The sequence below is a fragment of the Xanthomonas sp. NCPPB 3218 genome, assembly GCF_056725185.1.
The window spans coordinates 2,569,821-2,800,506 of record NZ_CM161516.1 but is presented as its reverse complement, the minus strand read 5'-3'; the positions used below and the strand labels follow the sequence as shown (position 1 = coordinate 2,800,506).

Here is a 230,686-nt window from a genome sequence, read left to right as displayed (position 1 = left end):
ACGAATGGGTGATCGCACTGCGCGCAGTGGAGACCATCGACTTCATGACCGCGCACTGGGCGCACCTGCCGTACGATTTCCTCGGCACGGTGAGCAACCGCATCATCAACGAACTGCGCGGCGTCTCGCGCGTGGTCTACGACATCTCCGGCAAGCCGCCGGCGACGATCGAGTGGGAGTGACATCAGGTTTTCGGTGACTGTCGCCAGTCGTCGAAAAGATGAGGCAAGTATCGATGATGGTGAAATAGTCCGGGTGCGCATGCGCCCGGACCCCGCCGTTGGCGGGGGAGGGTGAGGCGTGCTGCACTCAGGTACGTTCGACCTTCGCGGATGATGGGATGCTGGCCTGCGCTCGTGCCGTTGCTGGATGCCAGGATCACCCTCTAGAAGCGCGGGCTGCATTACGCCTTTGCGTCAAACAAGACCGCAGCGGGATACCCTGCGCTCGACGAAGCGTTTCGACCAGAGCCGCAGTCATGCCTGCACGATCCGCACGGCTTCGACGCGCAATGATCGCCATGCACCGCACGCGCCTAGCCCAATGCCTAAACTGCAGCGACGCCACCGTCGACGAAAAGCTCATGGCCGGCGACAAAGCTGCTCTCGCTGGATGCCAGGAAGAGGACTGCCCGTGCTACCTCGTTCGGTTCGGCCAACCGCCCGAGCGGGACACTCTTGCTCAGCGCCTCTTCAACTTCGGGCTGCGAGTCGAGGTAGCTGCGTATCAGGCGCGTCTGCGTGCCACCAGGCGAGACGACGTTCACGCGGATGCCTCGCTCCTTGAGGTCAGTGGTCCAGCTTCGGGCAAACGAGCGCACCGCGGCCTTGCTGGCGTTGTAAAGAGACTGGCCTGGCAGACCCTTGCTGCCGGCGATGGAGCCGTTGAGGACGATAGCGCTGCCCGCAGTCATCAGCGGTAGCGCTTTTTGCACGGTGAACACCATGCCTTTCACATTGACGTCGAAGGTCGTGTCGAAATGCGTCGCGTCGATCGCGTCGAGGGGGACGACCTCGTAGATGCCCGCATTCGCGAACACGACATCGACCTTGTGGTGATCGCGTTGGATGCGTTCGTAAAGCCGCGCGACGTCGTCGGAATTGGTGACATCGCCTTGCACACCGACTGCTCCGTGGCCGATCTCCTTGACGGCCTCGGTAAGTGCGTCCTGCCGACGCCCGGTGATGTACACGTGCGCGCCTTCCATGGCGAACAGCTTCGCCGTTGCCAGGCCGATGCCGTCGCTGCCCCCCGTGATCACCACCACTTTGTCCTCGAAACGGTTCGTCATTTGCCAGCGCCTTTTTCAAATATGGAGGATTGCTCCACTTATGATATGGAGGTAACCTCCACTTGACAAGAGAGGGAGGAAAACGTGTGAGTGATGAACCTGCCCTTCGGGCTGACGCGCAGAAAAATCGGGAACTCATCCTTTCTGCAGCTGAAGCGCTCTTTCTGGAAAAAGGAGCTGGTGTCCCGCTCGAGGAAGTTGCCAGGCGCGCAGGTGTCGGCATCGGTACGCTGTATCGTCGCTTTCCCACGCGCGAGGCACTGTTAGCCGCGACCAGCAACGAGCGTTTCCTGTCGCTGGCGCAAGCCAGCCGTGCGCGCGACCGAGACCTTGCTCCAGGCGAGGCGGTACGCGCGTACCTGGAAGAACTTGCCAGGAACACGAGCATTTATCAGAGCCTTGCTGCTTCGATCGGGGCTGTTATCCAATGTGGGACGCCCGGCTGTCATGCGATCACCGCGGAAGGGCGACGGCTGCTTCAGCGCGGGCAGGACGCGGGTGCGATCCGTGGCGACGTCACGTATGAGGACTTCATTTGCGTGGTGACTGCCATCTCCCTTGCAGTCGAAAATGACCAATCATCGAAATCGCGTATCGGGCATTTCGTCGACTTGTTCTTGAATGGCATAAGCGTGAAAAGTCTGGATTAGCCAGCGATAATTCAGCTATCTCCGCACGAGTGGGCGCGAAAAAAAGCCGCGCAATGCGCGGTTTGATCCTGGATCCACTGCAGTTGCCTGTCAGCGCAGCTTGGCCAGCGCCACGCGCGCATCGGCCATGAACTTCTGTGTTTCCTGCGGCGTGGAGAGGTTGGCGCCCAGCTGATTGAGCACTTGTTCGATGTCGCTCGATGCGTCCCAGGCTTCGTCGCAGAGCATACCCGCGATCGGGCCGAGATAATTCAGCGCGACTTTTTCCAGTGCATCGCGGACGCGCTCGTCGGGTGGGGAGCCAGCGCCTGCAGGTGCTGCGTTCGGTGCGGCGAGCGGCGTTGCTGCGGCCTGTGCCTGGGCCGCTGCAACCGCCGCACCACCCAGATCCTGTTCGAAACCGCCCATCAACCATTGCCGCGAGTCGTCGCTCAGCAGCGAGGGCTTGCCCATGCCGGCGCCGGGGTCGGCCTGGAAGCGGGCCTTGGCCGCATTGACCATGGTGAGGCGTTGCACCGCCTCGTCATTGCGCAGCATGCGGAACACCACTTCTTCGATCTGCCCGGCGTTGAGGCGGATGATGCAGGAGTGGTTCTCCTCGGTGACGATGAACAGAAAGCCGGACGCCTTCTTCAGTGCCAGCGCCTTGAGCTCGCGCAGGACCTCGATCAGCGGACGGAATTCAGTGGACATGGCGTCTTCCTTGCATCATCTGGTACGGAGTGGGTGCGCGCAGCTCAGCGTTTGCTGAGCCGCTCCATGGCCAGCCGGACACTGTTGGACAGGCGGGAGATGGCGCGCGCCAGGGTACCAATTTCATCCTTGAGGTTGACCTCGTCGATGGTGTGGTTCCACTTGCCCAGGCTCAGCTCTTCGGCCACGGTGGTCAGGTGCTGGATCGGGCGCAACACGCGGCTCCAGATCAACGCCCACTGCAGGCCGAGCAACAGCGCGCACACCAGCAGGCCGATGCCGGCGATCCACAGCGACTGGCGCACGATCACGCCATTGACGTCGCTCTTGGGATAAGCCGACACCAGGGTGAAGCCCCAATCGGGCACTTCCTGCTTGGTGACGACCCAGTCGTTGGGCGTTTCCTTGACGATCCGCTCGATGGTGGCGGTGTCGGTGGTGGCACCGGTGGTGGACTGGAAGCGCAGCTTGTTCTTGCTGTCGAACACGGCGATGAAGCCGGAGTCGAGCACGCGACGGCTGCTGACCACGTTTTCCAGCGCCTGGGTGTCGGCCTTGTAGCCGACGTACCAGGCACCGATCACGCGCTTGTCGTTGCCGGCGAAGATCGGCTCGTAGCCGGTGACGTACGGATTGCCGAGGATGTCGACCACGCCGTAGAAGCTTTCGCCGTTGCGCAGCTTGGCGGCGGCCTGGCCGTTGGGATCGAGCACGGTGCCGATGGCGCGGCTGCCGTCGTCCTTCTTGACGTTGGTGGAGATGCGCACGAAGTCATCGCCGGTACGCGAGAACAGCGTGGCGGTGCCTTCGTGGATGGCGGTGACCTCGTCGAGCATGTCGAAGACGTTGGCCTGCGCCTTCTGGCCCAGCAGCAGGTCGTTGGCGCTGCGCTCGCCCACGCGCACTTCGTTGCCGACGCTGGCGGCGCCGTGTGCGTTGGCTTCCTTGCGCAGCTGGCGCATGGAGGAATTGACGCGATCGAGCATCATCGCGCGGGTGACCGAGAACAGGGTCTGCAAGGACACCGACTGGCGCTCGATCGCGTCGCCGGTCTCGAACTTGACCCGGTTCGCTTCGGTAATGGCCAGAATGACCGTCAGTGCCACCACCACGACCAGCACCAAGGCCAGCACCGGCAACAGCAGGCGCACCCGCAAAGAGTGACGAAGCATCGCAATTCCCCTGAACGCGTTTAGTGATTGGATCGAACGCCGTCGCAGCCCCCCGGCAGCGGTCGGACCTAGCCGTTATCGGCTGTTGCGCATGATGCTGAAGCGGCCCCCACGCCGCTGGCGGTGCATACGATAGCTCAAGCCGATCGATTTGACAGTGCGCGTCGATCGCATCGTGCGCCTTGCGTTCAAGAATGGTGGACCGGGTTACAGAGTTCGGGCTGGCGGGCGCGGTGGGCGGCAAGATCGGCTAGCCCTCCAGGGGCGATCCATCGCGGCGCCGTCGGTGAGCCGGCCGATGCGCGCGGTGGCGTCTTTGTGTCACGCCTGCCGTTGCCGCGCTACCGCGATGACCGGATACAGCGGTGTTTGAAGAGCGACCTACGCTTGCGATCTGCCTGGTCGCAGGCGGCTCAGGTTTCCAGCGACAGGATTCCCCGGCGCAGGGCAACGGTGACCGCATGGGTGCGATCGCGCACGCCGAGCTTGGCCAGGATGTTCTTCATATGCGCCTTGACCGTCTCTTCGGAAATGCTCAAGGCATTGCCGATCTGCTTGTTGGAGCATCCGGTGGCCACCAGGCTCAGTACCTCCGTCTCGCGGGCGGATAGCGCGTCGTCGAGCACGTGGGCGGCGATGTTTTCGGCCACCGACGCCGGAACATGCCGCCGCTGGCCGCGGCGCACGTCGCGAATGGTGTCGACCAGCTCGCGGCGCAGCGCGCTCTTGAGCAGATAGCCGCAGGCGCCGGCCTGCAGTGCGCGCACCGCACGCACATCGCCCGTATAGGTGGTCAACACGATGACCTTGGCGGCGGGGTCGACACGGCGGATGCGCTGGATGGCTTCGACGCCATCCACGCGCGGCATCTGCAGATCCATCAGCACCACGTCCGGGCGCAGGCTGGCGTAGCAGGCCACGGCCTGTTCGCCGTCTTCGGCTTCGCCGACCACACGCATGTCGTGTTCGGCGGCGAGCATGGCACTGAGACCGTCGCGCAGCAGCGGATGATCGTCTACCACCAGCACGTCGGTCGGTTTGACCATCTCAGCCATTGGAGCTCTCCGTGGATCGTGCAGGTCGAAATCGCCACCACCAGCGCGGTGGCGTCGCATAGGCGGTACGGGCCGGAAGCGTGATCTGGATTGCGGTGCCGCTGCCTGGACGCGACCACAACTGCATCTTGGCGCCGATGCGTTTGGCGCGTTCCTGCATGCCGGTCAGCCCCCAGTGGCCGGTGCGTGCATGCCCATGCAGCACGTCCGGATCCAGGCCGCAGCCATCGTCGCGGATGCGCAGCACGAAGTCACGTGAACCGTAACGCAGTTCCAGCGCGATGCGCGCGGCGCCTGCATGGCGATCGGCATTGGCCAATGCTTCGCGGCCAAGCTGGAACACTTCGTCGGCCACCATCGGACGCAGCGCCACCGGGCGTCCTTCGACCGACACCTGCAGTTCGGCAGACGGCGGTGGCATGGTGGCCTCGCGTGCGCGCTGCAGTGCGGCGGCCAGATCCTGGCGCAGCGAATAACTGTCGCGCAGGCCGTTGACGCGGTCGCGGCCTTCGACCAGCGCATTCTCGGCCAGGTCGACCGCCTGTTCGAGCTCCAGCCGCCGCGGGTCGTCCTGCGGCAACGAGCGGCTGGCGGCATGCAGCCGCAGGATCAGGCCCTGCGTGCCCTGCAACAAGGTGTCGTGCAACTCGCGCGCGATGCGTTCGCGTTCGCGGTAGCGCTCTTCCAGGCGTGCACGCAGGCGTCCGGCAATACGCCGGGTGCGCATGCGCCACAGCATCGCAAGCGTCAGCAGCAGGGCGAGCGCAACGCACACCTTGGATTGCCAGGTTTGCACGAAGGCCGCTTCGATGACGAAATCCAGCGTGTCGCCGCGCGCGTTCCACACGCCATCGTTGTTGGCGGCGGCAATGCGGAAGCGGTAACGGCCGGGCGCGAGGTTGGTATAGAACGCCTCGTTACGGTTGCCGGCGTCCTGCCATTGCGCGTCCACGCCCTCCAGCCGGTAGCGGAAGCGCACGCGTTCGGGCCGGGTCAGGCTCACAGCGTCGTAGCCGATGCGCAGGCGGTGCGTCCACTTGGGCAGGCGCAGCCCGGCGGTGCGCGGGTAGGGACGGTCGTCGGCGACCACGTCGGTGATGAAGACCTCCGGCGCGGTGGGGTTGCGGTAGGTCTGTTCCGGGTCCAGCCAGGCCAGGCCCTGGTTGGTGGTGAACCACAACAGGCCGTCGTCGGCGGCGATGGCCGTGGGGACCGGTGTGGCCTGCTGGGCGACACCGGGCAACCCGTCCATGATGTCGTACAGGCGCAGCGCCGGGCTGACCACGCCCGATTGCACGCTCTGTAGCAACGCACGTTGAGCGATCTGCACCACGCCGCGGTTGCCGTTCAACCACAGCGTGCCGTGCCGGTCCTGCACGATGCCGGTGATGCCCTGCAGGAGCGGATTGGTCTGATCGGCCACTTGCCGGAACCGGCCGTCGGCGCCCAGCGCTGCCAGCCCGGTTTCGCCGGCGACCAGCGTGAGCGACGGGCCTTGCCAGATGGCGGTGATCGGCCCCACCGACAGGCCATCTTCTGCGCTGTAGCGCGTCACCTGCCGGCCCTGCAGCAGGCGCGCATCGCCCTTGGTGGTGCCCACCCACAGGCCGCCATCGCGCGTATTGGCGAGCACCGTGCACGGGCTATCCTGCAGATCGGGCAGCGGCTGCCAGACGTTGCCGTCGAAAGCGTAGGGGCCGCCGGCATCCGGGCAGATCCGGGGATGGTTGCGGTTGTCCACGACGAAGGCGCGGATGGCGCCGGTCGCCAGGCCGAGCGGCAGCGCCACCGGTTGCACGCGGCCGACCTGCAGACGTAGCAAGGCGTGCTCGCCAAGCACCCAGCCATTGGCGGTCGCCGGCACATCCAGGATGTGGTGGGACGCACCACGCTGCAAACCTTCCACGCGATCGCGGCTCAAGGCCAGCAGCCGGCCATCGCGCAGGCTGGCCAGGAGCGGGCGTGCGGCGGTGCCCGGGGCGGGACTGAAGGTCGCCACGGCCATCGCCTGGCCCGGCAGCAAGGACGCCAACGGCAGCAACGCGCGATGTCGGAACCGGTTGAGGCCCAGATTGGTGCCGGCCCACAGATTGCCTTCGCGGTCCTCGAGCAAGGGGCCGGCAGTGGCCGAGGTCAGGCCTTGTACGGTTCCGAAGCGTTCCAGCACCGGCGTGGGCGATGTGGGCAGGGCGATCCGGAACAGGCCATGCGCCGCGTAGTCGCTGCCCCATAGCGCGCCATCGCGCATGAACCGGATGCGCCGCGCGAACAGCCCGGGAAATTGCAGCCGGGCACGGGCCGTGGCGGGCAGCACGTGGCCCTGCGCATCGGTCAACGCAAACACGCCGCGGTACGGGTCTGCGACCCAGATCGCTCCGCCCGGACTTTCGGCCATGGTGACGTAGAGACCCACCTGCTGGCCGCTGGGTTCGAAGCGTTTGGCGCCGGGCCGCAACGACAGAATCTGGGTACCGTCGCTGACCCAGAGCGTGCCGCGCACATCGCGCAGCAGCCAATGCGCGCGCTCGGCGGTGTAGCCCCAGTCGGCGCCTGCACGCTGCCAGCGTTGCCCGTCGAACCAGCACAAACCGCCATCGATGGCGGCCCACCAGCGCCCACTGCCGTCGTGCTCAATGCGGAACACCATGCCGGCGGGCACGTCCTTGCCCGGGCTGAAGTGCGTCAGGTGACCGTCGGCAACGCGATCGATGCCGGCGTTGAAGTAGCCGATCCAGGCGGTATCGTCCGGCGCCAGCGCAAGCGTGGTCATGTTGTGCGATGCATAGGCCTCGCCATCCGGCGCCGCCTGCCGCGCGAAACGGTCGCCATCGAACTGAAACAGGCCAAATCCGGTCGCCAGCCACAATGGCCCGGCCTCGGCTTGCTGGATATCCCAGATATCGGCCGGTGCGCCGCGCTCGGTGCTCCAGGCGGTGTGGTGGAATTGCAGCAGCCCCGCACGCGTTGCGGCGATGCCTTGGGCGTACACGGGATTGCACGGCCACCCGCAACTGCACATCACAACGATCACCGCCGCGCACAGGCGCCAGAGCAGGTGGAATCGGATGGGGGGCTCGCGCGGCATTGCAGCATTGTCGGGCGAGATCGGGGCCAAGCACCACCACCTCTTTCGGGGGAGGCAGGTCGGGCAGGAAATCGGCTACGCATGGACCGGCATGTTGCGTGGGATGCGTGCGTGTCGCTGCGATGCAGTGTGCGCCGAGCTGGATGCCACCGGTTGGCTGCAGCAGTGATGACGCCGCCTCGTAGCGTGCCAGTCGTGCGCTGGCGTCCGCTTGGTTTGCGTGTGGTGCGGGTGTCGGCTTGGACACTGCAAAGCGCGACAGAAACAACGGCGCGGTATCGCCGCTGCATCGGCGTGCATGCGCGGTGCATGCCATGGCGATGCACCCATGCGATCCCATGCGTGCTTGTGGCAGCACGCGTGTCGCTCACCCGAAAGAGTGAGCGATCGGCCTCACCATCAGGGGTGGGGCGATCGGCAGGTTCGCCCCACCATGGCGGCATTCCCCGCCGGAGACGCCACATGGCACGTCTGACTGCCGCCGGTCGCCTCGATCTGCATGCAGGCAACACCAACGCACTGTACGCCCCGCGCGCACGTGCCGTGGCCAGAGCGCTGCAGTACATCGACACGCATCTGTATGAGCCCATCGGCGTCACGCAACTGGCCGGCGCCGCCTGCATGAGCCGCTTCCATTTTGCGCGCGTGTTTCGCGATGCGCTGGGCGCCAGCCCGATGGAGTATCTGCGTCGTCGTCGCCTCGAACGCGCCCAGGCCATGCTGCGCGAAGGCGGCCACACCATCAGCCAGATCGCCACCGATCTGTGCTTCTTCGATCAAAGCCATTTCGTCCGCAGCTTCCGCAACGCCACCGGCTGCACGCCGGCGCGCTTTGCCGCGCAAGTGGCGAACGATCCCTGCGCCGCGCGTGCCCAGCCGCGTGCGCATCGGCACAGCGACGGTTCTTTTTCATCCTCCCTGGAGCATCACGCATGACCACCGCCACCGCCGTCCCCGGTAAGTCCCTGTTGTCGCCCGGTGATCACGCGCTGATCCTGATCGACCATCAATCGCAGATGGCGTTCGCCACGCATACCATCGACATCTCGGCGCTGCGCAACAACGTGTCGCTGATTGCCAAGGGCGCCAAAGGCTTCAAGGTGCCGGTGATCTTGACCACCGTTGCAGAGAAGTCGTTCTCCGGCCCACTGTTTCCCGAGCTGCCGGAGATCTTTGCCGGCGAACTGGTGTTCGATCGCACCAGCATGAATGCCTGGGAAGACCAGGGTGTGATCGATCGCGTCAACGCCATCGGCAAGCAGCGTCTGGTGATTGCCGGGCTGTGGACCAGCGTCTGCATCGTCGGCCCGACGCTGTCGGCGGTCGAGCAGGGGTTCGAGGTCTACGTCATCACCGATGCCTGCGGCGATGTCAGCGACGAAGCGCACGAGCGCGCGGTGACGCGGATGGTGCAGGCCGGCGCCGCCCCCATCACCAGCGTGCAGTACCTGCTGGAACTGCAGCGCGACTGGGCACGCAGCGACACCTACGACCTCACCACCGGCATCGCGCGTGCGCATGCGGGCGGCTACGGCATCGGCATTCAGTACGCCAAAACCATGTTCGGCGCGCAGGAAGGCGGGCATTGAACGCATCGGCACCACGTGGCAACGCCGGCCTTGCAGCGGCATTGCTGATGCTGCGCATTGCCGGCGGCGGTTTCCTGTTGCCGCATGGCCTGGGCAAGTTGCTGGGATGGTTTGGTGGGCCGGGGCTGGCTGGATTTGCCGCTGAATTACAGCAATTCGGCTTTCCGTCTGCGCAACCGTTGCCGTTGCTGCTGGCCTTGGTGCAGACGCTCTCGGGGCTGGCGGTGTTACTGGGTCTGTGGACGCGCGTCAGTGCTGCACTGGCGGCGGTGTTCATCGCCACCACCGTCGTGGTGGCCGTGCCCAAGGGCTGGTTCTGGATGCACGGCGGGATGGAATACCCGCTGATGTGGCTGCTGGTGTTGCTGGGGCTGGTTGCCGCTGGCGGTGGCGCATGGTCGCTGGATGGGCTGCGCAGGCGTGGTGCGGCATGAGCGGCGTACCGAATGATCACCATGCCGGGCGGCGCTTGTGGATGCAGGCCGCCGCCGCCGGTCTTGCGTTGGGCGCCTTGCCCGGCGCCTGGTCTGCTTCAAGGAAGTCTCCGATGGTCGATCTTGTCGTTCGCAACGCACGCATCACTACCCTCGATCCACGTCAGCCCAGCGCCACCGCCATTGCAGTGACCGATGGACGCATCGTTGCGGTGGGCGACGATGCGCAGATCATGGCGCTGGCAGCTGGCGCCCGCAGCATCGATGCGCAAGGCCGACGCCTGTTGCCCGGCCTCAATGACAGCCACACCCATCTGATTCGCGGCGGGCTCAACTACAACCTGGAGCTGCGCTGGGATGGCGTGCGCTCGCTTGCCGATGCGATGGCGATGTTGAAGGCGCAGGTCGACCGCACCCCAGCGCCGCAATGGGTGCGTGTGGTCGGCGGATTCACCGCGCATCAGTTCGTCGAAAAACGCTTGCCGACCCTGGACGAGATCAATGCCATCGCACCGGATACACCGGTATTTTTGCTTCATCTGTACGACCGCGCCCTGCTGAACCGCGCGGCCTTGCGCGCCTGTGGCTACGACAAGGCCACTGCCGATCCGCCCGGCGGGCGCATCGAGCGCGACAAGCTGGGTAATCCCACAGGCTTGCTGCTGGCCAAGCCCAATGCCCTGATTCTCTACACCAGCCTGGCCAAGGGCCCGCGACTGCCGTTGGAGTATCAGGCCAATTCCACACGCCATTTCATGCGCGAACTCAACCGGCTGGGGATCACCTCGGTGATCGATGCCGGCGGCGGTTTCCAGAATTATCCGGAGGACTACCAAGTCATCGAACAGTTGCACGCGGCCGACCAGTTGAGCGTGCGCATCGCCTACAACCTGTTCACCCAGAACAAGGGCAAGGAAGTCGACGACTTCCGCGGCTGGACCGAGATGCTGCCGGTGCGCAAGGGCGACGATCTGCTGCGGCACAACGGCGCCGGCGAAATGCTGGTGTTTTCGGCGGCGGATTTCGAACAGTTCAGCGAGCCGCGCCCGGAGCTGCCGCCGGAACTGGAGCCCGAGCTGGAGCAGGTGGTGCGGTTGCTGGTCGAAAAGCGTTGGCCATTCCGTATCCATGCCACCTACGACGAAAGCATCGGACGCATTCTCGATGTGTACGAAAAGGTCAATGCCGACATTCCGTTCGATGGCCTGCATTGGTTCGTCGATCACGCCGAAACCATCACGCCACGCAATATCGACCGCATTCGCGCCTTGAGCGGCGGCATCGCCGTGCAGCACCGCATGGCGTATCAGGGCGAAGCGTTTGTCGAGCGCTACGGCGTACAGGCTGCGCGGCACACGCCACCGGTGCGTCGCATGTTAGCCGCCGGCGTGCCGGTGGGCGCCGGCACCGATGCGACGCGCGTGGCCAGTTACAACCCGTGGGTGGCGCTGTCGTGGCTGGTCACCGGACGCACGGTGGGCGGTCTGGCGTTGTACGGCGAAGAGAACCTGCTCGACCGTGAGCAGGCGTTGCGGCTGTGGACGCAGGGCAGCGCGTGGTTCTCCGGCGATGAGGGCCACAAGGGCACGCTGGCGGCGGGGCAACTGGCCGATTTCATCGTGTTGTCCGACGATTACTTCCGCGTCGACGATGCCGCCATTGCCGACATCACCAGCGTGCTGACCGTGCTGGGTGGGCGCGTCGTCCATGGCGACGGCGACTTCGCCGCACTGGCGCCCACCTTGCCGCCGGCGATGCCGGACTGGTCGCCGGTCAACCGGTTCGGCGGCTATCACGTGGGCGGTACGGTCAGCGGGCTTGCCAGTGCCACGCACACGCATGGCCATGGCTGTCGCGCGCACGGGCCGCATGGTCATGCAGCGCAGCATGCTGCGCCCAGCGATGATCTGCGCGGCTTCTGGGGCGCATTGGGTTGCGCGTGTTTCGCGTTCTGAGATCGGCACCACAGCGATGCGCCTGCCGGCGCATCCAGGCCCGTCACCTTGTTTGTCTCAACCCGTCCACTGGAGCCTTGCCGCGATGACTTCTTCTGCCGCACCCGCCGATAGCGGTGCCTGGGCGCCGCTGCGCGAGCCGATCTTTCGTGCCTTATGGCTGGCCATCTTAGGCAGCAACATCGGCACCTGGATCAACGATGTCGCCGCGTCCTGGGTGATGGCCGAACAGACGGGCTCGCCGTTGATGGTCGCGGCGGTGCAGTCGGCCACCACCTTGCCGGTGGTGTTGTTCGCACTGGTGGCCGGCACGCTGGCCGACATCGTCGACCGCCGCCGCTACTTGATGCTCACCCAGGGCTGGATGTTGCTGGTGGCCGCAGCCTTGGCCTTGCTATCGCATCTGCAGTTGCTAACCCCGTGGGTACTGGTGGCATTGACCTTTGCAATGGGCATGGGCGCGGCAATGGCGATGCCTGCGCAGGCGGCAATCGTGTCGGAGCTGGTGCCGCGGCCGATGCTGGCCTCGGCGGTAGCGCTCAATTCGATCGGCATGAACATCGCCCGCTCGATCGGCCCAGCGGTTGGCGGTTTGATCGTGGCGCAATTCGGGCCGCCGTGGGCATTTTTGCTCAATGGCGTGACCTTCGGGCTGATGCTGCTGGTGTTGTGGCGTTGGCGTCGCGATGCGCATGTCTCTGCATTGCCGCCGGAGAGCTTCGGCGCGGGCCTGCGTGCCGGTCTGCGCTACGCCGCACGCGCCGGGCGCTTGCAGGCGGTGCTGATCAAGGCCGCCGGGTTCTTCCTGTTCGCCAGCGCGTTGACCGCATTGCTGCCGTTGGTGGTCCGTCGCGACATGCAGTTGGGTGCCGGCAGTTATGGCGTGTTGCTGGGCTGCATCGGCATCGGTGCGATCAGTGGCGCGCTGCTGTTGCCACGCCTGCGTGCGCGCTACGACCGCGACCTACTGGTGTTCGTGGCCACCATCGTGTGCGCAGCCTCATTGCTGGGGCTGGCATTGTCGCGTCAGATCGGAGTGCTGTGCGTGGTGATGGTGGTCAACGGCCTGGCCTGGATCACCGTGCTGTCGTCCTTGCAGATCGCCGCGCAAACGGCGGTGCCTGCCTGGGTGCGCGCACGCGCATTGTCGCTGTACATCGTGGTGTTTTCTGCGGGTATGGCGGCCGGCTCGCTGGTCTGGGGCGCGTTGGCGCAACGCACCTCGATCGCGACAGCCCTGCAGATTGCCGCCGTTGGCGCGGTGATCGCGGCGCTGCTGGTCAAGCGCGCGCGCATTGCCGGCACCGAACAGCTGGACCTCGCCCCTGGCGGACATTGGCCTGTGCCGGCGCAATCGGATGCGGTCGAACACGATCGCGGCCCGGTGCTGGTGACGGTCGAATACCGCATCGCTGCCGATGCGCGCGTAACTTTCCTGCAGCTGATGACGCAACTGGGCAACGCGCGGCGTCGTGATGGTGCGGTGGTCTGGGGTATCGCCGAAGACGCGGCAACACCCGGCGTGCAACTGGAATACTTCATCGTCGCCTCGTGGCTGGAACATCTGCGTCAGCACGAGCGCGTCACCGGCGACGACCGCCAGCTGCAGGAGCAGATCCGCGCCCTGCATCAAGGCGAGCGCGCGCCGGTGGTCCGCCACTTCGTCGGTGGCGGCGGTGTGGCGGTGCCGCCGCACGCGCATGCCGATATCTGAGAACTTCATCAGCACGACGCTCCCGATCGGCCCGGCGCTGAAATCGATGTCGCTTTCTGCTGCCAGGTTGGCCGCGCCTGCCGTGCGTGAGGCCGGTTGCCGGCGCTGGTAACCGGCCTGCGCAGACCCAGGGCTGGAGCGCCTTTTGGCCAAGCGGACCGGGCGCAACCCGCCTGCTGGCTGCGCCCGATCGGCTTACGGCCAGCCAGGGCAGCGCACGTGTCCTTCAGCGGTCGGCGTATCGCTCGCGCTGCCGATCGACATTGGCTGCGACTGCCTGACCTGCCATTGCTGGCACCGCCATGGCTGAGCATCGCGTTGCTGGTGGTCGTGCTGCGTGGCGGTTTCTTGCGGGCACTGGTTGCTGTGCTCACCTGTGGCTGGCCGGTCCATGCCTGAAGCTGGTCCGTTGCGCGGTGTTGCGACCACGCTGCGAAGGTGCACCGTCGCCATCCCGCTTGCTGTTTCGGCATCTTTGCGCGCACGTCGTGGGTCCGCAATCTCGCCTGCAGGGGGCGCATTGGGGCGCCACTGGCAACAGGCCTATCGACGCTGAGGCAGCCAGCCTGATCACAACGGATCTGCGCGCAGCAAAGCAACGCGCACCAAAACAAAAGGCCGGCTCTCACGAGCCGGCCTTTGTCTTACGCAGTGAAGCAAGAATCAGCGCTTGGCGAAGGCCAGCAGATCCTTGTTGAACTGATCGGCATGGGTAATGGTCAACCCGTGCGGCGCGCCGGGGTAGATCTTCAGTTCGGCGTTGCTGATGATCTTGGCCGACAACTTGCCCGATGCATCGATCGGCACGATCTGGTCGTCGTCGCCATGCACCACCAGCGCCGGCACGTCGATCTTCTTCAGGTCGGCGGTGTAATCGACCTCGGAGAATTCCTTGATACAATCGTACTGACCCTTGTGACCGCCCAGCATGCCCTGCAGCCAGAACGCATCGCGCATGCCCTGGGTGACCTTGTGGCCGTCGCGGTTGGCACCGAAGAACGGCGTGGTCAGGTCCTGATAGAACTGCGAACGGTCCTTGGCAACGCCATCGCGGATGCCGTCGAACACGCTCATCGGCAGGCCGCCCGGATTGGTCGGGCTCTTGACCATCTGCGGCGGCACTGCGCCGACCAGTACCACCTTGGCCACACGCTTGCTGCCATGGCGGCCAACGTAATGCGCCACTTCGCCACCGCCGGTGGAATGGCCGACCAGGATCGCGTCCTTCAGGTCCAGCGCGTCGATCACTGCAGCCAGATCGTCCGCATAGGTGTCCATGTCGTTACCGTCCCAGGTCTGCGACGAGCGGCCATGGCTGCGGCGATCGTGTGCGATCACGCGGTAGCCGTGCTGGCCCATGAACAGCATTTGCGGGTCCCAGGCATCGCCGCTGAGCGGCCAACCATGTGCGAAGACGACCGGCTGGCCCTTGCCCCAATCCTTGTAGAAGATATTGGCGCCGTCGGGGCGTTTGACGAAATTGGACATCGGGTTGACTCCGTGAGTGGACGAGTGGGGTGGGGTGGTGGCGGGGGCGCGTGCGGGAGGTGCGGCAGTGGCGAACGCGGGCAGCGACAACGCTGCTACGGCGACCGTGCCGGTGATGAGAAAGCTGCGGCGTCCGGCGTCGGCCGGATGCGCCTCTAACGGATCCATAAACACTCCTGGGGCGAGGGGCATGCAGCCCGGCGATGGCACGATGCGATACGCATCGTGCTTGCATGGGCCCGCGCCACGCGGTGCGACGCAGGCCACGGGCGTGCCGGTGCATGCGAGCAGTAGACCGCCTGCGTCGCATCGCAGATTGCATCTGCGTGCGCTCTACAGCGGTTATCCCCAGCGTTGCGGATCAGCTCGTTCGCTGCAGTCGATGCGCCGTAATGGATCATCCGGGCATCCAGCTCGCACGAACGCAATGCAGCGCCGATCAACGCTCCTCCGTGCATCCTGCCTGGCTCTGCAGCGCACGCAGCTGCCGCATCGCATCGACCACGCCGGTTGTGCTCGCCACTCAATGCAGCGCGGTGTCCCACAGCAGCTTCAAGTTCAAGCCGACGATCACCGTCGCAATGACCCAGGCAATGCGCACCAGCCACGGCGGTGCCACCAATGCGCCCATCAACTCACGATCCGATACGAAGCGCACCAGCGGGATCACCGCAAACGGCAGCTGCATCGACAGCACCACCTGGCTGAGCACCAGGAGCCGCGCGGTACCGGCCTCGCCATACAACCAGGTCACGATCACCACCGGCACGATGGCGATGCCACGTGTCAGCAGGCGGCGCAGCCACGGCGGCAAGCGCAGTTGCAGGAAGCCTTCCATCACGATCTGCCCGGCCAGCGTGGCGGTGACGGTGGAATTGACGCCGGAGGCCAGCAACGCCACTGCGAACAGCGTCGAGGCCAAGCCCACGCCCAGCATCGGCGCGAGCAGGGCGTGGGCCTGTTCGATTTCCTGCACATCGGTGCGGCCCTGCGCGTGGAACACCGCCGCCGCCAGGATCAGGATCGAGGCATTGATGAACAGCGCGAACATTAATGCCACGGTGCTGTCGGTCACCGCCCAGCGCAGCGCCGACTTGCGGCCCGCATCGGTGCGCGGATACGCACGTGTCTGCACGATCGACGAATGCAGGTACAGGTTATGCGGCATCACCGTCGCACCGATGATGCCGATCGCCAGATACAGCGCGCGCGGGTCGGTGACCACCTGCGCACGCGGAATGAAGCCGCCCAGCACGGCGGCGATCGGTGGTGCCGCCAGCGCGATCTGGACGCCGAAGCAGACGAAGATGATCAACAGCAGCGCGATCACGAACGCTTCCAGCGCACGGAAACCGCGGTTCATCAGCAACAGCACCAGCACCACGTCCACCGCAGTGATGATGGCGCCCACGGTCAGCGGAATGCCGAACAACAGCTTCAACGCGATGGCGGTGCCGATTACCTCGGCCAGATCGCAGGCGATGATCGCCAGTTCGCAGATGCCCCACAGCGCCAGGTTCACTCCGCGCGGGTAACGCGCCCGGCAGGCCTGCGCCAGGTCCAGCCCGGTCGCGATGCCCAGCCGCGCCGACAGGCTCTGCAGCACGATCGCCATCAGGTTGGACAGCAGGATCACCGACAGCAGCAGATAGCCGAACTGCGAGCCGCCGGCCAGGTCGGTGGCCCAGTTGCCCGGGTCCATGTACCCGACCGACACCATGTAGCCCGGGCCCAGGAACGCCAGCAGCCGGAACCACCAGTGGCCGCCCTTGGGTACGGCGATGCTGGCGTGGTGATCGCCCAGCCCGCCATTGGCCGCGGCAGGCAGGGGGAGGGGCGAGGCTGGCTGAGGACGGAGATCGACGGACATGCGGAGCAGGCAGGCTGGGAGTAACACCGATGATATAGCAAGGGCTATGCTATTGAGCATTGGCAATTTAAATCGTAATGATCGGCTACGTGCTTCAAACTACGCATCCCGGCACTGGCGCCGGACGTGATGACGGGGATGAGGGTGGGCAAGAGCGAAAAGCTGGAAGCAGCCGCGCCGGCGCTGATCGACGCGCAGGTGCATATGGAAAGCTTCCGTCAGGTGCGCGAAGCGCGCCGCGCCGAGCTGGTCGAGGACTATGTGGAGCTGATCTCCGATCTGCTGGTCGACGGTGGCGAGGCGCGTCAGGTCGATATCGCCGCGCGCCTGGGCGTGGCGCAGCCGACCGTGGCCAAGATGCTCAAGCGGCTGGTGCGCGACGGCTGGGTGGTGCAGCGCCCGTACCGCGGGGTGTTCCTGACCCCGGCCGGCGAGGCGCTGGCCGCGTCCAGCCGGCAGCGCCATCAGATCGTCGAGCGCTTTCTGCTCGCCCTGGGCATCGACGAGGCCACCGCGCGCCGTGACGCCGAAGGCATCGAGCACCATGTCAGCGAAGCCACCGTGGCCGCGTTCGCCGCCTTCCTGGATCGCCAGGGCGGCAGCGCCGCGTGAGCATGCCGGTGGAAACGTCGGTAGACGCGGCGCAGACGCTGATCGACCAACAGTGGATGCAACGCGCCCTGCAACTGGCCGAGCGTGCCGAACGCGACTTTGACGAGATCCCGGTCGGCGCGCTGCTGATCGATGCCGAGGGCACCGTGCTGGGCGAGGGCTGGAACTTCAATATCGCCAGCCACGATCCCAGCGCGCATGCCGAGATCATGGCCATGCGCGAAGGCGGCCGCCGCCTGGCCAACCACCGGCTGATCGGCTGCACGCTGTATGTCACGCTGGAGCCATGCGCGATGTGCGCGATGGCGATGATCCACGCACGCATCGCGCGGGTGGTATTCGCCGCCAGCGACCCCAAGACCGGCGCCTGCGGCAGCGTGTTCGATCTGCCCGCCGACCCGCGCCATAACCACCGCGTGCAGGTCAGCGGTGGCGTGCTGGCCGCCGAGGCCGGCCTGCGCCTGACCAATTACTTCAGGGCCAAGCGCGGCAAGCCGCCCCTCGCGCCCTGAGCGGCGCGGCCGCGGTATGATGCGCGCCCTTCAGCATCCGGCCGGCGACGGCCCTCCACAGGACGGCGATATGGCAGACACCCTTGCAGGCAACGACCGACTGATCTGGATCGATCTGGAAATGACCGGCCTGGATACCGATCGCGATTCCATCATCGAGATCGCCACCATCGTGACCGATGCGCAGTTGAACGTGCTTGCCGAAGGACCGGAGCTGGCCATCGCCCACCCGCTGGCGACGCTGGAAGCCATGGACGAGTGGAACCGCAATCAGCACCGCCGTTCGGGGCTGTGGCAGCGCGTGCTCGACAGCCAGGTCACCCATGCCCAGGCCGAGGCGCAGACGGTGGCCTTCCTGAGTGAATGGATCCGCGCCGGCGCCTCGCCGATGTGCGGCAATTCGATCTGCCAGGACCGCCGCTTCCTGCATCGCCAGATGTCGCGCCTGGAGCGCTACTTCCACTACCGCAACCTGGACGTGTCCACCATCAAGGAGCTGGCACGGCGTTGGGCGCCGACGGTGGCCAATGGCTTTGCCAAGAGCTCGGCCCACACCGCGTTGAGCGATGTGCGCGATTCGATCGACGAGCTGCGCCACTACCGCCAGTTCATGGGTGCGCTGGGCGGCGATTCCCAGGCCGACGTGCCGGCCTGAGCGCTGGCCACTGCGGCGTTGCACGCTGTTGGCGTGTTGATTGACGGCACCTAGTTGCGGACCACGCGCAGGCGTACGTCCGGCAACGTTTGCTGCCGACCCAGGCAGGCCAGAAGCCACACAGTGGCAGCGCATCCAAAAAAAAAGGCCGCATCGTTCGATGCGGCCTTTCTGCTTTTCCATCACGCCACTGAATGCATCAGCGCGCCAGCGGCGGACCCTTGCTCAGGTCGCCGTCGTCGGCGATGCCTTTCAGCAGCAGGTCGGAGATCGGCTTGCCGTCGGCATCGTGGTGATACACGTGCAGGTCGCGCTGCGGATACGGGATGTTGAGCCCGTTTTCCAGCAACTGGTTGCGGATCTGTTCCAGCGTGGTGCTCTTGGCCGCGCCGAAATTGCCGTTGGTCGCATACGCGAACAGCATAAGATCCACCGTACTTTCGCCCAGGTTGGTGACCTGCACGAACGGTGCCGGCGACTCCAGGAGGTTCGGATTGTCCTTGGCGATCTGCAGCAACAGCTGCTGGGCTTTCTTCAGATCGTCGCCGTAGCCCACGCCCACGGTCACTTCCAGGCGCCGGTTGGGTAGGGTGCTGTAGTTGACGATGGGCGAGGTGGTGATGGTGCTGTTGGGCAGGGTGATCATGCGCTCATCGAACGAGCGGATCCGGGTCTGGAAGATCCGGATCTCGTCGACGATGCCTTCCTGGCCGGCAATCACCACATGGTCGCCATCGCGCATCGGCCGCAGCACGATCAGCATCACGCCTGCAGCGATATTGGACAGCGAGTCCTTCAACGCCAGACCGACCGCCAAGCCGGCCGCACCCAGCACCGCGATCAGCGAGGTCGGCGGTACGCCAATCTTGCTCAGTGCACTGACGAAGACCAGCACCAGCAGCAACGCATACAACACGTTGCGCAGGAAGTTGGTCAGCGTGATCTCGATGCGTGCGCGGGTCAGCGCACGGTGCAGCCACTGGCTGAGCTGCTTGGCCAGCCACATGCCGACCACCACGATCAGCAGGGCCAGCCCCCAGTTGAGCGCGTATTGCGCCCACGGGATATTGGCCCAGTTGAACGCCGGCTCCGCCGTCTTGGCCGCCACCGGCCTTGCGGCGACTGCTCCCGCAGCCGCCGCCAACACCGCACCCAACATACCCATCAGCCCTCGCTCTTCAACTTGGCCAGACGCAGCCAGGTGTCGACCACGGTGTCAGGATTCAGCGATACCGACTCGATCCCTTCCTGCATCAGCCACTCGGCCAGTTCCGGGTGATCGGACGGCCCCTGGCCACAGATGCCCACGTACTTGCCCTTGGCGCGCGCCGATTTGATCGCCATCGACAGCAGCTTCTTGACCGCTGGGTTCCGCTCGTCGAACAGATGCGCCACGATCGACGAATCGCGGTCCAGGCCCAGGGTCAGCTGGGTCAGATCGTTGGAGCCGATCGAGAAGCCGTCGAAGATGTCCAGGAACTCGTCGGCCAGCAGCGCATTGGACGGCAGCTCGCACATCATGATGATCTTCAGGCCGTTCTCGCCCTGCTTGAGCCCGTTCTGCTCCAGCACCTCAATCACCTTGCGGCCCTCTTCCAGCGTGCGCACGAACGGGATCATCACCCAGAGGTTGTCCAGGCCCATCTCGTTGCGCACCTTCAGCACCGCCTTGCACTCCAGCGAGAAGGCCTTGGTGAAGGACGGATCGACGTAGCGGCTGGCGCCACGGAAGCCGATCATCGGGTTCTCTTCATGCGGTTCGTAACGCGAGCCGCCGATCAGGTTGGCGTACTCGTTGGACTTGAAGTCCGACAGGCGCACGATCACCGTGTTCGGTGCCACTGAGGCGGTCAGCGTTGCGATGCCCTCGGCCAGGCGATTGACGTAGAAGCTCACCGGGTCGCCGTAGCCGGCGGTCTTGGCGTCGATCTTCTTGCGGACGTCAGCGTCCTGCTTGTCGTATTCCAGCAGCGCGTTGGGATGGATGCCGATGTGCGCGGCAATGATCATTTCCAGACGCGCCAGGCCGATGCCGGCATTGGGCAGCTGGCCGAAGTCGAACGCACGCTCCGGGTTGGCCACGTTCATCATGATCTTGAGCGGGGCAGGCGGCATGTTGCCCAGGTCGGTGGTGGTGCGCTCGAACGGCAGCAGGCCGTCGTAGATGAAGCCGGTATCGCCTTCGGCGCAGCTCACCGTCACTTCCTGACCGTCGCTGATCACATCGGTGGCGTTGCCCGAGCCGACCACGGCCGGCACGCCGAGTTCGCGCGCGATGATCGCCGCATGGCAGGTGCGGCCGCCGCGGTTGGTGACGATGGCCGATGCACGCTTCATCACCGGCTCCCAATCGGGATCGGTCATGTCGGCGATCAAGACGTCGCCGGCCTGCACGCGATTCATGTCGTCCAGCGAGCGCACCACGCGTGCCACGCCGCTGCCGATCTTGGCGCCCACCGCACGGCCTTCTACCAGGATCTTGGCGTCCTTGGCTTCCAGCGAGAAACGCTCGATCTGGGTAGCGTGGCTTCGCGACTTCACGGTTTCCGGACGCGCCTGCACGATGAACAGCTTGCCGCTGACACCGTCCTTGGCCCACTCGATGTCCATCGGGCGGCCGTAATGCTTTTCGATCACCAGCGCCTGCTTGGAAAGCTCCTGCACGTCTTCATCGCTGATCGAGAAGGTGCTGCGCAGTTCCACCGGCGTGTCTTCGGTGCGCACGCGTTCGCCGGGCACATCCGAGTAGACCATGCGGATCGCCTTGCTGCCGAGCGAGCGGCGCAGGATCGCCGGCTTGCCTGCGGTCAGCGTGGGCTTGTAGACGTAGAACTCGTCCGGGTTGACCGCGCCTTGCACGACCATCTCGCCCAGACCGAAGCTGGAGGTGACGAACACCACGTCGCGGAAGCCCGATTCGGTGTCCAGCGTGAACAGCACGCCGGCCGCACCGACGCCCGAGCGCACCATCAACTGCACGCCGGCCGACAGGAACACGTCTTCGTGCTTGAAGCCATGATGCACGCGGTAGGCGATTGCGCGATCGTTGTAGAGGCTGGCGAACACTTCCTTGACCTTGTGCACGACATCGTCGGCACCGGTCACGTTGAGGAAGGTCTCTTGCTGGCCGGCGAACGAGGCATCGGGCAGATCTTCGGCAGTGGCCGACGAACGCACCGCCACGGCCACTTCGCCACCGCCGTTTTCCGCACACAGCTGTGCGTACGCGGTTCGGATATCGCGGTCCAGTTCCGGCTGCAGCGGAGCATCGATCACCCAGCCGCGGATTTCCTTGCCGGCAACGGTGAGGGCAGCCACGTCTTCGACATCCAGCGTCGCCAACTTGTCGAAGATGCGCTTGGACAGATCGTTATGCGCGATGAAGTCCTTGAAAGCCTCGGCAGTGGTCGCATATCCACCGGGAACCGAAACGCCAAGCCCGGCCAGGTTGCCGATCATCTCGCCGAGCGAGGAATTCTTACCACCTACGCGGGCCAGATCGGCCAGGCGTAGCTCATGCAACCACAGGATATTCTCGTTCAAGCGCGATGCTCCGTATGGCCATCGCCCGAGCGGGCTGGATGGCCGCGTCCGTAGGAAGAAGCCGCTATGATGCAGTGCACAGCGGAATCTGCACAAGCATGAACCCGTAAGTTTTGGACACCAGTTCAAAGAGGTGGTCTTGATGTCAACAATTCGACCGGTGTTCTACGTCTCCGATGGAACCGGTATCACCGCTGAAACGATTGGGCATAGCCTGCTCACGCAGTTCAGTGGATTCAACTTCGTCACCGACCGCATGTCGTTCATTGATGATGCAGAAAAAGCGCGCGATGCGGCGCTGCGGGTGCGCGCGGCAGGTGAGCGGTACCAGGTGCGCCCGGTGGTGGTCAATTCCTGCGTCGATCCCCAGCTGAGCATGATCCTGGCCGAAAGCGGCGCCTTGATGCTGGACGTGTTCGCGCCCTTCATCGAGCCGCTGGAACGCGAACTCAATGCGCCGCGGCATTCGCGCGTGGGCCGTGCGCACGGCATGGTGGACTTCGAGACCTATCACCGCCGCATCAACGCGATGAACTTCGCGCTGAGCCACGATGACGGTATCGCACTCAATTACGACGAGGCCGACGTGATCCTGGTGGCGGTGTCGCGCGCGGGCAAGACGCCGACCTGCATCTACCTGGCATTGCATTACGGCATCCGTGCCGCCAACTACCCGTTGACCGAGGAAGATCTGGAAAACGAGCGCCTGCCTCCGCGCCTGCGCAATTACCGCAGCAAGTTGTTCGGCCTGACCATCGACCCGGAGCGGTTGCAGCAGATCCGGCAGGAGCGGCGCGCCAATTCACGCTACAGCGCGGCAGAGACCTGCCGGCGTGAGGTGGCCACCGCCGAGCGCATGTTCCAGATGGAGCGCATCCCGACCTTGAGCACCACCAATACCTCGATCGAGGAAATTTCCAGCAAGGTGTTGTCCACGCTGGGGCTGCAGCGCGAGATGTTTTGAGGCAGGAATTGGTTGGCGGGATTGGGGATTGGGCCGCGCGTAGCGTATTCACGATCCGGAGCTGCCGTGACGTGTCACGGTCGGTCGGCGAGCGTCAAGCAAATCAAGCGGGCGGGGCAGGGCTCCGCCAAGGTAGGCCTGCCGGTGGCCGGTCGTCAATGCTGCCCGTGCGGCAGCGCAGCGTGTAGGATCGGTTCATGGCGCAAGCACTGAGTAAACTCGAACGCATCCCCAAGTTGAGCCGGTTCGGCTGGCTGATGGGCTTGTACGCAGAAAACTTCCAGCATCTGACCCGGCTGTTCGCGCCGGCCGACCTCGCTCCCGGCTCCTATGTCTCGTCGATCGGCGATGGGCTGGACCTGCGTCTGGACGTGATCGAGTGCCACCGCTACACGGTCGAGCTGCGGCTGACCTACGACCTGTGCGATCCCGTCACCGGCGAGCCTGACCCGTCGGCTTACGTGCGCCTGTACCGCGATGCGCGCCAGGCCGAGACCACCCATTGCTACGTCGGCCGTCGCTGGCAGGACGTGATGGGCATGTTCCCGCCGCCGGCCGAGCTGATCAGCCACCGCATGCGGATGAATACGTTCCTGGGCAAGTGGCTGGACTATCTGGCCGAGCGCGGCCATGGCGTGGCTACCTTGCGTCTGGATACCGACTACATTGCGCCACCGCGCCCGGGCTCGCAGGCTGCGGTCGGCTGAGGCTGCGCCACGCCGCTTGCACAGCATCGGTCATACTGATGCGCTCGATTCCAGCTCGCCCGCCATGCCCTATACCCCCATCGTCGCCACGCTCGGCTACCTGTTGTCGCCCGACGGCACACAGGTGTTGATGATCCATCGCAATGCCCGCCCCGGCGATCAGCACCTGGGCAAATACAACGGGCTCGGTGGCAAGGTGGAGCCGGACGAGGACGTACTGGCCGGCATGCGCCGCGAGATCCGCGAAGAGGCCGGCGTGGAGTGCGGCGACATGCAGCTGCGCGGCACCATCAGCTGGCCGGGCTTCGGCAAGCAGGGCGAGGACTGGCTGGGCTTCGTGTTCCTGATCCGCAGCTTCGAAGGCGAGCCGCAGGCTTCCAACCCGGAAGGCACGCTGGAATGGGTGGCGATCGACCGCATGGACCAGGTGCCCATGTGGGAAGGCGACCGCAATTTCCTGCCACTGGTCTTCGATGGCGACCCGCGTCCGTTTCATGGCGTGATGCCGTATCGCGACGGGCGCATGCAGTCGTGGACGTATTCGCGCATCTGAGCGGGGATTGAGGGAGTGCGCAGCCGCCCAGGCGAGCGCGGCTGTTACTGCTGTCTGGCGCGGTCACCGCAGTGCCGGACTTAAGCGTCTGCCCTCCTTAATGGACTTCGATCTGCTGGCGCCAATGCGCGTGCGATCGACCTGGCGAGCGCAACCGCAAGCCGGCGCTGCACGCTGTGGCGACCTGCCGCCTGCATTCGCCTCCACGCACTTCTCCACACCGGTTGTGGATGAATCCTGCGCAAGTCTGTGGACAACTGCGCGCGCGCCTTGCGGCGCAAGGCGGCCACGGAAGCTGGTGAAAATTTCGCCAGCCGTGATTACTGCGCAGTCCAGCCGCCGTCGATGGCGATCGCCTGCCCGGTGATGTTGCGTGCGGCATGCGACATCAGGAACGCGACCGTGCCGGCGAGTTCGTCGTAGTCGATGAAGGCGCCCTTGGGCATCGGCTTGAGCATCACATCGCGAATCACTGCGTCTTCGGCAATGCCGCGCGTGCGCGCCTGGTCGGCGATCTGGCGCTCCACCAGCGGGGTGCGCACATAGCTCGGGCACAGCGTGTTGACGGTGATGTCGCAGTCGGCGGTTTCCAGGGCGATGACCTTGGCCAGGCCGACCAGGCCGTGCTTGGCGGCGACATACGCGCTCTTGTACGGGCTGGCGACCAGCGAGTGGATGCTGCCGATGTTGACGATGCGCCCGTAGCCGGCCGCGCGCATGCCGGGCAGGAGCGCGCGGCTGAGCCGTGCGGCGCCGGTCAGCATCACATCCACCAGCAAGGCCCAGCGCTGCATCGGAAAGTCTTCCAGCGCGGCAACCTGCTGCAGGCCGGCATTGTTGACCAGCACCTGCGGCGCGCGCGTCACGCGCGCCAAAGCCTGCGCGATGCCGTGGTCATCGGTTACGTCCAGCGCCAGTGCTTCGGCCGAGCCGCCGGCGTCGCGCAGGCGCTGCGCGGTGCGCTCGGCTGCCGCCAGGTCCATATCGCTGACGATCAGATGGTGGCCGCCGGCGGCCAGCTCGGTGGCGATGCCGGCGCCGATGCCGCTGCCTGCGCCGGTGATCAGGATGCTGCGCTTCATGCGGTCCTCGGTGTCGATCGTGCCCGGCCGGAGTGGCCATGCTGATCGCCAGCCTAGCCGATAGCGTGAAACGGTCGCCTGCATGGCGTGCGCGCGTTACCCTTTGCGCCTCGATCACCTCAGGCTGCGCATGAAACGCCATTTCTCGATGCTGCGCGATTTCCAACTCGCGGACTGGTTCACCCTGGCCAACGCCTTCTGCGGCACCGGCGCGGTGTTCGCGTCGATGCGCTTCCTGCAGGAAGGCCATCGCGGCGACCTGCTGCTGGGCATGGCGCTGGTCCCGCTGGCGTTCGTGTTCGATGCGCTGGACGGGCATGTGGCGCGCTGGCGCAAGGCGTCCTCGACCCTGGGCCGCGAGCTGGACTCACTGGCCGACGTGATCTCGTTCGGGGTGGCGCCGGCGGCGCTGGGCTATGCCTGCGGCATGCGCGGCGGCTGGGATTGGTTGGTGCTGAGCTATTTCGTCTGCTGCGGCGTGAGCCGGCTGGCGCGCTACAACGTGACTGCCGAAGAGATCGCCGGCGAGGCCGACAAGGTGCCGTACTTCGAAGGCACCCCGATCCCCACCAGCCTGCTGCTGGTGATCCTGCTGGCGGTGGCTGCCAGCAGCGGCCATATCGGCCAGACCTTGTGGTGGGGCCAGTGGCAGCTCGGGCCGTGGCAATTCCACCCGCTGGTGCTGCTGTTTGCGGTGTCCGGCTCGTTGATGATCAGCAAGACGCTGCGCATCCCCAAACCCTGACCGGTACGGCCGGGCACACGCGGTAGGATGGCTGGTGGACAGTCACGGGAAGGGATCATGGCAACCAGCGGTTCGGACAACGGCAACTTCGAAGACAAGGCGCGCCAGTACTGGAGCGCCTGGGGAGATGCCATGCGCCACGGCCAGTCCGGCGCCGCTGCGCAGCCCGGCGCCGTTCCCGGGGCGGGGCCGGGCAGTGACGCACCGCAGGATTGGCGCAAGGCGATGGACTGGTGGTCGCAACTGCTGCCCACCCAGGCCGCACCGCAGGCGCAGGAGGCCATCGACCGCTTCCGCCATCAGGCCGGCGACTGGTTCGGCACCATGCAGCAGGTGGCCGCGCAGTTCGCCGGGCGCGACACCTCGGCCAATGAGGTCTCCGAAGCCTGGCGACGCGCCGTGCAGGGGCAGGGCGAGCAGCTGATGCAGTGGACGCTGGGCTCGCTGCGTGGCGGCAGCCCCGGCGGCTTCGACCCGTGGCTGCAGGACGCTGCGCAGGCGCTGGCGAAGTGGCGGGAAGAAAACGCGCCCTGGCTGGACATGCCGGCATTCGGCGTGAGCCGCAATCACCAGGCACGCCTGCAGACGCTGGCCCGTGCGCAGCAGGAGTACCAGGCGCAATCGCAGGCCTATGGCGAACAACTCAAGTCGGCCATCGAGCAGGCGTTCGGCCGGTTCGCCTCCAAGCTGGGCGAGCACGAAAGCAGCGGCAGTCAGCTGACCAGTGCGCGTGCCTTGTTCGATCTGTGGATCGAGGCCGCCGAAGAGTCGTATGCCGACGTCGCCTTGTCCGACCAGTTTCGCGAGGTGTACGGCGGCTTTGCCAATGCGCATATGCGCCTGCGCGCCGCGTTGCAGGAAGAAGTGGAACAGTTGAGCGAGCGTTTCGGGATGCCGACGCGTTCGGAGATGGACGCCGCGCATCGCCGCATTGCCGAGCTGGAACGTGCGGTGCGGCGCATGCTGCGCACTGCGGCCAGCCCGGCCGTCAAGCCGGCTGCAGCGGTGGCTGACCCGGTTGCGCCGGCCACGGCCAGGCGCACGCCGGCAGCCAGGGCGGACACTGCGCCCAAGCCGGCAGCGGCGACCAGCCCGGCCAAGAAACCACCAGCGAAAACCGCCCCAGCCAAGAACACGAAGGCGGCCAAAAGCGCCGCCAGGCCATCGGCTGGCACAGCTGCCGGTAAGTCGACCGCACGCAAGCCACGTGGAGCGCAGGCATGAAAGGCCCGTTGGGATTCAGCGCCGAAGACCTGATGCAGGAAACCCTGTCGATGCAGCGCAAGCTGCGCGAGGGGCTCAAGCTGTTGCCCGGCGTGGAAGACGTGGATTACGGCGTGACCGAGCGCGAGGAAATCTGGCGCGACGGCAAGGTGGTGCTGTACCGCTTTGTCGGCGAGCAGGCGCCGGTGGCCAGGACGCCGCTGCTGATCGTCTACGCGCTGGTCAACCGCCCCTACATGGTCGATCTGCAGGCCGACCGCTCGCTGGTCAAGGGCCTGCTGGGCCACGGCCAGGACGTCTACGTGCTGGATTGGGGCTACCCGGACCGCTCCGAGCGTTACCTCACCCTGGAGGACTATCTGCTGCGCTTTATCGACGGCGCGGTGGACCACCTGCGCGCGCAGTCGGGGCTGGAGGCGGTCGATGTGCTCGGCATCTGCCAGGGCGGCACGTTTGCGCTGTGCTACGCGGCGCTGCAGCGGCCGAAGGTGCGCAACCTGATCACCATGGTCACGCCGGTGGATTTCCACACCCCCGACAACATGCTCTCCAACTGGGCGCGCATGGTCGATGTGGATCTGTTCGTGGACACCATGGGCAACGTGCCGGCGGATCTGATGAACGCCAGTTACCTGATGCTCAAGCCGTTCCGGCTGAATCTGCAGAAATACGTCGGCTTGCTCGACATCCTCGACGACAAGCAGGCGCTGGAAGATTTCCTGCGCATGGAAAAGTGGATCTTCGATTCGCCCGATCTGGCCGGCGAGGCGTTCCGCGAGTTCGTCACCCAGTTCTATCAGCGCAATGGGCTGGTGACCGGGCAGGTGCGCATCGGCGGGGAGGCGGTCGACCTGCAGGCGGTGGACATGCCGGTGCTCAACATCTACGCCGAACACGATCATCTGGTGCCGCCCGACGCCTCGCGTGCATTGCGCGGCCTGGTCGGCAGCGACGATTACACCGAGCTGAGTTTCCGCGGCGGGCATATCGGCATCTACGTCTCCGGACGTGCGCAGCGCGAGGTGCCGGTGGCGATCCACCGCTGGTTGCAGGAGCGTGGCGGCAACGCGTGATGCGGCTTCGGGTTGCGCTGTGCCTGCAGCGAGCAGCCGCAGCCGTCACAAGGCGCAGCCGCTGCGCTTTTTAGACTGGGCAACACGTTCGAAGGAGCCTTCCATGGCCACGACCACCACATTGTCCCGTTCCCTCAACGACCGCATGATCGCCGGCGTGGTCGGCGGCATCGCCCGCCGCTTCGGCTGGAGCTCCACGCTGTTGCGGGTGCTGTTCGTGATCGTGTCGATCGCCTCGGCGGCGTTCCCCGGCATCCTGGTCTATCTGATCCTGTGGCTGCTGATCCCCAACCAGGCCGACTGACGCCCGCCCGGCGCCGGTGGTCGTCCGTGCAGGTGCTGGGCGCGTTGTGGACGCTGCCCAATACCTTGCTTGGCCTTGCCATCGGTGCCGCCGGCAGCTGTTTCGGCGCGCGTCCGCGCTGGTCCGGGCAGGAACTGGCCGTGGTGTTCCATGCCTGGCCATGGGGACCGGGCGGGGCGATGACGCTGGGCAATGTGATCCTGCTCAAGGGCGCCTCACTGGATCTGCAGTGCAGCACGTATGCGCATGCGGCAGGGCGTTGTCAGCACCCGCCGGTGCGCCTGGGCGACCACGAACGTGCGCATGTCTACCAGTACATGCTGCTCGGCCCGCTGTTTTTGCCGGTGTATTTGCTGTGCGGCGGCATCCACGTGCGCAATCCGCTGGAACGGGCCGCCGACACGTATGCGCTGCACGGCCACGGCTGGTGGCCGTGGGGATCTCAGCGCAACCGCGAGAAACCGAACAGGTCCGATAACGGGTGAGGCCTGCCTTCCAGTTGCGCGCGCAATAAGCCTGCACCGATCGCGCTGTAGGTGATACCGTTGCCGCCGTACGCCATCGCGAACGACACCCGCGGCCCATGTTGCGGATGCGGGCCGAAGAATGGCAGTCCATCGGCGGTTTCGGCGAAGGTGCCGCCCCAGGCGAACACCGGGCGCAGGCTGATGTCCGGCATCGTCTGGTGGATCTTCTTCAGCAGCGTCTTCAGCTTGCGCATGACACGTGCGTCGCGACGTGCGGGCAGATCGATGTTGTCGTCTTCGCCGCCGGCCACCACGCGTCCATCCGGCGTGCTGCGCAGGTAGAGATAGGGACGCGCGGTTTCCCACATCATGGTGTGCTTGAGCGCGCCCATCTCGCCATCGTGCAGCGGATCGGTCACGAATGCGTAGCTGCTGCGGTTGCGTGCCACGCGCTGCGACAGCCACTGCTGGTTTGCGTAGCCTGCGGCCATGATGACGTGCCGGGCGCGCAGCGTGACCCCGTCGCGGGTGCGCAACGCGACATGCCGGTCGTGGGGTGTGAGGGTGGCGATCGCGGTGCGGTCGTAGATGCGCGCGCCGTAATGCTCGCCTTCTGCAAACAGGCGGTAGCACAGCCGATACGGATCGACGCTGGCAGCCAGGCGGCTGAGGATCGCACCCTCGGAGCGTACGCCGTAGTTGTGCCACAACGGCGCGCGCTCGATCCATTCGACCGGAAGAGTGTGGGTTTTTCGCACCTGCAGTTCGCTGCGTAGGTCGTCGAGATCCCGCGACCGGCTGGCGTAGTACAGGCTGTCCTGACGGCTGAAGTCGCAGCCGCCCAGCGTATTGCAGAGGCCTTGCAGGTCGACGATGGCTTGCGCGCACGCAGCGTATGCCGACGCTGCCGCCGGCATGCCGTAATGCCTGGCCAACTCGATCATCGGTGTGTCGATTTCGTACTGCAGCAAGGCGGTACTGGCCGAGGTACTGCCCCAGCCGATCTCGCGCTGCTCGACCACCACCACCTCGTGCCCGTGCTTGAGCAGTTCGTGCGCGATCAGCGCGGCAGTGACCCCGCCGCCGATGATGGCCACCTCGCAATCGGTGTCCCGCTCCAGACGCGGATAGGCGCGCATCAGCCCATTGCGGATCGACCAGAACGGGTAGCCACTCTTGAGGTCCATGCGGTGTCGTACGTGCGGGCGGAGCGCAATTGGACCGGCAGGCCGGGTGAAGCGGTTGTGCAGACAGGCGAGGGGACCCCGCCGTCACCAAACCGCAAACAGCCGGCGTTAACGTGCGTGGAAAGCTCCTCACGGCACGGTCGTTATGCTCGCGCCACTAACGTAGTCACAGTTGTTAATGAGGGTGTGGGCATGTCGATCGTTCTGTACGTCGGTGGCAGCAAAGATGGCGACAAGGGAGTTGTGCCTTACGGGTTCAGCAAGTCGCGCGCGATGACCGACGCTGGCCCGGAGATCTATGTCGAGCGCATGGTGCCGTTGAAGGACGTCGGCAAGATCCGCGTGATGGCACTGGAATCGCTGCACGAAAGCATCTTGGTCGAGCGCGCGGCCACGCATTACGCAGGCCGCGCCAGCTAAGCGCAGCCGACCGGACGAGTGCGCCCATCGTCAGTGGGTGCCAAGTGCCCACTGCTGCAGGTATCGCAACGGTACTTCAGCGCTTCCGCACCATCGGTAACCACCTGACGATCGCCCGCTAGCGCTTGTCAGCCATCGACGGGCGCGCCGGCATAGGGTTATGGCGATCCTGTCAACGGGTTCCCGCGGCGGGCCAGCACTGCGAAAATGCTTTTTTCAGTGAAGCGGCTCCGGCCGCGCCGCCATGCACGACAGCCAGCTTGCCCAGCAGATCGCTCGCACCATCGCCGACGAGATCGGTGCCCAACCCGCCCAGGCGCGCGCCGCCATTGCCCTTCTCGACGAAGGCGCCAGCGTTCCGTTCATCGCGCGCTACCGCAAGGAAGTCACCGGCGGGCTGGACGATACCCAGCTGCGCAATCTGGAAACGCGCCTGACCTATCTGCGCGAGCTGGAAGAGCGCCGCGCGGCGATCCTGTCCAGCATCGGCGAGCAGGGCAAACTCAGCGACGAATTGCGCGCCGAGATCGTGGCGGCCGACAGCAAGTCGCGGCTGGAAGACCTGTATCTGCCCTACAAGCCCAAGCGCCGCACGCGTGCGCAAATTGCGCGCGAAGCCGGTCTGGAGCCGCTGGCCGATGGCCTGCTGGCCGACCCGAACCAGGCGCCGGAAGTCGCTGCTGCGGCGTACATTGACGCGGAAAAGGGCGTGGCCGATATCAAGGCAGCACTGGAAGGCGCACGCGCCATCCTGATGGAGCGCTGGGGCGAAGATGCCGCCCTGGTGGGTGAGCTGCGCAGCTGGTTGAACGACAACGGCGTGATTCGCGCGCGCGTTGCCGAGGGCAAGGAAGAGGCCGGTGCCAAATATCGCGATTACTTCGATCATGCCGAATCGCTGTCCAAGATTCCCTCGCACCGCTTGTTGGCGCTGTTTCGTGCGCGCCGCGAGGAGTTCCTGTACCTGGATCTGGAGCCAGGTAACGATGCCGAGGCCGGCCATCAGTACGCCGAGGGCCGTGTGGCGCGCAATGCCGGCATCTCCAACCAGAACCGTCCGGCCGATCGCTGGTTGCTGGATGCCTGCCGGCTGACCTGGCGCGCCAAGCTGCACATGCATCTGCTGCTGGACCTGTTCAACCAGGCGCGGGAGAAGGCCGAGGCCGAGGCGATCGCCGTGTTCGGCGACAACCTCAAGGACCTGATGCTGGCTGCGCCGGCCGGCCCGCGCGTGGTGCTGGGGCTGGACCCGGGTATCCGCACCGGTTGCAAGATCGCCGTGGTCGATGCCACCGGCAAGCTGGTGGCCACCGAGACGATCTACCCGCACGAGCCCAAGCGGCAATGGGAGCAGTCGCTGCAGACGATCAAGAAGCTGTGCATGCAGCACAACGTGGAGCTGATTGCGATCGGCAACGGCACCGCCAGCCGCGAGACCGACAAGCTCGCCGGTGAGGCGATCGCGCTGTGCGGGGCGAGCAAGCTGCAGAAGATCGTGGTCAGCGAAGCCGGTGCGTCGGTGTATTCGGCGTCCGAGTTTGCTGCCAAGGAGTTTCCCAATCTGGACGTGTCGCTGCGCGGTGCGGTGTCGATTGCGCGGCGCCTGCAGGATCCGCTGGCCGAGCTGGTCAAGATCGAGCCCAAGGCGATCGGCGTGGGCCAGTACCAGCACGACGTGGATCAATATCGTCTGGCCAAGGCGCTGGAGGCGCGCGTGGAAGACTGCGTCAATGCGGTCGGCGTATACGTCAATACCGCGTCGGCGGCGCTGCTGTCGCGCGTATCCGGGCTGTCGAGCACGGTGGCGGAAAACATCGTGCGCCATCGCGACGACAACGGTCCGTTCAAGCGCCGCAAGGACCTGCTCAAGGTGCCGCGTCTGGGCGACAAGACCTTCGAACAATGCGCCGGTTTCCTGCGCATCGCCGATGGCGACGAGCCGCTGGACGTGTCGGCGGTGCATCCGGAAGCCTATCCGGTGGTCGAGCGCATCGTCGGCAGCACCGGCAAGCCGATCAAGGCCCTGCTGGGCGACGGCAGCTTCCTGCGTGGACTCAAGCCGGAGCTGTTCACCGACGAGCAGTTCGGTGTACCGACCGTGCGCGACATCCTCAAGGAGCTGGAAAAACCCGGCCGCGATCCGCGCCCCGAGTTCAAGGCGGCACAGTTCGCCGAAGGCATCGAGGACATCAAGCACCTCAAGCCCGGCATGGTGCTCGAAGGCGTGGTCAGCAACGTCGCCGCATTCGGTGCGTTCGTCGACATCGGCGTGCATCAGGATGGCCTGGTGCACATCTCCGCGTTGTCGGACACCTTCGTCAAGGATCCGCGCGATGTGGTCAAGGCCGGCGACATCGTCAAGGTCAAGGTGCTGGAAGTGGACGTGGCGCGCAAACGCATCGCGCTGACCTGCCGTCTGTCCGATACGCCACCGCCGGCCGATGCTGCAGCCCAATCGCGCGATCAGCGCGGCAACGGCGGCGCGGGGCAGGGCCGGCGCGAGGGTGGCGGTGGGCGTGGCCCGGCGCAGGGCAACAGCAAGCCGCGCACCACTGCGCCGCCGGCCGACAACGCGCTGGCCGCGGCATTCGCGCGCGCCAAGCGCGGCTGAGCCAGCGTGCCCGGCGGCTGTCCTGGCGTGGCTGGGCCGTGTAGATAGACCCGCTCGCAAAGCGGCGGGTCCGGCTGCGATTGGATCGCGCTTGGGCAGGCTGATCTGCAACTTGGCTGCGGGTCCATGCACTCCGACCACCGCGGTGCGCCTATGCAGATACGATCAGCCGTAAGGCGGCTGGTCTGAGGCCTTGCTGCAGGGCCCTTGCCCGCCCACCATCGCAGGACACGCTGCAAGTACGTCCCTGTAGGCTCTTACTCGGCATCCATACCGCGTAAGGTCCCGCGACGGTGGGCGGGCAAGGACCTGTTGGGATGGTCGGTGTGTGTGCTGCAAGCAGCACGTGGTTGACCACGCTGTTTTATTGCGTTTCCAGGCGATCTCACGCCTCGCTGCGTAGCGCGCGCGTCGGCAAGATCAGGCGTTCGATCAGGTCGACCAGGCCGGGTGGTTCCACCGGCTTGCCCATATGCGCATCGAATCCGGCGACCACAGCGCGGTCGCGGTCTTCTTCGCGCACATAGGCGGTGAGGGCGATCGCGGGGATGTGCCGCGGCAGGTCGGCGCGGCCGGAGCGCACCGTGCGGATCAAGTCGTAGCCGTCGCGCACCGGCATGGCGATATCGCTGACCAGCACATCGAAGGGCGTCTCTGCCAGGCATTGTTCGGCTGCTTCCACCGAGCCGGCCGCCTGCACCTGCGCGCCGGCAAGCATCAGGAACTGCACCACCGCCTCGCGTGAATCCTGGTCGTCGTCGACCAGCAGCAGGCGCACGCCATCCAGGCGCCCGAGGCAATCACTCGGCAGCGGACCGACCTGCAGCGACCCGGCCGACGCGGGACGCAGATCGCTGACCCCGTGCTGGAACGGCAGCACGATGGTGAAGGTCGACCCCTTGCCTTCGCCCGCACTGGAGGCACCCAGGCTGCCGCCGTGCAGATCGACCAACTGGCGCGAGATCGACAAGCCCAGCCCCAGCCCGCCCACGCGCCGCGTGGTGCCGGCATCGGCCTGGCGAAAGCGGTCGAACACATGCGGCAGGAACTCGGCCGCAATCCCGATGCCGGTGTCCTGCACGCACAGTCGCAGCCGTTCGTCCTCGATGTCCAGCGCCACCCGCACCGTTCCGCCGGGTGAGGTGAATTTGAGCGCATTGCTGAGCAGGTTGGACAGCACCTGCTGCAGCCGCCCGGCATCGCCGAAGAACCACAGCTCGCCCTCGCCGGGTGCATCCAGTTCCAGCGCGATGTCGCGCGCCAGTGCAGACGGCTGCATCAACTCCACCGTACTGCGCATCAGTCCTGCGATATCGAAGTGCTCTGCCTGCAGGCGGATCTTGCCGGACAGGATCGCACTCATGTCGAGCAGGTCGTCGATGATCTGCGTCTGCGCACGCGCACTGCGTTCGATGATGACCAGCCCCTTGCCCAGATTGGCCGGCTCGAACACCTCCGACTGCATCAACCGCGACCAGCCCAGGATGGCATTGAGCGGCGTGCGCAATTCGTGGCTGAGCGTGGCCAGGAACTCGTCCTTGACCCGGTTGGCATGCTCGGCCTGACCGCGTGCGACAGTCTCGGCCTGCAGCGATTGCTTGAGCTTGGCATCCACGCGCGTACGCTCGATGACGATGCCGGCCAGATGCGATGCAGAGCGCGCCATCGCCTGTTCGCGCAGCGAGGGCAGGTGGACGCGGTCGTAGTAGATGTTGAGCGTGCCCAGCACTTGGCCGTTGCTGTCCAGGATGGGCGTCACGCAGCAGGCGACGATGCCCAGCGCCGCCGAAATCGCGTGGTGGTCGCTGAAGCTGGGGTCGGCCTGGATGTCCTCGCAGATCACCTGCTGACCGAGATAGGCCGAGCGCGCGCACGGCGGCCCGTTCGGCCCGATCGGCGAGGCTTCGAAATGCCCGCGGTACTCGACCGGAAAATGCGGCGCCGAGCCGAAGCTCAGCATCTTGCGTACGTCATCCAGCACCATCACCGCGCAATACAGCGCAATCTCGCCACGCGCTTCCACGCTCGCTGCGATGGCGTCCAGCACTACTGGCAGCGGCGCGCCGGTGGTGATCAGGCTCAGGATGGCGCGATCGGAGGCGGTTTCATCCTCGATCAGCTTGCGTTCGGAGATATCGGTCAGCGAGCCGATATGGCCGAGGAAGCGTCCGTCGCTGGCGAAATGCGGCGACGCGGTATCGATGCACCAACGGTATTGCCCGTCGTGACGACGTACGCGGTACTCGGCCAGGAACTCGCCTCGCTGCTCCAAGGCCTGGCCGAATGCGTGGCGCACGCGTTCGGCGTCGTCCGGATGCATCACATCCCACCAGCCCTGGTCCATTGCCTGGTCTTCGGCCTGCCCGGTGAAGTGGTACCAGCGCGGATTCCAGTATACGCAGTCGCCCTGCGCATCGGCCATCCAGATCATTGCCGGCACCGTCTCGCACAAGGCGCGGAAGCGCACTTCGCTTTCGCGCAGCTGTTGCTCGAACGCACGGCGGTCATGGATGTCAGTGTAGGTGCCGATCCACTCGCTGATGCTGCCGTCGTCGCCGCGCACGGGCAGGGCACGCGCCAGATGCCAGCGCCGCTGGCCATCGTGGCGTTGCAGCTCGCACTCCATTTCGTAGGCGCGTTCGCCCTCGATGGCCAACGCCCAGGCCTGCGCAGACAGCTGCAGGCCATCGGCGGTGTGTGCCTGATGCCACGCGGCGGTCTGGTGGTCGGCAGGATCCAGTCCGGTGTATTCGTACCAGCGCCGGTTGAAGTAATGCGGCTCACCCTCCGGGTCGGCAATGAAGATGATCTGTGGCAGCGTATCGGCCAGTCGGCGTAGCCGCGCCTCGTTGGCGGCCAGTTGCTGCTGCGCCTTGGCGCGTTGCATGGATTCCCAGCAGCGCGCCGCAACCAGGCGGACCAGCTCGATCTCGGTGGACAGCCAGCGCCGCGGTGCGCGCTGATGCACGCCGATGGCCGCGACCAGGCGGCCGTGTTTGTGCAGCGGAATCGCCAGCGACGCGCGCAGGCCGGAGCGGCGGTACTGCTGCGCCACGTAGTCCGGTGCGCCGGGCGCCATCGCATCGGTGGTGAACCAGGGGCGATTCTCCAGCAGGGCGTCGCGCAGGCCCTGCGCCACTTCCAGCGGAAAATCGCCCTGCAGGCTAGGCATGTCCTGCACATGGTCGCTGATCACGTGCATGGTTCTGCCGTCGGCCGCCGCCAGGCCGAACGCGCAGCGATTGACCTGCAGATGCTCGCCCAGCAAGCGCACGCTGGTATCGATGATCTGACGCGGATCGGAAACGTTTTGCAGCGCGTCTTCGAGCATCAGCAGGAAACTGTCGCGACTTGCCATGCTGCGTTGCTGGGTGACATCGAATCCGTGCACCAGGATCGCGTCAATACGGCCGTCGCGCTCGCGCATCGGCTGATACAGGAAATCCACGAAGGTCTGATCGAGCGCATTGCCGGGCGTGCGCTGCAGATAGGCGGACATCGACTCGCCGATGAAGGGGCGGCCGCTGCGCCGCACCTCATCGAGCAGCTCGAGATAGCCCTGGTCTGCGACTTCCGGCATCGCCTCGAGCAACGGACGGCCGAGCAACGGTCGCTGGCCGACCAGCTCGTGGAAGCGTTGGTTCGCGCTCTCGACGATGTAGCCGGGTCCCCGCAGCACCGCCATGAAGGCCGGCGACTGGTCGAGCGAAGGCGACACCGCTGCGGGCGCGGACTCGCGACGGGGCGGCCCTGCAGCAGGGGCGGACGTGCCGGCGACATACAGCATGCCCAGAGGTTTGCCGGCCTGCAGCACCGGGCTGCAGGACCACGTCGACAGCGTCAATGCTGCACGCGCATCGGCATCGCTGTGGTTGGCTTCAGCGCCGTCTGCAAGTTCCGCCAAGGGGTGGCCGAATGCTGCCGGGTGGCGTTCACCCAACAGCGCGGCGCAGGCATCGTTGTAGATGCAGCGCGACTGCTCGCCCCAGACCAGCAACATTGGCGCCTGTGCATGCAGGCACAGCGAAAGCGTCGTGCGCAGCGCTGGGCTGTCGCGTAGCAGCGGGTCGGCGGCGCATGCGGACGATGCCAGCAACAGCCCGGCTGTCTCGCACGTCTCCGGCAACAGACCGGCAAACGGCGACACGGCGATATCCATTGGTGACCTGCCCATCATGCCTGGATGCACGATTCTAGTGGCAAGCGGTCCGTGATCGAGGGGGTGTGGCAGCCGGCGCGACCGCGCGATGAGCCTACGTTAAGCGCAGCAGGCGGGTGGTCTGCAGGTGTGGCTGGCGATGAATGAGGGCATCGGCCGGGCCCGCATGCTGGCGACCCAGGGGCTGGTCGGAGCTTTCAGCTGGCGGCGCCGCTCAGTTGCCGTGCCCTGGCCAAAGCGCTGATCAGTTCGTCTGACAAATAGGGCTTGGTCAGGATCACGCCGCGCTCGAAGCCGCTGGGGATGGTGCCACTGGCAACACCGGTCGCCAGCACGAACGGAATCCCGAGCTCCGACAGCAACCGGGCGACCGGCTCGCTGGTCTCGCCATTGCCGAGGCGGTAGTCGAGCACTGCGATCTCCGGCGCATCGGCCTGGATCAGGGTCAGCGCTTGCGCAACTTCCCCGACCGGACCCAGCACCACCGCGCCAGCCTGGACGAGCTGCAGATCGAGCAGCATGGCATTCATCTGGTCGTTCTCGACCACCAGCACCCGAACTCCACGCAACACCGACATTGCTTACTCCTTCACCTAAGTCGGCCAGTATATCGACACTGCTCCACCGCAGCGCTGACGCCATTGCTTGCAGCTGAATTCGTCAGGCGCGTTCTGACACTGTTCGTTTCATGCGCAAGTCGCTATACTGCGCGGCCACGCCGAAGTGGCGGAATCGGTAGACGCAGCGGATTCAAAATCCGCCGCCCTTAAAAGCGTGTGGGTTCGAGTCCCACCTTCGGCACCAGGATGTAGCGGTACAGGCAAAGCCCTTCTGGCGACGGTCAGAGGGGCTTTTCTTTTGTGCGCTCGAGAATTGCCGGAACCGGTTAATGTCTGCCGACTGTTGACCCGTCGCGCTCAGCAGCATTGCGGTCAGAAGCAGAGCGATTTGTGGTCGACGTGGTGCAGCAGCTGGTGCAGCGACGTCACGTTCTTCGTTGTATGGCGGCGTGTTCCATTGCCGCGCATCGATGATGCGTGGTCGCTGAAAATTCCGGCGAGATGAGCATGGGTTGCTGGTAGACGCCTGTAGGCACGCAGCCATCACGCGCGATGCGTACCTTGGAAAGCTCTTTTCAAGCAGGTGGCTTCCCATGGATTTCGATTCTTCGCAGCAACTGCGCATCTTGCGCGACATCCATGACACCACGCCGGTCGCCGACGAAGAGGCCAACTGGGCAGTGCGTGCCGGCTATGCGACCCAGGCCGAAGACGGCGATATCGATCTCACCCACGAAGGCCGCAAGGCGCTGGATGTCGGCCAGACCTGATCCGTCGTTGTGCGGATTCGTTCGACGCGCAACCAAGCTGTGAGCGTTCCACAATCGATGCGCGCGTATGTGTGGATGGACTGACAGGATGCGCGCGTATCGTGCCGCCACCGACTGCATGCGGTGGAGTAGGGTGCCCCTGAATTCCAGGCAAGAAAAAGCCCCGGCAGTGCCGAGGCTTTCGGATGATTGGCGTCCCCACGGGGATTCGAACCCCGGTGTCCACCGTGAAAGGGTGGTGTCCTAGGCCTCTAGACGATGGGGACGCGTATCAAAACCTGGTTGTAGATTCCAGACGGCCTATGTCGGGAATTTGGTGGAGCCAGGCGGGATCGAACCGCCGACCTCCTGCATGCCATGCAGGCGCTCTCCCAGCTGAGCTATGGCCCCACGATGCTGCGAGCCGGCAATCATAGCGACATCGATGGCGCTTGGGAAGTGGTGTGTGCAAAAAAGTTTGCGCGACGGATTCGCCAGTAGCGGGAGCAGCGTGGCGCGTGCCTTCGCGAGCAGTTGATGGGTGCGCGCGTCGTAGGTCGACCGGATGCGATGTCGTCTGTATGGACGATTGTCTGATCGCGCAGAGCATGACGGCGTCGTGGCAGTGGCTTCTTTCGTCAGTCGGGATGGTGCAGCGGTCTGCGCACAACGATCGACCGACATTGCAAGCGTGTGCGTTCGCCGCCATCGACACGTGTGCGGCTGTGCCGGCAACTGCAGGTTGGGGTCGGGCCGCATTGCAATGATGCGAAGCCGTTGCGTCATCGTCTCAGAAGATCGAGATGCCACCACGAGCGTCGCGTGCAGATAACCGCGCATCCAATCGATGCTGAAAAACACGCAAAAAAAAGCCCCGGCAGTGCCGGGGCTTTCAGATGATTGGCGTCCCCACGGGGATTCGAACCCCGGTGTCCACCGTGAAAGGGTGGTGTCCTAGGCCTCTAGACGATGGGGACGCGTATCAAAACCTGAGTTGTCACCCTGACGGCCTAAGCCAGGAGTGGTGGAGCCAGGCGGGATCGAACCGCCGACCTCCTGCATGCCATGCAGGCGCTCTCCCAGCTGAGCTATGGCCCCACGAAACTGAGAACGAAATGATAGCGGCCTGTTAATGTTCGCGCAAGTGCTTTTTCATTTCGCATGAGACGCAGCGTGCGCGGGGCACGCTGCGCATCGGCAACTCAGTTGACGCCGTGCAGGTCGCGCAGCTGCGTCTGTCGAGCACCGAAGTAGGCGGCAAGGTCGGCGATGTCCTGGTCACTCAACGCGGTGGCCTGCGCCGTCATCAACGGGTGCTGGCGATCGCCGCTGCGGTAGGCCTGCAAGGCGTGCGCAAGATAATCGCCGTATTGGCCGCCGAGCTTGGGATAGCTGGGGTCGATGGGGGCGTTGCCGTCGGCGCCGTGGCAATCGATGCAGCTCTGGCCGGTGGCCTTGCCTTTCGCGTGCGCCAGCTTGTCGCCGGCGTCGGCGCGCCCGGTCGGCAGGCCGGCAGACGAGCCGGAGCCATGTTCGCCACTGGCGTGGCCGGCATCGCCAGCGGAATGGTCGGTGGACTCGACCTGGGATTGGGAGCAGGCCGCCAACATCAGGGCAGCGACCAGGGCGATGGCTAGACGCGGAGCGTGCAGGGCGTTCGGCATGTGGGCGCTTATTTGAGGGTGGACAGGTAGGCGGAGATATCGGCGATGTCCTGCTCGGAAAAGCTCTGCGCCTGCGCTTGCATGGTGGGATGCTTGCGTTTGCCCTGGCGGTACTCGGTCAGCGCCTGGGTCAGATACTGGCTGGACTGGCCGCCGATCTTGGGCACGCGATAACTGGGATAGGCGTTCTTGTAGCCGGTGACGCCATGGCAGCCCTGGCAGGTGTAGGCCAGCAAGCGGCCGTTGGACGGATTGCCGGTGGGCGCTGCGGGTGTGGCCACTGCCGCTGCGGGCGCAGGCGTGGCGTGTGCGGCTGGCGTGACTGACGGTGTCGCTGATACGCCCCCAAACGGCAGGAAGACGACCAGAGCGAGACAAGCGGCGAGCGGCTGCGGGCGCATGGTTTCGTATCCGGAAGACTGATTGAACGTCCGCACGTGGGGGCGTGGCGGAACCGGTCCGAGTATGCCTGCGATTTGGCGCCGCGCAAACGGGGTGAATACGCGAACTTGAACAGACCATGACCTTTGGCGCATTGGCGACATGATCGTTCTGGTGGTCTACTTGCCTACAACACCTGTTCACGCATCCACTAGGACACGACGATGTCGCCACTCTCCTTCCTGCCGGGCCGCAGCGGAACCTGCGCCGCTGCATTGTTGATCACCACGAGCCTGTTGCTGGGCGGCTGCAAGGCGGGAGATGGCGAGGCCAAGGCCGCCGAGGAGAAGAAAACCGTCGATGCGGTGCCGGTGGAAATTGCCAAGGCCGCACGCCGTGCGGTGGCGGCCAGCTATACCGGCACCGCCGCCCTGGAGCCGCGTGCCGAAGCGCAGGTGGTGGCCAAGACTTCCGGCGTTGCATTGGCGGTGATGGTGGAAGAGGGCCAGAAGGTGTCCGCGGGTCAGGCCCTGGTTCGCCTGGATCCGGACCGTGCGCATCTGGCGGTGGCGCAAAGCGAAGCGCAGCTGCGCAAACTGGAGAACAGTTACCGCCGTGCCACCCAGTTGGTGGGGCAGCAGCTGGTCAGTGCCGCCGATGTCGACCAGCTCAAGTTCGATGTCGAAAACAGCCGCGCGCAGCATCGCCTGGCATCGCTGGAGCTGTCCTACACCACGGTGCAGGCGCCGATTTCCGGGGTGATCGCCTCGCGCTCGATCAAGACCGGCAACTTCGTGCAGATCAATACGCCGATCTTCCGCATCGTCGACGATTCGCAGCTGGAGGCCACGCTCAACGTGCCCGAGCGCGAGCTGGCCACGCTCAAGTCCGGCCAGCCGGTGACCTTGCTGGCCGATGCCTTGCCCGGTCAGCAGTTCATCGGCAAGGTCGACCGCATTGCGCCGGTGGTGGATTCGGGCAGCGGCACCTTCCGGGTGATCTGTGCGTTCGGCCAGGGCGCCGAAGCCCTGCAACCGGGCATGTTCGGGCGCATCCGCATCGACTACGACCAGCGCAAGGACGCGTTGGTGATCCCGCGCCTGGCGCTGCTGGACGATGGCGAGCCGGCGGTGTTCGTGGTGCGTAAGGGCAAGGCCAGCCGGGTGCCGGTGAAACTCGGTTATGCCGAAGGCCCGTGGCTGGAAGTGCGGCAAGGGCTGAAGGAAGGCGACCAGGTGGTGACCGCCGGCAAGGTGGCACTGCGTGATGGCACTGCGGTGCAGGTCATCGGCCAGCCCGACCGCAAGCCGGTTGCCGCTGCGGCACCGGCAACCGGCAGCGACGGGAAACGCTCATGAGCGATCACGGCAACCCGCACGCACCCGTGCACGACCCGCACGCCCCCTTGCCTGGCGGCGGCGGTCTGGTGGCCTTCGCCACGCGGCGGCGGGTGACCATCGCGATGATCACCGTGACCATGCTGCTGTTCGGGCTGATCGCGTTGCGCAGTCTCAAGGTCAACCTGTTGCCGGACCTGAGCTACCCCACGCTGACCGTGCGCACCGAATACACCGGCGCGGCGCCGGCGGAAATCGAAACGCTGGTGACCGAGCCGGTGGAAGAAGCCGTCGGCGTGGTCAAGAACCTGCGCAAGCTCAAGTCGATCTCGCGCACCGGGCAGAGCGACGTGGTGCTGGAGTTCGCCTGGGGCACCAACATGGACCAGGCCAGCCTGGAGGTGCGCGACAAGATGGAAGCCCTGTCGCTGCCGCTGGAAACCAAGCCGCCGGTGCTGCTGCGCTTCAATCCATCCACCGAGCCGATCATGCGGCTGGCGCTATCGCCCAAACAGGCGCCGGCCTCCGACAACGATGCGATCCGCCAGCTCACCGGGCTGCGTCGCTACGCCGATGAAGATCTGAAAAAGAAACTTGAACCGGTGGCCGGCGTGGCCGCGGTCAAGGTCGGCGGCGGGCTGGAAGACGAGATCCAGGTCGATATCGATCAGCAGAAACTGGCGCAGCTCAACCTGCCGATCGACAACGTGATCACCCGGCTCAAGGAGGAGAACGTCAATATCTCCGGCGGCCGGCTGGAGGAAGGCTCGCAGCGGTACCTGGTGCGCACGGTCAACCAGTTCGTGGATCTGGACGAGATCCGCAACATGCTGGTGACCACGCAAAGCAGCAGCGGCAGCGCCGCGGAAGCGGCGATGCAGCAGATGTATGCGATCGCCGCATCCACCGGGTCGCAGGCGGCGCTGGCCGCGGCGGCCGAAGTGCAGAGCACCTCGTCGGCGTCCAGCAGCAGCATCGCCGGCGGCATGCCGGTGCGATTGAAGGATGTGGCCGAGGTCCGCCAGGGCTACAAGGAACGCGAGGCGATCATCCGCCTGGGCGGCAAGGAAGCGGTGGAGCTGGCGATCTACAAGGAAGGCGATGCCAATACCGTGTCCACCGCCGCAGCGCTGCGCAAGCGGCTGGAGCAGTTGCAGGCGACCGTGCCCGGCGATGTGGAAATCACCACCATCGAGGACCAGTCGCACTTCATCGAGCACGCGATCAGCGACGTCAAGAAGGATGCGGTGATCGGCGGCGTGCTGGCGATCCTGATCATCTTCCTGTTCCTGCGCGATGGCTGGAGCACCTTCGTGATCAGCCTGTCGTTGCCGGTGTCGATCATCACCACGTTCTTCTTCATGGGCCAGTTGGGCCTGAGCCTCAACGTGATGTCGCTGGGCGGGCTGGCACTGGCCACCGGGCTGGTGGTGGACGACTCGATCGTGGTGCTGGAAAGCATCGCCAAGGCGCGCGAACGTGGCCTGAGCGTGCTGGATGCGGCAATCGCCGGCACCCGTGAAGTCAGCATGGCGGTGATGGCGTCCACGTTGACCACGATCGCGGTGTTCCTGCCGCTGGTGTTCGTCGAAGGCATCGCCGGGCAGCTGTTCCGCGACCAGGCGCTGACCGTGGCGATCGCGATCGCGATCTCGCTGGTGGTGTCGATGACGCTGATCCCGATGCTGAGTTCGCTCAAGGGCGCGCCGCCGATGGCGTTCCCGGACGAGCCCAGCCATCCGCAGTGGCAGCCGCAGCAGCGCTGGCTCAAGCCGGTGGCTGCCGGCCGGCGCGGGGCCGGCGCGAGCGTGCGCTACGCGTTCTTCGCGGTGGCGTGGGCGGTGGTCAGGCTGTGGCGCGGCATCGCACGGGTGGTATCGCCGGTGATGCGCAAGGCCAGCGACCTGGCGATGGCGCCGTATGGCCGCGCCGAGCGTGGTTATCTGGCGATGCTGCCGGCGGCATTGCGGCGGCCCGGCCTGGTGCTGGGACTGGCGGCCGCCGCGTTTATCGGCACCGTGTTGCTGGTGCCGATGCTGGGTGCGGATTTGATTCCGCAGCTGGCACAGGACCGCTTCGAAATGACGGTGAAACTGCCTTCCGGCACGCCGCTGGCGCAGACCGACGCCCTGGTTCGCGAGTTGCAGCTGGCGCACGACAAGGATCCGGGCATCGCCTCGTTGTATGGGGTGAGCGGCAGCGGTACGCGGCTGGACGCCAACCCCACCGAGAGCGGCGAGAACATCGGCAAGCTCACCGTGGTGATGGCCGGCGGCGGCAGCCCGGAAGTGGAAGCGGCGGCCACCGAGCGGCTGCGCAGCAGCATGGTCGGGCATCCCGGAGCGCAGGTGGATTTTGCGCGGCCGGCATTGTTCAGCTTCTCCACGCCGCTGGAAGTGGAGCTGCGCGGGCAGGATCTGGGCGAGCTGGAACGTGCCGGGCAGAAGCTGGCGGCGATGCTGCGGGCCAATGGCCATTACGCCGACGTCAAGTCGACGGTGGAAGAGGGCTTCCCGGAAATCCAGATCCGTTTCGATCAGGAACGCGCCGCTGCGTTGGGCCTGACCACCCGCCAGATCGCCGATGTGATCGTCAAGAAGGTGCGCGGCGATGTGGCCACGCGCTACAGCTTTCGCGATCGCAAGATCGATGTGCTGGTGCGTGCGCAACACAGCGACCGCGCCAGTGTGGATGCGATCCGGCAGTTGATCGTCAACCCGGGCAGCAGCCGGCCGGTGCGTCTGGCGGCGGTGGCCGAGGTGGTGGCGACGACCGGGCCGAGCGAGATCCATCGCGCCGATCAGACCCGCGTGGCGATCGTCTCGGCCAGCCTGCATGACATGGATCTGGGCGGCGCGGTGCGCGAGGTCGAATCGATGGTGCGCAACGATCCGCTGGCCGCCGGCGTGGGCATGCATATCGGCGGGCAGGGCGAGGAACTGGCGCAATCGGTGAAGTCGCTGTTGTTCGCCTTCGGTCTGGCGATCTTTCTGGTCTATCTGGTGATGGCCTCGCAGTTCGAATCGCTGCTGCATCCGTTCGTCATCCTGTTCACCATTCCGCTGGCGATGGTCGGCGCGGTGCTGGCCTTGCTGATGACCGGCAAGCCGGTGTCGGTGGTGGTGTTCATCGGCTTGATCCTGCTGGTGGGGCTGGTGACCAAGAACGCGATCATCCTGATCGACAAGGTCAACCAGCTGCGCGAGGAGGGCGTGCCCAAGCGCGAGGCCTTGATCGAGGGCGCGCGCTCGCGCTTGCGGCCGATCGTGATGACCACGCTGTGCACCTTGTTCGGCTTCCTGCCGTTGGCGGTGGCGATGGGCGAGGGCGCCGAGGTGCGCGCGCCGATGGCGATCACCGTGATCGGTGGGTTGCTGGTGTCCACGCTGCTGACCCTGCTGGTGATCCCGGTGGTGTACGACCTGCTGGACCGTCGCGCCGATGCGTACTACCTGGAGCGTGGCCGGCGCACGGCCGGCCAACGTGCGCAGGCGACCGGTAACTCCGACGGGCTGGAGGCGCTATGAGCGTTGCCGCCTTCAGCATCCGTCGGCCGGTCACCACCATCATGTGCTTCGTCTCGCTGGTGGTGGTGGGGCTGATTGCCGCGTTCCGGCTGCCGCTGGAGGCGCTGCCGGACATTTCCGCACCGTTCCTGTTCGTGCAACTGCCGTACACCGGGTCCACCCCGGACGAGGTGGAACGCAACCTGGTGCGGCCGGCCGAAGAGGCGCTGGCGACGATGACCGGCATCAAGCGCATGCGCTCGACCGCCACCGCAGACGGCGCCAACATCTTCATCGAGTTCTCCGACTGGGACCGCGACATCGCCATCGCCGCATCGGATGCGCGCGAGCGGCTGGATGCCATCCGCGACGATTTTCCGGAAGATCTGCAGCGCTTCCACATCTACAAATGGTCCAGCAGCGACGAGCCGGTGCTGAAGGTGCGCCTGGCCAGCCAGACCGATCTGACCGGCGCGTACGACATGCTCGACCGCGAGTTCAAGCGGCGCATCGAACGGATTCCCGGCGTGGCCAAGGTGGAGATCTCCGGCGCACCGCCGAACGAAGTGGAGATTGCCATCGCGCCGGACCGGCTCACCGCGCACGACCTCAGCCTCAATGATTTGAGCGAGCGCCTGGGCAAGCTCAATTTTTCGGTGTCGGCAGGGCAGATCGACGACAACGGCCAGCGCATTCGGGTACAGCCAATCGGCGAATTGCGCGACCTGCAGGAACTGCGCGACCTGGTGCTCAATGCCAAGGGGCTGCGGCTGGCCGATATCGCGCAGGTGCGGTTGAAGCCGACGCGGATGAATTACGGCCGTCGCCTGGACGGGCGCCCGGCGATCGGGCTGGACATCTACAAGGAGCGCAGCGCCAACCTGGTGGATGTGTCCAAGGCGGCGTTGAAGGAAGTCGAGGACATCCGCGCCGAACCTGCGATGCGCGATGTGCAGATCAAGGTGATCGACAACCAGGGCAAGGCGGTGACCTCGTCGCTGGCGGAACTGGCCGAAGCCGGCGCGGTGGGCCTGTTGTTGTCGATCACGGTGCTGTTCTTCTTCCTGCGCCACTGGCCATCGACGCTGATGGTGACGCTGGCGATTCCGATCTGCTTTGCGATCACGCTGGGCTTCATGTACTTCGTCGGCGTCACGCTCAACATCCTGACCATGATGGGCCTGCTGCTGGCGGTCGGCATGCTGGTCGACAACGCGGTGGTGGTGGTGGAAAGCATCTACCAGGAACGCGAGCGTATGCCCGGTCAACCGCAGCTGGCGGCCCTGCTCGGCACGCGCAGCGTGGCGATCGCGCTCAGCGCCGGCACCTTGTGCCATTGCATCGTGTTCGTGCCGAACCTGTTCGGCGAGACCAACAACATCAGCATCTTCATGGCGCAGATCGCGATCACCATTTCGGTCTCGCTGCTGGCCTCGTGGCTGGTGGCGATCAGCCTGATTCCGATGTTGTCGGCGCGCATGAAGACACCACCGATGGTGAGCTCCGAGCGCGGCGTGATTGCGCGGCTGCAGCGGCGTTATGCCAAGGTGCTGGCATGGACGCTGGCCCATCGCGGCTGGAGCGTGGCCGGCATCGTGTTGGTCAGTGCGATCAGCCTGGTGCCGATGAAGTTGACCAAGGTCGACATGTTCGGCGGCGATGGCGGCAACGAGGCTTTCATCCAGTATCAGTGGAAAGGCTCGTACACGCATGAGCAGATGGGTGAGGAAGTGGGTCGGGTCGAGCGTTACCTGCAAGCCAATCGCGACAAGTACCACATCACCCAGATCTATTCGTGGTTCAGCGAAGCGGAAGGCGGCAGCACCACCGTGACTTTCGACGCGGGCAAGGTCAAGGAGCTGCCGGCGTTGCTGGAACAGATCCGCAAGGCCTTGCCGCGCTCGGCACGTGCGGACTACAGCATTGGCAACCAGGGCGATGGCGGCAGCGGCAATCAAGGCGTGCAGGTGCAGTTGGTCGGCGATTCGACCCAGGCCTTGCAGGCCCTGGCCGACGATGTGATGCCGCTGCTGGCGCAGCGCAAGGAATTGCGCGATGTGCATGTGGACACCGGCGACCGCACCAGCGAGTTGGCGATCCGGGTCGACCGCGAGCGTGCGGCAGCCTTCGGGTTCAGTGCCGAGCAGGTGGCAAGTTTCGTCGGTCTGGCGTTGCGTGGCACGCCGTTGCGCGAGTTTCGCCGCGGCGACAACGAGGTGCCGGTGTGGGTGCGCTTTGCCGGCGCCGAACAGAGCAAGCCGGAAGACCTGGCCAGCTTCACGGTGCGTACCAAGGATGGCCGCAGCGTGCCGTTGCTCAGTCTGGTCGATGTGCAGATTCGCCCGGCCGCCACCCAGATCGGCCGCACCAATCGCCAGACCACGCTGACCATCAAGGCCAATCTGGCCAGCAAGGTCACCGTGCCGGAAGCACGCGCGGCAATGGAAAAGCCGCTCAAGGCGATGAGTTTCCCCGCCGGTTACAGCTATACCTTCGACGGCGGCGATTACCAGAACGACGGCGAAGCGATGGGCCAGATGGTGTTCAACCTGGTGATCGCGCTGGTGATGATCTATGTAGTGATGGCAGCGGTATTTGAATCGCTGCTGTTTCCTGCGGCGATCATGAGCGGCGTGGTGTTTTCGATCTTCGGGGTGTTCTGGCTGTTCTGGATCACCGGCACCTCGTTCGGGATCATGTCCTTCATCGGCATCCTGGTGTTGATGGGCGTGGTGGTGAACAACGGCATCGTGATGATCGAGCACATCAACAACCTGCGCCGCCGCGGCATGGGCCGCACGCAGGCCTTGATCGAAGGCTCACGCGAGCGCTTGCGGCCGATCATGATGACGATGGGCACCGCCATCCTGGCGATGGTGCCGATCTCGCTGACCAGCACCACGATGTTCAGCGATGGCCCGCCGTACTTCCCGATGGCCCGCGCGATCGCCGGCGGACTGGCGTTCTCGACGGTGGTGAGCCTGCTGTTCCTGCCGACGATCTACGCAATTCTCGATGACATGAGCAACGGCGCAGCCGCGCTGGTACGACGTGCGCGCGGCGTGCCGAAGACGCCGCCGACAAGCGTTGCGCTGGAATCGTGAGCCGCCAACCCTGCTGAAGTTTTCCCGGCGTAAGGCATTCACCAGCGCGCTGAGGCCCTGAGTGACAAGGCGCAAAGCCTCTCTCCCGCCGGGGCGAGGCGGCACGGCTTGCGCGCCATGGGCGCGCTTGCCTTGGTGCGCCCGCGCCGCAAGCGTGGGCCGGGGCGCGGAGTGAGGGGTTGGGGGGAGGGTACGGTTTCTCCGCGTGCAACCCGCTCGTCAGTTACTGGCTTCGGTGAGGGCGACAGCGCGTCCGCGGACTGGCTCCTCGGCTCGGTCAGACATCCTGTCTGACTCGCCGCCGCGGCACATCCCTGTGCCGCTCTCCGCCAATCCCCGGCCACGCTGCCGCTTGGGCGAATTGTTGCCATGACCTAGTCAAAGCAAGCGAATTATCCGTCTTTTTTTCAATGACCTGCGCGATTCTCGATGACAGCAGCAGAGCCGGGATCTGTTGACGTGTCATGGTGTGGTGCACCGAAGACGCCACCGCCACGTAGCGCTCGAGTCTTGAATGTTATTAGCCGCCTGAAGCCACTCTCCCGTCGGGGCGAGGAGGCACGGCTTGCGCGCCAGGGGCGCGCGTGCCTTGGAGCGCCCGCGCCGCAAGCGTGGGCCGGGGCGCGGAGCGAGGGGGTGGGGTGAGGGCACGGCTTCTCTTCCGGGGAACTGCCAAGCACGTGGCTGTGTTTCGCTGGCTTCGGTGAGGGCGACAGCGCGTCCGCGGACTGGCTCCTCGGCTCGGTCAGACATCCTGTCTGACTCGCCGCCGCGGCACATCCCTGTGCCGCTCTCCGCCAATCCCCGGCCACGCTACCGCTTCGGCGAGTCGTTTCCGTGACGTTGAGCGACGAAAAACGACAGCCAATTCATTGGTCGATTTTGGTGCAAATCATCCGCCAAGGTCGCCGCACGTCTTCTGGACCTTCGACTTCGTAGCTCTCTGACACACCGCCCAGATGCCAAGTACTCAGAAGTGCGCGGTTTCCAGTGCTCTCAATCCGCTGCCTTCAAGAGGGATGCGAAGAGGCCTCTGCCTCATTGGGCGGGGCAACGACCAAAGCTAGGTCGAACATGCCCTGCGGCAATGGCTGCTCCCCGTTCCGCCAACACAGGAACATCCGAGAGTGGTCCGCGGGCGCAGGGGCAGGACCTTACACGACATGGCGCGTGTAAGAGCCCCCATGGATGGGTTCACGGCGTGTCCTGCCCGGCGCCCGCGGGCCGCTCGCACGCATGAAACAAGGCGCCTGCCAGCAGCCTTTCCTCAACCAAAGTGAAAGCGCCAGCAAACCGGGCTTTCCTCATTCAAAACCAAAGCCCCAGCTGATCAGCTTTCCTCAGCTGTCCAGCTTTCCCGGCAACCTGGGTTCCAAGCCGCTGGATACACTGGCCAGAGAATCAGCCCGCACGCACCTGCCGCACGATCGCCGCCGCCTTGGCCGAGCTCTCCTTGACCTTGTCCCACTGGCCCTGCGCCAGCCAGTCCTTGGGCACCATCCACGAGCCGCCGATGCACAGCACGTTCGGCTGCGACAGGAACTCGGCCGCGTTGGCCTCGCTGATGCCACCGGTGGGGCAGAGCTTGAGTTCGGACAGCGGGCCGGCCAGGCCCTTGAGCATCTGCAAGCCGCCCACGGCAGTGGCCGGGAACAGCTTGCACACGCGGAAGCCCAGGCCCATCAGGGTCAGCAGCTCGGTCGGCGTGGCCGCGCCGGGCACGGCGGGGATCGGCGCATCGGCGAGCAGGCGCGCCAGCGGCGCCGGCGTGCCGGGGGTGACCAGGAAGTCGGCACCGGCATCCACCGACTGACGCAGTTGCAGCTCGCTCAGCACGGTGCCGGCGCCGATCACGATGTTGGGCAGCTCGCGCTTGAGCATGGTCAGCGCTTCGATCGCAATCGGGGTGCGCAGGGTCAGTTCGATCGCGGGCAGGCCGCCTTCGAGCAGCGCATCGGCCACGCGGCGCGCCTGGTCCAGCGTGTCCACGGTGACCACCGGCAGGATGCCGGCATCGCGCAGCAGCTGTTCGGCGGTGTTCTGGGTCTGGGCAATCGTCATTGCAACTCCGTTAGACGGCGACCGCGAGGCGGTCGCGCAGAGGGAAGGGGAATCAGGCGTCCTTGGACTCGTGCGGTGCGGCGGCGGCCGCTGCATCGGCACCCAGTTCATACTCGGCGTCGTAGCTCCACAGCGCACCGTCCGGACGGGTCGGGCCGCAGGAAATCGAGATGGCGCCCTGGTCGGCCGGGCCAACCACCTGGCGGTTGATGGCGAACAGGTTGCGCCCCAGGTCGTTGCCCGCCACCGAGGTGTTGGGTGCGACCTCGCGCGATGCCCACTCTTCGGCCGAGACCAGCACTTCCAGCGTGCCGGCTTCGCCGTCCAGGCGCACGATGTCGCCTTCGCGCACACGCCCGATCGGACCGCCGCGTGCGGCTTCGGGCGTCATGTGGATCGCCGCCGGGAACTTGCCCGACGCACCGGACAGACGGCCGTCGGTGACCAAGGCCACGCGCCGACCCTGGTTCTGCAGCAAACCCAGCAACGGCGCCATCGAATGCAGTTCCGGCATGCCGTTGGCACGCGGGCCCTGGTAACGCAGCACCACCACGAAATCGTGCGGCAGCACGCCGGCGGCATGCAGCTTGTTGAGCACCTGCGGCGTGTCGATTACCACTGCCGGCGCTTCGATCGTACGGTGCTGCGGCTTGACTGCCGATAACTTGATCAGCGAGCGGCCCAGGTTGCCGCGCAGCAGGCGCAGGCCGCCCTGCGATTCGAATGCGGCGCTGACCGGCCGCGCCACGCTGTCGTCGGCGGTGGTCGCAGTGCCGGGCACGTAGACGACCTTTCCGTCCTGCAGGCGCGGCTCGTTGGCGTAGGCGCGCATGCCGCCTTCGACCACGGTGGGCAGGTCGTCGTGCATCAGCCCGGCGTCCATCAGCTCGCGGAACACGAAGGCAGTGCCGCCCGCGGCCTGGAAGCGGTTCACGTCGGCTTCGCCGTTGGGGTAGATGCGGGTCAGCAGCGGCACGGTCTGCGAGATCAGATCCATGTCGTCCCAGGTGAGCACGATGCCGGCCGCACGCGCTACCGCAATCCAGTGGATGGTGTGATTGGTCGAACCACCGGTGGCCATCAGCGCGACCACGGCATTGACGATGGCACGCTCGTCGATCAGGCGACCGAACGGACGGAAGTCCTGGCCCAGCGCAGAAATTGCCAGCGCACGCGCGGTGCCCTCACGGGTCAGCGCATCGCGCAACTGCAGCTCCGGGTTGACGAACGAGGCACCGGGCAGCTGCACGCCCATCGCCTCGAGCAACACCTGGTTGGAGTTGGCGGTGCCGTAGAAGGTGCAGGTGCCGGGCGAGTGATACGAGGACGACTCGGCTTCCAGCAGTTCGGCGCGGGTGGCTTCGCCGGCGGCGTAGCGCTCGCGCACTTCGGCCTTCTGCTTGTTCGGAATGCCGGGCGTCATCGGGCCGGCCGGCATGAACAGCGCCGGCAGATGCCCGAAGGCCAGCGCGCCGATCAGCAGGCCCGGCACGATCTTGTCGCACACGCCCAGGTACACCACGCTGTCGAACATGTCGTGACTGAGGCCGATCGCCGCGGCCTGGGCGATGTTGTCGCGCGAGAACAGCGACAGCTCCATGCCGGCGCGGCCCTGGGTCACGCCGTCGCACATCGCCGGCACGCCGCCGGCCACCTGTGCGGTGGCACCGAGCGTACGCGCGGTGTCGCGGATCAGCTGCGGGTAATGCTCGAACGGCTGATGTGCCGACAGCATGTCGTTGTAGGCGGTGATGATGCCCAGGTTGGGCGTGGCCGCACCGCGCAGGCGCGACTTGTCGGTCGGCTCGGACGCGGCGAAACCATGCGCCAGGTTGCCGCAGCTCAAACGGCTACGGAACGGACCCTCGCGCAGGGCGGCATCGAGACCGGCCAGATACGCCGCGCGCGACGGCGCGCTGCGCTTGCGGATACGGTCGGTGACAGCTTGGATGTTCGGATGCAGGCTCATTGGCTACCGGCTATGAGAAACGGGGAAGGTAATCACGCTGTTCTTTTCGTAGATACCCGCACATGGATGTGCGGGCTGTTGCGAAGGACTCGCACGTTTGAATCCCCGCACATGGATGTGCGGGCTCTTGCGAGGGACTCGCACTCACGCACACCAGTGAACCCGCAATTTCGGGCCCGGCGGCTGCAGCGCCACGCGGATCGGATACTCGCTGACATCGTCACCGGCCAATGCAGCCTGCAGCACGTCCAGCTTCTGCTTGCCGCGCAACAGCAGCAGGCGGGTCGGGATGGCGGCCAGTCCGGCCGGTGTCAGCGTGATCCGCAGCGGCCACTGATTCGAGCCGGGGCAGCCGGTGGCATCCAGCGACGCGTAGGGCTGCGGGCTGGACAGTGCCTTGCTCAGGTCGGTCGAGCCCGGAAACAGCGAGGCGGTGTGTCCGTCGCCGCCCATGCCCAGCAACGCCAGGCACGCAGGCTCGGCGTGCCTGGCCTGCAGGTTCGCGGTGTGCACGCACTCGGGCAACTGCTTGCCCGGGCGCACCAGCGGGATGAAGGTCGCCGCCGGTGCATGGGTCAAAAAGCTGTGATTGACCAGCCAGGCGTTGCTGTCCTGATCCTGCGGCGAGAGCCAGCGCTCATCGACCAGGCCCACTTCCACCCGCGACCACTCCAGCGGACGGTGGGCGAGGGATTCGTACACGGGCGCCGGGGTGGTGCCGCCTGACAGCAGCATGCGTGCCTGGCCGCGGCGCGAAATCTCCTGTTCCAGCAGGTCGGCCATCTCGCTGGCCACCGCCTCGGTCCATTCGGCGGGGTCTTCGTAGCGCACCAGTGTGATGCGCGGATTGTCCTGCAGGTTCATCGCTGCTCCCCTGGATGCTGACGCTGCGCATCCACCGCATAGGCGGCGGCGCCGAGCAGGCCGGCATGCGGATGCATGACCGCCAGCGACGGCACCCGCGACATGATCGCGGAGAAGCGTCCCTTGTGTTCGAAGCGCTGGCGGAAGCCGGAATGCTGCAGCGAATCCAGCACCTTGGGCACCAGCCCGCCGGTGAGGAACACGCCGTCCCAGGCGCCCTGCATCAACACCATGTCGCCGGCGATCGCGCCGAAGATGGCGCAGAACAGATCGATGGTGCGCGACGAGCGCGGGTCGCCCGCCGCCGCACGTGCGGTGATGTCCTTGGGCTGCAGCGGGCCCGGGTCGACCCCGGCGATCTCGCTGAGCGCGCGATGGATGTTGACCAGGCCCGGGCCGCAGATCAGGCGCTCGTTGGAGACCCGGCCGAACTGCTCGGAAAGGATCTCCAGGATGCGGATCTCCTCCGGCGTGCCGGGCGGGAAGCTGACGTGGCCACCTTCGGTTTCCAGCGGAAAGCAACGCCCGTTGCGGATGATCAGCCCACCCACGCCCAGCCCGGTGCCCGGGCCGATCACGCCGTAGTTGCGCGGCTGATCGATCGGCGCCGGCCGCCAGCTGGCGCCGCCGACCTGCACCACGTCCTGCGGGCGCAGCAGGCTGATCGCCATGGCCTGCGCGGCGAAGTCGTTGATCAGGTGTAGGGTGCTGAAGCCCAGCATCGCCGCGGTGCGCGAGCGCGAGATCACCCACGGATGGTTGGTGATGCGCGCCTCGTCGCCGTCCACGCGGCCGGCCACGGCGAACACGCCCTGGGTGGCCTGCACGCCGATCTGGTCGAGGTAATAGCGCGCGGCTTCGCCGAGCGAACCGAAATCGACCACCGCAAATTCGCGCGAGGTGTCATCCAGCAGCGGCACCGAGGCGTCGACGTCGGCCAGCGCGAAGCGCGCATTGGTTCCGCCGATATCGGCAACCAGCACCGGCTTGGAAGGAGCGGTCATGCGGTGTGTCCCTGTGCGTCGGTGGCCGGGGGCAGGAAGGGCGCCGCGGCATCGGGGCCCCAGCTGCCGGCCGGGTAGGGCTGCAGCGGCAGCTGCGCGTCTTTCCACGCATCGCTGACGCTGTCGATCCACGACCAGGCCGCCTTGACCTCGTCGTCGCGCACGAACAGTGCCGGGTTGCCGTTGAAGGCATCCACGAACAGGCGCTCGTAGGCGATGCGGCGGTGCAGGCCGGTCGGTACCGACAGTTCCAGCTCCAGCGGCTGCAGTTCGATCGCGCCCCATTCCGGGCCGGCCAGGCTGCTCATCAGGCCGAGCTCGATGTTTTCCTGCGGCTGCAGCTGGAAGGTCAGGCGGTTGGGCACCGCGTTCTGCCGGTCCGGGCGCTCGAACAGCCAATGCGTCACCGGCTTGAGCGTGACCACGATACGGGTGGAGCGCTCGGCCAGGCGCTTGCCGGTGCACAGGTGGAACGGCACCCCGGCCCAGCGCCAGTTATCGATATGCGCGGTCACCGCGACGAAGGTTTCCACGTCGCTGCCTTCCGGCGGGTGATAGGCCTGCGCCGGCTGGCCGTTGATGCTGCCGGCGGTGTAGCGGCCACGCACGCTGTCGTGGGCGGCATGCTCGGCGGTCATCGGGCGCAGCGCGCGCAGCACCTTGACCTTCTCGTCGCGGATGCGATCGGCTTCCAGCGAGGCTGGCGGCTCCATCGCCACCAGGCACAACAACTGCAGGATGTGACTCTGCACCATGTCGCGCAGCGCGCCGGAGCGCGCGTAGTAGGCATCGCGCCCATCCACGCCTTCGCTCTCGGCCACCAGGATCTGCACCGACTCGATATAGGTGCGGTTCCACACCGCTTCCAGCAAGGTATTGCCGAAGCGCAGCGCGATCAGGTTCTGCACCGCCGCCTTGCCCAGGTAATGGTCCAGGCGGAACACGCGGTCTTCGTCGATCAGCGCGCCGATCGACTGCAGGATCTCGCGGGCGCTGTCCGAGTCGTGGCCGATCGGCTTTTCCAGCATCAGCCGGTGCGGCGCGGCCAGCGCACCGCCCAGGGCCAGGCCCTGGCAGGTGCTGATGTACAGGCCCGGCGGAATCGCCAGGTAGCTCACGCACTGGCGGCTGGCCAGCTCGCGTACGGCATTGGCCACCGACTCGGCATCGCGCAGATCCACCGAGCGATAGTCGACCCGCTGCATCAGCGTTTCGATCTGCTCGGGCGTGGCGATCGGCAGCGCGGCAGCCAGGCGCGGGCGCAGGACCTCGCGGAATGCCTCGGTGTCGTGCGGCGACAATGCCAGCGCGCGGATACGGAAGTCCTCCGGCAGCAGGCCATCGACGAACAATCGCAGCAGGGACGGGAAGAGATAGCGCTGGGCGAGATCGCCGGTGGCGCCGAACAGGATCAGGGTGTTGTGCATGGACCGAATTTCAGATTCTGGAGACATCGTGATCAGCAGCTGGTCGGAAAGGCGCCGGACAGCCGGCGGTCGGTATGTCTGTTCCTGAGCGACACTGGTGTGCGCGCAGCGGGGGATGGACGCGTACGCCCAATCCCCGATTGTTGCAGCAAGTGGCCGTCAGCGGTTAGCGCCGCGGCGGTTGACCTGCACATGCGTGGCCGAATGGCGGGCCTTGCACGGTAGGCTGCACCGCTTGAGGCAGCGGCTTGGGTCGGTGGCGGCATGGTCCCTCCCGAGATCGATGTTGCCATGTGAAAACGATTACATGTCAGAATAAACCAATGCATTCGTTTGCAGGAAATTTCCTTGCAGGCGCATGCGGCGTCACCGCCGTCGGGAGGGCCGAGGGCAGGGCGCACAACTTACGTTGAGGCCGAAGATGGCGAAAGTGCAGTTGGAAGGTGTCCGCAAGGTCTACGAGAACGGCCAGGTCGCGGTGCAGGGTGCGAGCTTCGAGGTCGCCGATGGCGAATTGATGGTGCTGGTCGGTCCGTCCGGCTGCGGCAAGTCGACCCTGTTGCGCATGATCGCCGGGCTGGAGGACATCAGCGCCGGCACGCTCAAGATCGGCGAGCGCGTGGTCAACGACGTGGCCCCCAAGGACCGCGACATCGCCATGGTGTTCCAGAGCTATGCGCTCTACCCGCACATGACCGTGGCCGAGAACCTGGCCTTCGGGCTCAAGCTGCGCGGCCACCCCAAACAGGTCATCGCCGAGCGGGTCAACAACGCCGCCGAGTTGCTGGGGCTGACCCCGATGCTCGACAAGCTGCCCAAGGCGATGTCCGGCGGCCAGCGTCAGCGCGTGGCGCTGGGGCGGGCGATGGTGCGCGAGTCGTCGGTGTTCCTGCTCGACGAGCCGCTGTCCAATCTGGATGCCAAGCTGCGCCACAGCGTGCGTACCGAGATCGCGCAGCTGCACCGCAAGCTCGGCACCACGATGATCTACGTCACCCACGATCAGGTCGAGGCGATGACGCTGGGCCAGCGCATCGTGGTGCTCAAGGATGGGGTGATCCAGCAGATCGACAGCCCGATGGCGCTGTACGACCGCCCGGCCAATCTGTTCGTGGCCGGATTCCTCGGCAGCCCGGCGATGAACGTGCTGCAGGGGCGCCTGGATGAGCAGGACGGCCTGCACCTGGTCATGGCCGATGGCTGGCGCGTGCCGCTGGGTGCGGCGCGGGTCGAGCGCAGCTGGTTCGGTCGCGAGGTCATCGTCGGCGTGCGTCCGGAGCATCTGCAGCCGTCCAACGATGCCGCGCTGGGCTTCGACGCGCGTATCGATGTGATCGAGCCGGTCGGCAACGAGATCTTCCTCAACCTCGACCGTGGCGGCCAACCGCTGGTGATCCGGGTCGCACCGCAGGCCCTGCCGGCGGTGGGGGAGCAGCTGCGGCTGGCGTTGCGCAGCGAGGCGCTGCACTTCTTCGACCCGGCCAGCGGCGAACGGCTGGCGCTGGCCTAACGCGCCAGTCCCTGCACGAACGCAAGCGGGCGGGCGGCATGCGCGCCCGCCTGCAGCACGGCGTCGGCCTCCAGGGTCAGCTCCAGCGGCAGCACCGCCAGCGCAAGATCGCCCGCCACGCTGACCAGCGTGCCGACGGTGGCATCGCCCAGCAGCACGGCCTGGCCCGCCTCGGCCAGCGCATCGCTGCCAACGGCATCGACCTGCAGCAGCTGCAGTGCACGCTTGGCCTTGCCCAGAAAATGCGTCCGCGCCACGATTTCCTGGCCCGGATAGCAGCCCTTTTTGACGCTGAAGGCCTGTAGGCGATCCAGCGCCAGCTGCTGCGGCGTCCACTGCTCGCGTTGCGCATCGGGCAGGCGCGCCAGCCCCAGTTGCAGGTCCGTACGGCGCCACTCGGCGTCCATGCGCGGTACTTCGATAGGCGTGGCCAATGCCTCATCGTTCGCCAGCAACATCAGCGTGCGCGGCAGGGCAGGGCTGCCCAGGTCCAATTCGATACGCTGCGTTCCGATATCGGCCTGCGCGCCCTGGGCGCGGGCAGGCGCGGCAAGGCCGCCAAACGCCGAAAGCGCCGCCACGCCGATCTTGAGCTTGCGTCGGAACACAAAACGGCCGAGTTGCGTTGCGATCTCGGCCGCATTGCCATCGGGCAACAGCATCAGCAGGTGGGTGTCGTCCTCACGCAGGAGTGCGAAGATGGCGATCACGCGCCCCTTTGCCGTCAACCACGCATTCCACTGCCACTGCCCGATCGCCAGCGCCTGTACGTCGTTGGCAAATTGCGCATGCGCGAACGCCACTGCATCCGTCCCGATCAAGCGGACGTATTGCATGTCGTGCAGGGAGCCAAAACCCTGTGGAATAAGATTCAGGTTGTCAGCCATGGAAGGGGAGGACTAAAATCGCAATGTTGTGAGACCACTATGATAGGCCATCCAACCCCCACCCCAGCGCAGGATTCCGAGACGCAGCCTTCTCCTCAGGAGCATCTTCCCGAGAAGCAGCCACTGCCCAAGGAGATTGGTGGACGCGACGGCCCCGAGCCAACGCGCTACGGCGACTGGGAAAAAAATGGACGCTGCATCGATTTTTGAGCAGCTTTTAGCCACAGCGGTCTAGTGCCGCCCAGCCGAGAAAACGAGCCCAGCGAATGGCGATCCGCGAACGTCCTCTTTCCCCGCATCTCCAGGTGTACCGCTGGCAGATACAGATGGTGACCTCGATTCTCAATCGAGCCACCGGCATCGTACTGTCCATCGGCGCTCTGGCGATTGCCGCCGCCTTGCTGACATTGATGCTCGGCCCCGACCACTGGAATTGTTTCCGCGAGCACGCAGGCGCCTGGTACGGCCAGGTCTTCCTGTTCGGCTGGACCTGGTGCTTCGCGTTCCACCTGTTCGGTGGACTGCGCCACATTATGCAGGACTTCGGACAGGGCTATGCAGTGCGCTCGTTCGTCAGTCTTGGCTGGTTGTCGCTGATCCTGAGCTTCGTGCTCACCGCTGCGATCTGGGCCTATGTACTGCTGGCCGGAGGTGCCGTATGAACCGCTACCGTACCCCGCTGAAGAACGTGCGTGGCCTGGGTGCCGCCAAGACCGGCACCGAGCACTTCGTGGTGCAGCGCCTGACCGCCACCGCCCTGGTGCCGCTGTCGATCTGGTTCCTGATCTTCGTGCTGAGCCTGATCGGTGCCGATCACGCTGCGGCCAGCGCCGCCGTGGCCAAGCCCTGGAACGCGATCCTGTTGGTCGGCTTCCTGATCGCCTCGTTCTGGCATGCGCAGCTGGGCATGCAGGTGGTGCTGGAAGATTACGTGCACAACTCGCTGCTCGCGCTTGCTGCGCAGACCATCGTGCGCTTCGTCGCCGTGCTGGGCGCCATCGTCAGCGTGTTTGCCGTGGCGCGTATTGCGCTGGGCATCAGCTGAGTCGTCCGCGACCAAACAGGAATCCATAATTCGATGTCCGCTTACAAGATTACAGAACACAAGTACGACATGGTCGTGGTGGGCGCCGGCGGCGCCGGCCTGCGGGCCACGTTCGGCCTGGCCCAGAAGGGCCTGCAGACGGTCTGCCTGACCAAGGTCTTCCCGACCCGTTCGCATACCGTTGCGGCGCAGGGCGGCATCTCGGCCGCGCTCGGCAACATGGGCGAAGACGATTGGCGCTACCACTTCTACGACACCATCAAGGGCTCCGATTGGCTGGGCGACCAGGACGCGATCGAGTACATGTGCCGTGAGGCGATTCCGGCGATCATCGAGCTGGAGCACTACGGCGTACCGTTCTCGCGTACCGAAGAGGGCAAGATCTACCAGCGCCCGTTCGGCGGCATGACCACCAAGTACGGCGAAGGCCCGTCCGCACAGCGCACCTGCGCGGCGGCCGACCGTACCGGTCACGCGATGCTGCACACGCTGTACCAGCAGTCGCTGGCGCACAACGCACGCTTCATGATCGAGTACTTCGCACTCGACCTGATCTTCGACGAGGAGGGCGTCTGCCGCGGCGTGCTGGCGCTGGATATGGCCGATGGCAGCTTGCATCTGTTCCGCGCCCACGGCGTGGTGCTGGCCACCGGCGGCTATGGCCGTGCCTACTTCAGCGCCACCTCCGCCCACACCTGTACCGGTGACGGCGGCGGCCTGGTGATGCGTGCCGGCCTGCCGGTGCAGGACATGGAGTTCGTGCAGTTCCATCCCACCGGTATCTACGGTGCGGGCTGCCTGATCACCGAGGGCGTGCGTGGCGAAGGCGGCATCCTGCGCAACAGCAACGGCGAGCGCTTCATGGAGCGCTACGCACCGCATTACAAGGATCTGGCATCGCGCGACGTGGTATCGCGCTCGATGACCGTGGAGATCCGCGAAGGCCGTGGCGTGGGCGAGCATAAGGATCACATCCTGCTCGACCTGACCCACCTCGGCCCGGAAGTGATCAACGAGAAGCTGCCCGGTATCGCCGAGAGCGCGCATATCTTTGCCGGTGTGGACGTGACCAAGCAGCCGATTCCGGTGTTGCCGACCGTGCACTACAACATGGGCGGCATTCCGACCAACTTCTATGGCGAAGTCGTGCGCAAGCAGGGCGACAACCCGGATGCGGTCGTGCCGGGCCTGTACGCGATCGGCGAAGCTGCCTGCGTGTCGGTGCACGGTGCCAACCGCCTGGGTTCCAACTCGCTGCTGGATCTGGTGGTATTCGGCCGTGCGGTGGCAAACCGCTGCGCCGAGACGGTCAAGCCCAACCAGCCGCACAAGACATTGCCGTCCGATGCCTGCGAAAAGGCGCTGGGCCTGCTGGACAAGCTGCGCTACGCCAACGGCTCCACGCCGACCTCGGTGATCCGCGACAACATGCAGCGCACCATGCAGTCGGACGCGGCGGTGTTCCGTACCAGCAAGACGCTGAAAGAGGGCGTCGACAAGATGGCCGAGATCTTTGCCAGCTTCGAAGACGTCAAGGTCTCGGACCGCTCGCTGGTATGGAATTCGGATCTGATCGAAACCTACGAGTTGAACAACCTGCTGCTCAATGCAGTGGCGACGATCAACTCGGCCGAACAGCGGCATGAGAGCCGCGGCGCGCATTCGCACGAAGACTTTCCGGACCGCGACGACGTCAACTGGCAGAAGCACACGCTGGTCACCGTCGACGACAAGGGCAAGTGCGAGTTCGAATATCGTCCGGTGCACATGTACACGCTGAGCAAGGACGTGGACGTGGTCCCGCCGAAGCCGCGCGTTTACTGATCGATGCGCATGGATCGATCCGCTTTCGCATTGCCTCTGCTGGCCGGCCTGTTCGGGTACCGCAGCCGTGCACCGCGACAGCCGGATCGCCTCATGACGCAGGGGCAACGCCGGCAAGCCGCCGGCGGTTGCGCCACCGCCGCGGCGGTGGCATCCGTCATCTTTACCTTCATGCGCACGGTGCGGTTGTCGTTCGCACCGCGCATCGCCTGAGCCAACGAGAGCAGCTATGGCAGAGTTCACCCTCCCCAAGAATTCAAAGATCGGCAAGGGCAAGCATTACCCTGCACAGGGCGCCAAGAACACGCGCACCTTCAAGGTCTACCGCTGGGATCCGGATGGCGAAGCCAACCCGCGTACCGACAGCTATGAGATCGATCTCGACAAGTGCGGCCCGATGGTGTTGGACGCGCTGATCAAGATCAAGAACGAGATCGACCCGACGCTGGCGTTCCGTCGCTCCTGCCGCGAGGGCATCTGCGGCTCGTGCGCGATGAACATCGACGGCACCAATACGCTTGCCTGCACCAAGGCGATTGCCGCCTGCGGCAAGGCCGAGGTGCCGATCTATCCGCTGCCGCACATGAGCGTGATCAAGGACCTAGTGCCGGATCTGACGCATTTCTACGCGCAGTACGCGTCGATCAAGCCGTGGATCCGCACCCAGACCCCGCCGCCGCCGGATCGCGAGCGCCTGCAGTCGCCGGAAGACCGCCGCAAGCTCGATGGCCTGTACGAGTGCATCCTGTGCGCCTGCTGCTCGACCAGTTGCCCGAGCTACTGGTGGAATGGCGAGCGCTATCTGGGCCCGGCGATCCTGCTGCAGGCGTATCGCTGGATCATCGATTCGCGCGACGAGGACACCGGTGCGCGTCTGGACGACCTGGAAGATCCGTTCAAGCTGTATCGCTGCCACACCATCATGAACTGCGCGCGGACCTGCCCCAAGGGCCTGAACCCGGCGCTGGCGATTGCCGAGATCAAGAAGCTGATGATGGCGCGTCGCGCCTGATCGCAGCGCAATGCGGGCCCGCCTCGGCGGGGAGATGGTTCACAGCGGCACCGGCCCTTGGTCTGGTGCCGCTGTCGTTTTCGGCGCCGGCAAGGCGAGCTGGAGAGTGAGATGGATGAAGAAACCCTGTTGAAGAAACTGCGCTGGCGTTGCCGGCGCGGCATGCGCGAGCTCGATCAATTGTTCGGGCGCTATCTGGATCAACGCTGGGCGCAGGCTTCCGAATCCGAGCGCGCGGTTTTCCTACAGCTGCTGGATTGCGAAGACGATAAGTTGTGGCGCTGGTTCATGGGATACGAGGCCTGCCCGGATGCCGTCAACGCCGCACTCATCGCCGATATTCGCGCCATGCCGGCTTGAATGGCGGCCCTCGCGCGGACTTGCTTGCGCGCTGGGCGTGCTGAGCGCGCTCGCGTTGGGGGCGCTCTGGCGGAGCGGGGCACCGCCATGGCTGGCGATGCTGTTGTCCGTCTATACGGTGTTGACCGGTGGACGATCGCTGCGCCTGCTGTTGCGCTCGTCAGCACGGGAAGTGATCGTGCCCTGGAGCGAAACGCCTGCCAGCGTTGACGGTGTGCAGGTGCAGGGCCTGCAGGTGGCGTGGCGCGGGCCGATCGCGGTGGTGGCGTGGACCGGCCTGGATGCACGTCGCCAACGCCTGCTTTTCTGGCCGGATACCTTGCCCGCAGCGCAGCGACGTGAACTGCGTCTGGCCGCTCAGGCACACGCCATTTCGTCCCGGCGGCCGCAAGTGGCACCATAGCGTCCCTTTCCTGGTTGAACCGCATGTTCAAACCTATCCCGGTTGCCATCGGCTTGCGCTACCTGCGTGCCAAGCGGCGCAATGGCTTCATCTCGTTTATCTCGATGGCATCGATCCTGGGCATTGCCCTGGGCGTGACCGTGCTGATCACCACGCTGGCGGTGATGAGCGGTTTCCAGAAGGAAATCCGCGACCGCCTGCTGCAGATGGCCGCGCATGCCACGGTCAGTGCGGACGGCGCGCCGATGCACGACTGGCAGCATGCGGTCGAGGTCGCCATGGCCGATCCGCGCATCGCCGGTGCCGCGCCCTACATCGAAACCGAATCGCTGCTGCAGGGCCCGCGCAAGCAGCCGGCGATCGTGCGCGGCATCGTTCCTGCCGAAGAGGGCAAGGTATCGGTGCTGGCCAAGAAGATGCAGCAGGGGTCGGTCGACAGCCTGACCCCGGGCTCCTACAACATCGTCATCGGCAAGGAGTTGGCGATCTGGCTGGGCGTGGACATGGGCGACAGCATCGTGGTGCTGCTCAGCGATACCCAGGCCACGCCGCTGGGCGCGATGCCGCGGCTCAAGCGCTTCACCGTCAGCGGAATCTTCGAGGCGGGCTACAACGAGATCGACCGCGGCCTGGCCGTGGTCAACATGCAGGACCTGGCACGCGTGCTGCGCATGGACGGCGTCACCGGCGTGCGGCTGCGCCTGCACGACATGGATCAGGCCTGGCCGGTGGCACGCGATCTAGCGGTGAAGTTGCATGGCCCGTACCGGGTCAGCGACTGGACCCAGGAGAACGCCAATCTCTACCACTCGTTGAAGATGGAAAAGACCGTGATGGGCATCCTGCTGTCGCTGATCGTGGCGATGGGCGCGTTCAACCTGGTGTCCTCGCAGGTGATGCTGGTCACCGACAAGCAGGCCGATATCGCCATCCTGCGCACCTTGGGCCTGTCGCCTGCTGGGGTAATGCAGGTGTTCATGGTGCAGGGTTCGTTGATCGGCTTCATGGGCACGATCATGGGCGTGATCGGCGGCATCGTGCTGACGCTCAACCTGGAGCGCATCCTGGGTGTGATCGAGACCATCTTCAGCGTCAAGCTGCTGCCCGAGGACGTGTATTACATCACCGGCTTGCCGACCGACATGCAGACCCAGGACGTGGTGGTGATCACCGTCGTCGCGCTGGTGATGAGTTTCCTGGCGACCTTGTATCCGGCATGGCGCGCCTCGCGCACGCAGCCGGCGGAGGCGCTGCGTTATGAATGAGATCAGGGAATCGGCCGTGCAAACGCCAAACCATGCAGAGGCGGTGATCCGCGCCGAGGGTCTGGGCAAGACCTACGCCGAAGGCAAGATGCGCACGCCGGTGTTCGACGGTCTGGATCTGACCGTGGCGACCGGCGAAACCGTGGCCATTGTCGGCGCCTCAGGGGCGGGCAAGAGCACGCTGCTGCATCTGCTCGGCGGCTTGGATATTCCGACCTCGGGCGAGGTGTACGTGGCCGGACGGCGCATGTCGGCGTTGTCCGATGGCGAGCGCGGCAAGCTGCGCAATCAGGCCCTGGGTTTCGTCTACCAGTTCCATCATCTGCTGCCGGAATTCACCGCGCTGGAAAACGTGATGATGCCGGTACTGTTGTCCGGGAAAGAAGTGTCAGTGGCGCGGGCGCAGGCCTTGCAGTTGCTGGAATCGGTCGGGCTCGGACATCGTATCGAGCACAAGCCCAGCGAGTTGTCCGGCGGCGAGCGTCAGCGTGCGGCGGTGGCGCGTGCGCTGGTAAACAAGCCAGGCTGCGTGCTGGGCGATGAGCCCACCGGCAACCTGGACGACAAGACCGCCGAGACCGTGTTCGAGCTGATGCTGGAGCTCAATCGTGCGCAGCGCACCAGTCTGGTCCTGGTGACGCACGATCGCAGCCTGGCGCGGCGCCTGGACCGCGTGCTCGAGCTGCATCAGGGCAAGCTGCGCGAACTGGCACCTTCTGCGGTGTGAGAAGCACTGCCTGGCCGTCGGAATTCCTGGCGGCTGGGCGGTGTTGAACCTGCGGTCTCAGATTGAAGATCCTGGGGCTGGTGACGGGTGCATTCGCGTGATGCATCGACCGGCGTTCGCCACACATGCGCGTTCAGCACGCAATGCCCGCGCGTAGCATCGCGTCCATGCTCGCGGTGACAGGACGCGCGTTGACAGGAAGAACGGTCGCCGCCACGTGTGTGGCGACGACCCAACGCATCAGGGAATGATGCGCAGCGCGCGCAGGCGCGTGAACAGTTCCAGGAACGATGCACGGCTGTCGTAGAAATCCGTAAAGCCCAGTTCGCGGCTCTTGGTCATGTCGTTGACGCACTCGATCTCGCGGCCCAGGTCGGCATCGGTGTGCCACCAGGATGCCAATCGATTGACGTCGGCCTCCACCAGGCCATGCTGGCTGGCGATCTCGCTCCATATTGCCGGCGCGGTCTCGCTCAGGCGTGCCTCCAGCGGCTGCGGGGTCTCGGGGCAGGGCGCAGCGTCGAGCCCGAAGAAGTCGGCAATCTGGCTCCACATCCAGCGCCAGCGGAACACGTCGCCGTTGACGGTGTTGAAGGCCTGATTGCGTGCGGCCGGGCTCAGGCCGGCCCAGGCCAGTTGCTTGCCGAGCAGGCCGGCATCGGTCAGGTCGGTGAGGCTGTTCCACTGCGCCTGCGAGCCGGGAAACACGAACGGCTGGCCGGTGTGCTTGCACAGCGATGCATACACCGCCAGCGTCACGCCCATGTTCATCGCGTTGCTGCCATTGGCCATGCCGATCATGGTGTGCGAGCGATGCACGCTCCAGCCGAAGCCATGCTGCTCGGCATGTGCGAACAACAGGTCTTCCAGCGTGTAGTAGAAGTTCTCGCCGGGCTGGCGCGGCTCGCTTTCGCGAAACGGCGTTTCCGCCTTGCCGCTGCCGTAGTTCTCGAACGCGCCGAGGTAATGCTTGGTGCCGGTGACCAGCGCCATGTGCTGCAGCGGCGCATCGCTCAGCGCTTCGCACAGATGGCGCATCATCGCGCCGTTGGCTTCGACGTTCTCGCGCTCGGTGTCGCGCCGTGTCCAGGTGCAGAAGAACACGTGGGTGATCGGCAGGCCACGCAGCGCGGTGCTGGTGCTGTCGGCATCCAGCAGATCGGCCGCAAGCGGGATCACGCCGTCCTGAGGCAGCGGGCGCCGTGCCAGCCCATAGACGGTCCAGCCATCGGCCACCAGGACATTGGCGAGGTTGTAACCGGAAATGCCGGTCACGCCGACAATCAGTGCAGTGCCTTTACGCATGGGGGAAGCTCCTCAGAAACAGTGGCGAACATAGCGCGGCAGTCATGAAATCGAGGCGAATGCAGGCTGATAGGGTTGCTGTGCGGCCAGCACACGCTGTCCTGCCCGGCGCATTGCACCTGCGTGGCAGCGCCTTCCACCGACTGGATGTACCACGGCAGGGGCAGCCTGATTCCTACCCCGCAATGCGCCGCTCGCTGCTGTGCCCGACGCAGACGCTGGTCTAACTTGAGTCGGTGGATGGACCACGGCCGGGATGGCGACCGACAGCATGGATGCGTCAGCACAGGCACCGCCTACACCGCGGCGGATACCGACGATGACTGTGGCAGCGGCCTTGTTGCTGGGCATCGTGGTGTGCGCGTGGTCGCCTGCGCTGCTGTCGCGTGCGGTCTATGCGGCATGCCTTGCTGCAGCGGTGCTGGGCATCGGCCTCGGCACATGGCTGCGTCCGCGGCGGATCGTGTTGGTAGGGACACTGGCCAGCGCGCTGTTCGGTTTCGGCCTGATGGGCTGGCAGGTCGCCGGCGTCCTGCAGGCACAACTGCACCCGCAGGATGAAGCGCGGGAACTGACGGTGCGCGGGCAGATTGTCGAATTGCCGGTCGCCGAGCCACGACGCACGCGCTTTCAGCTGCGCGTGGATGACGATCCCGCACAGCCTGCCGCACTGCGCGGCAAGCTGCTGCAGCTGGCCTGGTATGACGACTTCGGTGCCGAGCGCATCGGGCCGCGTGCCGCGCTGCGCGCGGGCGCCGCCTGGCAGCTGCGGCTCAAGCTGCGTGCGCCGCGCGGCTTGCGCAACCCTGGTGGCTTCGATGCCGAGCGGCAGGCACTGGCGCAGCGCATGGCCGCCAGCGGCTATGTGCGGGTGCCGATTGCGGCGCGGCAGACCGCTGCACCGCGCGGCGTGGATGCCTGGCGCGAAGCGATGTCGCAGCGCATTGCCGACCGCGTGCCCGGATCATCGGCGCCTTACCTACGCGCGCTCGCCCTGGGCGACACGCGCGGGCTGGACGACGCAGCCTGGGCCACGCTGCGTGCGACCGGGCTCAGCCATCTGATTGCGATCTCGGGATTTCATGTAGGGCTGGTCGCTGCATTCGTCGCCCTGCTGATCGCCGGACTCTGGCGAGCCTGGCCGGTGCTTGGAACGCGGATTCCGCGGTCCCACGCGGCGGCGGTCGCCGCCTTGCTCGGTGCCGCAGGGTATGCAGTGCTGGCGGGCCTGGCGCTGCCGACGGTGCGCACCGTGCTGATGATTGCCGTGGTCGCGTTGGCGCGGGTACTACGGCGGCGTGCCAGCACCGTGCAGATCCTCGCGCTGGCCTTGTTGGCAGTACTGCTGTGGGACCCGCTGAGCGTGCTGGTGACGGGCTTCTGGCTCAGCTTTGCCGGGGTGGCCTGGCTGGTGTGGTGCCTGCCAGCGGACGATCGCGCGATCGTGCGCGGCTTCCTGTCCGCCCAGACCGTCGCCACTGTCGGCCTGCTGCCGTTGACCGTCAGCCTGTTCGGACAGGCATCGCTGGTGGGGCCACTGGCCAATCTGGTCGCCATTCCCTGGTGGACTTTTGTAGTAGTGCCGCTCGCCTTGCTGGGCACCGGGCTGGAAGCAGTACATCCGGGAGCGGGCGTGTGGGCATGGCGATTGGCCGGTTGGTGCTTCGAGCTCACCTGGCCAGGCCTGGTCTGGCTTGGACAGACCTCGGTGGCGTTGTGGTGGGTGCCCGAGTCCGATGCGCTCGCATTGGTCGCGGCCTTGTTCGGCGCGTTCTGGTTGCTGCTGCCGCGCGGCACGCCCGGCAAATCCATGGCGCTGTTGTTGTGGTTGCCGCTGCTGTGGCCGGACCGCGAGCTGCCCGCGGCCGGCGAAGCCGACGTGCAGGTGCTGGACGTGGGGCAGGGTCTGGCCGTGCTGGTACGCACGCAACGGCATGCATTGCTGTTCGACACCGGCCCGGCGGTACGCGATGGCTTCGATGCGGGCGAGCGGGTAGTGCTGCCGGCCTTGCGCGCGCTCGGGGTGCGCCGCCTGGATGCCATCGTGCTCAGTCACGCCGACGCCGACCATGCTGGCGGCTATGCAGCGGTGCGTGCTGGATTGCCCGTGGCGATGACGGCGGCACCGCCACAGGCGCCACTGGACGTCAGCACCCGCTGCCGTGCCGGCCAGCAATGGGCATGGGACGGGGTGCGCTTTGGCTTCCTGCACCCCAGCGCCGGCTTTCCGTATCTGCGCAATCAGTCCAGTTGCGTGCTGCGCATCGAAACACGGTATGGCAGCGCCTTGTTGCCGGGCGATATCGGCGAGCTCGTCGAGCGCCGCCTGCTGCGGGAACATGCCGCGGAGTTACGTGCCGATCTGGTGGTGGTCCCGCACCACGGCAGCGCCGACGGCTCGCATGCCGATTTCATCGCCGCCACCGGCGCGCGGCTGGCGCTGGTGTCCTCCGGGCACGGCAATCGCTTCGGTCACCCGCGTGCCGAGGTGGTGCAGCGCTGGCAGGGCAATGGCGCCGAGTTGCTCGACACGGCCCGGGCCGGGGCAATCCGGGTCTGGCTGGGCGCCGACGGCCTGCAGGTACGCGAGCGCCGGCGCTGGCAGCCACGGCTCTGGGATGCTGCGGAACGGCGGCGGTCGGCTGCTATCCTATCGACCAGCGAATAGGCGGCCGCGTTGCCGGAGGAATCGAATCGTGTTGGAGCTGGTCAAGGCAGGCGGTTGGCCGATGGTGCCGTTGCTGTTGCTGGGCGTGATCGCGCTGGCGATCGTGCTGGAGCGTCTGTGGAGCCTGCGCCGCAACGAGGTGACCCCGCCAGGTCTGGGCGAGGAGGTCCGCAACTGGGCCGCGCGCGGCAAACTGGATCCCAGCCACATCGAGTCGCTGCGGCGCAATTCGCCGCTGGGCGCTTTGCTGGCCGCAGCGCTGGACGTGCGCGGTCGTCCGCGTGAGTTGATTCGCGAGCGCATCGAGGACACCGGCCGGCATGTGGTGCACCGCATGGAGCGCTATCTGAATGCCTTGGGCACGATCGCTTCGGCCGGGCCGCTGCTGGGACTGCTGGGCACGGTGGTCGGCATGATCCAGATGTTCCTGGGCATCCTCGATCACGGCGTGGGCGATGTGAACCAGCTGGCCGGCGGCATCGGCAAGGCGCTGGTGTGCACGGCCACCGGCATGATCATCGCGGTACCGGCATTGATGGCGCATCGCTTCTTCAAGGGCCGCATCGCTGGTTACATCATCGAGATGGAGCAGGAAGCCACCTTGTTGCTGGACACGATGGACGGCCGCGTGGTGCCAGGCGCCGCGGCGCCGGTCGCGGCAGCTGGCAAACCTGTCATGGCAAAGGGCTGACGAATGCGCATCGGCAGTGACCGAAGCCAGGACGAGCCGCATATCGATCTGGTGCCATTGATTGACGTCATCCTTGTCCTCATCATCTTTTTCGTGGTGACCACGACCTTCGACGCACGCTCCACGCTGCAATTGCAGCTGCCGACCGCCAGCGACCAGCACAGCAGCACACCGCCACGTTCGCTGAGCGTGCTGGTCAATGCCGATGGGCGTTATTTCATCAATGATCAGGAAGTGCTGCGTTCGGACGTGGACTCGCTCAAGCAGACCATCGCCCAGCTCGCCGGCGACGACCGCGAGCAGACGGTGTTGCTGCGCGCCGATGCACGCACGCCGTATCAAGCGGTGGTGACCGCGCAGGATGCATTGGGGCAACTCGGCTTCCGCCGCATCGCGATCGCCACAGCGCCTCAAGCCGGGGCGACATCCACGACCGGCCAGACACGCACTAACGGAAACCGCCAGTGACCACCTCCAACGACCGCCCGGCGCCAGTTTCGTCCTGGCGCACGTACCGTCGCCTGCTGGCCTTCGCCAAGCCGTATCGCCTGTTGCTGGTCGCCGCGCTGATTGCCGCGCTGATCGAGGCGGCCGGCACGACCGGCTTCCTGGCGTTGATGAAGCCGATCACCGACGAGACCTTCATCTACAAGAATGCCGAAGTCAGTCGCTGGCTGCCGGTGCAGATCATCCTGTTGTTCGTGGTGCGCGGCGTCGCCGGCTACATCACCGATATGGCGATGGGCAAATCCGCACGCAGCATCGCGCGCGACCTGCGCGTCAAGGTGATGTCCAAATATCTGCGCCTGCCGGGATCGCGCTTCGACTCCGAACCGGTGCCGTCGATGCTGATCCGGCTGGGCTCGGACTCGGACCAGGTGGCGCAGGCGGCGGTGGATGCGGTCAAGGTGATGATCCAGCAGTCACTGCAGGTGATCGGTGCGCTGGCGCTGATGCTGTGGCATAGCTGGCAGGTCACGCTGACCATCCTGGTGCTGGCGCCGGTGCTGGCCTGGGTGATGGACAAGGTGGCGCGGCGCTATCGGCGCATCAGCCACAGCATCCAGGAAAGCGGCGCGCATCTGCTGCAGGCGGCCGACCAGACCTTGTCCAGCCATCAGGAGGTCAAGATCTACGGTGCCCAGCAGACCGAAATGGAGCGCTATGGCGCGCTGGCCGACCGCAATCTGCGTCTGGCAATGAAGGTCGAATCCACGCGGGGCATTTCCACCGCCACGGTGCAGATGATCGGTGCGATCGGCCTGTCGGCGCTGTTGTTCGTGGCCGGGGCCCAGGCACTGGCCGGGCGGCTGACCGCCGGCGACTTCGTGGTGCTGATGACCTCGATGCTGACGATCATCCCGGGCCTCAAGCAGCTCACCAATGTGCAGAACATGGTGCAGCGCGGCCTGGCCTCGGCCGAGCGCCTGTTCTCGGTGCTCGACAGTCCCGACGAGCCGGACCAGGGCGCGGTGCCGCTGACGCGCGCCAAGGGCCTGATCGAATTCCGCAATGTCACTGCACGCTATCCGGGCCAGGTGAACCCGGCCCTGGCCGAGGTCAGTTTCGTGGCGCAACCGGGCACGGTGACAGCGATCGTCGGGCGTTCCGGCAGCGGCAAGTCCAGCCTGATCAAGTTGATCCCGCGCTTCTACGAAGCAGAGTCCGGGCAGATCCTGCTCGACGGGCACCCGGTGCAGGCGTATGCGCTGGCCGATCTGCGGCGGCAGATCGCGCTGGTCGGCCAGCAGGTCATGCTGTTCGACGGCAGCATTGCCGACAACGTCGCCTATGGCGAAATGCGCAGTGCCGATGCCGGCCAGCTGGAACGCGCCATCCTGGGCGCCAACGCGATGGAGTTCGTCGCGCAATTGCCCGAAGGCCTGCAGTCGCATGTGGGCACCAAGGGCGGGCGCCTGTCCGGCGGCCAGCGCCAGCGTCTGGCGATCGCGCGCGCAATGCTCAAGGACGCGCCGATCCTGATCCTGGACGAAGCCACCGCGGCGCTGGACAACGAATCCGAACGCCTGGTGCAGGACGCCTTGCACAAGCTGATGCCGGACCGCACCACGCTGGTGATCGCGCACCGCCTGTCTACCATCGAGCATGCCGACCAGGTGCTGGTGATGGACCAGGGCCGTATCGTCGAGCGCGGCACCCATCACCAATTGCTGGAGCAGGGCGGCTTGTACTCGCACCTGCACGGCATGCAGTTCCGCGAACGTCAGGCATGAGCAAGCGCGGCACCCGCACGCCGGGTTACTGGTACGACAATGCGCCGATCCCGCTGTCGGCGCGCCTGCTGGCGCCGGTCTACGGCGCTGCCATCGCGCTGCGACGTGCCCTGTATCGCCGCGGCTGGCGCAAGCGCCACGGCGTGCCGGTGCCGGTGATCGTGGTGGGCAACGTCACTGCCGGCGGCACCGGCAAGACGCCGTTGACGATTGCCCTGGTCGCCAAGTTGCAGGAGGCCGGCTGGACGCCCGGCGTGGCCAGCCGCGGGTATGGCCGTGACGACCCGGGCACGGCGCGCTGGGTCGAGGCGGACACGCCGGTCGCGCTCGGCGGCGACGAGCCGGTCCTGATCGCCTGGAAGACCGGTGCCCGCGTACGCGTGGACAGCGATCGCCTGGCTGCGGCGCGCGCCCTGGTCGAAGCGGGCTGCGACATCGTCGTCTGCGACGACGGGCTGCAGCACTACCGGCTGGCCCGCGATGTCGAGATCGAAGTGGTCGATGGTCAGCGCCGCTACGGCAACGGGCGCCTGTTGCCGGCCGGGCCGCTGCGCGAGCCGGCTGCACGTGCACGCGACTGCGATTTCCGCGTGGTCAATCTGGGCCAGGCCAGCGCAGCAGCGACCACACCCGCGCCCGATGACGCCGGATTCGGCGAATGGCAGATGCGCCTGAGCATCGACAGCGTGCAGCCGATGGATGGCAAGCGCGCTCAGCCATTGAGCCGGCTGGCCGGCCAGCGCGTGCATGCCGTGGCCGGGATCGCGCACCCGGAACGCTTCTTCGCGATGCTGCGTGCGCGCGGCATCGGCGTGGTGCCGCATGCCTTCCCTGATCATCACGTGTATCGCGCGGCGGATTTCAGTTTCGGCAGCCGTTTGCCGGTGCTGATGACCGAAAAGGATGCGGTGAAATGCAGGCCATTTGCCGACGAATGGCTGTACAGCGTGCCGCTCAAGGCGGAGCTGCCGGCGGCGTTCTGGGTGAGCCTGCTGGATCGCCTGGACAAGTTGGCCAGCCGGCAGGGCGTGTGAACGCTGCGCCGGCAGGGCGATCTGCGGCTTGGTTGCAGGGTCCTTGCCGACCCACCGTCGTGGGACACGCCGCAAGAACATCAAGGTCCCGCGACGGTGGGCGGGCAATGACCAATCAAGATGGTCGGTGTGCCTGCGCGGGCAGTACGGGCAGCGGCGCGTAGTGCCGATGTCGGGCATCGCCGCCCAACTGACCACCGTGAGTTCGCTCACACCACGACATCATGCGATTCGGTTATCTCGTTTCTTCCACTCTTCCTGTTTTCCAGAGCGCGCACGCATGACTAACTCAACGCCTGCAGATTTCGTCGTCGCCATTCCCGCGCGCTACGCTTCCACGCGCTTGCCGGGCAAGCCGCTGCAGTTGATCGGCGATCGCCCGATGATCCAGCATGTGGCCGAGCGGGCGCTGCTGGCCGGCGCGCGCGAGGTCTGGGTGGCCACCGACGATGCACGCATTGCCGAGGTGGTCGAAGGCCTGTCCGGCGTGCATGTGGCGATGACCGGCGACGCGCACGCATCGGGTACCGACCGGCTTGCCGAATGCGCGCGGATCGCCGGATGGGAAGCCGAGACCTGCGTGGTGAACCTGCAGGGCGACGAGCCGTTCGCGCCAGCCGCCGGCATCCGTGCGGTGGCCGAGCTGCTGCTGCACTCCGGCGCCGAAATGGCCACGCTGGCCGCGCAGGTCGACGGCGCGCACGAACTGTTCGATCCGAACGTGGTCAAGCTGGTGCGTAACGCAGGTGGCGACGCCTTGTACTTCAGTCGCGCGCCGATTCCCTGGCATCGCGACAGCTTCGCCAGTCAGCGCGACAGCTTGCCCGGTGACGGGCAATGGCTGCGCCATATCGGGATCTACGCCTACCGCGCAGGATTTCTGCAGCGCTTCGCGGCAATGCCGCCCGGCATGCTGGAGCGCATCGAGTCGCTTGAACAATTGCGCGTGATGGAGGCCGGCTACCGCATCGCGGTGGCGTTGACGCCCGAACAGTTTCCGCCCGGCATCGATACCCCTGACGATCTGGCGCGCGCGCAAACCCGCGTGGCAGCGGCATGAGGGTGCTGATCGTGTGTCTGGGCAATATCTGCCGCTCGCCGATGGGCGAGGGTGCCCTGCGTGCGCGGCTGGACGAGGCGCGGCTGTCGCGGCGGATCGAGGTCGATTCGGCCGGCACCGGCGACTGGCATGCCGGCGATCCGCCGGACCCACGCGCGATTCGCTGCGCACGCGGCCATGGCGTGGACATCTCCGGGTTGCGCGCGCGCCAGGTGCGCGGCGCCGACTTCGAACACTTCGACTGGTTGCTGTGCGCCGATGGCAGCAATCTGCGCGATCTGCAACGCCTCGCCCCGGCGCCGCTGCGCGACAAGGTCGCGCTCTGGCTGCCCTGGGCCGGTGTGGAAGAGCGTGACGATATCCCCGACCCCTACACCGGTGACATGGACGATTTCGAGCGTGCCTGGCAACTGGTCGATACCGCTGCGCGCCAGACCGTGGCCAGACTCACCCGCAGCTAATCGGGCTTGGGCATAATTACGGTATGACTGCCCAGCTTACCCAGGAATTGCCGGAATTTCCTACCTGGCTCAATGCCAGGCCATCCACCCTGCAGGAGCATCGCGGGCGGGCGCTGGTGCTGGCATTCGTCAATGCCAGCTCGGTGTGGTGCGCCGAGCGCCTGGCCGAGCTGGCGCAGTTCCAGGCGCGCAGCCCCGGCCGGCTGCAGGTGATCGTGGTGCAGGTGCCGCGCTTCGACAGCGAGCGCGAGCCGCAACGCGCGCTCAAGCAACTGCGCGGCCATGGTGTCAGTGCGCCCATCTTGCTCGACAGGGACTGGGAGACCTGGCGCCGTTTCGGGATCGACTCCTGGCCGACGCTGGTGCTGCTCGATGCCTACGGCCGCGAGCGTCAGCGCCTGGTCGGCGTGACCGGCGATCTCGACAAGGCGCTGGTCGCCCTGTGCGAAGGCCAGCAGCCGCCATCGGACGCCGACCTGCATGGGGTGGCCGAGCGCGATCCCGAGCCGCGCCTGGAGCTGCGGTTTCCAACCGGCCTGGCCGCCACCGAGGACCGCCTGTACATCGCCGACACCGGCCATCACCGCGTGCTCGAATGCACGCATGGCGGCCGCGTGCTGCGCCAGTTCGGCCACGCTAATGCGGACTTCATCGATGGTGGCGTCGGTGAGGCGGCGTTCCGGCGTCCGCAAGGCCTGGCGCTGGAGCGCGACCAGCTGTATGTCGCCGACACCGGCAATCACGCCCTGCGTCGCATCAACCTGCGCAGCGGGCAGGTCGACACCTTGTGCGGCACCGGGCGCTCCGGCGAGCCGGTCGAGGGGCCGCTGGCGTTTGCCGGCGCCTCGGCGCTGAATTACCCGCAAGGCCTGGCCGTGGCCGACAATCAGGTGTTGATCGCCATGGCGGGCGACAACCGCATCTGGAGCTATGACCTGGGCCGCGCCGCATTGAGCGCACGCGCCGGTACCGGCGCGCTCGAGATTCGCGATGGCAGCGGGCATCTGGCCGCATTCGCGCAGCCGGCCGGCCTGGCCGCGGTGCAGCAGGTGGCCTACATCTGCGATGGGCTGGGCTCGTCGATCCGCACCATGCAATTGCGTGGCGATCTGGTGCAGACCCTGGTCGGCGGGCAGGGCACCTGGCAGTTCGGCGACGAGGACGGCCCGCGCGGCACCGCGCGGCTGCAGTTTCCGCAAGCCATCGCGCTGGCGGCCGATTCGCCGATGCTGTGGATCGCCGACACCGGCAACGGCCGCCTGCGCTGCCTGCGTCTGGGTGGCGGCGAGCTGACCACGGTCGCGCTGCCACGCCGCCTGCATGGCCCGGCCGGGCTGGCGGCCGCCGCCGGCGCGGTGTGGATTGCCGAGACCGATGCCCATGCCGTGTTGCGCTACGACCTGGCGAGCGGCGAACTGCGCGATGTTTCGATAGAAGAATGAACGCAAGGCCCCAATCCGATTTCGATGGAAAGGCGTTTGCTGCGCAATTGAGCACCGCGCCCGGCGTCTACCGCATGTACGCGGGCGACGACACCTTACTGTATGTCGGCAAGGCCGGTGCATTGCGCAAGCGCGTGGGTAGCTATTTCAACGGCACGCCGAAAAATGCGCGGCTGACCTCGATGCTGTCGCAGGTAGCGCGGATGGACGTCACCGTGACCCGCAGCGAAGCCGAAGCGCTGCTGCTGGAAAACCAGCTGATCAAGTCGCTGTCGCCGCGCTACAACGTGTCGCTGCGCGACGACAAGAGTTATCCCTACGTGCTGCTGACCCGCGAGCAGTGGCCGCGCATCGCCCTGCATCGTGGCCCGCGTGCCGTGCAGGGGCGTTACTTCGGCCCGTATACCGGCGTTACCGGCGTGCGCGAAACGCTGAGCCTGATGCACAAGCTGTTCAAGCTGCGCAGTTGCGAAGACAGCGTGTTCCGCAACCGCTCGCGGCCGTGCCTGCAATACCAGATCGGTCGCTGCAGCGCGCCCTGCGTGGAGCTGGTCGCCGCGCCCGATTACGCCGAATCGGTACGCCGTGCCACCATGTTTCTGGAGGGCAAGAGCGACCAGCTCGGCGAAGAGATCATGCAGTCGATGCAGCAGGCCAGCGAGGCGCTGGAGTTTGAGCGCGCCGCACGCCTGCGCGATTTGCTTTCCTCGCTGCGCAGCATGCAGAACCGCCAGTACGTGGACGGCCGCGCGGCGGATCTGGACGTGCTGGCCTGCGCCACGCAAGCCAGCCAGGCTTGTGTGCTGCTGCTGAGTTTTCGCGACGGCCGCAACCTGGGCACGCGCTCGTTCTTTCCCAAGACCAACGGCGAAGACAGCGCGGACGAAATCCTGGCTGCATTCGTGTCGCAGTACTACGCCGAACATTCGCCACCACGCGAGATCCTGCTCGATCGAGAAATTCCCGATGCCGAGCTGATCGAGGCCGCACTCAGCGCCGCCGCCGAATACAAGGTGACGTTGAAGTGGAACGTGCGCGGCGAGCGTGCCGGCTATCTGCTGCTGGCGACACGCAATGCACAGCTGACCCTGGTCACCGAACTTACCAGCCAGAGCGCGCAGCATGCACGCAGCGAGGCATTGCGCGAGATGCTGGGGCTGGCCGAGCAGGTCAGGCGGGTGGAGTGCTTCGACATCAGTCACACCATGGGCGAGGCGACGGTGGCCTCGTGCGTGGTGTTCGATGCCAGCGGTCCGGTGCGCGGACAATACCGGCGCTTCAATATTTCAGGGATCACGCCGGGCGATGACTACGCCGCGATGCGTCAGGCCATCGAACGGCGTTTTCGACGCGCGGTGGAAGAAAACGGCGTGCTGCCGGATGTGCTGCTGATCGACGGTGGCGCCGGTCAGCTCGCACAGGCGAAGGGCGCGCTGGCCGATCTGGGCATCGAGAATGTGCTGCTGGTCGGCGTGGCCAAGGGCGAGGAGCGCAGGGCAGGGCACGAGGCGCTGATCATGGCCGACGGCCGCGAACTGCGGCCGGGTGCGGCATCGCCGGCACTGCAGTTCATCCAGCAGGTGCGCGACGAGGCGCACCGCTTTGCGATCACCGGTCACCGCGGCCGCCGCCAGAAGGCGCGCATGACTAGCAAACTCGAGGATATCCCCGGCATCGGTCCGCGCCGACGCGCGAGCCTGCTCAAGCATTTCGGTGGCCTGGTCGGGCTCAAGGCCGCCGGCGAGGCCGAGATTGCGCGGGTGGAGGGCGTCAATGCCGCACTTGCCGCGCGAATCTACGCTAACCTGCACGGGCTGGCGCTTCCCGATGCGGCAGGCGAGTCGAGTCCGTAATGAAGTTGACCATCCCCACGTGGCTGACACTGCTGAGGATCGTGATGATCCCGGTGCTGGTCGTGGTGTTCTACCTGCCGTACACCTGGACCAATTTCGCGTCCGCCGGCGTGTTCGCGCTGGCCGCCATCACCGACTGGCTGGATGGCTGGGTCGCGCGGCGTTATCACCAGTATTCGGCCTTCGGCGCATTCCTGGACCCGGTGGCCGACAAGTTGATGGTCGCAGTGGCATTGTTCCTGATCGTGCAGGGCCACCCCACACCATGGATGGCGTTCTGGGCGGCGGTCATCGTCGGCCGCGAAATCGCAGTCTCCGCCCTGCGGGAATGGATGGCCGAAATCGGCCAGCGCGCCAAGGTACGGGTGGCGGTGATCGGCAAGGTCAAGACCACCGCACAGATGGTCGCGCTGCTGTGTCTGCTGTATTCGGTGACGCCGGGGCAGATGCCCACGCACGGAATCTGGTTCGGCAACCTGATTTTCCGCGCCGGATACTGGACGCTGGCGATCGCCGCATTGCTGACGCTGTGGTCCGGATTCCAGTACCTGCAGGCCGCCTGGCCGAGCCTGCGCGCCGACGAAAAAGCCGCGATCACCAGCAAACCGAAAAAAGTCGAAAGCAATAGTTGACAGCGATGCTGTTCGCTGTAGAATTTCGCCTCCCAAGCGGGAATAGCTCAGTTGGTAGAGCGCAACCTTGCCAAGGTTGAGGTCGCGAGTTCGAGTCTCGTTTCCCGCTCCAGATGTAGACAAGGCCCCTTGCCGGAGGTCTCGTTGTTTCAAGGCAGGATGCCTTGGGTTTGATGTTTCGGCCTGGTGGTAGAGTGGTTATGCAGCGGACTGCAAATCCGCGTACGCCGGTTCAATTCCGGCCCAGGCCTCCACATTGCATGCGTTGTTTCATGCGTCGGCAACGACGACAGGACTGGCGCAACGAAGTAACAAGCTGTACAATTTTGCTCCACGCGGGAATAGCTCAGTTGGTAGAGCGCAACCTTGCCAAGGTTGAGGTCGCGAGTTCGAGTCTCGTTTCCCGCTCCAAATTCAAACCCCGTATATCGAACGATATACGGGGTTTTTTTTATTGGCCGATGCTGGCCGGGCTAGCACTTGAGGAGGGCAACTCTTGGCCTTCTTCTCGCTGACGTAGCGCGGCGTGCTTGATGTCAGATGTGCATTGCGCCTGGTGCTCCGCTGGCGCCAGGACTTCTGTCGTAAACAAGATCGCATCGTTGTGCGTGGCGCTGCGTGGATGCTGCGGTTGGTGCTCTCCAGGCGCACGGAAGGGCACTGCGGCCTGCATGCTATGCAATGGCGCGCCGCTCCATCTCGTCTGGCATCGCTGATCACGTCTACCGCAGCCTTGATCACCAATCTGCTCGCGCTGTTTCACCTCAGCCTGCGAGGCACTGACGGTTGCGGTGATGTCCGAGACAGGGGAGCGGGCTGAGGGCGCGTCATGCACTTGTAAGCGCAACGCAGAGGCTGGACTGCTCAATGCGACAGCGCTGCAGGCAAGGTTTGTCGACGCGTCGATGGCGTTGCGCACTTTGCAGTGCCACTAGAGCGTGCCCGGGGCGGGAATCGAACCCGCATAGCCTTGCAGCTGAGGGATTTTAAGTCCCTTGCGTCTACCAGTTTCGCCACCCGGGCATTGCGATAGCGTGCCTGATTGCGCGCCGATTGTGAATCGCCGCGTCGCCAGTTCGCCGCACTCATGGTCCGATGGTTGCCTGCGCTATGCTCCCACCGCGCAGGCGCGCAGCAACCGGCTGCGCACGATCGAAGGAACCGCATGTCCAGCACCACGCTACTCGCTCCGCAGCAGGCCCGCATCGCGGTGATTGGATTGGGCTATGTCGGCCTGCCGTTGGCCGTCGCGTTCGGCGAGCAACGCGATACGTTGGGCTTCGACATCGATGCGCAGCGGGTCGCGCAGCTGCGCGACGGCCACGATGCCACACTGGAGCTGGACGACACCGAGCTGGCTGCCGCCACCCGGTTGCGCTACACCGCGAATGCTGCGGACCTGGCTACGTGCAGCATCTTCATCGTCACCGTGCCGACGCCGATCGACAGCTTCGAGCAGCCCGACCTGGAACCGCTGCGCAGTGCCACCAGCTTGATCGCCGCTGCGCTCAAACCCGGCGACCTGGTGATCTACGAATCCACCGTCTACCCGGGCACTACCGAAGAAGTCTGCGTGCCCTTGCTCGAAGCCGCATCGGGGCTGCGTTTCAATGACGACTTCTTCTGTGGCTACAGCCCCGAGCGTGTCAATCCAGGTGACCGCCAGCGGCGTCTGCGCGATATCCGCAAGATCACCTCCGGCTCTACCGCAGAAGCCGCCGATGCGGTCGACGCGCTGTACGCCAGCATCATCACTGCCGGCACCTGGCGGGCGCCGTCGATGCGCGTGGCCGAGGCCGCCAAGGTGGTCGAAAACATCCAGCGCGACGTCAATATCGCATTGGTCAACGAGCTGGCCTTGATCTTCGACAAGCTGGGCATCGATACGTTGGAGGTGCTGGAAGCCGCCGGAACCAAGTGGAATTTCCTGCCGTTCCGTCCCGGCCTGGTGGGTGGTCACTGCATCGGGGTGGATCCGTATTACCTGATGCACAAATCCGAAAGCGTGGGCTATCACCCGGACCTGATCCACACCGCGCGCCAGGTCAACAACCGCGTCGGCCGGCACGTGGCCGAGCGCGTCTGCGGCATGCTGGCCACGCGTGGCGTGGTGCTTGCGCAGGCGAGGGTGCTGGTGCTGGGCGCCACCTTCAAGGAGAACTGCCCGGACCTGCGTAACAGCCGCGCGCTGGAGCTGGTGCAGCTGCTGCAAGCCGCCGGCGTGCAGGTCGACACCTGCGACCCGTGGGCCGACCCCGCAGAAGCGCTGCAACATGCCGGCGTGCAGTTGTGCGAGCTTGCGGACGAGGGTGCGTACGACGCCGTCGTGCTGGCAGTCGCGCATGCGCAATACCGCGACTACGACACCCAGCGTATTGCCGCACTGGGCAAACCGGGTGCGGTGATTTACGACGTCAAATCAGTGTGGCCGCGCGAGGCGGTCAGCGATCGTCTGTAGCGCGGTCGGTCTGCTGCAGCCATTGCACCGCGCCATGCGCGGCACGTAATCCGCTGGCGAAGCAGGCAGTCAGCAGATAGCCGCCGGTCGGTGCTTCCCAGTCGAGCATCTCGCCGGCGCAGAACACGCCAGGCTGCGCGCGCGCCATCAGCTGCGTATCCAGCGCCTCCAGCTGCACGCCACCGGCCGAGCTGATCGCCTCGGCAAGCGGACGCGCTCGCAACAGGCGTAACGGCAGGCGTTTGAGCGTACGCGCCACCAGCGCCAGATCGTCGCCCGCCTGTTTGCCCAGGTGTTCGTAGAGCAAGGCGGCCTTGACGCCGTCGATGCCGACCTGCCGGCGCAGATGCTCGCTGAAACTGCGTCCCTTGCGCGGTTTTTCCAGTTCGGCGCTGACGCGTTCCAGCGAGCGTCCCGGGAGCAGGTCCAGGCCCAGCTCGGCGACGCCATCGGCATCGATCTGCGCGCGCAGATCCGCAGCCAGCGCATAGATCAGGCTGCCCTCGATGCCGGTGGAGGTCGCAACGCACTCGCCTTGCAACTGCTGCGGTGTGCCATCGCGATCCTGCCAGTGCGCGACCACGGGCTTGAGCGGCGCACCGGCATGCCGCTGCACAAAATGCGCGCTCCAGGCGATGTCGAAGCCGCAGTTGGCCGGCACCAGCGGCGCCACCGCAATACCGCGATCCTGCAGCACGCCTTGCCAGCGACCATCGGAGCCGAGCTGCGGCCAGCTGCCGCCACCAAGCGCCAGCACCACCGCATCTGCGGTGCGTTCGACATCACCGGTGGGCGAGTGGAAACGCAAGCCACCGTCATCGCTCCAGCCAAGCCAACGATGCTGCACATGAAACGTGACGCCTTGTTCCTTGAGTCGGCGCACCCAGCCACGCAGTAGCGGCGCGGCCTTGCGATCCATCGGGAACACGCGCCCCGAGCTGCCGACATAGGTCTCCACGCCCAGGTCGCGCGCCCAGGCGCGCAGCGCATCCGCATCGAACTGCTGCAGCCACGATGCGACGGCCTCGCTGCGCTCGCGATAGCGCTGCGCAAACAACGGCGTCGGATCGGAGTGGGTGAGGTTCAAGCCGCCCTTGCCGGCGATCAGGAACTTGCGCCCGACCGAACCCTTGGCTTCGTACAGGTCGACCGCAAGGCCTGCCGCACATGCCACCTCTGCCGCCATCAGGCCGGCCGGTCCACCACCGATGATGGCCAGCCGCCGCTTGCTCGCATCCGTCATTGCTCAGCCCTTCAGCGCGGCTGCACGCCGAGCAATTCCACATCGAACACCAGCGATGCGCCGGGCGGGATCACGCCGCCAGCGCCGTTGTCGCCATAGCCGTACGCGGGCGGAATCATCAAGCTGCGCTTGCCGCCCACACGCATGCCGGCCACGCCCTCGTCCCAGCCGCGGATCACCTGATGGCCGCCCAGCACGAACTGGAACGGCTCGGCGCGGTCGAGCGAGCTGTCGAACTTCTTGCCATGCTTGTCGGCGGCTTTTTCGTCGTACAGCCAGCCGGTGTAGTGCACGGTGACCAGCGCGCCCGGTGTGGCTTCGGCACCGGTGCCGACGTTGCGGTCGATCCGCTCGAACGTGGCGATGGTGCCGCCGGACGGCGGCAGGGCAGGCGCACAGCCCGCGAGCAGCAGGGCAGCACAAAGCGTCAACAGAAGGCGCATGGGATGGTCCAGCAAAGGGAGTGCATCATTATCGCACCTGGCTCCCGGTATCATCGCGCCCATGGCCAAGCTGCTGCTCAATCTGCGCAATGTTCCCGATGACGAAGCCGACGAGGTACGGGCGCTGATGCGCGAGCATCTGGTGCAGATCTACGAAACCCGACCCAGCAACTGGGGCATCTCCGCCGGCGGCATCTGGCTCAGCGACGATGCCGATCACCCGCGCGCCAAGGCGCTGATGGATGCGTATCAGGCCCAGCGCGGTGCCGTGGCGCGTGCGCAGCGCCAGGATGCGCTCGCTGCCGGCACGGCCGAAACCTTCGGCGCGCTGCTGCGCAAGCGGCCGTTGTTCGTGATCGCCACGTTGATCGGCATGCTGGTTGTCGCCTCGCTGGTCCTGCTGCCGTTCCTGCTGTTGCGAGGCTGATCGCACCTGCGGCCGCATCGGCTTAAAATGGCCGCATGATCACCAATACCGCTGCCTACCAATTCGTCACCATCCAGGACCCGCAGTTGCTCGCCGACAGCGTCCTGGCACACGCCGGGCAGCAGGCCTTGAAGGGATCGGTGCTGGTGGCCGAAGAAGGGATCAACCTGTTTCTGGCCGGCGAAGCCGAGCAGATCGACGCGTTCTATGGGTGGCTGCAGGCCGATGCGCGTTTTGCGCAGATGCGCATCAAGTACAGCCTGAGTGCGCTGCAGCCGTTCGCGCGGCTCAAGGTGAAGGTCAAGCCGGAGATCATCAGCTTTCGCCGCGACGATGCCTCGCCGCTGCAGGGCCGTGCGCCTGCGGTGACGCCCGCCACGTTGCGCGAGTGGATGCGGGCAGGGCGCGACGATCGCGGCCGCCCGCTGGTGCTGCTGGATACGCGCAATGCCCAGGAAGTGGCGTACGGCACGTTCCAGGGCGCGCTGACGTTGCCGATCGACAAGTTCACCGACCTGCCGGCGGCGCTGGAAGCGCATCGCGCTGCGTTGGCCGACGCCACCGTGGTCAGCTTCTGCACTGGCGGCATTCGTTGCGAGAAGGCGGCGTTGTGGATGCAGGCCGACGGCATGGACAACGTGCTGCAGCTCGAAGGCGGCATCCTCGGCTATTTCGAAGAAGTCGGTGGCGAAGGCTATGACGGCCGCTGCTTCGTGTTCGACGAACGCGTTGCACTCGATGCGCAATTGCGCCCATTGGTGGATGCCGAGCGCAGCACCGAAGCAGGAAAAATCTGACCGAGCGCGAGTGAAATGCCCGATGTTCGCGTATTGGGCCCGCTCGCATCATCCGATCACGCCGCGATAGTGCATGCAATGCCTACCATGACGCGTGGCGGCAGAGTACTTCGCGTTCTGACTCGAACGTAATACGTTGCATCGAGCTTGCCCTGAATTATTCACGGAGATAGGCTGCACCAGCCAGCCGCACAGCGAGGACAACAAGGATGACCATCAGAGTTTTTCTGATCGACGATCATGCACTCGTGCGTACCGGCATGAAGATGATCCTGTCCAAGGAAGTGGACATCGATGTGGTGGGAGAGGCGGAGAGCGGGGAGGCGGCCTTGCCGCAAATCCGTCAGCTCAAGCCCGAGATCGTGCTGTGCGACCTGCACCTGCCCGGTGTCAGCGGCCTGGAAATCACCGAGCGCATCGTCAAGGGCGATTACGGCACCCGCGTCATCATCGTCTCGGTGCTGGAAGACGGCCCACTGCCCAAGCGTCTGCTCGAAGCCGGCGCATCGGGGTATGTCGGCAAGGGCGGCGATGCGCAGGAGTTGCTGCGTGCGGTGCGCGAAGTCGCCCTGGGCCGGCGCTATCTCGGCAATACCATTGCGCAGAATCTGGCCCTGTCCAACCTGGAAGGGGGCGGCTCGCCCTTCGACGCGCTATCGCCGCGCGAACTGGAGGTCGCCCTGTTGCTGACCCAGGGTCTGCGCCAGGAAGACATCGCCAAGCGCTTGAACCTCAGCGCCAAGACCATCAACACGCACAAGGCGCGCCTGTTCGAGAAGGTCGGCATCCAGGACAACATCGCCCTGGCGCGTCTGGCCAATCAGTACGGCCTGACCGATCCGGCGCGGACCTTGTAAACCGCGCCTTCGGATTTTCGCGCTCTCAGACACAGCCGTCAGATGCTGCTGCACAACGCGGCGATGAAAACAGGCATACGCTGTTTTGCGCGGGAGCGGCACTCCGGCGTGCAAGCGAACGCGCGTGCTCACGTCGGCATTCACTGCCCGAGAGGCGCTTTGCTTGCGACGGCTGCCGATGACGACGTGTCGCTACGGCGCAGTGCGCCGCGCCATTGGAGCAGGGCGATTGAATCGGTCTGGACGCCGCTGCATTCGATGGCGAGCGGTTGCCGATGCGCAGCAGCGGACATTTCGGTCTGCTGGCGTGGATGCAGTTACGGCGCAGGGCCACGATGGCGCTGGCTTCTGCCTGAATCCTGATTTTGGCGGCAATCGCCCCGTCGTTCGTTGATGCGGCGGGAACAACGCCTGGGACAAGTACGACTACGAGCGCGGCAACCGTTTCGTTGCGATCCCTGCAAGGCCTGGTCACCCACTATCGGCATGACACTGCCGCACGCAAAAACAAGGCGGCCCAAAGGCCGCCTTGTTTGACACTACCCGCCTGGATTCACGCAGGCGGGTTCAACCGGCTGGGAAACGATCAGTGATCGCCACGCGGCTTGTTGGTGTCGTCCTGCTGCTCCTGCGCGTCATCGCCATTGCGCGCTGCATCTGCCGGCTTTGCTGCCTCGGACACGACGACCGTCGGCTTCGGCTTGTCGGCAGTGTGCTCGTTGGCGTCTGCAGACAGCACGGGCGTGACCGCTGCAGGCCGCTCAGGCGTCTTGTACGGCACCGGCGTTTCGGCCTGCGTCGATGTCGCGGTCTCTGCTGCTGTTGCGTCGGCCGGAGCCAATGCGTCAAGCAGCGTGGTCTGCACCGGAGCGTACGGCTTGCGTGCCGGCGCAGCATCGGCAGCCGGCGAGGTCTGCGGCACCGTGGCGGTGGACGTCGCAGCAACATCGGCAGCCGGGCTTGCCGCCGTTGACGGCTCGGCATGCGGCGGCCTGGATGTCACGACGTCTGCCTGCGCGCTGGATGGCGCAGCAGCGACCGGCTTGGGCACAGTGACGGCTGCCGGTGCTGCGTCGGTTTTCGCCGGCTCCGCTTGCGTTGCTGCCGCAGCTGCAGCCGGTGCTGCCTGTTCCTGCCGAGCAACCGCAGGCGCTGCAGCGTCGGCGGATGCCGACGATGCCGACGGCACCGACGTTGACTGCACAGCCGGTTCGGGCGAACGCACGACCGAAGGAGCCGCACGCTCGACCGGCTGAGCTGCAGGAGCCGCAGCTGGCGTCGCGACCGGAGCCGAGGTGTCAACCTGCGTCGAGGCAGCCGACGGAGCCGAAGCGACAACCGGAGCCTGAGCCGGCGAGGTCGCCGATTCCTGCGCAACAACCGAAGCCTGAGGCGCTTGCGGGGTCATCGATGCAGCGGCAGAAGCCTGCGCAGCCGGTGCCGATGCAGCCGACGCCGTGTTGCTGGCCGAGGCGGTTGCAGCCGGTGCCGCGGAGGCCGCCGATGCATTGCCACCTGCCTGCTCGGCTGCGGTGACTGACGGCGTTGCAGCCTGCTGCTCGAACGACGGCGTGGCATTGGAAACCGGCGCCGTGGTCGACGTCGTGTCGGCCGCCAGCGGTGCTTCCGCACGTTCCTTCGGAACCGGACGCGGCTTCACTGCGGCCGGAGCGCTGGATTCCGGCTTGGCGCGTACCGATACCGCAGGCGTGGTCGCGTCATCGTCGAAGTCGAACTCCGGTTGACCGGCGCGCGGGGCAGCCGAGGTGTGGACCTGCGAACCGGCTTCGTCGCTCTCGTTGTCGCCATCGAGATCGCCTTCGGCATCGCCGTCCAGATCGTCCGTCTCCAGACCATCGACGCCGGTACCGCCTTCACCGTTTGCGCCAGCGCCACGACGACGACGACGGCCACCGCGACGACCGCGACGACGACGGCTGCCGCTCTCGCCATTTGCCGCATCATCGCCTGCTGCCTCCGGCGACTGACCCTCCGCATTTGCGTCGGTACCGCGATCGGTGTGCGACTCGGTCACGATGACCTCGACCGGGTGCGCCGGGGTGGCCGCAGCTGCCGCTGCCGGCGTTTTGGGTGCTGCGGTGTCGGCAATCGCCGCGACCACGGTGGCAGTCGTTGCGGTTGCAGCGGTGGAGGTTAGCGTCTGCGCCGAGGCAGTGCCTTCGTCCTGACGCGCAGGGCGCTGCTGCCGTTCGGACGGCGCGCCGTCCTGCTGCTGCGCAGCTGCACGCGGCGGGCGCGGTGCCTGGTTCTGCGGTTTCTGCTTCTGCTGCTGGGCCTGCTGCTTGGGCTGTTGCGGTGCCTCGTTGCGCGGCGGCTTGGGCACCTGCACCTGCTGCGCCTGACCGCCGTTTTGCGCAGCCTGGCCATTGGCCGGCTGACGGCGCTCGTCACGACGCTCCTTGTTGGCGCCATTGCCGTTGCCGCCATTGCCGCGGTGCTGATTGCCACCGTTGCCACCGTTGCGGGCATCGCGGCCGTCGCGACGCTGGCCGCCACGATCGCCACGCTCGTTGCGGCTGCTGCGGCCGGCATCGTTCTGACGCGGACGCTGGGTCGACTCGGGCGCAGGCGCGACCGGCTCGACGCCGCCGAAGATGCGCTTCAGCCAGCCGACCACACCGGTGACCGGCGCGGGAAGCGGCAGTGGTGCGACCGGAGCCGGTGCAGGTGTAGCGGCAGCCGGGGCAGGGGCCTCTTCACGTAGCGGAGCCGGCTGGCTCGGCTTGATCGAGGTCACTGCCGGCGCAGCCGGGATATTCAACTGTGCCTTGGTCAGCGCATGCACCGGCAGCTTGCGCGGGGTGCCGCGCTGGTAGCTCGGCTTGCCGCTGTCTTCGCCCAGCTCGTTCTCACGCAACCGCGTGACTTCGTAGTGCGGGGTGTGCAGCTGTTCGTCGGCGACGATGATGATCGGCGACTCGTGGCGCTGCTCGATCTCGCGCAGCGCGCTGCGCTTTTCGTTGAGCAGGTAGTTGGCGATTTCCACCGGGGCCTGGACCAGCACCTGTCCGGTGTTTTCCTTCATGGCGTGCTCTTCGGCCACGCGGATGATCGACAGCGACAGCGACTCGACGCTGCGCATGCGGCCATGGCCGTCGCAGCGCGGGCACACGATCTGGCTGGATTCGCCCAGGCTCGGGCGCAGGCGCTGGCGGCTCATTTCCATCAGGCCGAAGCGCGAGATGCGGCCCAGCTGCACGCGTGCGCGGTCGTACTTGAGCGCGTTCTGCAGCTTGTTTTCCACTTCGCGCTGGTGCTTGGTCGAGGACATGTCGATGAAGTCGATCACCACCAGACCGCCCAGGTCGCGCAGGCGCAACTGGCGGGCCACTTCCTCGGCCGCTTCCAGATTGGTCTGGAAGGCGGTTTCTTCGATGTCGCTGCCCTTGGTGGCGCGCGAGGAGTTCACGTCGACGGCGGTCAGTGCTTCGGTCTGATCGACCACGATCGAGCCACCCGACGGCAGGCGCACGTTGCGCTCGTAGGCGCCTTCGATCTGCGATTCGATCTGGAAGCGGTTGAACAGCGGAATGTCGTCGGTGTAGTGCTTGAGCTTGCGCAGGCTCTGCGGCATCACCTGCTGCATGAACTCCTGGGCATCGGCATACAGCTCCGGCGTATCGACTAGGATTTCGCCGATGTCGGCGCGCAGGTAGTCGCGCAGGGCGCGGATGATCAGGCGCGATTCCTGGTAGATCAGGAACGCGGCCGGCTTGCTCAGCGCCGCCTCGGCGATCGCCTTCCAGGTCTGCAGCAGGTAGTCCAGATCCCACTGCAGTTCTTCGGCGTCACGGCCGACACCCGCGGTGCGGATGATCACGCCCATGTCGTCGGGGATGTCGAGCTTGTCCAGCGCTTCCTTCAGCGCGGCACGGTCTTCGCCCTCGATCCGGCGCGAGACGCCGCCAGCGCTGGGCGAATTGGGCATCAGCACCATGTAGCGGCCGGCCAGCGAGATGAACGTGGTCAGGGCGGCGCCCTTGTTGCCACGCTCTTCCTTGTCGACCTGCACCACGATTTCCTGGCCCTCACGCAGCAACTCGCGGATGGTCGACTTGTTGTGGTCGACACCAGCCTGGAAATAGTCGCGGGAGATTTCCTTCAGCGGCAGGAAGCCATGGCGCTCGGCGCCATAGTCCACGAACGCCGCCTCCAGCGAGGGCTCGAGCCGGGTGATACGGCCCTTGTAGATGTTGGACTTCTTTTGTTCCTTGGACGGCTGTTCGATGTCGATGTCGTACAGGGTCTGGCCGTCCACAATCGCCACGCGCAGCTCTTCGGCCTGCGTTGCGTTGATCAGCATTCGCTTCATTGTTGCGTTCCTCTCGCGCTCTACCGCGCGGAACGCCGTGACGTTTCGCCTCTGGAACAGCTTGTCGGCCCTTCGCGCAACGCGCGGACAGGCCTGACCAGGGTTTCCAGCGCTGCAACACCACGGCAGGCCGCGGGAGCGCTTGTCTTAAGTTTTATAGGTGTTTCAGGGCCGGCAGCCGCGTCCGGACGAACCGGGGCAGCGCACGGGACATGTTCAGCGCGACGGTCAAAAACCGCCGGCGATGGCCGGGCAGGCCGGTGAGCCGCTAACATGGCCGCCCCGGGGGCGGTGGTCGCGCACTGTGCCGGAATCATCGGAAGGCAGGCTTCTGGCCAATCAACTTCCAACGAAATCAAACCCTTATCTCGCTCGCCGAGTGTAACAGAATAAAGAGCCGGATGACCGACCCCCAGACCCCCAAGCCGCCCACCGACCGTGTGGGCGTGCGCATTCTCAAAGTTCCGGAAGACCGTGCTGGGCAGCGGTTGGACAATTTCCTGCTCGGCCAGCTCAAGGGCGCGCCACGCAGCCTGATCTACAAGCTGGTGCGCAGCGGACAGGTGCGCGTGAACGGCGGGCGGGCCAAGGCCGAGCGCAAGCTCGAGGGTGGCGAGGAAGTGCGGATCCCGCCGGTGCGCGTGACCGAGGAGGGCAACAAGGCGGCGCCACCGGCATCGTTCCTGGCGCGGCTGGAAGCGGCGATCGTGTTCGAGGACGCGCGGCTGCTGGCGCTCAACAAGCCGTCCGGGGTCGCCAGCCATGGCGGCAGCGGGATCAGCTTCGGCGCCATCGAAACCCTGCGCGCCCTGCGGCCCAACCAGACCCTGGAACTGGTGCACCGGCTCGACCGCGATACCTCCGGCCTGCTGATCGTGGCGAAGAAGCGTTCGGCGCTGACCGAGCTGCAGGCCTTGATGCGCGAGGACGACCGTGTCGAAGGGCGCGGCATCACCAAGCGCTATCTGACCTTGCTGGTCGGCCGCATGCCGGACGGGGTGATGACGGTCGATGCGCCGCTGCACATCGGGCTGCGCCAGGGCGGCGAGCGGCATGTGCAGGTCAATGCGATCGGCAAGCCCTCGCTGAGCCACTTCAAGCTGCTGGAGCGACGCGGCGGGCACTCCTATTGCGAAGTCCGTATCGAAACCGGCCGCACCCACCAGATCCGCGTGCACGCCCAGCACCTGGGGCACCCGGTGGCCGGCGACGACAAGTACGGCGAAGCGGAGGTCAACAAGCGCCTGCGCGACCAGCTCGGCCTGAAGCGCCTGTTCCTGCACGCTGCTTCGCTGGAATTTGCGCTGGATGCCGGCAAGACGCCCTATGTGTTGAGCGCGCCGCTGGCGCCGGAACTGGCCGAGGCATTGGACCGGCTGGGGCGCTGAGGCGCCGCGGCGACGCATCCGTCCCGGTCGTGGCCGCCAGCGCGTCGCCGATGTGTCCTGGCGGTCGAGCCGATGGTCGTGCCGGCACTGCGGCTGCGGTTCGGCCGGGTGTTAAGGCGTGGCGAAGCGGAACAACACCAGGCTGATCGCCAGTGTGCCCATGCCGGCCACCAGGCCGTAGACCGTCTCGTGGCCCTGCGCGTAGCGCTTGGCCGCCGGCAACAATTCGTCCAGCGCCAGGAACACCATCACCCCGGAAATCAGGCCGAAGACCGTGCCGAACACCGCTTCTGACAGCACGCTGGACAAGGCCAGATAGCCGATGCCGGCGCCGATCGGCTCGGCCAGTCCGCTGAGCAGGCTGGCGCCGAAGGCGTAGAACTTGTTGCGGGTGGCGAAGTACACCGGTACCGCAATGGCGATGCCCTCGGGAATGTTGTGGATGGCGATGGCGAACGCGAGCGGCATGCCGACCGCGGGGCTTTCCAGTGTGGCGAAGAAGGTCGCCAGGCCTTCGGGGAAATTGTGCGCGGTGATGGCGATGGCGGTCATCAAGCCGACCCGGCGGATATAGGCACGGTTGTCGTCGCGGAACAGCGGATCGTCGCTGGACAGGCTCTGGTGCGGGTTGGGCACCAGGCGGTCGATCACCATGATCAGCAGCATGCCGGCCAGAAACGCCAGCGTGCCGAAGGTGAAGCCGAGCTTGTCGTTGTAGGCGTTGGAGAACGAGGCGATCGACTTGTTGAGAATCTCCGACAGCGACACATACACCATCGCACCGCCGGCGAATGCCAGCCCGAATGCCAGCAGGCGCGGGTTGGGCTTCTTGGAGAACACGACCATCAGGCTGCCGAGTCCGGTCGCCAGGCCAGCGGCCAGCGTGACCGCAAATGCGGTCCAGACATTGTGGGATGACACTTCGAGCATGTGACGCACGACCTCGTGGAATAGAACGTACTCGGCGGGGAGCGTGGCGACTGCTGCTGCGCACTTTGCGCATGACCACACTGCGGCTGCAGGATGGCCATGCCTGGATGACGGACGCGTGGTGTCTGGCGCGATAACCCCGACGCGTGCACGCTGGCATCAGGCGCGCACCGTGGGTAGCTGGAGCTGATGCAGGCCGTTCGCCGTGCTCAGTCTTGCGCGCTGCGCGCCGGCGCGTTGCCGCGGCCGTACGCGCAAGGCATCGAAGGCGGCTTAGCCGCCTCGACGCGCACGCTCTTCGATGGCGAAGCATTCGTCCGGGCGCGGCACCGGCGGCTTGAACGCGACCGGCACCTGGATCGTCTGCGGCACTGCCTGGCCATTGCGCGTGGCGGCCCGGAATTTCCATTCGCGCACGCGTTTTTGCGCGGCTTCGTCCAGCACCGGCTGACCGCTGCTTTGCGATACCGAGACGTCGGTCGGGGTGCCCTCGACACCGACCACAACCCGAAGCACCGAGGTGCCACCGATGCCGGCACAGGCCAGCTGCGGGGAGTATTCCGGCGGCGGGGTCTTCAAGGCGGCCAGTTCGGTCGGTGCCACCGCCGGGGCGGCGGGCTGCTGCGACGACTTGCCACACCCGCTGATGCCGACGGCAAGGAACAGGCCGGCGAGGGCAGCGCGAGACAGGGTCATGGGGTGGCTCCTTGATCGTAAAGCTGGGCGGTCTTGGCCGCACAGATGAAGTCGTTTTCGCTCAATCCGCCAACGTCGTGGGTGGAATAGCGCACCACCACGCGGTCGTAATGCACGCCCAGGTCGGGGTGGTGGTCTTCGCGGTGGGCGATCCAGGCCAGCGCATTGACGAAGGCCAGCGTGCGGTAATAGTCGGCAAAGCGGAAGGTGCGGGTAATTGCCGTGCCCACTTCGGCCAGCTCCCAGCCCGGCACCTGCGGCAGCAGTTCAGCCAGACGCGCTTCGCCAAGCTTGTGGTCGCTGCCCTTGCGCGGCAGGCAATGGGCCTGTTCCAGGGGAATCAGATCGGTCATGACAGTCTCGCAGGGGTGGCGGACAGCGCGTTCACTCAGGATCACGGTGTTCCATGAGCGCAGGCGCATTGAGCGGTAGAATAACCCGCATGATCCAGATATCCGACAAAGCCCAAACCTATTTCCGCAAGCTCATCGAACGCGAGGGCGTGCCCGGCATGGGCGTGCGCCTGAGCGCGGTGGATGCGGGCACCCCGCGCGCCGACGCCCGGCTGGAGTTCGCCGAACCGGCGGACCTGAGCGGCGACGAATGGGCGATCGACTGCGACGGCTTCACCTTATATATCGTCGCCGCCAGCGTGCCCTGGGTGGATGGCGCCGAGATCGACTACGTCACCCAGTCCACCGGCAACCAGCAGCTCACCATCAAGGCACCCAAGATCAAGGGCGAAGCGCCGGCCGAGTCCGCATCGATGGTGGAGCGCGTGCGCTGGGTGGTGGAGAACGAGATCAACCCACAGCTGGCATCGCATGGCGGCCGCGTGGCGGTGCAGGAGGTCTCGGCAGAGGGTGTCGTGCTGCTGCGCTTCGGCGGCGGTTGCCACGGCTGCGGCATGGCCGATGTGACCTTGAAGCAGGGCATCGAGAAGACCCTGATGGGGCGCGTGCCCGGCGTGATTGCGGTGCGCGACGCGACCGACCACGCCACCGGCGACGCACCGTATATCCCGCGCGACAGCGCGGCCTGATTCCGCGCCACCGGTGACCACGGCCGCCGATCTGCTGCAGGCACTGCGCGCGCGCATGCCGGGCAAGCTCATCCTGGATCGGCGCACCGGTTTGCCTTACGGCTGGGCAACTTGGATGAGCAGCCGCCTCGGGCCGGCGGCTGCGTTCGACGATGACCAGGTGTTGGGCGTGCTGCTGGCACGGCCAGCACCGCCTGCAGGCGCTGGCGTGGCGTTGTTGTCGCCGTTTCAGGCATTTCGCAGCCTGTGGTGGCAGCACTGGGAGCCGCGACCAAAAGACCAGCGACCACAGCACTGGCTGGCGCTGCTCGGCAGCCTGTTGATCCATCTTGGCTTCATCGCACTGCTCATTTGGGTCGTCACGGTGCGCTGGGCGCCGGATGACACCCAGACCGGCGACGAATCACGGGTGCGCATGACCTTCATCGGCGACGGTGCGGCAGAGCAGGGCGGTGGGCAAGGGCAGCCCGCTGACGCTGCGCAGGCCGCCTCGGGCGATGCGGCTTCGGCGCCGCAGTCCAGTGCATCCGCTGCGACCGACAAGCCAAGCGCAGCGCCGTCGGTGCCTGCGCCTGTTGAGTCCGTCGACCCTCCTTCAAGCACAGCCCAGGCCCAGGACACCGCGCCGGAACCGGTGGCTGCCGCTGCCAGCGAACCGGTGGCGCCGGAGGTACCACGCGTGACCGTACCGGTGCCGCCGGTGACGATCGAATCGCCGCTACAGGTCACCGAAACACCGGTGGCCACGAACGACTTTGTCGTGCCGCCACCGCCGACGATCACGGTGGCGCCGCGTCCGGTCGAGCCGGCCGCACCGCAGATCGAGGTGCGTCAGCGCGATGTCCAGACCGTGACCGAGCAACCGCAGCTACGCGAATTGCAGCGTCCCGCTTCGACCGTCGCGATGCGCACTGCCAACGCACCGACGGTGCGCGAGCGGGAAATCGTCGTGCCGGACCGGCCCCAGGTCGTTGCGCCGTCGGTGCGCAGCCGCGAGATCACACCGACGGTGCGCATGCCTGAAGTGGCCATTCGAACGGCCGAGTTGCCAAGCGTGCCGGACCCGACGCCCCAACCGGCACCGGCCAGGCCAGCCCAGCAGACGCCGACGACTCCAGCGCCGACATCGTCGACGTCGGTAGCTGCAGCAACCCAGCCATCGGCGGCCTCCACGCAGCCCAATCAAGCACTGGCGAATTCGGCGCGATCGGCGCAACCCAGCAGCACTACGGCGGCAGCCTCATCCGCAGCCAAGCCGGCGACCAGCAATGCCGGCCCGGCGCCAGCAGATCGCGGCGGCGGCTGGGATGTTGCGGCCAATGCAGACGACTGGAGCAAGTCCGACCGTCGTCGCGCCGGCGAAACCACAGGCGCAAATGGAGCACGCAACGGCATGTTCAACGCAGACGGCAGCGTTCACGTCGCCGCCGGAGCTGGCGATGCCGGCAACGGTGCCGGTGATCGCGGACCGCCGGGCAGCGAAACCGATACCTGGACCCGCGACCAGATCGCCCAGGGCGGCACCTGGCTCAAACGTCCGCCGTACGGCTACACGCCGACCTCGCTGGACAAGTACTGGATGCCGAACCAGTCGCTGCTGCAGGAATGGGTGCGGCGCGGCCTCAAGAAGATCGAGATCCCGATCCCGGGAACGACCACCAAGATCAGCTGCGTGGTGTCGTTGCTGCAGTTCGGCGGCGGCTGCGGCCTGAGCGACCCGAATCTCAACGATCAGCCGGCAACAGCCAGACCGCCACCGGATGTGCCGTTCAAGCGGGAGCTGCAGGAAGACAATGGGGCTGTGAGGTAGCCGGCCACTGAGTTGGATCTGACATAATATACATTATGCGAAATGGAGGATGGGGTCACGTGGCATCCCAGCCGGCAGCTCACACCCTGATGGGCACCGCACTCTTTGATGGTCCACCGACGCACTCTGAGTATCCATTTAACGCAGTCAAGGGGGTCTATAGTTCCGGGGACGCAGTAATGAATGTCTGGTTTTCCCAGTCGCGCACTCTGAGGGGCGCACAATTGTAGGTGATCCGGCGGTGGCGTCCTTGCTTGCCGAGGCAGATCGCTTAACGTAAATGGCGGGCCTGATCGACCTTGCCCAGCGCATGCTTTCCGGTGGCGCCAACCCGGTTCCGAAATGCACCGCGCTCCTGCTGGTGCCGTCGCCCCCTGCGCTTCCGGTCACACGTTCAACGTCGCCAGTTGCTGATCCAGGCGTTCGTTGCGGGCGAAGGCCCATGCAGCTGGCGATGCAGGCGATTGCCTACGAGGATACGTACGGTCGCTCAAATCCGATGAGGACCTTTGGGGTAACTGCGGAACCAGTCCTGCTCGAACTGCGAGGTCAAATAAGGCCGCACAAACGCCGATTGGGTGAGGTCCCGCAACCGCTCCTCATGCTGGGCGATGGCTTCCACATCACTGAGTGTCGGGTAGTGACGCAACAGCCGATAGGCTTCTTCGCGCACGGACTTGGGTACGGCTTGGCTGCCGGCGAGTTCCTTGAGAAACGCCCCGGCTTGCAGCAGATTGCGAGTGCGCTCGTCAGGTAGGGTCATGCGACTGCTCACCAAGGCTAAGGAATTCTTAGCCTAGCGCTTAGCCCCACCCGCTTGCCAGCGGCGAGGGCGCAGCCTACCGCTTGGCCAACCTGCGCGTGGCACTAGCAGCCTCTTTCTTGATGGCGGGCCGCGCCTTGGCGGGACGTGGTTGTGCGAGTGCCTGCGCCCGTGCCTGGGCTGCGGCGCTCTCACGCTCGGCGCTATGCTGGGCCTGTTCTGCCGCACGTCGGGCTTGATCGGCCTCGCGCAGTGCCGCGACGTGTTCGCGGGCCTGCGTAGCCAGCTGGGCCTTGTGCGCCTTGGCTTCCTGGCGCAGGCGATCGATCTCGGTGTAAGCCCGATCCTCGACCTGGCGCAGGTGCGTCTGCAGGGTTTCGCGTTCGCCTGCGGCCGCGCTTCGGTCCTGCTCCAGACGGGATTGGGCGCTGTGCAATTGCGCTTCCAGGGCGTCCCGGCGCCCGCTCAGTTCCCCTAGTTGCCGCTGCAGCGCGCCCACCTGTACGGCGAGCTCGCCGGCTCGCTGCTCGCAGATGGCCAACGCCGCCTCGGCGATCTGGGCAGCAACTAACGCCTGCTGGCGTTGTGCCTCAATGGCGGCCATGCGCTCGCACTCGGCGGTCACGCGGGTTTCGATCTCGGCTTGGGCACTGGCCAGAAAGGCGCGCTCTGGCGCCAGCGCAGCGTCTGCTTGTCCACGCCCGGCCGTTAACGCCAATTCCCACACTTTGGCTAAGGCCACACCCACATCTTCCGGGACGTCCGGCAGCGACAGCCGGTGCTCAAGCCGCTGGGAGAGCCGAGTCCACCACGCGTCCAGCAATGGTCCGATCGTATTCGGCGAACCGCGGCCCAGGTGCAGGCGTACGCGTTCGACGGTCGGCCGTTCGCCGACGCCGAGCAACGCGTCGGCCGCCTCAAATACCTCGCTTTCTTGGATTCCTTTGGCCATCTGATGCTCTCCCGACGCGAACGCCCTACCCCATTGCCAATCCACGTCCGATAACAGATAGTTATCGGCAGTAGATGGCCTGCAACGTATTATTTGATACGTTCGACATATGAAAACTAACATACTCGCGCCAAGTGTTCCTTCCCTCGCCATCCTCGCTCCGGATCGTCTCGCGGCACAGGCCGCCGACGCCGTGCGCGAACTGCTGGCCGAGGCAGCCGCAGCCAATACCACCCGCAGCTATGCCACCGCCCTGCGCTACTGGGCGGCCTGGTTCCAGGGTCGCTTTGGGCAGCCGATCACGCTGCCGGTGCCCGAGCCGGCGGTGGTCCAGTTTGTGGTCGACCACCTGGCCCGGCGCGGAAAGACCGGCCTGACGTGGGAGCTGCCGCCGGCACTGGATGCACACCTGGTCGCCGCCGGCCTCAAGCAGAATCTCGGCCCATTTAAGCTCAGCACTGTTGTGCATCGCGTGGCTGTGCTCTCGGCGGCCCACCAAGCGCATAAGGCCGCTAACCCGTGTGAAGCGCCTGCAGTGCGCCAGCTGCTCAAGCGCGGGCGCCGCGCCTCGGTCAAACGTGGCGAGCGGCCACACAAGAAGACCGCCATCACCCGTAGCGAACTTGAAGCGCTGCTGGTCACCTGCGACGATTCATTAGAGGGGCTTCGGGATAAGGCCCTGCTGCTATTCGGCTTTGCCAGTGGAGGGCGGCGACGCAGCGAGATCGCCGCAGCCAACTGGCAGGACTTGCGCCGCGTTGGTCAGACCGCTTTCGTCTACCGGTTAGAACACAGTAAGACCCAGCAGGCCGGCCCCAATGCTAGCGCCACCCCAGACAAGCCGGTGCTTGGCCGCGCCGGTGCTGCGCTGGATGCCTGGTTGAATGCGGCGGCCATAATCGACGGCCCCCTCTTCCGTCGTCTCTGGAAGGATCGCGTCGGCCCGGCGCTGTCGCCTAAGGCGGTCGCCGCGATCGTGCAGCGCCGCGCGCGCCTGGCCGGGCTGGAGGGAGACTTTGGTGGGCACAGCCTTCGCTCGGGCTTCATTACCGAAGGCGGTCGCCAAGGGGTGGCCCTACCCGCCTTGATGGCGCTGACCGAACATCGCTCGGTGGCCCAGGCGATCGGATATTTCCAATCCGGCAGCGCCACTACCAATCCCGCCGCATGCCTGCTTGAGGAAGCGCAGTGACCGGTCTTGCCGTGCTTGCTACACTTCCCGCGTTGTCTAGGCGCCTGGAACTGCGCGTCAATATCCTGCAGAAAAAGCGATGGTGAACGCAGGCCTATCTAGCGCAATGGAGGGAGTGGCTCTTCGGCGAGATAGGTCACCAGTGCATTGTCGGCCAGGACGCTGGCGTACCAGAGGTGTTCCCATCGGTTGACCGACTTAGAGCGGTAGACACGTGCAAACTGGCGCAAACTCACTTGTACATCGCCACCCTCTTCTCGGATGTCTTGAGCTAAGCGTAGGAGATGACTGTACTCGTCTCGCATGAAATGCTGGATACGCGTTTCGAGCTTTATTTTTTCTATATGGCGCCGGGTCAGCTGACTTGCTTCAGGGGCAAGCACCGGATTGACCTTCAAAATCATCGTGGGAGCATCAAACGGCGGTTGAAACTCGATCAACAAAAGTTGCTCGCGGGTAAAATCATCGAAATAGGGGTGGATGAAGTAGCGCAGCCCTGCTCCATCTACCGTCAGTACCCCCTTGAACCCCTGGCAGGTATCGCACATGGGGAACAGGTTAGCGGGTGTGATGGAGAACTCGGCGAAAAGCTCTTTGGGCAGGTAGTGATCCAGTGTATTGGGTTGACCGGGCTCCCCGCACGCTGGACAGAACTGCGGCTTGCCATCGCGTAGCTTCTTGAGCTGCTCACCATGAACTGAACCAGTCTGTGCGCCGGTATACAGGTTGTGGAACTTTTTCTTATCCATGTCTCCTATCTGCGATGCGGGCATCTGCGCCGGATCTCCGTGGACTCGGACATACTCCCTAACCCAGTCCTGCCAGTTCTCCCGAATGCAAGTGAAATAGGCGGCATTGATACCCGCTTGGCGCTCAAGAACAACGCCGGTGATGTAGGCATCGTCATCGATGGCAGGAAGCTCTAGTCGAGTTACCACGCACCCTTCCCCATCGCATTGATCTGAATGATCATCTCCTCATTAAGGTTATTGCCGAGGGCAGCGAGTAGTTGATCGCTACCGCCGTGAATCTTGATCTCGGCTCTGATCCAATCCTCGAAAGGTTTAGTGACGGAACGGTCGCCGAAGACGTACGAGGAGATGCGCTGGATGTCTCCGCCGAAGGTCTCAAAAGGCGGCTTCTTGATGATTACCCCCTCAGCGGTATGTTCCAGCACGTGCACGCAGTCACTAGGGATTTCGCGGACGGCCACCAGAGAGTGGGTTGCAATGAGTGCTTTCGAGCTGTAAGCCTTAAGTATCGACTTCAGCATGCCCAAGAAGGCGATCTCAAGGTTTGGGTGCAAGAAGAGTTCTGGCTCATCAATGATGATGAAGCTGTTGCGCCGGATCGCTCCAAGAATGTTGATTACGATGTAGGAGAACAGGCGTTGTCCAGAACTCAGTTCGACAACATTGGTACCCTTAACGAAGAAGACGCCTTCCTTCTCAAGAAGGTGCGCACGCATCTGCGCTGGTTCCAGTGATCGATGAAAGTTCTGATCAATAGGCACCAATTGAAAAGGTATGCCCTCCGAGGTCGAGCGATACAAGAACCCGTCACGCGGTTTAAAGGCGCCTTCCAAGACGCTGTCTGGCGCACCTGCGACCAGAGCCACGGCCATGTAGTCGAAGTCGATCGCATCTTCCAGAACGCTGTAAGCGGTCTGGATCTTCCTGCTCCAATCTCGGATCGCATCAAACTTATGGTCATCGGACAGGCATCTCAGAAGCGAATCGGCTGCATCCGCACTGGGGAAGGCGCGTGAGAGCTGGATCTTCGCGCGACTACTGCGGGTGCGAGCCCCTTCCTGAGTACGTCGCCCGCGCAGGCCGAAGTAGCGATAGTCATCTTCGTCCTTGCGCTGCGGTGAGTCTGTATGGTCAACCGGAAACAGCTCGAAGGGACTGTAGGACACGACCACCAACTTGCTGAACTTAGGGCTCTCCTTGAAGTGGCCTTTGTTGATCACTTCGTCGGTGCGATCAATATTCAGCCAATCCCCTACGATTTGATGTAGCAGCTGCGATTTCCCTGTGCCATTGGCGCCGATGAGGAGATTGATGTCGTATGGCAGTGGCACTGGTGCTTTGTGTCGCAAATGTAGGGTCAATGAATCCCCTCGAGCACTGGTGAAAATGAACTCCTGATCGTTCAACACGACATCTTGATCAGTAAGGATGCGCCATGCTTCTGCAAACGCGCGAATGGCGCCACTCTCCCGTTGCAATGACTTTCTGAAGCCTTTGGTGTTAGTCAGCGCGATGGCATGGGCATCCTCGCGTTCCTTCACCAAAAAGCTGGCATCACGTAATTGTTCCGCCGCCTGGCGCGCGACATGCAGCGACAAGCGCCCAACGATCTGCTCATAGAACGTCAAAGCTGCAGGAACAGAGATGTAGTCCGTACTGGGAATCGGAAAGTAGCCATCCCAGCCCTTCCTCTTGAGTGCGGCGAGGTAGGGGTGGGTACTTTCCTGGCCTTCTACCAGGATCTGGATCGTGCCCAGATCCACCGGCTGCCCCTTCAAGAGGCAGCGAGTTGGGAAGGTGGTCTTGAAGTCGAAATCGTCCCAACGATCGAAGTCGAGCACGATGATGTTTTGGTGCTTGGCCAATGCGGTGCGTCCCAGCGCTCCATCGTTGCCGGCATAGACGACCTTAAGCTCTTCGATGGATTGTTCGCCTAGCCCAGCTTCCATGCAGTGGTTCTCCCTTGATCATCCTCATAATAAAGTGCAACCGCCGCGTATACTACTGGGCCAATGCGGTGTCAGGTTGGTTGCTGGTCAGCGCGGGTGGCAGCCTGCTCTGTCTTCGGCATCCCGAGAGAATCCGGATGAAAGTCCTCTCCTACATTTGTGGAAGGTGTGGGTAACGTGTACTCGTCCTTTAAGACTCGAACCACGGGCGGACGGCAGCAAGTCCTGCCCGACCATCGATCCTATACAACTTTCAATCCGCTATCAGCTTATAGCGGACACAACCCAGCAGGGCCGCGATGCCGATACCGATGCAACCAAGCACGACCGAGCAATCGTGAGCCCCAAGCCTGAGTACGTTGACGAGTGGCTTGCCCCCGCAGCCGCCGGCCTCGTGCCTCTATGCTATGTGCGACGACTGGCGCCCCCTACTGCGAGCACTCTGAAGCCACACAAATGCATGACGGGCATCGCAATGATGGCTAACCAGATGCAATAAGATTCCGCTCGGCACCAGTCACATGTATTGAGTCGCAGTGACTTTAGACTGCGTCGGCCGAATGCCATAAACTCTACTGGCTTGATGAAGACGTTGTTCGTCAACGTGCCGCGAGTAGTTTTAGCATCACTCACTCCCGGTTCTGATGACAGAAGATGAACGTTTCGCAGGATGCACAGCGGCTGCTTGAACGCTTGACAGCGCCAATCGAAGTGGGCGTTGCGCTGCTTGAACTTTTCGAGTTTTGCGCGGAGCACCGCAACGCGTGCTGGGGTTGGATCCCGTTGGGCGACGAACAAATCGAGGGCTACCCGCTCGACAAGGTCATCAGCCGTGCACGCCCAATCCTCCGCGATGCGTTTCTGGAGGAGCGTTCAGTTGAAGAGGTCGCCGCACTAGTAGGCGTCCAGTCATCGCTGCGGGCAATCGCGGGTTCCGGCCAAGTAACCGCAGAAAACTCCGCAGAAGTCGTGCGAGGGCTTCGTGCCATCGATGACGCGCTCAGGGGCTTCCACTCGGCCCGGGTGGTGGGAGTCTCAGACTCGATACAAGCTGCTTTTCTCAGGGGACAACTTCGAACGGGAAAACCACTTGCAGTCATTGACCAATTCGCCCTGTATCCCCGTCCGGCTCGCGCCAGAGTTCCGGAGCGCGGCCAAGGTGACCCTGGGATGTTGTTACAGCATGTCGCGGTCATCCGGCGCGTTGCGGACTTCGACGTTCGCTTGGCGGTGCACCTGCAAGATGAACTCGCGGACCAGACACAGTTCAAAAGTGTCGGGGTTGTACCGGTGGTTCATCACCACAGGGAACTTGCGTGGCAACCCATTGGCGCAAGCCGATACCGAGTTGATGAGGATCCGGCCACCTCGGATGCGATCAAGAGCCGTGTTGACCGGGCCCTCGACGAGATCGCGTCGCAGGATGCGCAGGTCGTATTGATGCCCGAGCTCGTCTCTGGCCCAAGGCTTCGCTCTGCAGTCGCAGCACGTCTAGCGGAACGATCCTCACGCGGCGAGGCGACGCCCCTTATCACCCTGTGCGGAACGAGCCTCGAGAATGTTGGAGGTACGACACGAAATCAGGCCGCGGTCCTCGACGGTGAGGGTGATGTCGTCTGGACACAGAACAAGCTTCACGCCTACCGGTTTTCAGCGGAGGAGCAGAGCGCGGCTGGGTTTCCTCTCGGCCCTTCCCCTTCCGACCGACAGGAAGTGATCGATATTGCGCCAAGTGCGCTGGTTGTCGTGGACCTGAGCGCGAACCTGCGCGTAGTCGTGCTCATTTGTGAAGACCTCATCCAGGCGCCGCCCCATACAGTCGCCATCCAGCAGATGGGCGTGACGACGGTTCTCGCGCCCATCATGGACAAGGCGCCAAATCTGCGTCCAAACACCGTGTTACCTGACTTGGGCTGGCTTGAGCACGGCGCGCTGGCCTATATCCGGCATCCGGGTGCCAGCACGTTCATCGCGAACTCCGGGACTTTGGTTGTGCAAAACCGAGACCACCACTGGTCTTACGCCCACGCTTTCACAGTCCCCCGCACTACTAGCGCCTGGAGAGCCGTTCCCGCGGATGTGGCAACAGCTCCTCCAATTGGATGGATCCTCGACTTAGATTGACCTCAGCTAATAACAATTGTATACAATTGCTCATGAAACCACTGCCAGAAACCCTCACTGCCCTTCTTGAACCGGCCATCTACGCGGTTCGTCAAGGGACGCCTACTGAAGTAAGGATGGTACTCAGCGAGCTGGATGCCGCTAGACGCAGGCTCGCCCCCACGGTCGAAAGGTTTGATTACCACTCTTATGCTGCAGGCGCCTTCGCGTCACTTCGTGAGGTGGTGAACACGTCGCTTCATCGCGCCGGCCTGAATTCGGTGGTCGACGGGGTGCGGTCGGCCCAACGCGGTTTGGATGTCCTACGTGCCGCGGGCCGGGCAGTCGTGCTTGGGCAGAAGCAGTCGCAGAAGGCGCTAGCGAATCAGATCGGAATGAACGAAGGAAACTTCAGCCGGCTTGCGAAGCGTCTGATGCAAATTGGCGCGCTTGAGGTTCATCGCGAAGGCGCTTTCTCGTACTTGCGTCCCAGCGCAATCGGCGAAGCCGCATTGGACGAGATGCACGCCGGTTGGCGCGCCGCCCTAACTGTCGAAGAAGCTGACCGCCCCAAACTACAGTTGAGTCAGCCATTTGGTGCGTCTTCCACTCGACCACGGCCGCCATCGTTTGGGGGCATTGTTGAGTTCGAAGGCAACGCCAAGCGAACGGTGCCGGAGACTAATCGCCGCCGGCCTAACCTAGTCGAGCAAACAGACACGGCTGCCACTGCCTAATGAGCATTCCGACTGCAGCGACGCTGGCGACACCGGGCCACGAGGCAGATGCCTCAATTCGCGGCTATAACTATCAGGCCTACTTCGCAGCACTCGAGTGGTGCTCACTTGGCGAAGATGAAGAGTTGCACCTGGAAATTGCCGAGGATGTGGCGATTACCGGTCCCTCAGGCGCGCGCGTAATTCAGGTCAAAGACGTCGCGCGCCGGCTCACCCTTCGCTCAGCCCACGATTTTCTTGATCGTGTTGTGGAGCGCGTAGATGGTGCGGGTGCGCAGGCTCAGTTCCATTATCTGACGACAGCAGCGTTTGGCAGAGATCCTGATTGGCAGGGAGCCGGCACGCAATCATTTCTTGACGCCTGGAACCGCCACGGAGAAGCGGCCGAAATACACCACGATTTGGTGAACTATCTGCGCAATGCGGCGCGCCCCACCTCGCCGCTGAGTAATTGGCTTCAGAAGCGAACGAATGATGAGGTCGCAGACCTTCTTTTTCCGGTGATCCGTTGGACCGCCAAGGCGCCGAGCCTCACCGCTCAAGAGCAGCGACTTGCACAGCGAGTTGCCTCGTTCTGCTCGTCTGAATTTGGCCTTGAACAGTTCAAAGGTCGACAACTGGGGCGAATCGTTGCCGGGCGCATTAAGGAGCTATCCGCTGCTAGTGATTCGGATCGTCGCACGATGCGCCTTCAGGACCTGCGAGACCTGCTGCTGCCGCATGCGAAGGTCTCGCTTGAGCCGCGTGAGTACGCGGACATGGCACAGGCAGCCCGATTGGCCAAGCAAGTCCCAGTTGAGCTTTTGACGCAACAGCTCGTCAGCCGCCTCGATGAACTCAAGGCCAGTCGATTTTTCTCTGAGCTTGATTCGAACAGCGCCGCTCAGGCGCTCGCAGTTGACGCAGCGGAGGATGGGGCCTATGCCCTGGCAGCGCCTGCGGTGCGTAGTGAAGTCCTTGCCTGGTGCGCACGCCTTTTGGTCCACAAGGACCTTGAGGCTGCGCGCGCACTATTGAATGCATCCTTAGCGGTTGCTCCTGTCCCTCAACAGCGACTTGTAACGGCACTGATCGAAGCCGAATCCGATGTCTCCGCTTCGCTTCGCACACTTCTTGGGCTCGACACCAGTGAAAGCCAAACGGCTCGATACCTTGTCCTGCGCCGGAGAGAGTACCAGGACGCCGTAACCTGGCTGACCGAAGAAACGTTGACGCCATCAGACTTCGACGAGGACGGTCAGTTTATGGTTCTCCACGATGCCCTGAATCGTTCCGATTGGGAGCTTGCCTGGAATTGGCTCGAGAGTCTTGAGCGGCCCGCCGAGTCCAAACACCCGGGTCTGCTTTGGGCTGCTGGGGTGGCGAATTACTGTCTCGCGCAACCCGATTACTTGCGCGAATGGACCTTCAATTTGCGCCCTTCGGTCATCGACGCCGACCTAAGTTCGACTTCCGAAGCCGTGGCTGCAAAGTTGCGCGCTATTGACCTGTTTGACGCTCTAGAAGCCCAATGCCGCGCACGTGGATGGACCGCCCGAGCGGACCTCGCGCTAGAACATGCGCTTTGGCTGAAGCTGCAGCATCCTGACACCCGGTTTTTCGCGCAGCAGCGTGCGACAGAACTTTTTGAAGGCGACCTGCTTTCGAAGTCTTCGGGAGAGCACGCATTCCGGTGGCTTCCGTTAGCACTTGCCGCAGAGCAGGAAGTCGACACACACGTCCTCCTTAATCGCATCAAATCGTACGCCAAGCGCTACGGCAAATTGAACGACGACGCCGCGTGGGCTCTATTCTCCTTGATGCAGCATCTTCCGCCAGAAATCGTTTTGGAAGACTGGAATTTCTTCTACGAATCGCTCTGCGACCACGTCAATCCCATTCAGCTGTCTTCGATCAAGGTTCAAATTCTGGCCAGGACTGGGGACCGAACCGCGGCGGCAGAAGTTCTGGCAGAGGGCGGCCTGCCGACGGAGGTTTCTAAACAGCTCGAGGCGCTGTATCTCTCTGAAGAACTCTCCAAAGATCAGATCGAAGCGACATCGCCATCAGCTCGACGCGAGATTGCCCGTCGACAGAAGGCGTCAGGTGATTCGCAACGCGCAATCGCAACCCTCGAAGACCTGTACCGCGAAACGCACTCGCTTATCGATGCATGCAGTTTGGCAAGTCTGCATCTCAATGAGGGATCGCTGTCCCGCGCGAACGAGATTCTGCAGGGCCTGGACTCGACTTTCGACACCGAGCCTCGAGTCGCACTACTCAAGCTGCGCGTTGCGCTTCAACTTGGCCATTGGCAGGAAGCGCTCGATCACCTGGACCTTTCCGAGCTCGACGAAAGTGACCGTGTGCATCGGCGCATTGAGATCGCAATCCAATCTCTGGAATGGGATCGGATCCCAGGTCTACTGCAAAACGCTTTGACCATCGCGACGGACGATCCGCACGATCTGCTACGAGTCGCAACTACCGCGAACGTCTTTGGGCTCACCTCGATCGCTCAGACCGCCGCTGAGAGTGCCTCAGCGCTCGCCGACGAAGATACGTCCGTTCTAATGGCCGCTTACATGCTGGCGGTGAAAGGAAACTGGGCCGAAAATCCAAACGTTGGCGAATGGTTTCTGAAGGCCATCGCTACGAACGACGCGAAGCCCGAGGGTGAAAGGGTCCTTCAGCGCAAGTCGCTGCAAGAACTCGTCGAAATGGCGCCCCATTGGAATGACCGCATTCGCTCGGTCAACGAGATGGTGAAATCTGCTGAGCTATTTCTGGCGATGGCGGCAGATTCGAGCAACGAGTCGCTGACGTCGGTCATCTTCCAAGCAATGCGGCGAAATGCGGCCGCTTCGGACCCGTCAGCCCGGCATGTTGTCCCGCTATTTGCAGGTAATAGCCAAGCCAAAGGAATTCCTAAAGGGGCAAAAGCCGCGCTTGATTGCACGTCATTGATTGTGCTCGCCTATTTGGACCTGCTCGATTCTCTCCCACACATTTTTGAAGAACTCTACCTGCCGCACGACTTTGGCCTTTGGTTGCTAAACGAGCGCGATCAGAGCGCCTACCACCAGCCCTCCCGCGTCACTCAAGCAAACGATCTCATTCGTTGGGTAGTGAAGCGGAACATCGACGTTATCCCTGCGAAGGAGAAACGCGGCAGGCTATACAAGGAAGTCGGCCGTGAGTTGGCCGACCTTTTCGACGCTTGCACAAGCGACGGCTCCGGTGGGATGAGCTTCGTCGTACACCCCTATCCCATCTATCGCGCCAGTTCTTCCATGACACGTCTTGCTGACTTGCCCACAGAGGTGACGAGTCGTCTGGTGAGTGTTCGTGGATTGGTAAGTGCACTGGACGCGATGGGCATGCTAAGCGCCGAAGAGATGTCGCGCGCTCAGACCTTTCTGGACAGCCAGGATAATGGATGGTCCAATGAACCGTTGATCACGTCCGGAGCAACTCTCTACCTTGATGGTCTCACGCTCTCCTACCTGCGCTCTATCGGCCTGATCGAGCGCTGTATCGCGGCGCGATTCAATCTGAAAATACATGACGAAACGTCTCGTGAGGCAGTCGCTCTCGCCTCGTGCCAAGACGGTAGCTCTTCCCCGAGAGAACTTTTGAACCAGCTACAGACGTTCGGGCTCAGTGGGCTAAAAAGTGGGTTTATCAGAAGCCTGCCAAAATCTCGCCCCGAACCCGATGACAAAGAAGAGAGATTTGCGACACGGCTGCTTAAACAACTCTTTGTCGACATCCCGCAAGATGCGATGTTGATTATCGACGATCGCGCGGGCAATCGTTATTCGTCGATGACTGATGCCTCAGGAATCGGTCATCCTGTCGTCGATACTCTCGATGTTATCGACCGCTTGCGCGATGTCGGGATTCTGTCGGAGCGAGACACGTGGGCCAAACGAGCAATTCTGCGCAACTGCGGTTGCGCCCTTGTACCGGTTCGGCTGGACGAAGTGCGCCATGCGGTCGAAGACCTCTCGATCGTCGACGGCGAGATCCGAGAGGGATATTTTGCACGCACACTGCGCGAGAGTATTCAACTTCTGAAAATCTCACGTTACGTCGCGCTCCCACTTGAAGAGTTCTGGCTGACAAGCACCGCTTCAACATTCCGCGAAACGATTACCTCGCTCTGGGATAAAGATATCCGGTTGGGTGACGACGAACGTGCGGATTGGCTTTTCCGCTTGGGCCGATTTTCGGACTTCAGTGCCTCGTTCCTCGGGGATTTTGATGCTCGGCGTGGTTTGATGCAGGAAGCGCTCGAAGTAGCCCGTTACCTTATTGATCCCTCGCAGACCCGGAACCAAGCCTACTGGACGTGGGTTGATGAGCGCCTGTGCAAGCCGCTGAGGGCTGATCGGCCCGCGGCGTTTAACCTCCTTCTTGAGGTGCTAAAGGCTCAGCTATTACGGCTCAAGGACGAGTACACACTGGAACTCGGCGCTTTGCTCGAGGCTGAGGAGAGTGATGCGCGCCGGGATTTGGCGGCTATTGCGGTGGCTTCTTTTTCTTCTATGCCGAGGACAGTCAAGGCGCCTTTGCTCGAAGACGAAGCCTTCTGTCGCGAATTGGGCATCTCGGTCACCCGCCAGACTACCGCCCATACACCGAGCCGCCCTACGTTTGACACGGGCAAGCTCTACGAAGCTGCTCGCATCGCCTGGCGCGGCGGTTCGTCCACCGTACAAGTAAGCGACGATATGGAGCGGCTTTGGACGCTTGCCCGCTGCGACGAGAGCGTCGTCGCACGGCAGCAGGAACTCTCGGAGCAGTTCGAGGTCGCCTTTGCGCCCCTGCTTAGCGATCGAGAGGAGGATCGCAAGCGACACTTGTTGCGGCTCGTATCAGATGTGGGAGGCAGCGAATCCCTTGAATATCGTTGGCTGAGCCGCCTTGCCGACCGTCAGCTTGAAATCAGTGAGGTCGGGACGCTTCGCCTTGAGCTGCGCGCGTCGCCCCTTGTTGTACGATCATCGATCAACGATGCCCTGCGGGCTAACCCGGTCCTTCAGCAGGATCTCGTCCCGGAGGTCGAGAGCTACTTCCTCACCTTAGCCGGCCTAAGCCCCGAACGTGCCAATCTGCCCGTTGCCGGGGAGGGTCTTGCGTCTTGGGGGACCAGCGTCGCTATAGAAGATCAACTCAGGCTTTCGCTTTTCCGATGCATCCATTCGCGGTTTGCGCCAACGACGCTTGTCGAGAAGGCAGCTATGGACGAACTCGGGCGGTGGATCGAGGCCTGGATGCCAACACTGGACGCGTGGTCGATTGTCGGACTGATCGAAGCGCTTTGCCACAGCTCCCGTCCGGTGCAGGAGATCATAGAGGTTCTACGCCCCTTACTAGTCTTGGCTAACGAGGCGTTGGCGCCCAGCAGCACTCGAATGGTCCTTTCGGCTGCATTGGCGGCATTTGTCGATCAGCGGGTGGCGCTGTCAGGGCTGCTAGGCGGAGTTCCACCGAGCGTCAGACGTCTCGCATCGTTTTCTCACGCGGCGATGATCGAGGCTGAGGTGCTGGATGCGCAGATTGATATCGCCTCCTTTGCCGACTGGCTTCAGCAGTTCCAGATGCCCTTTCACGCCGTAAGTCTCGCCGATGTGCATTGGGAGCCGAGATGGAGCGCTGTGCTTCTATCCCCGGCTCAGCTGGGTTTCGAATTGACCGGGCGCGTGGCGGCCGCGGTCAGATTGCGCCCAGAGATTGCGGGGGCTGAAGAGCTTCGGGGGCTGCTCCACGATCCCGACGGAGTAGTGAGCCGCCACCATCTAGTGTATGGCGGTCTGCCAGGTCCCTTGGAGGGGGGGGGTGATCTGGAACAAGCGTTACCCAAGGATTTCCAGGATCAGTTGCGAGAGGCTCTCGACGCACCTGGCGCGAATTTAGCCGAAGGGATTCGGTTAGTGGGACACGTCGGGTTGCTTGGGCGAATCGATTCCGACATCACGCGCCGCGTGTGCGACGGCTTGACCACACTGATAGATTCCGATGCAGCGCTGCTCGGGACCAACGACGGTGGGCAAGCATATGTGATGCTCTGTCACCTGGCAGCGTCGCTGCGAGACACAGAGTTGGCTAGGCTTTTAAATCGTGCAGTGAATGACGAGGTCACGTTATCGACAGGCTTGAGAATCTACCTCAGATTCCTCTGCTGCGCGGCAAATACGGATCGCACCGCTTGGGCAAAGGCTCTCGACCAGCTTGTCTTGGAACTATATCGAGATGCGGGATCGCCGGCAGCGCGCCATGCGTATTTCATCCTAAAATCCATCTGCTTAGTTCGAACTGACGTAGTGCCGCTCCTCCAGCACCGTCTCGCGAGCTATATTGAGTAACGGCTAGTCACGCGGTCGCAGGAAAGCTGCGGCTAAGGCGCAGCTCCTAGGCCAGCTAGACGCAAGTGACGCCCCGGCTGGCCGGCTGCTCAACCGTTCGAAGCTTGAAGGCCACACTGAGCATGCTTCGCTTCGACATGAACACTTCTCCTGGTCTGAATCGGCCTTTTGGTAAGTGTCTGCGATAAGGGGGTGAACCAATGTATCTGGCTGACGGGCAACTGGTCCGCGTCCTGCGCGACTAGACACATATACAGACTGATTTCTACCTCTAAACACCGACGGGCGAGCAGATGCCGACAAAGGTGAGGGCATCGCTCGACTTAATGGTCGAGAAGAGGACGGATATCGTCTTCGCGTAGTTTGCGGCCGCCGACCAACGACGTCAGCTTTGGGGCGTAGCGGAAGTGCGTCCTACCCTCGATAACGCCCCCCCTATCTCCCGATTCCGCAGTGCCTGTTCTCTGCAGGCCTTGCAGCATATTTAGCTGAAATTTTAAGGGGATCGCATCTGACAAGGAGCGTCATTCGCCTAGTCGACAGCACGCATGCAACGCACCACTGATCCGAGGCACCGATCGCCCGCTTCGCGCGCCCACGGGCTGTTCCCCTGGCTTGCACAGTAAGAGCGATTAGTAGCCAGGGCTCCCTTTCCAGTTGCGCACTCGCACTTTGAAACCCGGACCCGCCTCCCTCTCTTCGAACGCTTCGAACAGACCCCGCTGGGACCCCTTGGGCTCGGAAGAGTTCATCTCAATCTGGTCAAGATACATCTTGTAACGGAGGCGCAGGTGCCCCCACTCGTCAACCGTAATGGAGCGGCTCGAGATTGTGTGCATTCCGCGCGAATAGGGTTGAACCTGCTCCCCAACCGTCTCGTCTGGGATCTGAATCCGCACGCGGTCGCGGGACCCGGGCTTTACTAAGAACGCCCACTGCTCCCGGATGGTGAACGGTCGCCCGGCTTTCGTGATCAGCACGCGCTCGGTAACGGTCAGGTCCTCAACTTCGATCAGCGCTCTATCAGCACGCTGGGAGACATAGGACGCGTGCGATAGATGAATCCAGTGCCTGTTCTGTGAGTTCTCCAGCACCTCGCGCCGAAATGTTGAGGAGTCGGCTACGGCTTCGTCACCCAGATCCGATAGATCGATTTCGATCGCGTCGATGCCGTTAGCGGCCAACAGACTACGCTTTGGCTCGTCCACAGCATGTCGAACGCGGACCTCAAAGCAGAGCACATTGAACTCAATCTCCGAGGCCATTCCATGCACGAGGACGTCGGGCCGGGCGGCCCCTTTGAGCAGCGGCACTTCCAGCCCAGCGGTCGCGATTCCCAACAGCTCCGGCTCGATAACAACATCGCCGCTAGCCCATCGCGGCAGCAGGACTGCATCTGCCGTGGCAAGCACGTCCTTTGCCATCCGGTGTACAGCCGTTTCATAACCACCAGGGCATGAGGACGCGCGTAAGTGCTGAAAGTGCCGGATGCGGCGTCGTCCGGGAAAATCCCGATTACGCGCAACAAGCGCTTGTCCACACTCCGGACACGTGCACTCGCAATCCAAGCCAAATGCGACATCGGATACGAAGACAAGTCGTTCGTCTTTCATCCCGAAAGGGACGGTGAGCTGGCGAGGCGCGCGTGTGGACACTAGGAACCCTCAAACGATGAGCATGCTACTTGGTGGATCAAGCCAGACTACTTGGTCATGATCTCATGTCGTGCGACGCCTGAGGAACCAATGCTCGCCTGGTCGTTCGGGGCACAACCTCTGCTCTTACCGCCCTTTGCGCGGCTCCCGCTTCGCCGGAGTCTTCTCAAGGCCTTTGAGCAGGTCCTTCTTCTGGCGAACGGATAGGTCGTTCCACTGCAGAAGCAGTTGGGCCAACAGCTCGTCCTCGGTGTAGAGAAACGCCGCGGGTATACCAAGCACCTCAGCCAACTGTTTGGCTGTCTTGATCTGGGGTTCGTGCTTGCCGCGTTCGTACTGGTTGATACGTGGAGAGGCCACGGCGGGATCCAAGCCGGCAAGGATGCCGAGCTGCTTCTGAGATAGCCCGGCTCGTTCGCGCGCCTGTGCTAGCCGCAGCGCAAAAACCGGATGTTCTGCCGTCCGCCTATTCACTTTTACCCCCTCAAGAGGGGCTAAGGATGGCGGAAGTGACCGGCGCTTGGATACTAAGATATTCTTAGATGCCATAGCAACGGCCAGCACGCAGCCTGCTGCCGTGGATCGACTGCTCCTGGTCCTTCGTCGAACTGATGAACAACTCAAAAACGCAGTTTCGGGATCTAGGGCGTCCCGACGCCCCAACCATTAGCAACGTCCGTCATCTAGGCGGTCGTGGCGCCCTCTATCTTCTGGCTCTGCTACAGGCTCGCCACGCGCGAACACGCGTGGCGCCCACGGTGGAGGGCACTCATAGTGTTCTTACGGTATTGGATGCGCTGGGGGTTGTACGAGTCGAGCCGGAGGCCGGCCCGGATAGCTATACGATCGACGGTGACAAGATTGCCTGGTCCTACACTTGGCCACACGTCCTCTTCGAAGAACTGGAGGTGCGGCTCAAGGACTACCTGCAAAGTGAGGCTCAAGAGCCTCCTTATGCAGAGATGTGGTTAAGGGTCTGGCAGGAGCTGGTTCAGCAGGACGTGACAGCCTATCTTCGGCATCAATTGCGCATACACCAGTTCCCCGACTTTTTTCTTGTGGAGCTAGCCCGGCTACTCATGCTTTACGACTCGTCATACAGCCTGGGCCACTGGCGTTATGCGTGCTGGGCAGCGGTGCGCAGCATGGCGTCGATATCCTTGCAACACCCTGGCAACGTCGAGATGTTGAAGTCCACGCTAAGCAGCGAATTGCCGCGGCGGCTCAGGCTCACTCAGGGCAGCTTGGAAGGAAAGCTTTGCTTTTCTCCGTCCTATTCTCTTCCGGACTGCGCGCTTACCTCGGTGTTCTCCACCGTCGCCACGCGACTGGGCGATCGGTACTGGATGTCGCCCCCAGCCCTCGAGCTGATCTAGCACCTACGGCTCTTTGCTTGCTCAACTTACAAGCGACGCTCTTCCCGCAGTACTCTTGTATGTGGATCTACTAGCTAGAAGACAGTTTGTATAGTCATTAGCCACCTATCGTCATTCGTCGTTGCTCTCGCTGCACCGTCTGCTGCTGAGGCATTTGCTGAGGCGTAGACCGCAAAAACGTTCCCTGTCCTTGCCCAGCCCGCCAGGGCCATTTTCGACCCGCTGCAACAGCGGGTCTTCGGTTTGCTGCCTATAGAGCGAGGCGGTGACGTTCCTGCTCGCTTCTTCGCTCTAGTTGCCCGCGCGACGCAACCAGGAATGGGTCTGCTGGCACGTCGAGCGGTCTGGATGAGCGGGGTTGATGGCTAGCAGCGGACCAGCTTCCGTCCGCTCCGCTCCAACACCGCTTTGCCCCCCCCTGCTCCATGCTGCGACCCAGCGCGGTCACCGATACCGCGCCCAGTGTCGGCATGTGCGCGATGGCGGGCTGACCGAGCTCCGCCTTGGCCTAGCGCAGCTCTTCGGAAATGGTCATCGCTACTTGATGGGCAAAGCCAACAAGCTCGCTCTGATAGCGGACGACGGGAATGACGTAGCCGTATTGTCCCTGTTCGTGCGGTCTCAGCTGCTGCATCGTCAGACCAATAAGGCCTGTGGCCTGCTTAGTGCGCCGGGTGAACAGCTCCACCGCCAGAAGATTGTTCTCTTCGACAGTGCGGTCGACTCGCGCGACGTGTAGTGATGCAGAAGCTAGCCATGCTCCATCTGCGCCGCAGTGGACGCGGCGCGAGCCTGATGCCAGGGGTTTCCAGGGCAAGGTCCAGCGATGGTGGCGAATCTGGTTGGTGAGTTCCAATTCCACCGCCAGGTTTCCGACGGCCCCGTCCCTGCTTGCCCATTGCCGATGTCGTTTCGCGGGTAGCGCTGGCCAACTATCCGCACGCGCCCTGCGGCTGTACTCTGGCAGGAAAGCGCGTGCTATTCACATGCCGCTAGGCGCGATCCTGATCAAGCGACCAGCAGCCTCGTCCGTCACCGCCCACAAGGCACCATCAGGGCCTTCCTTGATGTCGCGGAAACGCTGCTGCTGATCCTGCAGCAGCCGCTCCTCTCCAACGATGCGATCGCCGCGGATGACCAGCCTGGCAATATGCTGACCGGCAAGAGCGGCGACAAACAGATCGTCTTCCCATTCCGGCACCAGCGAACCCGAGTAGAAGGTCATTCCGCCGGGGGCGATGGTCGGATCCCAGTAGTAACGCGGCTGCTCGGTGCCGTCCAGCTGTGTACGCCCTTCATGGATGGATGAGCCGTCGTAGTTCGTCCCGTAGGCGACCAGCGGCCATCCATAATTTCGCCCCCGCTTGATCAGGTTGATCTCATCCCCACCTTGGGGACCATGCTCGCCGTCCCACAGCTGCCCTGTCTTGGGATGGATTGCGATCGCCTGAGGGTTGCGTTGACCGTAGCTCCAAATCTCCGCACGGGTGTGATTCTCGGCGGTCTGGTCGGTAGCAAACGGGTTCCCCGGCGCGGGCCTGCCGTCGGGCGTGATCCGCAGAATTTTTCCTGCCCAGCTATAGAGTGACTGCGCCTCATCGCGGTAAGGCGAGAAGAATCGCTCCGCGAGGCTCACGAACAGGTAGCCCTGACGATCAAAGACCAGGCGTGAGCCATAGTGTTTCTGGCCCACGATGCCGGGCTCCACACGGATTACGGTCTGCACATCCGCAAGCGCATACCGCGGCGCTTCACCATCACGTTGCTGCCTTTCCAAAGTCGCCTTGGCCACAACGATCCCGTTCTCCTTCTGGCCCCGCGGCTCGACATAAGTAAAGAAGATCCGCCGATTTGCCGCGAACTGAGGGTCGGTGATCACGTCCAGCAGGCCAGCATCGGCGCCGTACACAACATTCGGCACGCCCTGGACCTCGCTGACGATCTCACCCGAGCGCAAGGCCACGATCCGCATGGCACCGGGCTTTTCCGTAATTAGTGCCAGATCATCGCCGATGAATGCCAGACTCCAGGGGTGGTTGAGGTTATCCGTCACCACGCGCGCGTCGATCGGCGTATGGGTCATCACCGCTGGCGCTCTAGTTTGCCCGGGGAATGCGGGTTTCTGATGGGGCGCGATGGATGGGTTGCGAGGCAAAGGAAGCCCTTGAATCGCGGGCTGACGTGGGGCGGCGCTGCCCTTGGTGGGGATGTCGTCCATGTCAATGACCTGAGCAGAAGCTTGGGTACAGCAGGCACCTGCACCAAGCGCGAAGAGGAGCGGAAAAATTTTCAAGGGTTTTCCTCAATGGCTGGAATCGTCTCTGGGGCCAAAGCGGCACACCGGACGCGGGTGAGGTATACCGGCGTCGTGGTGACGAGCTGTGCTTTTTTGAGTGAGTACGACGCACCACACACGTGAGCTAGTTTGAGCAGTTCTTCACATTGCCGAATGGGTGCTCATAGCAACGTAAGCGCGCAAGCGGGACTCATGGATGAATTCTTCTCATCACTCTGCTGGAAAAATAGAGAACTCGCGACTTGATCGCCTCGATACCATCGGATCCGGCAGCCCAACTGCATCAGTGAGTGCGTCCGCAACCTGATCGCACGTTATCGATTCGCGGTAAGTCACCCGTTCTGCCTCCCTTGCAAATCTTCAAACCTCTGCCACCACTGCACCCACGGATCCGGAATGTTCCACCCTACCTGCGCACTGCTCTGTCTCTACCTCTTGGTTCGGTTCGTTTATCCACTTCGGATCACCGCTGCGTGGAGAATGGCCATTGGCATGGTGCTCTTGGTGGTGTCGATGAACCGACTCCTCTCGACGTGGATATTTGGCGACATGTTTTCCCCTGAGATCCCCGGATGGATCATCGGCCTGATCGGCGCCATGTTTGGAGCCATGCTCTTTCTTTCGTGCTTCACGCTCATTGGAGATCTAGTAGGTGCGCTGGCCTGGGTAGGACGTGGCCGAACCGCAGCCCGTACGCTCCTTTGCCACTGGCGCCGCTATGCCGGTGGCATCGCGATCGCTCTGGGCTTACTTTCCGCCTGGAACGGCAGCCGTGTGCCCGAGGTCAGGCACGTCCCGATTCAGATCGCGCAGTTGCCTGCCGAGCTGTCCGGACTGCGCCTGGTCCAGCTGAGCGACACCCATGTCAGCACTTTGCTGGACAGATCGTGGCTTAAACGAGTGGTGGACCAAACAAATGCTGAGAACCCCGACGTCATCGTCATCACCGGTGATCTGATCGACGGTTGGGTCCGTAACCGGGAGAGCGACATCGCCCCCCTTGCCAAGCTGCGTGCTCGCAATGGCGTGTACGCATCACTCGGCAATCATGAGTACTACTTTGATGCCGATGCATGGACGACACATTTCGAGAGGCTGGGCATCCACGTCCTGCGGAACTCTCGCATCACCATTATGCATAACGAGCGTAAGCTGGTCCTTGCTGCAACCACTGACGAGGCAGCGCCCGAATTCGACCATGCCGGACCTGCGGCGACCTTGGCCGTCGGGCAGACATTGCCAGAAGATGTCGTCGTGCTGCTCCGACACCGCCCTACTGGCTTGAGTGAAAGCCAACAACTGGGCGTGGATTTACAGCTGTCAGGTCACACACATGGCGGCATGATTCGGGGCTTGGACCAACTAATAGCACGAGCCAATGGCGGCTTCGTCTCCGGCCTCTATCATGTCGGCACCACGCAGCTGTACGTAAGCAATGGGACCGGCATATGGAACGGCTTCCCTCTTCGCCTTGGTCGGCAGCCCGAGATAACAGTCTTTGAATTTTCTCCCGAGGCCGATCAGAACTAAACGCTCACTGTGTCGCGGGCACACACACAGCGGACCTGTCGCCTTGCATAGTCTCACGCACTCTGTACCGCACGCAGCTAGCACTCTTTCCTCAGTCTCACCCGCTAGACCTCAATTCGTCGGCGCGGCCGATCTCCCCCAAAAGGAAAGCTCTCCATGACCACTTCTCGCCCACTCGCATTCGTTACCGGCGGCTCGTCGGGCATTGGCCTCGAGTTGGCCAAGCACGCCCAGCATGGCTACGATGTCGCGATAACAGGCAATAGCGACCGTGTATATGCGTCGGCTGATGTTCTGGAGTCTTTGTTGGGGTGTACGGCCTATGCGTGTCGCGCCGATGCATCGACCTATGAAGGGATCGAGGGCTTCTGGCAGTTCCTAAAGGAGCTGGGCCGTCCGATCGACGCCGCTGCGCTCAATGTCGGCATCGGTGTCGGCGGCGCCTTCCAAGACACCGATCTGCGCGACGAGCTTAGACTGATCGCGATCAACATCGCCGGTCTAGTCCACCGAGCTAAACGGGTCGTCCAGCACATGGTAGCCAACGGCCACGGCCGAATTCTCATCACCTCTTCGGTTTCGGCAACCATGCCAACGCCCTTTGAGACCGTGCACGGGCCATCGAAAGCCTTCGGCTTCTCGTTCGCCGAGTCTCTGCGTGAAGAACTGCGCGAGACCGGCGTGACGGTCGCGGCTCTTCTACCCGGAGCAACTGATAGTGATTTCCACAAAAATGCGGGTATGGCCGACACCAAGATCGGCCGCAAACCGAAGAACGACAAGCAGCTGGTTGCTGCGCAAGGTTTTGAGGCCCTGATGAGCGACATCGATCACGTCGTTGGAGGCGACGAGGAAACAAAGCAGTTCGTTATCGACAACCGCACCATGTCAGAGGTGGAGAAGGCGGCCAGGCACGCCAAGTTTGCGCGTGTGGACAACAGCTGAGACCTCCGTGCCTATTCAGACCGTCAAGGAGCTATGCACCATGAAAAATGGATCCCGAGCCACGCCGTTGCTGTTGGCCGCATTTGAGATATCACTATCCGCATGTGCCTCGCCGAAAAATTCTTCTTTACAGCCCTCTTCGGGTGCCAGCAGTTCCGGCACTACTTTCACCGATGCAACGTCTACCCATGTTCCTTCCGCGCCACGGCTCCACGCATTGGACGCGGCTATGCTTGATGTAGATGGTGACGGTGATCTGGACGTGGCGGTGGCGGTGGAGAATGGGCCAAACAGGCTCTACATCAACGAAGGGAACGGAAAGCTGACAGAGAAGGCCGGCATCTTTGCCGCCAGCTCTGGCGACAACGAGCACGTCAGAGCCGCGGATTTTGACGGCGATGGAAACGTCGACCTGATCTTTGTCGCGGAAGACACTGAGCAGCACAACCTCTATCTCGGCGATGGAAAAGGCGGCTTCAGGCAGGCCAATAAACGGCTGCCAGCCCGAAGCCAAGCCAATGCTGTTGAAGTCGGTGACGTGAATGGCGATGGGACTGTGGACATCGTAGTAGGCAACACCACTGAGGGAAGGAGCGGGCCTGCTCAGACCTACCTGTGGCTCAACGACCCCGCTCGCCCTGGATACTTTAAAGACGTCACGACAACCCATATGCCGCAGCTAGACATTCAGGTCCAGGGCATAGCGCTGGTGGATGTAGACGGCGACGGTGATCTGGACATCCTGATTGCCGGCCAGGACCCGCTGAACCGACTGCTCCTCAATGACGGTACCGGTCACTTCAGTGATGCCACTGCGGACTTGGGAGAGCAGGTGCCCACCGAGACGCGTGAAGTTCATTCGCTGGATGCCAATTGTGATGGGCTACCGGATTTGATCTTCTTCAATCTGACCAGCAATAACCGTGCGTGGGACAAGGATCCCCAATCCCGGCTGCTCATTAACCTTGGGAATGGCAAGTTCAAAGACGAGACCAGCACGCGCTTGCCCAAGCATCGCTTCTCCAGCTGGGGCGGGACGGTAGTCGACTTCAACGGGGACGGTTACCCAGACCTGGTTGTGAGCGCCATCGATGTGCCTGGCTTTGTGCCACTACAGGTCAGGGCCTGGCAGAACGACGGAAAGGGCAACTTCAGCGATGTGACCGCCGCGGTGATTCCTGAGGAGACGCGTGGTCGCAGCTGGAGCATGGCCCGCGGCGACCTGGACAGCGACGGCAAGCCAGACATATTCATTGGAGGCTGGCAGTCTCAGGCTCGCCTGTTGCTCAGCGGAAGGGTTGCAGACAAATAAGTCTGCTACGCCACTCGCCCACCTGTGCGGTGGACGAGCTCGGTGAATTCTGCTCATCTCCACGTTGAGCGGAGTGCTTCATTGCCCCACAATAATCCGGCTCCCGCACGGTGTTGAATACCGTAAGGCTGTCGCCTCGCGATTTTTTATCATCTTCCCTGGGGAGTTCTGGCTCCGTCACTACACGCCGTACTACGGGGAAGTCACCGGACGCGAGTTCGACCAGATCTTTGTGGAACCACTGTTCTGCATCACGAACCTGCTCGGAACCTCTTGCTCTTCGCTTCCGCCGCAGAGAAGCCTGACAGGAATTCTGACTGTGGCCACGCTGCTCATAGCGCTGGATACCGACCTGCTCGCGCTTGACCAGACGCATGTAGGAATTTCTGCTGCCGTCACTCTAGGGCTTTGCGTTCGGCCTGGTGCTGGCGGGTTAGTCGACGTGGATCACCCGTCATCTAGGCGACGAGGCCGATCATGCAGAGAGCCTATGCATCGCCGTCACCTAGATCACTAAGGTCCTCGGTTCGGAGTCGGTGACCACCTGTTTTGATACTTCTAGCCGCGTACACCAATCATCGCCGCTGCAGCACTGATGACCACGACCTCGGGGTTCGTCTGGTTGTAGATACGCTCGCATGCAAACCCAAGCCGAGCATGAGGCGTTCCTGGCAACTCACGAGCCGTGCGACGTCCAACACCTCTCTAACTTGCCCGAGGCCCTAACGGGCGTCGGTCATCAGGCGATCAGCTAGAGGAAGCTTGGTGCATTTTTTGTCAGGATTGTTCTGCGTCGGACTCATTGCAACGCCGCGACCCATGATGCCCTCCAGCGGTTACAAAAATTCATATAGTTCTCGGGGTCGAATCAATTTCGACAAGGGATCAGCGTGCTCCGCTCATTGCTGCATCCACTTGGCGAAGCGCGAGCTCCACTCAGGATGCCAGCGCGAAAGCGCCGGACGGTTCTTCACGATGTCCTCTGCCGCCCAACGGATGCGCTTGGTATCCAGGTCCGAGGTGACCTCGTTGTCCGGGCAAATGATGTAAAAGTCCTCGTTACTAAGGCGCGCCAGCGCATACTCCACCACCTGCTCGGGGGTCCACGGGGCATCTGGCTTCATGTCGCGCGTCGGGTCCATACCCGGAAAATTCATCTGCGTCCAGGTGTAACCCGGCACAAGCAGATGCGCGGAAACGCGTCCCTCGGTTTCTCTGCGCAGTTCGTGAGCCAATTGTTCGGTCAGCACCTTGATCCCAGCCTTCGCCACTGAATATGCGGCGTTGCCGGGAGGTGTGGTGATGCCCTCCTTCGAGCCAAGATTGAGCACGGCCCCGGGCTGGCCGCTGGCGATCATCGCCGGGACGAACAACGCCTGGCACGCCAGTACCGAGGTGAAGTTGGTGTCCAGCGTGGTGCGCCACTGTGCCGGTGTGTCCCAAGGCCCTGCTCGATGGGTAATACCGGCGTTGTTAACCAGCAAGTGCGCGGCTCCGAAACGTGCCAGCGTCTGCTCATATAGTCGCTGCAGCACTTTCATGTCGGTGACGTCGCCAACCACGGCCAGGCACTCGCTGCCAAGTTTATCGACGAGCGCCTGCAAGGCGGCGCCATCCAGATCCAGCAGCGCCAGGCGCATGCCGCGGGCGGCGAGTTCATGCGCCATCGCGGACCCAATACCCCTCGCCGCGCCGGTGATCACGGCAGTACGGCCAAGCGAGATGATGTCGTTCATTCTTTGTGTCACAGGCAACTCCGAGGTTCGCCAGACGAAAACAATTGGTTCTTTTGCTCGGCTCGACAAGCCTGCGATCTGGAAAAACAACAGCGCTGCGTTGCCGTCCGTGCTTCCGCTCGACGCGTCGTGAGCCGAGCGGCCATTAACGCGACCAGGAAGATCAGTAGTCCGACCAGCGCCAGCCCGGCTCCGACAAAGCCAGTAGACGACCATCCTAGGCCAGCGGAGATCGACATTCCGCCGGCCCATGCCCCGATCGCGTTGGACGTGTTGAATGCCGAGTGGTTCGTAGCCGATGCGAGTGATTGCGCATGCGGCGCTGCATCCATTAGCCTCGCCTGCAGTGCAGGCACCAGGGCAAAACCGATTCCGATCAGGAACAAGATCACCCCCGCCAACACAGCTGAGTGTGCAGCCCAACCGAACAGAGCCAGGAACACCACGTTCCAAACAAAGAAACCTACGATCGCGCCTGACAGCGATTTGTCCGCAAGCCATCCGCCGGTGGTATTTCCGACCACCATGCCCAGACCCCACAGCGCCAGGAACCAGGGAACGTTAGAGGCCGGTTGTGCGGCGGTTTCTGTCAGCGTCGGTGCGATGTAGCTGTAGACCGCAAACATCCCGCCGAAACCGATTGCCGCCGTGGCCAAGGTCAGCCATACCTGTAGGGAAGTGAAAGCCGACAGCTCGCGCATCGGAGAGGCATTGGCTTCGGCGTCGAGTTTTGGCACGGTCAGCGGCAGCAGTACCATCAGCAAGGCGCCACCGGCGGAAACCAGGCCGAATGCCGAGCGCCAACCGAGCGACTGGCCCATCCATGTCGCTAGCGGTACGCCAATAAGGTTTGCTGCGGCCAGGCCGAGCATCACCCGGCCGATAGCCTGGGTGCGCTTCGCGCGCGGCACCATTGAAGCTGCCACTAAGCCAGCGGTGCCATAGAACGCTCCATGCGGCAAACCGGAGACGAAGCGCCCGATGGCATTCATCTCGAAGCTGCTGGCGATCGCCGACAGTGCGTTGCCGATCAGCACCATTAGGGCAAGGCACATCAAGACCTTGCGTCGCTCCATTCGTGCAGTTAGCACGGCCAGCAGCGGAGCGCCGATGACCACTCCGAGTGCGTAGGCACTGACCAGATTGCCCGCCGTCGGGATGTCCACGCCGTAGGTTCTGGCGATGTCAGGCAGCAGGCCCATGGCGGCGAATTCGGCGGTGCCGATGAACAACCCGCCCATGCCCAGCACGAGTTGGGCACTTACCACATTAGTCTTACGTCGATGTTGTGTGTCGTCGCGCACCAGCATCCTCTCACTAGCCATGCGGCCTCCACGCAGGAGAGCGTTTTGCATGGGAGGGTTCTTGAATACGGCGATGATGAAGGCTTGACTGCTTCCTTTGGACGAAACGCGCTCATCACTATGTACCAGCGCGCTCACCACACTACGAAGATATCTTTCCCATCAGTAATTTAGCGATCAACAGGTTCAAGAAAATGCCGAGCCGTGTCACGGAGTTGACATCCGACATGGTCACTTGGCGGTGCCAAACACGGCTTCCCCAATCACTAATGAGGCACCAATGAGCGACAAGAAGCGAATTGCAGTAACCGGCGCACACGGCAAGGTGGGCGACACCGTGGTTCCCCACCTGCAGCAGGCTGGCTACGAGGTTTTCTGCATCGACCAAGACCTGCAGCGCAGCCTGAAGGAACACTACATCCAGGCTGATCTGACAGACTTCGGCCAAGCCCTGGATGCGCTGTCTTCAATCGGCGAGGACATCTACGCGCGGGCCGAGCCCAAGGCGTTCGACGCGATCGTCCACCTGGCTAGCATGCCGCATCCGCGCATGCTGACGGACTCGGAGGAGTTCCGGGTCAACATGCTCGCCACCTACAACGTGTTCGAGTCGGCACGCCGCCTCGGCATCAAGAACGTGGTGTGGACCTCGAGCGAAGTAGGTACCGGCGTTCCCTACGACAAGACCGGCGCCCCTTACGTGCCGGTAGACGAGCACTATCCGATGCGCGGCTATAATGTCTATTCGCTGACCAAGGTGCTCGGAGAGGAGATGGCTCACCAGTTCTGCCTCAACGATCCTGAGATGCGCATCACCTGCCTGCGACTGTCCAACGTGATCAATCCCGAGGAATACGCAGACTTCAACGGCTGGCAGGACGACCCGACCAAACGCTTGTGGAACATGTGGACATACATCGACGTGCGTGACGCTGCCCAGGCAATAGAGCGTGCGATCGAGTACGACGTGCGCGGCAAGGATGCGTTCTTCATCACTAACGACGAAACGGTCATGCGCACACCTAGCAGTGAGCTGCTCAATGCCTATTATCCTGATGTAGAGCGTCGCAAGGCGTTCGAGGGCAATGAAGTGATCCTATCCAACAAGAAGGCTAAGGAGATGCTTGGCTTCAAGCCCACTCACCGCTGGACTGATGAAGTCTAAGTGATTCGTGACGCCCGGCTGCGGCAGTTTAAAGCCGGGCATCGTCAGGCTATTCTCTGATATCCATACGACGACTAAAACTGACCTCTTGGTGATCATGTTCCGGCAAGTCCCCAACGTGCCTTATGACGTATCTGCTCAGCAGCAGGCAGACGAAGTTTTACACGCTAGCCTGCTCGGAATGAAGGCGGGGGCTCGAGGAGTTTCGCATCCGTCCGAGCCGAGACAAGTCGCGAGCCGCGAGGCTGCTAGCAAGCCGCTGAGGTCTGTGGCACAGACTGTTCTCATGCACAAATATCGTAGAAACCCATCCTGGGAATCACTCGAGCTTGGACATGCGGCATATACCAGCTACGCAATCCTGAGATCCCCGATCGACGCGATGGGCCCATGAGCTACTCTCTCTGCCGCTCACGTAGCGGCGCGTGATCCCGATCGGCACGGGTCAGTGCATATCATGCGCTAGGCCTGCCGCTGCGACGTGACGTTTGCGTTGCTTCGCATTCGTTGCTCGGCTTCCAAACTACCACTCCCGATGAGTGCCCATATCCAGTATGGCTAAGAAGACCGACCTATCCGACCTTGACGCTTTCGTTGCGATTGCACGCGCGGGCGGCTTTCGGCGCGCTGCCATGTTACGTGGCGTTTCCGGCTCTGCGCTGAGCCATGCCATGCGCGGGCTCGAAGAGCGGCTTGGCGTGCGCCTGTTCCATCGGACCAACCGCAGCATCTCGCTCACCGCGGCCGGCGAGATGCTGCTGACCGAGCTTGAGCCACGCTTCCTCGGCATCAGCGATGCCGTTGAGCGGCTGGCACACTTCCGTGAGAGGCCAGCTGGCAGGGTACGGGTAACCACGCTGGCCGATGCCTCGCGACTTGTCATCGCGCCGAAGTTGCCTGGGTTCATGGCCGCCTATCCAGACATCGAGGTCGAGATCGACGTAAATGACCACTTCGTCGACATGGTCGCCCAGGGTTTCGACGTTGGCATCCGCTATGGCGGTACAGTCCCTGAGGACATGATCGCTTCCCGACTTACTGAGGATCTGGACTGGATCGTAGTCGGCTCGTCTGCCTATCTCGATGCGCACGGGCGGCCGCGGCGTCCCGACGACCTGACGCTGCACCAGTGCATTCGCATCCGTACCGGGCGCGAAGTCATTCTGCCCTGGGAGTTGGGCTCCAAAGACATCGAAGTAGTGGTCAACGTGCCAGGGCTGCTGACGGTCGGTGATTCGGAACTTTCGATCCAGATGGCGATTGCCGGACGCGGACTGTTTTATTGCCTGAAGCAACGTGTGCAGGCCGAACTCGACAGCGGCGCGCTGGAATGGGTGCTGCAGGACTGGATATCGCCCGGCCCGGGCTTTCATGCCTACTACGTCTCACACCGGCAGGTTCCCTCTGCACTGCGCGCGTTCGTCGACTTTATGCGCACTTGAGCCACCGGCAGGCGGCCCACGTCTGTCAGCGCGCTGCTTCGACACTCTAGAGGGCGCGCGACGGTAGTCTAATCACGTGCGCCGGTCGTCGTAGGCCACTGGACTGCTGGTGGCGCTATCTCGCCGGATAGCCCGCCCGTCGATTGCAGCGGACGATACCGCTACAAGGTCAACTCCGCCAGCCGGAGGCGACACGCCGACACCGGCTGTCAATAGCACACGTTCTTCTGCGATGATGATGTTGCTGAAGGTCTACGTCCGACGACAGGCCGTTCGGACGACCACCCAGGTGTGCAAGCACATCGACGCTGCCTTGAGTGATACGCTTGACCACGCCTTCATAAAGTCCTACATAAGCTGGCGGCCGTCAGGCAGCGCTAGCGGCTCTGCGGAAAGCCCAGATCACGGACCAAAATCTCCACCGATATTGAATCGTCGGACCTGCAGGATCTCCTTCGCTAAGATGCGCGGCCTTGGGGCGGGCACGCGCATCGGTAAACCACGGCGCTGCGACGTGTCAGCGATTGCGCAATTGATAGCGAAGCCAGAGCACATCGTTTTCCAGTCGTTCGATGGATTGCAAGGACGCAGGCACGCAGGCGATCGGCGAGTCGGGGCGACCGTCGAACGACGCACTTGGCTGGCGTCGGCCATCGACACCCGGCATCAGCAGCAGACTGAACTCGTCGATGAGGCCCGCATCCAATACTGCACCATTAATTGTTCCGCCGCCCTCGACGATCAGTTTTCTGATGCCAAATTTGCTACCGAGAATTGCGAATGCGCTCGCGAAGTCGATCGTGTCCTTCCCGGATACGATGTAAGAAACGCCACGCTCCTTCATTAGACCCAGATAAGCAGCCGACGCACGCTCGGTGGTCAGCACCACCACGTGGTCGTTGTCGCACAGGGAGGTTTTCCACTTGATCCTTCCCTGCCTATCAGCGCTGAGCGCATAGCTGTCGAACTTACCCGCGACGTACACCGCTGGCTGCCCAATCGCATCCGTTCCGTCGTTGATGAACTCCTCCTGCTCCGCGAACTGGCCGTAATTGACCTGCAAGGTAACGCGGCCGCATAGCCACGCGTCACCGCGCAACTTGGGATGGGTCTGCTCGTAGATATCCGGATCGCCAAACTGGGAAATGGCTTCGGGATCGGTCTTGCCGTCGAGCCCGGACATCATGTGGCAAATTACATGGGGACGCATGAGAACTCCTGGTTTATGACATATGACGGGGCTTACAGAACGCTGGGGATCTGCAGCCCATGTGCGGCGCCGACCCGGCGTCGTCGATGGTGGACGACGACGCATCGACGCCGTGCACCGGTGTCGGGTACCGATGCGTTATGGACTACCAGTCTTGGCGGGTCGGATGCACCACCACGTCGCTTACCGAAACGTTAACTGGTTGGTCCAGCGCATAGGCGACGGCATCAGCGATGGCTTCCGGGGGGATCGCGCCCTTATTGAGCTCGGTTGCTAGTTCCTTTCCTGTGGCATTGTTCACTCGGTCCGCCCAACCGGTGTCGATCACGCCCGGACTGACCATGCAGACCTGAATGCCTCGGTGGACACCTACTTCCTTGCGTAGGCTCTCGGTGAGGCCGCGGATGAAGAATTTGGTAGCGCCGTAGACGCCGGCCGCTTCGCCCACATGAATGCCCGCGACGGAGCTCATGTTGAGGATTCGTCCGCTGCCGCGCTCCAGCATGCCGGGAAGCACTGCAGCAATCGCGTGTAGGTAGCCGCGCAAGTTGGTATCGATCATCTTGTTCCAGTCCGCCAGCGCGGTGTCCTCCCAGTAGGAGAACAACATCAGCCCGGCATTGTTGACTAGGATGTCGATCGGCCCATACGCCGATTCTGCGGCCGCTGCGGCCGCCTTGAGGTCGTGCGGATTGCTCACGTCGGTTTTGTGATAGATCGCCTGGCCGCCTGCGTCGGCGATTTTCGCGACTAGCGACTTGAGCTTTTCCTCGTTCCTGGCTGCCAGGACTAGCCTGGCTCCAGAAGAAGCCAGACGCTTGGCGGTGGCATATCCGATTCCCGACGACGCGCCGGTGATCAGGACAACGGCGTTTTGCAGATGGCTCATGAAACCTTTCCTCAGTTTGGACGGGTCAACTTGGCCTGACGTGCTGCCTTGACGGGTTCTGGTGTGGTGCGGTTCTCTTCCGCCTGGCGTCGCGTCTCCTCATCGCCACCAATGACGTGATCCATATCGTTTATCAGTGCTTCGAACCCCTGCTTGGCTACCAGACGCTTGTCGTTCTTCTTGGCTTTCCCAAGGCTGGTGTTGCCCATGCCAGCATTTTTGTGGAAATCGCTGTCAGTCGCGCCCGGCAGCAGGGCGGTGACGGTAACGCCGCTCCCACGCAGCTCCTCTCGCAAAGTCTCGGCAAAAGAGAAACCGAAGGCTTTGGACGGGCCATAGACTGTTTCGTAGGGAGTGGGCGTCGTGGCTGAAATCGACGAAGTGATTAAGATTCGGCCATGGCCGTTGGCTACCATTTGGTGCACCACACGCTTGGCCAGGTGGACCAGCCCATTGATGTTGATCGCGATTAGACGCAGCTCATCCTCGAGCTTAGTGTCAACGAACGCGCCTCCCAGGCTGATTCCGACATTAAGCGCAGCTGCTTCAACGGGACGCTTGAGGTCAGTGATGAAGGACCAGAAGTTTTCTACCCCCTCGAACGTGGCTGCATCGGCTTGGTGGCCGTAGGCCTCCACGCCCAACTCCTTCAGTGCCTTGACCGACTCGTGCACCCGTTCGGAAGAGCCGGAAATCGCGACGTCAAAGCCATTCTCAGCAAACTGCTTGGCCAATTCGAAACCGATGCCGGAAGAGCCACCTGTGACGAAAGCCAATGGGCGTTGTGAAGACATAATCTGTTCTCTTTTTCGTTGTGTTGGATGGTGCCGCCTCCCTCTAGCCGACGGCGACGTGGCTGCTACGCCGGTGACCACGTTAGTCGTCCGGCTGTCGGTACCAGTGCACGTTTGTATGAGCCTGAAGGCACGCCATGATGAGCGGAGCCACACACCGCTGCCCGTAAAAAAAGCGTATGTACACATCTGCGTGCTACGCCCTGTAGATCGCACGAATCCTAAGGTCGCCTTGTCAATGCGAGCAAATGTTCGACCGGACGCCGGGATTTCTCTTGGTCACTCAGTGACTCGCAAGCTCCACGACGGCGAGACTCACCTAGTGCGCCACGTCCTTCAGCATCTGGCGGGTCATCGGTGGGAGGCCGCTGGATTTTCCGACTATGCCGATTGCCGGCATGTCCAACCTGTGCTCGTCGGCCAAAGTCTTTCGGTTGGCGATTACGTCTACGGCAAAAGCGCGATGGAGCACGCAACTGGCTACTACGCGGTCCGGCGGCTTGCCGCTCATCCGCTTCGCAATGGCGCAATAACCAACTACCTTTATTTGGAAATGAATAGAAGAAACGAGGATGCCTCACTACGCCTAAAAGTCAGTTGCGTATTTCATGGCTTAGTCTCGTCAATCGCGATTCGTGATAGCAAGGCCACAGGGTATGTGTGAGCTGAACTCAAGCTTCCGAACCGGTTCCGCGCTGGCTGATCTTCTTCAGCCAAGCGCTTGCCCCAACGCTGTCGGGAGATGGAGGTATTTCGTCGAAGTCAGTCGCGTATTTCACGGCCTAGTCGCGTACATCGTGACTCGTTACAGCTCTTGAGGCAGGATTCAAGGCCGGCGACAAGATCTAGATAGAAGCTGGCCCGGAATTTCGTGAAACGTCCTCCTTTTCGTCGCTAATTTCAGCACGACACCCTGCATTTGGACCGAAAAACTCGTCCAAGATGGCTGAAAGTCCTCCGAGCGCTCGCCACTTTGATATGTGGCGTAGCATCTCAACGGCGTCCTCGTCAGCGGCGTTGAGGTTACCCAGAAGAACGTCGTCGATCAGATCGCACCTCTGCTGACGAAGCACGTCTAATTTCCCCTTAAGCTTCAGATCCTCGTCTCCTCTAGAAAGACGTTGGAGGATCTGGTTACGTAGCAGTCGATAATTCTTGTCGAAATCCTCGAAGAAGCCCTCCATGACTCCATCCAGTGGAACAATGGGCGATGTGTAAGGGACCGCGCCTCTTTTCAGGATGCCAATGTGGCGAAAGTCGCGTTCCGACATCACAGCTGGCTCGGCGTCTCGGCGATCCCGTCGAGTTCTGAAGCCCAGCAACTCAGGTGACACCGGGGTAGCGGGCCGACGCAGCAGACGGACTTCAATCAGCGTCGCCAATGCCTGGCTGACAAGATGAGGCGAATCCCACCGCATTAGAAAGTGGCGGAGCGACCAGCGCAGCGAGTCCAAGTAGACGTTTGCCTCTTTAAGCAGCAAGGCGTCCAATGCGAGCAGGAAGCAACATGCCAGTAAGGCTATTGCATCCACTGATGCACGTTCGCCTATGTTGTATGCGTTTTCCGCGATGGTGCGCAGATCCTGATTGTCGCGTGCGACATTCTCGAAACCGCAGTTCATGGCCACCGCTCGTTGTGTGGGCGTCAGACGAACTAAACCTAGCTTTCTTAATAGGTCAGTATGGATGGTCCGGATCTGTTCCGGTGTTGGAACCTCAGGCCCAGTGAGTAGCCAGAACGGAGAGGTATAAAGCGCCGCCGCTGCACTTTGGTGGGGGTCAGCATGGACCGCCTCTAGGAGCTTGACGCCATTGATGCCCCTTAGCTTTCCAGGGTCGTTTCCGACATGGAAGTAACGCTGAAACACTTTCCGGAGCGGGCGTTGAGTTGACGTCCCGCCATCAATCTTCTCCAGCCAGTGCCCATCAAGAGCACGCCAGGAGTCAATTTCCGGCGTGCACACCAGGACGATCCAGGCCCACAGGCGATGTCGCGTCAACAGTGCGATGTCCATCTGGGCCGGACCAGGCCGCTTCGGGTGTTTCTTTGGAGTGTCAGTTCCCACGGGAAATGGCATGCCACCGGCACTCCGCAAACTGTGCAACAGTTCGGGGCAATACGCCACTCATCGCCAAATCTAGCCATGACAGTCTCTTTCGTGCGCCTGGGTTCCAGTAACGCACCCAACCAGCCGCTCGCTGATCTACTCGCAGAACACGGTGAATTGGTGAGTGGCGGTGACCTCCAACGCTGCTTGGGTTTCAAGAGCGCACGATCGTTTCAGCGTGCTCAAAAGGAGGGGCGACTGCCCGTCACCACCTTCTCGCTGCCCGGTCGACGAGGCGTGTTCGCGCGTACGCGCGACATCGCGGCTTGGCTTGGCACCTTGGGATCCACCGGCTAGCGCTCATGGAGGGCGCGCCTTGCATCAGGGCCACTACAGAGTGGCCATCCACAAGAAGAGAGGTGCTAATCGCCTGGATTTGACGACCACAATGCAAAAAGCCCCTGCGAACAGGAGCTCGGGATGCAAACTTAGTTAGCGGCTAAGTGCCTCCAGGGGACCACGGTTCGCAGGCTCTGTCAATGCTTTCGCCCTCTTGGACGTAAAGGCACGGGCGGCATTTGCCTGGAGAACCTCATGCACATCTAAAGTCCAAGCCCGCACCTAGCAACGTGCCGGTCGACCCCATCGCCCTCCTGTCGCCTGCCACTAAGCGCAGCGGCGGCTCCATTTCTGTGGAACTAGCGGCGGACTCTGGACCGACGGCCGTTGACGCACGCCATCGATTGCGGTGCACACGCCCTACCCCCAAACGCGGTGAATCGCGCTGCGGCAGGCACGGCTGCGCGCCTACCCATCAACCGAGGACGCGACGTACCACTTCCCTGGAGCACCCATGTCATTCATCTCACAAATGTCCCCGGGCAGCCCGGCTGCCGTGTCCGGAGCGATTGACCCGTCCGGATCGCTACACCAACCCGGCCCCCGCCCCTTCGAACCGCGAATCTACGGCAGACGCGAATTCGAAAAGCGTGACGTCTACGGTTTCCTCTCCATCAAGGAGGCGCGACCGGTGGAGGTCGACGGACTTCCGGCGATCGCGGTGGCCCTGGCACTCGAGTGCGATCCGCATATCGCGTGCTACACGGAGCGTCCCCGCACCCTACCCCTAGGCGACAAGAACACCGAGCTGCACTTTTGGGTGCGGTATGCCTCGGGTTTCGAGCAGTTCCTTCTGCTTGTGCCTGATGCCGACTGCGTACAAACCGCAGGTGGGATCCCGCGGCCGCGGGAGACTGAACGTTGGCAGGCCATGGCACGTGATGCTGGCCTGCAGCTCCGCTTCGTGACCGAGCATGACGTACGTGTTGCCGGCGCGACGATTGCACAGCACAACCGACTGCTTGCCTTTGCTCAGGTAGCGCAGTCACTGGGTAATCGCCTGGCATTGCGCGCACGAATCCTCGCGAGCGTCGAGCAGCATTCGCGTGCGCGTGTCGACCAGCTTGAGGCAGCGCTCATACCGTTCGATTCGGCAGATGTCCAAGCGGTAATTTGCGAGTTAATCTGCCTAGGAATCCTTGACTTTGATCGCGAGCAGGAACTCACACGGCGTTCGGTTATTGCGCGGAGGAATCGCACATGAAGCCGCGCTTCACCATCACCGAGGTCGATGCGCTTCTGGCCTTGCCGCGGCCGGACACAAAAGCGATGACGGACCGGACTGAGGAGGAAAAGCAAGCCATCGATAATCGCGTCGGCGCATTGGTGGCTATGTTGGAGGGAGCGCCGATCTCGCAAGTCGCTACGGCGTATTCCATATACCCCAAGACACTGCGTCGAATGCTGGACCTTTGTGCAAAGCCCGCCTTCAACGGCGGGATCAATGGATTCGCGGTATGCATTCCAGGGGCACGACTTGTAGATCCACAGCCCCGCCACACCGGGCTCCCGCCACAGGGCCGGGCACATGCGATGACGCAGCTGATCCTGGCAATTCCAGAGCTCGGCGCCTTAGTCGCCAAGTTCAAGGGAGAAGTGCCCACAAAAACGCGAACCAGCCCTGCATTCGATCGACTCTACGCACACATCAAGCGAATTCTGAAAGGAATGGGGTTAGGCGATTGCTACCCGCTCAACACACGCGATGGTGGTCGTAGAGCGCTGTCGACGTTCATAAGGCGCTCGCGCGAGCACAACGCCGACCAAGCGATGGCTTTCTCGGCGCCTATGGCGTTGACGAAATGGAAGGAACTGGCAGACATCCGGCCGTTCGATGAGATGCAGTTCGATGGGCACTACATTGACCTGAAGGACCAGTGTGTCGCAGTACCACTGCCCGATGGCACTTCGGTGCTTGCAAAGATCTCTGGGCTCCTGCTGCTGGTTGAGTTCGATGTAGGGTCGCGCGCCTGCGTTTCTTGGCAGGTGGTCATTGACGCTTCCTATGATCAGTTTGACCTGCTGCGAACATTGTCCGCTGGGCTAACGCCGTGGCATCCGCGTGATCTTAGTGATCGTCGTATACGCTATCTGCCTAATGCATGGATGCCTGCGTCGATTCCGGGCCCGCTGCCTCGCGCGCTCAAGCTGTCGCTTGACAATTTCTCGGGTCATTTGGCCAAGCATGCCCGCCGCACGATGCTACACCACCAGCTCGGCATCTATCGATTCGGCGTCGCTGGAATTCCGCAAACCCGCGCCGAGATTGAGGCGTTCTTCAAGCTCATCGAACAGAAAGTGCTCCGCTTCCTCGCAGGAGGATTCGAGCCAGAGACGAAAAATCGGGTTGAGCAGAGGATTTCCACACGCATGGCGTCGAACTATCCGATCTTTGTCGACTTGTTGGAGGACTTTCTCGACGTTGCTATCAGTACTTATAACGTGTCCGCACATGCGGAACTGCATAATCGCAGTCCGCGTGAGGTCGCGGAACGCTACATCGAGCTTGGTGGCATGCCACTGCGTTCCTCGCGCACGGCCGACGACGCGCGCGATATGCGACGAATCCGTGTCCAAGTGACCATTCGCGGGAGTAAGAGCGGCGATGTTCTACCCCACGTCAATTACGGATATGGCACCTATCGTAGTGACACGCTCAATCCCCGTACGGACTTGATCGGCGAAAAGTTCCACGGCTACATCGAAGACGATGACGCCCGATTCCTGACATTGCTCGACGAGCGTGGTCTGCCTTACATCACGCTGCAGACGCTACCTCCCTATGCACGCACGCCCCACACGCTCGCCGAGCGCAAGCGCGCCGAGAAGCTGAAAAGGTCGCATTCGGGACGCTGGGAGGGTATCGACGACTTAATCGAGGCCTATCACGCCGACGTCCGCGAATGCGCACGACATCTCAAGTGGGCGGCGGACGAAGTTGCCAGTGGCGCTTTGCCCCGTGCACCGGTTGACCCGCCGCTCTGCACCTCTAGCGGCGCGGCGCAAACGCTGGCGGGCCTTCCGCCACGTGGCGGGCCGGTGAACCTGCGCCGGCGCTGAACCGTTGCCTCTTCATTGATGGCGGCGGATCGCCGCCTTGGAGTTCAATCATGGAAACCAAAAGGCCACATTGCTTAGAAGGCACGACGCCCTATCAGGTTCAAGGCTTTGCTCGTGTTGGAAAAACAAAGGTAATTCAGCTGTCTAGCGATCCTGTCCATCAAGACCCGCACGAGTCCGACGAAAGCACGACTAATCGCTCAACTGCATCCCGGGAGGCCAGCCATGATGACTGATGCTCGCCATCCCATGCTCCGCTTCAAGCGCCCACTGATTATCACGCGCCCTGGCGAACGATTGGCCGGTGATGCAAGAAACAGTATCGAGATTGGCTCTGATGCGATCTGGATCGATGGCTTCGGTCGCATCGGCAAGACTTATGGTGCTCGCCAGCTGATCCAGACCGATGCTTGGCGGCCGTTCCCAATGTATATGAACGAGTTCACCTATACCAAGCCGGCCAAGCCGGGCGAAGGCTACTTCGCCAGTTCCCTATTGCTGCAGCAAGGGCAGACGGTCGCGGCAAGCGCGACAAGTAACGGCACACTCATGCGTGCAGTTCGCATGTTCCAGGAGGAAGGCTACCGTCAGGGCGCGCAAGTGATCGGCGTGGTTTTCAACGAGGCAAACCGCTTCACTGCCGACGAATACGAGCACGTCATGTCGATCGTAAATGAGTGTGAGAAGACCGGGCGAATCTTCTTTTTCTTTATCAATCAAACCGACTCGGGGCGCTTCGACCGTTCTGCGATTGACAGGCGTCCGCCCCGACACATTTATGGGCGCTTCTTCACCACCTCCCACCACTACACGGGTCTGCTGTGGGAGATCCCCAAGGCTGATCGAGAACATCAACTTGCCTCTGACGTGGCCCTTGCCTTCCGTGAGTATGACGAGGAGATAGTTTGGCCCGAAGGATCTGGCATCTCATATACGCAATACTTTGCCACCAAGGCATACGCGCTGGGCTGGCGGTTGGGTACTCAGGTCGATCTCATCCGCTCGGTGATCAATTCCCTGCGTGCCGAACACGGCCTGCCTGATGCCGTGGAATGGCCGATGCAGTCATTCGAACGATTCGTGTACTTTATCCTGGTCCGAGTAGCCTACGAGAATCCGGAGTTCAGTGAACTCACGGAAACAAATATTCGTGAAGGACTGCTACGCGCGGGCTACCTGGAAATCGAGCCGGGCTATCGGGGCATGCCGGCATGATCATTCCTGCTGATCAGCCGAGCCGCCCTATCACGCTACGAGGGACAGTATCGCGCGAGTCCTTGACGCCGTTTGCTTCTTCGCTGACGACTCCGTTTGTGGGTATGGACCTTAGAGTCGTACCGGCAACATCTGCCTTCGGGTTACTTGCGCGGCTCGTGCGGCTCAATGCCCTTGACCCGATCGACCTCTTTCGGCTTTTCGGGATCCGCAGCCGGCGGGCGGATGACCTATCTGAGCTGATGACCTTCTCTGAGGTTCGCCAAGCGGCGCTGGCTCGCGCCCTTCACCTACCCACAGTGCCTCAGACGTGGAATCTGACAGCATGGTTCCCCTTTCAGGGGCCCTCGAGCATCCTTAAAACTGGTTGGGCGCTTCGATATTGCCCGCAGTGCATGCATTCGGGCTACCACACGCTGCTGCATCAATTACCCTGGATCCAGCGTTGTCCTTGGCACGGCGTTGCACTACAGAACACGTGCATGCGCTGTGGCAGGAAGCCGGCTGCATTGGCCGATTGGTGCTTCGACGAGAATCTAGCGTGTGAATGTGGACACTCCTTGCTGTCGACCAAGGCAACTCTCAAGCAATCGGCTGGTCCGCCCTCGGGGGCCGCTGACTTCCTCGCTACATACCTGGAATGGGCCACCACCGAAAGAGGACGCACCATTCTCGTCATACCAGAACTGCCGACCGACTCGGCGGCGGCACTGGCGGGCCTTGTTCAGTTGCCGAAGGCTTTAGAGTGGAGGTGTGGCAAGCCCCAGATCGCCCTTCATAAGCGTTCTTGGCGTACAGCTATCCATGGTCCTAGCTGTAATCAGGAAGCCCTTAGGCAACTCGACACGTTGCGTCAGGACCGTCCTGGCTTCCTTACCGTTCCTGCTCAGATTCGACCCGCGATGGCAAATGTAGCGGCAGATCTCGCACTCAAGCTGCCCGAGAGTACTCTCACCGACCGTGAGATGACGCTGTTCTTAGCTGGAGTCGGTATCGAGGCGCCGGCGACCTTTCGACCTGCACGACGAGGTTTCTCCGGATCACTCTCCGCACTCCCCCCCTGGGAGGTTGCGGGGCAGCAGTTCCTCAACCTTGCCTGCCTTCACCCTACGTCCTACCGCTCTGTCGTGAAACTGATCGACATCGCGCTGGATGGCAGGTCACTCTTCGACTTCCACGGCCAGGCCAAGATGGAAGAGCTAAATCTCTTGATCAAGGTATGTGGGTGTCTTCTGACGCGCGGGTATGCCGAAGGCCTCAGAGCCACGCTGTCGCAACACATCCCCGACCTATTTGGAATGCGCCGGGACTGCCCTCATCTGACCCAGCCCTGGATGCTAGCGGTTGTTGATCGTACGAGGCTAGCTGAAGTACACGCCACGTGGTACCCGCTGGGAACTCCCCACATGGCAGCAAGTTTGCTCGAAGAAGCAGACGAGGCTAATCAACGTCGTGAACGAGCTCACGGCCGAGGGCGGCCAAGGAGTCACAGTCAATAACGGGCATCAATGAGTGCGTTACCTGGATTACTAGGCACTCTTAAGTGCGGGGCCACAAATGTGACCCCTTTTGAATGCGCAGCGCGCAAGGATGGTTCATCGAGAGTGCGTAGGCTCACGCACTGTCACATACTCCAAAATGAGGAGTGCCAAGAAAAATCAAAGACATAGCGAGCGCGCTTTAGAGTGCGGTGTACACCGTTACCTCCTCGGCCTGACCCACGTCCAGTGCGCCCGGCGGCTGGGCGCCAGCGTGCGCACCGTCCCCAACTGGGAGGATCGCGGCAGCGTCAGACCGCAATGAGTCGCTTCGTCGCACGAGGCCTGTCGGCTAACGCATCCTTTGCGCCCGCACCCCGCCCCCAGCGGTCGACAACCGATCCATCAGACGCTGGTGAATATGCCGCAACACTGCGTCGCGCTGGGCATGAATAAAAAAATGATCGCCGGGGAACCATTGCACATGGCATGGACCGCTCGTCTCGGCGGCCCAGTATTCCAGTGTGTCGCCGTCCACATGGGGATCGGCCGCACCGGCGAGCACGTCGATGGGAAGATCGAGCGGCGGACCAGGCATGTATGCGTAATCTTCCACGATGGCGAGGTCGGCTCGCGTCATGGGCAGCAACAGCGCCATCAGCTCACGATGCGCAAGTACTTCCGCCGGCGCGCCGTTGAACTCCGCAAGCGCGGCGATCAGGCTGTCGTCGTCCATCAGGCTAAGTCCGCGGGGTGGCGCACGGTCGCGGGGTGCGTCGCAGCCGGAAAGGATCAGGCTGTCGGGCATAGGGCGGGCATGGCGTTGTAGATGGCGTGCCAACTCGAACGCCATGAGTCCCCCCATACTATGACCGAAGAACGAGAAATGCCGGGGCGCATCGGCATCGATCACTTCGGCGAGAGCCGCCACCAACGTGGCCATCGACGTTTGGGCTGGTTCGTCAAATCGAGCCCCCCTGCCGGGCAATTGCACGGCGCAGATCTCGATGTCCCGAGGGAAAGCTGTCTGCCATCCCTGGAACGCCTGCGCATTGCCCCCTGCATAGCTGAAGCAGTAAAGCCGGTGCGCGGCGACGTCCGTGCGCGTGGACAGCAGCCACCGTTTCGTATCGATGGGGGAGAGTCCGTGCCACACGTCGCGTCAGACGCCGTTCGTGCCGTCCACGTGTCGACGTAGGCTCAACGGCCGCATGTCTGTCCACACTTCCTCGATGTATGCGAGGCATTCCTGTTTGGTGCCGGCCTTCCCCACCGTGCTCCATCCCGAGGGCACATCCATGGTCGCCGGCCAGATTGAATATTGCTCTTCCGCGTTCATCACGACTTCGAAGCGGGTGTCTTCAGAATCCCACATCGTCGAAGCTCCTTCCATTGGTTGAACGGAATGCGCGCGTGCCTTGTTATCGGCACTGCAACGGGTCGAAGCATAGGTGAAAGCATTGGAGGCAACAAGCGAGTACGCCGCGTGAGTGGCACACATCGGCAAAGGCTTGTGTGCTATAAGTCGAAAAAGTCAATGCGCCGGGGAAACATGAGTAACGCCGAGCTGCTGGAAGGCTTGCGAATCGATCGCGGGCAGGAAAACCGCTCGTCCGGCCGTCCATGGTGGCCATGGATACTCGTCCTCATCGTCATCCTCGTCATCGCCGCGGTTGCCGTCTGGTTCTTCTTCGGCCGGGCGATAATTGTCAAGACCACGACCGCGGCGACCGCCGCCAGCAGCGCCGGCGCCGGCGCGGTTCTCCAGGCCACCGGTTACATCACCGCGCGTAGGCAGGCCACGGTATCGGCACAAATTACTGGCACCCTCACCGCGGTACTCATCGAGGAAGGCGACCGCGTCATGCAGAACCAGGTGCTAGCCCGACTCGACGACAGCCAGTACAAGGCCGCGCTCGATACGGCCGTGGCACAGGCGCAGGCAGCCCATGCGCAAGTCAGGCAATACGAGGCACAACTGGCGCAGGACCTCCGCGACGCTGATCGCAATGAACAACTGGCGGCCCGTGCGATGGTCAGCGGGCAGACGGCGGAACAGGCGCGCACGCAGGCGCACAGCACGCAGGCCCAGCTGACGTCGCAGCAGAAGCAGGCCGTAGCAGCCGATGCCCAAGTGGCCGAGGCGCGAGTCAACTACAATTACTGTGTGGTACGCGCCCCGTTCGACGGGGTCATTACCACGAAGGACGCGCAGGTCGGGGAAATCGTTTCGCCTTTCTCCGCCGGTGGCGGATTCACCCGTACAGGCATCGGCACAATCGTCGACATGGGCTCGCTCGAGGTCGACGTCGACGTCAATGAAGCCTACATCGGTCGAGTTACGCCGGACATGGCGTCGGAAGCCGTTTTGGACGCCTATCCCGACTGGCGCATTCCCGCCCACGTGATCGCCATCGTGCCGGCGGCGGATCGGGGCAAGGCCACGGTGAAGGTGCGTGTCGCACTCGAAAGCAAGGATGCCCGGATAGTGCCCGATATGGGCGTGCGCGTTTCCTTCCTCGACGCGCGCCCGGATGCCAAGATCGAATCGACCAAAGGCGTGCTGGTGCCGTCGCAGGCGATCGTCAAGCGGGATGGTGCCGATACCATTTTCGTCGTCGTCGACGACGGCAAGGTGCGTGCCCAGCGCGTGACAGCGGGCGCCAAACAGGGCAACGACATGCGCCTGATTCCCAGCGGTATTGCCACCGGCGCCCGGTTGGTGATATCCCCGCCCGACGCATTGCACGATGGCGCGTCGGTGCGGGTCCAGGAGTAGTGACGTGAAGATGAAGGTACGTTGATGGCCAGCCTGATAGAAATTCGCGGTGTTTCGAAGACTTACCAACGTGGTCAACAGACGGTCGAGGTGCTCCATCATGTCGATCTCGACATCACCGAGGGCGACTTCGTTGCGTTGATGGGTCCTTCCGGTTCCGGTAAGACCACCCTCCTTAACCTGATCGCCGGCCTGGACAGGCCCTCGGAAGGTTCTATCGCGATCCGGGGTCAACGCATCGACGGGCTCGGCGAAACCGCCCTCGCCCGCTGGCGATCGTCGCACATCGGTTTCGTGTACCAGTTCTATAACCTGCTGCCGATGCTCAACGCGCAGAAGAACGTGGAATTGCCTCTGCTCCTCACGCGTCTATCCGCTGCCGAGCGGCGCAGGAATGCGTCGATCGCTTTGCAATTGGTGGGCCTCGCCGACCGCGCATCGCACCGACCGTCGGAGTTGTCCGGCGGCCAGCAACAGCGCGTGGCGATCGCACGTGCCATCGTTTCAGACCCCGCGGTGCTGGTCTGTGACGAACCCACGGGCGATCTCGACCGGCAGGCTGCGCAGGACGTGCTGAGCCTGCTCCGCGAGCTCAGCCGCAACCACGGGAAAACCGTCGTCATGGTGACCCACGATCCACTCGCGGCGGAGTACGCGACGCATACGCTGCGGCTCGACAAGGGCTCGCTGGCCCCGGTCGCCGAACCGTCGCGGCCGGCGATGGCGTGAAGCCGGCTACCGCGTCACGCCTCGTCGGCGTGGCGCAGGCAGAGCGCGGTGTTGACGCCGCCGAATCCCATACTCAGCGTGATGGCGTGACGGACGTCGCGGGCCATGCTCGTGCCGCGTACCCAGTCGAAGCCGTTGTCGATGGGCTCTTCGAGATTGAGGCTCGGGTGCAGGCGCCCTGCCCGCATCTGTAGGACGGTGGCCGCGACTTCGACCGCCCCCGCCGCGCAGAGTCCGTGACCGGTCACGGACTTCGTCGCATTGATGGCTGCGGAAACCAGTCCGCAGGCACGCAAGGCCTTCAGCTCGGTCTCGTCGCCGAGGGGCGAGCCGGTACCGTGTGGATTCACGTAGTCGATGTCGCTCGCCTGACAGCCGGCGGTCTCCAGGGCGGCGCGGATCGCGGCGACTTCGCCGTCGACGGATGGATCGGGATTCCGATTGCCGTCGATGACGAGTCCCCAACCGCACACCGTCGCATAAGGACGCACACCGGCCCGGCGCGCAGGCGTGGCACGCTCGACGACGATGGCCGCACCGCATTCACCGAAGATGAATCCATCACGGTACGTGTCGAACGGACGGCAGGCCGCTGACGGTACGTCGGCATGGCGATCCGAACCCATCGCGCCCAGCGAGCGCAAACCGAGGCATTCCCAGTAAGACAGGTCCATCAGGGGGCCGAGCGCGATGCATGCGTCAACCTCACCCGAACGGACCGCCTGCGTCGCGCGAAGGATCGCCAGCTGCCCGCTGGCCGACGCGCCCGCGACGGTGTACGACGGGCCGCGAATGCCGAAGAGCGACGTGCATGAGGCGACGACGTCGGTATCCATGAACGTCATGCCGTAGGTGGGACGCAGGAACGCCTCGCGATTGCGATACTTTTCGTGCAACAGCGCGATCTCGCGTTGCTGGAAATTGGACCCTCCCACGATAAGACCGATGCGCCGCGGGTCGATCGCATCCAGCGAGGCTTCCTCCCATGCCTCGTGCAGCGTCGCCAACGCGAGCCGCCCACTCAGCGAAAGGCCGCGTGGCAGTGATTTTTCAAGCGTATCCGGCAGCGGCGGCATGTCCATCTCGGCACCGATGAACGACGTCTCCTGACCATGCTGCCGGCCAGGCCGCCGCATGATGCCGAAAGCACTGCGTCCTCCGAGCAACGCGTCGAGAAAGGCGTTCTTTCCATGGCCGATGGCGCTACCCACGCCGACGCCGGTGATCACGACATCCTCGCTCATGAGAACAGCATCCCCATATCAATGGATGGCGTGTCATCGGGCAAGGCCACCAGTTGCGGCGGTGGCTCGTCGGTAGCGGCGGCATCACGCTGTGTCTTTACGAAGGCCAACTGGGTGAACGGTCCGCCGAGCAGGCGATCGAGCGCGGCGAGTCCTTCCTCCGGCTCGATGGATGCCACGCCAAGATCGGCCATCCGTCGCTGGATGTCCTCTGACGCCACTATGCCTACGCTGCCCCAGTAGCCCCAGTTCATTACCCTGACGCGGCAGGGCCAGGTACGGGATAACTCATGCGCCAGGGCATCCTGGAACGTGCAACCGGAGGCGTAGTTGCCCTGGCCGCCCGCGCGGGCGAAGCTTTGGAACGAGGAAAAGAACACCGCGAAGTCGAGAGGTTCGCCGGCGAACACCTCGGCGAGGCGCACGCTGGCATCCACCTTTGCGCCGAGGCCCGCGAGGAAACGTTCCTCGTCCATGTTCGCCAGCCCCTTGTCGAGCAGCACGATCGCCGAGTGGACGATGCCGTGAATTCCGTCGTGGCGTTCGCGGATTTGTCGATACGCGCGTTCGAGGTCGCTCTGTCGCGTGGCATCGGCCTGGATATAGATCGGAGCGGGACCACCCAGTGCCACGAGGCGATCGATCCTGGCGGCGATCCCGGCATCGTGAGCACGGCGGCCAAGCCACACGACGTGCGCGCGATATCGGCGTATCAAGTGCTCGCTTAGCGCTTCGCCGATTCCCCCTGCCCCACCGACGATGACGTAGACACCACCTTCGCGATAGGCGTTGCCCCGAGCCTCCACCTCACAGGCAATCAGCTCCTGCGTCAGCCATTCGCCGTCGCGATGGGCCGACGTGCGTCCGTTGCCGTCGACGGGGCGGTTGAGCATGTCGTTGAACGGCCGCGGATCGTCCGCCGCGATGTCGACGATGCGTATGGTCCAATGCGCATATTCCTTGGCCAACGACCCCACCAGTCCGTGCGTGGCCGCCTGGGCGGCGTCAACCGGTGCATCGGCGTCGACGGCGCAGGCGCCCGTCGTGACGAGGGTGAACTCCAGCGCGTCGTCTCCGAAGCCCCGGTGGAGCAGCGCCTTTATCGTCCGGAAACAGGCCAAAGCGCATGCCGACGGCTCGTCGGGATGTGTAGCGAACGCGGTCGGCGTCGCCACCCAGACCACGTGACTGGGCGTTTGTCCATCGATGGCGGTGGCGATGTCCTCGACCGTTGCGCCGGGTTCGACGTCGATGAGCCGAGCGTGCGAATGGCGTTGCCTCAGGGCGTCCCTGACGCCGTGCGTCGCAGGTTCGCCGAGCAGGAGTAACGCCTTGTGGCGGTCGCCGTCGAGTCCTGGCGAAGCGTCGACTTCCCACGACGGTGTGAGTAGCGTGCCGGGTGCGTCGCGTTCGGTTCTGTTCGTATCGTCCGCACCATGGGATGGTGGCGTGAACTCGCGGGAGCGCAGCCCATCCAGGCGCACGCATACGCGACCGGCGGTATCGCAGATGTCGATGCGCAGGTTGCGCATCCCTGGCTTCGCGACGTCGGAGGTATCGGCGCGGATGACCACGACGGCGTGTTCTGGCGTGCGTTGCGTAATGACGGCCTCCTTTACTGCGAACGGTACGACCGGACCACGGGGTTCCTGCGCCGAAGCGTTCGCGTCGGCCAGTTCCAGCGCCAGGGCCGCCTGCGCGGCGGCATCCATGATCGACGGATGCAACGCGTAGCGCGACTGGGCATCGAGGGTGCATGCCGGCAAAGCGACCTCCGCGACGACGTAGGGTCCTTCGCCGTCTTTGCCGATGTCGATACGCGTCAATCCACGATGGGCGGGCCCGTACTCGATGCCGACGCTGGCGTAGATCGCGTAGCAATCCTCGACGGCGACACGGCGTTCGCAACCCGCCCGTAGGCGTTCGAGGTCGAGGCGCCCACCGTTTTCCGGAAGCGCGTCGTCCAGGTGGGCCGCGAGCACCGCCCTGCCCTGCGCGTGCACCCATGGCATGCCGTCGTCCGGACCGTCGGAAACAATCTCGAACTCGATTTCACCGGCGTCGTTCTCGACCAGCGTTGTGCTCACGGCAACCGGCGCGCCATCGACCACGATCGGTCGCAGCCAGACCACGTGGCGCAGCACCATGGGCACGGCATCTTCGTGTCGCGAGGGGCCGTGACGCTCTTCGCCGATGCCTTGCAGACCCATCGACCGGCTATTCGCCGCATGCACCATTTCAAGATAGGCGACGCCCGGAAGCAGGCGTTTGCCCTGTACGCGATGGTCCGTGAACTCGTGCTCGTCACCGGTAAAGGTGGAAACGTAACGCTGCTGCCAGAAGTCCGACCGGTTGACGTGAAGCAAGGGATGCAGGTGCTCGCGGACGTATCGTGCGCCGACTGACGCCGTCGCTTCCGGCGCTTCCACCCAATACGGCGTCGGTGCGAACGGGTATGTCGGCAGCGACAGGCGACCATGGGGCTGGGAGGCGAACAGCGGGGCGAAGTCGAGGTCGTAACCCTGGGCGTGCAGTTCGGCGATCGCGGCCAGGCGTTCCAGGTAGTCGTCGGTGGCCAGGGTCGGCAGACATTCCGCCATGCATTGCTCGCCGTATCGGCGCAGTGCCACCTCGCCTCCGCCCTGCAGTTCCAGGCCGCGCGAGACGTGAACCTGGGGCGCTTTGCCGCGAGCGAGCCATTTGCCCAGGCGCTGGACGAGTTCTTCCAGGCTTCCGCCCACGCAGGCCAGCCGGTGTTCGAAGTGCTTTCGCCCCATCAGCAAGGTGTAACTGACGTTGCCGCAGTCGATGGCAGGTTCGGCATCGAGGTGGGCGAGCAGGCGTTCGACCTGCTGGCGGAGTTGCGCCTCGCTGCGCGCGGAGAGCGCCCACAGGTAGCCGGGCCGCGGCGCCGTGGTGCGGGCGTGCGCCGGGGCCTGCTCGATCACCATGTGCGCGTTGGTGCCGCTGAGACCGAACGAGCTGACCGCGGCGCGGCGGACCTGCCCGGGGGCGACCGTCCACGGGCGCAGCGCGGTGGGCAGGTAGAAGGGGCTGTCGGCGAAGTCGATGTGCCGGTTGGGCTGGCCGTAATGCAGCGACGGGGCGATCTGTGCGTGGCGCAGGCACAGCAGCACCTTGAGCACGCCGGCCACGCCGGAGGCGGCGGTGGTGTGGCCCAGGTTGGTCTTGATCGAGCCGATCGCGCAGTAGCCCTGGCGGGCGCTGTCCTGGCGGAAGGCGCGGGTCAGGGCATGGAACTCGATCGGATCGCCGAGCTTGGTCCCGGTGCCATGCGCCTCGACCAGTTGGATGCCGTCGGCGTTGATGCCGAAGCGCTCATAGACCTCGCGCTCCAGGCGCTCCTGGGAGACCGCGCTGGGCGCGGTGATGCCGTTGGTCGCGCCGTCCTGGTTGATCCCGCTGCCGCGGATCACCCCATGCAGGTGGTCGCCGTCGGCCAGGGCGTCGTCCAGCCGCTTGAGCACCACCACGCCCACGCCCTCGCCGGGCACGAAGCCGTCGGCGCGGTCGTCGAAGGTGTGGCAGCGGCCGCTGGCCGAGAGCATGCCGGCGCGCTCGCCGCCCAGGTACAGGCCGGGGGTGGACTGGACGAAGACGCCGCCGGCCAGGGCCAGGTCGACCTCGCCGGCGCGCAGCGCCTGGCAGGCCAGGTGCATGGCCACCAGCGAGCTGGAACAGGCGGTGTCGACGGTGATCGCTGGGCCCTGCAGGTCCAGGTGATAGGCGATGCGCGCGGAGACCAGCGAGGTGGCCTTGCCCCACATCGCCTGGGCGGGCAGCGGGCCGGCCGGCAGGAGGTGGTAGTCGCCGCCGTTGTAGCCGGCGTAGACGCCGCAGCGCTGGCCGGCGATCGAGGCGCCGACGTGGCCGGCTTCCTCCAGTGCTTTCCAGGCCTCCTCCAGGAACAGCCGCTGCTGCGGGTCCATGTGGGTGGCTTCCAGGCCGGAGATGTTGAAGAACCGCGCATCGAAGTGGGCGATGCCGTCGAGGAAGCCGCCGCGCGGGCAGTACGCCGTGTCGCCCAGGATCGCCGGCATGTCCCAGCGGGTGACCGGCTCGGTCAGGTCGTCGCCGGCGGCCAGGTGGGTCCACAGGGTCGCCACGTCGGGCGAGCGCGGGTAGCGCCCGCTCAGGCCGACGATTGCGATCGGGGCGAGCGCGGAAGGCAGTGCGACCGGTGTCGACGTCGTTGTCGCCGTGGGTGCCGGTGTCGTTGCCGTTACCGGGGTGGGTGCCGGTGCCGGTGTCTCGGCCGCCGGCGGGGTGCCGTCGAGCGCGGCGGCGAGGGTGTCGCGGTAGCGCTGGACCAGGTGGGCGGTGAGCTTGTTGACCGTGCTGAAGTCGAACACGCTGGTGCTGGTCAGCGTGGTGCCCAGGGTGGCGTTGATCGCCTCTACCGTGCGCACGCCCAGCAGCGAGTCCAGGCCGTACTCGGCGAACGATTCGTCTGGATGGATCGCGGCCATCTCCACCATCAGCGCCTCGGACAGCGTCTCCAGGACCACCTGGCGCACGTGCGCCTGCAGGCGTGCCGTGTTCACCGGCGCGGTGGCCGGGGTGATGGCCGGCGCGAGGTCCGCCGCCGGCGTGGCAACCGCCGTCGCCGGCGCGCTGTCGGTCACGACCGCCGCGTCGCTACGCAGGACCACGCCGTCGCTGACCGCGGTGATCACCTGCGTGCCGGCGTGCAACTCGGGGGTGAGGAAGCGCACCGGCGCGTAGCCTTCCGCGTGCAGCGCCCGCGCCCAGCGCGCCGGAGCCAGCAGCGGCGAGCCCGGTTCGCGCAGCGCCGCGTCCTCGAAGCGCCACCAGCCCTCCAGCAGGCCGAAGGTCAGGTGGCCTAGCACGCTGTTGCTGCTCAGCTCGTTCAGCAGCAGGATCCCCTGCCCCTTTAGCACTGCCTTGACGTGGCCCAGCGCCTGGCGGATGTCGCGCGTGGCATGGACCACGTTGGTCGCGATCACCACGTCGTAGCCGTGCTCTTCCACGCCCTGCGCCGCGGGCGCCTTCTCCAGGTCGAACACCTGCCCGCGCAGGTACGGCACGTGCGGCGCGTATTGCGCCTGGGCGTGATGCAGGAATGCCTTGGACAGGTCGGTGTAGGCGTACTCGGCCACGTGCGCGGCGTACGCGCCCAGCGCGGCGAAGACCACCGCGCTGGTCCCGCCGGTACCCGCGCCCACCTCCAGCACGCGCAGCCGCGTGGCCGGGTCCTGCGCCAGGCGCGCGCGCAGGTAATGGACCAGCGCCTGCGCCACCACCGTGTTGCAGTGGTCGGTCAGCGGGTTGCCCCGGTACATCCCCTCCACCCGCTGCAGCGTCGCCTGCGGGAACACCACCGCCGTCGCCGCCTGCTCGCCGCGCAGGATCGCCGGCAGCGCCGCCTGCGTGGCGTCGACCAGCGCCAGGGACGCCGCGTCCTCCCCGCCGGCCGCTACCCAGGTCGCCCAGCGCGGCGCCACCGTGGCGTCGGCCGGGCCCTGCAACGCCGACAGCACCGCCGCCTCGTCGCCCCAGTGCGCACGCAACAGCCGCTCGGTCTGTGCCCACCAGCGCGTGTACGCCGGGGCGAGCGCCGCGCCCGCCTTCCACGCCGCCAACGACGCGCACGGCGCCGCCGGACCCAGCTCGCGCAGGCGCTGCACCAGCACCTCCAGCAACAGCGCGTGCAGGGCCTGCGCCCGCGCCTGCGTGGCCGCCGTCGGCGCCGGGCCGGCATACGCCGGCGGCACGAAGTCGGCCAGCGCCTCGGCCAGCGGCGGCGCCGAGGCATCCACCGTGACCTGCCCCGTGCCCAGCCGCACCCCCTGCAACGCCCCCGCGCGGGTGGTGCGCAGGTACGCCACCCGTTCCAGCGGGCTGGCCAGCACCCGCTCCAGCACCGCCAGGCCCTCGGCCGGGGCGATCGTGTCCATCCCCGCCTCGGTCAGCCAGTGGCGGAAGCTCTCCAGCGCTCCGGCCGTGGCCGTGCTCGCCCAATACCCCCAGTCGATCACCCGCACCGCGCAGCCCAGCGTCGCCGAGCGCGAGGCCACGTAGGCGTCCAGGAACGTGCTGCCGGCCGCGTAGTTGCTCTGCCGGCGGGTCTTCTCCAGGGCCTGGATCGAGGAGAAGAACACCATCGCGTCCGTCACGTGCCCGGCGAACGCCTCGACCACGCCCACCGTCGCGGCCACCTTCGCCGACAGGCCGGCCTCGAAGCGCGCCGTGTCCATGTGCGCCAGGTCGCTACCGCCCATCGCCAGGGTCGCGTGAATCACCCCGTGGATCACCCCGTGCCGGGCCAGGATCGCCTCGCGCACCCGGCCCATCGCCGCCACGTCGCGCGCGTCCACCGACAGGTACGTGGGCGCCTCGCCCCAGGCCGCCAGACGCGTGCGACGCGCCTGGATCGTCGCGTCCTCCGCCCGCCGGCCCAGCCAGACCACCCGCGCGCCGTACTGGCGCACCAGGTGCTCGCTGAGCACCTGGCCCAACTCGCCCGCGCCCCCGACGATCGCGTAGACCCCACCGATACGGAACGCCGGTGCCGACGCCACGGGCAGCGCGCAGGGCACGCAGACCGGCCGGTACCAGCGCCCGTCCCGCTGCGCCCGGCCGTTGCCGTCGGCATCCGCCGGCCAGGCCAAGCAGGCCTCCAGCGAGGGCGGCGCCACCTCGGTCGCGTCCGCTTCGCCTACCTCGTCGATCTCATCCTCCAGGTCGAACAGCCGCAGCCGCCATGCCGGATGCTCCTTCGCCGCGCTGCCCACCAGACCCCACACGCTCGCGTGCGTGGGATCGATCGCCTCGCCGGCCAGCACCGGCTGGCTGCGCCGGGTCAGTACCGTCAGCGACAGCGGTGCGGCCGCCGCCGCGAAGGCCTGCAACAGCGCCAGGCCAGGCATCACCCCCGCCGCCTGGCCGGCCACGATCGCCGCCCCCGTCACCGACTCCCGCGCCGACGGCAGCGGCCAGAACCACTGCACGATCCCGGCCAGCGCCGCCCGCCGCGCCGGCACCGCGGCCGCCGCCAGCACCTCGGCGGCCGGATACCGCGCCCGCCAGCGGGCCTGCCGCGCCGGGTCGTCCTCGACGATCGCCCAGCCCGTGCCGTCGTGCCGCGCGCGCGCCACCGGCACCTCGACCGTCGCGATCGGCGCCCAGCCCGGCACCAGGGTCAGTGCACCGCTCAACGGGAACGCCGGCGCCGCCTCGCACGTCTCGTCCATCCGTTCATCCGTTCCCGCGTTCCGCGTCGGTGCAATGGGCTCTATGGCTTCCGTGGCCGGTATCGGCGCCGAGGGCACCCAGTAGCGCGAGCGCGCGAACGGATAGGTCGGCAACGGCACCCGCGCATACCCACCACCGGCGAACAGCCGCCCGTAGTCCAGCGGCTCGCCCTGCACGAACAGTTCGGCCAACCGCTCCAGCCGCTGCCGGTACGCCGTCGCGTCCGTCACCGCCAGCGTCGCGCACGCGGCCAGGCAGGTCTCGCCTTCCGCGCCGTGCGGCCCGCGCTCGGGCACGCCCCGCTCGCGGATCTCGCTCGCGCGCACCGCGCCGGCTTCCCCGGCCAGCCAGCCGGCCAACTGCCGGCCCAGCCCGTCGATGTCCTCGCTCACGCAGGCCAGCCGATGGGCGAAGTGCCGCCGGCCGGTCAGCAGCGTATGGCTCACGTCGCCCAGCGCATACTCCCGCCCCTCCGCCCGCCACGTCGCCAGCCGCTCCAGGAGCCGCTGCGCCTGCGTGCGCAGCTGCGCTGCGCTGCGCGCGGACAGCACCGCCAGATGCGCCGGCCGTGTCACCGCCGCGCGCGCGCGCGCCGGCGCTTCCTCGATCACCAGGTGCGCGTTGGTGCCGCTGAAGCCGAACGAACTGATTGCCGCGAGGCGTTTTCGATCCGGCTTAGGCGGCCACGGGCGCAAGGTGGTATTGACGAAGAAGGGACTCGATGCGAAATCGATATGGCCGTTGCCCTTCTCGAAATGCAGAGAGGCGGGCATGGCATCGTGCCTGAGTGCCAGCAGCACCTTGATCACGCCGGCCACGCCAGCGGCATTCGCCGCATGGCCCAGGTTGGTCTTGATCGAACCGATGGCGCAGTACTGGCGGTCCTGTGTGTACTTGCGGAACGCTTTGGTCAGCGCCTGGAACTCGACCGGGTCGCCTAGCTTGGTGCCCGTGCCGTGCGCTTCCACCATCTGGATGTCCGCTGGATCGATGTCGAAGGTGTCGTAAACCTGGCGATGCAGGCGTTCCTGCGAGCGCGCGCTCGGTGCCGTGATGCCATTGGTCGTTCCGTCCTGGTTGATGCCCGAACCGCGGATCACCCCGTGGATATGGTCGTTGCTCGCCAGGGCATCGGCGAGCCGACGCAGCACCACTACGCCCACGCCTTCGCTGGAGACAAAACCGTCGGCGCGATCGTCGAAGGTATGGCAGCGGCCGCTCGCCGAGAGCATGCCAGCCCGCATGGCGGATATCTGGAACGTGGGACTGGACTGGATGAACACGCCACCGGCGAGCGCAATGTCTACCTCTCGGGCACGCAGGCCTTGGCTGGCGACATGGATGGCGACCAGCGAACTGGAGCATGCGGTGTCGATGGCGAGTGCGGGTCCCTGCAGATCTAGGAAATAGGCGATGCGTGACGGCGTCACCGAACCGGAATTTCCCCAGAACGCCTGCGGCGGAACGTTGCCGGAGAGCAGCGCACCGTAGTCGCCGCCCGTGCAGCCCAGGTAGACGCCGCAGAGCTTCTGCTGGATGTCGACGCCGGCGTAGCCGGCGTCTTCTAGCGCATTCCATGCTTCTTCCAGGAAAAGCCGCTGTTGCGGATCCATGTAAGTGGCTTCTGTGCCCGAGATGTTGAAGAACATCGCGTCGAACTGTTCTATGCCCGACACCACGCCACGACGGCCGTACGGACTGCCCTCGATCGGATCGAGCAGGTCGTTGCCCTGAGCGAGGTGCTTCCACAACGCGTCTGCATCCTCGGCGTGCGGATAGCGCGCGCTCAGGCCGATGATGGCGATCGGTTCGGGCACGCCGGATGCGATGGCCGCCGCGTGTTCTTCCACGATGGGCTCCGGCGCGGCGAACCGCGTGGACGTCGGCGACGATGGCTCACCGACGACGACCGTGGCGGCGGCATCTCTATCGTTCGTCGCATCCGGCTGCCAGCGCACCTCATGCTCGGCCAGAATGAAACCGGTGAGCCGGTTCACCGTGCTGAAATCGAACAGCGACGTCGTGTTCAATGCGATGCCGAGCGTATCCGACAGCACGTGTACGGCATGCACGCCGAGTATCGAGTCCAGCCCGTAATCGGCAAACGGCTCGTCGGGATCGACCAGGTCGGGCGATACCCTCAGCGCGGCGGCGATCGTCTCGACGATCGTCCGGCGCAGCCAGGCGTCCTTGCGCGCATCGTCGTCGCGCGCCGTATCGGAGGTGCGCACTAGAGCGCTGACGGTCGCGGTTTCCGCGACGGACTGCGTCCGTGCCGGCCGACGCTCGGCGGGCATGGCGGTGACCGGAGCACCGAGCGTCCGGAAGATCACGCCGTCGCTCAGGGCGACGATCACTTGCTGACCGAGCGCATGCGACGCCTCCGCGGGCAGATGGACGATCGGGAATCCTTCCGCTCGCAGTACGTTCCGCCACGCCGACGGCGCGAGCCCCGGTGTGCCGGGGATGCGCAGTGCATCGTCTTCGAACAGCCACCAACCGTCGAGCAGTCCGAACGTCAGGTGGGTGAACAGACTGAATCCGGTGATTTCGTTGATGAGCAATAGGCCGCCCCGCTTCAGGGTCGCCTTTGCGTTGCGCAGCGTGCTTCGGATGTTGCGCGTGGCGTGAAGTACGTTCGTGGCGATCACCGCGTCATAGCCGCCCGTGGCCATCGATTGTGCTTCCGGCGCCTGCTCGACGTTGAACAAGCGGCCGCGCAGGTACGGCACGTGCGCGAAATGATCTTCGGCGTGCAGCAGGAACGACCTGGATACGTCGGTATACGTGTACTCCTTGATGGCGGCCTCGAAGGGCTTCAGCCGTTCGAATACCATGGCGCTGGTGCCGCCTGTGCCGGCGCCGATCTCCAGGATGCGGAAACGGCGGCCCGGATCGCGGTCCAGGCGATCGCGAAGCTGCGCTTCCAGTGCGTCGCACAGCACCGAGTTGAAGTGATCGGCCACGGCGTTGCGCGCGTAGACGCTAGCGACCGAGCCCATCGACGAATCGGGGAACAACACGTCGGTTGCCAGGCGGCGTCCCGTGAGAACATCCGGCAGGGCACGCAACGCGCGCTCGACGAGATCCATCTGCGCGACGAGACTGTGGTCGTCATGCGAGGCATCCTTCAACGATCGCCATGCCGTCCAGGGATCGTCGCCTCCTGTCTGGATGGGTGTTTCATCGAGTATGCGCAGACTGTGCCTCACCCAGCGCACGTGGTGGCCGCGTATGCCGGCCGATGCGATCCGGTCGTGCAGGAGCATCTCCGATGCCGCATCGAGCAAGCCGAGTTGCGCGAGCTGCGTGCTCAGCAAGGCAAGTTGCAGATCGTGGAAGGTGGCGTGCCAGGCGTTCGCCCGTTCATCTTCGCTCGCGGGCCCGCCTGCCGCGACCATCGGCGTGTCGGCGATTCGGTCGTCCACCTGGGGCGAGCGAGGTAGCGCGCGCAATCCCGTGTTCGCGCTCAAGGCGCCGAGTGTCTCCGTCGACAACGTCTTGACCATCGCCAGTTGCGGCACGTCCGCGTCAAGCAGCGACAACAGGCCGTGGATGCCCTCTTCCGGTTCGATGGAGCCGATGCCCATCTGCCGCATGCGCTGCGCATAGTCCTCCGAGGAGACGCGGCCGACGGACCCCCAGAAACCCCAGTTCATCGTCTTCACCGAGGACGGCCACGACGATTGCAACGCGTGGGCGAAAGCATCCTTGAAAGTGCAGCCCGCGGCGTAGTTGCTCTGCCCTGCGGCCTTGACGAAACTCTGCAACGCCGAGAAGAACAGCACGACTTCCGGCTCGTCCACGGCGAAGACCTGGGCCATGCGCACCGAGATATCCACTTTCGCGCGAAGCGCTGCGCGGAAGCGGTCTTCGTCCATGTTCGCGAGGCTCTTGTCGAGCAGCACGATCGCGGAATGCACGATGCCGTGGATCCGTCCATATCGCTGCACGATGGCGGAACGCGCGCGATTCAACTCGTCGTATTGCGTCGCATCCGCCTGAATGTAGAGGGGCGGTTCGCCGTGAGCACGCAGGCGCTCGATGGCCGCTTCGATCTCCGCGTCTTGCGCCCGCCGGCCGATCCATACCACCGATGCGGCATGTTCCCGCAGGAGGTATTCGGTGAAGACCTGGCCAAGGCCGCCGGCACCGCCGACGACGACATGGACGCCGCCCCGGCGAAAGACCGGGCGAGGTTCGGAACGGGGTTCGAACGGTAGCCACCGCTGCCGGAACCATTCGCCGCCACGGGTCAGCCATGCGTCGCCCGACGCGATGAACGGCAGGCGCAGCACGTCGTCCGGCACGACGTGTCCGTCGGCCCCGAGATCGACGAGGCGCAGCAACCAATGGGGGTACTCCTTCGCGACCGAGCCGATGAAGCCGTGCACGCTCGCATGCGCCGGATCGATCGCGTCGCTCGCCCACGCACGCTGCGACTGTGTCGTCAGCACGGTCCAGCCGAGGCGACGCGTGCCGTATCCCTCGGCGAGCAGGGTCTTGACCAGGCGGTAAAGGGCGACGACGCCGTCTTCCTGCGCGTGGATCAATGCGTCGTCGCCAGGTGGCGCGGATATCGTCGGGGCAATCCATACGACATGGTCGTACGGCGTCGCCGACGAGGCGAGCGCCCGGGTGAGCGACACATCGGTGTCCTTCGCATCCACGATGACGCGTTGTCCATACCGGGCGGTCAGGGCAACTCCCTGGCCGTCGCTGCCGTCGATGACCAGCACGCGCGCGTCCGCTGCTGGCCACGATTCGCCGAAGGGTTGCACGACCACATCCCATTGCGGCGCGAGCAGCGTCGTCTCGGGCGTCGCGGATGTCGCGGACGTCTCCGCGGAAGGCGAGCCGACAGTACGGCAGGTCAGTCCGCGCACGATGACGCATGGCCTGCCCCGCTCGTCGCAGACCTCGACGTCGAGTCGCGACGAAGAGGAGCCCGCAATCGAGCGGCTGCGGACCAGCGCATGGCCTTGGCGCGGCGTCGGGGCGAGGACTTCGATCTCGTCCACCGCGAACGGCATGGCCGCCTGGGCCGGCGCGTCGTCGACCGGTTTCGCGTCAGTCACCATCGCAAAACCGATCGACGCTTGCAGCGCGCTGTCGAGGAATCCGGGATGGAGCAGGTAACCGTCGTCCGTCGCGTGCATGACGTCCGGCAGGCGAAGTTCGGCCAGCACGTAGGACGACCGCGCATCGGCGCCGAGATGGAGGCGGCAGATACCGCGATGGCCCATGCCGTAGCGAACGCCGGTGGCGTTGAAGACGGCATAGCAGTCCGTCCCGTCGATGTCGCGATCGCAGCCGCGGCGAAGCGCGGCGACGTCGACGACCTCGTGGGATCGGGGCGAGGCGATGGCGATGGTGCCACGCGAATGCACGGTTTCGTCCGCGTCGTCCGTCGCATTGCCTGCCCGAGTATAGATCTCGAAGCGGAGATCCTCGGTAGCCGTCGGCACCAGGCGAACATGCACCGTGGTTTGCGCATCCACGCGCAGCGGATGCAGCCAGACAACGTCTTTCAGAATGAAGGTCGCGTCGCCACTGGCCCGTGGATCGCGCTCCCAGGCGAGGGCAGCAGCCTCGATCGCCATCTCGAAGCACGCCACGCCGGGGAGCACGCGCGAACCGTGCACGCGATGATCGGCGAGGAAGAATTCCTCACCGGTGAACGTCGACGAGAATCGCTGTTCCCTCAGTGTCGACGTATTGCGATGGACCAGGGGATGCAGTGTCGCGACCGCTTCCGCGACGGGCCGGGCGAGTGCGTCGAGCGGCAACCAGTGCCGCTCTCGCGCGAAGGGATAGGTGGGCAGCGGGCGGATGCGCGGCGACATACCGACGTGCAGTTCGCGCCAGTCGACGGCCAGGCCCTTGGCCCACAGCTCCAGCACCTTGGCGTACTTGCCGCGGGCCAGCCACTTGGCCACCGCCTCGCCCAGCTCCTCGTCGGCGCTGAAGATCGCCAGCGCGTCCTTGTGCGCCTTGACCTCGCCGTGGTGCAGCACCTCGCCTTCCGCATCGGGCTCGCCGGCCTCACCGGCCAGGAAGCGTTCCAGCGTCGCGCGCAGCGCGGCCATCGAGGCGGCGGTGAAGCCCAGCCGGTGTTCCATCGCCTCGCGGCCCACCTGCAGGGTGTACGCCACCTCGGCCAGGTCCGCGTCCGTCCAACCCTCGCGATCGCACGCCGCCAGTAGCTGCGCCGCCCGCTCGCGCAGCGCCTGGTCGGTGCGTGCCGACAGCACCACCACCGCCGGCCGCGATGGCGTCACCGTCACCGGCGCGACCGCCGCCGCCATGTATTCCTCGACGATCACGTGCGCGTTCGCGCCCCCGGCGCCGAACGAGGAGATTCCCGCCACTCGTGGGTATTCCCGCTCCTGCCCGTCCACCGTCAGCCGCGGACGCGGCCAATCGGCCAGCGTGCGCTGCACCCGGAACGGCGTGGCCGCGAAGTCGATGTTCGGGTTCGTCGTCGCCGCATGCAGGCTCGGCACCAGCTGCCCGTGACGCATCTGCAGCAGCACCTTGGTCAGCCCGGCGATCCCCGCCGCGCTCTCGCAGTGGCCGATGTTCGACTTGGCCGAACCGATCGCGCAGAACTGCCGGTCGTCCGTGGCGAAAGCCTGGGTCAGCCCGGTGATCTCGATCGGATCGCCCAGCTGCGTGCCGGTGCCGTGCGCCTCCACGTAGCTCACCGCCCGCGCCGGTATCCCGGCCCGGGCCAGCGCCGTGGCGATCAGGTCGCGCTGGGCCAGCGGGTTGGGCACCGTGTAGCCGTTGGTCTTGCCGTCGTGGTTGATCGCCGTGGCGCGGATCACCCCGTGGATCGCATCGCCGTCGGCCTCGGCCCGGGCCAGTGGCTTGAGCAGCGCCACGCCCACCCCCTCGCCCGGGACGAAGCCGTCGCCGTCGGCGCCAAAGCTGTGGCAGCGCCCGCTCGCCGAGAGCATGCGGCTGCTGCACATCATCGCGTAGTTGGCCGGGTGCAGGTACAGGTTCACCCCGCCGGCGAAGGCCATCTCGCAGTCGTCGCGCAGCAGGTGCTCGCACGCCTCGTGGATCGCGGTCAGCGACGAGGAGCACATCGTGTCCACCGGCATGCTCGGGCCCTGCAGGTTCAGCACGTAGGACACCCGGTTGGCCAGCGAGCCGAACGAGGTCCACGGCGCCACCGTCTCGCCGCGCTGCCACAGCGCCGGACCGTACAGGTCGAAGCCGGTCTTGGTGATTCCGGCGAATACGCCGACCCGGCGGTCGTGGGCGCGGGCGAAGCGCTCGCGCGTGTAGCCGGCGTGTTCCATCGCCGCCCAGCAGGCCTGCAGGAAGATCCGCTCCTGTGGGTCGAGATTCATTGCCTCGCGTGGCGAGATGTTGAAGAACCGCGCGTCGAACTCGGCGAAGACGTCGAGGAAGCCGCCCCACTTGCTGTAGCTGCGGCCGGTGGCGATCGCCCGCTCCATGTCCGGCTCGTGGAAACCTTCCAGCGACCAACGCTCGGCGGGGATTTCGGTGATGCTGTCGCGGCCGGCGGCCAGGTTGTCCCAGAACGCGTCCAGGTCCGCCGCCCCCGCGTAGCGTCCGCTCAGGCCGACGATGGCGATCGTCCGTTCGGTGGGCGCGGTGCGTGGCGCAGGCGACGTGGCCGGCGCCTGCGCGATCGGCGGTGGCGCCTCCACTGCCTGATGTCCGGTTTCAACAGCAGGAGCGACCGGCGCCGATTCGCCGGTCCAGCGTGTGCATGCCGCCGGGTCGCTTTCGACCAGGTGCGCGGCCACCCCGGCCAGCGTCGGGTACTCGTAGAACAGGGTCTTGGAGACCTCCTCGAAAACGGTCGCCAGGCGCGCGTTCAACTGCATAACCATGATCGAATCGATGCCGTAGCTCTCCAGCGGCTCGTCCACGTCGATCCGCGATGCGCTCAGCTTGGTCACTGCGGCGAACAGCGCCTGCATCCGCGCGAGCACGCGCGGACCCAACGTCGCCGCAGGCGCGCGGACCTCCGGCATCGGCATGGTCGGTGCCGGTAACGCCGAGGACAACGCCGGGTGCGCGCTGCCGTGCAGCACCTGTACCTGCGCCTGCCCGCTCGCATATGCCTGCGCGAACGCCACCATCGCCGCCGCCGTCGGCATCGCCTCGATCCCCGATGCGCGCAGCTCCTCGCGGCGCAACGCGTCCACCCGCATGCCGCCCTCCTCCCACAGCGGCCAGCCCACCGACAGCGTGTGCCCGTGCGCCTCGCCCCGGGCCACCGCCGCCGAGCGCTCCTGCGCGTACGCATCCATGAACGCGTTGGCCAGCGCGTAATCGCCCTGCCCCACGTTGCCGTGCGCCCCCGTCGCCGAGGAGAACAGCACGAAGCAATCCAGCGGCAGCTCGCGCGTGGCCCGGTCCAGCAGCACCGTGCCGCGCACCTTCGGCGCCAGGACCGCCGCGTAGTCGGCCTCGCGCTTCTTCAGCAGGAATCCGTCGGACAGTACGCCCGCCGCGTGCAGCACCCCGTCCAGCCGGCCGTGGCGCGCACGGATCGTTGCCACCAGTTGCCCCACGCTTGCCTCATCGGTCACGTCGGCGCGCTCGTAGGCCACGTGCAGGCCCGCCGCGCGCAGCGACGACAGCGTCGCCTCCACCGCCGCAGACGGTGCCGAGCGCCCGCTCAGCACCACTGTCGCCCCCGCCGCCCGCGCACCGATCTCCCGGGCGAACAACTGGCCCACGCCACCGCCGCCGCCGGTGATCAGATACACCCCGTCGCGCTTCCACGGGCCGTCGCCGGTCGCCGGGCCGGCCAGCGGCCGGTAGCTCCGCGCCTGCGCCACCTCGCCGTCGAAGCGCAGCTCCGCCGCCTCGCCCCGCGCCGCCAGGGCCAGGCACGCCGCCACCTGCGAAGCGTCGTCCAGCGCGGCCACGCCCAGCACCTGGCCGCGCAGGCGCGGCTGCTCCAGTCGCGCCGTCTTCAGCAAGCCGCTCAAGGCCTGGAACACCGGCGCCGCCGCCGGGACCACCACCTGCACGTGCAGGCCCGTGCCCGGCGTCGTGCGCAACCATGCCTGGACCCGCTCCAGCAATTGCCAGCCCGCCCACGCCACGCGCGTCTCGAGCGAGGTGCCGTCGTCCGCCGCCAGCACCTCGACCCGCGCCGCCGGCAGCTGCGCCGCCAGCGCCGTCGCCGACGTACCCACCGGCCAGCCGGCCAGCAACACCCAGCGCTCGCCCTCGGCCTGCGCCGTCGTCGGGGCCGCCGTGAACGGCACCCAGTCCGGTGTCAGCAGCAACGTGCGCGCCGAGGTGCTGGCGTCCGTCGGCGTCGACGACGTGTCGGGAAACCAGTGACGGATCCTCGCGAACGGATAGCCCGGCAGGTTGGCTCGCCGTGCCGCAGAATCTCCTCTTGCCCGAACCCAATCGATCGAAGCGCCGTTCGTCCACGCGTGCGCGATCGATTCGAGGTCGCCCTCACGCATCCAGGTCGCCGCGCGCGCCGACGGCCGTTCGTCGCGGGCGTTCGCGTTCCATGCTTCGCGCTCGTCCGTGCGCTTGCCCGCGAACGACGATCCGTCGGCACGCACCACGCCGTCACTCGTGAACGCGTGCAGGCGCTGCGACAAATCCGCCATGTCACGCACGATGAAGGCCAGGCGATGATCGAACGCCATGCGTCCCACCTGCAGCGTATAGGCGAGATCGTCCAATGGCACGTCGACCTGTTCCAGGAAGGTATACAGCCGGCGTGCCAGCTCGCGCAGGCGTGTATCGTCGCGGGCGGACAGGATGACGAGCGCCGGCTCCGACGACGTGGGCCGAATCGCGTCTTCGGCGCTGCGGACGTATTCCTCGAGCACGACGTGCGCGTTCGAACCGGTGGCACCGAACGAGCTGAGTGCGGCCCGGCGCGGCGTCGGCGTGGCGCAGGCATCGTCCACGAGGGTCGGCGCCGACCATGCCTCGGTACGCGTCTGGACGACGAAGGGACTATTCGCCCAGTCGATGAGCGGATGGGGTGTGTTCGCGTGGAGCGACGCCACGCGCGTGCGGTGCTTCAACTGCAGCGCTGCCTTGATGAGACCGGCGATGCCGGCAGCACCCTCGGCATGTCCGATGTTGGATTTCAGCGATCCGATCGCGCAGAAGCCCACCTCGTTCGTCGTGGTGCGAAACGCGCGGGTAAGTCCCTCAATCTCGATGGGGTCGCCGAGCGACGTGCCCGTGCCGTGGGCTTCGACGTAGCCGATGCTGCGCGCGTCGACATCCGCCCTGGCAAGGCATGCCTCGATCATGGCCGCCTGGGCGACAGGGCTGGGCACGGAGAAGCCACTGACGGATCCACCGTGGTTGACTGTGCTGCCACGAATCACCGCGTAGATCGCGTCGCCATCCTCCACCGCGTCGCGCAGCGGCTTGAGCAGCACGGCACCCACCGCTTCGGCGGGTACATAGCCGTCGCCGCCTTCCCCGAAACTGCGGCAGCGTCCATCGCTCGCATGCATGTCGGCCATGCCGTATCCGAGGTATTTCGCCGGATGCAACGACAGATTCACGCCACCGGCCAGGGCCGCGTCGCATTCGCCGCGACGCAGGCTTTCCACCGCAAGATGCACGGCGGTCAGCGACGACGAGCACAGGGTGTCCACGGTGATGCTTGGCCCATGGAAATCGCACACATATGACACCCGGTTCGCGATCATTCCCGACGACAGCGACAACGGAAGCAACTGGCGCTCGCGCAGGCGCTCGATGCCCAGCAGCGCATAGTCCTTGTGCATGGCACCGGCGAACACGCCCACCGTGCGTGCCAAACCGTCGGGCCGCGCTGCGGAAAGCGTCGCCGGCGTGTGGCCGGCATCTTCGATGGCTTCCCAGGCCACTTCGACGAACTGGCGTTCCTGCGGATCCATGGTTTCCGCATCACGCGGCACCACGTGGAAGAATTCCGCGTCAAAGCTGTCGGCATCGGCGATGAACCCGCCCCAACGGGACATGGCCTTGCCTGATGCCGACGTTACCGAATCCAGCAAATGCCAGTCCCAGCGCGAAGGCGGAACCTCCGAAACGCAGTCGCGGCCGGCCAGGAGGTTGCGCCACAGTTCGCGAACATCGCGCGCCTCAGGAAAACGCCCTGCCATGCCGACGATGGCAACGGCATGGGCGGACACGTCCCGCGTCCGGTCGTCGTTCGTCGCCGCCGCAGCCATCGTCACCGGAGGCTGGCCGACCCGGCCGCGCAGGTGCCGGGCGAGCGCACGCGTCGTCGTGTGTTCGAAGAGCAAGGTGGGAGCCATCGGCACGGAAAGGCGGTCCTCGATGACCTGGGAAAGTTCCAGTAGGCCCGCCGAATCCAGGCCCATGTCGTAGAACCCGCGATCCGCATCCACGTTGTCCGTTGCCACACCCAGGTGCCGGGCGATGATCCCGCGGACGAGATCCTCCATCGCGTGCGCCGACGCGACCTCGCCACTCGCGTCCTCCGGTGAGGACGGCGCAGCCACCGCCTTGGTGGTGAGATCGATCAGTTCGGCGACCTTGGTGCCCGCCTCGTCGAAGAAATCGAGGGTGACCGAGTTCATGTCACTCCGCATGCGCAGGGCATCGTGCCGGATGCGGGCCACGCAGCGTCCGTCCAGCGGACGCGAGGCGCGGAACGCATCGAACGAGATCGGCAGCAGCAGCGGTAACGGTCCGTCGTGCTCCGCCGCCGAGGCGAGGCCGCCAATGCCGATGGCGCAGGTGTCGAGTAACGCCGGATGGAACATCAACGCCATGCCCTCGGGCCGGCTCGCCGCGTCGACGGCGCAATCGACATAGATCGCTTCCGCGGTGCGATAACGCGTGCCGGAAGGTTTCATGAAAGCACGATGGACCAGCCCGTGCGCGACACATTGCGCGTGGATGCGCTCCAGCCCGAGGCGCTCGACACACGCCGCCGCCACCGCTTCCATGTCGATCGTCTCGTCGAACCGAACTTGTTCCTCGCGAACGACCCGAACGCTGCCGTAACGACGCCGTGTCGCTCCCGGCAGAGTGCCGTGGATATCGACGTGCCAGGTGGCGTCGTCGATGCGGTGTCCCGTGATTTCGACGGACACTTTGTCGCCCGCGGAAACGGACAGCGGGTGGTAGATGGACAGGCGGCGCAGCGTCCACTGGCGATGGTCAAAGCCGTGCTCGCGGAGCACCTGATGCAGCAGATCGACGTAGGCCAGCCCGGGAAGCACGTGCTGCCCGTGAACGACGTGATCGCGCAACACGGGGTGCCGTGCGCTCAAGCGGAACTCGTCTCGCAAGGAATCCATTGCAGTCGCTTCCTTTTCAGTGACTGGTCGCAGGCTCTTCTTTCCAGAAATTTCCCTTTGCACGCTTCTCCGGCGCACGAACGGCGGCCGGGATGGGCGTGGCCAGGTCGATGCGGTTCAACACGGGCGCCTCAAGGGGCGATCGCGTCGGTACGTAGTCGATCGCGTCGAAGGCGGCCAGCACGACGTGCGCATTGGTGCCGCCGTCGGCGAAGGAGTTGACCGCCGCCGCCAGCAGCGGCGATTCCCATGCACCGTGGTCGCGACAGAACGACAGGCCCGCCGCATCGGTGTCGAAATGCGCCAGGGGTTGCTCGGCCGAGAGAAACGGAACGCGTTGCCGACGATGCAGCATGAGCACGACCTTGATGAAGCTCGCGATCCCTTCGGCGCACAGCGGATGCCCGATGTTCGGCTTTATTGAACCGAGTTCGCAGCGACGTTCGAGGCCTCCGTAGACCGCGGCGATCGCCTTCAGCTCGAGCAGATCGCTCACCGGCGAGCCGGCACCGTTTGCCTCCACGTGGGTGACGTCTTCCGCTCGCAGACCGCTGGCGGCCAGCGCGTCGCGCATCACGTCGATCTGGGCATGCATATTGGGAGCCCCCGGTCCTGCCGTGCGTCCGTCGTTGTTGATGCCTGTCGCCCTGACGATGGCGTAGATGGTGTCGCCGTCGGCCCGAGCCCGGTCGAGGGTCTTGAGCAGTACCATGCCCGCGCCCTCGCCTAGGATCGCGCCCTGCGCGCGACGATCGAAGACGTGGAACCGGCCTTCCGGCTGCAGCAGGCCCCGCTGCCTGAACAGCGCAAGCGCCGCGCCTGTCTGCAACACGTTCACCCCGCCCACCAGCGCCGAGTCGGCGCGTCTCGAGCAAAGTGCCTGCACGGCAAGGTCCGCGGCCGCCAGGGCTGACGAGCATGCCGTATCCACCACGAGGCTCGGACCACGCAGGTCGAAGAACTGAGAGACGTTCGCGGCGAGATAGTTCTGGCCCGTGGCGAGAATTGGATTCGGAGCCAAGCCCAGGCTTTCGTCGTCGGCCCGATGTTGCGATCGGGCGCCGAGGTAGACGCCGGTACGAGAGCCGCGGATCTCGTCGGGAAGGTATCCAGCGTGGTACCAGGTTTTCAGCGATTCCTCGAGCAGGATCAGTGCCTGCGGATCCATGGCTCGTGCATCGTAGGGCGAGAGGCGGAAATAGTCCGCATCGAAGCGCGCCGCGTCGTCCAGCAGCGCCGCGTGATCGTCTCCACCGTCCGTCCAGCGCTGCTCGGCGATCGGACGGATCGACGAACGACCCTCGCGCAGGAGCGCCCAGTACGCGTCGAGCGTGTCGCAACCGGCGAAGCGGCACGAGATGCCCACCACCGCGACGTCCCCGCCACGGGACGCCGTGGACGTCGGCCGGACGGCCGGCAAAGTCGCCGGACGTTCGTCACCGGGCCGGGTCACCGTGTTTACCGACGCATGCGGCGGATCGGCAACGTCCTCCAAGGCCTTGCCATGGTGACGTCGCAGCCAGCCGGCGAAGGCGGCGATGGTGGGATGTTCGTAGAGGATCGACGGATCCACGACCTGGCCCACCGCCTTGCCGACCGGCGCCAGGAGCTGCGCGAGCATGACCGAGTCCGCGCCGTAGTCCGTCAATGGCGCGAGCGGATCGATGCGGGACGGCTCGATGCCGAGGTGGCCCGAAACCAGCGTCAGCAGCCATGCCTCGATACCGGTATCGGTTTTCGCACGGGCCGGCGCCGCTTCAACGACGCCAGGGCTCGGTTTGCGGGCCGCCGGAGCCGGCGCATGGCGCAACGGACCGGTGGACCATCGATCCTCGTCGACCCACGCTGGCAGCACGGCACCGCGGTAGCCGGCGGCGAGCAGCTCGTCAAGAAGGGCCAGCCCCTCGTCGTCGTCCAGGCTGAGCAGGCCGCTCTCCCCGTACGGACGGCCGTGCGCGGCACCCATGCCGGTCTGCGCCCAACTGGGCCACTGCACGCTGATGACCGGCTCACCGGCGGCGGCCCGTGTCATGGCGAAGTGGTCCATGAAGGCGTTGGCGGCGGCGTAGTCGGACTGGCCCACGGCCAGCGCCGGGAGCAGTGCGGATACCGACGAGAACAACGCGGCAAAGGTCAGCGGCTGGTCATGCAGTTGGGCGAAGGCGTTTTTCAATCCATCGACCTTCGGTTGCAGCACGCTCGCGATGCTGTCGAGCGACTTGCCCACGAAGGCCGGGTCGTTCGCGTCCAGTCGCCCGGCGCAATGGATGAATCCCCGGATGGCACCCATCGTGCCGACCACTTCGCCGAGCTCGCGGCCGAGGGCGACGGCGTCGGTCAGCGCCACGTTCGACACGCGTATCGAGGCGCCGGTGGCTTCAAGTTCTAGGAGGTCTCGTACGCGCGCCGCGTGGGGGCCCTTTCCAGCGGCGATGGCCGGCCATTGCTCCCGCAAGGGGAACGCTTCGCGGCAGGTGAGCAGGAGTCGGCGTGCGCCGTGACGTTTGACGAAATGACGCGCGCACAGATAGCCGAGGCCGCGCGTGCCACCGGTGATCCACAGGACCTCGTCGGGTGCGAAGCGGTGGGTGCGATCGTCTCCGGCGTCGGGCGGCAAGGCCTCTTCCAGCGTAGCGATGTAACGGATGCCTTCGTTTCGTCGTGCCTGCACGTCGCGGGTATCGGCGAGCCATTCGTCGTGGATCCATTCGGCCTCGCGTTCGACATCCCCCATAAGGGCATCCAGGTCGAGGTGCCGGGTGGACAACCGGGTGTATTCGCTTTGCAGGCCACGCACCAACGCGGCGTGCCACACCGTTCCGTCACGGGGACGTGTGTCGTGGACCTCTTCGAGCCCGCGGGTCACGCACAGTGCGCGGCCGCCCTGTGCGGCGCGGGCACGGACCCACACCTGCCAGGGGACAAGCCGGCGCACGCTGCTCTCGTCGGCGACGGGTTCCGTCGCGAGTTCGATGATGCCCTCGTAGGCGCCGAGAGTGCTTGCCGGCATCGTCAGGAAGTGCCCAGGCGTCACCGCATGCCCGTTGGGGAGGCGCGTGCGCAGGGCCGTGACCAGGCCGGACGACGTGTCGTCCGCAACGATCAGCACGCGGTGCATGGATGGCGCCGCGGCAGGAAGGTCCGACGGTTGCCATTGTTTCGCGAGGATGCGGCGACGCCGGGCGGGAGTCGCTCCGGTCACCGCACGGTCGGCGGGCCGGGGCACGCCCGGCACCCAGTAATGTTCGGGAGCGAACGGATAGGTAGGCAACGACACGCGTCGTGGCGTGCGGCCGGCATGCAGGCCGCGCCAGTCGACGGGCACGCCCTGCACCCATAGCGCGAGCAGTCGGCCGTATTTGCCGCGCTCGATCCAGCGGTCCAGCGCGTGCCGGAGCTCATCGTCGCTGCCGAACAGGGCGAGGGCCTCCTGGCGGCGCACCTCGCCGTGGTGGGTGTGTGCGCCCTGCGGACCCTGTTCGAGGTAATCGCGCAGTCGCGTGCGCAGTTCGTCGAGTGAGCCGACGACGAAGGCCAGCCGGTGGTCCATCGCCTCGCGGCCCACCTGCAAGGTGTAGGCGAGGTCGTCCAGCGGCGGGGCCTCGCGCTCGAGATGGGCGAGCAGGCGCCGGACCTGCTCGCTCAGCCGCTCGCCGCTGCGCGCCGACAGCGGCACGACCTGCGGGCGGTCCGGCGCGGTGGCGGCCGGCAGAGGCGGGGCGATGTACTCGCGCACGATCAGGTGCGCGTTGGCACCGCCGGCACCGAAGGAGGACAGGCCGGCGATGCGCGGCATCTCCCGCGACTCGCCGTCGCGCTCGCTCTGCGGACGCGGCCAGGACTCCAGCGTGCGCTGGACGCGGAAGGGCGTGTCCTCGAAGCCGATGTGCGGGTTGAGCTCCTGGGCATGCAGCGAGGGCACCAGCTCGCCGTGGCGCATCTGCAACAGCACCTTGGCCAGGCCGGCGATGCCGGCGGCGCTCTCCAGGTGGCCGATGTTGGACTTCACCGAGCCGATCGCGCAGTACTGCCGGTCGGCGGTGAACTGGGCGAAGGCCTGGGTGAGGCCGGCGATCTCGATCGGATCGCCCAGGCTCGTGCCGGTGCCGTGGGCCTCGACGTAGCCGATCTGGCGCGCGTCCACGCCCGCTTCGCGCAGCGCCTGGGCGACCACGCGCGCCTGCGCCTGCGGGTTGGGCACGGTGTAGCCGTTGGTTTTGCCGCCGTGGTTGATACCGCTGCCGAGGATCACGCCGTGGATATGGTCGCCCGCCGCGATGGCCCGTTCCAGCGGCTTGAGCAGCACCGCGCCCACACCTTCGCCCGGCACGTAGCCGTCACCGTGCGCGCCGAAGCTCTCGCAGCGTCCGCGGCTGGAGGCGAACTGGGCCTGGGAGATGGCCAGGTACTTGTTCGGGTGCACCGACACGTTGACGCCGCCGGCGATCGCCGCCTGGCATTCGCCGGCCTGCAGGCTGCGACAGGCCAGGTGGATGGCCGTGAGCGAGCTGGAACACATCGTGTCCACCGCCAGGCTCGGGCCGTGCAGGTTGCAGTAGTACGACACACGGTTGGCGATCGACGAGGCGCTGCCGCCCAGGGCGAAGGGCTCGCCCAGCGCCTGCGCCTGCGCGCCGTAGAGCTGGTATTCCTCATACATGACGCCGACGAACACGCCCACCGCGCCGCCCGGGTCGTCTTCGCCGTGCAAGGTGTCGCGGGTGTAGCCGGCGTCTTCCAGCGTCGCGTAGGCGCATTCGAGGAAGAGCCGCTCCTGCGGATCGAGGAACTGCGCCTCGCGGGGCGAGACCTGGAAGAACAGTGCGTCGAAGCGGTCGACGTCGTCGATGAAGCCGCCCCACTTGCTGTAGCTGCGGCCCAGCGTGCCCTTGTGCGGGTCGAAGAAACCGTGCAGGTCCCAGCGTTGGGCCGGGATCGGCGTGATGCTGTCGCGCCCGGCGCGCAGGTTGTCCCAATAGGCATCCAGGTCGACGGCCTGCGGATAACGCCCGCTCATGCCGACGATGGCGATGCCGGCGCTCGCGACCGGGGCGGCTGCGGGGAGCGCGTCGGCGAAACGGAGACGACGCGCGCGGGGTGCGGCCCCGGCGACCGGCGTGGCCGTGGTCGGCGCAAGCGGCGCCGGAGCGCCGGCCCACGGCAGTCGCGCGACCAGCGCCGGACGATGCCGTTCGATGAAATAGCCGGCCAGCGCGTCGATGCTCTGGTACTCGAACATCAGCGTCTTGGGCAGCGAGCCGAACGCCTCCTGCAGTGCCGCGACGAGTTGCACGGCCAGGATCGAGTCGATGCCGTACTGCTCCATGGGCGCCGCTGGATCGATGCGATCCGGCGAAAGCTTCAGCGCCTGCGACAACAGTCTCTTCAGGTACGCCACCGTGCCGTCGACGAGATCGTCAGCATCGGTGCCGACGGTCGGCGGCAAGTTTGGCGCGGTCTCGTCATCCGTGGCGCCGGTATCCGCCGTCGTCCCGGCGACGACGGACGACGGCATGGGCGCGCCGCCGATGACCAGGACCTGCGCATGGCGCGTCGCCCACGCCTGTCGGAGGGCGACGAGACCCTGTTCGGTTTCCAGCGCGTGGATCCCCTGCCCGTTCAACTGGCGGAGCATGGCGGGGTCCAGGCGCATGCCGCCGTCGGCCCACAACGGCCAGTCGATCGACAGCGTGCGGCCATGGCGCGTGCCGTCGGCGACGCAGCGTTGCCGATGACGTGCGAACGCGTCGAGGAAGGCGTTCGCGGTGGCGTAGTCGCATTGGCCCACGCCGCCGACGACGCCCGCGACCGACGAGAACAGCAGGAAGCTGTCGAGCGGGACGTCGCGGGTGGCAAGGTCGAGATTGACCGTCCCGGCCACCTTGGCCGACCACACCGCGCGGAGCTGCTCGACCGATTTGCGCAGGATGAAGGCATCCTCGATGACGCCGGCGCTGTGGACGATGCCGTCCAGGCGGCCGTGCATGGCGAGGATGTCCCGCACGCAGGCATGCACGGCATCCGCATCGGCGACGTCCAGTGCCAAGTAGTCCACGCGCAGGTCGTGGCCGTCTTCCGCCAGGCTCGCGACGAGCCGTTGTTTTGACGCATCCAGTGCAGAGCGTCCGGTGAGCACCAGGCGGGCACCGCGCACCCGTCGGGCGATGTCGCGTGCGACGATGAGGCCCAGCCCACCCGCACCGCCGGTAATCCAGTACACGCCACCGTTCTTCCATGGCCCGGCCGCCGCCTGGTCCACCTCGACCGGTGCCTCGTCCAGCGCGAACACCTCGCGCCCGCCGTCGCGGTAACGGACCTGGACCTCGTCCGCCGCAGCGGAAAGGTTCGAGCGCGAGGTCTCGCCCAGCATCGCGGCATCGGTGCCCGTCGGCAATTCGATGACCTGGCCGCGGAACAGCGGATTTTCCAGCGTCGCGCTCTTGAGCAGACCCGCGACCGAGCCCGTGAGAGATCCTTGCGACTCGCCCCAGGCATCGCCATGCCGGGCGATCATCAATTGCAGCGTCACCGTGTCGCGGGGGCGTCCCTGGAGGATGTCGCGAACGGTCTGGAAGACCGCTTCCCATGCATCCGCCAGCGACGCCACGTCGATAACCGGTGGCAACACCAGCCAATGCGACGCGGCATCTTCGGCGCGCAGCGCATCCAAGTGATGGCCGAAGGCGGCGTCGAGGACGATCCATCGTGCGGCTCGATGGACGGATGCGTTGCCGGCCGCGGCCAGAGCGCGTGCGCGCCACCGTGGCGTCATCAGCATCGCCGGGCTGGTGCGCGGCCGCAGTACCTCGCCGGCCAGTCGACGCGAGGTGAGACCGCGCAGGCGAATCGCCACACGGCCTCGCTCGTCGCAGAGGTCGACGTCGACGACGCGCGATCGTGCGTCGTCGACGTCACGTTCGCGGATGAGCGCGGTGGCGCGTTCGCCGCACGCGGCCCAGATCTGCAGCGAATCGAGCGCGAAGGGCAACCGCGCGGCATCGGCGGACCCGTTCGGCGCGGCGCCGTCCTCCGGCATCCACAGACCCGCAATGGCCTGCAGTGCGCCGTCCATGAGACTGGGATGCAGAAGGTAGCGGTCGGCCGTGCCGCGCACCGGTTCCGGGAGCACCAGCGACGCAAGCACTTCGTGGCGCCCATCCTCGCATTCGCGGATGCGCAGCGATGCGATGGCACGCATCGCCGGCAGGTAATCCAGGCCACCGGCCTGATGCATGGCATAGCAGGCGTCGCCGTCGACGTGGCGCACATCGGCCCAATCGTCGAGCGCCACCATCGGCGCCTCGACGGAGCTGCGACGCGGCACGTTGCCCTGTGAATGCACGACGCGCGCGGACGCGCCCTCGCTGTAGATCTCGAACTCGATCTCGTCCTCGCCCTGCGGATACAGGGCGACGTGCAGGGCCGTGTCGTCGGTATCGGCCACCGTCGGTTCACCCCATGAGACATGGCGCAGCTCGAACATGCCGGTGCCGTGCTCGCCGCCACCGTGTTCGATCGCGGCACGCGCCATCTCGAGGTAGGCGACCGCAGGAAGCAGGCGCTGTCCGTGCACGCGGTGGTCGCTGAAGAAGAATTCCTCGCCCGTGAAGCGCGAGGTGAAACGCTGTTCGTCGAGGTCGGACGTATTTCGATGCAGCAGCGGATGGAGCACCGACTGCACGTCGTCGATGGACTTGCGCTTGCGCTCGTCTGGCGCCCAGAAGCGTTCTCGGTCGAACGGATAGGTAGGCAACGACACGCGTCGTGGCGTGCGGCCGGCATGCAGGCCGCGCCAGTCGACGGGCACGCCCTGCACCCATAGCGCGAGCAGTCGGCCGTATTTGCCGCGCTCGATCCAGCGGTCCAGCGCGTGCCGGAGCTCATCGTCGCTGCCGAACAGGGCGAGGGCCTCCTGGCGGCGCACCTCGCCGTGGTGGGTGTGTGCGCCCTGCGGACCCTGTTCGAGGTAATCGCGCAGTCGCGTGCGCAGTTCGTCGAGTGAGCCGACGACGAAGGCCAGCCGGTGGTCCATCGCCTCGCGGCCCACCTGCAAGGTGTAGGCGAGGTCGTCCAGCGGCGGGGCCTCGCGCTCGAGATGGGCGAGCAGGCGCCGGACCTGCTCGCTCAGCCGCTCGCCGCTGCGCGCCGACAGCGGCACGACCTGCGGGCGGTCCGGCGCGGTGGCGGCCGGCAGAGGCGGGGCGATGTACTCGCGCACGATCAGGTGCGCGTTGGCACCGCCGGCACCGAAGGAGGACAGGCCGGCGATGCGCGGCATCTCCCGCGACTCGCCGTCGCGCTCGCTCTGCGGACGCGGCCAGGACTCCAGCGTGCGCTGGACGCGGAAGGGCGTGTCCTCGAAGCCGATGTGCGGGTTGAGCTCCTGGGCATGCAGCGAGGGCACCAGCTCGCCGTGGCGCATCTGCAACAGCACCTTGGCCAGGCCGGCGATGCCGGCGGCGCTCTCCAGGTGGCCGATGTTGGACTTCACCGAGCCGATCGCGCAGTACTGCCGGTCGGCGGTGAACTGGGCGAAGGCCTGGGTGAGGCCGGCGATCTCGATCGGATCGCCCAGGCTCGTGCCGGTGCCGTGGGCCTCGACGTAGCCGATCTGGCGCGCGTCCACGCCCGCTTCGCGCAGCGCCTGGGCGACCACGCGCGCCTGCGCCTGCGGGTTGGGCACGGTGTAGCCGTTGGTTTTGCCGCCGTGGTTGATACCGCTGCCGAGGATCACGCCGTGGATATGGTCGCCCGCCGCGATGGCCCGTTCCAGCGGCTTGAGCAGTACCGCGCCCACGCCTTCGCCCGGCACGTAGCCGTCACCGTGCGCGCCGAAGCTCTCGCAGCGTCCGCGGCTGGAGGCGAACTGGGCCTGGGAGATGGCCAGGTACTTGTTCGGGTGCACCGACACGTTGACGCCGCCGGCGATCGCCGCCTGGCATTCGCCGGCCTGCAGGCTGCGACAGGCCAGGTGGATGGCCGTGAGCGAGCTGGAACACATCGTGTCCACCGCCAGGCTCGGGCCGTGCAGGTTGCAGTAGTACGACACACGATTGGCGATCGACGAGGCGCTGCCGCCCAGGGCGAAGGGCTCGCCCAGCGCCTGCGCCTGCGCGCCGTAGAGCTGGTATTCCTCATACATGACGCCGACGAACACGCCAACCGCGCCGCCCGGGTCGTCTTCGCCGTGCAAGGTGTCGCGGGTGTAGCCGGCGTCTTCCAGCGTCGCGTAGGCGCATTCGAGGAAGAGCCGCTCCTGCGGATCGAGGAACTGCGCCTCGCGGGGCGAGACCTGGAAGAACAGTGCGTCGAAGCGGTCGACGTCGTCGATAAAGCCGCCCCACTTGCTGTAGCTGCGGCCCAGCGTGCCCTTGTGCGGGTCGAAGAAACCGTGCAGGTCCCAGCGTTGGGCCGGGATCGGCGTGATGCTGTCGCGCCCGGCGCGCAGGTTGTCCCAATAGGCATCCAGGTCGACGGCCTGCGGATAACGCCCGCTCATGCCGACGATGGCGATGCCGGCGCTCGCGACCGGGGCGGCTGCGGGGAGCGCGTCGGCGAAACGGAGACGACGCGCGCGGGGTGCGGCCCCGGCGACCGGCGTGGCCGTGGTCGCGGTCGGCGCAAGCGGCGCCGGAGCGCCGGCCCACGGCAGTCGCGCGACCAGCGCCGGACGATGCCGTTCGATGAAATAGCCGGCCAGCGCGTCGATGCTCTGGTACTCGAACATCAGCGTCTTGGGCAGCGAGCCGAACGCCTCCTGCAGTGCCGCGACGAGTTGCAAGGCCAGGATCGAGTCGATGCCGTAGTGTTCCAGCGGTGCCCGTGCGTCGATCCTCGTCGGTGGCAGTCGCAACGTGCGCGACAGCAAGTCCTTGAGGTAGGCGGCGGTCCGCTCGTGCAGTTCCCCCGTGTCGCCGTCCGCGGCCGTCTCCTCGGCCGAGAGGGGTATCGGCGCGGTAATGTCGACCGGGGCCGCTGCCCAGCCGTGGGCGCGCGAGGCGAGCCCGTTGAAGCGCACGCAGAGCCGCCCGGACGCGTCGCACAGATCCACGTCCAGCGTGTGCAGCGAATCGCCACGTGCCGATGGGCGCAGATAGGCCCACCCGGTCGTCGGCACGGGATGGAAGACGTCGAGACCGTCGAGCGCGAACGGAATCATCGGCTGGCGCGCGCGCGCCCGGCCATCGCCCTCGGCGACGTCGTCCGTGAGCAGCGCGATTGCCGCCTGCAGCGCACTGTCCATGATGCCCGGGCGCAGCGAGTAGCCGGAGCCGGCGGCATCGTCGTGCAGGGCGATCCGGGCCAGCGCGAAAGGCCGTCCGGCGGCATCCGTGCCGACGTGCACTTCCTGCAGCCCGCGATGAGTGGGACCGTAGTCGATGCCGGCGGCGGCAAACGTCACATAGCAGGTATCCGCATCGAGGACGCGTGCGCAGGCGGCCAGCAGTCCGTCGAGGTCGAGCACGGGCGATTCGTCATCGGCGACGGCGGAGCGATAGAGCACGCGGCCCTGAACGTGGGCCACACGCTCGCCGGGCGGGCTGCTCGCGACGATGTCGAAGTCAACGTCGCCGTCGCCCCGCGCGCCGAGTTCAACGTGCAGCGTCGTGTCGCCGTCGGCGACCACCGGTCGCAGCCACGCCACGTCCCGCAAGCCGACCGGACGCTTACCTTCCCCATCCGGATCGCCGCCGTGGGCGACGGCGGCCATGGCCATTTCAAGGGCGACGACGCCCGGCAGCATCTTCCGGCCGCCGACCACGTGATCGGCGAGGAACGGCTCCTCGCCGGTGAGTCGCGTAGTGAAGCGGAGCCCCAGGAGGTCCGACGTGTTCTGTTGCAGCAGCGGATGCGGTGACGCCAAGCCGTCGCCGGGTGTCCGTGCATACGCGAGGAGCCGCATCGCCTGGGATTTGGTCAACCGCCCTTCCATGGTTTCCCGCAACACGAACTCCGGATACTTCATCAGTCGAGCCCCGCATCCATACGTTCGAGCGTTCGCAGGGCATCGTCGAGGGTCAGGCTATGACCCAGCAGTCCGTCGATCAGTGCCTCGATCGGACCGTCGCCGGCGCGCGCCGCCTGGTGCGCTACCGCGGCGTCCGCGCGGTTGCTGTGTCGATTGTCGTGCAGGTTCACCCAGTAGCTCTCCCTCGCGAACGGATAGGTCGGCAGGCTGACGCGCCGTGGCGAGAGTGGTGCATTCGCGGCCGAACCGGCGTAAAGCCGATGCCAATCGATTGCGAGCCCCCGGGTCCACCTTTCCAGCATTCTGGAGTATTCGCCTTTTTGCAAGCCTGCATCCAGGGTGCCGTCGTCATCGCCTCCCGTCGACTCGCCGGGACGATGCGTCACGACGCCCAAGGTTCCCCTGTGCGCGCGATCTGCCACGAAGCCGGCGAGTTCCCCGGCCAGTTGTTCCATCGACTCGACGACGAAGCCGAGCCGATGGTCCATGGCTTCCCGTCCGACCTGGAGGGTAAAGGCCAGGTCGTGCAGGTCGGGTGCGGAGGGGCCGCTCACGGCGGCGAGCAGGCGCTGCGCCTGCTCGCGCAGGGCGGCCGCCGTCTTCGCCGACAACACCACCAGGGCGGGCGCGCGCACGGGGGCGCGCGACGGCTCGGTCGCCTCGAAGGATTCGAGCACCACGTGCGCGTTTGAGCCGCCGATGCCGAAGCCGCTGACGCCCGCCCGGCGCGGGAGCTCGCGTCCCGCCGCGTCGACCGGCGCCGCCCATGTCACGGTCTCGCAGGCCAGGTAGAAAGGGCCGTCGTCCAGTTCCAGGTAGGGATTGGGCGACTTCAGCTGACCGTTGCCCGGTATGCACCGGTGGGCGAACATCAGTAGCACCTTGATCACGCCGGCGACGCCCGCCGCGGCTTCCAGATGGCCGACGTTCGTCTTCACCGAACCGAGCGCACAGTGGCGCCGCACGGCCTTTCCAGGACGACGCTCGCGGTGCAGTTCGTCGAAGGCCGCCTTGAGCGCGTTGACCTCCACCGGATCGCCGAGGGCCGTGCCGGTGCCGTGCGCCTCGATATATCCCACCGTGGCGGGGTCGATACCGGCGCCACGATAGGCATCCACCAGCAACTGGCGCTGGGCGAGCGGGTTGGGCGCGGTCGGCGACGATGCCCGGCCGCCATGGTTTTCCGCGCTGCCGACGATCACGCCGTAGACGTGGTCGCGGTCGGCCCTGGCGGCCGCAAGCGGCTTGAGCATGAGCACCGCCACGCCTTCGCCACGGCCATAGCCGTCGGCGGACGCGTCGAAGGTCTTGCATCGTCCGTCGTCGCTGAGCATGCCCGCCTGATGGGCGCGCATCCCGTTGACCGGGTTGACGATGACGTTGACGCCGCCGACGAGGGCGGCCTCGCACTCTCCCGACTGGATCGCCCGGACCGCCCGGTGCAGTGCCACCAGCGAGCTGGAGCAGGCGGTATCCACCGGTTCGCTCGGTCCGCGCAGGTCGAGCAGATAGGAGAGCCGGTTCGCGATCATGAAATGGAACGCGGCGTCGCCGCCGAATGGCGACGACATGCCCGCGAGCTGGCAGAGGTCTTTGTAATCGGACGTGGATACGCCGACGAAGACGCCGGTCCGGCTGCCGGCCAGGCTGGTCGCGCGGTAACCGGCGTCTTCGACGCACGCCCAGGCGTGTTCGATGAACAACCGTTGCTGCGGATCCATCGCACCCGCCTCGATCGGGGTGATGCCGAAGAACATCGGGTCGAAGCAGTCGATGCCATCGATGTAGCCGGCCAGGCGCACCGCGGCCGGAAGCGCCGAGCGATCGGCGACGAGTCCGCCGGTCAGGGCCACGCGTTCCAGCGGCATGTCGCCGATCAGATCCGCATTGTCCGCCAGGCGGGTCCAGAACTCGCCGACGTCGGCCGATCCGGGAAAACGCCCGCTCATGCCGATGATCGCCACGCTGGTCGGCGTGTCTTCGACTGGCGCGGGCACGGACGTCGAGGGCGCGGACATCGAGGATCCCGACGTCGATGCCTGGGCCGTGCCGGCCCGTCGCGACGGGCGTGCCGGCGTGGGCGACGAAGCGCTTCGCGCATCCGCGGCCGCGGCCGCGGCCGCGGTGCCCGCGAAGTCTGCCGCGTGGCGCGACAGCAGGTGCCGGGCCAGCGCGGTAAGGTTGGAGCATTCGAAGAACACCGTCGGCATCAGCTTCAGGCCGTAGCGGCGATTGAGGTGGTTGGCGTACTCCGTGAGGTAGATCGAGTCGAAACCGTAATGCGACAGCCCGGTCGAGCCGTCGATGGCGTCGGCCTCCATTTTGAGGACGGTGGCGGCGACCTCGGCGAGTTCGCGCGTGAGCGATGCCAGGCGGGCGTCGTCCGTCGACGAGACAGGGGGAACGGCGTTTTCCGGATCCGTCGGCGTGGCCGACGGAGCGTCCGCGAACAATACGGCGCGCAGCGTATCCGGCCGCCCCTGGGCGACCAGGAGGCGTGGGGTACCCGTATTCGTCGCCCAGGCGAGGCTAGCCAGGGCCTCGGCGGTATCCAGCGGCTCCAGCCCGATCATGTGCCGGGCCTGTTCCTCGGTCTGCGCGTCGACGCGCATGCCACCTTCGCGCCATAGCGGCCAGTTGATCGAGCAGGTGTGGCCCTGCCGGATGCCCGCCTCCACCTGCGTTTCTCGATGCAGTGCGAAGGCATCGAGAAACGCGTTGGCGGCGGCGTAGTCGGCCTGGCCCGGATTGCCCATGACGGCGGCGAGCGACGAGAACACGGCGAAGAACGCCAGCGGCGCGTCGCGCGTCGCCTCGTCGAGCACGAGCGTGCCGGCGATCTTGGGCGCGAGTACCTCCGCGGCCTCGGTGGCGGTCTTGCGGGCGAGCCACGCGTCGCGCACGACCCCGGCGGCGTGCAGCACGCCGCGCAGTCGCCTGCCGCGGAACGATTCACTGGCGAGGGCGGCCTCGACCTCGTCGGCTCGCGTCACGTCGCAGCGGACGTAGTACGCATCGATACCGTCGGCGCGCAGCGTGGAAAGCCATGCGTCGTCGGTCGGCGGCGTCCTGCCGCTCAACACGACGCGGACGCCCGTTTCCCTGCCGACATGGCGGGCGAGCAATCGGCCGATGCCGCCCGCGCCGCCGGTGATCCAGACCACGTCGCCGGGTTGGAGCATGGTTAAACGCCCGGCATGGGTCGTGGACTGCACGGGCGCCTCGTCCCAGCGAAGAATCTGGCGCGTACCGTCGTGGTAGCGGACGGCGCTCGCGTCGTCCGTCGCGTCCGCTTCGGCGACAAGCCAATGGCGGAGGCTTTCCGGGTCGGCGTGGGAGGACGCGGGATAGCGCAGCAACCTGCCGCGAACACGCGGATGTTCGTTGCGTGCCGTCTTGAGCAACCCCTCGATCGCCGCGTGGGCATGCCAGGCCTCGTCGTCGGGAAGCGGCAGCAGCACGTGCGCGTCGCGCCCCGCGCTGATGAGTTCCTGCACCAGGGCCATCGCGCGGAGGACGTTGTTCGCGATCGCCTCCGCCGACGTCGGCGGATCGAGCCGGACGACGCGTGCCGCAGGGAAGGCCTCGAGGATGCATCGATGCAGGGACGCCTGACCATGCGGGACCAGGAAGACCGGATCGTGCGTCGCATCGCGTCGCATGCCGGCAGCCGGCGGCGCATCCCGCCATGCGGGAACGGCGTGGATCACGTCGGGTCGGCGGACGGCTGCCGGCGATCGCGCCGTGAAGCCCTCCAATCGCACCAGGCACTCGCCGTCCGTATCGAGCACGTCGATGTCGTAACGCCGGATCGCGCCATCGCCCGCCGACACCTGGCGTACGTGCGCGTGGCACGCCGGCGGCAGCGTGCTCGCGTGGATCCACAACGCCTCGAGCGTGAACGGCAGGCGTAGCTGCCGTTCGCCGTCCTGGATCAGCGAGAAGCAAACGGCGGCCAGTACCGCGCCGTGCATCAGGGACGGATGCAGCACCCCGGCGTGAACCGGCAAACCCGATGCCGGCAGTTCGAGATGAGCGATCGCCTCGTATTCGGCGTGCCGGATCGAACGGATGGGGAACATCCGCGGCCCATGCATCACGCCGAGCAGCTCGTGGCATGCGCTGCCCTCGATCCGCGTCGGGCAACGCCGGACCACGCCGTCGAGGTCCGCGCGCGGCGGTCGTGGCGGCGCGTCGTCGGCGTTCGTCAGCAGGACGCCCTGGGCGCAGGTCGAACCCGGCATGGGCGTGGCGGTGGCCGATATCGTGAAGTCCACTCCGGCCGCGCTTGGCGCAAGATGGGTGTAGAGCGTGGTTTCGCCGGGAGGCGCGGCCATCGGGCTTTGCCAGACGATGTGCGTCATGCCGACGACGGCTTGCCCCTCGCGTCGCTCGGCGGCGGCGCGTGCGGCTTCCAGGAAGACCACGCCGGGCACGATGTGCCGGTGGTCCGTCAGGAAGAACTCGTCCCCGCGCAGGACGGTGGCGATCGGCTCATCCGCCGCCGTGCCGCCCGATCCCGGCGAGATCAGCGACAGGCCGCTTATCGCGACGACGACCTGCCCCTCCGCGTCGCATATATCGACGTCGATGGTGGCCGTCCGCGCCGCGGCATTTCCGTCGACCTGCTCCGCGGGACGCATGCGCAGGTGGGCCCACGCTTCCGCGGGCATCACGCCCCACACGTCCACGGCGTCGGCGGCAAAGGGCACCGTTCCCGGCGTGGGCGCGCCGCCGTCGTGCCGGGTTCCGGTCGCCACGCCGATCACGGTCTGCAACGCGCCGTCGAGCATGCTGGGATGGACGATGTAGCGATTGTGGGTATCGGCTACGCAGGACGGCAGGCGTAGATGAGCCAGCACGTAGCGGCCGTCGAGGTCGTCGCCGGCGTGGAGGGCGACGATCGACCGGAAAGCGTCGCCGTAGCGGAGCGTGCCATCGCCCTGCCCGGCCGCGAGGGCCTTGCCATCCCACGCCGGAGCGGCGTTCGCGCGAAGCCCGTCGAGGTCTAGCCGATCGGGGCGGCGCGCGGAGGCATCCAGCACGACGATGCTGCCCTGGGCCAACACGGCTTCGTCGCGGGTTGCCGCGTCGCGTGTGTGGATGTCGAACGCGACGTCCCCCCCCGGCGAGGTCGTCAGTCGCGTATGCACGTCGGTGGCGGAACTCACGGCTAGGGGACGTATCCACGCGATGTCGCGCAGGCCTATCCCATGGTTCGTGCCGGTTTCTTCGGTCGAGAGCGTGGCGGCGCGGCAGGCCATCTCGATGTGGCAGGCGGCGGGCAGCGTCGGCCGGCCGTTCACCACGTGGTCGCGAAGGTAGAACTCCCGCCCGTCGAAGGTCGACGTGAAGCGCTGCGCGGCCAGCGTCGAGGTGTTCCGGTGCAGCAGTGGATGGAGCATCGAGGGAGCCGACGGGGCCGTCCCGACCGCTGCGTGGCCGTCGACCCAGTGCCGTTCGCGCTCGAAGGGATAGCCCGGCAAGGGGATGTGGCGCGGTGGCGGCGTGCCGAACAGGCGCGCCCAGGGCAGCGTGTAGCCCTGGCAATGCAGGTCGGCCAGGGCGTGCAGGATCTCGCGCTCGTCGGCGGCTGGCAGGTCGGTCTCGAGGCGCTCGAACAGCGCCAGCGCGTGACGTTGCTGGGCCGGCTGGCCGACGAACTCGCGCGGCGCCTCGCCGCGGAAGACGTCGGCCAGCCGCTCGCCGCCAGCCAGGCGGTCCAGCCGGTCCAGGGCGTGTTCGCGGTCGTCCACCGCCACCGCGCAGCGGTGTTCGAAGTGATGCCGGCCGCAGGCCAGTGTGTGGCTCATCGCGGTCAGCGCCGCTGCGTCCCAGTCGCCCGCGGCCAGCGTGTCCCGCAGCGCCGTGCAACGCCGCCGCAGCGCCGCGGCGCTGCGCGCGGACAGCAGCAGCGGCACGCTGCGCCGCGCCCACACCGGCGGATCGGCCAGGACGGCGTCCTCCAGCAGCACGTGCGCGTTGGTGCCGCTCATCCCGAACGCGCTCACCCCCACCCGCCGCGGCCGTCCCGGCACCGCCGGCCATGGCCGCGGCGACGTGTTCACCGCCAGCCCGCTGTCCTGCCAGGCCACGTAGTCGCTGGGCTGCTCGGCGTTCACACTGGCCGGAATCTGCTCATGGCGCAGCGCCATCACCGCGCCGACCAGACTGACCAGCCCCGAGGCCGCGAAGCTGTGCCCGAAGTTGCCCTTGGTCGAGGTCAGCGCGCAGGGCGAGCGGTCCGCCGGCCGCCCACCGAACACCGCGCGCAGCGCTTCGATCTCTACCGGGTCGCCCAGCCGCGTGCCGGTGCCGTGGGTGACCACGTAGTCGATGTCCGCCGCCGCCACCCCGGCCTGCCGATACACCTGCGCGATCAGCTGCGCCTGTCGCGCCCCGTTGGGCGCGGTGATCCCGTTGGTCTTGCCGTCGTAGTTGGTCCCGCTGGCCCGGATCACCGCGTACACCGGGTCGCCCTCGGCCCGCGCCCGCTCCAGCCGGCGCAGCACCACCGCCACCACCGCCTCCCCCGGCACCATCCCGTTGGCCCGCTGGTCGAACGCGTAGCAGCGCCCGTCCGGCGAGAGCATCCCCGCCTGGCTCATCCCCACGTAGGCCTGCGCGGTCAGCGACAGGCTTGCCGCCGCCGCGATCGCCGTGTCGCATTCCCCCGCGCGCAGGCTCAGGCACGCCTGGTGCAACGCCACCAGACCCGACGAGCACGAGGTGTTCAGCGCCATCGACGGGCCTTGCAGGTTCAGTACGTAGGCCAGCCGCGCCGCCAGGACCGCGTCGTGCGTGCCGGTCAGCGTGCCCTGCGCGCCGACCAGCGACTGGTACTCGCCCTGCTCTACCCCCACGAACGTCCCCACCGAGCGCGTGGCCAATTGCAACGGGCCGTGGCCGGCGTCCTCCAGCGCGTTCCACGCCTCCTGCAGCAGCAGCCGCTGGCGTGGGTCCATGCCCTGCGCCTCGCGCGGGGAGATCTCGAAGAACGCCGGGTCGAACTCCTCCACCCCCGGCATCGCCCCCAGCCACTTGCTCGCTAGCAGCCCCTGGGCGAAGCCTTCCCGCCAGTCGAAGCGTTCCAGTGCGATCTCTTCCACCACCTCGCGGCCCTCGGCCAGCACCCGCCACATCGCCGCCACGTTGCGCGCCTGCGGAAAACGCCCGCTCAGGCCCACGATCGCGATCGCCGCCGGCGCCAGCTCGGCCGTCTCGGCCGTCTCGGCCGGCGCGGTCGCCGATGCCGGGGCCGCCGGGACCATGGACGCGGTCGCCACCGTGTCCGTCTCAATCGGCTCAACGGCCTCGACCGTCGCGTAGCGTGCTTCCACCGCCGCGCGGTGCTCGCGCCACAGATAACCGCCCACCTGCTCCAGCGTGGCGTGGCTGAAGAACAGCGCCGGGGTCAGCGTCACCCCGTAGTGCGCCGATAGTTGCCTTGCCCATTGCGCCAGGCTGATCGAATCGAAACCGAAATCGGCCAGGTTGTCCTGCACCCGGATCTGCGCGCGCGGCAGCTTCAGCAACTCGCTGACCTGTTGCTTGAGCTCCCAGTGCAGGCACCCTTCCACCGTCAGCCCGCGCAACTCCGGCCGCCGTGCCGACGCGGCCGACGCCGCACCCCCCGTCGGCGGAGCTGCGGCCCTGCTGCCGGCCCCGCGCCCGCGCAGGATCGCCTCGATCCGCGCCCGCTGGCCGTGCATCAGCAGGTACGCCCCCGATGGCTGGCCCAGCGCCTGCTCGAAGAACGCCAGCCCCGCCGCCACCGGCAACGCCACCTGGCCGCTGCTGCGCAGGTACAGCCGCGTGTGCTCGGCCGCGCCCGCGCGCATCCCGCCTTCGGCCCACAACGGCCAGTTGATCGCTACCCGCCGCGCCGCGCCCGGCGCCTCCACCCACTGCGCCCAGGCCATCTGGAAGCGGTTGCCCATCGCGTAGTCGCCACCGCCGAAGTCCCCCAACACCGCCGCGCTGGAACTGAAGTAGCACACAAACGCCAGCGGCTGCCCGGCCATCACCGTGTCCAGGACCGCGCTGCCGTCCACCTTCGCGGCCAGCACCCCGGCCAGCGCCGAGGCCGTCTTCGCTGTCAACGGCGCCGGATCCAGCACCCCGGCCGCGTGCACCACTCCCTCGATCGCGCCCCATCGCGCCACCGCCTCGGCCACCCCGGCGTCCATCGCTGCCGCGTCGGCCACGTCCGCGGCCACGTAGAGCCAGTCGGTCTGGCCCAGCGCCGCCACCAGCGTCGCCCGCGTCGCCTCGTCCAGCGCACGTCGGCCGCTGAGCACCAGCTTCGCCGCGTAGCGCTCGCGCAGGCGGCGCGCCACGTGCAGGCCCAGTCCGCCCGCGCCGCCAGTGATCCAGTACACCCCGCCCTGACGTAACGTCGGTACCGGGGCCGACAGCGCATGGGCCACCATCCGCAAGCGCTCGCGCACCGCGCCGGCGCGATGCACCGCCCCGCCGTCCCCACCGGCCAGCTCGGTCCATACCCGCGCCGCCCAGTCGGAGGCGGACGCCGCCGCCGTGCCCTCGCCGACCAGCACCGTCACCGTCCAGTCGGGCACCAGCACGCCCAGCGAGCGCTCCAGCCCGATCCATGATTCGGCATGCGCCCGCGACGGACCGTCCGCGTAGGCCGCGCACAGCACCAGGTGGCCCGTCGTCACCCCCGCGGCCGCCAGCGCCTGCACCGCCGCGTACATGGCCGTGCCCTGCGCCGCATCCGCCGGCCCGGCCCAGGCCCCGGCGTAGACGATGCCCTCCCAGGGCACCGCGGTCTCGATCGCCGCGGCCACGGCCTCGCCGGCCACCGCCTCGATCCGCGCGTCCGCCTGTGCCGCGCCCAGCGCCGTGGCCGCCGCCGTCGCCACCGCCGCGTCCGTGCCGATCACCAGCAGCCGTCGCGGCGTCGTGGCCGTCGGTGCCGCCGCCGGCTCCCAGCGTTCCTGGAAGCTCAGCGCCTCCGGCGCCTCGGCTTCCTCGGCCTCCTCGGCCTTCGCCGCCAATGGCGGCGTACCCGGTGCCTCTACCCAATACGGCGTCGGTGCGAACGGGTACGTCGGCAGCGACAGGCGACCATGGGGCTGGGAGGCGAACAGCGGGGCGAAGTCGAGGTCGTAACCCTGGGCGTGCAGTTCGGCGATCGCGGCCAGGCGTTCCAGGTAGTCGTCGGTGGCCAGGGTCGGCAGACATTCCGCCATGCATTGCTCGCCGTATCGGCGCAGTGCCACCTCGCCTCCGCCCTGCAGTTCCAGGCCGCGCGAGACGTGAACCTGGGGCGCTTTGCCGCGAGCGAGCCATTTGCCCAGGCGTTGGACGAGTTCTTCCAGGCTTCCGCCCACGCAGGCCAGCCGGTGTTCGAAGTGCTTTCGCCCCATCAGCAAGGTGTAACTGACGTTGCCGCAGTCGATGGCAGGTTCGGCATCGAGGTGGGCGAGCAGGCGTTCGACCTGCTGGCGGAGTTGCGCCTCGCTGCGCGCGGAGAGCGCCCACAGGTAGCCGGGCCGCGGCGCCGTGGTGCGGGCGTGCGCCGGGGCCTGCTCGATCACCATGTGCGCGTTGGTGCCGCTGAGACCGAACGAGCTGACCGCGGCGCGGCGGACCTGCCCGGGGGCGACCGTCCACGGGCGCAGCGCGGTGGGCAGGTAGAAGGGGCTGTCGGCGAAGTCGATGTGCCGGTTGGGCTGGCCGTAATGCAGCGACGGGGCGATCTGTGCGTGGCGCAGGCACAGCAGCACCTTGAGCACGCCGGCCACGCCGGAGGCGGCGGTGGTGTGGCCCAGGTTGGTCTTGATCGAGCCGATCGCGCAGTAGCCCTGGCGGGCGCTGTCCTGGCGGAAGGCGCGGGTCAGGGCATGGAACTCGATCGGATCGCCGAGCTTGGTCCCGGTGCCATGCGCCTCGACCAGTTGGATGCCGTCGGCGTTGATGCCGAAGCGCTCATAGACCTCGCGCTCCAGGCGCTCCTGGGAGACCGCGCTGGGCGCGGTGATGCCGTTGGTCGCGCCGTCCTGGTTGATCCCGCTGCCGCGGATCACCCCATGCAGGTGGTCGCCGTCGGCCAGGGCGTCGTCCAGCCGCTTGAGCACCACCACGCCCACGCCCTCGCCGGGCACGAAGCCGTCGGCGCGGTCGTCGAAGGTGTGGCAGCGGCCGCTGGCCGAGAGCATGCCGGCGCGCTCGCCGCCCAGGTACAGGCCGGGGGTGGACTGGACGAAGACGCCGCCGGCCAGGGCCAGGTCGACCTCGCCGGCGCGCAGCGCCTGGCAGGCCAGGTGCATGGCCACCAGCGAGCTGGAACAGGCGGTGTCGACGGTGATCGCTGGGCCCTGCAGGTCCAGGTGATAGGCGATGCGCGCGGAGACCAGCGAGGTGGCCTTGCCCCACATCGCCTGGGCGGGCAGCGGGCCGGCCGGCAGGAGGTGGTAGTCGCCGCCGTTGTAGCCGGCGTAGACGCCGCAGCGCTGGCCGGCGATCGAGGCGCCGACGTGGCCGGCTTCCTCCAGTGCTTTCCAGGCCTCCTCCAGGAACAGCCGCTGCTGCGGGTCCATGTGGGTGGCTTCCAGGCCGGAGATGTTGAAGAACCGCGCATCGAAGTGGGCGATGCCGTCGAGGAAGCCGCCGCGCGGGCAGTACGCCGTGTCGCCCAGGATCGCCGGCATGTCCCAGCGGGTGACCGGCTCGGTCAGGTCGTCGCCGGCGGCCAGGTGGGTCCACAGGGTCGCCACGTCGGGCGAGCGCGGGTAGCGCCCGCTCAGGCCGACGATTGCGATCGGGGCGAGCGCGGAAGGCAGTGCGACCGGTGTCGACGTCGTTGTCGCCGTGGGTGCCGGTGTCGTTGCCGTTACCGGGGTGGGTGCCGGTGCCGGTGTCTCGGCCGCCGGCGGGGTGCCGTCGAGCGCGGCGGCGAGGGTGTCGCGGTAGCGCTGGACCAGGTGGGCGGTGAGCTTGTTGACCGTGCTGAAGTCGAACACGCTGGTGCTGGTCAGCGTGGTGCCCAGGGTGGCGTTGATCGCCTCTACCGTGCGCACGCCCAGCAGCGAGTCCAGGCCGTACTCGGCGAACGATTCGTCTGGATGGATCGCGGCCATCTCCACCATCAGCGCCTCGGACAGCGTCTCCAGGACCACCTGGCGCACGTGCGCCTGCAGGCGTGCCGTGTTCACCGGCGCGGTGGCCGGGGTGATGGCCGGCGCGAGGTCCGCCGCCGGCGTGGCAACCGCCGTCGCCGGCGCGCTGTCGGTCACGACCGCCGCGTCGCTACGCAGGACCACGCCGTCGCTGACCGCGGTGATCACCTGCGTGCCGGCGTGCAACTCGGGGGTGAGGAAGCGCACCGGCGCGTAGCCTTCCGCGTGCAGCGCCCGCGCCCAGCGCGCCGGAGCCAGCAGCGGCGAGCCCGGTTCGCGCAGCGCCGCGTCCTCGAAGCGCCACCAGCCCTCCAGCAGGCCGAAGGTCAGGTGGCCTAGCACGCTGTTGCTGCTCAGCTCGTTCAGCAGCAGGATCCCCTGCCCCTTTAGCACTGCCTTGACGTGGCCCAGCGCCTGGCGGATGTCGCGCGTGGCATGGACCACGTTGGTCGCGATCACCACGTCGTAGCCGTGCTCTTCCACGCCCTGCGCCGCGGGCGCCTTCTCCAGGTCGAACACCTGCCCGCGCAGGTACGGCACGTGCGGCGCGTATTGCGCCTGGGCGTGATGCAGGAATGCCTTGGACAGGTCGGTGTAGGCGTACTCGGCCACGTGCGCGGCGTACGCGCCCAGCGCGGCGAAGACCACCGCGCTGGTCCCGCCGGTACCCGCGCCCACCTCCAGCACGCGCAGCCGCGTGGCCGGGTCCTGCGCCAGGCGCGCGCGCAGGTAATGGACCAGCGCCTGCGCCACCACCGTGTTGCAGTGGTCGGTCAGCGGGTTGCCCCGGTACATCCCCTCCACCCGCTGCAGCGTCGCCTGCGGGAACACCACCGCCGTCGCCGCCTGCTCGCCGCGCAGGATCGCCGGCAGCGCCGCCTGCGTGGCGTCGACCAGCGCCAGGGACGCCGCGTCCTCCCCGCCGGCCGCTACCCAGGTCGCCCAGCGCGGCGCCACCGTGGCGTCGGCCGGGCCCTGCAACGCCGACAGCACCGCCGCCTCGTCGCCCCAGTGCGCACGCAACAGCCGCTCGGTCTGTGCCCACCAGCGCGTGTACGCCGGGGCGAGCGCCGCGCCCGCCTTCCACGCCGCCAACGACGCGCACGGCGCCGCCGGACCCAGCTCGCGCAGGCGCTGCACCAGCACCTCCAGCAACAGCGCGTGCAGGGCCTGCGCCCGCGCCTGCGTGGCCGCCGTCGGCGCCGGGCCGGCATACGCCGGCGGCACGAAGTCGGCCAGCGCCTCGGCCAGCGGCGGCGCCGAGGCATCCACCGTGACCTGCCCCGTGCCCAGCCGCACCCCCTGCAACGCCCCCGCGCGGGTGGTGCGCAGGTACGCCACCCGTTCCAGCGGGCTGGCCAGCACCCGCTCCAGCACCGCCAGGCCCTCGGCCGGGGCGATCGTGTCCATCCCCGCCTCGGTCAGCCAGTGGCGGAAGCTCTCCAGCGCTCCGGCCGTGGCCGTGCTCGCCCAATACCCCCAGTCGATCACCCGCACCGCGCAGCCCAGCGTCGCCGAGCGCGAGGCCACGTAGGCGTCCAGGAACGTGCTGCCGGCCGCGTAGTTGCTCTGCCGGCGGGTCTTCTCCAGGGCCTGGATCGAGGAGAAGAACACCATCGCGTCCGTCACGTGCCCGGCGAACGCCTCGACCACGCCCACCGTCGCGGCCACCTTCGCCGACAGGCCGGCCTCGAAGCGCGCCGTGTCCATGTGCGCCAGGTCGCTACCGCCCATCGCCAGGGTCGCGTGAATCACCCCGTGGATCACCCCGTGCCGGGCCAGGATCGCCTCGCGCACCCGGCCCATCGCCGCCACGTCGCGCGCGTCCACCGACAGGTACGTGGGCGCCTCGCCCCAGGCCGCCAGACGCGTGCGACGCGCCTGGATCGTCGCGTCCTCCGCCCGCCGGCCCAGCCAGACCACCCGCGCGCCGTACTGGCGCACCAGGTGCTCGCTGAGCACCTGGCCCAACTCGCCCGCGCCCCCGACGATCGCGTAGACCCCACCGATACGGAACGCCGGTGCCGACGCCACGGGCAGCGCGCAGGGCACGCAGACCGGCCGGTACCAGCGCCCGTCCCGCTGCGCCCGGCCGTTGCCGTCGGCATCCGCCGGCCAGGCCAAGCAGGCCTCCAGCGAGGGCGGCGCCACCTCGGTCGCGTCCGCTTCGCCTACCTCGTCGATCTCATCCTCCAGGTCGAACAGCCGCAGCCGCCATGCCGGATGCTCCTTCGCCGCGCTGCCCACCAGACCCCACACGCTTGCGTGCGTGGGATCGATCGCCTCGCCGGCCAGCACCGGCTGGCTGCGCCGGGTCAGTACCGTCAGCGACAGCGGTGCGGCCGCCGCCGCGAAGGCCTGCAACAGCGCCAGGCCAGGCATCACCCCCGCCGCCTGGCCGGCCACGATCGCCGCCCCCGTCACCGACTCCCGCGCCGACGGCAGCGGCCAGAACCAGTGCGCGATCCCGGCCAGCGCCGCGCGCCGCAACGGCACCGCGGCCGCCGCCAGCACCTCGGCGGCCGGATACCGCGCCCGCCAGCGGGCCTGCCGCGCCGGGTCGTCCTCGACGATCGCCCAGCCCGTGCCGTCGTGCCGCGCGCGCGCCACCGGCACCTCGACCGTCGCGATCGGCGCCCAGCCCGGCACCAGGGTCAGTGCACCGCTCAACGGGAACGCCGGCGCCGCCTCGCACGTCTCGTTCATCCGTTCATCCGTTCCCGCGTTCCGCGTCGGTGCCATCGGCTCCATGGGCTCCGTGATCTCCCCGGCCGGTATCGGCGCCGAGGGCACCCAGTAGCGCGAGCGCGCGAACGGATAGGTCGGCAACGGCACCCGCGCATACCCACCACCGGCGAACAGCCGCCCGTAGTCCAGCGGCTCGCCCTGCACGAACAGTTCGGCCAACCGCTCCAGCCGCTGCCGGTACGCCGTCGCGTCCGTCACCGGCAGCGTCGCGCACGCAGCCAGGCAGGCCTCGCCTTCCGCGCCGTGCGGCCCGCCCTCGGGCACGCCCCGCTCGCGGATCTCGCCCGCGCGCACCGCGCCGGCTTCCCCGGCCAGCCAGCCGGCCAACTGCCGGCCCAGCCCGTCGATGTCCTCGCTCACGCAGGCCAGCCGATGGGCGAAGTGCCGCCGGCCCGTCAACAGCGTGTGACTCACGTCAGCCAGCGCGTGCCCACGATCCTCCGCCAGCCACGCCGCCAGGCGCTGCGCCTGCGTGCGCAGCTGCGCCGCGCTGCGCGCGGACAGCACCACCAGATGCGCCGGCCGCGTCACCGCCGCGCGCGCGCGCACCGGCGCTTCCTCGATCACCAGGTGCGCGTTGGTGCCGCTCATGCCGAAAGCGCTGACCGCCGCCCGGCGGGGCCGCGAGGCCCCGGCGGCGTCGGTGCGGGCAGGCCAGTCGCGCAGCGACGTGTTGACGAAGAACGGACTGTCGTCCAGGTCGATGCGTGGATTGCAGACGCGGAAGTGCAGCGAGGGCGGCATCTGGCGATGGCGCATCGACAGAAGCACCTTGAACAGCCCAGCGATGCCCGATGCGGCGAGGGCGTGGCCGAGGTTGGTCTTGATCGAGCCGATCGCACAGTATCCGCGCCGCGCCGTGTGCCGTCGGAAGGCGCGCGTCAGCGCACCGACTTCGATCGGGTCGCCCAACCTGGTGGCGGTGCCATGCGCCTCCACCATGTCGATGCCGTCCGGATCGATGCCGAAGGTGTCGTAGACCTGGCTGTGCAGGCGCTCCTGCGAACGCGCGCTCGGCGCCGTGATGCCGTTGGTTGCACCGTCCTGGTTGATGCCCGAGCCGCGGATCACGCCGTGGATGACGTCGCCGTCGCGCAGCGCATCTTCGAGCCGGCGAAGCAGCACGGCGCCGACGCCTTCGCCCGGGACGAAACCGTCGGCGCGGTCATCGAAGGTATAGCAGCGACCCCCGGCGGAAAGCATGCCGGCCGCACCCGGTCCGCCGTAGGTCGCCGGTGCGCAACCGATCGCCACGCCACCGGCGATGGCCAGGTCCAGCTCACCGTTCCACAGCGCCTGGCAGGCCAGGTGGACGGCCACGAGGGCGCTCGAGCAAGCGGTGTCGACCGCGATCGCCGCTCCTTGCAGGTCGAGGTGATAGGCGATGCGCGAGGCGAGGATCGATGAGGCGTTGCCCCACATGGCCTGTGCCGGCGCGCTGGCATCGAACAGTAGGCCGTAATCGCCCGGCTCGCAGCCGACGTAGACGCCGCACGATTTTTCCTGGATGTCGGCGCCGGCATAGCCGCCGTCCTCCAGCGCCCGCCAGCATTCCTGCAGGAACAGCCGCTGCTTGGGATCCATGTAGCGGGCTTCGACGCCCGAGATGTTGAAGAACAACGCGTCGAACTCGTCGATGCCGTCGAGGAAGCTACCCTGCGCCGACGCCGCGACGAGGGCGTCGCCCCAGCGCGAGGACGTTTCCACCAAGTCGTCGCCGGCGGCGAGGTGACGCCAGAGCGCGTCGAGGTCGTCCGAATGCGCGAACCGTCCCGACATCCCCACGATGGCGATCGGTCCCTTGCGGGCCACGACGGTCACGTCGCCGGACGACGACGCCGCGACCGACCGGCTCGTGCCCGTGGGATCCGGCGCGGATGCGACCGACCCCGCGTCGGGAGCGTTCGCGAGGATATGCCCGGTCAACTGGTTCACCGAACTGTGGTCGAAGATGACCGTGGTGTCGAGTCCGAGCGACAACGCCGCATTGATCGCGTCGACGAATTCGACGCCCACGATCGAATCCAGCCCGTAGTCGGCGAAGGCGGCCCCGAGATCGACCTCGTCGGTGTCCAGGCGAAGCACCTTGCAAAGGGCGCCGAGCACCGTGCGCGCGACATGGACGCGATGGACCGCGAGGGCGTCGCCGCCGAGCCGCGCGCCTTCGACGCCGGACGGCGAGGAGGCGTCGCGACGTGGCGTGGTGAACACCCGCCCGTCGCTTCGACCGACCACGACGTCGCCGTCGCCGTCGTCCGCGGCGACGAACAGATCGAGGAAACCCTCGCCCGCGAGTCGCCGCGACCATGCATCGCCTTCGCGGCGCCCGTGCAGCACAAGCAGGCCGTTGCGGCGAAGCATCGCTTTCCAAGGGCACGGAGCGCCTATCGCTGCCTGCCCGGTATCCGTTGCCAGGTGGACGACCACGAGATCGTAGGGCTCGGCCGGCGCCGCGTCAGCGTGGCCGAACGACACGAAGGGAGCGCGGGCCCTGAAACGCACCGTCTCGGCGGCATCGGCCAGGCGAAAGTCGGCGATATCGGCCGCATGCGCCTGCAGCCGCTCAAGCAACGCGGCGGTCGCCTCACCGTCTCGGGCGCCGATGTCGAGTACCCGGACCGGGTCGCGGACCGCATCCGCCGTGACCTCGCCTCGCTGTTCCACGTAGGCCACGACAATCTCGGCGATCGCCGCGTTGAGCTGCCCGGATACCGCAGACCTCATGTGGTGCTCCCTCGTGTCGCGTCGTCTTGCCCCAGGGTGGCCAGGCGCCCCACCCGCTCCCGCAGACGTGCCATGTCGGGCATGGCCGCTCCGACCTGCACCGTGATCTCGCCCTGCGCACTCACGCCTTCGACGAGCACCGGCTTTTCCGTCTTGACGATACCCATCTGATCGAGCGGGCCGTCGAGCAGGCGATCCAGCGCATCCATTGCCTCGGCGGCGCCGATGAGTCCGATACCCATCTTCGCCATGTGCGCGAAGCCGTCGAGTTCGACGTTTTCCACTCGATCCCAGAATCCCCAATTCATCGTTTTTACCACAGGCACGGACGCGCCGGCCCGTTGCCGAAGCCATCGCGCATACGCGTCGGAGAACGTGCAGGCCGCGGCATAGCCCGCGTGCAGCGGCGTACGGATGAACGCGATCATCGAGGAGAAGAACACGACCTCGCGCACCGACTCGCCGCCGAACACGTCCATCGCATGGATGGCGACGTCGACCTTCGCGCGAAGCGCCGCCCGTACGTGGCCTTCCTCGGTATCGGCCAGCGCCCGCGGATCCAGCAGGAGGGTCGACAGCACGAGGCCGTCGATGCACGCGTAATCGTCGCGGATCCGCGCACGCGCGCGTTCGAGCGACGCCGGATCCGTCGCATCGGCGGCGACGTAGGCGGGTGCGGGTCCCAGCGTCGCCAGGCGATCGATGTCCGCCTGGATGCGCTCGTCGAGCGGACGGCGCCCGATCCAGACGACCTTCGCCCGCTCGCGACGGATCATGTGTTCGGTCCATGCCTTGCCGATGTGCCCCGCTCCGCCGATCACGACGTAGACGCGTCCTTCCTCGCGCGCAGGGGCCACGTCGTGCCGGGAGCGGATGCGCACCAGGTGCCGCCGGAACCAGACGCCGTCGCGCCACGCCCAGGGATGGGCACGAGCGTCGGCCGGCACGGAAGACCAATCGCGACCCGCCCATGACGCGTCATCCGCGCAATCCAGCAAGCGCAGCGACCAATGCGGAAATTCCTTCGCCAACGAACCGGCCAGGCCGTGCACACCCGCATGCGCCGGTGCGATCGCTTCGCCCTCGTGCACGTGCAACGCCTGGAACGTGACGATCGTCCATGCCAGCGGACGCGTGCCGTGGTCGAGCGCGAGCAACGCCTTGAGCAGCCGGAAGACGTAGAGTACGCCGTCCTCCTGCAGGCCGATCAGCTCCCTGTCGAGCGCGGGCCGCGACGGCGGGGCGATCCAGATGACGTGGTCGAAGTCGTTCACGTCGGCGAGCTTGCGGGCGAGGCTGGCGATATCGTCGCGCGCGTCGACGCCGGCAAAGCGCGCCGACGGGTAATGGCCGCGTATGGCGTCGCCCGTGGCGTCGTCGGCGCCGATGACCAGCGGACGAAGGCTCGGGCAGGTGAACGCGTTGGCCGGATCGTCGACGAGGAGGCCGGCCGCAACCGGCTCCCAGTGCGGCAGCACGTATTGCATGCCGATCGACATCGACGATGCCGGGACGCTGGCCGGAACGAAGTCGGATACCTGTCTGGTTTCGTCCGGCACCACGTCGTCGAGCCAGTAGCGCTGGCGGCTGAACGGATACGCGGGAAGTCGCAGTCTCCGCGGTGTTCGCGCACCGGCAGGCTCGTTCAAGGACACATCGTATCCCTGGCAGTAGAGGTCGCCCATGGTCGCCAGCGACTCGCGATAGGCAGCCCTGTCGGATGCCTGCGAGGCCAGCCTGGCGGCTACGGTCGTTGCGTACGAGCGCAGCGAGGGTCGCTCGACGAAATCGCCGGTCACGCGTCCCCTGGCCACCGCGTGCGAACGCGAACCTGCCTGCGCGGCTTCGATGAGCGACAACGCCTGTGCCGGGTCTTCCGCCACGATAGCGCAGCGATGGGCGAAATGGCGGCGGTGCCGCAGGAGCGTGTGGCTGAGCGCGTCGAGCCGTGCGGCGTCCCATGACGGGTCGCGCAACATCGCCGCGAGATCGCCGAGGCGATGCGACAGCGCAGCGTCCGTTGCGGCGGAAACGGCAAGCAGGAAAGCCGGGGCATGGGCCGAAACGACATCGCCCTCCGCGCCGCCTTCCTGGACCAGCACGTGCGCATTGGTGCCGCTCATCCCGAACGCGCTGACGGCGCCGAGCCTGCGCCGGTCCATGCGTCGTGGCCACGGCGTGTTTTCGCGATTGACCCGAAACGCGCTGCGCGACCAATCGACGTAGTCGCTCGGCTCTTCGCAGTGCAGGCTCGCGGGGATCGTTTCGTGGCGCATCGCCAGCACCAGGCTGACCAGGCTGACCAGGCCGGATGCCGCAAAGCTGTGGCCGAGATTGCTCTTGGTCGACGTCAGTGCGCAGTGACCCGGCGGCGTGCGTCCGTCGTTGAACACCTCGTCGAGCGCGGCGACTTCCACCGGATCGCCCAGTCGCGTACCGGTACCGTGGGTCACCACGTAGTCCACGTCCGCCGGAACCGCGTCCGCACGAGCGAGGGTCTGGCGGATGAGCGCCGCCTGCGCGGCACCGTTGGGTGCCGTGATGCCTTGCGTCTTGCCGTCGTAGTTGATGCCGCTGGCGACGATGATCGCGTGCACGACGTCGTCGGCGGCGCGTGCGTCCGACAGCCGCTTGAAGACGAGGGCGACCACCGCTTCCGCTGGCACCATGCCATTGGCGCGTCGATCGAACGCGAAACAGCGGCCGTCCGTCGACAGCATGCCCGCGGCGCTCATCCCGATGTACGGGTGAGGCGTCAGCACGAGGTTCACGGCCGCCGCGACGGCGGCATCGCAGTCGCCTGCGCGCAGGCTCACGCAGGCCTGGTGAGCGGCCACGAGGCCAGAGGCACACGACGCGTTGATGGCCATGGCCGGGCCGTGCAGGTCGAGCGAGTACGAAAGCCGTGACGCCAGGATGCCGTCATGGTTGCCGGTGAGACTGGCCTTGGCACCCGCGAGTAACTGGTAGTCGCCCTGCTCGACGCCCACGAACATGCCGACCCGGTCCCGCGCGAACTGGGCATCGCCGTAGCCGGCGTCTTCCAGCGCATGCCACGCCTCCTGCAGCAGCAGGCGCTGCCTGGGGTCCATGGCCGCGGCGTCACGGGGCGATATCTCGAAGAACAGCGGATCGAACTCGTCGATGCCCGGCATGGCCCCGAGCCACTTGCTCGCCATGGCCGGCACACCTTCGCGCCGTCCTTCGCCGAAGTGCCCGCGCCAGTCGAAACGGTCCAGCGGAATATCCGTGACCACGTCGCGGCCTTCCACGAGGATGCGCCAGAGCTCGTCGATGTCGCGCGCCTGTGGAAATCGGCCGCTCATGCCGACGATCGCGATGTGCTCGTCCATCGGTGCGCGTTCCGCCGGAACGGCCGTCGCCGGCGCCGGGGCGGCCGGGATAGGAGCTGCCGGCGGTTCAGTCGGCGACGGCAGGTCGCGGTCGCCGTAGACCTGGCGCAGACGTGTTTCGTAGTGCTTCAGCAGATAGGCCGCCACGTGCCGGATGGTCGGCTGGCTGAAAAAGATCGCGGGCGACAGCTCGATGGCGTAGTGGGTCGATACGCGACGGGCCAGCCGCGTCAACGTCATCGAGTCGAAGCCGAACTCCGTGAGGTTGCGATTCGGTTCGATCCGTTCGCGGGCCAGTTCGAGCAGCCCGGCGACGTGGTCGGTCAGTTCCCATGCCACGCATTGTTCGAGGGTAAATCCACGCAACGCGCCGCGTGCCGCGGGCAACGAAGGTTCCACGACGGGTGTCGCGGCGATCCGACCGACCGCCGCCTCCACGCGTGCGCGCAGTCGCGCGTCGTCCCCGTACAGCACCGTGGCGGCGCCCCGCGCCGTCACGAGCCGATCGAAAATCGGCATGCCCTGCACTTCGCCGAGCGCCCGCATGCCAGCGCCTTCCAGGTAGAGGTGCGTGCGTTGCGGATCGTCGTCGCTGCCCATCCCGTCGCCGTCCCAGAAGGGCCAGCCGATCGACGACACACGCCGATGGGACACGCTGCCCAGGTGTTCCGCGTACGCCATCTGGAAACGGTTGGCCACGGCGTAGTCGAAACTGCCGAAGTCGCCAAGCGTAGCCGCCGCCGAGGCGAAGCAGCACAGGAAGGCCGTTTCGTCGCCACTGCGCAGGACCTCGTCGAGCACGAGCGTACCCTGAACCTTCGGCCGCATCACCTCGCGCGCCTGCGCGGCCGACCGGTCGAAGAGCGTATCGCGCGCTTCGATGCCGGCCGCGTGGATCACGCCGTGCAGGTCGCCGAAGCTCACACGGATCTGTCGCATACCCTGTGCCACCTGTGCCGCGTCGGCCACGTCCATGGACAGGTAGTCCACGCAGTGGCCCGCGCGTCGCAGTGCTGCCAGCCGTGCCGCGACATCGGCTGCATGGGGACGACGGCCGGCGAGCACGACGTGCTCCGCGCCCGCGCGCGACAGGTGCGCGGCGAAGCGCATCCCGAGCGCGCCGAGTCCGCCGGTGATCAGGAATGTGCGCCCACGAGCGTCGAGTACGTCGTTCGAAGATGCATCGACATCGGCCACGCTGGACACGTAGCGGACATCGCCGGAATGACAGGTGTTTCGCAGTTCGGACGCGAAGAGTTCGCCGATCATCGCGGGAAAAAAAGCGGTCTTCCAGGCCTGGGGGCCCTTCGCCCCCGCGTCCGAGATCATCACCGCGCAGGCCATGTCGGACTGGATCACGCGCAGCGTGCGCTCGATGCCGATCCACGATTCAGCATGGCAACGACCGATCGCGTCGGCATACGTCGCGCACAGCAGCAGCCGTGGGCAGCGAAGGCGCAACGCGTGCAGGGCGCGCAGCAAGTCGAGTGGTCCATGCACCGCTTCGGCATCGACCGGCTCCAGCGGGTGCCCGAGATACACCAGCGCATCCACCTGGCCCGCCAGATCCGACCACGCTACCGTCAATCCGGCGGAGAGGTCGTCGATCATGACGAAACGTACCTCGACGTGCGGTGCCGCGTCGGCGAAGGCTGCCCGCGCACCGTCGTGGAATCCTGCGGCGACGATGCAGACGATCCGCCGCAGGTCCGCCGGCGTGGCTCCGATCGTCCGCGCGGGCACCCACGCTTCCCGCAGGATAAGCAGACCGGGCGCCGCCCGCTGCGTCGGCATGCTGCCCCTCGAAACCTGCTTCAGGCGTTCGAGCGCCGCGTCCCTGGACAGTCGCCCCGCCTTGAGTTCACCCAGGATGTATTCGATGGAGTCGCTCACTTAGGTCACCTCGTCCTCGACCGGCCGGTCGTCCCGGTCGGTGCCGGACACGTGCCGCACGCGCGCCGCGGCGCTGTCGACGTCCAGCGTCCCGCGCATCACCGCGTCGACGATGTCATCCAGTGGCGCGGCGACGGTGGGCGTCTGCAACCAGTACGTCTCGCAGGCGAAGGGATATGTCGGCAGCGGGATACGGCGGCATGCGTCCGCCACGAACAGTGCCGCGTAGTCGAGCCGGCGTCCCGCGACGTATAAGCTGGCAATCGTCGCCAGGTCATCGAGGTAATCCTTCGGCGCGGGCACCTGCGCGGCGTGCGCGATGCACGCCATGGCGCGCGCCAGGGACGCCTCGTCGATGACCGGGTTTTCGACGATGCCCGCGACGATGCCCTCCGCCGCGCCTTCCATCGCCCATGACCGCAGTCTCGCGCCGAGCTCACGCACGTTGGCCGCCACGAACGCGAGGCGGTGGCCGAAATGCTTGCGCCCTTTCATGAGGGTATAGGCGACATCGGCGAGTTCGACTTCGTGCGTTTCCAGGTGGACGGCCAGACGATGAGCCTGTTCCTTCAACTGCTCGGGCGTTCTCGCCGACAGCACCACCAGATGGGCCGGCCGCGCGACTGGCCGGACGGCCACGGGTGGCGCCTGCTCGATCACGCAATGCGCGTTGGTGCCGCTGAAGCCGAACGAATTCACCGCCGCCGTGCGCGGCACGCCCGGCGGTGTCTTCCAGTCGCGCAGTTGCGTGTTCACGTAGAACGGCGTGCCCCGCAGTTCAATGTGTTCGTTCAATCGGTCGAAGTGCAGCGTGGGCGGCAGTTTGCGGTGCCGCATGGCGAGCAGCACCTTGATCACGCTTGCCACGGCCGCTGCTGTGAGCGCGTGGCCGATGTTGCTCTTCACCGAGCCCAGGGCGCAGTAAGGCGTTTCGCAGGGCTCCTTCGGATGTGCGGCCCGGAATGCGTGCACAAGCGCTTCCACCTCGATGGGGTCGCCCAGTTTCGTACCGGTGCCGTGGGCCTCCACGAGGGTGATCGTGCGCGGGTCAATGCCGAAGCGCTCGTGCACCTCGCGCTCGAGCGCGATCTGTGATTTCACGCTTGGCGCGGTGATGCCGTTGGTCTTTCCGTCCTGGTTCACGCCCCATCCGCGAAGCACGCCGAGAATATTGTCGCGATCACGCCGAGCGTCTTCCAACCGCTTGAGCAGGACCACACCGACGCCTTCGGCGGGAACGAAGCCATCGGCCGTCTGGTCGAACGCGGCGCAACGGCCCGAATGCGAGAGCATGCCCGCGTGCGATGTGGTGAGATGGATCGCCGGTCCGCAGAGGACGCAGACGCCACCGGCGAGCGCGAGGTCGGCCTGGCCGAGCAACAGGCTGTCGCAGGCGCTTGCGATGGCGACAAGCGACGATGAGCAGGCCGTGTCGATGGCCAGGCACGGGCCTTTCAGGTCGAGGAAATACGAGATGCGCGCGGCAAGGATCGACGAGCTGCCGCCGATCAGTCCCTGTGCCGAGGCGGCGTCGCCGCCCATGCCGTAATCGCCCGAGCCGCAGCCCGCGAACACGGCGGTGCGGCTGCCGGAAAGCGTCGACGGATCCACCGCGGCGTCCTCGATGCACTCCCAGCAGGCTTGTAGAAACACACGTTGCTGCGGATCCATGATCTTCGCCTCGGCCGGCGCGATGCCGAAGAACTGCGGGTCGAACTGGGCCACGTCGTCGATGGCCCCCATCGCGCGGCAGTATGTCGTGCCGACCTCGTCGCCGCCGGGCGCGAAGAAATCGTCGATCCGCCAGCGCTCCACGGGGACGTCGCCGACGCAGTCCCGGCCCGACGCGATGTTCTCCCAGAACGCCTCCGCGGTGGCCGCGCGAGGGAACCGGCCCGACATGCCGATGATCGCGATGCCCTGGCGCAGCGACGGCGGATCGAACGCGTTTTCCACAGAGACCGAGGCCGCCGACGCGTCGGCCGATAAGTCCGGGGCCTCGTTCGCCCGGGATACCGGCGCGGGCGGTACCGGATCGGGATCGACGGGTGACGGCGGGGACGAACGGTCGATGGCGGCGTCCTGCGCCGGCGCGCCCTGCTCGCGCAAGGCATCGCGCAAGTAGGCGGTCAATTCGGCGATCGTCGGGTAGTCGTAGAGACGAGTGGCCGGCAGGCTCAGGCCGAAGTGACGGTTGATCACGTGAGTCCATTCCACGCCGATGATCGAATCCAGGCCCAGTTCGACGAAAATGTCGTCGCGCCCGATGTTCGCCTCCTCAATGAACAAGGCCTTCGCCAGCGTCTCGGTCAGCACCGCGGCGATGGCTTCGGGCGAAGGCAGGTCGGCCGTGGTTACGGGTGGGGATGCCGGCGGTGGCGCGACCGTCTTGACCACGGGTGCTGCGACGGTGTCCGTCGGCGTCGGCGCGATGACGACGCTCGCGTTCACCGTGCCGCTCGTGCCACCGGAAAGCGTGCGCAACGCCACGGCGGGTTTTCCTGAGGTCTTGCGCACGGGCGCGAACGCTTCCTTCGCATCGCGATCCGGCGCCGGGACACGGGGTGCGGCCGCCGCGGCATGCATGCCGGTGGGATCCTCGATGGTGCCGAACCAGTGCCGCTCTCGCGCGAAGGGATAGGTGGGCAGCGGGCGGATGCGCGGCGACATACCGACGTGCAGTTCGCGCCAGTCGACGGCCAGGCCCTTGGCCCACAGCTCCAGCACCTTGGCGTACTTGCCGCGGGCCAGCCACTTGGCCACCGCCTCGCCCAGCTCCTCGTCGGCGCTGAAGATCGCCAGCGCGTCCTTGTGCGCCTTGACCTCGCCGTGGTGCAGCACCTCGCCTTCCGCATCGGGCTCGCCGGCCTCGCCGGCCAGAAAGCGTTCCAGCGTCGCGCGCAGCGCGGCCATCGAGACGGCGGTGAAGCCCAGCCGGTGTTCCATCGCCTCGCGGCCCACCTGCAGGGTGTACGCCACCTCGGCCAGGTCCGCGTCCGTCCAACCCTCGCGATCGCACGCCGCCAGTAGCTGCGCCGCCCGCTCGCGCAGCGCCTGGTCGGTGCGTGCCGACAGCACCACCACCGCCGGCCGCGATGGCGTCACTGCGGTCGGCGCGACCGCCGCCGCCACGTATTCCTCGACGATCACGTGCGCGTTCGCGCCCCCGGCGCCGAACGAGGAGATTCCCGCCACTCGTGGGTATTCCCGCTCCTGCCCGTCCACCGTCAGCCGCGGACGCGGCCAATCGGCCAGCGTGCGCTGCACCCGGAACGGCGTGGCCGCGAAATCGATGTTCGGGTTCGTCGTCGCCGCATGCAGGCTCGGCACCAGCTGCCCGTGACGCATCTGCAGCAGCACCTTGGTCAGCCCGGCGATCCCCGCCGCGCTCTCGCAGTGGCCGATGTTCGACTTGGCCGAACCGATCGCGCAGAACTGCCGGTCGTCCGTGGCGAAAGCCTGGGTCAGCCCGGTGATCTCGATCGGATCGCCCAGCTGCGTGCCCGTGCCGTGCGCCTCCACGTAGCTCACCGCCCGCGCCGGTATCCCGGCCCGGGCCAATGCCGTGGCGATCAGGTCGCGCTGGGCCAGCGGGTTGGGCACCGTGTAGCCGTTGGTCTTGCCGTCGTGGTTGATCGCCGTGGCGCGGATCACCCCGTGGATCGCGTCGCCGTCGGCCTCGGCCCGGGCCAGCGGCTTGAGCAGCGCCACGCCCACCCCCTCGCCCGGGACGAAGCCGTCGCCGTCGGCGCCAAAGCTGTGGCAGCGCCCGCTCGCCGAGAGCATGCGGCTGCTGCACATCATCGCGTAGTTGGCCGGGTGCAGGTACAGGTTCACCCCGCCGGCGAAGGCCATCTCGCAGTCGTCGCGCAGCAGGTGCTCGCACGCCTCGTGGATCGCGGTCAGCGACGAGGAGCACATCGTGTCCACCGGCATGCTCGGGCCCTGCAGGTTCAGCGCGTAGGACACCCGGTTGGCCAGCGAGCCGAACGAGGTCCACGGCGCCACCGTCTCGCCGCGCTGCCACAGCGCCGGACCGTACAGGTCGAAGCCGGTCTTGGTGATTCCGGCGAATACGCCGACCCGGCGGTCGTGGGCGCGGGCGAAGCGCTCGCGCGTGTAGCCGGCGTGTTCCATCGCCGCCCAGCAGGCCTGCAGGAAGATCCGCTCCTGTGGGTCGAGATTCATCGCCTCGCGTGGCGAGATGTTGAAGAACCGCGCGTCGAACTCGGCGAAGCCGTCGAGGAAGCCGCCCCACTTGCTGTAGCTGCGGCCGGTGGCGATCGCCCGCTCCATGTCCGGCTCGTGGAAGCCGTCCAGCGACCAGCGCTCGGCGGGAATCTCGCCGATCGCGTCGCGACCGGCGGCCAGGTTGTCCCAGAACGTATCCAGGTCAGCCGCGCCGGCGTAGCGGCCGCTCAGGCCAACGATAGCGATCGCCCGCTCGGCGGGCGCGGGGCGTGGCGCAGGAGACGGAGTCGGCGCTGGCCGAGGTTCATGGTCGGCGCCCGGAGCGACCGGGGTCGCGTCGCCGGTCCAGCGCGCGCACGCCGCCGGGTCGCTGGCGATCAGGTGCGCGGCCACGCCGGCCAGGGTCGGGTACTCGTAGAACAGGGTCTTGGAGACCTCGCCGAACACGGTCGCCAAACGCGCGTTCAACTGCATGACCATGATCGAATCGATGCCGTAGCTCTCCAGCGGCTCGTCCACGTCGATCCGCGATGCGCTCAGCTTGGTCGCCGCGGCGAACAGCGCCTGCACCCGCGCGAGCACGCGCGGGCCCAGCGTCGCCGCCGGTGCCGCGACCGATGTCGATGCCGATGTCGATGTCGAGGGCGGTACCGACGGCGACTGCGCCGGGCGCGTGGCGCCGTACAGCACCTGCACCTGCGCCTGGCCGCTCGCATAGGCCTGCGCGAACGCCGTCATCGCCGCCGCCGTCGGCATCGCCTCGATCCCCGATACGCGCAGCTCCTCGTGGCGCAACGCGTCCACCCGCATGCCGCCCTCCTCCCACAGCGGCCAGCCCACCGACAGCGTGTGCCCGTGCGCCTCGCCCCGGGCCACCGCCGCCGAGCGCTCCTGCGCGTACGCATCCATGAACGCGTTGGCCAGCGCGTAATCGCCCTGCCCCACGTTGCCGTGCGCCCCCGTCGCCGAGGAGAACAGCACGAAGCAATCCAGCGGCAGCTCGCGCGTGGCCCGGTCCAGCAACACCGTGCCGCGCACCTTCGGCGCCAGGACCGCCGCGTAGTCGGCCTCGCGCTTCTTCAGCAGGAACCCGTCGGACAGTACGCCCGCCGCGTGCAGCACCCCGTCCAGCCGGCCGTGGCGCGCACGGATCGTTGCCACCAGTTGCCCCACGCTTGCCTCATCGGTCACGTCGGCGCGCTCGTAGGCCACGTGCAGGCCCGCCGCGCGCAGCGACGACAGCGTCGCCTCCACCGCCGCAGACGGTGCCGAGCGCCCGCTCAGCACCACTGTCGCCCCCGCCGCCCGCGCACCGATCTCCCGGGCGAACAACTGGCCCACGCCACCGCCGCCGCCGGTGATCAGATACACCCCGTCGCGCTTCCACGGGCCGTCGCCGGTCGCCGGGCCGGCCAGCGGCCGGTAGCTCCGCGCCTGCGCCACCTCGCCGTCGAAGCGCAGCTCCGCCGCCTCGCCCCGCGCCGCCAGGGCCAGGCACGCCGCCACCTGCGAAGCGTCGTCCAGCGCGGCCACGCCCAGCACCTGGCCGCGCAGGCGCGGCTGCTCCAGTCGCGCCGTCTTCAGCAAGCCGCTCAAGGCCTGGAACACCGGCGCCGCCGCCGGGACCACCACCTGCACGTGCAGGCCCGTGCCCGGCGTCGTGCGCAACCATGCCTGGACCCGCTCCAGCAATTGCCAGCCCGCCCACGCCACGCGCGTCTCGAGCGAGGTGCCGTCGTCCGCCGCCAGCACCTCGACCCGCGCCGCCGGCAGCTGCGCCGCCAGCGCCGTCGCCGACGTACCCACCGGCCAGCCGGCCAGCAACACCCAGCGCTCGCCCTCGGCCTGCGCCGTCGTCGGGGCCGCCGTGAACGGCACCCAGTCCGGTGTCAGCAGCAGCGGACGTGCCGATGCGACGTCGTCGGTCGGCAAGGGATCGATGGGCGGTAGCGGGTTGGTCGGATCGACCAGCCAATGCCGCTCGGCGGCGAACGGATAGCCCGGCAGCGAGAGCCGCGTCGGCGCGGGTTCGCCACGCATTGCAGCCCAATCCACCACGAGTCCCTTGACCCACAAGTCGAGCAGCGTGTCGTACTTGCCCTTGGCGATCCACGCGGCGACCGCGCCGTGCAGGTCGTCGTCGGCGGCGAAGGCGGCCACGGTCTCGCGATGGCGGCGCACCTCGCCCTGGTGCAGGCCCTCGACATGGCGCTCGCTGGCGACGAACGCGCGCAACGTGGCACGCAACGCGCTTACGCTTTCGAATGCGCACGCGATCCGATGTTCCATCGCCTCGCGGCCGGCCTGCAGCGTGTGCGTGAACGCATCCACGTCCAGCGTCTCGTGGGCGTCCATCCAGTCGAGCATGCGAGCGGCCTGCACGCGCAGGCGCTCTTCGCTGCGCGCCGACAGCACGAACAGCGAGGACGCTCCGCGCGGCGCCTGACCGTGCATCGCCGGGCGACGGGTGTCGACGTATTCCTCGATCACGAGATGCGCGTTGGTGCCGCTGTAGCCGAACGAACTGACCGCCGCGCGACGCGGCGCACCGTCGATGCGCGCCCAGGCTTCCCGCGCGGTGCCCACCCGGAACGGCGAGGTGGCGAAATCGAAGTGCTCGTTCGGCGTCGTGAAGTGCAGGCTCGGCACCAGTTCGCCATGTCGCAGGCCCAGCAGCACCTTGTGCACGCCCGCCACACCCGCCGCCGCCGAGGTGTGGCCGATGTTGCTCTTGACCGAACCCAGCACGCAGCGTTGCCGACCCACGCCGGCCGCCTCGTACACACTGCGCAATGCTTCCAGCTCGATCGGGTCGCCCAGCTTCGTGCCCGTGCCGTGCATCTCCACGTAGCCGATCGTCGCCGGATCGATCCCATGCCGCGCGTAGACCTCACGCTGCAGCTCCGCCTGCCGCGCCGCGCTCGGCGCGGTGATCCCGTTGGTCTTGCCGTCCTGGTTGATCCCCGAACCCAGGATCACCCCGTGGATCGGATCGCCCGCCGCCTCCGCGTCCGACAGGCGCTTGAGCACCAGCGCGCCCACGCCCTCGCCCGGCACGAATCCGTTCGCCCCGTCGTCCATCGTCTTGCAGCGACCGTCACTGGACAGCATGCCCGCCGCGCACATCCCCAGGTACGGGCCCGGGGTGAGGTACAGCGTCACCCCGCCCACCAGCGCCAGCTCGATCTCCTCGTTGCGCAGCGCCTGGCAAGCCAGGTGCGTCGCCACCAGCGACGACGAACACGCCGTGTCGATCGAGATCGCCGGGCCCTTCAGGTCCAGCAGATACGAAATGCGCGAGGCCGCGATCGCCGCGCTGTTGCCCGTGCTGTCGCTGGGCTGGCCACTGTCGTGCAGCAGCGTGGCGTAGTCGTTGCTCATGATGCCCAGGTACACGCCGCAGCGGCTGTCGCCCAGCGTACGCGGGTTGCAGCCGGCATCCTCGAACGCCCGATAGGCCTCCTGCACGAACAGGCGCTGCTGCGGGTCCATCAGCTCCGCCTCGGCCGGCGAGATGCTGAAGAACAACGGATCGAAGCACTCCACCTCGTCCAGCGCGCCCAGCCACTTGCAGTTGATCCGGCCCGCTCGCGGCTGGCCGGCCTCGTAGTAGCGATTCACGTCCCAGCGCCACGTGGGCACCTCGGTCACCGCGTCGTGGCCCTCGGCCAACCGCTGCCAGAACGTCTCAAGATCCGACGCGCCCGGATAGCGTCCGGCCATGCCGACGATCGCGATCGGCTCGCCACCCTTGCGTGGCGCACGCGTCGGCGTCGGCGCCGCGGCGGCACGCTGCACCGGGGCCGGGGGCGGCGGCGATGCGGGCTTCGTTTCCGCCGTCGGTGCGACCTGCGCCGGCGTCTCCGTCAGGCGGGCTTTCAGCTCGCCGGCGAGGTAGCGGGACAACTGATGCACGTCCGGGAAATCGTAGATGCGCGCCGCGGGCATCTGCAGCCCATAACGTTGGTTGATCGTGCGTACCCATTCCACGCCGATGATCGAGTCCAGGCCCATCTCGGCGAACGGACGATGCGGTTCGACCTCCGCCACGTCCATGTACAAGGCCTCGGCGAGCGAACGGATGAGCTCACGCTGCATCCGCGCCAGGTCCACGCTGGTCTCGGCGGTGGGTGCGGGCGGCGTCGGCTGCGCAGGCGATGCCGTAGGCGTCGCTGCACGCTCGACCGGCGCGGGCGCCGCGGCCGGCGAAGCCACCGACGACCGATCGGACGACAGGCGTGCGAGGACGATACCTGCCGGCTTGTCCACGCTGCCGGCCGGCGCCGCACGCACGGAGTCGGCGGGTGCCGCAAGGGTGCGGCGAACCGGAACCCGCGTCTCCGCGGGCGCCGCCGCGATCCAATGCACGTCGCGAGCAAAAGGATAGCCAGGCAATGCGATGCGCCGTGGCGGCACCGCGCCGAACAACGCGGCCCACGGCAGCGCGTAGCCTTGGCAGAACAGGTCGGCCAGCGCAAGGAGCGCATCGTCCATGCCTGCCTCGACGGACGGATGGCCGGCGGCCACGCGCTCGATGAGCGCCTGGCCGTGTTCATGCAGTGATTTTTCTCCGACGAAGTCGCGCGGCACCGTCGCGCGGAACACCTGGTCGGACTGTTCGCCCGCGGCAGCGCACTCGAGCAGGCGGATCGCATCGTCCGCGTCCTGTGCGACCACCACGCAGCGATGGGAAAACGCCTGCCGGCCGCACAGCAGCGTGTAGCCGAGCGAGCGCACGTCCGCCGCGCCCCACGCACGGCCGCGCAAGGCCGTCGCCAGGTCGGCCAGCCGTTCGCGCAGCGCCTCCCCGCTCTTGGCCGACACCGCCAGCAACCAGTACGCCGGACCGCCTTCCTCCGCCAACGCCGGCGCCTCGTATTCGCGCAACAGCATGTGCGCATTCGTGCCACTCATCCCGAACGCGCTCACCGCCGCCACCCGCGGCGTCGCCGATACCCACTCCCGGCGCTCGCGATTGACCTCGAACGCACTGCGCGACCAGTCGATGTAGTCGCTGCGCTCCTCGCAATGCAGGCTCGGCGGGATCGTCCGCTGCGTCAGCGCCTGCACCGCGCACACCAGGTTCACCAGGCCCGCCGCCGCGAACGTGTGGCCCACCGCGCCCTTGACCGAGGTCAGTGCGCAGAACCCCGTCGCCGGCGCCTTCGCCCCGAACACCTCGTCCAGCGCGTTGATCTCCACCGGGTCGCCCAGCCGCGTGCCCGTGCCGTGCGTCACCACGTAACCGATCTGGCCCGGATCGATCTTCGCCCGCGCCTGCACCTCGCCGATCAGTTCGGCCTGCGCCGCGCCGTTCGGTGCCGTGATGCCGTTCGTCCGCCCGTCGTAGTTGATCCCGCTGCCCACGATCAGCGCGTGGATCGGGTCGCCGTCGGCCTGCGCCCGCGACAGCCGCTTGAGCACCACCGCCACCACCGCCTCGCCCGGGACCAGGCCGTTCGCCCGCCGGTCGAACGCGCGGCAACGGCCATCCTCGGACAGCATGCCCGCCTGGCTCATGCCCCACCACGCGTGCGGGGTCAGCATCAGGTTCACCGCCGCGGCGATCGCCGTGTCGCAGTCGCCCGCGCGCAGGCTCTGGCACGCCTGGTGCGCCGCGACGAGACCCGACGAGCACGACGTGTTGATCGTCATCGCCGGGCCGCGCAGGTCGAGAAAGTACGACAGGCGCGAGGCGAGGATCGCGTCATGGTTGCTCGTCAGCGTGCCGTGCTCGCCCACCATGTGCTGGTATTCGCCCTGCTCGGCGCCGACGAACACCCCGATCTTCTGCGCGGTCGCGTGCGATGCGCCGACCGCCGCGTCTTCCAGCGCGTTCCATGCTTCCTGCATGAGCAGGCGCTGTCGCGGATCCATGCCCAGGGCTTCGCGCGGCGAGATGTCGAAGAACGCGGCGTCGAATTCGCCGATGCCCGGACAGGCACCCATCCACCGTCCGCTCATGCGTCGACCCGCAGGCGCATCTTCGCCGACGTAGGCCGTCCAGTCGAAGCGCTCGCGCGGAATCTCCGTCACGGCATCGCGTCCCTCGACGAGGGTCTCCCAGAAGCTCGCGACGTCCCTGGCGGCCGGGAAGCGTCCGCTCATGCCGATGATCGCGATGGATTCGGGCACCGTCGCGGACGCCATCGCCTCGTCGCGCGTCTGCACGATCGGTCGTCGACGCGGAGCGGCCGCCGGCGTCGCCCCGCGTGGCGACACTGCCGTGTCGTCGTAGGCGGCGCGGATCGCGGCGGCATGGCTCGTGAGCAGATGATCGCCCACCTGGCCGAGCGTCGGATGGCTGAAGAACACCGCCGGCGTCAGCGCGATGGCGTAGCGCTCGGAGATCCGGCTTGCCCAGCGGGCCAGCAGGATCGAGTCGAAACCGTAGTCGGCGAGATTCTCGCTCGGAGACACCTCTGCTTCGGCAAGCTTGAGCAGTTCGCAGACCTGTTGCCGCAGGTCGCGGCGAAGACGTTGCTCCACGCTCTGATTGCCCGGCGCGGTAGCCGTCCCCGCCGTCCCCGCCGTCCGCGTCGAGGGCGGCGTGGACATCGGCGCGATGACGGCGGCCGGCGCCTGGGCATCGCCGGACAGCCCGAGGTAACGCGCGATCCTCGGGCGATCGCCGACCATGACCAGGTAATGGCCCGACGGCTGGCCGAGCACGCGCTCGAACACGTCCAGTCCCGTCGCGCCGTCCAGCGCATGCTGGCCGGTGGAACGCAGGTACAGCTTCGTCGCCTGTTCGTCACCCAGGCGCATGCCGCCGTCGGCCCAGGCGGGCCAGCCGATGGCGATACGCCGGGTGGCCCCGTTGCCGGCGACGTGATCGGCGTACGCCATCTGGAAGCGATTGGCGACGGCATAGTCGCCCGCACCAAAATCGCCCAGCACGGCGGACGTCGACGAAAAATAGCAGATGAAGCGCGGCGCCTGTTTCACCAGTGCCGCGTCGAGCGCCAGGGCTCCGGCCACCTTTGGCGCCAGAACGCGAGCAAATGCGTCAGCCGATTTGTCCAGCACCGACGTATGCTCGAGCGTGCCCGCCGCGTGCACGACGCCCTCAATAGGTCCGAAGCGTTCCACCGCCTGGGCGACACAGGCGCGCATGGCCGCTTCGTCGGCGGCGTCGGCCGTGACGTAGAGCCACTCGCCGGCGCGCGTTTCCCAGCCGGACAGTTCGCGGCGCAGCGCGTCGTCCAGTACGCGTCGGCCACTGACGACCACCTTCGCGTCGTATCGGTTCATGAGATGCCGGGTAATGATGCCGCCCAGCCCGCCGGCTCCCCCGGTGACCCAGTACACGCCACCGTTGCGCAGCACGCCTGGACGCGAATCGAGGCGGGGTTCGCGCACCTGCGATACGAAGCGTTCGCCCTGCGCGTGCAACACGCTACGCGCGAACGGTGCCGCGAGTTCGCCGGCGATGCGGCGCGTCCACTCGGCCACCGCCTCGGCGCGTCGCGCCGGACCCTCCTGGATCACCACGGAGGTCGCGAAGTCCGGTGCCAGGACGTGCAATGACCGCTCCAGCCCGATCCACGATTCGGCGTGGGCACGCGACAGCGCGTCGTCGTAGGCGGTGCACAGCACGAAACGGCGGCAGCGCACCTCGTTGGTCGAAGCCAGGTTGCGCACGATGCACAGCACGTCGGCCCAGTCGGCGCCGGTCGCGGGCGCATGCAGGCTCGCGGCGTAGACCAGCGCATCGAGTGTGCCGTGGGCGGCGGCGATCGATGCCATGGCGGTCGCATGGGCCGCCATGTCCCCGCGCCTTGCCGCGTGGGCTTGTCCCTCACCGCCATCGATCACCAGCCACACCGGGACGATGCCCGGGGCGACGTCGTGCAGCGCACGAGCGATCGGCTCCACCATCGCTTCGCCGACGACGAAACACACCGTTCCGGAGGGGGCGGCATTCGTCTGTGCGACGGGCGAGCACTCCCAGCGCTCCTGCAGGATCATCGGTTCGCTCGCTGTCTCCGTATCGGCAGGGCGAGCATGCACGTCGCGCCCGAGGCGGAGCCCTTCGAAGGCCACCATGACCTCACCACCGTCGTCGCACAGACACAGATCCAGCGTGGTGCCCTCGTCGCCGGCCGATCTCTCGACGATGGCGTGACCGGCGCCGCGCGGGAGCGCATGGATCGTCGCGCGGTCGAGGTGTTCGATGCGCAACACGGTGCCCTCGGCAAGGCCCAGCCAGGATCGCACGGCGTCGAGCAACCGGACGAAGGCTTCGGTATCGACGAGCATCGGCGGTTCGGGCGTATCCGCTTCGATGTGCCAGGGCACGAGAAGCCTTTCGCTATCGGCATCGTCCGGGGTGGCGACATCCATGGACGATGGACGTTCCGACGATCGCGACGCCATGCCGGTGACGTGCAAGCGACGGGGCGCCGTCGCATCGTCGCCGTACACGTCGTAGCGAACCGGACCGTCATTGCTGCCGGAAAGCGCGACATGCAGGCGCAGGGCGCCGTCGAGACCGAGCGCCGGTTCGTTCCAGTCGACGTCGTGCAGCACGATGGCCTCTTCGCCGAGTGCCCATCCCGCGGCGAGTTCCACCGCGACGCGAGCCATGTCCAGCAGCGTCACGCCATGGCATTCGCGGCCGCGGCCACGGTCGACGAATCCGGCTTCGACACCCGTGAAATCGCTGCTGAAGCGCTGTTCGTCCAGCATGGAAGTGTTGCGCTGGATCCGCGGGTGGAGAAACGGTACGCGCGGCGCATCGACCGATGCGGCAGCCTTCGCCACCCAGTGGCGGTCACGGGCGAAGGGATAGGTCGGCAGGGCGATGCGCGACGGCGCGCGCGCGTGCAGCCGCCGCCAGTCGATGGCGAGGCCCTTCACCCACAGGTCGAGCAGCTTGTGGTGCTTGCCGCGCCGGAGCCATTTCCCGATCAGCTCATGGGTGTCCTCGTCGGCGGTGAACGCGTCCAGCATGCCCTTGCCCTGTCGCGCCTCGCCGACGTGGCAGTCGTCGATGCGCGAGTCGCCGTCGACGACCTGCCGCAGGCGGTCCGCCAGCCGCGACAGCGAGCTCGCCTTGATCGCCAGGCGATGCCGCATCGCTTCGCGTCCCACCTGCAACGTATACGCGACCGCAGCCACCCTCGTTTCGTCGAGACGTCCGGCGTCGATCGCCGCCAACAGGTCGGCCGCGCGTTGCCGCAATTGCTCGGGCGTGCGGGCCGAGAGGACGAAGACCTGATCCAGCACGGACGGGTCGGTGGCCGCGGGCGTCGTGTCGACGTATTCCTCGATCACGAGATGCGCGTTGGTGCCGCTGTAGCCGAACGAACTGACCGCCGCGCGACGCGGCGCACCGTCGATGTGCGCCCAGGCTTCCCGCGCGGTGCCCACCCGGAACGGCGAGGTGGCGAAATCGAAGTGCTCGTTCGGCGTCGTGAAGTGCAGGCTCGGCACCAGTTCGCCATGTCGCAGGCCCAGCAGCACCTTGTGCACGCCCGCCACACCCGCCGCCGCCGAGGTGTGGCCGATGTTGCTCTTGACCGAACCCAGCACGCAGCGTTGCCGACCCACGCCGGCCGCCTCGTACACGCTGCGCAATGCTTCCAGCTCGATCGGGTCGCCCAGCTTCGTGCCCGTGCCGTGCATCTCCACGTAGCCGATCGTCGCCGGATCGATCCCATGCCGCGCGTAGACCTCACGCTGCAGCTCCGCCTGCCGCGCCGCGCTCGGCGCGGTGATCCCGTTGGTCTTGCCGTCCTGGTTGATCCCCGAACCCAGGATCACCCCGTGGATCGGATCGCCCGCCGCTTCCGCGTCCGACAGCCGCTTGAGCACCAGCGCGCCCACGCCCTCCCCCGGCACGAAACCGTTCGCACCATCGTCCATCGTCTTGCAGCGACCGTCACTGGACAGCATGCCCGCCGCGCTCATCCCCAGGTACGGGCCCGGGGTGAGGTACAGCGTCACCCCGCCGACCAGGGCCAGCTCGATCTCCTCGTTGCGCAGCGCCTGGCAAGCCAGGTGCGTCGCCACCAGCGACGACGAACACGCCGTGTCGATCGAGATCGCCGGGCCCTTCAGGTCCAGCAGGTACGAAATGCGCGAGGCCGCGATCGCCGCGCTGTTGCCCGTGCTGTCGCTGGGCTGGCCACTGTCGTGCAGCAGCGTGGCGTAGTCGTTGCTCATGATGCCCAGGTACACGCCGCAGCGGCTGTCGCCCAGCGCACGCGGGTTGCAGCCGGCATCCTCGAAGGCACGATAGGCCTCCTGCACGAACAGGCGCTGCTGCGGGTCCATCAGCTCCGCCTCGGCCGGCGAGATGCTGAAGAACAACGGATCGAAGCACTCCACCTCGTCCAGCGCGCCCAGCCACTTGCAGTTGATCCGGCCCGCTCGCGGCTGGCCGGCCTCGTAGTAGCGATTCACGTCCCAGCGCCACGTGGGCACCTCGGTCACCGCGTCGTGGCCCTCGGCCAACCGCTGCCAGAACGTCTCAAGATCCGACGCGCCCGGATAGCGTCCGGCCATGCCGACGATCGCGATCGGCTCGCCGCCCTTGCGCAGCGTACGTGGCGCACGCGCCGGTGCCGGCGACGCGGCGGCGGCGCGCTCGATGGGGGCTGCGGGGGCCAGAGGCGCGACGGGCGCGCGTGGCGCCTCGCGCGGATGCCTGGCGAGGAGGGTCGCGACGTACGCGGCCAGTCGGTCAAGGTCGGGATGATCGTAGATCTTCGCCGTAGGCATCTGCAGCGCGTAGCGCTGGTTGATCGCGCGCACCCACTCCACGCCGATGATCGAATCCAGTCCCATCTCGGCGAACGGGCGATGCGGGTCCACCTCGGCTACTTCCATGTACAGCGCATCCGCCAGGCTATGGGCCAGGTCGTCGCGCAACTTGTCGGGGTCCATGTCCGGCGCGGGTGCGACCACGTCCGACGGCACGGCCGCCACCGGTTCACTGCGCACGGCATGGGCGCCGGCGGCACGCGCCGGTACGCTCATCGCGACGGGAGCCGATGAGGTCAACCGCATGAGTGCGATGCCGACCGGCTTTTCGCGGGCGCGCGAAGCATCCGGATCGGTCGGCGTCGAATCACCCGGGGTAGAAAGGTCCATGCGTTGTACCTTGGAGGTGTCTTGCGGTGAAGAGGGGCCTGCCCAGTGGGTGTCCCGCGCGAAGGGATAGGTGGGCAAGGCCAGGCGCCGTGGCGGCGACGTGCCGAAGAGCATCGACCAGGGCAGTGCGTATCCCTCGCAATACAGCCCCGCCAGCGCGTGCAGCGCTTCCGGGTCGGCGCGACCGAGCAGTGCGCATCCTTCCCCGGCGACGGATTCCGTCTCTCGGAATCCACGGTCCACCGTGCCTTCGAACACGCCCTCCGGGCGTTCGCCCGCAGCGGCGCGTTCGAGCAGGCGACGGGCTTCCGCGGCGTCGCGCGCGACCACCACGCAGCGATGGGCGAAATGAAGCCGGCCGCACAGCAGCGTGTAACCAAGCGAGCGAGCGTCGGATGTGCTCCAGTCGCGTGCCCGCACGACCTGCGCGAGGTCGGCGAGGCGCCGCGAAAGTGCGGTCGTCGTCTTGGCCGACACCGCGAGCAGCCACGGCGCGGAAAGTTCGTCCGCGGACGAGGCCACGGCTGCGTCGTGGTCCTCTAGCAGCATGTGCGCGTTTGTGCCGCTCATGCCGAACGCGCTCACGCCGACGCGTCGCCGACGCGACGCGTCGGCCGGCCATGGACGCGGCTGGCGATTGACGTAGAGTGCACTATCGTCCCATCGGATGTAGTCGCTGGGATCGTCGCAATGCAGGCTGGCCGGGATGCATTCGTGGCGAAGGGCTTCGACCGCGCCGACCAAGCTGACCAAGCCGGATGCGGCGAAACTGTGGCCGAGATTGCTCTTGGTCGACGTCAGCGCGCAGTGCGGCGCATCGCCCGGCGCCACGTCGCCGAAAACCTCCTGCAATGCCGTTACTTCCACTGGGTCGCCCAGCCGCGTGGCGGTACCGTGGGTGACGATGTAATCGACGTCGCGCGGCGTTACCCGCGCACGGCGGTGCACCTCGCGGATCAGCTCCGCCTGCGCGGCGCCGTTGGGTGCCGTGATGCCGTTGGTCCGGCCGTCGTAGTTGGTGCCGCTCGCGCGGATGACGGCATGAATGGGATCGCCTTCCGCCTGCGCGCGCGACAGCCGCTTGAGCACGATGGCGACGACGGCATCCGCCGGCACGAGGCCGTCGGCACGCCGGTCGAAAGCATGGCACCGGCCAGTGCGCGAGAGCATGCCGGCCTGGCTCATGCCTGCGTACACCGCCGCGCTCAACGAAAGGTTCACCGCCGCGACCACGGCGGCGTCGCATTCGCCGGCACGAAGGCTCAGGCAAGCCGTGTGTGCGGCGACCAGTCCTGACGAGCACGTGGTGTTGATCGCCATAGCCGTGCCGCGCAGGTTGAGGAAGAAGGACAGCCGCGAGGCGAGGATTCCGTCGTGGTTCGCCGTGAGCGCGCCCTCCACGCCCGGCAGGGTCTGGTACTCGCCCTGCTCTACGCCGACGAACATGCCGATCGTCTGGCGCAGGTGTTCCTCGCCGTAGCCAGCGTCCTCGAGCGCGCGCCATCCCTCCTGCAGCAGCAGCCGCTGCCGCGGATCCATGCTCATCGCCTCGCGCGGCGAGATATCGAAGAACGACGCATCGAACTCCGCGATCCCGGGCATCGCGCCGAGCCACTTTCCGCTGATGTCGCCTCGATCGTAGGCCTCGCGCCAGGCGAAGCGTTCGTCGGGAATCTCACCGATGGCATGCGTTCCGTCGCGAAGGATCCGCCATAGCTCGTCCACGCTGCGCGCCTGCGGGAAGCGGCCGCTCATGCCGATGATGGCGATCGGTTCGTCCGCGTCGGCGACGGCCGGCGCGGGAGCCGGGTTCATCGGCGCGGCGATACCCGGCGTGGCGATGGGTCTGGGCGCTTCCGCACGTTCGGCGACGGACGTGGCGGCGGTGGCATGGAAACGCCCGACAGCATCGGCGTGTTTGTCCAGCAAGTAATTGCGCACCCTTTCGAGGGTCGGATGGCTGAAGAAAATGGCCGGCGTGAAGGAGATGCCGTAATCCTGCGATATGCGCCGCGCCCACTCGCCCATGGTCAGCGAATCGAAACCGTAGTCGGCGAGGTTGGCTTTCGCGTCGATCCGTTCGCTGGCGAGCTTGAGCAGGTCGCTCGCCTGCCGGGTGAGTTCGCGCTCGATGCGCCGTTCCAGGCTCATGCCTGCAGGCACGGTCTCGGCATTCGCGCGAGACATTGGCGCGGGCGCTTCGGCGCGGGCGGGCGGAGTCGCCGATGTCGTCCAGCCGAGATGGCGCGCGATGCGTTCGCGGTCGCCTGACAGCGGCATGATCGTCCCCGACGGCAGCGCCAGTGCGCGCGCGAGGATGTCCAGGCCGATCTCGTCCGACAGCGCCCGTTGCCCGCTCGAACGCAGGTACATGCGCGTGGCCTCGTCGTCGTCGTTGCGCATGCCGCCCCCGGTCCACAGGGGCCACTCGATCGCGATGCGCCGGATGTTGTCCGACGCGGCCATGCAGCGAGCCCACGCGCTCTGGAAGCGGTTGCCGATGGCGTAGTCGCCGCCGCCAAAGTCGCCCAGCACGGCGGACGTCGAACTGAAGTAACAGATGAACGCCGGCGCGTGCTCGCGCAGCACCGCGTCGAGCACCTCGGTGCCACGCATCTTCGGCGCCAGCACCCGCGCGAACGCCTGCGCCGTTTTCTCCAGGATCGAACCCTCGCCGATCACGCCCGCCACGTGGAATACGCCGTCGATCGAACCGAAACGTTCGACCGCCGTCGCCGCGCAGGCGTGCATCGCCGCCTCGTCGGTGACGTCTGCCGCCACGTAAATCAAGCGGTCTTCGCTGCCTTCGAGCAGGCCCGCCCGCTGCGCGTCGGCCAGCACGCGCCGGCCGCTGAGCACCACCCGTGCCGCGTGGCGTTCGATGAGGTAACGCGCCACCCGCGCGCCCAACCCACCCGCGCCGCCCGTGATCCAGTACACCCCTCCCTGGCGGATGACCGACGGACCGGTCGGCAGCGACCGTTCCTCGATCCGTAGCTCGTACCGTCCGTCACGCCCGTGGCGCACGCTGCGCAGCATCGCCGTGCCCAGTTCCGCACGCACCCGCCCGACCCACGACCGGACCGACGCCTCGTCCCCGAGGTGTCCTTCATTCAACAGCACCCCTAGCGAACGCTCCGGTGCCAGCACCCGAAGCGAACGCTCCAGGCCGATCCACGACTCAGCATGTGCCTGCGAGCGCGCGTCGTCGTACGCCACGCACAGCAAAAGCTGATCGCAGGCAATGCCGCTGGTGGCGAGTCCCTGCACGAAATGGACGAGGTCGCCCGACTGAGCCCCGTTTGCCGGCACGTCCATGCAGCCCGCATGAACGATGGCATCGGGAACGCCGTGTCGGTCCGATAGATGGACAAGCGCCCGCCGCCAGCTCTCCGCGCTGTCACGCTCGATCGCCTGGGGAGCGTCGTCGTCGCCAGAGGCGAACCACGCCGTCACAAGCCGGGCATCGTGGACCACGTCGTGCCACGCGTCTGCGCAGCGCGTGGCCGAACGTTCGTCGGGGGCGACGAGCAGCACGAGACCGGGCGTGCGTGACGGAGTCACGGCAGGCTGCGGCGTCCAACGTTCCGCGGCGATGACCAGCCCGTCGTCGCCCGACGGCGATGCGGGCGAAGCGAACAGGGCCGAGCCCACCGACCGGCGCAGTTCCCGGTCGATCCAGTAGCGCTCCTGCGCGAAGGGATAGGTGGGCAGCGACACGCGCTGCGGCCGCTTCGCGCGATGGAGGCGTTCCCAGGGAACCACCAGACCGTTGACCCAGAGCGATGCCAATGGTGAGAGTTGGCATCGCTCAAGCCACAGGTCGACGGCGCCGCCGAGCCCTTCTTCGACGGCGAGCCCGCCGAACGCTTCGTCACCCGGCCGTACCTCGCCTTGCCAGACGCCTTCCTGCGCGCCGGCATCCCGCAACCATGTCGCGATACGCGCGGAAAGTTCTGCGGCCGTCGAGGCCAGGCACGCCAGCCTGCACGCCATGGGTTCGCGTCCCACCTGTAAGGTATAGGCGACGTCGGGCAGCGCCGCGGCCGCCCCGGTGCCGCCCAGCCAGGTCAGGAGCTGTTCCGCCCTGGCGCGCAGTTGCCCGGGAGTGCGCGCGGAAAGCACCGCGAGACAGGGCTCGCCGGACGTATCAACCTGCGGCGTTCCCGTGTCGTCGGCGAGGTATTCCTGCACGATAAGGTGAGCGTTCGCGCCGCCGGCGCCGAATGACGAGATGCCGGCGATGCGCGGATAGCTGCGTCGCTCGCCGTCGATTTCCACGCACGGTCGATGCCATTCGCCCAGTTGTCGCTGCACCGCGAACGGCGTGTTCCGCGCGCGGATCTCGGGATTGGGTACATCGGCATGCAGACTGGGAGCGAGCTTGCCGTGGCGCATCTGCAGCAACACCTTGGCCAGCGCCGCAAAGCCGGCGGCGCTCTCCGTGTGGCCGATGTTCGATTTCACCGAACCGATTGCGCACCATGGCTTGTCGGCGGAAGGCACGCCGAATGCCTTGACGAGCGCCGCGAACTCGATCGGATCGCCCAGCGACGTGCCGGTGCCATGCGCTTCGATGTAACTCACCATGCGCGGATGCACCTTCGCCAGGCGCAGGGCCTCGCTGACCAGGTCGGCCTGCGCGGTCAGGCTTGGCACGGTATAGCCATGTGTGCGGCCGCCGGCATTGAGGGTGCTCGCCTTGATGACTCCGTAGATCGAATCGCCGCTGGCCATGGCGGAGGCCAGCGGTTTCAGCAGCGCGCAACCGACGGCCTCGCCGTCGACGAAGCCGTCGGCACCCGCACCGAATGGCCGGGTCAATCCATCGCTGGACAGCATGCCCTTCGAGGACAGCGTGATGTACTGGAGCGGATCGACGACCAGGTTGACGCCGCCGGCCAGCGCGGCATCGCACGACCCTGCGCGCAGGCTATCGATGGCCAGGTGGATGGCAGTGAGCGACGATGAGCAGGCGGTGTCGACTGCCAGGCTCGGGCCGACGAAATCCAGCGTATAGGACACGCGGTTCGCGATCGACCAATGGCTGGGCTGCTGCGCGTAAGTACTGTTCATGATGCCGACGAAGACGCCGACCCGACGGCGTGGCGACAGGCTCGCCGGCGTATGGCCAGCGTCTTCGATGCATGCGTACGCTTCCTGCAGGAAAAGCCGTTCCTGCGGGTCCATGCCTTCGGCTTCGCGCGGCGATATTCGGAAAAACAGCGGATCGAACAGGTCGATGCCTTCCATGAAGGCGCCCCACCGGCTGTACGTCGTGCCGAAGCGGCTGCGATCCTCGTCGAAATAGGCACGCCAGTCCCAACGCTCGGTCGGGATCTCGGTGAAGGCATGCACGCCGTCGCGCAGGTTGGCCCAGAACGCCTCGATGCTGGCCGCCTTGGGGAAGCGTCCGCTCAGGCCGACGATGGCGATGTCCTGGACGTCGCTCTGGGGCATGTCCGTCGCGACCGGCGTGGATGCGGCGAAAGTTGCCCGCGCGGCAGCGTGGACGCGGTTCGGGCCCATCGGAAGCCCATGCGTGGCGGCCAGTGCCGCCGCCCGCTCCGGATAATCCGCGACCAGGCGGTCGGCGAGTGAGGCGATGCTGCGGTGTTCGAAGAACAGCGTGCTCGAGATGTCCGGAAAGGTCTCGCGCAGCGCGCTACCCAGTTGAACGACGAGGATCGAATCGATGCCGAAGGTTTCGAAGGGCTCGTTTTCGCCGATACGTTGCGGCGGCATGCGCAGCATCCGGCCGACCGTCTGGCGCACTGCGTCGCTTACGCCACGACGCAACGCGTCCGGATCGAGCGGCCTGTCCTGTTCGCTGATAACGTCCACGATGTCTCCCGCCCCATCGGAGGCGATGCGTTCGTCGATGGCCGGATCGCGTACCTCCGGCGTGGGGGTTTCCTTCCCGACCTTGTGTACCGCCAGCTGAGTCGCGGTGCCGACGAGGAGGCCGTCCAGCGCGTTCAGTCCTTCCGGCGGCTCGATGGAACCGACACCGGCGCGTGCCATGCGCTGCCGGTATGCCTGGGCGGATGCGACGCCGACGCTGCCCCAGTAGCCCCAATTCATGACCTTCACCGGATAGCCGGCGTGGACGGACGCCACGTGGGCATAGGCGTCCTGGAACGTGCAGCCCGCGGCGTAGTTGCTCTGTCCGGGCACCTTCGCGAAGCTCTGCAAGGAGGAGAAGAACAGCAGGAAATCGAGCGACTCCCCGGCGATGACCTGGCAAAGGCGCACGCTACCGGCGACCTTCGCGGCGAGCCCGTCGCGAAAACGCGCCTCGTCCATGCCCGCCAGGCTCTTGTCGAACAGCGCCACCGCCGAGTGGATGACACCGTTGACGCGCGAATGCCATGCCTTGACCTGGGCCCAGGCCGCTTCGAGCGAGGCGCGGTCGGTCACGTCGGCCTGAATGTAGCGGGGTGCCGGACCGTGGATGCCGAGTGCTTCCTGGCGTCGGGCGATGGTGTCGTCATGCGGCCGCCGGCCCAGCCAGATCACGTGCGCGGCATGCTCGCGCACCAGCCGTTCGCTCAGCGCATTTCCGATGCCGCCAGCGCCGCCGACAATCACGTAGACCCCGCCGCGGCGCCAGGGCGAATGACTCGGCGTGACCGGATCATGGGGGACCAGGACCTGGCCGAACCATTCGCCGTTGCGCAAGGCCACGACGTTGCCCGAGGAACTCGCTGATCGCCGAAGGATGGCATCCAGAGGCCAGGGCCCCTGTGCCGGCACGTCCACGGATCGCACGCGCCATTGCGGGTATTCGGCCTGGACGGCAGCGGCAAAACCGTGCACCGCTGCGTGCGTGGGCATGGCCGTCTCGCCGACGGTCACCGGCACCGCCTGGCGGGTGACCCAGGTCATGCCGAGCGGCCGGCGTTCATAGCCCAGGGCAAGCAGCCGCCGGATCAGCCCCAGGCCATCGAGCACGCCATCGTCCTGGCCGCTGACGATGGCGTCGGAAAGCATGTCGTAGGTATCGTCCGGTGCATCGGGCGCCAGCCAGAACACGTGGTCGATCTTTCCGTAGGCCGCGAGGTCCGAGTCGAAACTGGCGGTCATCGATGGCAGCAGGCAGGCATCCGGATACCGTTCGCGCAACGCGTGCCGCTGTTCTTCGCCGCCGCCGATCACCAGCAAGCGTGCGTCTGTGCCAGGCCACGCGTCCGTCGTTTCGGCTGACGGGCTCCAGCGCGGATGCATCGTGATCAACGGGCCATCGGTGGCAGGTTCGTCGCGAGTTTGGGCCCGAGGCGCCGGCAGGGGCCTGCTCGCCAGGCCGCGCAGGCGCACGCACAGCCGGCCGTCGGGATCGCACACGTCGATGTCGAGTTTCTGAAGGTCGCCCTCCCCCGCACGTGGATGCATTCGCAGGCGCGCAGCGCCGCGGACGGGGCTTGGTGCGAGAACGTCGATGGCATCGAGCGCGAACGGAAGGCGTGCGCGCGTCGCGCCGGAGGCGTCGACGATGCCGACGCAGGACTGCAGCGCCGCATCCATGATGCTGGGGTGCAAGACGTAATCGCCGAAGGTGGAAGCCACGTCTTCGGGCAGTCGCACTTCGGCGACCGCAAACGCCCGTCCTGGCTGATCGCCCACGACGCCCGCGCGGATCGACGCGATGCCGCGCAGTGACGGACCGTAGTCCAGGCCCATCGAGGCGAACGCCGCATAGCAGGACGCGCCATCGATGCGCAGTTCATCGACGGCATGGAACGCGGTCGCGTCCATCGGACCGGCCTGCGCCGTGTCGAGCAGGACCGCCCGCCCTTGTGCATGCAACGTCGTGCCGTCGGTGAGGATCTCGAACGCGAGACCCTCGCCCTCCGCACGCAGCACGATGTCGATCCGCGTGGGACCTTCCACGACGAGCGGGCGGAACCAGACGATGTCGCGCAGTCCCGTCATGCGCTCCGTGGCCGTGCCGGGATCGAAAGAGAACCCCGCGGCGGCGCGGGCCATCTCCAGGTAAGCCACCGCCGGCAGCACACGTTTGCCGTTGACGACGTGGTCGTCGAGGAAGAACTCGGTGCCGTCGACGTCGGTGGTGAAATGCTGTCGTGCCAGGGTCGACCGGTTGTGATGGACCAGCGGGTGCAGCATCGCGCCGGCGGACTGCGCGCCGCGATCGTCGCGACGCGGCAACGCGATCCAGTAACGATCGCGCGCGAACGGATACGTCGGCAGGGAGAGCCTGCGCGGCGTCCTGTGCCGGTGAAACGCACGCCAGTCGAGCGTGCCGCCCCTGGCCCAGTGATCGAGCAGAGGACCCGCGTCGCCCGTGTCGATCCAGCGGGTCACCTCCCCGGCATCCGCGAATGCGTCGTCGGCCTCGGGGTTGATCGTATGAAAGACCGTCCCGTCGCCGCCGAGCCCGTTGTCGATGAAGCGTGCCCAGTGCGCCCTGAGCGAAGCCACGGAATCCGCGGCGACGATCAGACGGACATTCATCGGCTCGCGCCCGACCTGCAGGGTAAACGCGAGGTCGTCAAGCGAGATAGACGGGGCCGTCGCCAAGGCGTCGAGCATCGCATGCACCTGGCGCTGCAGGGCCGCCTCGTCGCGTGCCGACAAGGGAAACAGGCGCACCTCGCCCAACGGTCCAGAGGTGGAATCGCGCTCGCCATCGACAGGAGCGGCCAGGCATTCCTCGAAGATGGCATGCGCGTTGGTACCGCCGATGCCGAATGAACTCAGCGCCGCACGCCGGGGCTCACCCTCGCGCGGCCAAGGACGAGCAGTGTCGGCGATGTAAAAAGGCGAATTGACGAGGTCCAGCGCAGGATTGGGCGTGGCGTAGTTCAACGTGGGCACGATCTGGCCATGCCGCAGGCACAGCGCCAACTTGATGCAGCCCGCCATGCCGGCGGCCGCGTCGAGGTGGCCGATGCCGCTCTTGACCGAACCCAGCCCGCAGAACCCGCGACGTGACGTCAGCTTGCCGTAGACCTGCGTCAACGCCGCGAACTCGATAGGGTCGCCCAGCCGCGTACCGGTGCCATGGGCCTCGACGTAGCCGATGGTATCGACGCTTACGCCGGTCGCGCGCAACGCGGCGTCGATCACCCGGGCCTGGCCGCCGACGCTTGGCGCGTAGAAGCCGGCCTTGTCCGCGCCGTCGTTGTTGAGCGCCACGCCGCGGATCAGCGCGTAGACGTGGTCGCCGTCGCGCACCGCGTCGCTCGCTTTCTTGAGCAGCAGCGTGCCGACGCCTTCGCCGGCCACCATGCCGTCCGCGCGGGCATCGAAGGCGCGCACATGTCCGTCGCTGGAGAAGTTCAGGCCGGCACTGTGCACGTAGCCGAGGTTGTCGTGCGCCATGAGCATCGCGGCGCCCACCAGGGCATACCTCGCTTCGCCGGCCATGATGCTCCGGTAAGCGTTGGCGATGCCGACGAGCGACGACGAACAATTGGATTGCACGTAGAAGCTCGGCCCCCGCAGGCCAAGCTTGTGGGAGATGATGGTCGGCATCGTGCCGGCCTGAGCGAGCAGCCACGACACGTACCCGTCGGCACCGCGTGCGCCGCCTTCGCCCGCGCCGCGCGCGATGTCGCTGAACACCGCCGTTTGGTAGAGGCTGTTGCTCGCAGACACGAAAACCGCCGTCTCCGGAATGTCCGAGGCGCGATAACCGGCATCCTCGACGGCCCGCCAACTGTGTTCCAGGAGCATGCGCAACTGCGGGTCCATGAACTGCGCGTCGCGTGCGGGAACGCGGAAGAACGCCGCATCGAAACAGTCCTTGTCGTCGATGGTCGCACGCGCGCCGACGAAACGGCCGTCTGCGAGAAGCGTCGCGTCGAGGCCGGCCTCGCGTAGCCGATCGGGGGATAGCAGCTCGATGCTTTCCCTTCCCTCCAGGAGATTGGTCCAGAACGCCGCCGTGTCGGCGGCGCCGGGGAGGCGGCTCGACATCCCGATGATGGCCACGCTTGTGTCGTAGTAGTCGGGCATGCCGCGACCGTCCGCGGCGCGCGAAGGCGCCGCATCGCCGATAGCGTCCGCGCCGTCAGCGTTGCCATTTCGGCTAGCCAGGAACGCTGCGATGCGGCGGATGCTGGCGTGTTCGAACAATGCGGTGGCATCGAACTCCCGATCGAATTCGTCCTGGATACGCCTGACCAGCGACACCGCCTGGATCGAGTCGCCGCCGACGTCGAAGAAGCCTGCGTCGATGTCGATATCGTGGACATCGAGCACCTCACGCCAGAGGGCGAGCAGCAGCCGCTCGATGGCGGATGCGGCCGCGCCGGACGAGGCAGGCGCCCTGGCCGCGGTGAGCGGACGTTCCGCCAGCGCCTTGCGGTCGGCCTTGCCGTTGGGCGTCAGCGGCAAGGCGTCGACCTCGACGAACACCGACGGCACCATGTGCGCGGGAAGCATGCCCTTGAGCCGGTCGCGAAGCGCTTCGACCAACGCACCGCGGGCCGCTCCCGACCTTACGTAGTAGGCGGCGAGCCGGGGGGTGTCCGCCGAACCCGCTACCACCACCGCGCATTGCGCGATGGAAGGCTCGGACGTCATCGCCGCCTCGATCTCGCCGGGTTCGATGCGGAAGCCGCGCAGCTTCACCTGGGCGTCGATGCGGCCCAGGTACTGCACGCGGCCGTCGACCAGGTACCGCACCAGGTCGCCGGTGCGATACATCCGCCTGCCCGCCGGGCCGAACGGATCGGGCACGAAGCGTTCCGCGCTCAGCCCCGGACGCCCCAGGTAGCCCTGCGCCAGGCCGTCGCCGGCGATGTACAGCTCGCCGCGCAAGCCCCGGGCGACCGGCGCCAACGCCGCGTCCAGCACGTACAGCCGCGTGTTCGCGATCGGCCGGCCGATGCTCACCGCACGGTTCCCGTCCAGCGCCTCCACCGTCGACCACACCGTCGTCTCGGTCGGGCCAAACAAGTTCCACACCGGCCCGCCCAGCGCGCACAGCGCGTCTTTCAGCTGCTCCCCCAGCGCCTCGCCCCCGCACAGCACACGCATCCCTGTCCGGTTGCGCCACCCCGACTGCAGCAGCATCTGCCAGGTCGCCGGCGTTGCCTGCATCGCCGACGCCCCGCTCGACGCGATCAGCGCGCCCAACCGCTGCGCGTCCCGCGCCTGCGCCGAGGTCGCGATCACGCTGCATCCGCCCACCATCAGCGGCAGGTACAGCTCCAGCCCGGCGATGTCGAAGCTGTACGTCGTCACCGCCAGCAGCCGTTCGCCCTCGCACAGCCCCGGTTCCCGCGCCATCGACTGCAGGAACTGGCCCAGCGCGCCGTGGCCGATCATCACGCCCTTGGGCTGTCCCGTGCTGCCGGAGGTATAGATCACATACGCCAGGTCGTCCGCGCGCGTCTCCGGCGCCGCCGGCACCTCGCCTTCGTGCACCGGCCACGGCGCGTCCAGCGCCAGGGCCGGCACCTCGCCCAGCCATGCCTGCGCCGCCGCCTGCTCGCGCGACTGCGTCAGCACACAGGCCACCGCGCTGTCGCGCACCATGTACCCCAACCGCGCCGCCGGGTACTCCGGCGCCAACGGCACATACGCCGCCCCCGCCTTCCATACCCCCAGCAGCGCCACCACCAGGTCCACCGAGCGCTCCATCCACACGCCCACCCGCGCACCCCGGCCGATACCGCCAGCCCGCAGGTACGCCCCCAGCGCATCGCTGCGCGCCACCAGTTGCGCGTAGTCCAGCGTTTCGCCCTCGCACGCCACCGCCGTCGCCTCCGGTCGCCGCGCTGCCTGCGCGTCGATCAGCGCATGCACCCCGCCGTTCGCGTACGCCACCGCCGTCGCGTTCCACCTGCCCAGCAGCCGCTCCCGCTCGGCCGCGTCCATCAGCGGCACCGCCCCCAGCGGTCGATCCGGATCGGCCACCAGACCCGCCAGCACCTGCCGGTAATGGCCCAGCAGATCCTCCATCCCCGCCGCGTCGTACAGCCGCTCGTCGTACTTCACCTTCAGCACGTACGCCCCGGCCACCTCCACCACCTCCAGCACGATCTCGTATTCGCCTTCCTGGTGCACCTGCCCCATGAACGAGCCGCCCAGCACCGCCGCCAGCCGGTCGGCCACGTCCGCGTGACGCAGCACCGTGGCGTTCTGGAACTCGAACGCGGCCTGGAACACCGGCGTGCGACCCGGCGTCCGTGTCGCCCCCAACTCGCGCAGCAGCCGCGCGAACGGGTACGCCGCGTGATCCAGCGCGTCCACCAGCCGCTCCTGCACCCCCGCCAGCCATGCCGCCACCGGCCGCCCCGCCACCGGCCGGCTGCGCAACGCCACCATGTTGACGAAATACCCCACCAGCCCGGCAAAGCGCTCGTCCCATCGGCCTCGCGTGGACACCCCCACCACCACCTCGTCCTGCCCGGCCGTGCGCGAGAGCAGCCACTCATACGCCCCCAGGAACAGCGCCGCCGCGTTCACCCCCTGCGCCGCGCAAAACGCGCGCAACCGCTCGCCCTGCGCCGCCGGTACCGTCGCCTGCACCGTGCGCCCGCACACCGGCCCCGACACCGGCCGCGGCCGGTCCGTCGGCAACTCCAGCACCGGCAGCGGACCGGCCAGCACCTCACGCCAGTACGCCCGGTCCGCCGCCGCCGACCCGCCGGCCAGGTACGCCCGCTCGGCCCGCACCACCTCCGCGTCCGTCGCCGGCAACGCCGGCGGCGTCCACCGCCGACCCGCCCGATGTGCTTCGTAGGCCTCCAACCAACGCTCCAGCAACAACGGCACCGACGCCCCGTCGAACACCAGGTGATGGATCACCAGCAGCAACCGCTCGCCCTCGGCCGACCCGGTCAGCCAGTACAGCGTCGCCAGCGGGCCCTGCGCCAGATCGATCGGCGCCTTCGCATAACCGCGCATCGCCGCGTCCAGCGCCTCGGCCGACCAGCCCCGTGCATCCACCACGACCGGCGCCGCTACCGCCTCGCCCGGCCGCCAGCGCGGCTCGCCCTCCACCACGGCCACCACCGCGCCCAGCCGCGGCGTCGAGGCCACCGCCGCCGCCCATGACGCCGACAGCGCCTCCCCGTCCACCGCGCCCGCCAAACGGATCGCCAGCGGCACGTTGTACGCCGACGATGCCGGCTGCAGTTGCTGGTGTGTCCACAGGCCGAGCTGGTTTTCCCCGAGCGCGTCGTCGGCCTCCGATGTCCCCAGCGCGACGAGGCGTTCCACGGCCTCGTCTTCCGATAGCCGTCCCTGCCTGTAGCGCTCGAGGATGTCGTCCAATGTCACGCGGCCGTGCTCCGTTCCAGTCGTGCCTTCAACTGATCGCGGGTTAACCGGCCTGCCTTGAATTCGCGCAATGCGCCTCGCATGGCGTCTCCCTCGGGCGGCGCGGCGGGGTGTTGTCGACGCAGCGCGTCGACATGATCCGCCAGGCGTTCGATCGTCGGATGATCGAACAGGACGCGCCCGCCGAGCCGCGTGGCAAACCGGTCATTGAGGGCGCGGACCAGTCCGAGGCCCACCACCGAATCCACGCCGTATTCGCGGAAGGCGCGCGCATCGTCCAGCGTGCCTGCCGGTACGCGCAGCGCGTGTTCGAGCCATGCGCGAGCGACGGTTCGCGTATCGTCCGAATCGATCAGGCGCGTCTCCGCAGCTTTCTCCCCGGGCAGCCAGCAACGCCGGCGTTCGAACGGATACGTGGGCAGGGCCAGGCGCCGGAACGGGCCGGTGCCGCGCGAGGCCGACCAGTCCACCGGCCGGTGCCGCACCCAGGCCCAGGCCAGACGCTCGGCCGCGTCGCCCTCGCCCGGCGCCGCGTCCGTCGACGATGCCGTTTGCCGATCGCCCTCGTGCCGCCCCGTCGCGCCGTCGTCGGCCGACGCCAGGTAACGGCGCAACATCCCCACCAGTCCCGTCACGTCGCTCGCCACCATCGCCAGCCGCCAGTCCATCGCTTCGCGATGCTCCTGCAGCGTGTACGCCAGGTCGACCAGGTCGGTCCCCGCATCGGTCTGCAGCCAGTCGGCCAGCCGCGCCGCCACCGCACGCCGTCCCGACGCGGTGCGGCCGGACAGCACGATCACCTGTGGGCCTGGTGCCCCCTCGCGACGCGGCGGCTCCACCGACGCCACCGCGCGGTATTCCTCCACCAGCAGGCTCGCGTTGGAGCCGCCGGCACCGAACGAATTGATCAGGGCAAGGCGCGGCATCTCGCGCCCTTGCCGGCGCGTGCGCGTCCACGACTCGCGATGCCGCTGCAGATGCAGCCCCGTGTCCTCCAGTGACAGGTTCGGATTCGGCGGCTCGCTGCCGATCGTCGGCACCCGTTCGCCGTGCCTGAGCTGCAACAGCACCTTCGCCAGTTGCGAGAAACCCGAGGCCGCCTCCGCGTGACCCATGTTCGACTTCACCGATCCGATCGCACAAGGCTGGCCATCGAACACCTGGGCGATGGCGCCCCATTCGATCGCATCGCCGATCGCTGCTCCCGTGGCTGCCGCTTCCACGTAACCAATCGCTCCCGCTTCGACGTTCGCGCGGCGCAGCACGTCACACATGACACCGACCTGCGCCTGTCCGTTCGGCACGCTATAAGCCTGCCCACTCCCCGCATGGTTGACAGCCGTGGCGCGAATGACGCCCCAGATGGCGTCGCCGTCGCGTTCGGCCGTCCGCAAGGGCTTCAACAGCACCGCGCCGACTGTTTCGGAAGGAAAGTAGCCGTCGCCGTCGGCAAAGGAGCGCGCATCGAAACGACTGGCGAGCAGGAGGGCTTGGCTTAAGGCCACGAACTTGCGCGCATCGAGCGACAGGTTCACCGCGCCGGCGATGGCCATCGCCACGTCGCCACGGCGCAGGTCGGCGCAGGCCTGGTGCAGCGCCACCGCGAACGACGAGCACATCGTGTCTACCGCCACGCTCGGCCCGTTCAAACCGAAGTAATGCGACACCCGGTTGGCGATGGCGCTCTGAAACGACTGCAGCACGGTCGGCGACGACGGTGACAGATGGTCGTACTGGCTGTACATCGATCCCACATAGACGCCCACGCTGCCGCCGAACGTGCTGCGCAGGCGTTCGCGCGTGTATCCGCATTCCTCGAGCAGATTCCAGACGGTTTCCAGGAACAGGCGCTGCTGCGGATCGGTCAGCTCCGCCTCACGCGGCGACATGCCGAAAAACAGCGGATCGAACGCGTCCACACCCTCGATGAAACCGCCCCACTTGCCGTAGGTCTTGCCAGGCTCACCTTTGCGCGGATCGAAATACCGCACGACGTCCCAGCGTTCGGCCGGCACCATGCCGATACAGTCCGCGCCGGCGCACAGTTTCTCCCAGAACCGTTCGACGTTCCCCGCCTGCGGGAAGCGGCCGCAAAGGCCGACAACGGCGATGTCGTCGTCGCGCCGTTCGTCGGTCGACGTGACGGCTGGCGTTGCCGACGGCTTCGGCCCGGCGACGAAGATGGCGGACGCCGCGGTCTCGACAAGATGCGCGACCACCTCGTCGATGGTCGAGAACTGGAACAGAAGCGTCGGCGGCAACTTGCGGTGGAGGTGCGCCTGGATGGCATGCGCTAGCTCGAGCAGCCCGGTGGAATCGATGCCCAGCTCGTAGAAATCGATATCGCCGCGAATGGCGGCAGCATCGATGCGAAGCCGTCGCGCGATCGCGTCACGGACGAACGTCGCGAGCGACGATGCGTCGACCGTCGGCGCGGCCTCCGTTTTGCTGGGGGACGGCGGCCCGGCGGCGAGATCCCCGGCACCGCCATCGTCATCGTCGTGGGCGAGCCTGCGCGATGGTGGCAACCGCTTGCTCGCGAAGTCACGCAGTTCGGCGATTTGCCGGCCTTCCAGGTCGAAGAAATCCATCGAAAGCCAGGTAAGCCCGTTTTCGCGTCGCACACCGTCGCGCATCACGCGCGCCATGCATGCCCCGCCCAGCGGCCGGGACGCGGCGAAGCGACCATAGGACAGCGGCAGCGCGGCTTCGTATCCGTTCGGATCGAGGGTGCTCAGCACCGCCGTGGCACCCACCACGCAGGCATCGACGAGGGCCGGATGGAACAGTACGTCGTCGGCATCGGCACGGGCATCGGCACCGAGCTGGCAATCGACATAGATCGCCTCGTCGGTCGTGTAGACCAGTCCGTCCGCCTTCATGTAATCGCCGTGGAGTAACCCTACGAGCGCGGAGGCGGCGTAGACCTCCTGCATGGAAAGCGGTTCGGCCGAGGTCGACTGGACGGCGTTCCAGTCGAGGTTCTGGCCAAATACGTGCATGGCCAGCCGGCGCCGTGCCATGGTCGCGACGGCATACCGGCGCGCCTTCGCCGGGTCGTGGCCATCGACGTGCCCATCGACGTGGACGAGCCATTCGTCGCCTTCGCCCGAGGCATCGATGCGCAGCCGTACCACCTCGTCAGGCGCTACCACCAGCGCACGATGGATGGCGAGGTCGCGAAGTTCGAGCTCATCCACCGGCACGCCGCTGGCTGTGAACGCCTGGAAGAGGATGTCGATGTAGGCCAGACCAGGCAGCAGGTACCGGTCATCGAAGCTATGCGCCCTAACGACGGGGTTCCGGATGGAGACCGGAATCTCGTGCCTCACCTGTGACATCCATCCCCCTTTCATTATGGAACGGTGCTTCCTTCACTCCCCGAGCATGAAGGATGCGTCGTGCATGTGGCAAGGGTGTGCATCGCGTGTGCACGCCCGACAAATTCCAGGCAACGGCGTGACGATTCAGCCGTAGCGCTCCCAGAATCCCGGCACCGCGGTTTGCGATGGCGACAGCGCCGCCGGCGCGTCGTCGATGGGTGCTATACGCCGTGCGGTGTCCAGCGGCGGCAGCGCCACCCTGCGGAACACCGGCGGATCCAGCGGCATGCGCGCAGTGTTGCCCTCGGCCGGCGCGACCTCCACCAGCACGTGCGCGTTCGTGCCGCCGTCGGCGAACGCGTTGATCGCCGCCATGCGCGGTGCGTCGTCCCATGCCCGCGCCTGACGCGTGAAACGGAACGGCGATTGGGCGAAGTCGTAGTGCTCCATCGCCTCCTGCGCCGACAGGAACGGCACCCGTTCGCCGTGATGCAACATCAACACCACCTTGATCAGGCTGGCTATCCCCTCCGCGCACAACGGGTGCCCGATGTTCGGCTTCATTGATCCCAGCTCACACCACCCCTCGCCCTCCGGACGGTACACCGACTCGATCGCCCGCAGCTCCAGCAGGTCCGTCACCTCCGATCCCGAGCCGTTCACCTCCACGTGGCTCACCTGCCCCGCCGACAGGCCCGAGCGCTCCAGTGCATGGCGCATCACCGCCTTCTGCGCCTGCACGTTCGGCGCCGTCGGACCCGCCGTGCGTCCGTCGTTGTTCACCGCCACCGCGCGGATCAGCCCGTAGATCCGGTCACCGTCCGCCCGCGCCTGCGCCTGCGTCTTCACCACCACCATCCCCACCCCTTCGCCCAGGATCGCCCCCTGCGCGCGGCGGTCGAACAGGTGGAAATGGCCGCGCTGCAGAATCCCCCGCCGCTCGAACATCCGCAGGGCCTCAGGCCCGCCCAGCAGGCTCACCCCGCCCACCAGCGCCGCGGTGATCTCGCCTGCGTGCAACGCCTGCGACGCCATCTGCAACGCCACCAGCGCCGACGAGCACGCCGTATCCACCACCAGGCTCGGACCGCGCAGGTCGAAAAACCGCGACACGTTCGACGCCAGGTAGTTCTGTCCCGTCGCCAGGATCGGGTTCGGCGCCTCCGCCAACCGCGCCGCGTCCGCCTGCACCTGCCCCCGCGCCCCCAGGTACACCCCCGTCGCCGTGCCCTTCAACTGCGCCGCCTCGTAGCCGGCGTGGTGCCACGCCTTCACGCTCTCCTCCAGCACCATCAGCCCCTGCCGGTCCATCGCCCGCGCATCCGCCAGCGACAGGTGGAAATACTCCGGGTCGAAATGCTCCACGTCCCCCAGCAGCCCCGCCCAATCGTCCTCCCGCGCCTGCGACCAGCGCGAGCTCGGCACCGGCGCGATCGCGCTGCGACCCTCCCGCAGCAACCGCCAGTAACCGTCCAGATCCTCCGCGCCGGCGAATCGGCACGCCATCCCCACCACCGCCAGCAGCGCCGACCGATCGGCCGACCGATCGGCCGACGGCTCGACCGAGGCCACGGCCGGCACCTCGACTGGCACCTGCACCTGCACCTCGACCGACGTCGCCGACAGCGCCGCCCCGTGATGCGACACCAGCCACCCCGCGAACGCTTCGATCGTCGTGTGCTCGAACAGCAGCGACGGATCCAGCCTTGCGCCGACCCGACTGCCTATCGTCGCCATCGCCTGCATCAGCAACACCGAATCCACCCCGTAATCGGTCAGCGGTACGTCGATATCGAGGCGCCGCACGTCCATCTGCAACTGTTCGGCGAACAGCTCGCGCAACCAGTCGCGCACGTGCGTGGAGGCGTACTCGGTGGAAGATGCGCTTTTCGCCGCTTTCTTGTCGTGGCCGCTTCGCGTGCCCGGCGCGGGCTCGGGCTGCGGACGGGACATCAAGATGTCCGCGTCGAACCGCGCATCGTCCACCCGCAACGGCGCGACGACGCCACGCACGTCTGCCGCGATCAGGCGATCGAGCATCGCCAGCCCCTGCGCATCGTCGTGACTGAGCAGGCCCAGCTCGCCGTACGCGCGGCTGCGCACTTCGCCCATCCCGCTTTCCTTCCAACTGCCCCACTGCACGCTCAGCAACGGCACCCCTGCCACCTCGCCATCCTCCGCCACCGCGTCCATGTACGCGTTCGCCATCGCGTAATCCAACTGCCCCGCCGCCAGCGCCGGGGCGAGCGCGCTGATCGAGGAGAACGCCACGACGAATCGCGCTCCCCGATGGTCGCGCAGGCACCGCAGCAGCGTATCCACGCCGCCCACCTTGGGCGCGAACACCGCGTCGAGGATCTTCTGCTGCTTATGAATGAAGGCGGGGGTCTCGGCATCGGCGAACCCGGCGCAGTGCACCACGCCCCCAATGGGGCCCATCGCGGCGCACAGTCGATGCATCGCTTTGCCCAACGCTGCGGCATCCGAGAGGTCGACCGTTTCCACCGCGACCTCCGCGCCAAGCGCCTCCAGCCGCCGGATCGCGCGAATTTTCCGACCGATCGCGGTCGGCGCCGAGGCGTGCGATTCCCAGTCGGACCGATCCGGGAACGCTTCGCGTCCGGTAAGCACCAGCCGCCGGACGCCATGGGCACGCACGAAGTGTTCCGCGCAGGCGTAGCCGATCCCACGCACGCCACCGGTGATCCACAGCGCGTGCCCTGGCGACCAGTCCAATGGCGCCGGCGCGCCGACCTCTATGTCCGCGAGGCGCGCGACATGGCGCGCGCCATCCAGGTAGCACACGTCCATGTCCGCACCGGCATCGGCGAGCTCGCGCACGCAATGTTCGATCCATGTCCGTTCCCCTTCCCCGTCGCCGCGTCGCAGCGTGACGTGGGAAGCCTGGATACGGCGGTACTCGCCCGACAGCGTGCGATAAAGCCCCGCAGGCAGGGTGCCGCCACGCGGCACGGCGGTGTGGCCCTTGACTAGCGTGACGCCGAGCGCGCGGCCACCCGGCGCCATGCGTGCCACCATCCACGCCTGCACGCAGGCGATCCATTCCGTGCCGGAACGCGGCGTGGCGTCGGCGACGAGGTGCACCAGGCACTCGAAGTCACCCCATCGCATGTCGGCGACGGATACCTCGCGCACTCGGACCACCTCGGCCCGCCCGAGACTTGCCGCGAGCGCGGTCGCATCGTCGACGGCGCCCTCTTCGGCGAGAACGACGATGCGACCGTCCCGCACGTCGTTCGCCGACGACGGCGCGGGAACCCAATGCCTCCGCAGCACTCGCCACATTCCGTCCGCCGGCGACGCCGCACGCGGCTGATCGAGTCCGATCTCGCGGGCGCCGATCCAGTAACGTTCCTTCGCGAAGGGGTAGCCTGGCAGGCCCATCCGCCGCGGCGGAATGTCCGTGCCGGCGTAAAGGCCCTCCCAGTCCACCGTCAGCCCCTTGACCCAGTATCCGAGCAAGGCATCGAACTTTCGCTTGCCGATCCATGCCGCCACCATGTCCCGCACATCGTGGTCGGCCACGAACGCCGCCAGGGCGCCCTTGCCCCGCCTGACCTCGTCGCGGTGGACGCCCGGTACGGTTTCCGCGCCGGCCGCACAGGCATGCAGACGGTCGCGCAGCATGGCCATGTCGTCGGCAACGAACGCGAGCCGGAACGCCATCGCTTCGCGTCCCACCTGGAGCGTGTACGCCACATCGGCGAGGACCTCGTCTTCGAGGTCGCGGACGGCCTCGCACAACCGCACCACGCACAGGTCGAGCGCCTCGGCGGTGTGCGCCGATAGCACGATCGCGAACGGACCGCGCGCGGTCGAACGGGCGACGTCGGCGACGTATTCCTCGACGATCAGGTGTGCGTTCGATCCGCCCGCACCGAACGAGGAAATGCCGGCACGGCGGGGGGACTCGACGCCCGCCTCATCGACCTGGCGGGGCCATGGCGCGCGCGCGTGCTGCACGACGAACGGCGTCGTCGCGAAATCAATGAATGGATTGAGGCTTTCCGAGTGGAGGCTGGGCACCCGTTCGCCGTGCCGCATCTGCAGCAGCACCTTCGCCAACGCAGCCATGCCGGCGGCGCTTTCGGCGTGGCCGATGTTGGATTTCACCGAGCCGATGGCGCAGAAGCCCACGTCCTGGGTCTGCGCGCGGAATGCCTGGGTGAGTCCAGTGATTTCAATGGGATCCCCTAGGGAAGTACCGGTGCCGTGCGCCTCGACGTAGCCGATCGAGCGCGCGGGCACGCCGCTGGATGCCAGCAAGCCGGCGATCAGACGGGCCTGCTGGACCGGATTGGGTACCGCGTAACCGTTTGTTTTGCCGCCGTGGTTCACGGCGCTGCCGCGTATCACGCCGAGAATGCGGTCGCGGTCGGCGATCGCCCCCGACAGCCGCTTCAGCACGACGGCACCCACGCCCTCGCTGGGCACGTAGCCGTCGCCCCCTTCGCCGAAGCTGCGGCAGCGCCCGTCGCTGGAAAGAAAGCGCCCCTGAGCGAGCATCAGGTACTTGTTCGGATGCACCGTGACATTGACGCCGCCGGCCAGGGCCATGTTGCAGTGTCCCTGACGCAGGCTGTCGCAGGCGAGGTGGATGGCGGTGAGCGAAGAAGAGCACATCGTGTCCACCGCGAGGCTCGGTCCGTGCAGGTCGAGGAAGTACGACACGCGGTTGGCGATGGACGACGGGCTGCCGCTCAGAGCCAGCCCTTGCCCAAGCGCCTGCGCTTGCGCGCCATAGAGCTGGTATTCCTCGTACATCACGCCGACGAACACTCCGACGGCGCTTTCGCCATCCCCGGCCGGGTCGCGCAGGGTGTGACGCGCGTACCCGGCATCTTCCACCGCGTGGTAGGCGCACTGCAGGAACAGGCGCTCCTGCGGGTCCATGACCTTCGCCTCGACCGGCGAGATGCGGAAGAACAGCGGATCGAACTCGTCCACACCATCGAGGAAGCCGCCCCAGCGACCGTACGTCTTGCCGATCGATCCCCGCTCGTCGTCGAGATAGCGGAAGTGGTCCCAGCGTTCCGCCGGAACCTCGTCGACAGTGTCGCGTCCTTCGCGCAGGTTGTGCCAGAAGGCATCGAGGTCGTCGGCGCCTGGATAACGGCCGCTCATGCCGATGATCGCGATGTCGTCGCGGACGACAGGGAGCGGGCGCATATCCCCGACCGCTGCGGGTGTCGCGGCTTCGATGCGCTGCGCCTCCGTCGCCAGGACCACGGAGTGCAGTGCTGCCACGGCGCGCGAGGCGGATGGCGATGATCCCAACAAGTCGATCAGTTGCGACCGGTGGGCGGTCGCCAGGTGGCGTGCCAATGAGGCCAGCGTCTGGTGTTCGAAAAACAGCGTCTTGGACAGCGAGCCAAAGCGACGCTCGAGCGCCGCGGTCAGGTCGAGGGCGAGGATCGAGTCCAGGCCATAGCGTTCGAAAGGAGCGTCGGCCTCGATCCGCTCGGGCGGCAACCGCAGGGTGTCGGACAACACCTCCTTTACATAGGTGAGCACGTCGCGCTCGAATGCGCGCTCGTCGGTCACGCGTCGGGGAGACGGTTCGGTCGATGGCGCTACCGGTTCGGCAGGTTCCGACGATACGCGCGCCCTCTCGGCCGCGTCATTGTCGAGCCGCAATACGTGGACGCGCGCGTGATGCGTCGACAGCGCGGCGTAGAACGCCTCGATGCCGTCCTTCGCAGCCAGCGGCACGCGGCCCTCGGCGCGTTGTATGCGTTTCACTG

119 protein-coding genes, 9 tRNA genes and 3 pseudogenes (2 of these 131 only partly in view) are annotated in these 230,686 nt (G+C 66.2%); 72 read left to right on the top strand and 59 right to left on the bottom strand.

From position 1 onward, the window contains the following. Positions 1 to 182: the 3' portion of a glutamine-hydrolyzing GMP synthase gene (gene guaA, locus AC1PLS_RS11500; RefSeq protein ID WP_024939209.1), read on the top strand. It extends 1,384 nt beyond the left edge of the window; only the last 182 of its 1,566 coding nucleotides appear in the window; the start codon falls outside the window, past its left edge; it ends in the stop codon at positions 180 to 182. Between the two features lie 365 nt (positions 183 to 547). Here guaA and AC1PLS_RS11495 read toward each other — a convergent pair whose 3' ends face one another. Then, the gene (locus tag AC1PLS_RS11495) at positions 548 to 1,291 is read right to left on the bottom strand and encodes an SDR family NAD(P)-dependent oxidoreductase (RefSeq protein WP_184431207.1); all 744 of its coding nucleotides are present in this window, start codon (positions 1,289 to 1,291) and stop codon (positions 548 to 550) included. An 86-nt stretch (positions 1,292 to 1,377) separates the two neighbouring features. On the opposite strand from AC1PLS_RS11495, the gene AC1PLS_RS11490 reads away from it, so the two are divergent. Continuing rightward, entirely contained in the window at positions 1,378 to 1,941 is a 564-nt protein-coding gene (locus AC1PLS_RS11490; protein WP_024939198.1) for a TetR/AcrR family transcriptional regulator, read from the top strand. Between the two features lie 90 nt (positions 1,942 to 2,031). On the opposite strand, the gene AC1PLS_RS11485 is transcribed toward AC1PLS_RS11490, so the two are convergent. From AC1PLS_RS11485 to AC1PLS_RS11470, 4 genes are all read right to left on the bottom strand, one after another. Continuing rightward, the gene (locus AC1PLS_RS11485; RefSeq protein WP_065031541.1) at positions 2,032 to 2,634 is read right to left on the bottom strand and encodes a DUF8082 domain-containing protein; all 603 of its coding nucleotides are present in this window, start codon (positions 2,632 to 2,634) and stop codon (positions 2,032 to 2,034) included. Between the two features lie 44 nt (positions 2,635 to 2,678). Further along, positions 2,679 to 3,806: a Cache 3/Cache 2 fusion domain-containing protein gene (locus AC1PLS_RS11480; RefSeq protein WP_024939196.1), complete on the bottom strand. Its 1,128-nt coding sequence runs from the start codon at positions 3,804 to 3,806 to the stop codon at positions 2,679 to 2,681. 413 nt (positions 3,807 to 4,219) lie between these two features. Further along, the gene (locus AC1PLS_RS11475; RefSeq protein WP_024939195.1) at positions 4,220 to 4,861 is read right to left on the bottom strand and encodes a response regulator; all 642 of its coding nucleotides are present in this window, start codon (positions 4,859 to 4,861) and stop codon (positions 4,220 to 4,222) included. After that, on the bottom strand, positions 4,854 to 7,946 hold the full coding sequence (locus AC1PLS_RS11470; protein ID WP_184431205.1) for a sensor histidine kinase: 3,093 nt from the start codon (positions 7,944 to 7,946) through the stop codon (positions 4,854 to 4,856). Before AC1PLS_RS11470 ends, AC1PLS_RS11475 begins: the two co-directional genes overlap by 8 nt. A 462-nt stretch (positions 7,947 to 8,408) precedes the next feature. Here AC1PLS_RS11470 and AC1PLS_RS11465 point away from each other — a divergent pair, with 462 nt between their 5' ends. From AC1PLS_RS11465 to AC1PLS_RS11445, 5 genes are all read left to right on the top strand, one after another. Next, complete coding sequence (locus AC1PLS_RS11465; RefSeq protein WP_481103697.1) at positions 8,409 to 8,882, top strand: helix-turn-helix transcriptional regulator; 474 nt, start codon at positions 8,409 to 8,411, stop codon at positions 8,880 to 8,882. Then, complete coding sequence (locus tag AC1PLS_RS11460) at positions 8,879 to 9,535, top strand: hydrolase (protein WP_184431201.1); 657 nt, start codon at positions 8,879 to 8,881, stop codon at positions 9,533 to 9,535. Before AC1PLS_RS11465 ends, AC1PLS_RS11460 begins: the two co-directional genes overlap by 4 nt. Next, entirely contained in the window at positions 9,532 to 9,969 is a 438-nt protein-coding gene (locus AC1PLS_RS11455) for a DoxX family protein (RefSeq protein WP_024939192.1), read from the top strand. The genes AC1PLS_RS11460 and AC1PLS_RS11455 overlap by 4 nt, the downstream gene beginning before the upstream one ends. A gap of 113 nt (positions 9,970 to 10,082) precedes the next feature. Continuing rightward, entirely contained in the window at positions 10,083 to 11,924 is a 1,842-nt protein-coding gene (locus AC1PLS_RS11450) for an amidohydrolase (RefSeq protein ID WP_184431199.1), read from the top strand. A gap of 85 nt (positions 11,925 to 12,009) precedes the next feature. After that, positions 12,010 to 13,638 carry an MFS transporter gene (locus AC1PLS_RS11445; protein WP_104542239.1) on the top strand — a complete coding sequence of 543 codons (1,629 nt, stop codon included), beginning with the start codon at positions 12,010 to 12,012 and terminating at the stop codon, positions 13,636 to 13,638. A 663-nt stretch (positions 13,639 to 14,301) separates the two neighbouring features. Here AC1PLS_RS11445 and AC1PLS_RS11440 read toward each other — a convergent pair. Beyond that, the gene (locus tag AC1PLS_RS11440) at positions 14,302 to 15,126 is read right to left on the bottom strand and encodes an alpha/beta fold hydrolase (protein ID WP_184432868.1); all 825 of its coding nucleotides are present in this window, start codon (positions 15,124 to 15,126) and stop codon (positions 14,302 to 14,304) included. Positions 15,127 to 15,649: 523 nt separating this feature from the next. Further along, the gene (locus AC1PLS_RS11435) at positions 15,650 to 16,996 is read right to left on the bottom strand and encodes an Nramp family divalent metal transporter (protein WP_184431197.1); all 1,347 of its coding nucleotides are present in this window, start codon (positions 16,994 to 16,996) and stop codon (positions 15,650 to 15,652) included. A gap of 144 nt (positions 16,997 to 17,140) precedes the next feature. On the opposite strand from AC1PLS_RS11435, the gene mntR reads away from it, so the two are divergent. The 3 genes from mntR (at position 17,141) to orn (ending at position 18,775) form a co-directional block, all read left to right on the top strand. Then, positions 17,141 to 17,608: a manganese-binding transcriptional regulator MntR gene (gene mntR / locus AC1PLS_RS11430; protein ID WP_024939187.1), complete on the top strand. Its 468-nt coding sequence runs from the start codon at positions 17,141 to 17,143 to the stop codon at positions 17,606 to 17,608. Between the two features lie 56 nt (positions 17,609 to 17,664). Then, entirely contained in the window at positions 17,665 to 18,120 is a 456-nt protein-coding gene (gene tadA, locus AC1PLS_RS11425) for a tRNA adenosine(34) deaminase TadA (RefSeq protein ID WP_481104494.1), read from the top strand. A gap of 70 nt (positions 18,121 to 18,190) precedes the next feature. Next, positions 18,191 to 18,775: an oligoribonuclease gene (orn, locus tag AC1PLS_RS11420; RefSeq protein WP_024939185.1), complete on the top strand. Its 585-nt coding sequence runs from the start codon at positions 18,191 to 18,193 to the stop codon at positions 18,773 to 18,775. Between the two features lie 199 nt (positions 18,776 to 18,974). Here orn and AC1PLS_RS11415 read toward each other — a convergent pair whose 3' ends face one another. Further along, positions 18,975 to 19,940, bottom strand: coding sequence for a mechanosensitive ion channel family protein (locus AC1PLS_RS11415; protein WP_016905101.1), 966 nt, complete (start codon positions 19,938 to 19,940; stop codon positions 18,975 to 18,977). Continuing rightward, on the bottom strand, positions 19,940 to 22,318 hold the full coding sequence (gene ppsA / locus AC1PLS_RS11410) for a phosphoenolpyruvate synthase (RefSeq protein WP_184431195.1): 2,379 nt from the start codon (positions 22,316 to 22,318) through the stop codon (positions 19,940 to 19,942). Before ppsA ends, AC1PLS_RS11415 begins: the two co-directional genes overlap by 1 nt. A 142-nt stretch (positions 22,319 to 22,460) precedes the next feature. Between ppsA and ppsR the strand changes: the two genes are divergently transcribed. The 3 genes from ppsR to AC1PLS_RS11395 all read left to right on the top strand — a co-directional run bounded on the left by ppsR (position 22,461) and on the right by AC1PLS_RS11395 (position 24,542). Beyond that, positions 22,461 to 23,282, top strand: coding sequence for a posphoenolpyruvate synthetase regulatory kinase/phosphorylase PpsR (gene ppsR / locus AC1PLS_RS11405; RefSeq protein WP_024939184.1), 822 nt, complete (start codon positions 22,461 to 22,463; stop codon positions 23,280 to 23,282). Between the two features lie 197 nt (positions 23,283 to 23,479). After that, on the top strand, positions 23,480 to 23,989 hold the full coding sequence (locus AC1PLS_RS11400) for a DUF1249 domain-containing protein (RefSeq protein ID WP_184431193.1): 510 nt from the start codon (positions 23,480 to 23,482) through the stop codon (positions 23,987 to 23,989). Between the two features lie 64 nt (positions 23,990 to 24,053). After that, the gene (locus AC1PLS_RS11395) at positions 24,054 to 24,542 is read left to right on the top strand and encodes an NUDIX hydrolase (RefSeq protein WP_065031556.1); all 489 of its coding nucleotides are present in this window, start codon (positions 24,054 to 24,056) and stop codon (positions 24,540 to 24,542) included. Between the two features lie 320 nt (positions 24,543 to 24,862). Here AC1PLS_RS11395 and AC1PLS_RS11390 read toward each other — a convergent pair whose 3' ends face one another. Beyond that, positions 24,863 to 25,624, bottom strand: a complete 762-nt coding sequence (locus tag AC1PLS_RS11390) for a 3-hydroxybutyrate dehydrogenase (protein ID WP_102581614.1) — start codon at positions 25,622 to 25,624, stop codon at positions 24,863 to 24,865. Positions 25,625 to 25,706: 82 nt separating this feature from the next. Here AC1PLS_RS11390 and AC1PLS_RS11385 point away from each other — a divergent pair, with 82 nt between their 5' ends. The 5 genes from AC1PLS_RS11385 (at position 25,707) to AC1PLS_RS11365 (ending at position 29,455) form a co-directional block, all read left to right on the top strand. Continuing rightward, on the top strand, positions 25,707 to 26,369 hold the full coding sequence (locus AC1PLS_RS11385) for a CDP-alcohol phosphatidyltransferase family protein (RefSeq protein ID WP_481103696.1): 663 nt from the start codon (positions 25,707 to 25,709) through the stop codon (positions 26,367 to 26,369). Between the two features lie 54 nt (positions 26,370 to 26,423). After that, the gene (gene phaE / locus AC1PLS_RS11380) at positions 26,424 to 27,593 is read left to right on the top strand and encodes a class III poly(R)-hydroxyalkanoic acid synthase subunit PhaE (protein ID WP_184432862.1); all 1,170 of its coding nucleotides are present in this window, start codon (positions 26,424 to 26,426) and stop codon (positions 27,591 to 27,593) included. After that, entirely contained in the window at positions 27,590 to 28,666 is a 1,077-nt protein-coding gene (locus AC1PLS_RS11375) for a class III poly(R)-hydroxyalkanoic acid synthase subunit PhaC (RefSeq protein ID WP_104552637.1), read from the top strand. Before phaE ends, AC1PLS_RS11375 begins: the two co-directional genes overlap by 4 nt. Before the next feature lie 103 nt (positions 28,667 to 28,769). Beyond that, a complete protein-coding gene (locus AC1PLS_RS11370; protein ID WP_024938703.1) occupies positions 28,770 to 28,970 on the top strand; it encodes a PspC domain-containing protein in 201 nt (66 codons plus the stop codon). Further along, on the top strand, positions 28,940 to 29,455 hold the full coding sequence (locus AC1PLS_RS11365; protein WP_184431191.1) for a hypothetical protein: 516 nt from the start codon (positions 28,940 to 28,942) through the stop codon (positions 29,453 to 29,455). Before AC1PLS_RS11370 ends, AC1PLS_RS11365 begins: the two co-directional genes overlap by 31 nt. Here the strand turns inward: AC1PLS_RS11365 and AC1PLS_RS11360 are convergent. Continuing rightward, positions 29,413 to 30,624 (bottom strand): NAD(P)/FAD-dependent oxidoreductase, encoded by a 1,212-nt coding sequence (locus AC1PLS_RS11360; RefSeq protein ID WP_104552639.1) that lies wholly within the window; start codon positions 30,622 to 30,624, stop codon positions 29,413 to 29,415. The two genes, AC1PLS_RS11365 and AC1PLS_RS11360, sit on opposite strands and share 43 nt — an antisense overlap. 192 nt (positions 30,625 to 30,816) lie before the next feature. On the opposite strand from AC1PLS_RS11360, the gene AC1PLS_RS11355 reads away from it, so the two are divergent. Continuing rightward, a complete protein-coding gene (locus AC1PLS_RS11355) occupies positions 30,817 to 31,044 on the top strand; it encodes a hypothetical protein (RefSeq protein WP_016904406.1) in 228 nt (75 codons plus the stop codon). 244 nt (positions 31,045 to 31,288) lie between these two features. Further along, entirely contained in the window at positions 31,289 to 33,655 is a 2,367-nt protein-coding gene (locus AC1PLS_RS11350) for a Tex family protein (RefSeq protein WP_024938700.1), read from the top strand. Positions 33,656 to 34,040: 385 nt separating this feature from the next. Here the strand turns inward: AC1PLS_RS11350 and AC1PLS_RS11345 are convergent. From AC1PLS_RS11345 to AC1PLS_RS11335, 3 genes and pseudogenes are all read right to left on the bottom strand, one after another. Then, positions 34,041 to 37,022: pseudogene (locus tag AC1PLS_RS11345) on the bottom strand (PAS domain S-box protein); the annotation flags it as partial. Between the two features lie 54 nt (positions 37,023 to 37,076). Further along, positions 37,077 to 37,340, bottom strand: a pseudogene (locus AC1PLS_RS11340) (hybrid sensor histidine kinase/response regulator); the annotation flags it as partial. A 671-nt stretch (positions 37,341 to 38,011) separates the two neighbouring features. Then, on the bottom strand, positions 38,012 to 38,392 hold the full coding sequence (locus AC1PLS_RS11335; RefSeq protein ID WP_046342825.1) for a response regulator: 381 nt from the start codon (positions 38,390 to 38,392) through the stop codon (positions 38,012 to 38,014). 139 nt (positions 38,393 to 38,531) lie between these two features. Here AC1PLS_RS11335 and AC1PLS_RS11330 point away from each other — a divergent pair. Both AC1PLS_RS11330 and AC1PLS_RS11325 read left to right on the top strand, forming a co-directional pair. After that, positions 38,532 to 38,618, top strand: a tRNA-Leu gene (locus AC1PLS_RS11330). 349 nt (positions 38,619 to 38,967) lie between these two features. Further along, positions 38,968 to 39,144, top strand: a complete 177-nt coding sequence (locus AC1PLS_RS11325) for a hypothetical protein (protein WP_039521745.1) — start codon at positions 38,968 to 38,970, stop codon at positions 39,142 to 39,144. Between the two features lie 190 nt (positions 39,145 to 39,334). Here AC1PLS_RS11325 and AC1PLS_RS11320 read toward each other — a convergent pair. From AC1PLS_RS11320 to AC1PLS_RS11295, 6 genes are all read right to left on the bottom strand, one after another. Further along, positions 39,335 to 39,410 (bottom strand) — tRNA-Glu (locus AC1PLS_RS11320). A 48-nt stretch (positions 39,411 to 39,458) separates the two neighbouring features. Continuing rightward, a tRNA-Ala gene (locus AC1PLS_RS11315) sits at positions 39,459 to 39,534 on the bottom strand. Positions 39,535 to 40,024: 490 nt separating this feature from the next. After that, a tRNA-Glu gene (locus tag AC1PLS_RS11310) sits at positions 40,025 to 40,100 on the bottom strand. A 45-nt stretch (positions 40,101 to 40,145) separates the two neighbouring features. Further along, positions 40,146 to 40,221, bottom strand: a tRNA-Ala gene (locus tag AC1PLS_RS11305). A gap of 104 nt (positions 40,222 to 40,325) precedes the next feature. Further along, entirely contained in the window at positions 40,326 to 40,787 is a 462-nt protein-coding gene (locus tag AC1PLS_RS11300; RefSeq protein ID WP_039514407.1) for a c-type cytochrome, read from the bottom strand. Positions 40,788 to 40,795: 8 nt separating this feature from the next. Further along, a complete protein-coding gene (locus AC1PLS_RS11295; protein ID WP_184431187.1) occupies positions 40,796 to 41,188 on the bottom strand; it encodes a c-type cytochrome in 393 nt (130 codons plus the stop codon). 204 nt (positions 41,189 to 41,392) lie between these two features. On the opposite strand from AC1PLS_RS11295, the gene AC1PLS_RS11290 reads away from it, so the two are divergent. From AC1PLS_RS11290 to AC1PLS_RS11280, 3 genes are read left to right on the top strand one after another with little or no spacing between them, the layout of a single operon-like run. Continuing rightward, positions 41,393 to 42,526 (top strand): efflux RND transporter periplasmic adaptor subunit, encoded by a 1,134-nt coding sequence (locus AC1PLS_RS11290; RefSeq protein WP_184431185.1) that lies wholly within the window; start codon positions 41,393 to 41,395, stop codon positions 42,524 to 42,526. After that, the gene (locus AC1PLS_RS11285; RefSeq protein WP_184431183.1) at positions 42,523 to 46,032 is read left to right on the top strand and encodes an efflux RND transporter permease subunit; all 3,510 of its coding nucleotides are present in this window, start codon (positions 42,523 to 42,525) and stop codon (positions 46,030 to 46,032) included. The genes AC1PLS_RS11290 and AC1PLS_RS11285 overlap by 4 nt, the downstream gene beginning before the upstream one ends. Continuing rightward, positions 46,029 to 49,115, top strand: coding sequence for an efflux RND transporter permease subunit (locus AC1PLS_RS11280; RefSeq protein WP_104595205.1), 3,087 nt, complete (start codon positions 46,029 to 46,031; stop codon positions 49,113 to 49,115). The genes AC1PLS_RS11285 and AC1PLS_RS11280 overlap by 4 nt, the downstream gene beginning before the upstream one ends. 1,401 nt (positions 49,116 to 50,516) lie before the next feature. Here AC1PLS_RS11280 and AC1PLS_RS11275 read toward each other — a convergent pair. From AC1PLS_RS11275 to zwf, 5 genes are all read right to left on the bottom strand, one after another. Next, entirely contained in the window at positions 50,517 to 51,176 is a 660-nt protein-coding gene (locus tag AC1PLS_RS11275) for a bifunctional 4-hydroxy-2-oxoglutarate aldolase/2-dehydro-3-deoxy-phosphogluconate aldolase (protein WP_184431181.1), read from the bottom strand. Positions 51,177 to 51,228: 52 nt separating this feature from the next. Beyond that, on the bottom strand, positions 51,229 to 53,145 hold the full coding sequence (gene edd, locus AC1PLS_RS11270) for a phosphogluconate dehydratase (protein WP_024938694.1): 1,917 nt from the start codon (positions 53,143 to 53,145) through the stop codon (positions 51,229 to 51,231). Positions 53,146 to 53,289: 144 nt separating this feature from the next. Further along, positions 53,290 to 54,009 carry a 6-phosphogluconolactonase gene (gene pgl / locus AC1PLS_RS11265; protein ID WP_184431179.1) on the bottom strand — a complete coding sequence of 240 codons (720 nt, stop codon included), beginning with the start codon at positions 54,007 to 54,009 and terminating at the stop codon, positions 53,290 to 53,292. Next, complete coding sequence (glk, locus tag AC1PLS_RS11260) at positions 54,006 to 55,013, bottom strand: glucokinase (RefSeq protein ID WP_016902597.1); 1,008 nt, start codon at positions 55,011 to 55,013, stop codon at positions 54,006 to 54,008. Before glk ends, pgl begins: the two co-directional genes overlap by 4 nt. Continuing rightward, complete coding sequence (gene zwf, locus AC1PLS_RS11255; protein ID WP_184431177.1) at positions 55,010 to 56,440, bottom strand: glucose-6-phosphate dehydrogenase; 1,431 nt, start codon at positions 56,438 to 56,440, stop codon at positions 55,010 to 55,012. The genes glk and zwf overlap by 4 nt, the downstream gene beginning before the upstream one ends. 421 nt (positions 56,441 to 56,861) lie before the next feature. Here zwf and AC1PLS_RS11250 point away from each other — a divergent pair, with 421 nt between their 5' ends. Next, complete coding sequence (locus AC1PLS_RS11250; protein ID WP_024938691.1) at positions 56,862 to 57,950, top strand: ABC transporter ATP-binding protein; 1,089 nt, start codon at positions 56,862 to 56,864, stop codon at positions 57,948 to 57,950. Here the strand turns inward: AC1PLS_RS11250 and ygfZ are convergent. Further along, positions 57,947 to 58,837: a CAF17-like 4Fe-4S cluster assembly/insertion protein YgfZ gene (ygfZ, locus tag AC1PLS_RS11245; RefSeq protein ID WP_024938690.1), complete on the bottom strand. Its 891-nt coding sequence runs from the start codon at positions 58,835 to 58,837 to the stop codon at positions 57,947 to 57,949. The two genes, AC1PLS_RS11250 and ygfZ, sit on opposite strands and share 4 nt — an antisense overlap. Here ygfZ and AC1PLS_RS11240 point away from each other — a divergent pair. The 10 genes from AC1PLS_RS11240 to lolD all read left to right on the top strand — a co-directional run bounded on the left by AC1PLS_RS11240 (position 58,739) and on the right by lolD (position 65,473). Continuing rightward, positions 58,739 to 59,047, top strand: a complete 309-nt coding sequence (locus tag AC1PLS_RS11240; RefSeq protein WP_228599687.1) for a DUF1674 domain-containing protein — start codon at positions 58,739 to 58,741, stop codon at positions 59,045 to 59,047. The genes ygfZ and AC1PLS_RS11240 overlap by 99 nt on opposite strands. Before the next feature lie 56 nt (positions 59,048 to 59,103). Further along, the gene (sdhC, locus tag AC1PLS_RS11235) at positions 59,104 to 59,499 is read left to right on the top strand and encodes a succinate dehydrogenase, cytochrome b556 subunit (RefSeq protein ID WP_026064344.1); all 396 of its coding nucleotides are present in this window, start codon (positions 59,104 to 59,106) and stop codon (positions 59,497 to 59,499) included. After that, positions 59,496 to 59,882 carry a succinate dehydrogenase, hydrophobic membrane anchor protein gene (sdhD, locus tag AC1PLS_RS11230; RefSeq protein WP_016902592.1) on the top strand — a complete coding sequence of 129 codons (387 nt, stop codon included), beginning with the start codon at positions 59,496 to 59,498 and terminating at the stop codon, positions 59,880 to 59,882. Before sdhC ends, sdhD begins: the two co-directional genes overlap by 4 nt. 33 nt (positions 59,883 to 59,915) lie before the next feature. After that, entirely contained in the window at positions 59,916 to 61,706 is a 1,791-nt protein-coding gene (gene sdhA / locus AC1PLS_RS11225; protein WP_039514416.1) for a succinate dehydrogenase flavoprotein subunit, read from the top strand. Between the two features lie 3 nt (positions 61,707 to 61,709). Next, positions 61,710 to 61,919, top strand: a complete 210-nt coding sequence (locus AC1PLS_RS11220; RefSeq protein WP_221237707.1) for a hypothetical protein — start codon at positions 61,710 to 61,712, stop codon at positions 61,917 to 61,919. A gap of 16 nt (positions 61,920 to 61,935) precedes the next feature. After that, positions 61,936 to 62,718 (top strand): succinate dehydrogenase iron-sulfur subunit, encoded by a 783-nt coding sequence (locus AC1PLS_RS11215; protein WP_024938686.1) that lies wholly within the window; start codon positions 61,936 to 61,938, stop codon positions 62,716 to 62,718. Positions 62,719 to 62,829: 111 nt separating this feature from the next. After that, entirely contained in the window at positions 62,830 to 63,078 is a 249-nt protein-coding gene (locus tag AC1PLS_RS11210) for an FAD assembly factor SdhE (RefSeq protein ID WP_016902588.1), read from the top strand. Further along, the gene (locus tag AC1PLS_RS11205; protein ID WP_065047439.1) at positions 63,029 to 63,481 is read left to right on the top strand and encodes a hypothetical protein; all 453 of its coding nucleotides are present in this window, start codon (positions 63,029 to 63,031) and stop codon (positions 63,479 to 63,481) included. The genes AC1PLS_RS11210 and AC1PLS_RS11205 overlap by 50 nt, the downstream gene beginning before the upstream one ends. A 23-nt stretch (positions 63,482 to 63,504) precedes the next feature. After that, a complete protein-coding gene (locus tag AC1PLS_RS11200) occupies positions 63,505 to 64,746 on the top strand; it encodes a lipoprotein-releasing ABC transporter permease subunit (protein ID WP_024938683.1) in 1,242 nt (413 codons plus the stop codon). Positions 64,747 to 64,762: 16 nt separating this feature from the next. Continuing rightward, on the top strand, positions 64,763 to 65,473 hold the full coding sequence (gene lolD / locus AC1PLS_RS11195; RefSeq protein ID WP_481103695.1) for a lipoprotein-releasing ABC transporter ATP-binding protein LolD: 711 nt from the start codon (positions 64,763 to 64,765) through the stop codon (positions 65,471 to 65,473). Positions 65,474 to 65,713: 240 nt separating this feature from the next. Here the strand turns inward: lolD and AC1PLS_RS11190 are convergent, their stop codons facing one another. Next, complete coding sequence (locus AC1PLS_RS11190) at positions 65,714 to 66,778, bottom strand: SDR family oxidoreductase (RefSeq protein WP_039521715.1); 1,065 nt, start codon at positions 66,776 to 66,778, stop codon at positions 65,714 to 65,716. 256 nt (positions 66,779 to 67,034) lie between these two features. On the opposite strand from AC1PLS_RS11190, the pseudogene AC1PLS_RS11185 reads away from it, so the two are divergent. The 13 genes and pseudogenes from AC1PLS_RS11185 to AC1PLS_RS11125 all read left to right on the top strand — a co-directional run. Next, positions 67,035 to 69,581: pseudogene (locus tag AC1PLS_RS11185) on the top strand (DNA internalization-related competence protein ComEC/Rec2); the annotation flags it as partial. After that, complete coding sequence (locus AC1PLS_RS11180) at positions 69,475 to 70,137, top strand: MotA/TolQ/ExbB proton channel family protein (RefSeq protein ID WP_102581628.1); 663 nt, start codon at positions 69,475 to 69,477, stop codon at positions 70,135 to 70,137. The pseudogene AC1PLS_RS11185 and the gene AC1PLS_RS11180, both read left to right, overlap by 107 nt. A gap of 3 nt (positions 70,138 to 70,140) precedes the next feature. After that, positions 70,141 to 70,605, top strand: a complete 465-nt coding sequence (locus AC1PLS_RS11175; protein WP_184431170.1) for an ExbD/TolR family protein — start codon at positions 70,141 to 70,143, stop codon at positions 70,603 to 70,605. Then, positions 70,602 to 72,371: a lipid A export permease/ATP-binding protein MsbA gene (msbA, locus tag AC1PLS_RS11170; protein ID WP_016902580.1), complete on the top strand. Its 1,770-nt coding sequence runs from the start codon at positions 70,602 to 70,604 to the stop codon at positions 72,369 to 72,371. Before AC1PLS_RS11175 ends, msbA begins: the two co-directional genes overlap by 4 nt. Beyond that, on the top strand, positions 72,368 to 73,405 hold the full coding sequence (lpxK, locus tag AC1PLS_RS11165; RefSeq protein ID WP_184431168.1) for a tetraacyldisaccharide 4'-kinase: 1,038 nt from the start codon (positions 72,368 to 72,370) through the stop codon (positions 73,403 to 73,405). Before msbA ends, lpxK begins: the two co-directional genes overlap by 4 nt. Positions 73,406 to 73,685: 280 nt before the next feature. Continuing rightward, a complete protein-coding gene (gene kdsB / locus AC1PLS_RS11160; protein WP_166771326.1) occupies positions 73,686 to 74,465 on the top strand; it encodes a 3-deoxy-manno-octulosonate cytidylyltransferase in 780 nt (259 codons plus the stop codon). Then, positions 74,462 to 74,926: a low molecular weight protein-tyrosine-phosphatase gene (locus AC1PLS_RS11155; RefSeq protein ID WP_024938676.1), complete on the top strand. Its 465-nt coding sequence runs from the start codon at positions 74,462 to 74,464 to the stop codon at positions 74,924 to 74,926. The genes kdsB and AC1PLS_RS11155 overlap by 4 nt, the downstream gene beginning before the upstream one ends. Before the next feature lie 23 nt (positions 74,927 to 74,949). Further along, positions 74,950 to 76,368 carry a hypothetical protein gene (locus tag AC1PLS_RS11150; RefSeq protein WP_184431166.1) on the top strand — a complete coding sequence of 473 codons (1,419 nt, stop codon included), beginning with the start codon at positions 74,950 to 74,952 and terminating at the stop codon, positions 76,366 to 76,368. Next, the gene (gene uvrC, locus AC1PLS_RS11145; protein ID WP_054592960.1) at positions 76,365 to 78,221 is read left to right on the top strand and encodes an excinuclease ABC subunit UvrC; all 1,857 of its coding nucleotides are present in this window, start codon (positions 76,365 to 76,367) and stop codon (positions 78,219 to 78,221) included. Before AC1PLS_RS11150 ends, uvrC begins: the two co-directional genes overlap by 4 nt. Further along, positions 78,221 to 78,853: a CDP-diacylglycerol--glycerol-3-phosphate 3-phosphatidyltransferase gene (gene pgsA, locus AC1PLS_RS11140; protein ID WP_024938673.1), complete on the top strand. Its 633-nt coding sequence runs from the start codon at positions 78,221 to 78,223 to the stop codon at positions 78,851 to 78,853. The genes uvrC and pgsA overlap by 1 nt, the downstream gene beginning before the upstream one ends. 36 nt (positions 78,854 to 78,889) lie before the next feature. Further along, positions 78,890 to 78,965 (top strand) — tRNA-Gly (locus AC1PLS_RS11135). 68 nt (positions 78,966 to 79,033) lie between these two features. Next, a tRNA-Cys gene (locus AC1PLS_RS11130) sits at positions 79,034 to 79,107 on the top strand. Between the two features lie 81 nt (positions 79,108 to 79,188). Continuing rightward, positions 79,189 to 79,264 (top strand) — tRNA-Gly (locus tag AC1PLS_RS11125). A 528-nt stretch (positions 79,265 to 79,792) separates the two neighbouring features. On the opposite strand, the gene AC1PLS_RS11120 is transcribed toward AC1PLS_RS11125, so the two are convergent. Further along, a tRNA-Leu gene (locus AC1PLS_RS11120) sits at positions 79,793 to 79,876 on the bottom strand. Between the two features lie 142 nt (positions 79,877 to 80,018). Between AC1PLS_RS11120 and AC1PLS_RS11115 the strand changes: the two genes are divergently transcribed. Further along, positions 80,019 to 81,311 carry a nucleotide sugar dehydrogenase gene (locus AC1PLS_RS11115; protein ID WP_184431164.1) on the top strand — a complete coding sequence of 431 codons (1,293 nt, stop codon included), beginning with the start codon at positions 80,019 to 80,021 and terminating at the stop codon, positions 81,309 to 81,311. On the opposite strand, the gene AC1PLS_RS11110 is transcribed toward AC1PLS_RS11115, so the two are convergent. After that, positions 81,295 to 82,554, bottom strand: a complete 1,260-nt coding sequence (locus AC1PLS_RS11110; protein WP_481103694.1) for a TIGR03862 family flavoprotein — start codon at positions 82,552 to 82,554, stop codon at positions 81,295 to 81,297. The genes AC1PLS_RS11115 and AC1PLS_RS11110 overlap by 17 nt on opposite strands. 11 nt (positions 82,555 to 82,565) lie before the next feature. Then, complete coding sequence (locus AC1PLS_RS11105) at positions 82,566 to 82,997, bottom strand: FKBP-type peptidyl-prolyl cis-trans isomerase (protein ID WP_065031450.1); 432 nt, start codon at positions 82,995 to 82,997, stop codon at positions 82,566 to 82,568. Between the two features lie 61 nt (positions 82,998 to 83,058). Between AC1PLS_RS11105 and AC1PLS_RS11100 the strand changes: the two genes are divergently transcribed. The 3 genes from AC1PLS_RS11100 (at position 83,059) to AC1PLS_RS11090 (ending at position 85,078) form a co-directional block, all read left to right on the top strand. Next, entirely contained in the window at positions 83,059 to 83,424 is a 366-nt protein-coding gene (locus tag AC1PLS_RS11100) for a DUF6164 family protein (protein ID WP_065031449.1), read from the top strand. A gap of 35 nt (positions 83,425 to 83,459) precedes the next feature. Further along, positions 83,460 to 84,221, top strand: a complete 762-nt coding sequence (locus tag AC1PLS_RS11095) for a sulfurtransferase (protein WP_184431160.1) — start codon at positions 83,460 to 83,462, stop codon at positions 84,219 to 84,221. A gap of 209 nt (positions 84,222 to 84,430) precedes the next feature. Beyond that, on the top strand, positions 84,431 to 85,078 hold the full coding sequence (locus AC1PLS_RS11090) for a response regulator (RefSeq protein ID WP_024938667.1): 648 nt from the start codon (positions 84,431 to 84,433) through the stop codon (positions 85,076 to 85,078). A gap of 586 nt (positions 85,079 to 85,664) precedes the next feature. Here the strand turns inward: AC1PLS_RS11090 and AC1PLS_RS11085 are convergent. After that, positions 85,665 to 89,402: an Rne/Rng family ribonuclease gene (locus AC1PLS_RS11085; RefSeq protein WP_481104493.1), complete on the bottom strand. Its 3,738-nt coding sequence runs from the start codon at positions 89,400 to 89,402 to the stop codon at positions 85,665 to 85,667. Between the two features lie 410 nt (positions 89,403 to 89,812). Here AC1PLS_RS11085 and AC1PLS_RS11080 point away from each other — a divergent pair, with 410 nt between their 5' ends. Next, on the top strand, positions 89,813 to 90,799 hold the full coding sequence (locus AC1PLS_RS11080; RefSeq protein ID WP_184431158.1) for an RluA family pseudouridine synthase: 987 nt from the start codon (positions 89,813 to 89,815) through the stop codon (positions 90,797 to 90,799). Between the two features lie 111 nt (positions 90,800 to 90,910). On the opposite strand, the gene zupT is transcribed toward AC1PLS_RS11080, so the two are convergent. The 3 genes from zupT to AC1PLS_RS11065 all read right to left on the bottom strand — a co-directional run bounded on the left by zupT (position 90,911) and on the right by AC1PLS_RS11065 (position 92,778). After that, positions 90,911 to 91,729: a zinc transporter ZupT gene (zupT, locus tag AC1PLS_RS11075; RefSeq protein ID WP_016904561.1), complete on the bottom strand. Its 819-nt coding sequence runs from the start codon at positions 91,727 to 91,729 to the stop codon at positions 90,911 to 90,913. A gap of 273 nt (positions 91,730 to 92,002) precedes the next feature. Then, on the bottom strand, positions 92,003 to 92,425 hold the full coding sequence (locus tag AC1PLS_RS11070) for an energy transducer TonB (RefSeq protein ID WP_016904560.1): 423 nt from the start codon (positions 92,423 to 92,425) through the stop codon (positions 92,003 to 92,005). Continuing rightward, entirely contained in the window at positions 92,422 to 92,778 is a 357-nt protein-coding gene (locus AC1PLS_RS11065) for a 4a-hydroxytetrahydrobiopterin dehydratase (protein ID WP_039815276.1), read from the bottom strand. Before AC1PLS_RS11065 ends, AC1PLS_RS11070 begins: the two co-directional genes overlap by 4 nt. Before the next feature lie 89 nt (positions 92,779 to 92,867). Here AC1PLS_RS11065 and AC1PLS_RS11060 point away from each other — a divergent pair, with 89 nt between their 5' ends. Together AC1PLS_RS11060 and AC1PLS_RS11055 are read left to right on the top strand one after the other, a co-directional pair. Further along, the gene (locus AC1PLS_RS11060; RefSeq protein WP_024938663.1) at positions 92,868 to 93,467 is read left to right on the top strand and encodes an NfuA family Fe-S biogenesis protein; all 600 of its coding nucleotides are present in this window, start codon (positions 92,868 to 92,870) and stop codon (positions 93,465 to 93,467) included. Between the two features lie 13 nt (positions 93,468 to 93,480). Next, entirely contained in the window at positions 93,481 to 95,277 is a 1,797-nt protein-coding gene (locus tag AC1PLS_RS11055) for a transmembrane repetitive protein (RefSeq protein WP_184431154.1), read from the top strand. A 490-nt stretch (positions 95,278 to 95,767) separates the two neighbouring features. Here AC1PLS_RS11055 and AC1PLS_RS11050 read toward each other — a convergent pair whose 3' ends face one another. Beyond that, complete coding sequence (locus tag AC1PLS_RS11050; RefSeq protein WP_065031337.1) at positions 95,768 to 96,040, bottom strand: BPSL0761 family protein; 273 nt, start codon at positions 96,038 to 96,040, stop codon at positions 95,768 to 95,770. Positions 96,041 to 96,116: 76 nt separating this feature from the next. Continuing rightward, positions 96,117 to 96,992 carry a DNA-binding protein gene (locus AC1PLS_RS11045; RefSeq protein ID WP_481103693.1) on the bottom strand — a complete coding sequence of 292 codons (876 nt, stop codon included), beginning with the start codon at positions 96,990 to 96,992 and terminating at the stop codon, positions 96,117 to 96,119. Between the two features lie 109 nt (positions 96,993 to 97,101). Between AC1PLS_RS11045 and AC1PLS_RS11040 the strand changes: the two genes are divergently transcribed. Then, positions 97,102 to 98,184 carry a site-specific integrase gene (locus tag AC1PLS_RS11040; protein WP_481103692.1) on the top strand — a complete coding sequence of 361 codons (1,083 nt, stop codon included), beginning with the start codon at positions 97,102 to 97,104 and terminating at the stop codon, positions 98,182 to 98,184. A gap of 98 nt (positions 98,185 to 98,282) precedes the next feature. Here AC1PLS_RS11040 and AC1PLS_RS11035 read toward each other — a convergent pair whose 3' ends face one another. Continuing rightward, positions 98,283 to 99,122, bottom strand: a complete 840-nt coding sequence (locus AC1PLS_RS11035) for a hypothetical protein (protein WP_481103691.1) — start codon at positions 99,120 to 99,122, stop codon at positions 98,283 to 98,285. Further along, positions 99,116 to 100,885 carry an AAA family ATPase gene (locus tag AC1PLS_RS11030; protein ID WP_481103690.1) on the bottom strand — a complete coding sequence of 590 codons (1,770 nt, stop codon included), beginning with the start codon at positions 100,883 to 100,885 and terminating at the stop codon, positions 99,116 to 99,118. The genes AC1PLS_RS11035 and AC1PLS_RS11030 overlap by 7 nt, the downstream gene beginning before the upstream one ends. 654 nt (positions 100,886 to 101,539) lie before the next feature. Between AC1PLS_RS11030 and AC1PLS_RS11025 the strand changes: the two genes are divergently transcribed. Genes AC1PLS_RS11025 through AC1PLS_RS11015 form a run of 3 tightly spaced genes read left to right on the top strand, consistent with a single transcriptional unit; the run spans position 101,540 to position 110,075 of the window. After that, entirely contained in the window at positions 101,540 to 103,009 is a 1,470-nt protein-coding gene (locus tag AC1PLS_RS11025) for a hypothetical protein (protein WP_481103689.1), read from the top strand. 32 nt (positions 103,010 to 103,041) lie between these two features. After that, positions 103,042 to 103,725 carry a hypothetical protein gene (locus AC1PLS_RS11020; RefSeq protein WP_481103688.1) on the top strand — a complete coding sequence of 228 codons (684 nt, stop codon included), beginning with the start codon at positions 103,042 to 103,044 and terminating at the stop codon, positions 103,723 to 103,725. Then, positions 103,725 to 110,075, top strand: a complete 6,351-nt coding sequence (locus tag AC1PLS_RS11015) for a tetratricopeptide repeat protein (RefSeq protein WP_481103687.1) — start codon at positions 103,725 to 103,727, stop codon at positions 110,073 to 110,075. Before AC1PLS_RS11020 ends, AC1PLS_RS11015 begins: the two co-directional genes overlap by 1 nt. A gap of 632 nt (positions 110,076 to 110,707) precedes the next feature. Here the strand turns inward: AC1PLS_RS11015 and AC1PLS_RS11010 are convergent. Further along, positions 110,708 to 111,499, bottom strand: coding sequence for a single-stranded DNA-binding protein (locus AC1PLS_RS11010; RefSeq protein WP_481103686.1), 792 nt, complete (start codon positions 111,497 to 111,499; stop codon positions 110,708 to 110,710). A gap of 357 nt (positions 111,500 to 111,856) precedes the next feature. After that, a complete protein-coding gene (locus tag AC1PLS_RS11005) occupies positions 111,857 to 112,204 on the bottom strand; it encodes a helix-turn-helix domain-containing protein (protein WP_089141608.1) in 348 nt (115 codons plus the stop codon). Between the two features lie 137 nt (positions 112,205 to 112,341). Here AC1PLS_RS11005 and AC1PLS_RS11000 point away from each other — a divergent pair, with 137 nt between their 5' ends. After that, entirely contained in the window at positions 112,342 to 113,106 is a 765-nt protein-coding gene (locus AC1PLS_RS11000) for a hypothetical protein (protein WP_481103685.1), read from the top strand. 508 nt (positions 113,107 to 113,614) lie between these two features. Here the strand turns inward: AC1PLS_RS11000 and AC1PLS_RS10995 are convergent. Further along, complete coding sequence (locus AC1PLS_RS10995) at positions 113,615 to 113,968, bottom strand: hypothetical protein (RefSeq protein ID WP_481103684.1); 354 nt, start codon at positions 113,966 to 113,968, stop codon at positions 113,615 to 113,617. A 120-nt stretch (positions 113,969 to 114,088) separates the two neighbouring features. Further along, positions 114,089 to 115,399, bottom strand: coding sequence for a PQQ-dependent sugar dehydrogenase (locus AC1PLS_RS10990; RefSeq protein WP_481103683.1), 1,311 nt, complete (start codon positions 115,397 to 115,399; stop codon positions 114,089 to 114,091). 483 nt (positions 115,400 to 115,882) lie between these two features. On the opposite strand from AC1PLS_RS10990, the gene AC1PLS_RS10985 reads away from it, so the two are divergent. The 3 genes from AC1PLS_RS10985 (at position 115,883) to AC1PLS_RS10975 (ending at position 119,189) form a co-directional block, all read left to right on the top strand. Continuing rightward, positions 115,883 to 116,932 (top strand): metallophosphoesterase, encoded by a 1,050-nt coding sequence (locus AC1PLS_RS10985; RefSeq protein ID WP_481103682.1) that lies wholly within the window; start codon positions 115,883 to 115,885, stop codon positions 116,930 to 116,932. Positions 116,933 to 117,088: 156 nt separating this feature from the next. Then, positions 117,089 to 117,877, top strand: a complete 789-nt coding sequence (locus AC1PLS_RS10980) for an SDR family NAD(P)-dependent oxidoreductase (protein ID WP_481103681.1) — start codon at positions 117,089 to 117,091, stop codon at positions 117,875 to 117,877. Between the two features lie 40 nt (positions 117,878 to 117,917). Beyond that, on the top strand, positions 117,918 to 119,189 hold the full coding sequence (locus AC1PLS_RS10975; RefSeq protein WP_481103680.1) for an FG-GAP repeat domain-containing protein: 1,272 nt from the start codon (positions 117,918 to 117,920) through the stop codon (positions 119,187 to 119,189). Here the strand turns inward: AC1PLS_RS10975 and AC1PLS_RS10970 are convergent. The 3 genes from AC1PLS_RS10970 to AC1PLS_RS10960 all read right to left on the bottom strand — a co-directional run bounded on the left by AC1PLS_RS10970 (position 119,164) and on the right by AC1PLS_RS10960 (position 122,367). Beyond that, positions 119,164 to 119,565, bottom strand: a complete 402-nt coding sequence (locus tag AC1PLS_RS10970) for a hypothetical protein (RefSeq protein WP_481103679.1) — start codon at positions 119,563 to 119,565, stop codon at positions 119,164 to 119,166. The genes AC1PLS_RS10975 and AC1PLS_RS10970 overlap by 26 nt on opposite strands. 523 nt (positions 119,566 to 120,088) lie before the next feature. After that, positions 120,089 to 120,925, bottom strand: a complete 837-nt coding sequence (locus AC1PLS_RS10965) for an SDR family NAD(P)-dependent oxidoreductase (RefSeq protein WP_481103678.1) — start codon at positions 120,923 to 120,925, stop codon at positions 120,089 to 120,091. Between the two features lie 8 nt (positions 120,926 to 120,933). Further along, positions 120,934 to 122,367, bottom strand: coding sequence for an MFS transporter (locus tag AC1PLS_RS10960; protein WP_481103677.1), 1,434 nt, complete (start codon positions 122,365 to 122,367; stop codon positions 120,934 to 120,936). A 142-nt stretch (positions 122,368 to 122,509) separates the two neighbouring features. Between AC1PLS_RS10960 and AC1PLS_RS10955 the strand changes: the two genes are divergently transcribed. Together AC1PLS_RS10955 and AC1PLS_RS10950 are read left to right on the top strand one after the other, a co-directional pair. After that, positions 122,510 to 123,394, top strand: coding sequence for an NAD-dependent epimerase/dehydratase family protein (locus tag AC1PLS_RS10955; protein WP_184517555.1), 885 nt, complete (start codon positions 122,510 to 122,512; stop codon positions 123,392 to 123,394). 554 nt (positions 123,395 to 123,948) lie between these two features. Then, positions 123,949 to 124,836 carry a LysR family transcriptional regulator gene (locus AC1PLS_RS10950; RefSeq protein WP_184517552.1) on the top strand — a complete coding sequence of 296 codons (888 nt, stop codon included), beginning with the start codon at positions 123,949 to 123,951 and terminating at the stop codon, positions 124,834 to 124,836. Between the two features lie 517 nt (positions 124,837 to 125,353). Here the strand turns inward: AC1PLS_RS10950 and AC1PLS_RS10945 are convergent. The 3 genes from AC1PLS_RS10945 to AC1PLS_RS10935 all read right to left on the bottom strand — a co-directional run bounded on the left by AC1PLS_RS10945 (position 125,354) and on the right by AC1PLS_RS10935 (position 127,729). Beyond that, the gene (locus AC1PLS_RS10945; RefSeq protein WP_184517549.1) at positions 125,354 to 126,046 is read right to left on the bottom strand and encodes a RibD family protein; all 693 of its coding nucleotides are present in this window, start codon (positions 126,044 to 126,046) and stop codon (positions 125,354 to 125,356) included. Positions 126,047 to 126,191: 145 nt separating this feature from the next. Beyond that, entirely contained in the window at positions 126,192 to 126,935 is a 744-nt protein-coding gene (locus AC1PLS_RS10940) for an SDR family oxidoreductase (RefSeq protein ID WP_481103676.1), read from the bottom strand. A gap of 11 nt (positions 126,936 to 126,946) precedes the next feature. Further along, positions 126,947 to 127,729 carry an SDR family NAD(P)-dependent oxidoreductase gene (locus AC1PLS_RS10935; RefSeq protein WP_481103675.1) on the bottom strand — a complete coding sequence of 261 codons (783 nt, stop codon included), beginning with the start codon at positions 127,727 to 127,729 and terminating at the stop codon, positions 126,947 to 126,949. A 118-nt stretch (positions 127,730 to 127,847) separates the two neighbouring features. On the opposite strand from AC1PLS_RS10935, the gene AC1PLS_RS10930 reads away from it, so the two are divergent. After that, positions 127,848 to 128,393, top strand: coding sequence for a hypothetical protein (locus AC1PLS_RS10930; RefSeq protein WP_481103674.1), 546 nt, complete (start codon positions 127,848 to 127,850; stop codon positions 128,391 to 128,393). A 181-nt stretch (positions 128,394 to 128,574) separates the two neighbouring features. On the opposite strand, the gene AC1PLS_RS10925 is transcribed toward AC1PLS_RS10930, so the two are convergent. Further along, a complete protein-coding gene (locus tag AC1PLS_RS10925) occupies positions 128,575 to 129,744 on the bottom strand; it encodes a hypothetical protein (RefSeq protein ID WP_481103673.1) in 1,170 nt (389 codons plus the stop codon). An 886-nt stretch (positions 129,745 to 130,630) separates the two neighbouring features. On the opposite strand from AC1PLS_RS10925, the gene AC1PLS_RS10920 reads away from it, so the two are divergent. The 3 genes from AC1PLS_RS10920 to AC1PLS_RS10910 all read left to right on the top strand — a co-directional run bounded on the left by AC1PLS_RS10920 (position 130,631) and on the right by AC1PLS_RS10910 (position 134,451). Beyond that, positions 130,631 to 131,380, top strand: coding sequence for a hypothetical protein (locus AC1PLS_RS10920; RefSeq protein WP_481103672.1), 750 nt, complete (start codon positions 130,631 to 130,633; stop codon positions 131,378 to 131,380). Further along, on the top strand, positions 131,377 to 133,236 hold the full coding sequence (locus AC1PLS_RS10915; RefSeq protein WP_481103671.1) for a hypothetical protein: 1,860 nt from the start codon (positions 131,377 to 131,379) through the stop codon (positions 133,234 to 133,236). Before AC1PLS_RS10920 ends, AC1PLS_RS10915 begins: the two co-directional genes overlap by 4 nt. 225 nt (positions 133,237 to 133,461) lie before the next feature. After that, positions 133,462 to 134,451 carry a hypothetical protein gene (locus AC1PLS_RS10910; RefSeq protein WP_481103670.1) on the top strand — a complete coding sequence of 330 codons (990 nt, stop codon included), beginning with the start codon at positions 133,462 to 133,464 and terminating at the stop codon, positions 134,449 to 134,451. Between the two features lie 1,830 nt (positions 134,452 to 136,281). On the opposite strand, the gene AC1PLS_RS10905 is transcribed toward AC1PLS_RS10910, so the two are convergent. Both AC1PLS_RS10905 and AC1PLS_RS10900 read right to left on the bottom strand, forming a co-directional pair. Beyond that, positions 136,282 to 137,085 carry a thioesterase II family protein gene (locus AC1PLS_RS10905; protein ID WP_311543687.1) on the bottom strand — a complete coding sequence of 268 codons (804 nt, stop codon included), beginning with the start codon at positions 137,083 to 137,085 and terminating at the stop codon, positions 136,282 to 136,284. A gap of 6 nt (positions 137,086 to 137,091) precedes the next feature. Further along, positions 137,092 to 137,304, bottom strand: coding sequence for an MbtH family protein (locus AC1PLS_RS10900; RefSeq protein WP_219842927.1), 213 nt, complete (start codon positions 137,302 to 137,304; stop codon positions 137,092 to 137,094). A 177-nt stretch (positions 137,305 to 137,481) separates the two neighbouring features. Here AC1PLS_RS10900 and AC1PLS_RS10895 point away from each other — a divergent pair, with 177 nt between their 5' ends. Then, the gene (locus tag AC1PLS_RS10895; protein ID WP_104608805.1) at positions 137,482 to 138,708 is read left to right on the top strand and encodes an efflux RND transporter periplasmic adaptor subunit; all 1,227 of its coding nucleotides are present in this window, start codon (positions 137,482 to 137,484) and stop codon (positions 138,706 to 138,708) included. A gap of 24 nt (positions 138,709 to 138,732) precedes the next feature. After that, a complete protein-coding gene (locus tag AC1PLS_RS10890; RefSeq protein WP_184431151.1) occupies positions 138,733 to 139,437 on the top strand; it encodes an ABC transporter ATP-binding protein in 705 nt (234 codons plus the stop codon). Positions 139,438 to 139,451: 14 nt separating this feature from the next. On the opposite strand, the gene AC1PLS_RS10885 is transcribed toward AC1PLS_RS10890, so the two are convergent. From AC1PLS_RS10885 to AC1PLS_RS10850, 8 genes are all read right to left on the bottom strand, one after another. Then, positions 139,452 to 140,681, bottom strand: coding sequence for a beta-ketoacyl synthase N-terminal-like domain-containing protein (locus AC1PLS_RS10885; protein WP_184431149.1), 1,230 nt, complete (start codon positions 140,679 to 140,681; stop codon positions 139,452 to 139,454). Further along, positions 140,678 to 160,219 (bottom strand): SDR family NAD(P)-dependent oxidoreductase, encoded by a 19,542-nt coding sequence (locus AC1PLS_RS10880; RefSeq protein WP_481103669.1) that lies wholly within the window; start codon positions 160,217 to 160,219, stop codon positions 140,678 to 140,680. Before AC1PLS_RS10880 ends, AC1PLS_RS10885 begins: the two co-directional genes overlap by 4 nt. Positions 160,220 to 160,235: 16 nt before the next feature. Further along, positions 160,236 to 171,185: an SDR family NAD(P)-dependent oxidoreductase gene (locus AC1PLS_RS10875; RefSeq protein WP_481103668.1), complete on the bottom strand. Its 10,950-nt coding sequence runs from the start codon at positions 171,183 to 171,185 to the stop codon at positions 160,236 to 160,238. Further along, a complete protein-coding gene (locus AC1PLS_RS10870; RefSeq protein ID WP_481103667.1) occupies positions 171,185 to 187,804 on the bottom strand; it encodes an SDR family NAD(P)-dependent oxidoreductase in 16,620 nt (5,539 codons plus the stop codon). The genes AC1PLS_RS10875 and AC1PLS_RS10870 overlap by 1 nt, the downstream gene beginning before the upstream one ends. Then, the gene (locus AC1PLS_RS10865; protein WP_481103666.1) at positions 187,801 to 193,050 is read right to left on the bottom strand and encodes an SDR family NAD(P)-dependent oxidoreductase; all 5,250 of its coding nucleotides are present in this window, start codon (positions 193,048 to 193,050) and stop codon (positions 187,801 to 187,803) included. Before AC1PLS_RS10865 ends, AC1PLS_RS10870 begins: the two co-directional genes overlap by 4 nt. Then, positions 193,051 to 221,598, bottom strand: coding sequence for an amino acid adenylation domain-containing protein (locus AC1PLS_RS10860; RefSeq protein ID WP_481103665.1), 28,548 nt, complete (start codon positions 221,596 to 221,598; stop codon positions 193,051 to 193,053). Then, positions 221,595 to 224,930, bottom strand: a complete 3,336-nt coding sequence (locus AC1PLS_RS10855; protein WP_481103664.1) for a beta-ketoacyl synthase N-terminal-like domain-containing protein — start codon at positions 224,928 to 224,930, stop codon at positions 221,595 to 221,597. Before AC1PLS_RS10855 ends, AC1PLS_RS10860 begins: the two co-directional genes overlap by 4 nt. Positions 224,931 to 225,065: 135 nt before the next feature. Continuing rightward, a protein-coding gene (locus AC1PLS_RS10850; RefSeq protein ID WP_481103663.1) for an amino acid adenylation domain-containing protein crosses the window boundary here: on the bottom strand, positions 225,066 to 230,686 show its 3' end. It continues 10,675 nt past the right edge of the window; 5,621 of the gene's 16,296 nt are visible here — the last part of the coding sequence; its start codon lies beyond the right edge, outside the window — the gene reads right to left on this strand; the stop codon is at positions 225,066 to 225,068.

What these genes read in the sequence shown, in the direction of transcription:
- AC1PLS_RS11085 (WP_481104493.1), bottom strand. Translation starts at nt 89,402, where the DNA reads ATGCTGATCAACGCAACGCAGGCCGAAGAGCTGCGCGTGGCGATTGTG.
- sdhA (WP_039514416.1), top strand. Translation starts at nt 59,916, where the DNA reads ATGTCCGCTTACAAGATTACAGAACACAAGTACGACATGGTCGTGGTG.
- AC1PLS_RS11415 (WP_016905101.1), bottom strand. Translation starts at nt 19,940, where the DNA reads ATGGGTATGTTGGGTGCGGTGTTGGCGGCGGCTGCGGGAGCAGTCGCC.
- AC1PLS_RS10910 (WP_481103670.1), top strand. Translation starts at nt 133,462, where the DNA reads ATGATGACTGATGCTCGCCATCCCATGCTCCGCTTCAAGCGCCCACTG.
- AC1PLS_RS10880 (WP_481103669.1), bottom strand. Translation starts at nt 160,219, where the DNA reads ATGGATTCCTTGCGAGACGAGTTCCGCTTGAGCGCACGGCACCCCGTG.
- AC1PLS_RS11280 (WP_104595205.1), top strand. Translation starts at nt 46,029, where the DNA reads ATGAGCGTTGCCGCCTTCAGCATCCGTCGGCCGGTCACCACCATCATG.
- AC1PLS_RS11400 (WP_184431193.1), top strand. Translation starts at nt 23,480, where the DNA reads ATGGCGCAAGCACTGAGTAAACTCGAACGCATCCCCAAGTTGAGCCGG.
- AC1PLS_RS10950 (WP_184517552.1), top strand. Translation starts at nt 123,949, where the DNA reads ATGGCTAAGAAGACCGACCTATCCGACCTTGACGCTTTCGTTGCGATT.
- AC1PLS_RS11015 (WP_481103687.1), top strand. Translation starts at nt 103,725, where the DNA reads ATGAGCATTCCGACTGCAGCGACGCTGGCGACACCGGGCCACGAGGCA.
- AC1PLS_RS10930 (WP_481103674.1), top strand. Translation starts at nt 127,848, where the DNA reads ATGAGCCTGAAGGCACGCCATGATGAGCGGAGCCACACACCGCTGCCC.
- pgsA (WP_024938673.1), top strand. Translation starts at nt 78,221, where the DNA reads ATGAAGTTGACCATCCCCACGTGGCTGACACTGCTGAGGATCGTGATG.
- AC1PLS_RS10980 (WP_481103681.1), top strand. Translation starts at nt 117,089, where the DNA reads ATGACCACTTCTCGCCCACTCGCATTCGTTACCGGCGGCTCGTCGGGC.
- AC1PLS_RS11460 (WP_184431201.1), top strand. Translation starts at nt 8,879, where the DNA reads ATGACCACCGCCACCGCCGTCCCCGGTAAGTCCCTGTTGTCGCCCGGT.
- ppsR (WP_024939184.1), top strand. Translation starts at nt 22,461, where the DNA reads ATGTCAACAATTCGACCGGTGTTCTACGTCTCCGATGGAACCGGTATC.
- AC1PLS_RS11150 (WP_184431166.1), top strand. Translation starts at nt 74,950, where the DNA reads ATGACTGCCCAGCTTACCCAGGAATTGCCGGAATTTCCTACCTGGCTC.
- AC1PLS_RS10875 (WP_481103668.1), bottom strand. Translation starts at nt 171,185, where the DNA reads ATGAAGTATCCGGAGTTCGTGTTGCGGGAAACCATGGAAGGGCGGTTG.
- AC1PLS_RS11190 (WP_039521715.1), bottom strand. Translation starts at nt 66,778, where the DNA reads ATGCGTAAAGGCACTGCACTGATTGTCGGCGTGACCGGCATTTCCGGT.
- AC1PLS_RS11290 (WP_184431185.1), top strand. Translation starts at nt 41,393, where the DNA reads ATGTCGCCACTCTCCTTCCTGCCGGGCCGCAGCGGAACCTGCGCCGCT.
- AC1PLS_RS11220 (WP_221237707.1), top strand. Translation starts at nt 61,710, where the DNA reads ATGCGCATGGATCGATCCGCTTTCGCATTGCCTCTGCTGGCCGGCCTG.
- AC1PLS_RS11250 (WP_024938691.1), top strand. Translation starts at nt 56,862, where the DNA reads ATGGCGAAAGTGCAGTTGGAAGGTGTCCGCAAGGTCTACGAGAACGGC.
- AC1PLS_RS10985 (WP_481103682.1), top strand. Translation starts at nt 115,883, where the DNA reads ATGGCCATTGGCATGGTGCTCTTGGTGGTGTCGATGAACCGACTCCTC.
- orn (WP_024939185.1), top strand. Translation starts at nt 18,191, where the DNA reads ATGGCAGACACCCTTGCAGGCAACGACCGACTGATCTGGATCGATCTG.
- AC1PLS_RS11205 (WP_065047439.1), top strand. Translation starts at nt 63,029, where the DNA reads ATGCCGTCAACGCCGCACTCATCGCCGATATTCGCGCCATGCCGGCTT.
- AC1PLS_RS10900 (WP_219842927.1), bottom strand. Translation starts at nt 137,304, where the DNA reads ATGTGGGATTCTGAAGACACCCGCTTCGAAGTCGTGATGAACGCGGAA.
- AC1PLS_RS11045 (WP_481103693.1), bottom strand. Translation starts at nt 96,992, where the DNA reads ATGGCCAAAGGAATCCAAGAAAGCGAGGTATTTGAGGCGGCCGACGCG.
- AC1PLS_RS11435 (WP_184431197.1), bottom strand. Translation starts at nt 16,996, where the DNA reads ATGTCCGTCGATCTCCGTCCTCAGCCAGCCTCGCCCCTCCCCCTGCCT.
- AC1PLS_RS11020 (WP_481103688.1), top strand. Translation starts at nt 103,042, where the DNA reads ATGAAACCACTGCCAGAAACCCTCACTGCCCTTCTTGAACCGGCCATC.
- uvrC (WP_054592960.1), top strand. Translation starts at nt 76,365, where the DNA reads ATGAACGCAAGGCCCCAATCCGATTTCGATGGAAAGGCGTTTGCTGCG.
- AC1PLS_RS11350 (WP_024938700.1), top strand. Translation starts at nt 31,289, where the DNA reads ATGCACGACAGCCAGCTTGCCCAGCAGATCGCTCGCACCATCGCCGAC.
- AC1PLS_RS11370 (WP_024938703.1), top strand. Translation starts at nt 28,770, where the DNA reads ATGGCCACGACCACCACATTGTCCCGTTCCCTCAACGACCGCATGATC.
- lpxK (WP_184431168.1), top strand. Translation starts at nt 72,368, where the DNA reads ATGAGCAAGCGCGGCACCCGCACGCCGGGTTACTGGTACGACAATGCG.
- AC1PLS_RS11025 (WP_481103689.1), top strand. Translation starts at nt 101,540, where the DNA reads ATGAACGTTTCGCAGGATGCACAGCGGCTGCTTGAACGCTTGACAGCG.
- AC1PLS_RS11385 (WP_481103696.1), top strand. Translation starts at nt 25,707, where the DNA reads ATGGCGTGCGCGCGTTACCCTTTGCGCCTCGATCACCTCAGGCTGCGC.
- AC1PLS_RS11440 (WP_184432868.1), bottom strand. Translation starts at nt 15,126, where the DNA reads ATGTCCAATTTCGTCAAACGCCCCGACGGCGCCAATATCTTCTACAAG.
- AC1PLS_RS11475 (WP_024939195.1), bottom strand. Translation starts at nt 4,861, where the DNA reads ATGGCTGAGATGGTCAAACCGACCGACGTGCTGGTGGTAGACGATCAT.
- ygfZ (WP_024938690.1), bottom strand. Translation starts at nt 58,837, where the DNA reads ATGGCTGACAACCTGAATCTTATTCCACAGGGTTTTGGCTCCCTGCAC.
- AC1PLS_RS10955 (WP_184517555.1), top strand. Translation starts at nt 122,510, where the DNA reads ATGAGCGACAAGAAGCGAATTGCAGTAACCGGCGCACACGGCAAGGTG.
- AC1PLS_RS11240 (WP_228599687.1), top strand. Translation starts at nt 58,739, where the DNA reads ATGCGCGAACGCCACTGCATCCGTCCCGATCAAGCGGACGTATTGCAT.
- kdsB (WP_166771326.1), top strand. Translation starts at nt 73,686, where the DNA reads ATGACTAACTCAACGCCTGCAGATTTCGTCGTCGCCATTCCCGCGCGC.
- AC1PLS_RS11285 (WP_184431183.1), top strand. Translation starts at nt 42,523, where the DNA reads ATGAGCGATCACGGCAACCCGCACGCACCCGTGCACGACCCGCACGCC.
- AC1PLS_RS11030 (WP_481103690.1), bottom strand. Translation starts at nt 100,885, where the DNA reads ATGGAAGCTGGGCTAGGCGAACAATCCATCGAAGAGCTTAAGGTCGTC.
- AC1PLS_RS11360 (WP_104552639.1), bottom strand. Translation starts at nt 30,624, where the DNA reads ATGGACCTCAAGAGTGGCTACCCGTTCTGGTCGATCCGCAATGGGCTG.
- AC1PLS_RS11060 (WP_024938663.1), top strand. Translation starts at nt 92,868, where the DNA reads ATGATCCAGATATCCGACAAAGCCCAAACCTATTTCCGCAAGCTCATC.
- zwf (WP_184431177.1), bottom strand. Translation starts at nt 56,440, where the DNA reads ATGCACAACACCCTGATCCTGTTCGGCGCCACCGGCGATCTCGCCCAG.
- AC1PLS_RS11375 (WP_104552637.1), top strand. Translation starts at nt 27,590, where the DNA reads ATGAAAGGCCCGTTGGGATTCAGCGCCGAAGACCTGATGCAGGAAACC.
- sdhC (WP_026064344.1), top strand. Translation starts at nt 59,104, where the DNA reads ATGGCGATCCGCGAACGTCCTCTTTCCCCGCATCTCCAGGTGTACCGC.
- AC1PLS_RS11295 (WP_184431187.1), bottom strand. Translation starts at nt 41,188, where the DNA reads ATGCGCCCGCAGCCGCTCGCCGCTTGTCTCGCTCTGGTCGTCTTCCTG.
- AC1PLS_RS10945 (WP_184517549.1), bottom strand. Translation starts at nt 126,046, where the DNA reads ATGCGTCCCCATGTAATTTGCCACATGATGTCCGGGCTCGACGGCAAG.
- sdhD (WP_016902592.1), top strand. Translation starts at nt 59,496, where the DNA reads ATGAACCGCTACCGTACCCCGCTGAAGAACGTGCGTGGCCTGGGTGCC.
- AC1PLS_RS11300 (WP_039514407.1), bottom strand. Translation starts at nt 40,787, where the DNA reads ATGCCGAACGCCCTGCACGCTCCGCGTCTAGCCATCGCCCTGGTCGCT.
- AC1PLS_RS11275 (WP_184431181.1), bottom strand. Translation starts at nt 51,176, where the DNA reads ATGACGATTGCCCAGACCCAGAACACCGCCGAACAGCTGCTGCGCGAT.
- AC1PLS_RS10870 (WP_481103667.1), bottom strand. Translation starts at nt 187,804, where the DNA reads ATGAGGTCTGCGGTATCCGGGCAGCTCAACGCGGCGATCGCCGAGATT.
- AC1PLS_RS11000 (WP_481103685.1), top strand. Translation starts at nt 112,342, where the DNA reads ATGAACAACTCAAAAACGCAGTTTCGGGATCTAGGGCGTCCCGACGCC.
- AC1PLS_RS10895 (WP_104608805.1), top strand. Translation starts at nt 137,482, where the DNA reads ATGAGTAACGCCGAGCTGCTGGAAGGCTTGCGAATCGATCGCGGGCAG.
- AC1PLS_RS10970 (WP_481103679.1), bottom strand. Translation starts at nt 119,565, where the DNA reads ATGCGTCTGGTCAAGCGCGAGCAGGTCGGTATCCAGCGCTATGAGCAG.
- AC1PLS_RS11495 (WP_184431207.1), bottom strand. Translation starts at nt 1,291, where the DNA reads ATGACGAACCGTTTCGAGGACAAAGTGGTGGTGATCACGGGGGGCAGC.
- AC1PLS_RS11335 (WP_046342825.1), bottom strand. Translation starts at nt 38,392, where the DNA reads ATGTCGGTGTTGCGTGGAGTTCGGGTGCTGGTGGTCGAGAACGACCAG.
- AC1PLS_RS11215 (WP_024938686.1), top strand. Translation starts at nt 61,936, where the DNA reads ATGGCAGAGTTCACCCTCCCCAAGAATTCAAAGATCGGCAAGGGCAAG.
- AC1PLS_RS11175 (WP_184431170.1), top strand. Translation starts at nt 70,141, where the DNA reads ATGCGCATCGGCAGTGACCGAAGCCAGGACGAGCCGCATATCGATCTG.
- AC1PLS_RS10915 (WP_481103671.1), top strand. Translation starts at nt 131,377, where the DNA reads ATGAAGCCGCGCTTCACCATCACCGAGGTCGATGCGCTTCTGGCCTTG.
- AC1PLS_RS10885 (WP_184431149.1), bottom strand. Translation starts at nt 140,681, where the DNA reads ATGAGCGAGGATGTCGTGATCACCGGCGTCGGCGTGGGTAGCGCCATC.
- AC1PLS_RS11070 (WP_016904560.1), bottom strand. Translation starts at nt 92,425, where the DNA reads ATGACCCTGTCTCGCGCTGCCCTCGCCGGCCTGTTCCTTGCCGTCGGC.
- AC1PLS_RS11480 (WP_024939196.1), bottom strand. Translation starts at nt 3,806, where the DNA reads ATGCTTCGTCACTCTTTGCGGGTGCGCCTGCTGTTGCCGGTGCTGGCC.
- AC1PLS_RS11100 (WP_065031449.1), top strand. Translation starts at nt 83,059, where the DNA reads ATGGCCAAGCTGCTGCTCAATCTGCGCAATGTTCCCGATGACGAAGCC.
- AC1PLS_RS10975 (WP_481103680.1), top strand. Translation starts at nt 117,918, where the DNA reads ATGAAAAATGGATCCCGAGCCACGCCGTTGCTGTTGGCCGCATTTGAG.
- AC1PLS_RS11355 (WP_016904406.1), top strand. Translation starts at nt 30,817, where the DNA reads ATGTCGATCGTTCTGTACGTCGGTGGCAGCAAAGATGGCGACAAGGGA.
- AC1PLS_RS10965 (WP_481103678.1), bottom strand. Translation starts at nt 120,925, where the DNA reads ATGAACGACATCATCTCGCTTGGCCGTACTGCCGTGATCACCGGCGCG.
- AC1PLS_RS11395 (WP_065031556.1), top strand. Translation starts at nt 24,054, where the DNA reads ATGCCCTATACCCCCATCGTCGCCACGCTCGGCTACCTGTTGTCGCCC.
- AC1PLS_RS11200 (WP_024938683.1), top strand. Translation starts at nt 63,505, where the DNA reads ATGTTCAAACCTATCCCGGTTGCCATCGGCTTGCGCTACCTGCGTGCC.
- AC1PLS_RS10920 (WP_481103672.1), top strand. Translation starts at nt 130,631, where the DNA reads ATGTCATTCATCTCACAAATGTCCCCGGGCAGCCCGGCTGCCGTGTCC.
- AC1PLS_RS11450 (WP_184431199.1), top strand. Translation starts at nt 10,083, where the DNA reads ATGGTCGATCTTGTCGTTCGCAACGCACGCATCACTACCCTCGATCCA.
- edd (WP_024938694.1), bottom strand. Translation starts at nt 53,145, where the DNA reads ATGAGCCTGCATCCGAACATCCAAGCTGTCACCGACCGTATCCGCAAG.
- AC1PLS_RS10890 (WP_184431151.1), top strand. Translation starts at nt 138,733, where the DNA reads ATGGCCAGCCTGATAGAAATTCGCGGTGTTTCGAAGACTTACCAACGT.
- AC1PLS_RS11485 (WP_065031541.1), bottom strand. Translation starts at nt 2,634, where the DNA reads ATGTCCACTGAATTCCGTCCGCTGATCGAGGTCCTGCGCGAGCTCAAG.
- glk (WP_016902597.1), bottom strand. Translation starts at nt 55,013, where the DNA reads ATGACCGCTCCTTCCAAGCCGGTGCTGGTTGCCGATATCGGCGGAACC.
- AC1PLS_RS10925 (WP_481103673.1), bottom strand. Translation starts at nt 129,744, where the DNA reads ATGGACATCGCACTGTTGACGCGACATCGCCTGTGGGCCTGGATCGTC.
- AC1PLS_RS11065 (WP_039815276.1), bottom strand. Translation starts at nt 92,778, where the DNA reads ATGACCGATCTGATTCCCCTGGAACAGGCCCATTGCCTGCCGCGCAAG.
- AC1PLS_RS11390 (WP_102581614.1), bottom strand. Translation starts at nt 25,624, where the DNA reads ATGAAGCGCAGCATCCTGATCACCGGCGCAGGCAGCGGCATCGGCGCC.
- pgl (WP_184431179.1), bottom strand. Translation starts at nt 54,009, where the DNA reads ATGAACCTGCAGGACAATCCGCGCATCACACTGGTGCGCTACGAAGAC.
- AC1PLS_RS11325 (WP_039521745.1), top strand. Translation starts at nt 38,968, where the DNA reads ATGGATTTCGATTCTTCGCAGCAACTGCGCATCTTGCGCGACATCCAT.
- AC1PLS_RS11040 (WP_481103692.1), top strand. Translation starts at nt 97,102, where the DNA reads ATGAAAACTAACATACTCGCGCCAAGTGTTCCTTCCCTCGCCATCCTC.
- AC1PLS_RS11115 (WP_184431164.1), top strand. Translation starts at nt 80,019, where the DNA reads ATGTCCAGCACCACGCTACTCGCTCCGCAGCAGGCCCGCATCGCGGTG.
- AC1PLS_RS11110 (WP_481103694.1), bottom strand. Translation starts at nt 82,554, where the DNA reads ATGACGGATGCGAGCAAGCGGCGGCTGGCCATCATCGGTGGTGGACCG.
- AC1PLS_RS11210 (WP_016902588.1), top strand. Translation starts at nt 62,830, where the DNA reads ATGGATGAAGAAACCCTGTTGAAGAAACTGCGCTGGCGTTGCCGGCGC.
- AC1PLS_RS11080 (WP_184431158.1), top strand. Translation starts at nt 89,813, where the DNA reads ATGACCGACCCCCAGACCCCCAAGCCGCCCACCGACCGTGTGGGCGTG.
- AC1PLS_RS10935 (WP_481103675.1), bottom strand. Translation starts at nt 127,729, where the DNA reads ATGTCTTCACAACGCCCATTGGCTTTCGTCACAGGTGGCTCTTCCGGC.
- AC1PLS_RS11010 (WP_481103686.1), bottom strand. Translation starts at nt 111,499, where the DNA reads ATGGCAAAGGACGTGCTTGCCACGGCAGATGCAGTCCTGCTGCCGCGA.
- AC1PLS_RS11050 (WP_065031337.1), bottom strand. Translation starts at nt 96,040, where the DNA reads ATGACCCTACCTGACGAGCGCACTCGCAATCTGCTGCAAGCCGGGGCG.
- AC1PLS_RS11470 (WP_184431205.1), bottom strand. Translation starts at nt 7,946, where the DNA reads ATGCCGCGCGAGCCCCCCATCCGATTCCACCTGCTCTGGCGCCTGTGC.
- AC1PLS_RS11090 (WP_024938667.1), top strand. Translation starts at nt 84,431, where the DNA reads ATGACCATCAGAGTTTTTCTGATCGACGATCATGCACTCGTGCGTACC.
- AC1PLS_RS11155 (WP_024938676.1), top strand. Translation starts at nt 74,462, where the DNA reads ATGAGGGTGCTGATCGTGTGTCTGGGCAATATCTGCCGCTCGCCGATG.
- tadA (WP_481104494.1), top strand. Translation starts at nt 17,665, where the DNA reads ATGCAACGCGCCCTGCAACTGGCCGAGCGTGCCGAACGCGACTTTGAC.
- AC1PLS_RS10940 (WP_481103676.1), bottom strand. Translation starts at nt 126,935, where the DNA reads ATGAGCCATCTGCAAAACGCCGTTGTCCTGATCACCGGCGCGTCGTCG.
- zupT (WP_016904561.1), bottom strand. Translation starts at nt 91,729, where the DNA reads ATGCTCGAAGTGTCATCCCACAATGTCTGGACCGCATTTGCGGTCACG.
- AC1PLS_RS11445 (WP_104542239.1), top strand. Translation starts at nt 12,010, where the DNA reads ATGACTTCTTCTGCCGCACCCGCCGATAGCGGTGCCTGGGCGCCGCTG.
- AC1PLS_RS11465 (WP_481103697.1), top strand. Translation starts at nt 8,409, where the DNA reads ATGGCACGTCTGACTGCCGCCGGTCGCCTCGATCTGCATGCAGGCAAC.
- AC1PLS_RS11105 (WP_065031450.1), bottom strand. Translation starts at nt 82,997, where the DNA reads ATGCGCCTTCTGTTGACGCTTTGTGCTGCCCTGCTGCTCGCGGGCTGT.
- AC1PLS_RS11095 (WP_184431160.1), top strand. Translation starts at nt 83,460, where the DNA reads ATGATCACCAATACCGCTGCCTACCAATTCGTCACCATCCAGGACCCG.